This window comes from Rahnella sp. RcJ3, from assembly GCF_009498575.1.
Lineage (GTDB): Bacteria > Pseudomonadota > Gammaproteobacteria > Enterobacterales > Enterobacteriaceae > Rahnella > Rahnella aceris.
This window is the reverse complement of record NZ_QSNX01000009.1, coordinates 1-230686: the sequence shown is the minus strand read 5'-3', so window position 1 is coordinate 230686 and position 230686 is coordinate 1. Positions and strand designations below refer to the sequence as shown.

Annotated in this window: 212 protein-coding genes, 7 tRNA genes, 2 pseudogenes and 1 riboswitch (1 of these 222 cut by a window edge); of the genes and pseudogenes, 99 read left to right on the top strand and 122 right to left on the bottom strand. The window is 52.8% G+C overall.

Going from position 1 to position 230686, the window contains the following annotated elements; translation table 11 throughout:
* The 14 genes from DXU84_RS14125 to DXU84_RS14060 form a co-directional block, all read left to right on the top strand.
* Positions 1–206 carry the 3' portion of a phage tail protein gene (locus DXU84_RS14125; RefSeq protein ID WP_013574052.1) on the top strand. It extends 256 nt beyond the left edge of the window, so 206 of the gene's 462 nt are visible here — the last part of the coding sequence; its start codon lies beyond the left edge, outside the window; the stop codon is at positions 204–206.
* Between the two features lie 81 nt (positions 207–287).
* Positions 288–929 (top strand): phage baseplate assembly protein V, encoded by a 642-nt coding sequence (locus DXU84_RS14120; RefSeq protein ID WP_013574051.1) that lies wholly within the window; start codon positions 288–290, stop codon positions 927–929.
* Entirely contained in the window at positions 926–1276 is a 351-nt protein-coding gene (locus DXU84_RS14115) for a GPW/gp25 family protein (protein ID WP_013574050.1), read from the top strand. The genes DXU84_RS14120 and DXU84_RS14115 overlap by 4 nt, the downstream gene beginning before the upstream one ends.
* 5 nt (positions 1277–1281) lie before the next feature.
* Entirely contained in the window at positions 1282–2190 is a 909-nt protein-coding gene (locus tag DXU84_RS14110; protein ID WP_153376029.1) for a baseplate assembly protein, read from the top strand.
* On the top strand, positions 2183–2797 hold the full coding sequence (locus DXU84_RS14105; RefSeq protein WP_153376027.1) for a phage tail protein I: 615 nt from the start codon (positions 2183–2185) through the stop codon (positions 2795–2797). Before DXU84_RS14110 ends, DXU84_RS14105 begins: the two co-directional genes overlap by 8 nt.
* Complete coding sequence (locus tag DXU84_RS14100) at positions 2787–3818, top strand: phage tail protein (protein ID WP_153376025.1); 1032 nt, start codon at positions 2787–2789, stop codon at positions 3816–3818. Before DXU84_RS14105 ends, DXU84_RS14100 begins: the two co-directional genes overlap by 11 nt.
* A 170-nt stretch (positions 3819–3988) precedes the next feature.
* Positions 3989–5158: a phage tail sheath protein gene (locus DXU84_RS14095; protein WP_013574046.1), complete on the top strand. Its 1170-nt coding sequence runs from the start codon at positions 3989–3991 to the stop codon at positions 5156–5158.
* Between the two features lie 14 nt (positions 5159–5172).
* A complete protein-coding gene (locus DXU84_RS14090; protein WP_013574045.1) occupies positions 5173–5682 on the top strand; it encodes a phage major tail tube protein in 510 nt (169 codons plus the stop codon).
* 59 nt (positions 5683–5741) lie between these two features.
* Positions 5742–6029: a phage tail assembly protein gene (locus DXU84_RS14085; RefSeq protein WP_113878065.1), complete on the top strand. Its 288-nt coding sequence runs from the start codon at positions 5742–5744 to the stop codon at positions 6027–6029.
* Positions 6030–6049: 20 nt separating this feature from the next.
* Positions 6050–6184, top strand: coding sequence for a GpE family phage tail protein (locus DXU84_RS14080; protein WP_013574043.1), 135 nt, complete (start codon positions 6050–6052; stop codon positions 6182–6184).
* Positions 6177–7808 carry a phage tail tape measure protein gene (locus DXU84_RS14075; RefSeq protein ID WP_153376023.1) on the top strand — a complete coding sequence of 544 codons (1632 nt, stop codon included), beginning with the start codon at positions 6177–6179 and terminating at the stop codon, positions 7806–7808. Before DXU84_RS14080 ends, DXU84_RS14075 begins: the two co-directional genes overlap by 8 nt.
* The gene (locus tag DXU84_RS14070; protein ID WP_015689398.1) at positions 7805–8275 is read left to right on the top strand and encodes a phage tail protein; all 471 of its coding nucleotides are present in this window, start codon (positions 7805–7807) and stop codon (positions 8273–8275) included. Before DXU84_RS14075 ends, DXU84_RS14070 begins: the two co-directional genes overlap by 4 nt.
* A 2-nt stretch (positions 8276–8277) precedes the next feature.
* Positions 8278–9378, top strand: a complete 1101-nt coding sequence (locus DXU84_RS14065) for a contractile injection system protein, VgrG/Pvc8 family (RefSeq protein ID WP_153376021.1) — start codon at positions 8278–8280, stop codon at positions 9376–9378.
* A 64-nt stretch (positions 9379–9442) separates the two neighbouring features.
* The gene (locus DXU84_RS14060; RefSeq protein WP_013574039.1) at positions 9443–9622 is read left to right on the top strand and encodes an ogr/Delta-like zinc finger family protein; all 180 of its coding nucleotides are present in this window, start codon (positions 9443–9445) and stop codon (positions 9620–9622) included.
* Positions 9623–9810: 188 nt separating this feature from the next.
* Here the strand turns inward: DXU84_RS14060 and DXU84_RS14055 are convergent, their stop codons facing one another.
* From DXU84_RS14055 to DXU84_RS14045, 3 genes are all read right to left on the bottom strand, one after another.
* Positions 9811–10860 (bottom strand): site-specific integrase, encoded by a 1050-nt coding sequence (locus DXU84_RS14055; protein ID WP_153376019.1) that lies wholly within the window; start codon positions 10858–10860, stop codon positions 9811–9813.
* Positions 10861–10931: 71 nt separating this feature from the next.
* Complete coding sequence (locus tag DXU84_RS14050; protein WP_153376017.1) at positions 10932–11657, bottom strand: hypothetical protein; 726 nt, start codon at positions 11655–11657, stop codon at positions 10932–10934.
* Between the two features lie 83 nt (positions 11658–11740).
* Positions 11741–12622 carry a phage repressor protein CI gene (locus DXU84_RS14045; RefSeq protein ID WP_153376015.1) on the bottom strand — a complete coding sequence of 294 codons (882 nt, stop codon included), beginning with the start codon at positions 12620–12622 and terminating at the stop codon, positions 11741–11743.
* Positions 12623–12743: 121 nt separating this feature from the next.
* Here DXU84_RS14045 and DXU84_RS14040 point away from each other — a divergent pair, with 121 nt between their 5' ends.
* From DXU84_RS14040 to DXU84_RS13980, 13 genes and pseudogenes are all read left to right on the top strand, one after another.
* Positions 12744–13121 (top strand): Cro/Cl family transcriptional regulator, encoded by a 378-nt coding sequence (locus tag DXU84_RS14040; RefSeq protein WP_228389008.1) that lies wholly within the window; start codon positions 12744–12746, stop codon positions 13119–13121.
* 48 nt (positions 13122–13169) lie between these two features.
* Positions 13170–13676, top strand: coding sequence for a phage regulatory CII family protein (locus DXU84_RS14035; RefSeq protein WP_153376013.1), 507 nt, complete (start codon positions 13170–13172; stop codon positions 13674–13676).
* Positions 13677–13678: 2 nt separating this feature from the next.
* Complete coding sequence (locus DXU84_RS14030; protein WP_153376011.1) at positions 13679–13849, top strand: phage filamentation protein Fil family protein; 171 nt, start codon at positions 13679–13681, stop codon at positions 13847–13849.
* A gap of 7 nt (positions 13850–13856) precedes the next feature.
* The gene (locus tag DXU84_RS14025) at positions 13857–14159 is read left to right on the top strand and encodes a hypothetical protein (protein ID WP_153376009.1); all 303 of its coding nucleotides are present in this window, start codon (positions 13857–13859) and stop codon (positions 14157–14159) included.
* 67 nt (positions 14160–14226) lie between these two features.
* Complete coding sequence (locus DXU84_RS25400; protein ID WP_370461779.1) at positions 14227–14505, top strand: DUF2732 family protein; 279 nt, start codon at positions 14227–14229, stop codon at positions 14503–14505.
* Positions 14505–14846 (top strand): DUF5405 family protein, encoded by a 342-nt coding sequence (locus DXU84_RS14015; protein WP_153376006.1) that lies wholly within the window; start codon positions 14505–14507, stop codon positions 14844–14846. Before DXU84_RS25400 ends, DXU84_RS14015 begins: the two co-directional genes overlap by 1 nt.
* Positions 14839–15063 (top strand): TraR/DksA family transcriptional regulator, encoded by a 225-nt coding sequence (locus DXU84_RS14010; protein WP_153376005.1) that lies wholly within the window; start codon positions 14839–14841, stop codon positions 15061–15063. The genes DXU84_RS14015 and DXU84_RS14010 overlap by 8 nt, the downstream gene beginning before the upstream one ends.
* A gap of 48 nt (positions 15064–15111) precedes the next feature.
* A pseudogene (locus DXU84_RS14005) lies at positions 15112–15342 on the top strand (phage major tail tube protein); the annotation flags it as partial.
* Positions 15343–15399: 57 nt separating this feature from the next.
* Positions 15400–15681, top strand: a complete 282-nt coding sequence (locus tag DXU84_RS14000) for a phage tail assembly protein (protein ID WP_153376003.1) — start codon at positions 15400–15402, stop codon at positions 15679–15681.
* A 32-nt stretch (positions 15682–15713) separates the two neighbouring features.
* Positions 15714–15836: a GpE family phage tail protein gene (locus DXU84_RS13995; protein WP_112150974.1), complete on the top strand. Its 123-nt coding sequence runs from the start codon at positions 15714–15716 to the stop codon at positions 15834–15836.
* The gene (locus DXU84_RS13990; protein WP_370461778.1) at positions 15829–18303 is read left to right on the top strand and encodes a phage tail tape measure protein; all 2475 of its coding nucleotides are present in this window, start codon (positions 15829–15831) and stop codon (positions 18301–18303) included. The genes DXU84_RS13995 and DXU84_RS13990 overlap by 8 nt, the downstream gene beginning before the upstream one ends.
* Positions 18304–18315: 12 nt before the next feature.
* Complete coding sequence (locus DXU84_RS13985) at positions 18316–19212, top strand: contractile injection system protein, VgrG/Pvc8 family (RefSeq protein ID WP_228389007.1); 897 nt, start codon at positions 18316–18318, stop codon at positions 19210–19212.
* Positions 19213–19531: 319 nt separating this feature from the next.
* Positions 19532–19753 (top strand): DNA-binding transcriptional regulator, encoded by a 222-nt coding sequence (locus DXU84_RS13980; RefSeq protein ID WP_071823644.1) that lies wholly within the window; start codon positions 19532–19534, stop codon positions 19751–19753.
* A gap of 162 nt (positions 19754–19915) precedes the next feature.
* Here the strand turns inward: DXU84_RS13980 and rplS are convergent, their stop codons facing one another.
* The 5 genes from rplS to ffh form a co-directional block, all read right to left on the bottom strand.
* Entirely contained in the window at positions 19916–20263 is a 348-nt protein-coding gene (gene rplS, locus DXU84_RS13975) for a 50S ribosomal protein L19 (RefSeq protein WP_013574038.1), read from the bottom strand.
* A 48-nt stretch (positions 20264–20311) separates the two neighbouring features.
* Complete coding sequence (gene trmD / locus DXU84_RS13970; protein ID WP_015689396.1) at positions 20312–21085, bottom strand: tRNA (guanosine(37)-N1)-methyltransferase TrmD; 774 nt, start codon at positions 21083–21085, stop codon at positions 20312–20314.
* Positions 21086–21152: 67 nt separating this feature from the next.
* Entirely contained in the window at positions 21153–21701 is a 549-nt protein-coding gene (gene rimM, locus DXU84_RS13965) for a ribosome maturation factor RimM (RefSeq protein WP_013574036.1), read from the bottom strand.
* Positions 21702–21719: 18 nt separating this feature from the next.
* Positions 21720–21968: a 30S ribosomal protein S16 gene (rpsP, locus tag DXU84_RS13960; protein WP_015689395.1), complete on the bottom strand. Its 249-nt coding sequence runs from the start codon at positions 21966–21968 to the stop codon at positions 21720–21722.
* Positions 21969–22146: 178 nt separating this feature from the next.
* Entirely contained in the window at positions 22147–23508 is a 1362-nt protein-coding gene (gene ffh, locus DXU84_RS13955; protein WP_013574034.1) for a signal recognition particle protein, read from the bottom strand.
* A gap of 164 nt (positions 23509–23672) precedes the next feature.
* Here ffh and DXU84_RS13950 point away from each other — a divergent pair, with 164 nt between their 5' ends.
* A complete protein-coding gene (locus tag DXU84_RS13950) occupies positions 23673–24464 on the top strand; it encodes an inner membrane protein YpjD (protein ID WP_013574033.1) in 792 nt (263 codons plus the stop codon).
* A gap of 16 nt (positions 24465–24480) precedes the next feature.
* Positions 24481–25770 (top strand): HlyC/CorC family transporter, encoded by a 1290-nt coding sequence (locus DXU84_RS13945; protein WP_013574032.1) that lies wholly within the window; start codon positions 24481–24483, stop codon positions 25768–25770.
* Positions 25771–25839: 69 nt separating this feature from the next.
* Here the strand turns inward: DXU84_RS13945 and luxS are convergent, their stop codons facing one another.
* The 15 genes from luxS to DXU84_RS13870 form a co-directional block, all read right to left on the bottom strand.
* Complete coding sequence (gene luxS / locus DXU84_RS13940; RefSeq protein ID WP_013574031.1) at positions 25840–26355, bottom strand: S-ribosylhomocysteine lyase; 516 nt, start codon at positions 26353–26355, stop codon at positions 25840–25842.
* A 157-nt stretch (positions 26356–26512) separates the two neighbouring features.
* Positions 26513–28084, bottom strand: coding sequence for a glutamate--cysteine ligase (gene gshA / locus DXU84_RS13935; protein ID WP_013574030.1), 1572 nt, complete (start codon positions 28082–28084; stop codon positions 26513–26515).
* A gap of 85 nt (positions 28085–28169) precedes the next feature.
* Positions 28170–28598: a YqaA family protein gene (locus tag DXU84_RS13930; RefSeq protein WP_370461777.1), complete on the bottom strand. Its 429-nt coding sequence runs from the start codon at positions 28596–28598 to the stop codon at positions 28170–28172.
* Positions 28595–29161 (bottom strand): fructose-1-phosphate/6-phosphogluconate phosphatase, encoded by a 567-nt coding sequence (yqaB, locus tag DXU84_RS13925; RefSeq protein ID WP_013574028.1) that lies wholly within the window; start codon positions 29159–29161, stop codon positions 28595–28597. Before yqaB ends, DXU84_RS13930 begins: the two co-directional genes overlap by 4 nt.
* 222 nt (positions 29162–29383) lie before the next feature.
* Positions 29384–29460, bottom strand: a tRNA-Arg gene (locus DXU84_RS13920).
* 42 nt (positions 29461–29502) lie between these two features.
* A tRNA-Arg gene (locus DXU84_RS13915) sits at positions 29503–29579 on the bottom strand.
* Between the two features lie 110 nt (positions 29580–29689).
* Positions 29690–29766 (bottom strand) — tRNA-Arg (locus DXU84_RS13910).
* Positions 29767–29774: 8 nt separating this feature from the next.
* Positions 29775–29867, bottom strand: a tRNA-Ser gene (locus tag DXU84_RS13905).
* A 325-nt stretch (positions 29868–30192) separates the two neighbouring features.
* Positions 30193–30378, bottom strand: a complete 186-nt coding sequence (csrA, locus tag DXU84_RS13900) for a carbon storage regulator CsrA (protein ID WP_013574027.1) — start codon at positions 30376–30378, stop codon at positions 30193–30195.
* Between the two features lie 256 nt (positions 30379–30634).
* The gene (gene alaS, locus DXU84_RS13895; RefSeq protein ID WP_015689392.1) at positions 30635–33262 is read right to left on the bottom strand and encodes an alanine--tRNA ligase; all 2628 of its coding nucleotides are present in this window, start codon (positions 33260–33262) and stop codon (positions 30635–30637) included.
* A 138-nt stretch (positions 33263–33400) separates the two neighbouring features.
* Positions 33401–34039 carry a recombination regulator RecX gene (gene recX / locus DXU84_RS13890; RefSeq protein ID WP_370447458.1) on the bottom strand — a complete coding sequence of 213 codons (639 nt, stop codon included), beginning with the start codon at positions 34037–34039 and terminating at the stop codon, positions 33401–33403.
* Between the two features lie 171 nt (positions 34040–34210).
* On the bottom strand, positions 34211–35275 hold the full coding sequence (gene recA, locus DXU84_RS13885) for a recombinase RecA (protein ID WP_013574024.1): 1065 nt from the start codon (positions 35273–35275) through the stop codon (positions 34211–34213).
* Positions 35276–35382: 107 nt separating this feature from the next.
* Positions 35383–35877: a nicotinamide-nucleotide amidase gene (pncC, locus tag DXU84_RS13880; RefSeq protein WP_013574023.1), complete on the bottom strand. Its 495-nt coding sequence runs from the start codon at positions 35875–35877 to the stop codon at positions 35383–35385.
* 161 nt (positions 35878–36038) lie between these two features.
* Positions 36039–37142, bottom strand: coding sequence for a lytic murein transglycosylase B (mltB, locus tag DXU84_RS13875; protein WP_013574022.1), 1104 nt, complete (start codon positions 37140–37142; stop codon positions 36039–36041).
* Positions 37143–37295: 153 nt separating this feature from the next.
* Positions 37296–39956 carry a hypothetical protein gene (locus tag DXU84_RS13870; RefSeq protein WP_013574021.1) on the bottom strand — a complete coding sequence of 887 codons (2661 nt, stop codon included), beginning with the start codon at positions 39954–39956 and terminating at the stop codon, positions 37296–37298.
* A 423-nt stretch (positions 39957–40379) separates the two neighbouring features.
* On the opposite strand from DXU84_RS13870, the gene mutS reads away from it, so the two are divergent.
* The gene (gene mutS / locus DXU84_RS13865) at positions 40380–42935 is read left to right on the top strand and encodes a DNA mismatch repair protein MutS (RefSeq protein WP_013574020.1); all 2556 of its coding nucleotides are present in this window, start codon (positions 40380–40382) and stop codon (positions 42933–42935) included.
* A 98-nt stretch (positions 42936–43033) separates the two neighbouring features.
* On the opposite strand, the gene rpoS is transcribed toward mutS, so the two are convergent.
* From rpoS to cysG, 13 genes are all read right to left on the bottom strand, one after another.
* Positions 43034–44020, bottom strand: a complete 987-nt coding sequence (gene rpoS, locus DXU84_RS13860) for an RNA polymerase sigma factor RpoS (RefSeq protein WP_013574019.1) — start codon at positions 44018–44020, stop codon at positions 43034–43036.
* A gap of 51 nt (positions 44021–44071) precedes the next feature.
* Positions 44072–45094 carry a murein hydrolase activator NlpD gene (gene nlpD, locus DXU84_RS13855; RefSeq protein ID WP_013574018.1) on the bottom strand — a complete coding sequence of 341 codons (1023 nt, stop codon included), beginning with the start codon at positions 45092–45094 and terminating at the stop codon, positions 44072–44074.
* A 242-nt stretch (positions 45095–45336) separates the two neighbouring features.
* On the bottom strand, positions 45337–45963 hold the full coding sequence (locus DXU84_RS13850; RefSeq protein WP_037034145.1) for a protein-L-isoaspartate(D-aspartate) O-methyltransferase: 627 nt from the start codon (positions 45961–45963) through the stop codon (positions 45337–45339).
* Positions 45953–46717: a 5'/3'-nucleotidase SurE gene (gene surE / locus DXU84_RS13845; protein ID WP_013574016.1), complete on the bottom strand. Its 765-nt coding sequence runs from the start codon at positions 46715–46717 to the stop codon at positions 45953–45955. The genes DXU84_RS13850 and surE overlap by 11 nt, the downstream gene beginning before the upstream one ends.
* On the bottom strand, positions 46698–47744 hold the full coding sequence (gene truD / locus DXU84_RS13840; RefSeq protein WP_162906091.1) for a tRNA pseudouridine(13) synthase TruD: 1047 nt from the start codon (positions 47742–47744) through the stop codon (positions 46698–46700). Before truD ends, surE begins: the two co-directional genes overlap by 20 nt.
* A gap of 22 nt (positions 47745–47766) precedes the next feature.
* A complete protein-coding gene (gene ispF, locus DXU84_RS13835; protein ID WP_013574014.1) occupies positions 47767–48240 on the bottom strand; it encodes a 2-C-methyl-D-erythritol 2,4-cyclodiphosphate synthase in 474 nt (157 codons plus the stop codon).
* Entirely contained in the window at positions 48240–48959 is a 720-nt protein-coding gene (gene ispD / locus DXU84_RS13830) for a 2-C-methyl-D-erythritol 4-phosphate cytidylyltransferase (RefSeq protein ID WP_153376001.1), read from the bottom strand. The genes ispF and ispD overlap by 1 nt, the downstream gene beginning before the upstream one ends.
* 2 nt (positions 48960–48961) lie before the next feature.
* Complete coding sequence (gene ftsB / locus DXU84_RS13825) at positions 48962–49282, bottom strand: cell division protein FtsB (RefSeq protein WP_013574012.1); 321 nt, start codon at positions 49280–49282, stop codon at positions 48962–48964.
* A gap of 167 nt (positions 49283–49449) precedes the next feature.
* Positions 49450–49830 (bottom strand): DUF3561 family protein, encoded by a 381-nt coding sequence (locus DXU84_RS13820; RefSeq protein ID WP_013574011.1) that lies wholly within the window; start codon positions 49828–49830, stop codon positions 49450–49452.
* 59 nt (positions 49831–49889) lie between these two features.
* The gene (cysC, locus tag DXU84_RS13815; RefSeq protein ID WP_013574010.1) at positions 49890–50513 is read right to left on the bottom strand and encodes an adenylyl-sulfate kinase; all 624 of its coding nucleotides are present in this window, start codon (positions 50511–50513) and stop codon (positions 49890–49892) included.
* 1 nt (position 50514) lies between these two features.
* Entirely contained in the window at positions 50515–51942 is a 1428-nt protein-coding gene (gene cysN, locus DXU84_RS13810; RefSeq protein ID WP_112152124.1) for a sulfate adenylyltransferase subunit CysN, read from the bottom strand.
* A 13-nt stretch (positions 51943–51955) separates the two neighbouring features.
* Positions 51956–52864 carry a sulfate adenylyltransferase subunit CysD gene (gene cysD / locus DXU84_RS13805; protein WP_013574008.1) on the bottom strand — a complete coding sequence of 303 codons (909 nt, stop codon included), beginning with the start codon at positions 52862–52864 and terminating at the stop codon, positions 51956–51958.
* 10 nt (positions 52865–52874) lie between these two features.
* Positions 52875–54299 (bottom strand): siroheme synthase CysG, encoded by a 1425-nt coding sequence (cysG, locus tag DXU84_RS13800; protein ID WP_013574007.1) that lies wholly within the window; start codon positions 54297–54299, stop codon positions 52875–52877.
* Between the two features lie 251 nt (positions 54300–54550).
* Between cysG and DXU84_RS13795 the strand changes: the two genes are divergently transcribed.
* A complete protein-coding gene (locus DXU84_RS13795) occupies positions 54551–55588 on the top strand; it encodes an aminopeptidase (protein WP_153375999.1) in 1038 nt (345 codons plus the stop codon).
* 159 nt (positions 55589–55747) lie between these two features.
* On the opposite strand, the gene DXU84_RS13790 is transcribed toward DXU84_RS13795, so the two are convergent.
* The 4 genes from DXU84_RS13790 to DXU84_RS13775 all read right to left on the bottom strand — a co-directional run bounded on the left by DXU84_RS13790 (position 55748) and on the right by DXU84_RS13775 (position 61426).
* A complete protein-coding gene (locus DXU84_RS13790) occupies positions 55748–56485 on the bottom strand; it encodes a phosphoadenylyl-sulfate reductase (protein WP_013574005.1) in 738 nt (245 codons plus the stop codon).
* Between the two features lie 24 nt (positions 56486–56509).
* The gene (cysI, locus tag DXU84_RS13785; RefSeq protein WP_121020166.1) at positions 56510–58246 is read right to left on the bottom strand and encodes an assimilatory sulfite reductase (NADPH) hemoprotein subunit; all 1737 of its coding nucleotides are present in this window, start codon (positions 58244–58246) and stop codon (positions 56510–56512) included.
* Positions 58247–58273: 27 nt separating this feature from the next.
* Positions 58274–60076, bottom strand: a complete 1803-nt coding sequence (cysJ, locus tag DXU84_RS13780; protein ID WP_153376061.1) for an NADPH-dependent assimilatory sulfite reductase flavoprotein subunit — start codon at positions 60074–60076, stop codon at positions 58274–58276.
* A 345-nt stretch (positions 60077–60421) separates the two neighbouring features.
* Positions 60422–61426: a hypothetical protein gene (locus tag DXU84_RS13775; protein ID WP_153375997.1), complete on the bottom strand. Its 1005-nt coding sequence runs from the start codon at positions 61424–61426 to the stop codon at positions 60422–60424.
* Positions 61427–61595: 169 nt separating this feature from the next.
* Between DXU84_RS13775 and queD the strand changes: the two genes are divergently transcribed.
* Positions 61596–61955 carry a 6-carboxytetrahydropterin synthase QueD gene (queD, locus tag DXU84_RS13770; RefSeq protein ID WP_013574001.1) on the top strand — a complete coding sequence of 120 codons (360 nt, stop codon included), beginning with the start codon at positions 61596–61598 and terminating at the stop codon, positions 61953–61955.
* A 13-nt stretch (positions 61956–61968) separates the two neighbouring features.
* Here the strand turns inward: queD and queE are convergent, their stop codons facing one another.
* From queE to DXU84_RS13755, 3 genes are all read right to left on the bottom strand, one after another.
* The gene (gene queE / locus DXU84_RS13765) at positions 61969–62640 is read right to left on the bottom strand and encodes a 7-carboxy-7-deazaguanine synthase QueE (protein ID WP_013574000.1); all 672 of its coding nucleotides are present in this window, start codon (positions 62638–62640) and stop codon (positions 61969–61971) included.
* Positions 62641–62741: 101 nt separating this feature from the next.
* Positions 62742–63440: an N-acetylmannosamine-6-phosphate 2-epimerase gene (locus DXU84_RS13760; protein ID WP_153375995.1), complete on the bottom strand. Its 699-nt coding sequence runs from the start codon at positions 63438–63440 to the stop codon at positions 62742–62744.
* Positions 63437–64990, bottom strand: coding sequence for a PTS transporter subunit EIIC (locus DXU84_RS13755; protein WP_153375993.1), 1554 nt, complete (start codon positions 64988–64990; stop codon positions 63437–63439). Before DXU84_RS13755 ends, DXU84_RS13760 begins: the two co-directional genes overlap by 4 nt.
* A 204-nt stretch (positions 64991–65194) precedes the next feature.
* Between DXU84_RS13755 and DXU84_RS13750 the strand changes: the two genes are divergently transcribed.
* Entirely contained in the window at positions 65195–65995 is an 801-nt protein-coding gene (locus DXU84_RS13750) for a MurR/RpiR family transcriptional regulator (protein ID WP_153376059.1), read from the top strand.
* Positions 65996–66081: 86 nt separating this feature from the next.
* Here DXU84_RS13750 and eno read toward each other — a convergent pair whose 3' ends face one another.
* The 5 genes from eno to rlmD form a co-directional block, all read right to left on the bottom strand.
* Positions 66082–67386, bottom strand: a complete 1305-nt coding sequence (eno, locus tag DXU84_RS13745; protein WP_013573995.1) for a phosphopyruvate hydratase — start codon at positions 67384–67386, stop codon at positions 66082–66084.
* Between the two features lie 75 nt (positions 67387–67461).
* Positions 67462–69099, bottom strand: coding sequence for a glutamine hydrolyzing CTP synthase (gene pyrG / locus DXU84_RS13740; RefSeq protein WP_013573994.1), 1638 nt, complete (start codon positions 69097–69099; stop codon positions 67462–67464).
* A 348-nt stretch (positions 69100–69447) separates the two neighbouring features.
* On the bottom strand, positions 69448–70251 hold the full coding sequence (mazG, locus tag DXU84_RS13735; protein WP_013573993.1) for a nucleoside triphosphate pyrophosphohydrolase: 804 nt from the start codon (positions 70249–70251) through the stop codon (positions 69448–69450).
* A 78-nt stretch (positions 70252–70329) separates the two neighbouring features.
* Entirely contained in the window at positions 70330–72567 is a 2238-nt protein-coding gene (gene relA / locus DXU84_RS13730) for a GTP diphosphokinase (RefSeq protein WP_013573992.1), read from the bottom strand.
* Between the two features lie 9 nt (positions 72568–72576).
* Positions 72577–73947, bottom strand: a complete 1371-nt coding sequence (gene rlmD / locus DXU84_RS13725) for a 23S rRNA (uracil(1939)-C(5))-methyltransferase RlmD (protein ID WP_153375991.1) — start codon at positions 73945–73947, stop codon at positions 72577–72579.
* 63 nt (positions 73948–74010) lie between these two features.
* Here rlmD and barA point away from each other — a divergent pair, with 63 nt between their 5' ends.
* Positions 74011–76761, top strand: a complete 2751-nt coding sequence (barA, locus tag DXU84_RS13720; RefSeq protein ID WP_013573990.1) for a two-component sensor histidine kinase BarA — start codon at positions 74011–74013, stop codon at positions 76759–76761.
* 47 nt (positions 76762–76808) lie between these two features.
* Here barA and DXU84_RS13715 read toward each other — a convergent pair whose 3' ends face one another.
* The 5 genes from DXU84_RS13715 to DXU84_RS13695 all read right to left on the bottom strand — a co-directional run bounded on the left by DXU84_RS13715 (position 76809) and on the right by DXU84_RS13695 (position 82590).
* A complete protein-coding gene (locus tag DXU84_RS13715) occupies positions 76809–78116 on the bottom strand; it encodes an amino acid deaminase (RefSeq protein WP_112152115.1) in 1308 nt (435 codons plus the stop codon).
* Positions 78117–78233: 117 nt separating this feature from the next.
* On the bottom strand, positions 78234–79373 hold the full coding sequence (locus DXU84_RS13710) for a glycerate kinase (protein WP_013573988.1): 1140 nt from the start codon (positions 79371–79373) through the stop codon (positions 78234–78236).
* 120 nt (positions 79374–79493) lie between these two features.
* Positions 79494–80432, bottom strand: coding sequence for a 2-hydroxy-3-oxopropionate reductase (gene garR, locus DXU84_RS13705; protein ID WP_255563054.1), 939 nt, complete (start codon positions 80430–80432; stop codon positions 79494–79496).
* Positions 80416–81186, bottom strand: a complete 771-nt coding sequence (gene garL, locus DXU84_RS13700; RefSeq protein ID WP_153375989.1) for a 2-dehydro-3-deoxyglucarate aldolase — start codon at positions 81184–81186, stop codon at positions 80416–80418. The genes garR and garL overlap by 17 nt, the downstream gene beginning before the upstream one ends.
* Before the next feature lie 60 nt (positions 81187–81246).
* Positions 81247–82590 carry an MFS transporter gene (locus DXU84_RS13695; protein WP_015689387.1) on the bottom strand — a complete coding sequence of 448 codons (1344 nt, stop codon included), beginning with the start codon at positions 82588–82590 and terminating at the stop codon, positions 81247–81249.
* A 551-nt stretch (positions 82591–83141) separates the two neighbouring features.
* Here DXU84_RS13695 and garD point away from each other — a divergent pair.
* Positions 83142–84713 (top strand): galactarate dehydratase, encoded by a 1572-nt coding sequence (garD, locus tag DXU84_RS13690; protein WP_013573984.1) that lies wholly within the window; start codon positions 83142–83144, stop codon positions 84711–84713.
* A gap of 71 nt (positions 84714–84784) precedes the next feature.
* Here garD and exbD read toward each other — a convergent pair whose 3' ends face one another.
* Positions 84785–85219 (bottom strand): TonB system transport protein ExbD, encoded by a 435-nt coding sequence (exbD, locus tag DXU84_RS13685; RefSeq protein WP_013573983.1) that lies wholly within the window; start codon positions 85217–85219, stop codon positions 84785–84787.
* 9 nt (positions 85220–85228) lie between these two features.
* A complete protein-coding gene (gene exbB / locus DXU84_RS13680; protein WP_153376057.1) occupies positions 85229–86149 on the bottom strand; it encodes a tol-pal system-associated acyl-CoA thioesterase in 921 nt (306 codons plus the stop codon).
* A 522-nt stretch (positions 86150–86671) separates the two neighbouring features.
* On the opposite strand from exbB, the gene DXU84_RS13675 reads away from it, so the two are divergent.
* From DXU84_RS13675 to DXU84_RS13655, 5 genes are all read left to right on the top strand, one after another.
* A complete protein-coding gene (locus tag DXU84_RS13675) occupies positions 86672–87649 on the top strand; it encodes a TRAP transporter substrate-binding protein (RefSeq protein ID WP_013573981.1) in 978 nt (325 codons plus the stop codon).
* Positions 87650–87705: 56 nt separating this feature from the next.
* A complete protein-coding gene (locus DXU84_RS13670) occupies positions 87706–88218 on the top strand; it encodes a TRAP transporter small permease (protein ID WP_013573980.1) in 513 nt (170 codons plus the stop codon).
* A 12-nt stretch (positions 88219–88230) separates the two neighbouring features.
* Entirely contained in the window at positions 88231–89523 is a 1293-nt protein-coding gene (locus DXU84_RS13665) for a TRAP transporter large permease (protein ID WP_013573979.1), read from the top strand.
* Between the two features lie 178 nt (positions 89524–89701).
* Positions 89702–90895, top strand: a complete 1194-nt coding sequence (gene metC, locus DXU84_RS13660) for a cystathionine beta-lyase (RefSeq protein ID WP_013573978.1) — start codon at positions 89702–89704, stop codon at positions 90893–90895.
* Between the two features lie 216 nt (positions 90896–91111).
* On the top strand, positions 91112–91771 hold the full coding sequence (locus DXU84_RS13655; RefSeq protein ID WP_013573977.1) for a DedA family protein: 660 nt from the start codon (positions 91112–91114) through the stop codon (positions 91769–91771).
* A 9-nt stretch (positions 91772–91780) separates the two neighbouring features.
* Here the strand turns inward: DXU84_RS13655 and DXU84_RS13650 are convergent, their stop codons facing one another.
* A complete protein-coding gene (locus tag DXU84_RS13650; protein WP_013573976.1) occupies positions 91781–92716 on the bottom strand; it encodes an AraC family transcriptional regulator in 936 nt (311 codons plus the stop codon).
* Positions 92717–93021: 305 nt separating this feature from the next.
* Between DXU84_RS13650 and DXU84_RS13645 the strand changes: the two genes are divergently transcribed.
* Complete coding sequence (locus tag DXU84_RS13645) at positions 93022–94062, top strand: NAD(P)-dependent alcohol dehydrogenase (protein ID WP_013573975.1); 1041 nt, start codon at positions 93022–93024, stop codon at positions 94060–94062.
* A gap of 126 nt (positions 94063–94188) precedes the next feature.
* Positions 94189–95013 (top strand): 2,5-didehydrogluconate reductase DkgA, encoded by an 825-nt coding sequence (gene dkgA, locus DXU84_RS13640; RefSeq protein WP_013573974.1) that lies wholly within the window; start codon positions 94189–94191, stop codon positions 95011–95013.
* Between the two features lie 66 nt (positions 95014–95079).
* On the opposite strand, the gene ftsP is transcribed toward dkgA, so the two are convergent.
* The 3 genes from ftsP to parC form a co-directional block, all read right to left on the bottom strand.
* Positions 95080–96495 carry a cell division protein FtsP gene (gene ftsP / locus DXU84_RS13635; protein ID WP_013573973.1) on the bottom strand — a complete coding sequence of 472 codons (1416 nt, stop codon included), beginning with the start codon at positions 96493–96495 and terminating at the stop codon, positions 95080–95082.
* A 134-nt stretch (positions 96496–96629) separates the two neighbouring features.
* Positions 96630–97367 carry a 1-acylglycerol-3-phosphate O-acyltransferase gene (locus tag DXU84_RS13630; RefSeq protein WP_013573972.1) on the bottom strand — a complete coding sequence of 246 codons (738 nt, stop codon included), beginning with the start codon at positions 97365–97367 and terminating at the stop codon, positions 96630–96632.
* Positions 97368–97584: 217 nt separating this feature from the next.
* Positions 97585–99858: a DNA topoisomerase IV subunit A gene (gene parC, locus DXU84_RS13625; RefSeq protein WP_037034166.1), complete on the bottom strand. Its 2274-nt coding sequence runs from the start codon at positions 99856–99858 to the stop codon at positions 97585–97587.
* Between the two features lie 332 nt (positions 99859–100190).
* Between parC and DXU84_RS13620 the strand changes: the two genes are divergently transcribed.
* Both DXU84_RS13620 and DXU84_RS13615 read left to right on the top strand, forming a co-directional pair.
* Entirely contained in the window at positions 100191–100778 is a 588-nt protein-coding gene (locus DXU84_RS13620; protein WP_013573970.1) for an NAD(P)H-dependent oxidoreductase, read from the top strand.
* Between the two features lie 30 nt (positions 100779–100808).
* The gene (locus DXU84_RS13615; RefSeq protein WP_013573969.1) at positions 100809–101114 is read left to right on the top strand and encodes a putative quinol monooxygenase; all 306 of its coding nucleotides are present in this window, start codon (positions 100809–100811) and stop codon (positions 101112–101114) included.
* An 83-nt stretch (positions 101115–101197) separates the two neighbouring features.
* On the opposite strand, the gene parE is transcribed toward DXU84_RS13615, so the two are convergent.
* From parE to nudF, 5 genes are all read right to left on the bottom strand, one after another.
* Positions 101198–103093, bottom strand: a complete 1896-nt coding sequence (gene parE, locus DXU84_RS13610; RefSeq protein ID WP_013573968.1) for a DNA topoisomerase IV subunit B — start codon at positions 103091–103093, stop codon at positions 101198–101200.
* Positions 103094–103209: 116 nt separating this feature from the next.
* A complete protein-coding gene (gene yqiA / locus DXU84_RS13605; protein ID WP_013573967.1) occupies positions 103210–103791 on the bottom strand; it encodes an esterase YqiA in 582 nt (193 codons plus the stop codon).
* A complete protein-coding gene (gene cpdA / locus DXU84_RS13600; protein ID WP_013573966.1) occupies positions 103788–104618 on the bottom strand; it encodes a 3',5'-cyclic-AMP phosphodiesterase in 831 nt (276 codons plus the stop codon). Before cpdA ends, yqiA begins: the two co-directional genes overlap by 4 nt.
* A 27-nt stretch (positions 104619–104645) precedes the next feature.
* Positions 104646–105071 (bottom strand): DUF1249 family protein, encoded by a 426-nt coding sequence (locus DXU84_RS13595; protein ID WP_013573965.1) that lies wholly within the window; start codon positions 105069–105071, stop codon positions 104646–104648.
* Positions 105071–105703, bottom strand: a complete 633-nt coding sequence (gene nudF / locus DXU84_RS13590; RefSeq protein ID WP_013573964.1) for an ADP-ribose diphosphatase — start codon at positions 105701–105703, stop codon at positions 105071–105073. Before nudF ends, DXU84_RS13595 begins: the two co-directional genes overlap by 1 nt.
* 224 nt (positions 105704–105927) lie before the next feature.
* Between nudF and tolC the strand changes: the two genes are divergently transcribed.
* The 3 genes from tolC to DXU84_RS13575 all read left to right on the top strand — a co-directional run bounded on the left by tolC (position 105928) and on the right by DXU84_RS13575 (position 109455).
* Positions 105928–107427 (top strand): outer membrane channel protein TolC, encoded by a 1500-nt coding sequence (gene tolC, locus DXU84_RS13585; protein WP_269147796.1) that lies wholly within the window; start codon positions 105928–105930, stop codon positions 107425–107427.
* A 186-nt stretch (positions 107428–107613) separates the two neighbouring features.
* On the top strand, positions 107614–108285 hold the full coding sequence (locus DXU84_RS13580) for a DUF1190 family protein (RefSeq protein WP_013573962.1): 672 nt from the start codon (positions 107614–107616) through the stop codon (positions 108283–108285).
* Between the two features lie 9 nt (positions 108286–108294).
* Positions 108295–109455, top strand: a complete 1161-nt coding sequence (locus DXU84_RS13575; RefSeq protein WP_013573961.1) for a glutathionylspermidine synthase family protein — start codon at positions 108295–108297, stop codon at positions 109453–109455.
* 52 nt (positions 109456–109507) lie between these two features.
* Here DXU84_RS13575 and ygiD read toward each other — a convergent pair whose 3' ends face one another.
* Entirely contained in the window at positions 109508–110296 is a 789-nt protein-coding gene (gene ygiD, locus DXU84_RS13570) for a 4,5-DOPA dioxygenase extradiol (protein ID WP_153375987.1), read from the bottom strand.
* Position 110297: 1 nt separating this feature from the next.
* Between ygiD and DXU84_RS13565 the strand changes: the two genes are divergently transcribed.
* A complete protein-coding gene (locus DXU84_RS13565; protein ID WP_153375985.1) occupies positions 110298–110549 on the top strand; it encodes an ABC transporter ATP-binding protein in 252 nt (83 codons plus the stop codon).
* On the opposite strand, the gene ribB is transcribed toward DXU84_RS13565, so the two are convergent.
* Positions 110546–111199 carry a 3,4-dihydroxy-2-butanone-4-phosphate synthase gene (ribB, locus tag DXU84_RS13560; RefSeq protein ID WP_013573958.1) on the bottom strand — a complete coding sequence of 218 codons (654 nt, stop codon included), beginning with the start codon at positions 111197–111199 and terminating at the stop codon, positions 110546–110548. The genes DXU84_RS13565 and ribB overlap by 4 nt on opposite strands.
* A gap of 133 nt (positions 111200–111332) precedes the next feature.
* A riboswitch (FMN riboswitch) is annotated at positions 111333–111508 on the bottom strand.
* Between the two features lie 132 nt (positions 111509–111640).
* On the opposite strand from ribB, the gene ubiK reads away from it, so the two are divergent.
* Positions 111641–111913: a ubiquinone biosynthesis accessory factor UbiK gene (ubiK, locus tag DXU84_RS13555; RefSeq protein WP_013573957.1), complete on the top strand. Its 273-nt coding sequence runs from the start codon at positions 111641–111643 to the stop codon at positions 111911–111913.
* A gap of 65 nt (positions 111914–111978) precedes the next feature.
* Here ubiK and yjeH read toward each other — a convergent pair whose 3' ends face one another.
* From yjeH to DXU84_RS13535, 4 genes are all read right to left on the bottom strand, one after another.
* A complete protein-coding gene (yjeH, locus tag DXU84_RS13550) occupies positions 111979–113229 on the bottom strand; it encodes an L-methionine/branched-chain amino acid transporter (protein WP_112152108.1) in 1251 nt (416 codons plus the stop codon).
* 103 nt (positions 113230–113332) lie between these two features.
* Entirely contained in the window at positions 113333–114760 is a 1428-nt protein-coding gene (gene hldE / locus DXU84_RS13545; RefSeq protein WP_037034176.1) for a bifunctional D-glycero-beta-D-manno-heptose-7-phosphate kinase/D-glycero-beta-D-manno-heptose 1-phosphate adenylyltransferase HldE, read from the bottom strand.
* Between the two features lie 87 nt (positions 114761–114847).
* Entirely contained in the window at positions 114848–117685 is a 2838-nt protein-coding gene (gene glnE / locus DXU84_RS13540) for a bifunctional [glutamate--ammonia ligase]-adenylyl-L-tyrosine phosphorylase/[glutamate--ammonia-ligase] adenylyltransferase (protein ID WP_153375980.1), read from the bottom strand.
* Between the two features lie 57 nt (positions 117686–117742).
* Positions 117743–119050: an inorganic triphosphatase gene (locus tag DXU84_RS13535; protein ID WP_153375978.1), complete on the bottom strand. Its 1308-nt coding sequence runs from the start codon at positions 119048–119050 to the stop codon at positions 117743–117745.
* 280 nt (positions 119051–119330) lie between these two features.
* Here DXU84_RS13535 and DXU84_RS13530 point away from each other — a divergent pair, with 280 nt between their 5' ends.
* Positions 119331–119951: a TIGR04211 family SH3 domain-containing protein gene (locus DXU84_RS13530; protein ID WP_013573952.1), complete on the top strand. Its 621-nt coding sequence runs from the start codon at positions 119331–119333 to the stop codon at positions 119949–119951.
* 130 nt (positions 119952–120081) lie between these two features.
* On the top strand, positions 120082–121317 hold the full coding sequence (locus DXU84_RS13525) for a multifunctional CCA addition/repair protein (RefSeq protein ID WP_013573951.1): 1236 nt from the start codon (positions 120082–120084) through the stop codon (positions 121315–121317).
* A 78-nt stretch (positions 121318–121395) separates the two neighbouring features.
* On the opposite strand, the gene bacA is transcribed toward DXU84_RS13525, so the two are convergent.
* Together bacA and folB are read right to left on the bottom strand one after the other, a co-directional pair.
* A complete protein-coding gene (bacA, locus tag DXU84_RS13520; RefSeq protein ID WP_037034331.1) occupies positions 121396–122220 on the bottom strand; it encodes an undecaprenyl-diphosphate phosphatase in 825 nt (274 codons plus the stop codon).
* A gap of 186 nt (positions 122221–122406) precedes the next feature.
* Positions 122407–122763, bottom strand: a complete 357-nt coding sequence (folB, locus tag DXU84_RS13515) for a bifunctional dihydroneopterin aldolase/7,8-dihydroneopterin epimerase (protein WP_013573949.1) — start codon at positions 122761–122763, stop codon at positions 122407–122409.
* A gap of 107 nt (positions 122764–122870) precedes the next feature.
* Between folB and plsY the strand changes: the two genes are divergently transcribed.
* Positions 122871–123500, top strand: coding sequence for a glycerol-3-phosphate 1-O-acyltransferase PlsY (gene plsY, locus DXU84_RS13510; protein ID WP_013573948.1), 630 nt, complete (start codon positions 122871–122873; stop codon positions 123498–123500).
* Between the two features lie 185 nt (positions 123501–123685).
* Here plsY and tsaD read toward each other — a convergent pair whose 3' ends face one another.
* Entirely contained in the window at positions 123686–124699 is a 1014-nt protein-coding gene (gene tsaD / locus DXU84_RS13505; protein WP_013573947.1) for a tRNA (adenosine(37)-N6)-threonylcarbamoyltransferase complex transferase subunit TsaD, read from the bottom strand.
* Between the two features lie 315 nt (positions 124700–125014).
* On the opposite strand from tsaD, the gene rpsU reads away from it, so the two are divergent.
* From rpsU to rpoD, 3 genes are all read left to right on the top strand, one after another.
* The gene (gene rpsU / locus DXU84_RS13500) at positions 125015–125230 is read left to right on the top strand and encodes a 30S ribosomal protein S21 (RefSeq protein WP_001144069.1); all 216 of its coding nucleotides are present in this window, start codon (positions 125015–125017) and stop codon (positions 125228–125230) included.
* A gap of 135 nt (positions 125231–125365) precedes the next feature.
* The gene (dnaG, locus tag DXU84_RS13495; protein ID WP_037034183.1) at positions 125366–127114 is read left to right on the top strand and encodes a DNA primase; all 1749 of its coding nucleotides are present in this window, start codon (positions 125366–125368) and stop codon (positions 127112–127114) included.
* Positions 127115–127316: 202 nt separating this feature from the next.
* Positions 127317–129155: an RNA polymerase sigma factor RpoD gene (gene rpoD, locus DXU84_RS13490; RefSeq protein ID WP_013573945.1), complete on the top strand. Its 1839-nt coding sequence runs from the start codon at positions 127317–127319 to the stop codon at positions 129153–129155.
* A 60-nt stretch (positions 129156–129215) separates the two neighbouring features.
* On the opposite strand, the gene DXU84_RS13485 is transcribed toward rpoD, so the two are convergent.
* The 4 genes from DXU84_RS13485 to mug form a co-directional block, all read right to left on the bottom strand.
* On the bottom strand, positions 129216–129683 hold the full coding sequence (locus DXU84_RS13485; RefSeq protein ID WP_013573944.1) for a hypothetical protein: 468 nt from the start codon (positions 129681–129683) through the stop codon (positions 129216–129218).
* 33 nt (positions 129684–129716) lie between these two features.
* Positions 129717–130319: a hypothetical protein gene (locus DXU84_RS13480; protein WP_013573943.1), complete on the bottom strand. Its 603-nt coding sequence runs from the start codon at positions 130317–130319 to the stop codon at positions 129717–129719.
* An 80-nt stretch (positions 130320–130399) separates the two neighbouring features.
* Complete coding sequence (locus tag DXU84_RS13475) at positions 130400–130891, bottom strand: hypothetical protein (RefSeq protein ID WP_041672991.1); 492 nt, start codon at positions 130889–130891, stop codon at positions 130400–130402.
* 278 nt (positions 130892–131169) lie between these two features.
* Complete coding sequence (mug, locus tag DXU84_RS13470) at positions 131170–131673, bottom strand: G/U mismatch-specific DNA glycosylase (protein WP_013573940.1); 504 nt, start codon at positions 131671–131673, stop codon at positions 131170–131172.
* A gap of 141 nt (positions 131674–131814) precedes the next feature.
* Between mug and DXU84_RS13465 the strand changes: the two genes are divergently transcribed.
* Positions 131815–131891, top strand: a tRNA-Ile gene (locus DXU84_RS13465).
* A gap of 147 nt (positions 131892–132038) precedes the next feature.
* A complete protein-coding gene (locus DXU84_RS13460; RefSeq protein WP_153375974.1) occupies positions 132039–132368 on the top strand; it encodes a DUF6388 family protein in 330 nt (109 codons plus the stop codon).
* 131 nt (positions 132369–132499) lie between these two features.
* Here DXU84_RS13460 and DXU84_RS25395 read toward each other — a convergent pair whose 3' ends face one another.
* The 5 genes from DXU84_RS25395 to DXU84_RS13435 form a co-directional block, all read right to left on the bottom strand.
* Positions 132500–132688, bottom strand: coding sequence for a DUF2158 domain-containing protein (locus DXU84_RS25395; RefSeq protein WP_153375972.1), 189 nt, complete (start codon positions 132686–132688; stop codon positions 132500–132502).
* A 580-nt stretch (positions 132689–133268) separates the two neighbouring features.
* Positions 133269–133598 (bottom strand): hypothetical protein, encoded by a 330-nt coding sequence (locus tag DXU84_RS13450; protein ID WP_013573892.1) that lies wholly within the window; start codon positions 133596–133598, stop codon positions 133269–133271.
* Positions 133595–134236 (bottom strand): type VI secretion system amidase effector protein Tae4, encoded by a 642-nt coding sequence (locus tag DXU84_RS13445; RefSeq protein ID WP_013573891.1) that lies wholly within the window; start codon positions 134234–134236, stop codon positions 133595–133597. Before DXU84_RS13445 ends, DXU84_RS13450 begins: the two co-directional genes overlap by 4 nt.
* A gap of 2 nt (positions 134237–134238) precedes the next feature.
* Positions 134239–134793 (bottom strand): PAAR domain-containing protein, encoded by a 555-nt coding sequence (locus DXU84_RS13440; protein WP_013573890.1) that lies wholly within the window; start codon positions 134791–134793, stop codon positions 134239–134241.
* Between the two features lie 45 nt (positions 134794–134838).
* On the bottom strand, positions 134839–135204 hold the full coding sequence (locus DXU84_RS13435) for a hypothetical protein (RefSeq protein WP_153375970.1): 366 nt from the start codon (positions 135202–135204) through the stop codon (positions 134839–134841).
* A gap of 551 nt (positions 135205–135755) precedes the next feature.
* Between DXU84_RS13435 and DXU84_RS13430 the strand changes: the two are divergent.
* The 6 genes and pseudogenes from DXU84_RS13430 to DXU84_RS13405 form a co-directional block, all read left to right on the top strand.
* Positions 135756–136414, top strand: a pseudogene (locus DXU84_RS13430) (tyrosine-type recombinase/integrase); the annotation flags it as partial.
* Between the two features lie 9 nt (positions 136415–136423).
* The gene (locus DXU84_RS13425) at positions 136424–138253 is read left to right on the top strand and encodes a hypothetical protein (RefSeq protein WP_153375968.1); all 1830 of its coding nucleotides are present in this window, start codon (positions 136424–136426) and stop codon (positions 138251–138253) included.
* Positions 138254–138594: 341 nt separating this feature from the next.
* Positions 138595–139563: a Fe2+-enterobactin ABC transporter substrate-binding protein gene (fepB, locus tag DXU84_RS13420; RefSeq protein WP_013573887.1), complete on the top strand. Its 969-nt coding sequence runs from the start codon at positions 138595–138597 to the stop codon at positions 139561–139563.
* Entirely contained in the window at positions 139563–140564 is a 1002-nt protein-coding gene (fepD, locus tag DXU84_RS13415; protein ID WP_014411587.1) for a Fe(3+)-siderophore ABC transporter permease, read from the top strand. Before fepB ends, fepD begins: the two co-directional genes overlap by 1 nt.
* Positions 140565–140566: 2 nt before the next feature.
* Entirely contained in the window at positions 140567–141595 is a 1029-nt protein-coding gene (fepG, locus tag DXU84_RS13410; protein WP_112152064.1) for an iron-enterobactin ABC transporter permease, read from the top strand.
* Entirely contained in the window at positions 141592–142389 is a 798-nt protein-coding gene (locus DXU84_RS13405) for an ATP-binding cassette domain-containing protein (RefSeq protein ID WP_014411585.1), read from the top strand. Before fepG ends, DXU84_RS13405 begins: the two co-directional genes overlap by 4 nt.
* On the opposite strand, the gene fes is transcribed toward DXU84_RS13405, so the two are convergent.
* Positions 142363–143706: an enterochelin esterase gene (gene fes, locus DXU84_RS13400; RefSeq protein WP_153375966.1), complete on the bottom strand. Its 1344-nt coding sequence runs from the start codon at positions 143704–143706 to the stop codon at positions 142363–142365. The two genes, DXU84_RS13405 and fes, sit on opposite strands and share 27 nt — an antisense overlap.
* A 225-nt stretch (positions 143707–143931) precedes the next feature.
* On the opposite strand from fes, the gene DXU84_RS13395 reads away from it, so the two are divergent.
* Positions 143932–146202 carry a TonB-dependent siderophore receptor gene (locus DXU84_RS13395; RefSeq protein WP_126124610.1) on the top strand — a complete coding sequence of 757 codons (2271 nt, stop codon included), beginning with the start codon at positions 143932–143934 and terminating at the stop codon, positions 146200–146202.
* Positions 146203–146271: 69 nt separating this feature from the next.
* On the opposite strand, the gene gdhA is transcribed toward DXU84_RS13395, so the two are convergent.
* The 8 genes from gdhA to malK form a co-directional block, all read right to left on the bottom strand.
* A complete protein-coding gene (gdhA, locus tag DXU84_RS13390) occupies positions 146272–147615 on the bottom strand; it encodes an NADP-specific glutamate dehydrogenase (protein ID WP_014411582.1) in 1344 nt (447 codons plus the stop codon).
* 112 nt (positions 147616–147727) lie between these two features.
* On the bottom strand, positions 147728–148213 hold the full coding sequence (locus DXU84_RS13385) for a methylated-DNA--[protein]-cysteine S-methyltransferase (RefSeq protein WP_013573880.1): 486 nt from the start codon (positions 148211–148213) through the stop codon (positions 147728–147730).
* Between the two features lie 63 nt (positions 148214–148276).
* Positions 148277–148975: a phosphatase PAP2 family protein gene (locus tag DXU84_RS13380; protein ID WP_370461776.1), complete on the bottom strand. Its 699-nt coding sequence runs from the start codon at positions 148973–148975 to the stop codon at positions 148277–148279.
* 70 nt (positions 148976–149045) lie between these two features.
* Positions 149046–149483 (bottom strand): DUF2000 domain-containing protein, encoded by a 438-nt coding sequence (locus DXU84_RS13375; protein ID WP_112152062.1) that lies wholly within the window; start codon positions 149481–149483, stop codon positions 149046–149048.
* A 51-nt stretch (positions 149484–149534) separates the two neighbouring features.
* On the bottom strand, positions 149535–150374 hold the full coding sequence (locus tag DXU84_RS13370) for an AraC family transcriptional regulator (RefSeq protein WP_153375964.1): 840 nt from the start codon (positions 150372–150374) through the stop codon (positions 149535–149537).
* A 151-nt stretch (positions 150375–150525) separates the two neighbouring features.
* Entirely contained in the window at positions 150526–151422 is an 897-nt protein-coding gene (gene malM, locus DXU84_RS13365; RefSeq protein WP_037034195.1) for a maltose operon protein MalM, read from the bottom strand.
* Between the two features lie 230 nt (positions 151423–151652).
* A complete protein-coding gene (locus DXU84_RS13360; RefSeq protein ID WP_014411581.1) occupies positions 151653–152951 on the bottom strand; it encodes a maltoporin in 1299 nt (432 codons plus the stop codon).
* Positions 152952–152977: 26 nt separating this feature from the next.
* Positions 152978–154087 (bottom strand): maltose/maltodextrin ABC transporter ATP-binding protein MalK, encoded by a 1110-nt coding sequence (gene malK, locus DXU84_RS13355; protein WP_013573874.1) that lies wholly within the window; start codon positions 154085–154087, stop codon positions 152978–152980.
* 366 nt (positions 154088–154453) lie between these two features.
* Here malK and malE point away from each other — a divergent pair, with 366 nt between their 5' ends.
* The 3 genes from malE to malG all read left to right on the top strand — a co-directional run bounded on the left by malE (position 154454) and on the right by malG (position 158173).
* Positions 154454–155653, top strand: a complete 1200-nt coding sequence (malE, locus tag DXU84_RS13350; protein ID WP_013573873.1) for a maltose/maltodextrin ABC transporter substrate-binding protein MalE — start codon at positions 154454–154456, stop codon at positions 155651–155653.
* Between the two features lie 71 nt (positions 155654–155724).
* Positions 155725–157269, top strand: a complete 1545-nt coding sequence (gene malF / locus DXU84_RS13345; RefSeq protein WP_013573872.1) for a maltose ABC transporter permease MalF — start codon at positions 155725–155727, stop codon at positions 157267–157269.
* A 13-nt stretch (positions 157270–157282) separates the two neighbouring features.
* Positions 157283–158173, top strand: coding sequence for a maltose ABC transporter permease MalG (gene malG / locus DXU84_RS13340; RefSeq protein ID WP_013573871.1), 891 nt, complete (start codon positions 157283–157285; stop codon positions 158171–158173).
* 268 nt (positions 158174–158441) lie between these two features.
* Here the strand turns inward: malG and malQ are convergent, their stop codons facing one another.
* Both malQ and malP read right to left on the bottom strand, forming a co-directional pair.
* Positions 158442–160532 carry a 4-alpha-glucanotransferase gene (gene malQ, locus DXU84_RS13335; RefSeq protein WP_013573869.1) on the bottom strand — a complete coding sequence of 697 codons (2091 nt, stop codon included), beginning with the start codon at positions 160530–160532 and terminating at the stop codon, positions 158442–158444.
* 9 nt (positions 160533–160541) lie between these two features.
* Positions 160542–162944, bottom strand: a complete 2403-nt coding sequence (malP, locus tag DXU84_RS13330; RefSeq protein ID WP_112197553.1) for a maltodextrin phosphorylase — start codon at positions 162942–162944, stop codon at positions 160542–160544.
* A 321-nt stretch (positions 162945–163265) separates the two neighbouring features.
* Between malP and malT the strand changes: the two genes are divergently transcribed.
* From malT to pdeR, 4 genes are all read left to right on the top strand, one after another.
* Entirely contained in the window at positions 163266–165992 is a 2727-nt protein-coding gene (gene malT / locus DXU84_RS13325; protein ID WP_112197552.1) for an HTH-type transcriptional regulator MalT, read from the top strand.
* Positions 165993–166244: 252 nt separating this feature from the next.
* Positions 166245–166529: a YjcB family protein gene (locus DXU84_RS13320; protein WP_013573866.1), complete on the top strand. Its 285-nt coding sequence runs from the start codon at positions 166245–166247 to the stop codon at positions 166527–166529.
* A gap of 380 nt (positions 166530–166909) precedes the next feature.
* Entirely contained in the window at positions 166910–169207 is a 2298-nt protein-coding gene (gene bglX / locus DXU84_RS13315) for a beta-glucosidase BglX (RefSeq protein ID WP_013573865.1), read from the top strand.
* A 282-nt stretch (positions 169208–169489) separates the two neighbouring features.
* The gene (gene pdeR, locus DXU84_RS13310; RefSeq protein WP_119261176.1) at positions 169490–171508 is read left to right on the top strand and encodes a cyclic di-GMP phosphodiesterase; all 2019 of its coding nucleotides are present in this window, start codon (positions 169490–169492) and stop codon (positions 171506–171508) included.
* Positions 171509–171537: 29 nt separating this feature from the next.
* Here the strand turns inward: pdeR and DXU84_RS13305 are convergent, their stop codons facing one another.
* On the bottom strand, positions 171538–172404 hold the full coding sequence (locus DXU84_RS13305) for a crotonase/enoyl-CoA hydratase family protein (RefSeq protein ID WP_013573863.1): 867 nt from the start codon (positions 172402–172404) through the stop codon (positions 171538–171540).
* A gap of 396 nt (positions 172405–172800) precedes the next feature.
* Between DXU84_RS13305 and DXU84_RS13300 the strand changes: the two genes are divergently transcribed.
* On the top strand, positions 172801–174837 hold the full coding sequence (locus tag DXU84_RS13300) for an NADPH-dependent 2,4-dienoyl-CoA reductase (RefSeq protein WP_014411580.1): 2037 nt from the start codon (positions 172801–172803) through the stop codon (positions 174835–174837).
* 83 nt (positions 174838–174920) lie between these two features.
* Here the strand turns inward: DXU84_RS13300 and rlmG are convergent, their stop codons facing one another.
* Positions 174921–176072, bottom strand: coding sequence for a 23S rRNA (guanine(1835)-N(2))-methyltransferase RlmG (gene rlmG / locus DXU84_RS13295; RefSeq protein WP_013573861.1), 1152 nt, complete (start codon positions 176070–176072; stop codon positions 174921–174923).
* A gap of 170 nt (positions 176073–176242) precedes the next feature.
* On the opposite strand from rlmG, the gene DXU84_RS13290 reads away from it, so the two are divergent.
* The 4 genes from DXU84_RS13290 (at position 176243) to DXU84_RS13275 (ending at position 179804) form a co-directional block, all read left to right on the top strand.
* Positions 176243–176749, top strand: coding sequence for a M48 family metallopeptidase (locus tag DXU84_RS13290; RefSeq protein WP_013573860.1), 507 nt, complete (start codon positions 176243–176245; stop codon positions 176747–176749).
* A gap of 22 nt (positions 176750–176771) precedes the next feature.
* Complete coding sequence (locus tag DXU84_RS13285) at positions 176772–177758, top strand: Gfo/Idh/MocA family protein (protein WP_013573859.1); 987 nt, start codon at positions 176772–176774, stop codon at positions 177756–177758.
* Between the two features lie 26 nt (positions 177759–177784).
* The gene (locus DXU84_RS13280) at positions 177785–178531 is read left to right on the top strand and encodes a glutamine amidotransferase (RefSeq protein WP_013573858.1); all 747 of its coding nucleotides are present in this window, start codon (positions 177785–177787) and stop codon (positions 178529–178531) included.
* Positions 178532–178832: 301 nt separating this feature from the next.
* Complete coding sequence (locus DXU84_RS13275) at positions 178833–179804, top strand: TerC family protein (protein WP_153376053.1); 972 nt, start codon at positions 178833–178835, stop codon at positions 179802–179804.
* A gap of 77 nt (positions 179805–179881) precedes the next feature.
* Here the strand turns inward: DXU84_RS13275 and mgtA are convergent, their stop codons facing one another.
* Positions 179882–182584, bottom strand: coding sequence for a magnesium-translocating P-type ATPase (mgtA, locus tag DXU84_RS13270; RefSeq protein WP_153375962.1), 2703 nt, complete (start codon positions 182582–182584; stop codon positions 179882–179884).
* Positions 182585–182928: 344 nt separating this feature from the next.
* Between mgtA and treR the strand changes: the two genes are divergently transcribed.
* The 5 genes from treR (at position 182929) to nrdG (ending at position 190073) form a co-directional block, all read left to right on the top strand.
* Positions 182929–183885: a trehalose operon repressor TreR gene (gene treR / locus DXU84_RS13265; protein ID WP_013573855.1), complete on the top strand. Its 957-nt coding sequence runs from the start codon at positions 182929–182931 to the stop codon at positions 183883–183885.
* A gap of 152 nt (positions 183886–184037) precedes the next feature.
* Positions 184038–185456 carry a PTS trehalose transporter subunit IIBC gene (gene treB, locus DXU84_RS13260; protein ID WP_013573854.1) on the top strand — a complete coding sequence of 473 codons (1419 nt, stop codon included), beginning with the start codon at positions 184038–184040 and terminating at the stop codon, positions 185454–185456.
* A 22-nt stretch (positions 185457–185478) separates the two neighbouring features.
* Positions 185479–187122, top strand: a complete 1644-nt coding sequence (treC, locus tag DXU84_RS13255) for an alpha,alpha-phosphotrehalase (RefSeq protein ID WP_112152056.1) — start codon at positions 185479–185481, stop codon at positions 187120–187122.
* Positions 187123–187465: 343 nt separating this feature from the next.
* A complete protein-coding gene (gene nrdD, locus DXU84_RS13250; RefSeq protein ID WP_153376045.1) occupies positions 187466–189604 on the top strand; it encodes an anaerobic ribonucleoside-triphosphate reductase in 2139 nt (712 codons plus the stop codon).
* Positions 189605–189608: 4 nt separating this feature from the next.
* On the top strand, positions 189609–190073 hold the full coding sequence (gene nrdG, locus DXU84_RS13245; RefSeq protein WP_037034213.1) for an anaerobic ribonucleoside-triphosphate reductase-activating protein: 465 nt from the start codon (positions 189609–189611) through the stop codon (positions 190071–190073).
* Between the two features lie 52 nt (positions 190074–190125).
* On the opposite strand, the gene DXU84_RS13240 is transcribed toward nrdG, so the two are convergent.
* Positions 190126–190287 carry a type II toxin-antitoxin system CcdA family antitoxin gene (locus DXU84_RS13240; RefSeq protein WP_013573850.1) on the bottom strand — a complete coding sequence of 54 codons (162 nt, stop codon included), beginning with the start codon at positions 190285–190287 and terminating at the stop codon, positions 190126–190128.
* Positions 190288–190554: 267 nt separating this feature from the next.
* On the opposite strand from DXU84_RS13240, the gene phnF reads away from it, so the two are divergent.
* From phnF to DXU84_RS13190, 10 genes are all read left to right on the top strand, one after another.
* Positions 190555–191280 (top strand): phosphonate metabolism transcriptional regulator PhnF, encoded by a 726-nt coding sequence (gene phnF / locus DXU84_RS13235; protein WP_013573847.1) that lies wholly within the window; start codon positions 190555–190557, stop codon positions 191278–191280.
* Positions 191281–191724 carry a phosphonate C-P lyase system protein PhnG gene (gene phnG, locus DXU84_RS13230; protein WP_013573846.1) on the top strand — a complete coding sequence of 148 codons (444 nt, stop codon included), beginning with the start codon at positions 191281–191283 and terminating at the stop codon, positions 191722–191724.
* A 3-nt stretch (positions 191725–191727) separates the two neighbouring features.
* Positions 191728–192309 carry a phosphonate C-P lyase system protein PhnH gene (gene phnH, locus DXU84_RS13225; RefSeq protein WP_013573845.1) on the top strand — a complete coding sequence of 194 codons (582 nt, stop codon included), beginning with the start codon at positions 191728–191730 and terminating at the stop codon, positions 192307–192309.
* Complete coding sequence (locus DXU84_RS13220; RefSeq protein ID WP_153375960.1) at positions 192309–193391, top strand: carbon-phosphorus lyase complex subunit PhnI; 1083 nt, start codon at positions 192309–192311, stop codon at positions 193389–193391. Before phnH ends, DXU84_RS13220 begins: the two co-directional genes overlap by 1 nt.
* On the top strand, positions 193381–194256 hold the full coding sequence (locus DXU84_RS13215; protein ID WP_153375958.1) for an alpha-D-ribose 1-methylphosphonate 5-phosphate C-P-lyase PhnJ: 876 nt from the start codon (positions 193381–193383) through the stop codon (positions 194254–194256). Before DXU84_RS13220 ends, DXU84_RS13215 begins: the two co-directional genes overlap by 11 nt.
* Positions 194256–195047 carry a phosphonate C-P lyase system protein PhnK gene (phnK, locus tag DXU84_RS13210; RefSeq protein WP_153375956.1) on the top strand — a complete coding sequence of 264 codons (792 nt, stop codon included), beginning with the start codon at positions 194256–194258 and terminating at the stop codon, positions 195045–195047. The genes DXU84_RS13215 and phnK overlap by 1 nt, the downstream gene beginning before the upstream one ends.
* Before the next feature lie 28 nt (positions 195048–195075).
* Positions 195076–195783 carry a phosphonate C-P lyase system protein PhnL gene (gene phnL / locus DXU84_RS13205; RefSeq protein WP_037034218.1) on the top strand — a complete coding sequence of 236 codons (708 nt, stop codon included), beginning with the start codon at positions 195076–195078 and terminating at the stop codon, positions 195781–195783.
* Positions 195780–196916, top strand: a complete 1137-nt coding sequence (gene phnM / locus DXU84_RS13200) for an alpha-D-ribose 1-methylphosphonate 5-triphosphate diphosphatase (protein ID WP_013573840.1) — start codon at positions 195780–195782, stop codon at positions 196914–196916. The genes phnL and phnM overlap by 4 nt, the downstream gene beginning before the upstream one ends.
* Positions 196917–196991: 75 nt before the next feature.
* A complete protein-coding gene (gene phnN, locus DXU84_RS13195) occupies positions 196992–197567 on the top strand; it encodes a ribose 1,5-bisphosphokinase (RefSeq protein WP_013573839.1) in 576 nt (191 codons plus the stop codon).
* An 8-nt stretch (positions 197568–197575) separates the two neighbouring features.
* Positions 197576–198214, top strand: coding sequence for an acetyltransferase (locus DXU84_RS13190; RefSeq protein ID WP_013573838.1), 639 nt, complete (start codon positions 197576–197578; stop codon positions 198212–198214).
* 98 nt (positions 198215–198312) lie between these two features.
* Here the strand turns inward: DXU84_RS13190 and DXU84_RS13185 are convergent, their stop codons facing one another.
* Both DXU84_RS13185 and DXU84_RS13180 read right to left on the bottom strand, forming a co-directional pair.
* Positions 198313–198954 (bottom strand): hypothetical protein, encoded by a 642-nt coding sequence (locus DXU84_RS13185; protein WP_013573837.1) that lies wholly within the window; start codon positions 198952–198954, stop codon positions 198313–198315.
* Between the two features lie 105 nt (positions 198955–199059).
* Positions 199060–199494, bottom strand: coding sequence for a YhbP family protein (locus tag DXU84_RS13180; RefSeq protein ID WP_013573836.1), 435 nt, complete (start codon positions 199492–199494; stop codon positions 199060–199062).
* Positions 199495–199609: 115 nt separating this feature from the next.
* On the opposite strand from DXU84_RS13180, the gene DXU84_RS13175 reads away from it, so the two are divergent.
* Positions 199610–199912: a GIY-YIG nuclease family protein gene (locus DXU84_RS13175; protein WP_013573835.1), complete on the top strand. Its 303-nt coding sequence runs from the start codon at positions 199610–199612 to the stop codon at positions 199910–199912.
* 40 nt (positions 199913–199952) lie between these two features.
* Here the strand turns inward: DXU84_RS13175 and DXU84_RS13170 are convergent, their stop codons facing one another.
* Positions 199953–200456: a GNAT family N-acetyltransferase gene (locus DXU84_RS13170; protein WP_013573834.1), complete on the bottom strand. Its 504-nt coding sequence runs from the start codon at positions 200454–200456 to the stop codon at positions 199953–199955.
* Complete coding sequence (locus tag DXU84_RS13165; protein WP_013573833.1) at positions 200450–200971, bottom strand: SCP2 domain-containing protein; 522 nt, start codon at positions 200969–200971, stop codon at positions 200450–200452. Before DXU84_RS13165 ends, DXU84_RS13170 begins: the two co-directional genes overlap by 7 nt.
* 315 nt (positions 200972–201286) lie before the next feature.
* Here DXU84_RS13165 and DXU84_RS13160 point away from each other — a divergent pair, with 315 nt between their 5' ends.
* Both DXU84_RS13160 and DXU84_RS13155 read left to right on the top strand, forming a co-directional pair.
* On the top strand, positions 201287–202282 hold the full coding sequence (locus tag DXU84_RS13160) for a peptidase U32 family protein (protein ID WP_013573832.1): 996 nt from the start codon (positions 201287–201289) through the stop codon (positions 202280–202282).
* Between the two features lie 14 nt (positions 202283–202296).
* Positions 202297–203175, top strand: a complete 879-nt coding sequence (locus tag DXU84_RS13155) for a U32 family peptidase (RefSeq protein ID WP_013573831.1) — start codon at positions 202297–202299, stop codon at positions 203173–203175.
* A gap of 54 nt (positions 203176–203229) precedes the next feature.
* On the opposite strand, the gene DXU84_RS13150 is transcribed toward DXU84_RS13155, so the two are convergent.
* The 3 genes from DXU84_RS13150 to DXU84_RS13140 are packed head-to-tail and all read right to left on the bottom strand — an operon-like array spanning position 203230 to position 206533.
* A complete protein-coding gene (locus DXU84_RS13150; protein ID WP_013573830.1) occupies positions 203230–204393 on the bottom strand; it encodes an ABC transporter permease in 1164 nt (387 codons plus the stop codon).
* Positions 204390–205562: an ABC transporter permease gene (locus DXU84_RS13145; RefSeq protein ID WP_370461774.1), complete on the bottom strand. Its 1173-nt coding sequence runs from the start codon at positions 205560–205562 to the stop codon at positions 204390–204392. Before DXU84_RS13145 ends, DXU84_RS13150 begins: the two co-directional genes overlap by 4 nt.
* Positions 205559–206533 carry an HlyD family secretion protein gene (locus DXU84_RS13140; protein ID WP_013573828.1) on the bottom strand — a complete coding sequence of 325 codons (975 nt, stop codon included), beginning with the start codon at positions 206531–206533 and terminating at the stop codon, positions 205559–205561. Before DXU84_RS13140 ends, DXU84_RS13145 begins: the two co-directional genes overlap by 4 nt.
* A 217-nt stretch (positions 206534–206750) precedes the next feature.
* On the opposite strand from DXU84_RS13140, the gene DXU84_RS13135 reads away from it, so the two are divergent.
* Complete coding sequence (locus DXU84_RS13135; RefSeq protein ID WP_013573827.1) at positions 206751–207776, top strand: luciferase-like monooxygenase; 1026 nt, start codon at positions 206751–206753, stop codon at positions 207774–207776.
* Positions 207777–207862: 86 nt separating this feature from the next.
* Here DXU84_RS13135 and DXU84_RS13130 read toward each other — a convergent pair whose 3' ends face one another.
* The 17 genes from DXU84_RS13130 to rlmE all read right to left on the bottom strand — a co-directional run bounded on the left by DXU84_RS13130 (position 207863) and on the right by rlmE (position 225943).
* Positions 207863–209785: a DEAD/DEAH family ATP-dependent RNA helicase gene (locus DXU84_RS13130; protein WP_013573826.1), complete on the bottom strand. Its 1923-nt coding sequence runs from the start codon at positions 209783–209785 to the stop codon at positions 207863–207865.
* Positions 209775–209849 (bottom strand): protein YrbN, encoded by a 75-nt coding sequence (yrbN, locus tag DXU84_RS25390; protein ID WP_223499600.1) that lies wholly within the window; start codon positions 209847–209849, stop codon positions 209775–209777. Before yrbN ends, DXU84_RS13130 begins: the two co-directional genes overlap by 11 nt.
* Positions 209850–209969: 120 nt before the next feature.
* Positions 209970–210854 carry a lipoprotein NlpI gene (nlpI, locus tag DXU84_RS13120; protein ID WP_014333708.1) on the bottom strand — a complete coding sequence of 295 codons (885 nt, stop codon included), beginning with the start codon at positions 210852–210854 and terminating at the stop codon, positions 209970–209972.
* A 129-nt stretch (positions 210855–210983) separates the two neighbouring features.
* Positions 210984–213107: a polyribonucleotide nucleotidyltransferase gene (pnp, locus tag DXU84_RS13115; RefSeq protein WP_013573824.1), complete on the bottom strand. Its 2124-nt coding sequence runs from the start codon at positions 213105–213107 to the stop codon at positions 210984–210986.
* Between the two features lie 273 nt (positions 213108–213380).
* On the bottom strand, positions 213381–213650 hold the full coding sequence (gene rpsO / locus DXU84_RS13110) for a 30S ribosomal protein S15 (protein ID WP_013573823.1): 270 nt from the start codon (positions 213648–213650) through the stop codon (positions 213381–213383).
* A 122-nt stretch (positions 213651–213772) separates the two neighbouring features.
* Positions 213773–214717, bottom strand: a complete 945-nt coding sequence (truB, locus tag DXU84_RS13105) for a tRNA pseudouridine(55) synthase TruB (protein WP_013573822.1) — start codon at positions 214715–214717, stop codon at positions 213773–213775.
* Positions 214717–215130: a 30S ribosome-binding factor RbfA gene (rbfA, locus tag DXU84_RS13100; protein ID WP_014333704.1), complete on the bottom strand. Its 414-nt coding sequence runs from the start codon at positions 215128–215130 to the stop codon at positions 214717–214719. The genes truB and rbfA overlap by 1 nt, the downstream gene beginning before the upstream one ends.
* A gap of 79 nt (positions 215131–215209) precedes the next feature.
* The gene (gene infB / locus DXU84_RS13095; RefSeq protein WP_013573820.1) at positions 215210–217903 is read right to left on the bottom strand and encodes a translation initiation factor IF-2; all 2694 of its coding nucleotides are present in this window, start codon (positions 217901–217903) and stop codon (positions 215210–215212) included.
* Between the two features lie 24 nt (positions 217904–217927).
* Positions 217928–219436: a transcription termination factor NusA gene (nusA, locus tag DXU84_RS13090; protein ID WP_013573819.1), complete on the bottom strand. Its 1509-nt coding sequence runs from the start codon at positions 219434–219436 to the stop codon at positions 217928–217930.
* 23 nt (positions 219437–219459) lie between these two features.
* Positions 219460–219912: a ribosome maturation factor RimP gene (gene rimP, locus DXU84_RS13085; RefSeq protein WP_014411570.1), complete on the bottom strand. Its 453-nt coding sequence runs from the start codon at positions 219910–219912 to the stop codon at positions 219460–219462.
* A 216-nt stretch (positions 219913–220128) separates the two neighbouring features.
* Positions 220129–220205 (bottom strand) — tRNA-Met (locus DXU84_RS13080).
* Between the two features lie 59 nt (positions 220206–220264).
* A tRNA-Leu gene (locus DXU84_RS13075) sits at positions 220265–220351 on the bottom strand.
* 84 nt (positions 220352–220435) lie between these two features.
* Positions 220436–220771, bottom strand: coding sequence for a preprotein translocase subunit SecG (gene secG, locus DXU84_RS13070; protein ID WP_013573818.1), 336 nt, complete (start codon positions 220769–220771; stop codon positions 220436–220438).
* Positions 220772–221006: 235 nt separating this feature from the next.
* On the bottom strand, positions 221007–222347 hold the full coding sequence (glmM, locus tag DXU84_RS13065) for a phosphoglucosamine mutase (RefSeq protein WP_037034237.1): 1341 nt from the start codon (positions 222345–222347) through the stop codon (positions 221007–221009).
* A gap of 2 nt (positions 222348–222349) precedes the next feature.
* Positions 222350–223189 (bottom strand): dihydropteroate synthase, encoded by an 840-nt coding sequence (gene folP, locus DXU84_RS13060; RefSeq protein ID WP_013573816.1) that lies wholly within the window; start codon positions 223187–223189, stop codon positions 222350–222352.
* A 124-nt stretch (positions 223190–223313) separates the two neighbouring features.
* Positions 223314–225257 (bottom strand): ATP-dependent zinc metalloprotease FtsH, encoded by a 1944-nt coding sequence (gene ftsH / locus DXU84_RS13055; RefSeq protein WP_014411568.1) that lies wholly within the window; start codon positions 225255–225257, stop codon positions 223314–223316.
* Positions 225258–225313: 56 nt separating this feature from the next.
* On the bottom strand, positions 225314–225943 hold the full coding sequence (rlmE, locus tag DXU84_RS13050) for a 23S rRNA (uridine(2552)-2'-O)-methyltransferase RlmE (RefSeq protein WP_013573814.1): 630 nt from the start codon (positions 225941–225943) through the stop codon (positions 225314–225316).
* A gap of 182 nt (positions 225944–226125) precedes the next feature.
* Here rlmE and yhbY point away from each other — a divergent pair, with 182 nt between their 5' ends.
* Positions 226126–226422 (top strand): ribosome assembly RNA-binding protein YhbY, encoded by a 297-nt coding sequence (yhbY, locus tag DXU84_RS13045; RefSeq protein ID WP_013573813.1) that lies wholly within the window; start codon positions 226126–226128, stop codon positions 226420–226422.
* A 180-nt stretch (positions 226423–226602) separates the two neighbouring features.
* Here the strand turns inward: yhbY and greA are convergent, their stop codons facing one another.
* Positions 226603–227079 carry a transcription elongation factor GreA gene (greA, locus tag DXU84_RS13040; protein ID WP_013573812.1) on the bottom strand — a complete coding sequence of 159 codons (477 nt, stop codon included), beginning with the start codon at positions 227077–227079 and terminating at the stop codon, positions 226603–226605.
* A gap of 281 nt (positions 227080–227360) precedes the next feature.
* Here greA and dacB point away from each other — a divergent pair, with 281 nt between their 5' ends.
* From dacB to pmrB, 3 genes are read left to right on the top strand one after another with little or no spacing between them, the layout of a single operon-like run.
* Positions 227361–228794 (top strand): serine-type D-Ala-D-Ala carboxypeptidase, encoded by a 1434-nt coding sequence (gene dacB / locus DXU84_RS13035; protein WP_013573811.1) that lies wholly within the window; start codon positions 227361–227363, stop codon positions 228792–228794.
* A 20-nt stretch (positions 228795–228814) separates the two neighbouring features.
* On the top strand, positions 228815–229477 hold the full coding sequence (pmrA, locus tag DXU84_RS13030; protein WP_013573810.1) for a two-component system response regulator PmrA: 663 nt from the start codon (positions 228815–228817) through the stop codon (positions 229475–229477).
* The gene (gene pmrB / locus DXU84_RS13025; protein WP_153375954.1) at positions 229474–230565 is read left to right on the top strand and encodes a two-component system sensor histidine kinase PmrB; all 1092 of its coding nucleotides are present in this window, start codon (positions 229474–229476) and stop codon (positions 230563–230565) included. The genes pmrA and pmrB overlap by 4 nt, the downstream gene beginning before the upstream one ends.
* Positions 230566–230686 lie beyond the last annotated feature (121 nt).

Sequence of the window (230686 nt, the reverse complement as noted above, 5' to 3'; positions counted from 1 at the left end):
CCTTGCACCGGCTAAATGATTTTACCTTCACTCAGCAGGAACGAAGCCTCGCTCTGGTGCTGCAACTGACAGAACGCGTCCAGGTAAGTGACAAGGATGAGGTGCGCACCATCACTCATCTCCCGGAACCGCCACTGCCAGAAAATGTGGCGCTGCCGCGTCAGGTTTATCTCAACGGCGAACTGATCAGCAGCTGGACGGTGTAACCCGATAAACCTTGTTGTGTCAGCCGCTGGCGAACGGTCACCGGTTGTCGCTCAACCCTCTGAAACGGCATCCTTTATCCCATGAATACGACTCTTCAACTCAACGACATAATGCGGCTGATTGGCAATCTGGTACGCATCGGCAAAGTCTCCGAACTGGATCTTGCCAACGCCCGCTGCCGCGTCAAAACGGGCAGCAACGTGACAGCCTGGCTGCCGTGGATGACGCATCGCGCCGGACGTACGCGCAGCTGGTGGGCGCCCTCCGTCGGTGAACAGGTTTTGCTGCTCTCGATGGGCGGCGAGCTTAATACGGCATTCGTGTTACCGGCAGTATTTTCTGATGCTTCGCCCGCCCCATCTGCCTCGCCGGACGCCTTTCATCTGGCCTTCCCGGACGGCGCAGTTTTTGAATACGAACCGGCACAAAGCGCTCTGAAAGTGACGGGAATTAAAACAGCCGTGATTAACGCAGCGCAAAAGGTTGAGGTGACCGCACCCGAAATCCGCTGTACCGCCAGCACCCGCATCACGCTCGACACGCCGGAAGTAGTTTGCACCAGCAAACTGACTACCGGATCTCTCGAGGTGAAACAAGGCGGCACGCTGACCGGCAACTTAACCCACAGCGGCGGCAGCCTGACATCCAACGGCATCGTTGTGCACACTCACCGCCACAGCGGTGTTCAGACCGGCGGCGGTCAGACAGGAGGCCCGCAATGAGCAATCCCAAGTACCTGGGGATGAACAGAAACAGCGGTATGGCTATCGAAGATCTCGACCATATCCGCCAGTCCGTGAGCGACATTTTGAATACACCGGTCGGTTCCAGAGTGATGCGCCGCAATTACGGTTCGTTACTTTCTGAGCTGATCGACCAGCCGCAAAACGGCGCACTGCAACTGCAGATGATGGCAATTTGCTACACCGCATTGTTGCAGTGGGAACCCCGCATTTCACTGAATGCCATCACTTTCGAGACCGATTACACCGGCAAGATGGTGGTGGAACTGACCGGAAGCCGTAACGACACGGCAACGGATTTTTCCCTGAATATTCCTGTGAGCTGACACTTATGGCAACGATCGATTTGAGCCAGTTACCGGCCCCCGATGTGGTCGAACAACTGGATTATGAAACCCTGCTTGAAGAACGTAAAACGACGCTGATTTCGCTCTATCCAGCCGATCAGCAGGAGGCCATCAGCCGCACGCTGACGCTGGAATCCGAACCGCTGGTCAAACTGTTGCAGGAGAATGCCTACCGCGAACTGATCCTGCGCCAGCGAGTTAACGAATCCGCCCGCGCCGTGATGGTGGCCTATGCGACGGGCAGTGATCTGGATCAGCTTGCGGCGAATTTCAACGTTCAGCGCCTGGTTTTACAGCCTGCGGATATCAATACAATCCCCCCAAAAGCCGCCGTTCTAGAAGCCGATAGCGATTTACGCGTGCGTATTCCTCAGGCGTTCGAAGGGTTGAGCGTGGCGGGCCCGACCGGAGCTTACGAATATCATGCTCGTTCGGCAGACGGACGCATTGCGGATGCATCGGCTATCAGCCCGTCTCCCGCTGAAGTGACCGTCACTATTTTGTCACGAGACAACGATGGCGTTGCCTCTGATGACTTGCTCATTGCCGTTGAAAAAGCCCTGAACGATGAAGATGTCAGGCCTGTTGCCGATCGCGTCACTGTGCAGGCGGCCGAGATTGTGCCTTATCAGATTGATGCCGTGCTGTATGTCTTGCCCACACCTGAAATTGAGCCTGTTCGCGCGGCCTCTGAAGCGCAGTTAAAAACGTATATCAATACGCAAAGTCGGCTAGGCCGTGATATCCGGCTTTCTGCAATCTATGCCGCTCTGCATGTTGAAGGCGTTCAGCGGGTAGAGCTGTCGTCACCGCTGGCGGATATCGTGCTTGATAAAACTCAGGCGTCACTCTGTACCGGTTACTCACTGACAGTGGGAGGCTCGGATGAGTGATCGTCTGTTACCCTCGGGTTCCACTCAGCTTGAGGTTGCGGCCACGCAGGCGCTATCGCAAATCGGTAATCTCAGCGTTCCTCTGCGTGAACTCTGGGATCCTGATACCTGTCCGCTGGAGCTGCTGCCTTATCTTGCCTGGTCATTTTCGGTCGATCGCTGGGATGAAAACTGGACCGAACCAGCGAAACGCTCTGCAGTTAGCGCGGCCTGGTTCGTTCATAAACATAAAGGAACTATCGGGGCTTTGCGGCGGGTCGTTGAACCGCTGGGATATTTAATTCGCGTCACCGAATGGTGGCAGACCAACGATATTCCGGGCACTTTTCGCCTCGATGTCGGCGTGCTTGAAACGGGCATCACGGAAGAAATGTATCAGGAACTCGAACGTCTGATCACCGATGCCAAACCCTGCAGCCGCCATCTGAACGGTCTCTCCATCAATCTGGATGTCACGGGTGATTTTTATATAGCAGCAGCGACTTACGACGGAGAAGAACTGACGGTTTATCCGTATTTCCCCGAAACCATTACAGCATCCGGATCCGCGTTTACCGGTTCAGCAATCCATTTAATCGACAACCTGAGAGTGAATTATGACAGCTAAATATTATGCCCTGCTGACCAATCTGGGCGCAGCGAAACTGGCCAATGCGACGGCGCTGGGTACGCAACTCAGCCTGACCCAAATGGCGGTCGGTGATGGCGGCGGTACCCTGCCAACACCGGACCCTGCTCAAACGCAATTAATTGGCGAAAAACGCCGGGCGGCGCTCAATTCACTGAGTGTTGATCCGGCAAATACTAATCAGATTATCGCCGAACAAATTATCCCTGAGGATCAGGGCGGATTCTGGATCCGAGAAATTGGCTTATTTGATCAGGACAATACGCTGATTGCTATCGCCAACTGCCCTGAAACCTATAAACCCCAGTTACAGGAAGGCAGTGGCCGGACGCAGACGGTTCGTATGATTTTAGTGGTAAACAGCACTGACGCGGTCACGCTGAAAATTGATCCGTCTGTGGTACTGGCAACACGCAAATATGTCGATGATAAAGTCATTGAGGTTAAGGCCTATGCAGACAGTCTTATGGCTGCTCACCTGGCGGCAGCTTCGCCTCATCCACAATATGAAATACCTGTTGGTATCCCCCTTCCCTGGCCGACAGCAACTCCACCGGCTGGTTGGTTAAAATGTAATGGCGCTGCGTTTGATAAGGCAAAATATCCTAAGCTCGCCGCTGTTTACCCACTGGGTTTGTTGCCTGATTTGCGAGGCGAGTTTATTCGTGGTTGGGATGATGGCCGAGGAGTTGATACCGGACGAGTGATCTATGGCGCTCAGGGAGCTACCGGGATCAGAACCGCGGCGCTGGATTACTTCGGAGTCGATGAGACAGCGGCCGGAGCAACAATAGGCACTTCGTTTGTTGCCGCTGACTCAGCTAGCACTTTACAGCCCGCAGGAGCGAAAAGCCCAGCCAACACTACTCTTGGCTCCATCTTGGCGGACAACAGCATGACCGCCGTACAATCATCCTCCGGTTTGACAAATCCTGCTGGTGTATGGATCACTATGCGTCCTCGTAATATCGCTTTTAATTATATTGTTCGGGCAGCCTGATCCTCTTAAAACGTAAAAACTTCCGGACCTGTGCAAAGAGATAATTATTATTATCTCTTTTTTATTTCCCCTCTCTGTTGTGCCACCGCCCCCACGCCCCTGATCAAATGCGCTTTCTGTTGCGAACCGGCATCCTTGCTTTACCACCCACAACAGAGAGAGTCACCCTGATGGCTGATTATCATCACGGCGTGCGTGTTGTCGAAATCAACGACGGCACCCGCGTTATTTCCACCGTTTCCACAGCAATTATCGGCATGGTTTGTACCGCAGAAGATGCGGATGCGACTGTTTTCCCTTTGAATACCCCGGTTCTGATCACTGACGTTCTGGCGGCCAGCGGTAAAGCGGGCACCAGCGGAACATTGCGTGCCGCGCTTCTGGCGATTGCTGACCAGTGTAAACCGGTCACCGTCGTGGTACGTGTCGCCACGGGTGAAGATGAAGCCGCAACCACCAGCAACATCATTGGCGGTTCTGATGCCAATGGCCGTTACACCGGTATGAAAGCGCTGCTTTCTGCGCAGGCAGAGCTGGGCGTGAAGCCTCGTATTCTGGGTGTTCCTGGTCTGGATAACCAGGCTGTCGCGACCGCGCTGGCAGGTGTTTGTCAGCAGCTGCGTGCGTTCGGTTATGTCAGCGTTTATGGTGCAAAAACCATTTCCGATGCGATCAAATACCGCGACAACTTCAGCCAGCGCGAGCTGATGCTGATCTGGCCAGACTTTGTTAACTGGAATACCACCACCAGCCAGTCTGATATCGCTTATGCCACCGCCCGCGCTCTGGGTTTACGCGCCAAAATTGACCAGGACACTGGCTGGCATAAAACCTTATCCAACGTCGGCGTTAACGGTGTTACCGGTCTGTCCGCCAGTGTCTTCTGGGATTTGCAGGCAACGGGTACCGACGCGGATTTGCTGAACGAAGCCTGTGTGACAACACTGGTGCGCAAAGACGGTTTCCGTTTCTGGGGCAACCGGACCTGCAGCGATGACACACTGTTCCTGTTCGAAAACTACACCCGTACAGCGCAGGTTCTGGCCGACACCATGGCCGAAGCGCACATGTGGGCGGTCGATAAACCAATGACCCCGACACTGGTGCGCGACATGATTGACGGCATCAAAGCCAAAATGCGCGAAATGAAATCAGCGGGTTACATCATTGACGGCGACTGCTGGTATGACGAAACCGCGAACACCGCTGAAACTCTGAAGGCCGGTAAGTTGTATATCGATTACGACTACACTCCGGTTCCTCCACTGGAAGATCTGACCCTGCGCCAGCGTATCACCGACTCTTACCTGGTGAACTTTGCCGCGTCCGTAAACAGCTAAGGAGACAAAAACTCATGGCACTTCCTAAGAAATTGAAATACCTGAACCTGTTTAATGACGGGAACAGCTACCTCGGTCTGGTCTCCTCACTGACGCTGCCGAAACTCACCCGTAAACTGCAAAACTATCGTGGCGGCGGCATGAGCGGTTCGGTCGCGGTGGACTTCGGGCTGGATGACGATGCGCTGACGCTGGAATGGTCCATCGGCGGTCTGGATGAGCTGGTTCTGCAACAATGGGGCAGCACATCAGACATTCCGCTGCGGTTTGCCGGTTCATTGCAGCGCGACGACACCGGTGATGTCTCCGCAGTCGAAGTGATGATGCGCGGCCGTCACAAAGAGTTTGATTTCGGTGAGTACAAACAGGGTGAAGACACTGAAACCAAAGTCACCACCCAGTGTACGTATTTCAAACTGACCATCGATGGCAAAGAGCTGATTGAGATCGACACCGTCAATATGGTCGAAGTCGTCAACGGCGTTGACCGTCTGGCGGAACACCGTACCGCACTCGGCCTGTAATTCCCTCCTAAAGCCGGCAGTCATTGCCGGCTTCATTTCCCACTCAAGCAGGAAAACACATGAACCCGACTGACATTAATGACAACACCGTGATTCTTGACGTTCCGCTCAAACGCGGCGAGATGGAAATCACCGAAGTTCAGGTCACCAGACCCACTGCGGGCAGCTTACGCGGTATCGGTCTTGCGGCACTGGCGAACGCGGATGTAGACGCGCTGATCACCATTTTACCGCGCATCACCTATCCGAACCTGACCAAAGAAGAGTGCTCGCGCCTGGAGCTGCCGGATCTGATTGCGCTGGCAGGTAAGGTGATAGGTTTTTTATCGCCGAAACCGGTGGCGTAAGTATTGCGCCCCGCCTCACCGTGGATGACCTGATGGCAGATATCGCGGTGATATTTCACTGGCCGCCGTCCGAGATGGACGGTATGTCACTCACCGATCTGCTGAACTGGCGACATAAGGCACTGCAACGCAGCGGAGTAAAAACAGATGAGTAATCTCGAACAGTTACCTCACACGCTGGAAAAAATAAATCAGGATCTGGCCGCCTTCAGGGCCGAAACCGACAAGGTCAGAGAAAACCTGCTGATGCTGCCCGGGAAGACATTATTCAGCGTCGTCTCAGAAGACATCACTGATGCTTCCCTTCAGTTTGAAAAGTCGCTTTTCGCCCCGGACAGCGAAACCGAAACGCAGGCATTTTCCGGCCTGAAAAAGGCGGTGGTCAGCCAGCCGGCAGAAAAGTTGCGGCAGCAACGCCCGATGCAAATGGAACAGAAAGGGCTGGAGATCGGGCAACAGTTTAAAAATCGCGAACTGAAAATTGGCCAGTTAAAAAATATCAGCTCATCAGCCCTTTCCTTTGCACAACCGAAACTGGCGCTGGCGCAAACTTTTCTCAAACCGGGTGCAGATCTGGAGGCCGGGCTGGCTGAAGTGCAGTCGGTCCTCGGACTGAAAAATGACGATCCGCACGTTGCCGCTCTGCGTCAGCAAAGTCTTTCGATGGCGGCTTCCGGCCATTCGCCAGCGGAGGTTGTCGCCAGACAGCAGGCATTAGCGAAAGGCGGAATGAATGCCGATCAGGTTCTGGAACAAACACCGGCGGCACTGAATGGCGCAACGCCTGCTGCGCAGATGGCGGTGACCGTGAAAGGCGACAATCTGGATGGCGATATCACTAAGTTATTTGCCACCTGGGACACTATCCGTATCAATCTTTTTGACGGGCAAAGTGCCGCCCTGCGTGAACTGACGCAAACGGCTACCAGCTGGCTGGGCACGATCAATACCTGGATCACCGATAATCCTATGCTGGTGAATTCCCTGCTCGGTCTGGCATTAGGCATCACGGGCATTGTCGGCGGTATGGGTGCGCTCGGCATGGTCATCGCGCCGGTGCTCAGCGGCATCAGTATGCTGATGGCGGGAGCCGGTTTGCTTGGGACTATTTTTACCGGTACCGGTGGCATGATTGCCGCAGCGTTCACGGCCATCGGGTTGCCACTTCTGCCCGTCATCGCACTGATTGCCGGGATCGGGATCGCCGTAGTGAAACTTTGGGAACCGATCAGTGCCTTTGTCGGCGGAGTAATTGACGGATTTACTGCGGCAATGGGGCCAATAAGTGGCGCGTTTACACCGTTCAAAACCGCGCTGGGATGGATTACGGATTTGTTTGAGCCAATCCACTTCACTCAGGACACCCTGAGCGGCTTCACTGATATCGGCAAAGAGGTCGGAGAAGCGATCGCAGAGATTTTCGTCACGCTGAATAAAGCCGTCTCTCAAATCGGCGAAGTCTTTAGCTGGGCGAAAAAAGGATGGGACTCCATTTTTGGTGACAATGAACCCGCTGAACGCCCGGATATTTCAACACCGCCCTTAGATGGCATCTCCCCAACCGGCGGTGCGCTGAACCTGTATCAGCCAGTTAAAAGCAGCGTGGCCAACAACCTGACGGATAACCGGGCAACGACGGTAAATTTAAGTTTCACCGCTACCCCGGAGACGGATCATAACCAGGTCAGAGCCTGGATCGAGGATTCCATTAACCAGCGGGAATGGAACAATACCAACAATCTCCTCAGCCAGTACAACAACGGAGGGATTTACTCATGATGATGTCGCTGGGTTTATTTGTGTTTAAGTTGAGCACGCTGCCCTATCAGAATACGAACCGTCAGGTGAACTATGGCTGGGGGGCGAACGCGCGTTTCGGACAGCGTCCGGTCTCTCAGTTTCTCGGGCTGGGTGAGGAAACGATAAAAATCACCGGGCAATTATTGCCTGAAATGACCGGCGGCATGCGCTATTTGCAGGCACTGCAGAGCATGGCAGATTCAGGGCGGGCATGGCCGCTCATTGAAGGCAGTGGCACGATTTACGGCATGTTCGTTATCAAAAGTATAGCCAATGACAATGCCGAGTTTACTTCCAGCGGCCAGGCGCGAAGCATCAATTTCACGCTCAATCTGACGCGCGTCGATGAATCGCAGGCCGCCATGTTCGGCGATCTGCTGACCCAGGCCGAGGGCTTATATAACAAGGCCAGTTCGGCACTCAACAATTTCGCCAGCGGAGTCTGATCATGCTTACTGATTTGCAGCTACCCGTTGGCGCACGCATCACGCCCGCATTCACGCTGACGATAAAAAATAAGGTGCTGGAAGAAAATATCTCTGCTCGGATCATCAGTTTATCTGTCACGGATAACAGCGGTTTTACCGCAGACACATTGAATTTAACCTTCGATGACAGCGACGGGCAATTGCAAATGCCCGTTCGCGGCACCGTTTTGCATCTGCATCTGGGATGGTCGAAACAGGCGCTCTATGACTGCGGCTATTTCACGGTCGATACAGTCACTCATTCCGGCTCTCCGGACAAAATAGGTGTGGTTGCCCGCAGCGCAGATTTCCGCGGTTCCTTTGATAACAAAATCAGCCAGTCTTACGATGATTACACGCTCGGCGCGATTGTCAGAATCATTTCAAGCCGGAATAAATTAGATCTGCCAGTAATCCCGCAGGAACTTGATAGCGTTAAGATCCCGCATATTGACCAGACCAGCGAAACGGACAGCTACTTTCTCACCCGGCTGGCACAACGTTACGGTGCGCAGGTAACGGTTAAAAACGGCGCAATTTTATTTTTTAAAGCAGGCACCGGTCGAACCTCTTCCGGACAAGCAATCCCCTGGAAAACCATTGTCCGCAGTGACGGCGATAACCACAACTATCAGATGGTCGATAAGAAGGCATACGATGGCGTGAAGGCGCAGTGGCATGATCTCAAAACGGCGACCACCAGCAATGTTGCTCTCAAGCGTTCGCCCGCAGAAGGCAAAGAAGCCCAGCCTGCCAGTTACATCGCGGGATCCGGGACAAATGTTCTTGAACTGGGCAAAATATTTCCTGACGAAGAGACTGCTAAGCGGGCTGCGGATTCAGTGTTCAATCAGATTCAGAATGATGCCGCAACATTCAGCATACGGCTGGCCCTGGGACGTGCTGATTTGAGTGCGCAATCTCCGGTCAATGTGCAAGGGTTTAAAGACGTGATCGACAGTCAGCGCTGGGTGATTGATTCCGCTCTGCATGAGATTAATGAGAAAGGTTTTACTACTAAATTGATTCTGAAACCTTATATTGCAGATATCACTTATCAGTCGTCAATTTTGCAATTATAACTTGCTTTTGCGAGTTATAAGTTCATAATTACCTCATTGCTTACCTGTTATGCCGGAGGTTTTTATGATGCATTGTCCACTTTGCGGAAAAGTAGCCCATACGCGTTCGAGCCGCTATCTGAGTGAATCGACCAAGGAACGCTATCATCAGTGCCAGAATATCAAATGCAGTTGTACTTTTGCGACGCATGAATCAGTCGCCCGGGTTATCTCAAAACCGGGTAGCCAACCTGCCACTGCGTAGCCATTTTGTAGTCACTGATGTAAAAAAAAGGGGTTAGCCGATGGCTAACCCCTTGTTCTATATTAACTAGTAGATGTCGCGTTAGCGATACCTTAGTTAAGACGCTTTTAAGGATGGATATTGATTTATATATATTTTTATTATTTTTCAGCAAGTTAAATCAATACTTACCGCAATGAAATGCAGTGCTATGCAACCTTCGCCGCCACTTTGCCGCCATTTTTGAAAGCTAACGGATTCAAATTTATTGCCTCTTCCAGGTGGTCTGGAGCAAAGTGCGCATAGCGCATTGTTTCGCGAATATTGGCATGACCGAGTATGCGCTGTAGCACCAAAATATTGCCGCCATTCATCATGAAATGAGAGGCAAAAGTGTGTCGTAAGACATGCGTTTTTTGCCCTTCTGGTAATTCGATATCGGTCAGGGCTAGCGCCTTTTTAAACTCTTGATAGCATGGTTTGAACATCTTCCCCTGCATCACTTTTAGTTCATCATATAGCCAGTCTGCGATCGGGACGGTCCGGTTTTTCTTACCCTTGGTTTTAAAAAAAGTCAGTTTATTTGGTGATAATTGAGAACGGCTCAACCCTTCTGCCTCACTCCAGCGCGCTCCTGTTGCTAAGCAAATCTTGACAATACAAGTTAGGTTATCTTTTCCATAGCGTTCACATGCTGCAATCAGTTCCTTGATCTGCGCGTCTGTGAGCCAGGACATTTCCTTTTCTTCTTCTTTAAAGGTTCGCACGCCATCAAGAGGATTAGGTAGCGACCATTCACCTAATCGTTTTAGCTCGTTGAACATAGCATCAAGATACTGTTGCTCTCTGTTCACTGTTATCGGTTTGGCAATCCATTTCTCTGGATTCTCATGATAACCGTTGCTGATCTCTCCACGCAGCCGTTTGCCGCGATATGTAGACCAGTCTTTTGCAGTTAACTGTGAGGCAATTGGATCCTTGAGGCCGTTACAAATAATACGTAACTTCCCCATGCGAGACTTGCCCGCAGAAAGCGTCTGCCCGTGAAGCTTATCCCAAAGCTCAATAAGCTCACTGAGTTTACGCCGATCCTCCTTCTCACCGAGCCACGGCTTATTTTTAGTTTCTTCTAGGGTGAAGGTTTCAAATGCTACAGCCTCCCCTTTGGTAGCAAAGGTTTTGCGCAGGCGCTTTTTGTCGCGCCCGTTTGGGTAGCTTTCAACTAGCCATTGTCCTGAGGGAAGTTTTCTTACGGTCATGCAGCACCTACAAAAGAAATGATGTGATTAGCCATGCTCAAAAAATTAATACATGGCTAATTAGAGATGATTTAATTTTGAACGATACTGACGATGTCACCTGTATTTAAATCTACTCTCGCGGCAACTTGCTCCTTAACAACGGCCCCGTAGGCGTTCTTTCCTTTGAAAGTTGTTTTGACAATACCATGAGGATCCTTTCCTAAAACAATGCTGGATACCGTTTCAACATGCTTGTAAGAGTCATCATCATTCATACTTTTCTTAATGAGTTTTTCAAGTGGGCGGTATGACCCATTCCACCCGCTAAAATTAGCTTGAAATGCATCGAGATTTATACGTTTGGATAAGGCAGCAGGGTTTGTTTCATACTCACCCTCGCACCACCCTAAGACCGTGCTTAAAGGTAGGCTCCCATCTTTCAATAAACTATTTTCACTCATGCACGCATAGAATGAATCACTACTTTTAGTGTCAATTTTTTTAAACTTTACATAGTCGCCAATAATTTCATGTCGTGTCGCCTGAGCTTCGCGTCGATAATCGCTTAAAGATAAATCAGCGTATTCAAATTTAGCTGGTTCCGCGGCCTTCGGCTCACTTTTGGTATTGGTATCTACAGTGGTCTTAGGTGTTGGATCGAGCTTCGCACCAGCTACAGCAGCAACTATGAAGACAACTATATAAACCAAACTTGAGCGTTTTCTATTTGGCATAAGAACAAGTTCAGGTTTAGCAAGCCCAACGAAAAAGGCGATGAATGCTGCAAATGAAATTAATGCTAGTAAAGTTCCCATTTAGATATCCTTAGTTAATAACTATCCCGTATTTATAAATACTCATACTTTAAATAATATTAAGTCCATTTATTTATCAGTCCTTAAACATGTATCTCTGTGGTCGCTATAATCAAACCAATCGCTTTTATATCATCAGAGGAGCATTGAAATTCAGTAGTATCATTTTTTACTTGTAACTTATTACCAGGTAACCTAGAAATACTATAAACATCAACATTATCGTCCAAATCGATAAGCCATTTTCCATTTGCAATTTTTTTAACTGCCATATCTGCAAGCCAAATAAAACGACCTGAATAAATATAGGCTGGCTTACTAATATTTGGTTGCAGTACTTTAGGGTCAGTGAGTACCTCACCAGACTCTTTCATTTGACCGGCGGATAATTGATATTTGCAAACGCTCAATAATTGAGATGATTTTGGTGTTTCACTGGTGTTAGCAATATTTTGGGTTTGTGCCAAATTTAGTACCAGTTGTTGACCGGTAGCTAACCAATACAAAGGCACACCTGTGTCTATTGCACATGTGACTACAACTTCACCAGGAAAGAAGTCACGCCGTATCCACGTACTGATCGTCCCCGAAGATAGCTCAAAGTAATCACCAAGTTCGGTCTGGGTTTTGAACCCGTACGAATCCATGATGCGACGAATTAAGGCCTTTCCGCCTGAGCCATTGAGAAGTTGTTGACGCAATTTGCTACCGCGAATCGGAGGTGGTTCAAACTCACCAATTCTTGCATCTGTGAACTTTCCAAAAACTAACCAAGATAGGTCGGCACCTGTATCTAGCGCGCAGTCAATGATTGCGTTGCCCGAAACGCTGCCCCTTTGCAACCAGTTACTAATACTATTTGATGCAATTCCGAGTTTTTCACTTAACTCTTTTTGAGTCGTAACCCCATAAGAAGAAAGAAGTCTTTCTAAAATCTCGGCAGCATTTCCCTTCTCTGAACGCATAATCACCTCAATACGAACTCAAAAGAGGTTTACATAAACTCTTTTGAGAATTAAAGTGTCGTTCATCGACCAAGATGCGCAACACTGCACTAAAAACACACTTAACCGGAGATAATGCGATATGGCACCCCAAATTGCAACGCAGTCACCCGTTCAATTTCAAGAAATCCCATCATCAATTCCTCAGCTTAACCAGTTAGTTTCATTGCTGGTTCCTGCGTTAGTAGAAGCTTTACTGCCAAACCTAGCTCGTTCTGTTGGTATCAATACCGCTGAATCTGTAACTGTTCGCGACTTTGCATCATCTGCTGGAATCAGTGAACGCCTTGTGTGGCAATGGCTTGAAGACGGCGTTCTATTGGCAGCCCCGACTAAAGACACATCAAAAAGCCGCTCAACCAAAAAAAGCACGGTCACAAAATCACGCACTCTCATCAACATGACGGCCTGGCGTGCTAAGCAACATCAGCAGGCGAAGGATTGTAAGTACATTCGTTAATGATGCGTTTAGTTAATCTTGAGTATTCAAGAATTGCAGGAGAATGTCATGTTTGATTATCGGGTATCTAAACAACCTCATTTTGACACCGCATGTACAGCTTTCGTTAGAAAACATAATGTTGCAGAAATTGCTAAAGAGATGGGCATTAGCTCGCAGGTGCTTAGAAACAAGCTAAATCCTGAACAGCACCACAATTTAAGCTGTCAGGAACTTTTGATTCTTACAGATTTAACAGAAGATCCTACGCTGATCGATGGGCTGCTGGCTCAATTACATTGTATGCCCGCGGTTCCGGTTAATGAGTTGGCAGAGGACAACATTGCGGCCTATACGCTTCATGCAACTGCGGCTCTTGGTTCAGTAGCTGCATGCGCAGTTTCAAAGGAACGCCACACACGCCAGGCTAAAAACGCAATTATGGAAAGCGTGAATGCTGGCATTCGCCATCTTTCGCTGATCGGTTTAGCGATGCAAGGGCGCGTAGAAGCATCACCTGCTCTGGCCTCCGTTGTTGGCGCTGTCGCAAGTGTTGCCACTAACGGGATGGTCTGAACATGGTGATCTCAATTGCTCCGCTGCTAAAACAGCAAAGTCCTTCACGTCATTTCGGCCATGGTTGCATTGAGCTGCCAGGCGGGAAGCGCTGGAGTCCTTTAATCTCAAAAGCCACTGCCCCGCAGGCAGTGAGAAATACAAAGCCGCTTTTAAAGCGCCTTTTTAGTTGAGGTGATTATGTCCTTAATTAATGAAGAGCATATTCAAATAGGCAAAAAACATCTTTCGCGCATTAAAGAGATGTTTGATTTCAGAAAGAATGTAGCGCAGGAAACATTTGATACTCAGCCGCTGCATATGCGCAAAACAATCTGCTTTCACGCTGGCCTGAAAAACCGTCATGTTGAAATGAAGTTTGCAGAATTAACGCCGACTGAAAGGCATCAAGTAGTTGCGGCGCTAAATTCTTTACTGGGATTAACTGAGACCCTGCCGAAATTTATTAGTGAAGACGATTGCAGAATAAATATTAAACACTAACCCGCATTCAAATTAATAGGCGTAAACCCGCCGGGCATTTTTTTGCCCAAAAACAGGAGTTTTACACATGAAAGAAATGATTAATAAATCTCGCCACGGCTTTGCTGGTTTGTCGGTTGTCGGTTTCGATATGGGGTCGGCTGAGGGTGATTACACCGGTGAGCTGACCTTAATGCTTAATGCTGCACGTAATGAAGAACGCGGCAATCGTGCGCAGGTGTTTGCCTCCCGCCTGGAAGCTATCGCCTGTTTCATCATCCAAAAAGAAATGACCGGAACCGAAGCTGCCGAAGCCTTACGCCAGGAAGCCACCCGCATTCAAAATGAAGCGGGAGACCTGCACTAATGATGAAACATGAAGAAGCCACGCCAGAAATGGCGGCAGCAATGGCAAAGCGCATTGATATCGATCTGGCGTTCACCATCATCCCTAAAAAGAACGGCGACCTGATTCTGGCTGAAATCAAGACAGATAAAGAAACCCGTACACAGTATTGTTCCACGCTGGCTGTGTTTCAGTTGAGGTTTTCCCTTGCTACCGAATTCATCAACCGCTGTGTTGATCGCGCTATATGGGCTAAGAAAATCACCAGCGCGGCAACAATGCGCAATGAGTACAACCGCGCTGCCGATCTGGTATTTGCTGCACTGGTAAAACTGCAACAACCGGAGGTGGCAAATGGCTGATGTTATCGACACCGCTCAGGAACGTGCAGACCTGATTCTGGCTGCACAAATACAAGCTGCCCGCGCCCCAGTTGCGGGCGTTTCCGCAATGTTCTGCCTTGATTGTGATCGCCCAATTCCCGAAGAACGCCGCGCAGCTCTGCCTGGTGTCGAGTTTTGCGTGTATTGCAAAGAACTTAGTGAACTCAATGCCAAACACTACCGAGGCAACCAGTGATCATATTCGCGGTGGTGTTGCTTGTATTGGCCGCTATCAATGCGGGCTACCGGCGACACCACCGCCGTGGAAGTCACCCTGCGCGGACGTCACAAAGAAATGGATTTCGGCGAGTACAAGCAGGGTGAAGACACCGAAACCAAAATCACCACCCAGTGTACCTATTTCAAGCTCACGATTGACGGTAAAGACGTGATTGAAGTCGATACCGTGAACATGGTGGAAATCGTCGGCGGCGTTGACCGCGTGGCGGAGCACCGCAAAAACATCGGCCTGTAACCCGTAACCCGCGCCGGACACCGGCGCTTCACTCCCTTTTGAATAAGAGACACCGCTATGTCAGAACACAATGAAAACATCGTTACCCTGGAAGAGCCGATCAAGCGCGGCGACACCCTGATCACTCAGATTGAAATCATCAAGCCGAACGCCGGACACCTGCGCGGGATTGGCCTGGCGGCACTGGCGAATGCCGACGTTGATGCGCTGACCGTCATTCTGCCGCGTATTACCGTGCCGAACCTGACCGCCCAGGACTGCAAAAGCCTGAACCTGCCCGACCTGATTACGCTGGCTGGCAAGGTGATCGGTTTTTTATCGCCGAAGTCGGAACAGTAAAACTCCCTGCGGCACTGACCGTTGATGACCTGATGGCGGACGTGGCGGTGATTTTTCACTGGCCGCCGTCAGAACTGAACCCGATGACGCTGACCGAGCTGCTGGTGTGGCGTCATAAGGCCATGCAGCGCAGCGGAGCCACCGACAGTGAGTAACTTAAAGTTAGAGGTGTTGTTAAAGGCGGTTGACCAGGCGACCCGCCCGTTTAAATCGGTGCAGAACGCCAGTAAGGCGCTGGCCGGAGAGATTAAAAATTCGCAGACCACCCTCAAAGACCTGAACGCCCAGGCCGGAAAGATTGACGGTTTCAGAAAATCCAGCGCGCAGCTCGCCGTCACCGGCCAGAAACTGAAAGACGCTAAAGCGGAAGCGGCGGCGCTGGCGATTCAGTTTAAAAACACCGCCAGCCCGACCCGCGCCCAGGCGCAGGCCATGGAATCGGCGAAGCGCACCGCCGCGCAGTTGCAGACCCAGTTCAACGGGCTGCGCCAATCGGTGCAGCGTCAGCGCACGGAGCTCAGCCAGGCGGGCATCAGCACGCGCACGCTGTCTGACTCTGAGCGCCGCCTGAAAGCCTCCATCAGCGAAACCACCGCGCAGCTCAACCGGCAGCGAGAATCCCTGGCACGGGTGAGCGCGCAGCAGGCCAAACTCAACGCGGTGAAAGGCCGGTATCAGGCCGGTAAACAACTGGCCGGCAGCGTGACCGGTGCGGGTGCGGCCGGTGTCGGGATTGCGACGGCGGGCACGGCGGCGGGTGTCGGGCTGCTGATGCCCGGATTTAACTTTGCGCAGAAAAACTCAGAATTGCAGGCAACGCTCGGCCTGGAAAAAGACTCCGCCGATATGACCGCGCTGCGCACCCAGGCGCGGCAGCTCGGCGACAACACCGCCGCATCGGCTGATGATGCCGCCGCCGCGCAAATCATCGTGGCGAAATCCGGTGCGGACAAGGACGGCATTCTGGCGGCCACGCCGACCATTCTGAATCTGTCCCTGGCAAACAAGCGCACCATGGAGGAAAACGCCACCCTGCTGATGGGCGTGAAGTCTGCGTTTGGTATGACCAATGACACCGTGTCACACATCGGTAACGTGCTTTCATCGGCCATGAATAAGTCTGCCGCCACCTTTGAGGGGCTGTCTGACACCATGACCTATGCCGCACCGGTGGCAAAGCAGGCCGGTATCAGCGTCGAAGAAACGGCGGCGATGGCCGCTGCCCTGGCCGATGCCAAAATCACCGGCTCGATGGCGGGCACCGGTGCGCGTGCGGTCATTACCCGCCTGCAGGCACCGACGGGCACCGCCGCTGCCGCGCTCGGTGAGCTGAAGGTAAAAACGGCGGACAGCAAAGGCAACATGCGCCCGCTGTTTGTCATCCTGAAAGAAATGCAAAAGAGCTTTGCGAAAAACAAGCTCGGCGATGCGCAGCGTGCGCAGTACATGAAAGCCATCTTTGGTGAAGAGGCCAGCTCGTCGGCGATGGTGCTGATGGACGGCGCAACGTCGGGCAAGCTCGACAAGCTTACCCAGGCGTTCAAAACCTCGGACGGCAAAACCGAGGCGCTGGTGGCTGTCATGCAGGACAACCTCGGCGGTGACTTTAAGGAATTTCAGTCCGCCTATGAGGCGGTCGGGACTGACCTGTTTGATCAGCAGGATTCGTCACTGCGCAAACTGGTGCAGACCGCCACCGGCTACGTGCTCAAACTGGATAAGTGGGTGGTGAACAATAAAGCCCTGGCGGCCACGCTCGGTAAAATTGCGGGCGGTGCGCTGCTGATTATCGGCGCGCTGGGCGTGTTTGGCCTGGTGGCCGGTCCGGTTATCAGCGGGATTAATCTGATTGTCGCCGCTGCGGGGATGCTCTGGACAATTCTCGGCACGGTGGGCGGCGCGATTGCAACGGTGATCGGCGGCCTGACATGGCCGATTGTTGCCGTCGGTGTCGCCATTGTCGCCGGTGCGCTGCTCATCCGTAAATACTGGGAGCCGATCAGCGCCTTCTTTGCGGGCGTCATTGAAGGGCTGGGGGTGGCGTTCGAACCGGTGAAAGAGATGTTTGCACCGCTTAAGCCGGTGTTTGACTGGCTGGGGGACAAGCTCAAGGTCTTGTGGCAGTGGTTTAAAGACCTGATCCAACCGGTGAAATCCACGCAGGAAAAGCTGAACAGTTGTAAAGATGCGGGGGTGTCGTTTGGTCGCCTGGTCGCTAACGCACTGACCGCACCGCTGCAGGTGGCTAATAAGCTGCGTAGCAGCGTGGTCTGGCTGCTGGAGAAACTCGGCATCATCAAGGATGAATCGGCAGACATTGATAAAACGGCGGATAAGGCTGACCGGCGTTCGAAGCAATCCGGCGACGGGGATCCGCAAGCGCATCCGCTGGATAATCCTGCCCCCATCACCCCGCCGCCGGGCGGCCTGCTGGGTGGCGGTTATACGCCGGTGTCCGTCGGCGGCGGGCGCAGCTATATCGACCGCAGCACGCACCATTACACCATTGCCGCCGGTGCGGGTTTAGGCGTCCAGGACACCAGCCGCCAGATCCGCGCCGAGCTGGAAGCCCGTGACCGCGCCCGCGCCGCCCAGCAACGTTCCCGCATGGATAACGATTAAGGAGATGTCCGCATGATGTTAACCCTCGGACTGTTTGTGTTTCAGTTGCTGACCATCCGCGCCCGCAGTGCGGACTACCGTGGCAGCCTGAATTCCCGCCGCGACAACTCTTATCACGACACGACGCTGGTGGCGGTGGTGTCCGCCGTGGCGGCGCGGAACAACCTCAAGCCCGCCGTTGCCGGGCCGTTCAGGGGCGTAAAGGTCTCACACATTGACCAGACCCAGGAAACGGACGCGAAATTTATCACGCGCCTGGCGGAACTGAACGGCGCGGTTGTTGCCATCAAGGCGGGCAACCTGCTGTTTATCAAGCCAGGCGCGGCAAAGACGGCGAGCGGGAAGCCCATCCCGCAGATGACCATTGTCCGCTGCGACGGCGACGGGCATACGTTTAATATCGCTGACCGTGGCGCCTATACCGGCGTTTCGGCAAGCTGGCTGCACACCAAAGACCCGAAGCCAAAAAAGGTGAAGGTGCAGCGGAAACCGAAAGTGCAGTACCTGCGCGCCCTGCAGCATCCGAAGGCAAAGAAGACCAGCGCGAAAGTGCAGAAAACGCCGGAAGCTAAGGAAGGGGATTACCTGGCGGGCAGTGATGAAAACGTGTTTGCCCTCACCACCATCTACGCCACGCAAAAGGCCGCGATGCGGGCAGCTCAGGCGAAGTGGGACAAACTCCAGCGCGGTGTCGCGGAGTTCTCGATCTCCCTGGCTCGCGGGCGGGCGGATTTATTTCCGGAGACGCCGGTAGCCGTGTCCGGATTTAAATCCGTGATCGACGCGCAGCCCTGGATAATCAGCAAGGTAACGCACAGCCTGGGCGGCAGTGGATTTGTGACGACGCTAAATCTGGAGGTATTGCTGTCGGATGTGAGTTATGAGGCGAGCGGGGACGATAGGCTGTGAATGATTGATGCTAAGCTTCAAGGTGAGCGTATAAAACACTCCTAAAAACAGTAGTATATCCAAAACACCACTGGGAAGAGTGCGTATATAAGGAGGCCAACACACACGGCCTTCATAAACCAACGGGCACGACGCCAGATATAGCGTTCCCTTTCGTTAGCGTCACGGATCGCGCTTTGTATATCGTCCTGATTTGTCATCTCGTCTGCCTTGTGGAATTTGTCACCTGTAATGTAAAACACTGTAATCCCGGATGTATGTTTTGAGCAATAACATACAATGATTTAATCTGATTAAAAATGATTACATGGTGATTATTATGATGCACTGCCCGAAATGCCAACACGCAGCACACGCACGCTCCAGCCGTTATCTGAGCATCAACACCAAAGAACGCTATCACCAGTGCCAAAATATTAATTGCAGCTGTACATTCAAAACCCATGAGTCGATCGCTGACATCATTGTTGAACCTGGAACAGTTCATGCCGTTCAGTTGCACCCAGATAAGCATCAGCAGCAGTCCTTCCAGATGCATTGAAAACACACTTTAAAAGAAGCCCGCGAAAGCGGGTTTTTTATTCACTATCGCCATAGGATTAATTTCTGCCGCCATTTTGCCGCCACTCCATAAAAAAAGGGTCTAGCGATTACGCTAGACCCTTGATAACTAAGAGTATTTTGATGTCGCGTTAGCGATACCTTAGTTAAGACGCTCTTTAATACGAGCAGACTTACCAGTACGCTCACGCAGGTAGTACAGTTTAGCTTTACGAACGGCGCCACGACGTTTAACAGTAATGCTGTCGATTACCGGGGAGTGAGTCTGGAATACACGCTCAACACCTTCGCCGTTAGAAATTTTGCGAACAGTGAATGCAGAGTGCAGACCGCGGTTACGAATAGCGATAACCACGCCCTCGAATGCCTGCAGACGCTTTTTAGAACCTTCAACGACCCATACCTTAATTTCCAGAGAATCACCTGGACGGAATGCAGGTACGTCTTGCTTCATCTGCTCTTGTTCGATTTGTTTAATGATATTGCTCATAATATGTCTCTTACCCTAGGTAAACTGATATATCGGGACGGCCTCGCGTTATGCTTTGGCGTTCCCTTCATAGTTTTGTTGACTGAGCCGATGTTCCTTTTGGAACTCTCTCAGCAACACCTCTTGCTCGTCAGTCAGAGCTAGGTTTTCCAGAAGTTCAGGTCTTCTAAGCCAGGTTCGACCCAGCGACTGTTTCAGGCGCCAGCGACGTATATCAGCGTGGTTGCCCGACAGTAAAACTGACGGTACCTCCATGCCTTCCAACACTTCAGGGCGGGTATAATGGGGACAATCCAACAATCCGTCAGCGAAAGAATCTTCTTCTGCTGAAGCCTGACGACCCAGAACGCCCGGTATAAAGCGGGAAACTGAATCAATCAGAGTCATTGCCGGCAACTCTCCACCGCTAAGAACATAATCGCCAATTGACCATTCTTCATCAATTTCGGTTTTAATTATGCGCTCATCGATCCCTTCATAACGGCCACAAACCAGAATAATTTTCTGATGGGCCGCCAGCTCGCAAACACCGGTTTGATCCAGTTTGCGCCCCTGAGGTGAAAGATAAATCACCTTCACACCTTCGCCTGCCGCTGCTTTTGCTGCATGAATAGCTTCCCGTAAGGGTTGCACCATCATCAGCATTCCGGGACCACCGCCATAAGGGCGCTCATCCACGGTACGATGTCGATCGTATGCGAAGTCACGAGGACTCCAGCAATTTACGCTCAACAGGCCATTCTTAACTGCCCGGCCAGTTACCCCGTAATCCGTAATTGCGCGGAACATTTCAGGAAACAGGCTAATTATACCAATCCACATAGCCTACCCCTTCCAAATGTTTGACCGCTCAACCAGACGTTGTTTACATCAGTAAACACTACGGAGGTCAAAAACCAGGATCCCAATCTACTTCAACAGTGCGAGTAGCGAGATCGACTTTCTTGATAACCTGCCCATCGAGGAACGGAATCAACCGCTCCTTGAGTCCGAAGGCATCTTTCAGGTTGGCTTTAACTACCATCACATCGTTAGAACCGGTTTCCATCATATCGATGATTTTGCCCAGTTCGTAACCGGAAGTTGTCACTACCTGGCAACCGAAAAGGTCTTTCCAGTAGTAGTCACCGTCTTCCAGTGGAGGCAGTTGCTTTGAATCGACGACAATTTCGCAATTAGTCAGAAGATTCGCGGCATCCCGATCATCAACGCCTTTGACTTTGATAATCAGGTCCTGAGTGTGGCGTTTCCAGCCTTCCAGCTCGACAACTTGCCACTTACCGGCACGCTGGATAAACCAGGGCTGGTAGTCAAAGATGCTTTCAGCGTCTTCGGTGGATGAAAACACTCTGAGCCAACCACGAATGCCGTACGTTGAACCCATTTTGCCAAGAACTAACGGCTCAGCGGGTACCACTGGATTGGATTGCTTGCTCATTGCCACCACCGCGACAGATTAAGCTGCTTTCTTAGCGTCTTTGATCAGCGCAGAAACGCGATCAGAAACGGTAGCACCCAGACCAACCCAATGGGCAACACGGTCCAGATCCATACGCAGTGCTTCAGCCTGGCCAGAAGCCAATGGGTTGAAGAAACCTACGCGTTCGATGAAACGACCGTCACGAGCGTTGCGGCTGTCGGTCACTACTACTTGATAAAACGGACGCTTTTTTGCGCCGCCACGTGCTAAACGAATTGTTACCATAACATCCTCTTTAGTTAATAAAACAACCAGACCCCATCGGGGAACGGGGTCTGGTTGCAATATAAAAAGCCCGAAAATTTTACTCATTTTGGCGCAAAAAGCAATCTAAAGCGTAGAAACCTTAGCCACCATTTTGCATGAGCCACCTATATGGCTGATATATAGGCAGTGACGTCGATTAACGGCCAGGGAAACCTGGTGGCATCATACCTTTCATGCCACGCATCATTTTCGCCATGCCGCCACTCTTCATTTTCTTCATCATGCGCTGCATATCGTCGAACTGCTTAAGTAAGCGGTTGACGTCCTGCACCTGCATGCCGGAACCCATCGCGATACGACGCTTACGGGAACCTTTAATAATTTCTGGCTTAGCGCGCTCTTTCAGCGTCATCGAGTTGATGATCGCTTCCATCCGCACCAGCACTTTGTCATCCATCTGGGATTTGACGTTATCCGGCAACTGACCGACACCCGGCAGTTTGCTCATCATACTCGCCATGCCGCCCATATTACGCATTTGCTTGAGCTGCTCGAGAAAATCGGTCAGGTCAAAGCCGTCGCCTTTCTTGAGTTTGCTGGCCAGTTTTTCAGCCTGCGCGCGGTCAACTTTGCTCTCAATATCTTCGATAAGTGAGAGAACGTCGCCCATACCCAGAATACGGGAGGCAATACGATCCGGATGAAACGGCTCCAGCGCATCGGTTTTTTCACCCATACCCAGGAATTTAATCGGCTTGCCGGTGATGTGACGAATCGACAGCGCAGCACCGCCGCGGGCATCACCGTCGACTTTTGTCAGGATCACACCGGTCAGCGGCAGCGCCTCATTAAACGCTTTCGCGGTATTCGCGGCATCCTGACCGGTCATAGCATCAACCACAAACAGAGTTTCAACCGGATTAATCGCGGCATGTACCTGTTTGATTTCGTCCATCATCGCTTCGTCGACGTGTAAACGGCCGGCGGTATCGACAATCAGCACGTCGTAGAATTTCAGTTTCGCCTGCTGCAGGGCGCGGCTAACGATATCAACCGGCTTCTCCTGTGCATCAGACGGGAAGAAATCCACTTCAACTTGCTGCGCCAGGGTTTCCAGCTGTTTGATCGCCGCAGGGCGATAAACGTCGGCGGACACCACCAGTACTTTTTTCTTTTTCTTTTCTTTCAGGAATTTCGCCAGTTTACCGACGCTGGTTGTTTTACCTGCACCTTGTAAACCAGCCATAAGAACCACGGCCGGAGGCTGCGCCGCTAAGTTAAGCTCGGTGTTAGCCTCGCCCATCGCAGTTTCCAGTTCTTTCTGGACAATTTTGACGAATTCCTGCCCCGGCGTCAGACTCTTATTGACCTCATGGCCAACAGCGCTTTCCTTCACCCGGCTGATGAAGTCACGTACGACCGGCAGCGCAACGTCCGCTTCCAGTAAGGCCATACGCACTTCACGTAATGTCTCTTTGATATTTTCTTCGGTCAGCCGCCCGCGGCCGCTGATATTGCGCAGTGTGCGCGACAATCGATCGCTTAAATTCTCAAACATCGTCTCTTGCTCAACGTAATGACAGGCCGCTTTTGCGACGTAATTGCGGGATTATAACACGAAGCGCGGACGATCTCTGCTTTGGCATCTCAGATAGGTTGGAGCGTGACGCGGGTAACGTTATACTGCGGTTCTCATTCACTTTTCGATGCTACCGAAACGCTATGTCAGTTTTTGCTCTCGTCGCCATGTTGGCCTATCTGCTCAGCCTTGCACTGATCATTCCGAGCATCATCCGGAAGAACAGCGCATACCGGCGTTTAGCACTGATTTCCGTTGTGGTGGCACTTGTTTGCCACGCTGTCGCATTGCAGCAACGTATTTTCGACGTCAGCACCGGCCAGAACCTCAGCCTGGTCAATATCGGTTCGGTGGTCAGTTTAATCATCGGAACGGTGATGACCATCGTAGCCTCGCGCAATCGCGGCTGGTTTGTTTTGCCAATTGTTTACAGCTTTTCGCTGATCAATCTGGCGTTCGTGACGTTTCTTCCTGGCGAATTCATCACGCATCTTGAAGAAAGCAAAGGCTTACTGGTACATATCGGCCTGGCATTATTCTCTTATGCCACGCTGATGATTGCCGCCCTTTACGCGTTGCAACTGGCGTGGCTGGATTATCAGCTAAAGAATAAACGCCTGACGTTTACGGCTGATATGCCGCCGTTAATGAGTATTGAACGCAAACTTTTTCACATCACTCAGATTGGCGTTATTTTACTGACGCTGACGTTGTGCACCGGATTACTTTATCTGAACAACCTGTTCAGCCCAGAGAATATCGACAAGGCTGTCTTATCGATACTGGCATGGTTTGTTTATATCGTTCTGCTGTGGGGCCATTATCACGAAGGCTGGCGTGGCCGTCGCGTGGTATGGTTCAGCATGGCGGGCGCCATCCTGCTTACTCTTGCCTATTTTGGCAGTCGCCTGATCCAGCAAATCATGGTTCATTAATTAAAAGGAATACCCGTTGGAGCACGTCTCAACAACAACCCTGATCATCACATTGATCATCATGGTGGTGGTTTCGGCTTATTTTTCAGCCTCCGAAACCGGTATGATGACACTCAACCGTTACCGGTTACGTCACCTGGCTAAACAGGGTAACCGCGCGGCGCGTCGCGTCGAAAAGCTGTTAAAACGCCCGGACCAGCTGATCAGTCTGGTACTTATCGGTAACAACCTGGTCAACATCCTTGCTTCCGCTCTGGCAACCATTGTGGGCATCCGTCTTTACGGCGATGCCGGTGTAGCGATTGCCACGGGTGTACTGACATTTGTCGTACTGCTGTTTGCAGAAGTGCTGCCTAAAACATTTGCCGCCCTGAATCCTGAACGCATCGCGTTTCCGAGCAGCATTTTGTTGCGTCCGCTGCAAACCATTATGATGCCGCTGGTGTGGATCCTTAACAGTCTCTCGCGTTTGCTGATGCGAATGTTCGGTATCAAAACCACCACGAGCCTCAGTGACGCCGTCAGTAAAGAAGAGCTGCGTTCCATCGTGAACGAGTCACGCTCGAATATCTCGCGCCGGAATCAGGACATGCTGCTTTCCGTGCTTGATCTTGAGAAAGTCTCTGTTGATGACATCATGGTTCCGCGCAATGAAATCGTCGGTATTGATATCAATGACGACTGGAAATCGATTATTCGTCAGCTTACCCACTCACCTCATGGCCGTATTGTGCTTTACCGAGACTCACTCGACGACGCTATTGGGATGCTTCGTTTGCGCGAAGCTTATCGCCTGATGACCGAGAAAAAAGAGTTCACCAAAGAAAATCTGCTGCGCGCCGCTGACGAAATTTACTACATTCCGGAAGGCACGCCGCTGAACATTCAGCTGGTAAAATTCCAGCGGAATAAAAAGAAAGTGGGCATCGTGGTTGATGAATACGGTGATATTCAGGGGCTGGTAACGGTTGAGGATATCCTCGAAGAAATCGTCGGTGATTTCACGACGTCTATGTCGCCAACGCTGGCAGAAGAAGTCACGCCGCAAAGTGATGGTTCAGTACTGATTGAAGGCAGCGCGAACGTGCGGGAACTGAATAAAGCCTTTAACTGGCATCTGCCAGCCGAAGAAGCGAGAACTATCAACGGCATGCTGCTGGAAGTGCTGGAAGAGATCCCGACAATCGGTACTAATCTGCGCATTGAGGACTATGAAGTTGAGATCCTGGATGTTCAGGACAACATGATCAAACAGGTGCAGGTCCGTCCGTTACAACCGTTGCAAAGCAGTGTGAATCAGCGCTAATCCTCTGAATTTCAGACATAAAAAAGACGCGAATTTCGCGTCTTTTTTGTCATCCGCACAAACTAAAAACTAGATGTGCAGTTCGGACAATTTCTCTTTTGGCAGAGCCAGATCATCGTTATGGTTCACAACAACATCATGATCGAGAATGTGCTGTGCAATTTCCTGGGCTTCTTTCAGGGAATGCATTTCGTAAGTCCCGCACTGGTATTCATTCAGCTCAGGGATCTGGCGCTGCTCTTTCACTTTCAGAACGTCAGCCATCGCTGCTTTCCAGGAGTCAGCAACCCGTTGCTCTTCCGGCACACCAATCAGGCTCATGTAAAAACCGGTACGGCAACCCATCGGAGAAATATCAATGATTTCAACACCGTTACCGTTCAGATGATTACGCATGAAACCCGCGAACAGGTGCTCGAGCGTGTGGATACCACGTTCCGGCATCACTTCAATATTCGGGCGGCAGAAACGCAGATCGAACACAGTGATCGTGTCCCCGTGCGGGGTTTTCATGGTTTTTGCGACGCGAACAGCAGGTGCTGCCATACGGGTATGGTCTACGGTAAAGCTATCCAACAGTGGCATATCGTCACCTCTCCTAAATAAATTAATTTTTTTTACGAACTCAGGAAACCTTTTCCCAGCATGCGGGTCTTAATTAGTGAAAGACGCGCATTTGTTATCATCATCCCTGTAAACAGAGATGTTTATTTGGCCACATTAATTGTGGCCTTTTTCTTTTCTACTCATTGCTACTGCCTGCATTCGCAGCCAGGTATTCTTCAAAGCTTAGCTTATCACTGGCTTCCAGTGTGCGCTGACGCTGCCATGAACCATCCTGTTCAGCCATCAGAGCGCTTTCATCCAACACTTCCAGCGGTTCACTCACCAGCATCTGACGATATTTTTCTGCCAGTTCCAGCCCGAGGTTGCCGACGCCCTGCTGTTTCAGATCCTTGAGGATGCGGGCAGAATAAGTCAGTTCAGGATCATCAAACGCAGCAACCAGCTCTTTACAAACATCCTGATAGAGATGATCGCCGTTTTGGTTATCCATGATCTGAGCCACCCGATTCAGATCAGCAAACAACGCATTGCCAACGCTGGCTAACGGCTGACGTTCATCGTTACACCCGATACCAATCGTCTGGCCCGGTTTACGTCCTTCGAGGATCACACGGTTCCAGTTTTTACGCGTACAAAGCAGCTCATCGCTGTTCATTTCCGGCGCATCCGCTAAAGCACACCATACCAAAAACAGATCCAGGAAACGCGCCTGGGTTGCATCAATCCCCACCGGAGAGAACGGGTTGACGTCCAGCGAGCGGACTTCAATATATTCGATCCCGCTGCGCATCAGCGCATCCGAAGGTGTTTCACCCGATTTGGTGACCCGTTTAGGACGGATTGGCGCATAAAGTTCGTTCTCAATCTGTAACACATTGGTGTTCAGCTGAAGATATTTACCGTCTTTTTTCACACCCATTTCCGCATATTCAGCAGACGGTGTGCGGATCGCTCTCTTCACGCCCTGAACGTAGGTGTTCAGATCATTAAAAGTGATGCCCAGATTGCTCTGTGACTTATTGGTATACCCTAAATCACTCAGACGCAGTGATGTCGCATAAGGCAGATAACACAATCCACCTTCGGTATATTCGAAAGGCAGATCCGTTTCACGTCCTTTGAGGAATGAGGAACAGATTGCAGGCGAAGCCCCAAACAGATACGGGATCACCCAACCGAAACGGTAATAGTTACGGATGAGTTTGAAATAACCTGCAGAGATCGCCTCTTTCCCGCTTTCCGTATCAGTCACGCCCAACCGCTCCTGCCAAAACGTCATCGGCAGCGAGAAATTGTAATGGATGCCGGAAATTACCTGCATCAGCGCGCCATAGCGGTTTTTCAGGCCTTCGCGATAAAGTGTCTTTAAACGCCCGATGTTCGACGAACCATATTGCGCCAGTTCGATATCCTGTCCGGATTCGATAAAGCAGGGCATGCTGAACGGCCACATACGCTCGTCACCAAGCTCACGGGCCACATGACGATGAATGTCACGGAGAAACGCCATCAGATGTTCAATATTGTCATCGACGGGCGTAATAAATTCTAATAAGGCTTCAGCAAAATCGGTGGTGATCCAGCGATGCGTCAGAGCCGCACCTAAAGATTCCGGGTGGCCCGTAGTCGCTAATGAACCGTCAGGATTAACCCGAAGCGTTTCACGCTCGATACCACGACGAATACCTTTTAATGCCTGAGGGTGGGCTTCCAGCCAGGAAAGCGCCTGAGATACATCCGGGATCAAATTGACCTCCCGCTTGGTGAAACCATTAATTTGCAAGCATACTGAATCTGCATAGATGTGACCATAATTGATAGCTGATGCCAATCTAACCGAACCATGAGAGCCCCTCCAGCGTTACAAAAGTCAAAAGGATGTAACGCACTGCTTTTCCGATAAACATGAAAAAGACGACAGGACCCCACGGCATTCGCAGCCAACCTGCTAATACGCATAACACATCACCAATCACCGGTAACCAGCTCAGCAATAACGCCGCAGGTCCGAAGCGCTTCAGCCAGCCCTGTGCAACATTGAGTCCACGTTGAGGCTTAAGCTGCGGCAAAAAGCGTCCGATGATGACGTTGGTTATGCCACCTAAGGTATTGCCAACTGATGCAGACAAAACCAGTGTCGCTGGCATTGCGCTGCCAGCTGACAATAAAGCCACTAATAAGACTTCTGAATTCCCAGGCAATAATGTGGCACTTAAAAAGCTGCTGCCGAATAAGGAAGCCAGCGCCAGGGCGCTGCTCACAGCGTACGCACGTCCACAAAATCCATATTGGCGCGTTTTGCTGCCTCAATACCGAAATCAGCATCTTCAAAGACGACACATTTTTCAGGAGGCACGCCAATCAGCTCCGCACAACGCAAAAAAGTGTCCGGTGCAGGTTTGTGATTCTTCACGTCATTGGCCCCCACAATCGCATCAAAGCAATCGCGCAGCCCTAAATGCCGTAAGAGTGCATCCGCCATCCAGTGCTCACTTCCTGTTCCTACCGCCATTGGACGCCGGCCATGATAAGCCTTCACGACATCAATCAGCGGCAGAGGACGTACGGTATCGAGCAACATTTCCTGCACGGCAGCCGTTTTCTCAGCAGCAAGAAGATGGGAGTCCATCTCAACATTATTGCTGTCTATAACAAACTTGGCGATGCGCCAGGTTGGAGAGCCATTCAGAGCGACCATGGAGTCGACATCATACCGCATGCTGTATTTGGTCAAGACCTGATGCCATGCCTTACGGTGCGTAGGTTCGGTATCCAATATGGTGCCATCCATATCAAATATTAGCCCTTCGTATCGATCGTACATCGGATGCTCCATGATCACGAAAAAACAGGAAAACTACTTTATCGCAAAGTCTGTAGAAAGTCGCATTTTGTCCACGCGCACAGCACATCAGAACACGTCAGAAAGATCAGGAAAATGAAAAAGAAGAGTGAGATACAGACGTGAAATCCAGAAAACAAAAAACCCGCCGAAGCGGGTTTTCTAATGCTGAAAGACAAAAATCGCTTCAACATACACAAAATATGGTGCACCCAGGAAGATTCGAACTTCCGACCGCTCGGTTCGTAGCCGAGTACTCTATCCAGCTGAGCTATGGGTGCATTGGGTTACTACAGATTTTATTTCGGAAATTGCTAAAAGAATGGTGCACCCAGGAAGATTCGAACTTCCGACCGCTCGGTTCGTAGCCGAGTACTCTATCCAGCTGAGCTATGGGTGCATTTTGATTCTTACTGCAGATTTACCTGACCATTTTACCGTACTACATCAGCTTTCGCTTTTGCCCTTCACGCTCATTTGATTGCAAATCAACATACATTCAGGAAAGTATGGTGCACCCAGGAAGATTCGAACTTCCGACCGCTCGGTTCGTAGCCGAGTACTCTATCCAGCTGAGCTATGGGTGCATTTTAAATGGCGGTGAGGCGGGGATTCGAACCCCGGATGCAGCTTTTGACCGCATACTCCCTTAGCAGGGGAGCGCCTTCAGCCTCTCGGCCACCTCACCATACGCCTCTTGCGAGTGTGCTGACTAACTTTGTTCAAGCTCATCGGCACTGCGTGGCGCACATATTACTTTCTGGCCCTTATAAGTCAAACCCTTTTTTCCTAACAATCACCCGTTTGGACATTTCACGCGCAACCTGCGCAGTTTGAACACAATAACAGGCCGCGAACGCGTAAAAAACGCCTTCATTTTTAGAAAAAGACAATTCAGGAGATAAGACACAGGAAGAAATTAAAAACTAAAACGCAGGAAAACGAGGGAAGAATAAGGGATAACACACACAAAAGAGGTTCAGCGCCTCGCCATTAGCGAGACGCCTCGTAAATCAGTAACTCGTCTGCTGTGACTTTTCAGCCTGAATACGCTGATAAATCTCTTCACGGTGAACAGAGACCTCTTTCGGCGCATTCACACCAATGCGCACCTGATTACCTTTAACACCTAATACGGTAACAGTAACCTCATCGCCAATCATGAGGGTTTCACCAACTCGGCGAGTTAGAATAAGCATTCTTTGCTCCTTGAATAATTAAAAGAGTCGGGTCTCTCAGTTTCCCGGCCATTATCGATCATAAGCGGGTAAAACGTAAGCCATGACCCCTACATAAAATGTAAGCAGCCTGCAACTTCAGCCATGAGTACTTTAAGTTTAGCCGATATCGTCATTGTCGCGACTTTAATCGCGAAGCTTACATTGCCATTAAGACTGAAAACGCCATACAGCACAATACATTATGACGTTTTCATGGTTAGCTATTTATTTCTTATTACAGCTTAGCTTCAACCCAGGCTTCAACAGTCGCCAGCGCGGCAGGCAATGCCTGTACATCGCTGCCGCCAGCCTGCGCCATATCAGGACGACCACCACCTTTGCCACCGACCTGCTGTGCCACAGAAGCAATCAGCTCACCGGCTTTAACACGATCGGTCAGATCCTTTGTGACACCTGCAATCAGGCTGACTTTGTCATCGGCAATGGTTGCCAGGACAATAATCACTGATCCTAACTGATTTTTCAGGTCATCAACCATCGTACGCAGCATTTTAGGCTCTACGTTATCCAATTGACGAACCAACAGTTTAACGCCTTTCACTTCTTTCGCCTGGCTGGACAGTGATGCACTTTCCTGCGCGGCTTGCTGACCTTTCACCTGCTGAAGTTCTTTTTCCAGCGTACGTGAACGCTCAATCAGAGAACGAATTTTATCGGTGATGCTGTTCACATCCCCTTTAACCAGATGCGCGACATCCTGCAGCAAATCACTTTGCTGATGCAGGGCATTAATCGCGTTTTCACCGGTGATCCCTTCAATACGACGAACACCTGCTGCAGTACCGGATTCACTCTGAATACGGAACAGGCCGATATCACCGGTACGACTGGCGTGCGTACCGCCACACAATTCGGTAGAGAAATCGCCCATGCTCAGCACACGAACGCTGTCTTCGTATTTCTCACCAAACAGCGCCATTGCACCTTTTTCTTTCGCTTCGTCCAGATCCATGATGGTGGTCTGAATCGGCAAGTTGCGACGAATCTGGGCATTCACCAGATCTTCTACCTGGCGAATTTCCTCTGGTTTCATTGCTTCAAAATGCGAGAAGTCAAAACGCAGATAGTTATCGTTAACCAGAGAACCTTTCTGAGCAACGTGCTTGCCCAGCACCTGACGCAGCGCGGCATGCAGCAAGTGCGTTGCCGAGTGGTTCAGACGGATGCGGTCACGGCGGGCGACATCAACTTCTGCTTCGACGCTGTCGCCGATACTCAGTTTACCTGCGCTCAGTGCGCCCTGATGACCGATCGCTTTTCCATATTTCTGGGTATCAGAAACAGAGAATACGCCAGTAGTCGTTTTCAGAATGCCTTTATCGCCAACCTGTCCACCAGATTCACCGTAGAACGGCGTGTCATCCAGAACCACGATAGCATTAACGCCAGCCTGAATATCATTCACTGGCTGCCCATCGACAAACAGCGCCACGACTTTGGAATGGCGCTGCAAATGTTCGTAGCCTGAGAACTGAGTCACGCCGTCAACACGCACCATGCTGTTGTAGTCTGCGCTGAAACCGCTGGACTCACGTGCGCGGCGGCGTTGAACATCCATCGCTTTTTCAAAACCGGCTTCATCCACTTTCAGATTACGTTCACGGCAAACGTCAGCAGTCAGATCCAGCGGGAAACCAAAGGTGTCGTACAGACGGAAAGCAATTTCGCCGTCCAGAGTGTCGCCTTTCAGTGCAGCCAATTCTTCGTCCAGCAACGCCAGTCCGCGCTCCAGAGTACGGGCAAACTGTTCTTCTTCGGTTTTCAGCAGTTGCTCAACCATCGCCTGCTGTTCTTTCAGTTCTGTCGCAGCCGGCCCCATCACTTCAATCAGCGGAGCAACCAGTTTGTAGAAGAACGTGTCTTGCGCCCCCAGCATGTTGCCGTGACGGATCGCACGACGAATGATACGACGCAGCACATAGCCACGGTTTTCATTCGACGGGATAACGCCATCTGCAATCAGGAATGCGCATGAACGGATATGGTCAGCAATAACGCGCAGGGATTTGTTGCTCAAATCGGTCGCGCCAGTGACTTCTGCCACCGCAGCGATCAGTTTCTGGAACAAGTCGATGTCGTAGTTTGAGTTCACATGTTGCATAACCGCAGTGATACGCTCAAGCCCCATCCCGGTATCTACGGATGGTTTTGGCAGTGGCAGCATGGTGCCGTCAGCCTGACGGTTGAACTGCATGAACACCAGGTTCCAGATCTCGATATAACGGTCGCCATCTTCTTCAGCAGAACCCGGAGGACCGCCCCAGATGTGATCGCCATGATCATAGAAAATCTCGGTACAAGGGCCGCAAGGGCCGGTATCGCCCATCTGCCAGAAGTTATCAGAAGCAAATGCGCCGCCTTTATTATCGCCAATGCGGATAATACGTTCTTTTGGAACGCCGACTTCTTTTTCCCAGATTTCGAAGGCTTCGTCATCAGTCTCATAGACGGTGACCCACAACTTCTCTTTCGGCAGATTAAACCAGTTTTCGCCGGTCAGTAGTTCCCAGGCGTAGTTGATGGCATCGTGTTTGAAGTAATCACCGAAGCTGAAGTTGCCCAGCATTTCGAAGAAGGTGTGGTGACGTGCGGTATAACCGACGTTTTCGAGGTCGTTGTGCTTACCGCCTGCGCGGACGCAACGCTGAGATGTGGTGGCGCGGTTGTAATCACGCTTATCCAGACCGAGGAAAACATCTTTAAATTGGTTCATCCCGGCATTGGTAAACAACAGTGTCGGATCGTTTGTCGGGACAAGCGAACTGCTTGAAACAATGTTGTGTCCCTTACTATGGAAGAAATCGAGAAACGCTTGACGGATCTCAGCGGTGCTCTTGCTCATAAATGTCCCGGAATCATGCTGGAAGAACGGCTCTTGAGCCGGATAACGCTGCATATGGCAGCAATCTGTTCAGCTCACGAACGAAAAAGTGCGGATAAGATAAAATTTCTGCGCGGGGAAGTAAAATACCGTATGCGGTCAATCGTCAAAATCGCGATAAATAGACTGTATTTCTTCCTGAAAGAAGCCCCGGTAGAGCAAATAACGCAGAACTTTTGATTTTTCTTTCCAGTCAGTCGGTAAATTTTCACCAAATTTCCTGACGGCCAAATCCCGCGCCAGAACGCACCAGTCTACCTCAGTGTTTTCCAGCGCCACTGTAATGATTTCTTTATCGACGCCTTTTTGCAGTAATTCCGAACGGATGCGCTGCGCACCGTAACCTTTGTTACTGCGACCGGAAATATAACGGCTGGCAAATTTGGCATCATCGAGCCAGTGATGCTGATAGCAGTAGTCAATCACCGCCTGCACATGTTCTTCCGCAATTTCTTCTGGCACTGGCCGCGGCTGAGGTTTAGCTCTCACCACCTCTTCTTCAGCAAACGCATTTTGCTCCGCTTTTTTACGTGATGACCAGCTGTTTTTCTTATTCTGAGGTTTAACAAAAGGCATTGGTGGAATAAGCAACTTGCGGCGCAACTCTGTTTCGCCGTGATCACGCTGAGAAAGCAGGCGCATAGCGCGGTTAATCAGCGTGTTGATTTTCGCTGCATCACCGTCTTTTTTCTGCGGCTCAAACAGCGTGGACTCACTGTTTTGCGCAACGTCTTCCAGCAATTTTTTCAGGTCGACGATTTTTTCATTAAGTATTTTTTCATCGGGCATAAGATTTCCCCCTGATATGCAAAATGCCAGTCTGGAAACCAGACTGGCATTTTAACGACTGTTGAAAGTAGCGGACAAAGTCCCCTGCCCTTCAAATGTCTTTGTCAGACAACCGCGAAATTAAAACTCTTCGCTGGTTTCCATGTTGTCGTCAGCGTCTTCAGCAGTAGTCGCAACGCTCAATTCACCGGTGCCGCTCAGCAGCATATCACGCAGTTTTTTGTCCAGTTCAGCAGCAACTTTCGGGTTTTCTTTGAGGTAGTTACAAGAGTTCGCTTTACCCTGACCAATCTTCTCGCCGTTGTAACTGTACCATGCACCCGCTTTCTCGATCAGTTTGTGCTTAACGCCCAGGTCGATCAGTTCGCCGTTGATGTTGATACCTTCGCCGTACAGGATCTGGAATTCAGCTTGTTTAAATGGTGCGGCGATTTTGTTCTTCACGACTTTCACACGTGTTTCACTACCGACAACCACATCACCTTCTTTGATAGCGCCGATACGACGGATATCCAGACGTACAGAGGCATAGAATTTCAGGGCGTTACCGCCGGTGGTGGTTTCCGGGTTACCGAACATCACACCGATTTTCATACGGATCTGGTTGATGAAGATCAGCAGGGTATTGGCGTTTTTCAGGTTACCCGCAAGCTTACGCATCGCCTGGCTCATCATACGAGCTGCGAGGCCCATGTGAGAGTCACCAATTTCGCCTTCGATTTCAGCTTTTGGCGTCAGTGCGGCAACGGAGTCAACGATGATAACGTCAACGGCGCCTGAACGGGTCAGCGCATCACAGATTTCCAGAGCCTGTTCACCGGTATCTGGCTGAGAACACAGCAGGTTATCGATATCGACGCCCAGTTTTTTAGCGTAGATAGGGTCCAGCGCGTGTTCTGCATCGATGAACGCACAGGTTTTGCCTTCACGCTGTGCAGCAGCGATAACCTGCAGAGTCAGCGTGGTTTTACCGGAGGATTCCGGACCATAAATTTCAACGATACGGCCCATTGGCAAGCCGCCAGCACCTAACGCGATATCCAAAGACAAAGAGCCGGTAGAGATCGTTTCGACGTCCATGGAGCGATCTTCACCCAGACGCATGATGGAGCCTTTACCGAATTGCTTTTCAATCTGGCCCAGTGCTGCAGCTAACGCTTTTTGCTTGTTCTCATCAATAGCCATTTTTACTCCTCGTCTGATACAGGGGAACATCCCGCCTGCATCACTGAATATAATTTATGTACAGGTAATTGGCAGTAATTATACTGTATGCTCATACAGTATCAAGCCTAATTTTTAATAAACTCACGCAATGCAGTTTGTAACGAAAAAACAGCAGCTTGCAAACGCACTGCTTCGCGATCGCCGGAAAACTGCTGTTTCGCGGTCAGAACCCGTCCGTCTTTTCCGGCAAATCCAAACCAGACAGTGCCGACAGGCTTTTCTGCAGAACCCCCGTCAGGGCCGGCGATACCGCTGACCGAAACCGCCACATCAGCACCCGCCGCATGTAACACGCCCAGTGCCATTTCATGCACCACCTGCTCACTCACTGCGCCATATTGCTCAAGCGTGCTTTCAGAAACGCCCAGCAATTCATGCTTGGCCGCATTGCTGTAAGTGACAAATCCGCGGTCAAACCAGGCGGAGCTTCCAGCAATATCGGTAATCGCTTTGGCAATCAGGCCACCGGTACAGGATTCCGCACAGGTTACCCACCATCCCTTCGCTTTCAGCGCCGCCCCGATTTCCACACTCAGTTCATGTAAACGTTTTTCGCTCATACTCCCTCCTGGCGGGTCATCTGAAACTGACCCGATGTTAGCATTTCTCTTCCGGTCTGTGAGTCCCGTCGAAGCGTTTTGCGCGATGTATTCAGAATTGGAATAAAAAGAAAAAGAAGGGCCACAATCTGCGGCCCTCATGAAAGATTAACTCACCGGCGTTAGCGCGCGGCTTTCACCGCTTCACCCAGTTGCCATACCGCCATCGCATAATGCACGCTGTGGTTGTAGCGGGTGATGGTGTAGAAATTCGGCAATCCGTACCAGTACTGGTAATTAGTGCCCATATCAAGGCGCAGCAAGCTGGCTTCCTGATAATTGCCCAGTGAACCCAGCGGGCTAAGCCCCGCTGCTTTGAGCGTATACAGCGGATACTTGGTTTTGAAGCCATTCTCCAGCAGAGGCGCCTGGCCTGCTGCCGGCACCGCAATCGGTGCGCCTTTCGTCCAGCCGTGTGCCTTGAAATAATTGGCAACACTGCCGATGGCATCAATCGGATCCCACAGGTTGGCATGACCATCACCGTTAAAGTCTACAGCGTAGTCCTTATAAGAGGATGGCATAAACTGGCCGTAGCCCATCGCACCCGCAAAGGAACCACGTAAACTCAGCGGATCATCGCCTTCACGGCGGGACATCAGCAGGAAGGTTTCCAGCTCGCCGGAGAAATATTCTGCCCGGCGCGGATAAGCAAAGGATAAGGTCGCCAGCGCATCGATTATGCGGGTTTTACCCATTACGCGTCCCCAGCGGGTTTCCACACCGATAATCCCGACAATGATTTCCGGCGGCACGCCGTAAACCTGCTCCGCACGCTGTAACGCATCCTGATACTGATTCCAGAACACTACGCCGTTTTGCACGTTATCCGGCGTAATGAATTTGCTGCGATAGCGGTTCCATGCGCCATTCGGCACGGTAGATGGCGGGCCAGATGGCGCCTGCTGATCCATCAGTCGTAATACAAATCCCAGACGTTTGGTTTGCGACAGGACATCATGCAATTGCTGACGGTCAAATCCGTGCTCGCGCACCATTTTGTCAACAAACTGGTTCATGGCCGGATCATAGGCGAAATCACCGGTCTGGACGGCACCGGTGTGCTCAGCCTGCAGCAGAAAACCACCAGCGGGAACCGTATTCGCACTGGCATTTCTTCCATCGGAAAAAGGATTTCGCGGGCCTTCAGGTTGAGGTGCGGGCTTATTACTGCTACATGCAGAAAGTGTAAGAACCAGGGGAAGAATGACTGCCAGGTGGCGCATCGGATATCCGTAACCATGCAATAAAAGAGGTGCGGATATGGTAGAGCATTATTAAAGCCGAAAAAACTGAAAATCATCGTCTTTACAAGGCACAAAAATTCTAAGTGACGGGCCCGCTGTAACGGACCCGCACGTGTTAAAAATACTGCGTAATTATTTCACCGACGGCGTCTTGGAACGCCACTGGCTGCCTGATTTAAGCGTACTGCTTTCCTCAAATTTCACCGGATTATCACGATAAGCTTTCAGCTTGTTGCGCATCCAGCTGCTGGCATCACCCACGCCGCTGATCACCCCGGTCGTCGCTCCGCCGCCCAGGTGGACATGGAAAATACCGCGTGACGGGAAATCCAGATACTTAGGTGTGGAAAGATCCCATGAATGCCGGGAGAACAGTTCCCGGGTGTCGTGGCCCATCATTGAGGCATAAGCGGCATCGAATTTCAGCGGCAGAAGGCGTTCATGGATGGCATCCACCGAGGCACCAATTTCGGAATGCCCCATCAGGTAGCTGCCGCCGCTGCCCCAGTTCTGGGTGTTGAAATCAGCATTAACCTCATCTGCGGAAGTTGGCAGATGGCTGGCCGGGATCTGCCATGGCAGAACCGGTTGACGCAGGTGGCGACTTAAGGATGCGCAGAAATCGAACGTACGCTCCCATTCGTATGGCGAATAACAATAACCATTGGCATATGAACGGATAGTGAAGTCATCAGCCTCATAACGGTCAGCGGCCATAAAATCAGCGCCCTTCGCCACGTCAGGAGAACCGTCTGCACGGATATATTCGATGTCATCAAACACGCCGACCAGCAATGCATATTGCGCCGTCAGTCTGCCCGCAGTGAACGGATCAACCGTCATTTTTTTATGTTGCCCGTCAGCGGCATCAAAAACATCATCGTAGACGAAATCTTTATAAATCCACTGCGAACCTGCCACTCCCCACAGGTTGACCTGCCAGCCGAGTACGACGTCTGGCGCAACCACGCGCGTCAGCCAGTTTACCGCCCGGATATAGCCTTTCAGGGTATTGGTGATGCCTGCCGGAACCTGCACATTCACATTGTGGTGGGCAAGTGCTTCGCTCAGAGGCTGACGAACCGGAATTTCATACGTTGGCAGGAAACCGTATTTCTGGCATTCGCCGAGATAATCCGGATTCACAATATACCCGGCTGGTACCGGATGTTCCGCATCCTGCTGGGATTGCGCCATTTGCAACGACTGAATAAAGTTGGCGAAGCTGAATTTATGGCGTACCGGATCAGCAATAATATTCGGCACATCACCCAATGATAAGTTACAGGTGTAAGACACCATCAGCGGCAACACGGGTTCATTCAGTTTGGCGGAGACGTCCCGTGCCATTTTAATAATTTGCAGCGTCGGTTCTTTAGACGGTGACAGATAATCGCCCGCATCGCCCATGCCGTCATCACCGGAATATTTGAAAATTGAAGACACACGCGCCGCGGCAAAATCATCCACGTTAGTCGGCACCATATTGGCGCAGGCACCAAAGGTGAGGAACTCAGGGAAACCTTTCACGTGCAGATTCGCCCCTTTCACAATCGTCACATTCAGCTGTGCCGGTGCATTCGCGCTGACCAGTAACGGCTGAGGGCTGACATCCACGTAATGTACGATGCCGTTGTGAATAAAGGTTCCCGAGACCACGGTATAAGAACCCGGCACAACCAGAACTGGCTGCTCAATGCTGCCATTTTGCGCGGCAATCGCATCGAAGCGGTACTGACGAGGTGTAGCCGAATTGTCTGTCAGTCGCAGGGAAATGGATTTACTGACCGCGCTTTCCGCTTTCACACTGACCGTCAGCTTCGCAGCATTTGGCTGTGAATCACCACGCTGGCTGACCTGCGCCTGAGTGAAGTTAATACTGTGATACTGGCCGTCGAACTGACCGTCGTAATCATCAAACAGATAATGAATATTGTTCAGACGTAAATCGGCAATACGGATTTCAAAGCGGCCGGTAGCAGGTAAATGTTCCAGACGATATTGCTGGCCGGAGCGTACTGGCAGGCTCAGTTTATCTGTGCCGTTCTCGCTGCAAATCAGCGTCAGCTCTTCATCGCGCAAACCGGCAATGCCTGAAAAATTCAGTGCCACATCAATAGTTGTACTGCGATCCACAGCGCCGAAAGTGACGGCCAGCGAGGTGGTACGGCCTTTATCAATGGTGATTTCTGTCTGTCCGAGATTGACAGGCACGCGGACAGTACCGTCTTCCGTGCTTAATTCTGCTGCAAAGACACTGTAATTCCCCGCATTGACGGAAAATTTAGAGACGTGACCAAACTCTGGCAAAACGCGCAATGTTTTATCGCCGCGCACCAGACGCAGTTCGAGTGCGGCATTTGTCAGCCCGGCAGGCAACGGCGGACAACTGACCGACAATTCACCGGTAACACCCGGTTCTTCATCAGCGGCCAGCGCAAAGGTTTCGCGGAAATCAGACCAGGCAGGCGAATCCGCAGAGGAGACGTTCAGCCCCATATGAATTTTCTGAATGGCATCGCCCACAGGCTGTCCATCGGTCGGCTCAATCGTCACTTTGACATCAAAAATCCCGCCGCCAACTTCCGTGGATTCCACTTTCGTGCCGAGCGGTTTCCACGGATTGGTTTCGACATTAATATCACCGGCAGTTATTTTTCCGGGTGCTGAAAATACGATCACTAACTTTTCTTTAATATCAACCGCGCCGCCAGACGTTGATTTAATCTCATTCAAATCGAGAGTGGGATACCAGGCATCGTTGATCATGTTTAATTTAAATTGCAATTGCATAATACTTCTCCGCAAAGATGGATAAATAGCGTGGAAAAATCCCGTATTAATAAGATCATCCGGGAACAGCCATCACCCTAGCAGAGGAGTAAAACATTCATATCCACACTTAATTCATTTTATATACTTATTATTAATAATATTACGAACAACTAACCCATTAATATAACGGCACGTTTTTTATTATTATCACCTCCTTATTATTATTCTCAAAAAAATAAAAACTCTATTATTACGCCCGTTGCAACATGTTCAAATCCCCTGACCTTTACGCTCTGCAAACGAAGGGGGTGTTACATGTCTGGTTTGCGCGATGCTTTCCATTTTTAGTTGTGACAGCTTCTTGCCCGCTGGGCTAAGATACGCAACAGAAAAAATCCTTAAACCCATCGCGTCGAAAAATGGATTAAAAAGATTAAGTCTATGACAAATAATGTAAACCTGGATGCCCACACACCAATGATGCAGCAGTATCTGCGTCTGAAAGCTGAGAACCCGGAAGTTCTGCTGTTCTATCGCATGGGTGACTTTTACGAACTGTTTTATGACGATGCAAAACGCGCATCTCAGCTGATGGATATCTCCCTGACCAAACGCGGCGCTTCTGCCGGTGAGCCGATCCCGATGGCGGGCGTGCCTTATCATGCGGTAGAAGGTTATCTGGCGAAACTGGTCCAGCTAGGGGAATCCGTCGCGATTGCTGAACAAATTGGCGACCCGGCCCTAAGTAAAGGGCCGGTTGAACGCAAAGTCGTACGCATCGTCACGCCGGGCACCGTCAGTGACGAAGCGTTGCTCAGCGAGCGTCATGATAACCTGCTGGCGGCTATCTGGCAGGACGGGCGCGGGTTTGGTTATGCCACGCTGGATATCAGTTCCGGCCGTTTCCGCGTCGCACAGCCTGACGATCTGGAAACCATGGCAGCCGAATTACAGCGCACCAATCCGGCGGAATTACTCTACCCGGAAAGCTTTGAAGCCATGTCGCTGATTTCCTCCCGCCGTGGCCTGCGCCGCCGTCCGATGTGGGAATTCGAGCTGGAAACCGCGAAACAGCAGCTCAATCTGCAATTCGGTACCCGCGATCTGAGCGGCTTCGGCGTTGAGCAGGCTGCTCAGGCGCTGCGTGCTGCCGGTTGTCTGCTGCAATACGTAAAAGATACCCAGCGCACCGCCCTGCCGCATATCCGTGGCGTCACCATGGAGCGCCAGCAGGATGGGATTATTATGGATGCGGCCACGCGCCGTAATCTGGAGCTGACGCAAAACCTGGCGGGTGGTGTAGAGAACACGCTGGCGGCAGTGCTGGATCAGGCCGTAACGCCGATGGGCAGCCGCATGCTCAAGCGCTGGATCCACATGCCGAGCCGCGATATCAAACTGCTGACGCATCGTCAGCAGGCGATTGGTGCGTTACAGGATATCACCGCCGATTTACAGCCGGTGCTGCGTCAGGTCGGCGACCTCGAGCGTATTCTGGCACGTCTGGCACTGCGCAGCGCACGTCCGCGTGATCTGGCCCGTATGCGTCATGCCATGCAGCAACTGCCGGAAATCCGCGAGATCTTGCAGGGAACCGAAGCCGCTCATGTGAAAACGCTGGTGGAGCAAACCGGTGACTTTACCGAACTGGTGGAACTGCTTGAACGCGCTGTGATCGAAAGCCCGCCGGTTCTGGTGCGTGACGGTGGCGTAATCGCACCAGGTTACAACGCTGAGCTGGATGAATGGCGTGCGCTGGCAGACGGCGCGACGGATTATCTCGATCGTCTGGAGATCCGCGAACGTGAAAAGCTGGGGCTGGATACGCTGAAAGTCGGTTTCAACGGCGTTCACGGTTATTACATTCAGGTCAGCCGTGGGCAGAGCCATCTGGTGCCGATTCATTACGTCCGTCGCCAGACGCTGAAAAATGCCGAGCGCTACATCATTCCTGAGCTGAAAGAGTACGAAGACAAGGTGCTGACCTCCAAAGGTAAAGCCTTGTCTCTGGAAAAGGCGCTGTACGAAGAGTTGTTCGATTTGCTGATGCCGCACCTGTCTGCATTACAGCAAAGCGCCAGTGCACTGGCCGAACTGGATGTGCTGAGCAATCTGGCGGAACGTGCTTACACGCTCAATTACGCCTGTCCGACCATGAGTGAAAAACCGGGTATTAATATTACCGGCGGTCGCCATCCGGTGGTTGAGCAGGTGCTAAGTGAACCGTTTATTTCTAACCCGCTGAACATGTCCCCGGCGCGACGGATGCTTATTATCACCGGTCCGAACATGGGCGGTAAAAGTACCTATATGCGCCAGGCAGCACTGATTGTTCTGATGGCGCATATCGGCAGCTATGTACCGGCGGAAGCCGCTGTCATCGGGCCGGTGGATCGCATCTTCACCCGTGTCGGTGCCGCGGACGATCTGGCTTCCGGGCGTTCGACCTTTATGGTGGAAATGACAGAGACGGCGAATATCCTGCACAACGCGACCGAAAACAGCCTGGTGCTGATGGATGAAATCGGGCGCGGGACATCAACGTACGATGGTTTGTCGCTGGCATGGGCATGTGCGGAAAACCTCGCCAGCCGTATTAAAGCCATGACGTTGTTCGCCACCCATTATTTCGAGCTGACCACCCTGCCGGAAAAAATGGAAGGCACCGTCAACGTGCATCTGGATGCTATCGAACACGGCGACACTATCGCGTTTATGCACAGCGTACAGGATGGCGCCGCCAGCAAGAGTTATGGTCTGGCCGTTGCCGCACTGGCTGGTGTGCCACGTGATGTGATTAAGCGCGCCCGTCAGAAACTGAAAGAGCTGGAAACGTTGTCGAACAACGCTGCCGCCAGCAAAGTTGACGGTCCGCAACTGGCTTTACTGACCGAAGAAGTATCTCCGGCAGTTGAGGCACTGGAGTCACTGGATGCAGATTCGTTATCGCCACGTCAGGCGCTGGAATGGATCTATCGTCTGAAAGATATGGTGTAAACGTCCGCTGAACTGAACCGGATGCATAAAAAAACGGTGGGGATTAACCCACCGTTTTTATTGGATGCTGCATATTGTGGCAATTGCCTGTGAGTTATTTACTCACGGAAAAGTGCTTCGATACTCAGTCCTTGCCCCTGCAGGATTTCACGCAGGCGACGCAAACCTTCTACCTGAATCTGACGAACACGTTCACGTGTCAGACCGATTTCGCGGCCCACATCTTCCAGCGTTGCCGCTTCATAGCCTAACAGGCCAAAACGACGCGCCAGCACTTCACGCTGTTTTGCATTCAACTCGAATAACCACTTCACGATACTCTGTTTCATATCGTCGTCTTGTGTGGTGTCTTCCGGGCCGTTGTCTTTTTCATCCGCCAGAATATCTAACAACGCTTTCTCTGAGTCACCACCCAATGGGGTGTCTACAGAAGTGATGCGTTCATTCAGGCGCAACATACGGCTGACGTCATGTACCGGTTTGTCGAGTTGCTCAGCAATCTCTTCAGCGCTCGGTTCATGGTCCAGTTTATGTGCAAGTTCACGTGCGGTACGCAGGTAAACGTTCAGTTCTTTAACGATATGAATCGGCAGACGAATAGTACGGGTTTGATTCATAATCGCCCGTTCGATTGTCTGACGGATCCACCATGTTGCATAGGTAGAGAAACGGAAGCCGCGCTCAGGGTCGAATTTTTCAACCGCACGGATCAGACCCAGGTTACCTTCCTCGATCAAATCCAGCAGTGCCAGACCGCGGTTACTGTAGCGGCGGGCAATTTTAACCACCAAACGCAGATTACTTTCAATCATACGGCGGCGGGAAGGAACATCTCCCCGCAGCGCGCGTCGTGCGAAATAAACTTCCTCTTCTGCGGTAAGCAGAGGGGAATAACCGATTTCACCGAGGTACAGTTGAGTGGCATCCAGCACTCGTTGGCTTACAGTCTGCGACAACAATTCTTCTTCAGCATCGTTGTCGGCAGTCTCTTCGACTATTGCTTTCTCGTCAAAGGCTTCAGCGCTGTTCTCATCGAAATCTACATCATCATGTAACTCGTTAACTTTCAGCGTATTCTGACTCATAAGCTGCTCCTACCCGTGGTCCCGAGGGCAGAATCGATGCTCTGCCCCGATTTATCGCTGCGGAAGATAACGCAGCGGGTTTACGGATTTCCCCTTGTAACGAATTTCAAAATGCAATCTTACTGAACTGGTTCCGGTGCTACCCATAGTCGCTATTTTTTGACCCGCCTGCACTTCTTGTTGTTCCCGGACCAGCATTGTATCGTTATGTGCATAGGCGCTCAGGTAATCATCATTGTGTTTGATGATGATCAGATTACCGTAACCGCGAAGAGCATTACCGGCGTAGACCACACGCCCCGAGGCGGTTGCTACGACAGACTGTCCACGCGAACCAGCAATATCGATCCCCTTATTTCCCCCTTCAGAAGCTGAGAAATTATCGATAATTTTCCCGTCAGTCGGCCATTTCCAGGAGGAAACCGGACCGCCATTATTTGTAGATGTGGCGACGGGAGTGCTGGCTACAGCAACAGGTGTTGTGGTGGTAGTAACTGCACCTGATGAAGGCAACATCTTGCCTACATTCTGTTTACCAGAAGAATCAGAATACGTGGTAGTTGGTTGAGATGCAACCACAGAACCTGTGAGCATGCCCCCGGTTGGAACTTTCGGAACACCGCCATTTGTGGCATCTGTGACCGCTATCGCACCCCCGGTACTTGCTGCGGAAGAGACGTTATTTATCTGGATTGTCTGGCCAACTTCGAGGCTGTATGGCTCTGGGATATTATTGCGCGCGGCCAGGTCGCGGAAGTCATTGCCCGTGATCCATGCAATATAAAACAGAGTGTCGCCACGCTTCACCTGATAGGTGCTGCCACTGTAACTTCCCTTAGGGATTGAGTTATAGCTGCGGTTGTACACAATGTGTCCGCCAGGGCCGACAGCAGGCGCCATTTGCGGAGTGGAATTCAGAGTATTCTGACTACTATTGCCACTGCCACCGCCGCCATTAACGCTGCTGATGGGTGCAGATGTCGTTGAATTGTTCGTACATCCCGCCATCCAGGCACTGATAAAAGTACACATTACAATGCGGCTTAGTGTTTTTATTGGGCTTCCCGTGCTCATATTTCCCCCGTTACGGCAATCTCAGAATATCTCTTTAACCTCGCACACCGCGCCAGCTGGCGCTTTTCGTGTCATCAGACACGGTGCGGGCAGGCAACATGCTCATTCAGGCCTTTGCCCAAATGCCGCTGTGCCATAAAAAACTGTAGTGGATGCTATCAACATCGCCAGTACAGCACCATATAACAGTTGTATTTAAATTTTAAGAGGTTAGTCCTGCTGGGATCGGCTTATCACCGGTTTCAGGCGAGCTCGCCTTTCACCAGCGGGACAAAACGAACGGCTTCGATAGTCTCTGCAACAAACTCATCACCACGTCGTGTGACCCGTTGCAATGTTTGATTTTCTTCGCCCACGGGCAGAATTAATACGCCGCCATCATCGAGTTGTTGCAGTAGATCTTGAGGTATTTCAGGAGGTGCAGCAGTGACAATAATGGCATCGAACGGGCCACGCGAAGGCCAGCCCTGCCAGCCGTCACCATGACGGGTGGAGACATTATGCAAATCGAGTTGCTTGAGGCGTCTTTTGGCCTGCCACTGCAACCCTTTGATGCGCTCAACCGAGAAAACATGTTCAACCAGATGTGCCAGAATCGCAGTCTGATAGCCTGACCCGGTGCCAATTTCCAGCACGCGTGAAGTGGGCTCAAGGCGCAGCAGCTCGGTCATTCTCGCCACGGTATAAGGCTGAGAAATGGTCTGACCGGAGCCAATAGGCAACGCAGTGTTTTCGTAAGCTTTATGCTGAAATGCCTCATCCACGAAACGCTCACGCGGCACAGATTCTATGGCATGCAACAGTTTTTCATCATGAATGCCCTGCTGGCGAAGTTGTTCCAGCAGGTTGTACATCGGTTTATTCACCATTCGCGCTCACCCCGGCCTTTTCCAACCATGAGACCACGACATCCTGAGCCGCATAGGCGGTTAAATCCACCTGAAGTGGCGTCACTGAAACATAACCTTGCGCGACAGCAGCAAAATCAGTATCAGGTGCGACATCAAATTTATCCCCCGGCGGGCCAATCCAGTACAAGTCCTGACCACGCGGGTCCTGCTGACAAAATACCTGCTCGGCCGGATGACGGCTACCGCAACGCGTCACCTTGATCCCTTTGATCTGCGAAAGTGGCAAATCCGGGACGTTAATATTCAGAATTTTGCCAGTACGCAAAGGCTCACGCGCCAGAGCCCTGAGGATCCGACAGGTGATGATCGCCGCCGTGTCATAATGCTGATGGCCGTCCAGTGAGACCGCCAGCGCGGGAAAGCCCAGATGGCGGCCTTCCATCGCGGCGGCGACCGTACCGGAATAGATGACGTCGTCACCCAGATTCGGCCCCGCATTGATGCCAGAGACCACTATATCTGGCTTAGGGCGCATCAGCGTATTCACGCCAAGATACACACAATCGGTCGGCGTACCGTTAATTACGGCGGTATCCCCGTTAGGGTAAGACTGAATACGCAACGGGCCGTCCAGCGTCAACGCATTAGATGCGCCGCTACGGTTACGATCAGGGGCCACCAGCGTCACGTCAGCAAATTCACGCAGTGCTGACGCCAGCGCCTGTATACCCGGAGCCAGTACGCCGTCGTCGTTACTCAGTAATATCCGCATCACTTTCATCCAGATTCATCAGTTCACGCACCACGCTGGTGGCATAACTGCCGGCCGGTAACCAGAATTTGAGTTCCAGAGTAACATCATCCCAGCGCTGCCATTGCATCTGCAAAGGTTGCAGCATGATGGCACGACGTGCCGGTTCGACCCTCTCACGGTTAAGCAGCGACAGTAAATCCTCCTGACCATTCAGACAGGCCAGCTCATAGGCTTCAGCGTCTTCGAGTGTGCCCAGCGGGCCATCTCCCGGCAATGGTGCGGTTACCAGCAATTCACCGTTTTCAACGCGCGGTAGCAGCGATTCGAACTCTTCGGCTTTCGCCACAAACCAACTGCCACGGCCATTCAGTTGCAGGGCATCGCCCAGCATCGGCTGACGTACGGTGCCATCGGCCAGACGCTGGCTGGCGACGATATTGAACATCGCACTGCGGCTGGCGGAAAGATAGAAGCTGCGTTTGGCGCGTTCTTTCGGACGGGCTTCATTGGTTGCCCAGCGTTTCGCCTGCACCAGATTATTGCCACCACGGCCAAAACGCTGAGTGCCGAAATAGTTCGGTACGCCCTGTTGGGTGATTTTTTCCAGACGCGCCTCGACATCAGCCATATCGCTTACCTGACGCAGCACCAGCGTAAACGCGTTGCCTTTCAGCGTACCGATACGCATCTTTTTGCGATGGCGTGAGGCGCGGACAACTTCGCAGCCTTCGAGATCAAACTGGCTTAAATCGGGATCAGTCTTGCCCGGCAGATGCAGGCAAAACCATTGTTCGGTAACGGCATGGCGGTCTTTGAGACCGGCATAACTGACATCGCGCGGATGCACTTTGGCAAATCGCGCCAGTTGTTCCGCGACAAACTGCGTGTTACAGCCATTTTTGCGGATCCGCACCAACAGATGTTCACCTTCGCCATCCGGCTCAAAACCCAGATCCTCTTCGACAATAAAGTCTTCGGGATTGGCTTTCAGCAGGCCGGTGGCAACAGGCTCGCCCAGCAACCAGGTGAGACGGGACATATCTATCATGCGGTAATCTTCCACAACATCATTCCTTAATCAGCAGAGCAACGGCTTCGCAGGCAATACCTTCGCCACGGCCAGTAAAGCCCAGCTGTTCGGTTGTCGTGGCTTTCACGTTGACGTCATCCATATGACATTGCAGATCTTCTGCTAGAAACACGCGCATCTGCGGGATGTGCGGAGCCATTTTCGGTGCCTGTGCGATGATCGTGATATCCAGATTGCCCAGCTTGTAGCCTTTTGCACGGATACGGCGCCAGGCTTCGCGCAGCAGTTCGCGGCTGTCAGCACCTTTGAATGCCGGATCAGTGTCCGGAAAAAGTTTACCTATATCTCCCAGCGCAGCGGCACCAAGCAGTGCGTCCGTAGCCGCGTGCAGGGCAACATCACCATCTGAATGCGCCAGTAAACCCTGCGGATAAGGGATACGCACACCACCGATCACCAGCGGGCCTTCTCCGCCAAATTTATGTACATCAAAACCGTGACCGATACGCATTATGCGTTCTCCTCCTGGGATAAGCGGGTTAAATAGAATTCAGCCAGGGCCAGATCTTCTGGCCTCGTGACTTTAATATTATCGGCCCGTGCCGGGATCAGCATAGGATGAAAACCGCAATATTCCATTGCCGAGGCTTCATCTGTGACCACCGCACCTTCATTGAGTGCACGGCGCAGGCAGGTTTTCAGTAATTCGAGCGGGAAAAATTGCGGCGTCAGTGCATGCCACAGGTCCTGACGATCGACCGTATGTGCAATCGCTGTAATGCCCGGTTCACCACGCTTCATCGTGTCGCGCACGGGGGCGGCAAGGATCCCGCCCACTTTACTGGTGGTGGCAATCGCCAGCAGATTATGGAGATCGTCAGGATGCAGACACGGGCGCGCGGCATCATGTACCAACACCCAGCCGCTGTCTCCGGCAACATCCAGCCCGGCCATCACCGACTCAGCACGTTCCGCACCGCCTGCAACCACGCGAATACGCGGATCACGGGCAATGGGAAGTTGTTCGAATTGCATATCCTGCGGGCTTAATGCCACGATAACCTGACTGACTTTGCCGCTTTGCAGCAAAGCGAAAATTGAGTGTTCTATCAGCGTCTTACCGCCAATAGAAAGATATTGCTTGGGGCATTCTGCCTGCATACGGCTGCCAATGCCGGCAGCCGGTAACACGGCAATAACCTCTGGAAGGGAAACTGCGATATGGCTCATGGCTATTGATTCAGGTTGTTTTGCGAAACGGTGCTACCAGGCGCACGTTTGTTGTCAGGCACCAGACGATAAAAAGTCTCGCCGGGTTTAATCATGCCCAGTTCATTGCGTGCGCGTTCTTCGATCGCTTCCTGACCGCCGTTTAAATCGTCGATTTCTGCGAAAAGTTGATCATTACGTGATTTCAGTTTGCCGTTATTAACTTGTTGCACCTGAACGTCATCGTTTACACGTACATAATCGTGAATACCATTCTTACCCAGCCACAGCGAATACTGTAGCCAGCCAAGTAAAATCAGTAATAGCAGTGTTAGTTTGCCCATCCCCGCCCCCTAAAAAAGCTGGACAATCATCCCACAACTTTCCCTCTGACTCCACTGTGGCAGTGGTAAAGCCGGTGAGAATCAGACTTACGCACGCAATTAAGGGTGAGAATGACACAATGGGTTACATCGTGAAGGGAATTTGCAGGGAAAACCGCCAGGAAAAGTCACCAGCCAGACAGGAAAGAGAAGACTGTCCAGAACATGCCGATAACGCAGACCGCGCTGGCCAGAGAGGTTTTAAACCAGCCACCGCCAAAGAACGTGCTGAACGCAATGCCTATCAGGACGGAAACGGGCATCAGCGCCAGGAAGAACGGCCAGGTGTAGAGCAGGAAAAACAGGGTGTTGGAACCATAAACCAGAAAAGGGATCGCGAACGCCAGCCAGTAGAAGACAAACCCGATGAATCCGCCCTGCATGGAGTAGGAAGGATCTTCGGTGTCTGCACTGTCGGTTTCCGGTATCGGCACGCGTGTCCGGGGGGTAATTTCCCCGGTGCGATCCACGCGGTTCCGACTGACAAGTCTGCTAAATAACGCCTGCATAGATGATCCCTGTATTTCAGTGTAAACCGGCACGCTCTGTGACGTTTGGCCGGCAACATTCAGGGATTGATAATAGCGCGCTGGCGCATCACTTCTAATAATTGAGGCACCAATTGTGTTACCAATTGTTCACCATCAAGATGCACATCCGGGGTTTCCGGTGGCTGATATTCTGAGTCAATACCGGTGAAGTTTTTCAGTTCACCCGCACGGGCTTTTTTATACAAACCTTTCGGATCACGTGCCTCGCAGATAGCCAGCGGCGTATCCACAAACACTTCAATAAACTGACCGTCTTCCAGCAAATCACGCACCATTTCACGCTCGGCGCGGTGAGGTGAAATGAACGCCGTCAGCACGACCTGCCCGGCATCCACCATCAGTTTCGCCACTTCACCTACGCGACGGATGTTTTCACGCCGGTCGTCGTCGGTGAAGCCCAGATCACGGCACAGTCCGTGACGGACATTATCGCCATCGAGCAGATAAGTGCTAACGCCCTGCGCATACAGCGCCTGTTCAAGCGCACCGGCCACGGTGGATTTCCCCGAGCCAGAAAGCCCGGTGAACCACAGCACCGCACCACGATGGCCATGTTGCTTTTCGCGATCCGCACGAGTCACCGTGTGCGGATGCCAGACAACATTCTCATCTTTTAAAAAAGTGCTGTCTTGTGACGCCATCTTATTTGCCACCCAGCAGGTCGCGCGCACCCCAGTGCGGGAAGTGACGTCGAACCAGGCTGTTCAGTTCCAGCTCAAATGCGCTGTATTTATCCGATTCCTGATATACCTGTTCAATGGCTTCACGTACCAGACCAGCACCCACGGTAACGTTGGTCAGCCGATCGATAAAGATCATGCCGCCGGTCACCGCGTTGCTCTGATAGTTATCCAGCACCAGTGGTTCGTCGAAGGCCAGTTCCACCAGTCCGATACCATTCAGTGGCAGGTTTTCTACCACACGCTGCGTCAGCGAGTTAATTTCCACCTGATATTCGATATTTTCCACACGCGCACGGGCTTTCTTGCCGCCGACTTTGATGTCGTAACTCTGGCCGACGCTCAGTGGTTGCTCGGCCATCCACACCACATCGACTTTGGCATTTTGTACCGGTTTAACCGTTTCTTCTGCATCGACCAGCGTGTCGCCACGGCTGATATCACGCTCATCGGCCAGCACCAGCGTAATCGCGTCGCCCGCCCAGGCTTCCTGCAAATCACCGTCAAAGGTCACAATGCGTGCCACGGTAGATTCCACACCGGATGGCAATACTTTCACCTTCTGACCGACACGGACAGAACCGGATGCCAGCGTTCCCGCATAGCCACGGAAATCAAGATTCGGGCGGTTAACGTACTGCACCGGGAAGCGCATCGGTTGCTGTTCACGAATGTTAATAATGTTTACCGTTTCCAGCACGTCGAGCAACGTCGGGCCGGTGTACCAGTTCATTTTATCGCTTGATGTGGCAACGTTGTCGCCTTCCAGCGCGGAAAGCGGCACAAATTTGATGTCCAGATCGGTCGGCAGTTGCTGCGCGAAATCCAGATAATCCTGTTTAAACTGCTCGAATACCGCTTCGCTGTAATCCACCAGATCCATTTTGTTGACGGCCACCACCAGGTGACGGATCCCGAGCAAGGTCGCAATGAAGCTGTGACGGCGGGTTTGATCCAGCACACCTTTACGGGCGTCGATCAGTAAGATCGCCAGATCACAGGTCGATGCACCGGTCGCCATATTGCGGGTGTACTGTTCGTGCCCCGGCGTGTCCGCAATGATGAACTTACGTTTTTCGGTAGAGAAATAACGGTAAGCCACATCGATAGTAATGCCCTGTTCGCGTTCGGCCTGTAAGCCATCCACCAGCAGTGCCAGATCCAGTTTCTCGCCCTGGGTGCCGTGACGTTTACTGTCGTTATGCAGAGAAGACAGCTGATCTTCGTAGATCTGACGGGTGTCATGCAGCAGGCGCCCGATCAGGGTGCTTTTGCCGTCATCGACGCTGCCGCAGGTCAGAAAGCGCAGCAGGCTTTTGTGTTGCTGAGCGTGCAGGTAAGCTTCAACGCCACCCTGCTCCGCGATTTGTTGTGCAATTGCGTTATTCATTAGCTGCGGCTCCTCAGAAGTATCCTTGACGCTTTTTCAGTTCCATCGAACCGGCCTGATCACGGTCGATCGCGCGTCCCTGACGTTCACTGGTGGTCGATACCAGCATCTCTTCGATGATCTCCGGCAACGTTTGTGCCTCAGATTCAACAGCACCGGTCAACGGCCAGCAGCCTAATGTGCGGAAACGCACCATTTTCTTCTCGATCACTTCGCCCGGTTGCAGATCAATACGATCATCATCAACCATCAGCAGCATACCGTCGCGCTCCAGCACCGGACGCGGTGCGGCCAGATACAACGGAACGATTTCGATATTTTCCAGATAGATGTACTGCCAGATATCCAGCTCAGTCCAGTTAGACAGCGGGAACACGCGGATGCTTTCGCCTTTGTTAATCTGGCCGTTGTAATTGTGCCACAGTTCAGGACGCTGGTTTTTTGGATCCCAGCGGTGGAAGCGGTCACGGAACGAATAGATACGCTCTTTGGCACGGGATTTTTCTTCGTCACGGCGTGCACCGCCGAAAGCGGCATCAAAGCCATATTTATTCAGCGCCTGCTTCAGACCTTCAGTTTTCATGATGTCAGTATGTTTGGCACTGCCGTGCACAAACGGGTTGATGCCCATTGCCACGCCTTCCGGGTTTTTATGCACCAGCAGCTCAAAACCGTAATTCTTCGCCGTGCGGTCACGGAAGTCGTACATTTCGCGGAATTTCCAGCCGGTATCCACATGCAGCAGCGGGAACGGCAAGGTGCCCGGGAAGAAAGCTTTGCGCGCCAGATGCAACATCACCGAGGAATCTTTCCCGATGGAGTACATCATCACCGGGTTGGCGAATTCAGCAGCCACTTCACGGATGATATGGATACTCTCCGCCTCCAGTTGCCGCAAATGAGTCAGTCGTTTTTCGTCCATAACAGATCCTTTAAGCCAAATTCACAACCGACGGGCGTTGGGTGCCGTCAGTCTCAGGATGATGCCCAAACCAGGCCAGTTGCTGATGAAGTGATACCACTTCACCAATCACCAGTAACGCCGGCGCCGGCGCCTGCTGAGCCAGATGTTCAAGATTATCGAGTGTTCCGGTCAGCACCTGCTGATCAGAACGCGTTCCCCGTCCGATGACCGCAACGGGCGTATGCGCTGCGCGACCATGAGCGATCAGTTGCTGGCTGATTTCGGCAGCTTTAAGCGTGCCCATATAAATCGCCAATGTCTGCTGGCCTTTCGCGAGGGTCTCCCACTGCACGCCGTTGTTTTCCGGACGGCAATGCCCGGTCACGAATATCACACTTTGCGCGTAATCGCGGTGCGTCAGCGGAATACCTGCATAGGCTGTCGCACCGGCAGCCGCGGTAACACCCGGCACCACCTGGAAAGGAATGCCTGCCGCCTGCACCGCCTGTAATTCTTCGCCGCCGCGTCCGAAAATAAACGGATCACCGCCTTTGAGGCGCACGACTTTTTTCCCCTGCTGCGCCAGTTCGACCAGCAGACGGTTAGTGTCTTCCTGCGCGACAGAATGGCTGCCCGCACGTTTACCCACACAAATCTTGTCCGCATCGCGGCGCACTAAATCCAGCACGTCTTCGCTGACCAGATAGTCGTAAAGCACGACATCGGCCTGCTGCATCACCTGCAGCCCGCGAAGGGTGAGCAATCCTGCATCACCCGGCCCGGCACCGACCAGCGTGACATTCCCGCGATGCGAGATGTCTTCCGCGTTTTCTAACTGCTGTTGCAGCGCCTGTTCTGCTTCTGCGAGCTTTCCCGCAGAAGCGAGGCTGGCAAAGCGTCCGGCAAACAGTTGTTCCCAGAAACGGCGACGCGCACGCATTGAACTGAACTGTACTTTCACATTGTCGCGCCAGCGTCCGGCGATATCGGCCATTTGCCCCAGGCTGCCCGGCAGTAGAGTTTCCAGCTTCTCGCGCAACATTCTGGCGAGTACCGGCGCTTTACCGCTGGAAGAAATCGCGACCACAATCGGCGAACGGTCGACAATCGAAGGGAAAATGAACGAGCACTTCGGCTGATCGTCAACCACGTTAGCCAGAACATGACGGCGGTTGGCCTGTTCAAAAACCTCAGCATTTAACGCGGCGTCGTCGGTGGCGGCAATCACCAGAAAAACATCGTCGAGCTGTTCCGGCAGAAATGCCTGTGCCGACCAGCTAACTTCTGCGGCCTGTCTGCGTTGTTCCAGCTCGGGAGAAAGTGCCTGTGCGACTATCCGTACTTGCGCACCTGCCCGCAGGAGGAGATCAATTTTGCGAGCAGCGACTTCGCCACCTCCCACGACCAGCACAGGGCGTTGTTTGAGGTCGGCAAATATTGGTAGATAGTCCACAAAAGCCTTTAATGATTGTCAGAGTTAATAAACAAACTATACGTGCAGGCAATAATTGATCTGAAATGACGAAAAGGAATGATTAGTTACTAAATGGAATATAGCCCGACAAAAAGAGCGGTTTGGGATAACGGGAAATTGTCTAATCGCACAGACAATCGCATACTGTACGCCCCAGAAAGACCGCCACACGCGGCCTGTTGTTTGATTGCCTTCCGGTCATATTGACCAGCAAATAAGGATTTTTGGCTATGTTTTCTTTTTTACGCATGAAGCGGACGCTGCTGGCGCTGAGCCTGAGCTGTGTCTGTATGGGTCATGCGATGGCGGCGTCCGCCCCGCTTCCGCCAGTGGGGATGATCGCCAGTCAGCAAAATCGCCATATCGCCACCTATTTTCCCGGACGCATGGCCGGCAGCCCGGCAGAACTGATCGCTGCGGATTATCTGAATCAGCAGTTCAATAAATTAGGATATACGAGCGATTTACGTGGCTTCGATACCCGCTATCTTTACACCAGCAATGCGGGCAAAAAGAACTGGCAAAATATTCACGCCACGTCGGTGATTGCCGCACGTGCAGGAGAAGTGCCGCAGCAAATCATCGTGATGGCGCATTTCGATACCTATGTGCCGCAAAGTGACAGTGATACCAACCATAATCTCGGCGGCCTGACGCTGCAGGGGGTCGATGACAACGCTTCCGGCGTCGGTGTGATGCTTGAGCTGGCCGAACGCATGCAGGCCATCCCGACGCACTACAGCTTACGTTTCGTGGCGCTGAGCGCGGAAGAAACCGGTGCTAAAGGCGCGGAAGACTTTGTGAACCGCATGAGTGCTGAAGAGAAGAAAAATACGCTGCTGGTGATCAACCTGAATTCGCTGATCACCGGCGACCGGTTGTATTTCAATAGCGGCGCGAATACTTCCGTGGCCGTGGCGAAACTCACCCGCGTACGGGCGCTGAATATTGCGCACAGTCTGGGTATTCCGGCAGAAAGCCACGAAGGCGTACATTGCTGCGATGGCATAAAAGCGCTGGATGACGCACGGCTGCCGCTGCTGAACGTGACGGCGACTAACTATGCGCTGGGTAAGAAAGACGGCCTCCAGCAACGCGCGATCACCAGCCACTTCCCGCTGGGTACCACGCGTTATCAGAGCCAGTTCGACAATCTGCAATATCTGGATAAAGCCCTGCCGGGCCGCATCGAAAAACGCTCACGCGATACAGTGAAAGTGTTATTCCCGCTGCTGAAGGATCTGGCGAAACCGGCGAAACACGCCTGATTAAATATGGGGAGTTGAGACGTTAATTACAGGAATCCCCTAAATAATTCGGATTGCAGGAAGGCGGCAAGTGAACGCATCCCCGGGAGCATAGATTACTATGTGACCGGGGTAAGAGCGCGCAGCCAACGCATCTGCAACCCGAAGTATGACGGGGATTTATTCATGGAGGCCGCATTCGCGTTTCAGTCCGAAAAAGCGCGTGTCTTCTTCCTTCATCCCTTCTTCCCATTTTTTCGTGGTGTGTGTGTCACCGACGGAAAGATAGCCCTGATCCCACAGCGGGTGATAGCTCAGGCCGTTGTCTTGCAGATAACGGAAGATCTGACGGTTATCCCAGTCAATAATCGGCAGGATTTTAAACACGCCACGTTGCACCGCCAGCACCGGCAGATGCGCACGGCTGCCTGATTGCTCACGACGCAGACCGGCAAACCAGGTCTGCACGCCGAGCGTCTGAATCGCACGATTCATCGGCTCGACTTTATTGATGTGATTATATTTCTCGATGCCCTCGACGCCCTGCTCCCAAAGTTTGCCGTAACGCGCTTCCTGCCAGGCTGCCGAATGTTCAGCACGGAATACCTGTAAATTCAGGTTCAGCTGTTCGGTTAACGTATCGATGAACTGATAGGTTTCCGGGAACAGATAGCCGGTATCGGTCAGGATCACCGGAATGTCCGGTTTCTGCTGAGTGACTAAGTGCAGACAGACCGCCGCCTGAATGCCGAAGCTGGAAGACAGGGCGAATTCACCAGGCATATTTTCCAGCGCCCATTGCACACGCTCCTGCGCGGACAATTTTTCGAGGCTGACGTTAATTTCCGCCAGCGCCATGGATTGTCCGGACTTCGGCAGTTCATTCAGTTCAGCCAGAGTAAGGTTCAGCAAACTCATATCGCCTCCTGTCGGTTATCGCTCTTAATCATAAAAGTCACGTGCCGGATCCAGCACGGGCTTAATGATCCCTGCGCGGATCACAAAGTCGCCAAAGCCTTCACCGGTTTCGCGCTCTTTCGACCAGCGTCCGACCAGTTCGTCAATGATACTCAGGATCTCAGCATCAGAAATGTTTTCACGGTACATGCGCGGAATACGTGTTCCGGCGCGGTTACCGCCAAGGTGCAGGTTGTAGCGGTTCATCGCTTTCCCCACCAGACCAATTTCGGCCAGCAGCGCACGACCGCAGCCGTTCGGACAACCGGTCACACGCAGCACGATGTGTTCATCGCCTACGCCGTGGCCGTGCATGATGCCTTCTACTTTGGTCACAAACTCAGGCAGGAAACGTTCCGCTTCCGCCATCGCCAGCGGGCAGGTCGGATAAGACACGCAGGCCATCGAGTTTTTACGTTGCTCGGTGACACCGTCGTCAATCAGGCCGTGATTACGCGCCAGGGTTTCGATCGCGTCTTTGTCTTGTTCCGCGACACCGGCCACGATCAGGTTCTGGTTAGCAGTAAGCCTGAAATCACCTTTATGGATCTTAGCAATTTCTGCCAGTCCGGTTTTCAGCGGCTTGCCCGGATAATCAAGAATACGGCCATTTTCGATAAACAGTGTCAGATGCCATTGTTTGTCGATGCCCTTTACCCAGCCGATGCGATCGCCGCGACCGGTGAATTCGTAAGGACGAATATCACCAAACTGAATGCCTGCACGTTTTTCAACTTCGGCTTTGAATACCGGCACGCCGACGCGTTCCAGCGTGTATTTGGTTTTGGCGTTTTTACGGTTGGTACGGTTACCCCAGTCGCGCTGCGTGGTCACCACGGCTTCGGCGACGGCCAGCGTGTTCTCCAGCGGAATAAAGCCCAGCTCGCTGGCAGTTCGTGCGTAAGTGGCTTTATCACCGTGGGCGATAGAAAGCCCGCCGCCGACCAGCACGTTAAAGCCGACCAGTTTGCCGTTATCGGCAATCGCCACAAAGTTCAGGTCGTTGGCGTGAAGATCCACGTCATTTTGCGGCGGGATCACCACGGTGGTTTTGAATTTACGTGGCAGATAGGTCGCCCCCAGGATCGGCTCTTCGTCGGTGGTTTCGACTTTTTCCTGATCCAGCCACACTTCGGCGTAAGCACGGGTGCGCGGCAGCAGGTGCTCGGAGATTTTCTTCGCCCACTGATACGCTTCCTGATGCAGTTCAGATTCCACCGGATTCGAGGTACACAACACGTTACGGTTAACGTCGTTGGCGGTCGCCAGTGCATCCAGACCAAGTTTGTTCAGCAACTGATGCACCGGTTTGACGTTCGGTTTCAGGATGCCGTGGAACTGGAAGGTCTGACGGTTGGTAATACGGATGCTGCCATACAGCGTGCTGTCTTCAGCAAATTTGTCGATGCCCAGCCACTGGGCAGGGGTCATCACCCCGCCCGGCAAGCGGCAACGCAACATCATGGCGTGACGCGGTTCCAGCTTCTGCTCAGCACGCTCAGCACGAATATCACGGTCGTCCTGCTGATACATGCCGTGGAAGCGGATCAACAGGAAGTTGTCACCGTTGAAGCCACCGGTCAGACCGTCTTTTAAATCCTCAGTGATAGTCCCGCGCAGGAAATTACTTTCCTTCTTCAGGCGTTCGGCGTCAGCCAGCGGGGCATCGACGATCAACGGGCCCGGACCGGGATTGAGTTCACTCCACAACTTATTGCTCATAAGGTTTTCGCTCATTGCTCAGATTCGTTAGTAGACGTCGCGCTGATAACGGCGATCAAGGCGCAATTCACTGAGATATTCGTCGGCCGTTTCCAGATCCATTTCGCCGTATTCGGCGATGATTTCCAGTAACGCCTGTTCTACATCTTTCGCCATACGGTTAGCATCGCCGCAGACATACACGTGCGCGCCTTCCTGCAACCACTGCCAGACTTCAGCGCCCTGCTCACGCAACTTGTCCTGTACGTACACTTTTTCCGCCTGGTCGCGTGACCATGCCAGAGAGATATTGGTCAGCAAGCCGTCTTTCACGTAACGCTGCCACTCAACCTGATACAGGAAATCATCGGTAAAGTGCGGGTTGCCGAAGAACAGCCAGTTTTTGCCGGTGGCGCCGTCGTTATCACGCTGCTGAATGAAGGCGCGGAATGGCGCAATGCCGGTACCGGGTCCTATCATAATGACCGGCGTCTCCGGATTCGCTGGCAGACGGAAGTTGTCGTTATGCTCGATGAAGACTTTCACTTCACCGTCTTCTTCCAGACGATCGGCCAGGAAGCCGGACGCGCCACCAGAGCGCGGACGACCATCGATGTCATAACGCACCACGCCAACAGTAATATGGACTTCTGTTTCAGTTTCAGCCTGCGAGGAGGCAATCGAATACAGGCGCGGCGTCAGCGGACGCAGTAAATCCACCAGTTGCTGGGCATCCAGCTCAGTCGGTGCGCGGCGCACCATGTCAGCAAACGGCACGGTCTGGGCGTATTGCTGCAGCGCAGGCTTGTCAGCCAGCAGACCGGTCAGGTGTTCGTCGCGGCACAGCGCGGCGTATTTTTCGATAATCGGCGTGGTGTTTTGGGTGAGTTCGATGTGATGTTGCAGCGCCTCTGAAAGCGACAGTTTTTTGTCGTTCACCTCGACAATTTCATCACCTTTCAGCCACAGCAGTTCAACGATTTCCTGCACCAGTTGCGGATCGTTTTCAAACCAGATCCCCAGCGCATCGCCCGGCTGGTAACGCAGGCCGGAATCACCGAGTTCGATTTCCAGATGACGTACGTCTTTATCAGAATCGCGGCCGGTAATTTTCTGGTTAACGGAAAGTGTCGCGGTCAGCGGCGCTTCTTTGGTGTAAGGGCTGCTGTCGACCTGATTCACACTGCCTGCCAGCGTCGGAGCCGCCTGCGCCCCGGTGTCAGCCGGTACGCGCTGTTTCAGCACATCGACAATACGCTTACGCCAGTTTTCGGCGGCTTCTTTATATTCCACATCAGCATCAACGCGGTCTAACAGGCGTTCTGCACCCAGCTCGCCCAGACGGGTATCGAAATCTTTACCTGCCTGACAGAAGAATTCGTAAGAAGTATCACCCAGCGCAAACACCGCAAAAGCCGTGTCTTTCATTTGCGGGGCTTTTTTGGATTGCAGGAATTTGTGCAACGCGACGGCTTCTTCAGCCTGTTCGCCTTCGCCTTGCGTGGAGGCCACGATCAGCAGCAGCTTTTCCTGACCAATTTGTTTGAATTTATAGTCACCGGCATTCACCAGATTGACGTTAATTTTCGCGGCGATCAGGTCATCACGCAGTTGCTCGGCAACACGGCGGGCGTTACCCGTTTGCGAGGCGGAAATCAGAGTGACTGACGCGGCATTCTGTACCGGAGCAGAAGCTGCCACCGCACCCGATTGCTGATTAACCATGCCCCAGAAATACCCTGACAGCCAGGCCATCTGAGTCGGTGAGTAATCACCAATCGCCGATTGAAGGCGGGCCATTTGCTCGGGGGTCAGCGGGAGCAGTGAAGTTGGAGAAGCCTGAGTCGTCATCGCGGTACGAATTCCCTTATGCAAAAGCAAGTCATCAATCCGGCCTCCGGCGCTTTTTACAGTATATGTTCGCGCGGGAAAGACCTTTCAGAGGATGTAGGTTAACGAGCAGGATAATAACAATTAAAGAAGTGATGGAAATAATAAATAACCAAAATGACTAAGAGGATTTAGAGGTAAGTTCTATCTAAAAAAGTGGTAAGGCATGATTTTTATCCTACTGAAATCGCTAAAAAATTTACCTCACTGCGAGCAGGCTCTTTGCAAAGTGCCGGATACATAAAGAAAAACCCCGCCGGAGCGGGGTGATGAATATTTTTCAGGATCCAGCTAAACGTGACGATTTTAAAGATGAAAAGCGTTGTGCTGTTCAAACCAGGCGAACTGTCCGGCGGCAAATACTGACATTTTACTGCCGCTGTGGCCGACATCTGACAGATCCATAAAGTGCCAGTTAAACGGTGTGTTGTTCTGTTCAGCGCGTTGCTGGGAAGTGGTGAAATAACTCTCGGCGCGCTCCAGACGATTTGTCCCCTGCGCCATCGCCTGCTTGGATTTGCGCAGCAGGCGGTTTTCCGGATCGTCGTCTTCAGCCCCCACGGCAATCAGCACCGGTTTGGCAAAGTAATCATTCAGTTGCTGCTGGCTGACCGCCACCGGCGCTTCGCGTAAACCGTAAGGCCAGCGCTGATCGGTATCCGGTAATGTCCACCAGCCTGCCGCCGCACAGACCGCGGCTTTCACATTCGGCTCAGGCAACAGCGTCAGCATGCGGTGTACAAACTGGCAACCCGCGCTGTTTCCAAATAAATAGTATTGTTTCTGGCTGGTGACGCCCTGCTTTTGCAGCGTCGTAAACAAGTTATCGACCATGCTGAACGCCCACTGCGATTTCGGCAAACGGTGATGGGTTTTGCTGTCGGTCAGATTACCGAGGTTATAGCCTGCGGCGCCGGGGAAATCCTGCTCACTGAAATGCGGCACGACCACGCGCAGATGATACTGATCAGCAACGGTCATCCAGTCATTGCGGTAAGTTGCGGCATTACGGTCCACGCCGGTCATCACCATAACCACCGGCGTTGTCTCATCTGCACCGGCAGGCTGATAGGTGAAAACTTCCAGCGGCTTTTTACCCGGTGCCAGTGCAATATGCATCGTGCCGGATCCCGGTGGGAAAACCAGAGGTGCTTTACTGACCGGATTTTTGGCAACCGGAGAGGCTTTAACCGCGGGTTGAACCGGTTTAGCCGCAGCGGGGACGGACTGCTGAGGGGTGGCAGTGGTCTCTGCCTGAACACCAGCCGAGAACAACAACGCCAGAACAGCGCAACGAAGCACAGTAATCATTCACTATCTCAACAAGTTAGTTTCTACCGGCTCACTGTATGCCAGCAATGCGGGCGGAGTAAAGAGAGTAAAAGTCAGGATTTGGTGAAGAAAAGCGCAGTTAAGTCATGGCACGTAAGCCGGTATTCCGGTACTATGCCGCGTTTTTTCGAGCAACGAGACATGCCTCATGACCACCACATTATTTAAAGATTTTCAGTTTGAAGCCGCCCACCATTTACCGCATGTGCCCGCCGGGCATAAGTGCGGACGGTTGCACGGCCACTCTTTCACCGTCCGTTTAGAAATCACCGGTGAAGTGGATCCGCATACCGGCTGGGTGATGGATTTCGCCGAACTGAAAGCTGCGTTTAATCCGACTCTGGATCGTCTCGATCACTATAATCTGAACGACATTCCGGGCTTAGAAAACCCGACCAGCGAAGTGCTGGCCGCGTGGATCTGGAACGAGATGAAACCTAAGCTGCCACTGCTCAGCGCCGTGCGCGTGAAAGAAACCTGCACCGCGGGTTGCGTATATAAAGGTTAACTCAGCATATCTCTTATGCAATGTTGAGATACTTATGTGTCTGCATTGAAAGCCGCCAGTTTCTTGCAATGCAGGTCGCAATGCACAGTCTGGTGGCTTCTTCTTTTTGACTGATTGGCTGCAGGGCAATAATCCGCGCTTTGCTGTCAGTCAGGGTTTCCAGCAGGGCATCCAGAGCGTCGATATCACGCTGACGCGCCACCGGATGTTTCACTTCATCGGCGCGTTTCAGTGCCTGCGGCAGAATGTCGTAACCGCCACGCATATTCACTTTCGGGGAAACCGTCACCCAGGTATTCACCGAGCAACGGACTTCGTGCGTGCCGCTGGTTTCAATCTGGCAACTGAAGCCGCTCTTTTCCAGCAATGACGTCAGTTCAGTCAAATCGTAAATGCATGGCTCGCCGCCGGTGATCACCACGTGACGCGCGGTGTAACCTTGCTGCGCGATAACCTCGAGCAGTTGTTCTGAGGTGGCGTTACCCCAGGCATCACTCTCTTCGGTTTTGACCAGAATGCGCTGCATATCGACTTCCCGATCGGCAATTTTATCCCAGGTGTGTTTGGTATCGCACCAGCTGCAACCCACAGGACAGCCTTGCAGGCGAACGAAAATCGCCGGCACGCCGGTAAAATAGCCTTCCCCTTGCAGGGTTTCGAACATCTCATTAATCGGGTACTGCATCGGTTTCTCAGTCATCTCTAAAAAAATCAGCGCACATTATCGCAGATCGCAGGCGCTGCGCCAAATACAGGGCGCAGCAGGAGTGTGTGCAAAAATGTTTATCAGCGTAAAGAGCGGATGGCGTCAGTAAAGCGTTGCGTGATCTGCTGCGGTCGGGTAATTGCACCACCGACCACAACGGAATGCGCCCCCAGCGCTAAACATCGCGCCGCCATTTCTGGGGTATCCACGTTTCCCTCGGCAATGACCGGCGTCGTGCACTGCGCCAGCACCTGACGCAGGAAGGCGAAGTCGTCATGCCAGAGTTTGCTGCCCTGCGTCTCCTGAGTATAGCCGTGCAATGTTGTCCCGATACAATCAAAACCTAAAGCCTGCGCGTTTTGCGCTTCTTCTAAGGTCGCGATATCCGCCATCAGCAACAGGGACGGAAACTCTTTACGAATGTGTTGCACCAGCGCCGCAAGTTGCAGTTCACCCGGACGCTGATGGAACGTGGCATCCATCGCGATCATGTCCGGCGCAACGGTCATCAGCTCACGGACTTCTTTCAGGGTTGCCGTGATATAGACATCGCTTGTGGGGTAATCACGTTTGATGATCCCGATAACCGGCAGCGGCACGGTAGCGCGGATGGCTTTCACATCTGCGACGCTGTTGGCGCGGATCCCCGCGGCACCGCCCTGCATAGCGGCCAGTGCCATACGGCTCATAATAAAATCGCTGTGCAGCGGTTCGTCATCCAGCGCCTGACAGGACACGATCAACTGTCCCCTGACGGTCGTTAACATTGACTGATTCATACTCCCAACATCTCCTCAATTTCATTTTTAATAATCGTGACATGCGGTCCGTAGATCACCTGAATACCGTTTCCGCGGATCAGCACGGCGCGTGCCCCGCTCGACTTCAGCTTGTTTTCATCCACTTCGCTAGCCTGATGAACGCTGATGCGCAAACGCGTTGCGCAGCAATCCAGCTCGGCGATATTGGCCGCGCCGCCCAGTGCTTCGATAATCAGTCCGGCGCGATCGGTCACGACGTTATCCTGCTGAATTTCAGCCTCATCACGCCCCGGCGTTTTCAGGTTGAAGCGCCTGATCAGGTAGCGGAAAGAGAAGTAATAAAGGGCAAACCACGGCACGCCGACCAGCGGGACGTACATCCAGTGCGTTTTGCTTTCGCCCTGTAAAACCCCGAACAGAATGAAATCGATAAAACCGCCGGAGAAAGTTTGTCCGATGGTGATCTGCAAAATGTGGGCAATCATAAACGCCAGACCGTCGAATATCGCATGCAGGACATACAGCATCGGCGCGACAAACAGGAACGAGAACTCAATAGGTTCGGTGATCCCGGTCAGGAAGGAGGTCAGTGCCGCCGAAAGCAGCAACCCGGCGACGCGTTTTTTATTCTCAGGCCGCGCCGTGTGGTACATCGCCAGACACGCACCCACCAGACCAAACATCATGGTAATGAAGCGCCCGGACATAAACCGTGAAGTGCCGATATAAAACTGCTGCGTATTGGGGTCTGCCAGCTGGGCGAAGAAGATCCGCTGCGTGCCTTCCACCAGATGCCCGTTAATTACTTCGCTGCCGCCGAGTGCGGTGGTCCAGAAAGGCAGATAGAAAATATGATGCAGACCGAACGGGCCGAGCATGCGCAGCACAAAACCGTAAATGAAGGTGCCGAGGTAGCCCGTCGCATCCACCAGTCCGCCCATGCCAAAAATCACTTTCTGGAAATGTGGCCAGATGAAGAACATCAACGCCCCGACCACGATGGCCGCAACGGAGGAGATGATCGGCACAAAGCGGGAACCGCCAAAAAACCCGAGAAACTGCGGTAATTCGATTTTGTTGTAGCGCTGATGGAGCCACCACGTCACAAGACCGATTACCACGCCGCCAAACACGCCGGTTTCCAGCGTCTGAATGCCGAGCGCCATTCCCTGCCCGGCGGCACTGATATTGGTGGTCACCAGTTGCCCTTTGAGGATCAGGATGGCGTTGATGGTGGCGTTCATCACCAGGTATCCGAGCAGCGCGGACAAGCCTGCGGTTCCTTTATCACTGCGTGCCAGCCCGACGGCGACCCCGACGGCAAACAACACCGCCAGATTGGCAAAGACGATCGATCCGGCACTGGCCATGACGGTGAAAATCGCCTGCAAGGCCGGAATATTCAGAAACGGATATGCCGTTAAGGTATTGGGGTTGGAAAGCGCCCCGCCAATACCCAGCAGCAATCCGGCTGCGGGCAAAATAGCGATAGGCAACATGAAAGACTTGCCAAACTTTTGGGCTCTTTCGAACCACGCCCCGCCCCCTGAACCATTGAATATTGACATGAGATGACTCCGCGTTGTGTTGTTGTGATAATTATTTTCACCACATTATATAATTAAAATAATAATTACCATCAAATGTGCGACGTTATCCATATGGAATTCTTCTGGCGTTAACTGCGTCACATCAGCCAAACTAGTCAGGTCAATTATTCTGAGGAGAGCCGAGTGAGTCAGACCAAGGAAACAGGCACGCTGTTACTGCGAATGCGTCAGGGACTGGAGAATTACAGTCCGACGCTGCACAAGCTGGGCAGTTTTGTGCTGGAACAGCCGCAGCGCGTGCTTTACCTGACCATCACTGAACTGGCGCGTGAGAGTGATACCAGTGAAGCCAGCGTCACGCGGCTTTGCCGCCAGCTCGGTTGCAAAGGGTTTACCGAATTTAAGATGGGTCTCGCGCTTGAGACCCGACAAAATCCGACATTGCCGTTCGCTGAAGGGAATGACGACGTTCAGACGCTGATCGAAGACAGCATCACTGCCCTGCGTGATACCGGAAAACTGCTCGATCGGCAGGTGCTGGCGGACGCCGCGTTTCGCATTCATAACGCGCGTTCCGTTCAGGTGTATGGTGTTGCAGCCAGCGCTATCGTGGCGGATTATCTGGGTTACAAGCTGCTGCGTCTGGGCAAAGCGTCGCAATGTTTCGCTGATATGCACCGCGCGGCGATGAATGCCGTGAGCCTGGATAGTCAGGATATTGTGGTCGTGATTTCCAGCTCAGGTTCCACTAAAGATGTGTTGCACGCCGCCGCGCTGGCGAAGCGTCAGGGCACCACAGTCATCGGTATCAGCAATACGTTGCGCAGCCCGCTTTCCTCACTGGCCGATATTTTACTGGTGGCCGCCAAACCCGAAGGTCCGCTGACGGCGGGTTTACTGACGTCCAAAGTCGGCGGGATGCTGCTGGTGGAATTACTGATCAATCAGCTGTTAACGCACTCTCCGGATTATCTGCAAGCCAGCGAACACAGCGCGAGTGCCACGCTTTCTTTATTGCTGTAAGACGGAGATCTTAACGATCTCCCTGAATTGCAGACATAAAAAAACCCGCCGGAGCGGGTTTTTATGAAAGTGTTACGGGGCAGTAATTACTGACCTTTAACTTCTTTCAGACCGTTGAACGGAGCAGGAGTACCCGCAGCCGCCAGCGCTTCTTCGATACGGATCAGCTGGTTGTATTTAGCAACACGGTCAGAACGGCTCATAGAACCGGTTTTGATCTGGCCAGCAGCGGTACCCACAGCCAGGTCAGCGATGGTCGCATCTTCAGTTTCGCCTGAACGGTGAGAGATAACGGCAGTGTAGCCAGCGTCTTTCGCCATTTTGATCGCAGCCAGAGTTTCGGTCAGAGAACCGATCTGGTTGAATTTGATCAGGATGGAGTTAACGATGCCTTTGTCGATACCTTCTTTCAGGATCTTGGTGTTGGTGACGAACAGATCGTCACCTACCAGCTGGATTTTGTCGCCCAGAACTTTAGTCTGGTAAGCAAAGCCAGTCCAGTCAGACTCGTCCAGACCGTCTTCGATAGAAACGATTGGGTACTGTTTAGTCAGGTCTTCCAGGAAGTGAGTGAACTCTTCAGAAGTGAACGCTTTGTTGCCTTCGCCAGCCAGAACGTATTTGCCATCTTTGTAGAACTCAGATGCCGCACAGTCCATCGCCAGAGTGATGTCTTTACCCAGTTCGTAGCCTGCTGCTTTAACCGCTTCAGCGATGACAGCCAGCGCTTCTGCGTTAGAACCCAGGTTTGGCGCGTAGCCACCTTCGTCACCAACAGCAGTACCCATGCCTTTAGATTTCAGCACTTTAGCCAGAGTGTGGAACACTTCTGAACCCATGCGGATAGCTTCTTTCAGCGTTTTAGCGCCAACAGGCTGGATCATGAACTCTTGAATATCAACGTTGTTATCAGCGTGTTCGCCGCCGTTGATGATGTTCATCATAGGCAGTGGCATAGAGTATTTGCCTGGGGTGCCGTTCAGTTCTGCGATGTGTGCGTACAGTGGCAGACCTTTAGAAGCCGCAGCCGCTTTAGCAGCAGCCAGGGAAACAGCCAGAATCGCGTTAGCACCGAACTTAGATTTGTTCTCAGTACCGTCCAGATCGATCATGATCTTGTCGATGTTAGCCTGATCTTTCGCGTCTTTACCGGTTACAGCCTGAGCGATAGGACCGTTAACCGCAGCAACGGCTTTCAGTACGCCTTTGCCCAGGAAACGGGATTTGTCACCGTCACGCAGTTCCAGCGCTTCGCGGGAACCGGTAGAAGCACCTGATGGCGCAGCAGCCAGACCAACAAAACCACCTTCCAGATGAACTTCAGCTTCTACGGTCGGGTTACCACGGGAGTCGATGATTTCACGGCCGATAACTTTAACGATTTTAGACATTAAGATTTCCTCAGTACAAGTTAACTAAAGCTTCAGACAAGAGATGCGCCAATGGCGCATCTCTTCCCCGGTATTTTATTTTACCTGACGCTTCTGATACTCACCGGCAGCCTTCACGAAGCCTGCAAACAACGGATGACCATCACGCGGCGTTGACGTAAATTCTGGATGGAACTGACAAGCGACAAACCACGGATGGTTAGGCAGCTCGATGATTTCCACCAGTTGCTTATCGCCAGAGCGACCGGCTACGCGTAAACCTGCGGCTTCGATTTGTTTGAGCAGCATATTGTTCACTTCGTAACGGTGACGATGGCGTTCAACTATTGTCGGCTCGCCGTACATCTCACGAACCAGGCTACCGTCGTTCAGGTGACATTGCTGTCCGCCCACACGCATGGTGCCGCCTAAATCACTGTCTTCGGAACGTACTTCGACGTTACCTTCTTCATCGCGCCATTCGGTGATGAGTGCAACCACCGGGAACTTACAGTCTGGCACAAATTCGGTGGAGTTGGCGTTCTCCATACCCGCAACGTTACGGGCGAACTCAATCAGCGCAACCTGCATACCCAGACAAATGCCCAGATAAGGAATGTTATTTTCACGTGCATAACGCGCCGTTGCCACTTTCCCTTCCACACCACGGTAGCCGAAGCCACCCGGGATAAGGATCGCGTCCAGGCCTTTCAGCACCTCGACACCACGGGTTTCGACATCCTGAGAATCGATAAGTTTAATGTTCACGGTCAGACGATTTTTCAGGCCGCCGTGTTTGAGCGCTTCAATCACAGATTTATAAGCATCTGGCAGCTCAATGTACTTACCGACCATGCCGATAGTCACTTCACCGCCCGGATTGGCTTCTTCGTAAACAACCTGTTCCCATTCGGACAAGTTGGCTTCCGGTGCGTTGATGCTGAAACGTTTACAAATATAGTCGTCCAGACCCTGAGATTTCAATAGGGCCGGGATTTTATAAATAGAATCAACGTCTTTAAGGGAGATAACCGCTTTTTCCGGCACGTTACAGAACAACGCAATTTTCGCGCGTTCGTTGGCAGGCACTGCGCGGTCAGAACGGCAAATCAGCACGTCCGGCTGGATACCGATAGACAGCAGTTCTTTTACAGAGTGCTGGGTCGGTTTGGTTTTCACTTCACCGGCTGCCGCCATGTAAGGCACCAGTGTCAGGTGCATATACAGCGTGTGCTCACGGCCCACTTCAACCGCCATCTGACGAATCGCTTCCAGGAACGGCAGGGATTCGATATCACCGACAGTACCGCCAATTTCAACCAGCACGACATCGTGGCCTTCGCCGCCTTCAATGATGCGTTCTTTGATGTTGTTGGTGATGTGCGGGATAACCTGGATGGTTGCGCCGAGATAGTCGCCACGGCGCTCTTTGCGCAGCACGTCGGAATAAATACGGCCCGTGGTGAAGTTGTTGCGACGAGTCATCTTGGTGCGGATGAAGCGCTCGTAGTGACCCAGATCGAGATCGGTTTCAGCGCCATCTTCGGTAACGAAGACTTCGCCATGTTGAGTTGGGCTCATCGTACCCGGATCCACGTTGATATACGGGTCCAGTTTCATGATGGTCACGTTGAGGCCACGGGCTTCGAGAATAGCCGCCAGAGAGGCTGCGGCAATGCCTTTACCCAGAGAGGATACGACCCCGCCGGTCACAAAAATATAATTAGTTGTCATGCTGAACCTGAGAGGTTAGGTTTAAAGATGATGGAGTAACCAAGACGGGAAAACAGTATACCGGAACCTTGTGTGCGCCACAAATAAACGTTTTGCTGTCCATCATCGTTTTCCTTACCGTCAGTTCAGAAGGGTTAACCCTGCCAGCGCTGTTCTTTCATTCTTTCAAAAACAAACAGTTAGCTTGTAAAAAGTGCTGTGTTGTTCGCATGACGCACTAAAACATCTTAGATTTCAATTTGTTGGACTTTACTGCTCTCAGATCAGCCGGTTAAGCACTGAATGACATTGAGCTTAACCGTTTCAGCAGATTCAGATCTTGTTTCCGATCAAAGTCGGAGAGCTAACTCAGCCTTCCTGCTTTTTCACCTGCTGCCAGGCGTCTTCCATCTGCTCAAGTGTAGCATCTTCCATGTTTAAGCCTTTTCCACGGATAATTTCCTCGACCTGCCTGAAACGGCGCTCAAACTTGCGGTTGGCCGCCTGCAACGCATCTTCCGCTTTGTGGCCTAAATGGCGGGAAAGATTCACCGTCGCGAACAGCAGGTCGCCGATTTCCTCGCCGAGCTTTTCTTCATCGATCACTGCCTGACGCGCTTCAAACATCACTTCGTCGATCTCTTCGTAGACTTTGTCGAGCACCGGCCCGAGTGTGGTCCAGTCGAACCCGACATTCGAACAACGCTTCTGAATTTTGTGTGCTTTCATCAGCGCAGGCAACGCGGAAGGAATGTCATCGAGCGCCGAATGCAGGGATTTCTCCGCCCGCTCTTGTGCCTTACGCGCTTCCCATTTGACCAGCACATCCTGACTGCTGGCGTCTTTCGACCAGGCCGCTTCCTGCCCAAAGATTTGCGGATGGCGGCGCTCTAATTTGTCCGAAATAGCATTGCAGATATCGTCAAACTCAAACAGCCCTTGTTCGCTGCCCATCTGCGCGTAAAACACCACCTGAAACAGCAGATCACCCAGTTCGTCGCGCACATCGTCGTAATCTTTGCGGGCGATGGCATCCAGTACTTCGTAGGTTTCTTCCAGCGTGTACGGGGCAATCGTCTCGAAAGTTTGCTCTTTATCCCACGGGCAGCCCGCTTCTGGGTCGCGCAGGGTTTTCATAATGGTGAGCAGGCGTTGTAAAGAAGAGTCGGTCATAGGATCTGTCCGTTTTAAAAGAGATGAGTCAAAAACATAAAAGAAAAGGCCCGACTGGCGGGCCTTATAAGCGTTTGATCAGCTGCCGTGAAGCCGCTTGGCTTCAATTACATCCGGCAACTGGTTCAGTTTGGCAATCACACGTCCCAGCACCTGCGGGTTGTAGATTTCGATATCCATGTCGATGGTCGCCAGTTGCTGGCGTGTGTCGCTGCGGCTGGCAACACCGAGTACGTTCACTTTTTCATTGGCAAGAATCGTGGTGATATCACGCAGCAGGCCGCTGCGGTCGTTAGCCACCACACGTACCACCAGTGAATACCCGCTGGAGTAACTTTCGCCCCATACGGCATCGACCACACGTTCCGGCGCATTCGAACGTAAATCTTCCAGTTGATCACAGTCGGCACGGTGGATGGAAATCCCGCGGCCCTGAGTGATGTAACCGACGATTTCGTCGCCCGGGATCGGCTGACAACAGCGCGCAATGTGGTGCATCAGATTACCGACACCTTCAACCACCACGCGGCCATTGTCTTTGGTACGGGTCGGTGGCGGTGTGGTTTTCTGCGTCAGCTGGCGCAAAGCTTCTTTATCCAGCTCTTCCGCACTCGGCTTTTTCAGCTGCGATTGCAGGAAGTTCACCATCTGATTCAGACGGATATCGCCGTTACCGATTGCGGCCAGCACTTCATCCAGCGAGTTGACGTTGTAGCGCGGCAGCAGCAGTTTCTCGGCATCTTTGATGCTGATATCCAGTCTGTCCAGCTCGTCATCGAGGATTTGTTTACCGGCAATAATGTTCTTATCGCGATCCTGTTTACGGAACCAGTTTTGAATTTTCGAGCGCCCGCGGCTGGTCGTGACGTAACCCAGACTTGGGTTCAGCCAGTCGCGGCTTGGGTTCGCATGCTTCTGGGTGATGATTTCAATCTGATCGCCCATATGCAGCTGATAGGTGAACGGCACGATGCGGCCGCCAATTTTCGCCCCGATACACCGGTGCCCCACATCACTGTGGATGTGATACGCAAAGTCGAGCGGCGTGGAGCCCATCGGCAGGTCGATCACGTCGCCTTTTGGCGTAAACACGTAGACGCGATCGTCGAACACCTGGCTGCGCACTTCGTCGAGCATTTCGCCCGAATCGGCCATTTCTTCCTGCCACGCGATAAGTTTTCGCAGCCAGGCAATACGACCTTCGTAGCCCCCGCTGCGGCCACCGACCACAGCGGTGCCTTCTTTGTATTTCCAGTGCGCCGCGACGCCCAGCTCAGCATCTTCATGCATCTGACGCGTACGGATCTGCACTTCCAGCGTTTTCCCACGCGGCCCCAGCACCACAGTGTGAATCGACTGATAACCGTTCGGTTTCGGGTTGGCGACATAATCGTCGAACTCATCCGGCAGATGGCGGAAATGAGTGTGCACAATCCCTAACGCGGCGTAACAATCCTGTAAACGCTCCACCACAATACGCACGGCACGCACGTCGAAGAGTTCGTCGAAGGACAGGGATTTTTTCTGCATCTTGCGCCAGATGCTGTAGATATGTTTGGGACGGCCGTAAACATCAACTTTGATGCCCTCTTCGGCCATCGCATTTTTAACGGTCGACACAAAATCGTCGATGTACTGCTCACGGTCGATACGGCGTTCATGCAACAGTTTGGCAATGCGTTTGTATTCGTCAGGATGCAGATAACGGAAGCAGAAATCTTCCAGCTCCCATTTCAACTGGCCGATACCCAGACGGTTAGCCAGCGGCGCATAAATATTGGTACATTCTTTGGCCGCCAGTACGCGCTCTTCTTCCGGCGCATCTTTCACTTCGCGCAGATGAGCGATACGTTCAGCCAGTTTCAGCACCACGCAGCGGAAATCTTCCACCATCGCCAGCAGCATGCGGCGGACGTTGTCCACCTGCTCGGAAGCCATGGAATCGTTTTGCGTGGCTTTCAGCTGGCGGATGGCATCCATATCACGCACGCCATGTACCAGATCAGTAATGGCTTTACCGAACTGTTGGGTCAGGGTGTCTTCATCAATGATGCCGTCATCAACCAGCGGGAACAGCAGCGCCGCGCGCATACTGTCGTTATCCATGCTGAGGGTCGAGAGGATTTCAACCATCTCCAGACCGCGCCATAGCAGCAGCGAGGCGTCAGGATGGCCCTGCGTTTGTTGCTCGCAGTAGCGCCAGGTTTCGGCTAAACGCTCACATGATTGCTGGCTGGACAGTCCTAAACTATTGATCCAGTCGTCGAGCGCGAACTCGCCAGCCGTGTTCAGATGTGCACTTCTTACCGCAACCATACCCTCTCCCTACGTTTCTGACACAACACCTGTGTCAGACGGGTTGATAAACAGAGCCATCGATTCAAGGTGACCGGTGTGCGGGAACATATCCAGCATACGCACCCCGGCCAAACGATAACCCGCCTCCAACAAAATTTTACTGTCCCGCGCCAATGTTGTGGGGTTGCATGACACATACACCACACGCGCCGGGGCAAGCTTAACAATATGCGTCATCACGCCAGCAGCGCCACCCCGGGCCGGGTCCAGCAAGATTTTATTGAAACCTTGTGCCGCCCAGGGTTGTTTACTGACATCATCTTCCAGATTCTCATGGAAGAAGGACACATTCTCTAATCCATTATTCCGGGCATTATCTTGCCCATTCGCCACCAGTGTAGCAACACCTTCGACGCCGACAACCTGGTTAGCTCTTTTTGCCAGCGGAAGGGTGAAATTCCCCATCCCGCAGAACAAATCCAGCACGCGATCTTCCGGCGTCAGTTCCAGCCAGTCCAGGGCCTGCGCCACCATTTGCTGGTTAACGGCATCATTCACCTGAATAAAATCGCGCGGGCCAAATTTCAGATTCAAACCATCAATCTGATAATAAGGGGGTTCGCCGCACAAAGGCGCCAGAGTCTCGCTGTCAGGCGCCAGAAAAATCGTTAACTGATGTTGCGCCGCAAACGCCGTCAGGCGCGCACGATCGGCTTCACTGAGCGGATCAAGATGACGCAGCACCAACAGCGGGCCGTTATCCGCCAGCACCATTTCCAGATGCCCGAGGCGTTTCGCCGCCGATAATGACGACAAACATTCCTGCACCGGCACCAGCAGTTGCTCCAGTTCAGGCCGCAGAACAGGACATTTAGTGATGGCCACCAGATCGTTGGAGCCTTCCTGACGGAACCCCATCACCAGCGGGCCGCTGACGGCACCGGCTTTACGCCCCGGTTTAACGCCCGCAATTTGCAATCCCAGACGCGCACGACGGCGGTAACCGTATTGCGGACCGGCAATCACTGGCAGCGGATCCGCCAGAATACCGGTTTCGCGGGAAATCAGGCGTAATAACGCCGCTGATTTACTGCGCTGTTGCAGTGCCTCGCTGGCGTGCTGCTGTTGACACCCGCCGCAAGTGGAATAGTGCGGACACAGCGGTTTTACCCGATCGTCGCTGGTGGTCAGCAAACGCTTCAGCTTACCTTTGGCGTACTTGCTTTTATCTTCTGTTAAAGTGACTTCTGCCTGTTCGCCGGGCAGTAAACCACTGACAAATACGGCTTTGCCATTGTGGCGTGCCACACCTTGCCCGAAAGTATCAAGGTCGGTGGCGGTCACAGTTATCGTTTGCCGGGTCGTCACGCGACGGTTCGGAGAGTAGAATTGAGCCATTATTGTCGATTACACGCTGGTTTATTAAGCTTACTTTAGCTAATTCTCCCACATTGGAACCTCATGACCAAATATAGCCTTCGCGCACGGATGATGATCCTGATCCTGGCACCGACATTAATGATCGGTTTGCTGCTCAGCACCTTCTTTGTGGTGCACCGCTACAACGAGTTGCAGAACCAGCTGACAGAAGCCGGAGCCAGTATTATCGAGCCTCTGGCAGTCGCAAGCGAATATGGCATGACGTTCCGGGAACGCGAACCGGTGAAACGGCTGATCAGCCGTCTGCACCGTAATCACTCTGATATTGTACGCAGCATCAGTGTGTTTGATGGCGAGAACAAACTGTTTGCCAGTTCGACCAGCCAGCATGACGACAGTCCGTTGCAGGTAAAACGCATCGAAGACATTCCGCGCGAGCTGACGAAAACCCGTTCCGGCGATGTGCTGATCCTGCGCACGCCCATTCAGGCTGAAAACCATACGGAAGCGGATGACGAAACCTTCAGTGCCTCGCCGGACAACCGGCTGGGTTATATCGCCATTGAACTGGATTTACGTTCGGTAAAACTGGCGCAATATCAGGAAGCATTCGTATCCACCATGCTGTTATTGCTGTGTCTGGGTATCGCCACGCTGTTCGCTTATCGCCTGATGCGCGACGTGACAGGACCGATCCGTAATATGGTGAATACCGTTGACCGCATCCGCCGCGGGCAGCTCGACAGCCGCGTGGAAGGCAACATGCCGGGCGAACTGAGCATGCTAAAAAACGGCATTAACTCGATGGCGATGTCGCTGACGGCCTACCACGAAGAAGTGCAGCAGAATATCGATCAGGCAACGTCAGACCTGCGCGAAACGCTGGAGCAGATGGAAATCCAAAACGTCGAGCTGGATCTGGCGAAGAAACGTGCCCAGGAAGCGGCGCGTATCAAATCTGAATTCCTGGCGAACATGTCTCACGAGCTGCGTACCCCGCTCAACGGTGTGATCGGCTTTACCCGCCAGACACTGAAAACGCCGCTTTCGCCAACGCAGGCGGACTATCTGCAAACCATTGAGCGCTCCGCGAATCACCTGTTAACCATCATTAATGACGTGCTGGATTTCTCCAAGCTGGAAGCTGGCAAACTGGTGCTCGAGCATATTCCGTTCTCGCTGCGTGAAATGCTCGATGAAGTGGTTATTTTGCTGGCGCACACCGCGCATGATAAAGGTCTGGAACTGACGCTGAACGTCCACAACAACGTGCCGGAAAACGTGCTGGGCGATCCGATGCGCATGCAGCAAGTGGTGACTAACTTGCTGGGAAATGCGATTAAATTTACTGAAACCGGCAACATCGATATCAATGTCGAGCTGCGTTCGCAGAACAATTTGCAGGTGGAACTGGAAGTGCAGATCCACGATACCGGCATCGGGATTTCCGAACGTCAGCAGTCGCAATTGTTCCAGGCTTTCCGTCAGGCTGATGCCAGCATTTCGCGCCGACATGGCGGCACCGGATTAGGGCTGGTGATCACCCAGCGTCTGGTGAAAGAAATGGGCGGAGACATCAGTTTCTACAGCCAGCTGAACCGCGGTTCGACCTTCTGGTTCCACGTCACGCTCGAGCTGAATGAAAACCGTCATATTACGCCGGTTTCCATGAATCATCTTGAAGGCAAACGTCTGGCCTATGTTGAAGCCAATCCGGCGGCGGCGAAAGCCACGATGGAAATCCTGCAGGCCACACCGCTGGATATCACACATCGCACCACGCTGGCTGCGCTTCCTGAGCCATGGTACGACATCATGTTGTGCAGCATTCCGGTCAAACCGGATCAGGTTCTGGCGGACTACGAGGGTAAATTGCAGAAAGTGCTGGGCATGACACAGCACCTTCTGCTGGCGCTGCCGAGTCAGTTCCAGGTGGATGCCGAAGAATTGAAAAGGCGTGGCGTTCAGGCCTGTCTGATTAAACCGATGTCGAGTATCCGCCTGCTGCCGCTGTTGTTACATGAACAACAGGCTTCCGTCAGGGTGATCGGTAACGACGAAGATAAAACCTCGCGTCTGCCGCTGACCGCCATGGCGGTGGATGACAATCCGGCAAACCTCAAACTGATTGGCGCCTTGCTGGAAGAACTGGTGGAAACCACCGTGCTTTGTCACAGCGGTGAAGAAGCCATCGATGTCGCACGTCATACCGATCTGGATATTATTCTGATGGATATTCAGATGCCGGATATCGACGGCATTCGCGCCAGCGAAATCATCCACCAGATGGCGCGCCATGCCAAAACGCCGGTGGTGGCCGTCACCGCGCACTCGCTGAGCGGCGAGCGTGAACAGTTACTGAAACTGGGGATGGACGATTACCTGTCTAAACCCATTGATGAAAGCATGCTGAAAAATGTTCTGTCGCGCCATCATCAGCATCAGACACAGCTGGATTCACCGTTGCAGGCCAGCGAGTCACTCGCGCCGATCAGCACACTCGACTGGCAACTGGCACTGAGTCAGTCAGCCAATAAAGTCGCGCTGGCGCAGGATTTGCTGCAAATGCTGGTGGAGTTTCTGCCGCAGGTGGCAGAACGGGTGGAAGCCGTCACGCGTGGCGAACCGGACGACGATATTCTGGCGCTGATCCACAAGCTTCATGGCAGTTGCAGCTACAGCGGCGTACCGCGTCTGAAACGGCTGTGTTTCTACATTGAACAACAGCTTCGTCAGGGCGTCAGCGTGGAAACGCTGGAACCGGAATGGTTTGAACTGCTTGATGAAATTGACAACGTGAAGCGCGCAGCAGTGGCGTATTTACCGAGGTAGTCATTAAAAAGATTAACGCCCGTCATCGTCCGGGCGTTTTCGTGTCGTCAGAACCAGGTCGTCACCGCGCCGGTCACATCCCACTGTTCATTCACCAGCAATAACTGACGCCATTTGTCGAACGTCAGGCACGGATGGCAGATATCAAACACCAGCATGTCGCCGACTTTCAAATCCGCATCTTCCGGGATCGACATAAACGCATGCTGATCCATCATCGCGAACACCTTCCAGTCGTCAGGCGCGGGCACCACCGTGGTGTATCCGGCCTGTGTGGCGCTACGCGGACGAAAATGTCCGGCCGCTTTCGGGTATCCGGCATCATAACCGGCATCACGTTTGCCGAACGCAATAATGGCCCTGCCCGGTTCCGGCAACGACTGCACGGCTGCCCAGACCTGCAATGCTGGCTGTAAGCTGCTGTTCATTTCACGCGCCACCGGATTGCTGGTTTGCATACGCTCCAGCGCCGCCTGATACGCGCCAACGTCGTGTGTCACGTAACAACCGGAACGCAGAATGATATCCAGCACGTAGCGTTTTTCTGCATCAAGATGGGTTTCTTCCCGCGTCAGTTCCTCGGCAACCACATCGAACCAGGCGGAACCTGCACCGGTCAAAATCACCTGAGGTTCAGCAAATTCTCCGGCCTGCGCCAGCGCTTCGGTACGTGTCATCACGTGACGCAGGAAACGGCGGATCACCGCTTCATCATTGCTCACGCCTTCATAAAGCTCGACGCCGACCAGCGCCAGTGACTGCGGCCAGCGCTTCACCGCCGCCAGTACGTCGGCTTCCTGTTGTTCGGTGCGAATACCGGTGCGCCCGCCCGTTATGCCGTACTCAAACATCACCCGCAGTTTCTGCCGCTGGCTGGCAAAATAGTGCCCGAGCGCATCGGCGTTCTCAGCAGAATCCACGATGCAGGTAAAATCAAATGCCGGGTCATCACGCAGCAACCCGGCAATGATCGCCATGTTGCCTTTCCCCACCAGCTGATTCGCCATGATCACTTTGCGCACACCGTGCCGGAACGCGGCATTAACCTGCGGTGCCGTTGCCAGCGTGATGCCCCATGCGCCGAATTCCAGCTGCATCTGATACAACTCAGGGCTCATGGTGGTTTTGCCGTGCGGTGCCAGTTTGAGCTGATAACGCTGGATAAATTCACGCATCCAGGAAAGGTTGTGTTCGATTCTCTCTTCGAGCAGCACCGCCACCGGCAGGCTGACGTCTTCACGCAGGATATTCCAGCCCTGTTCACGGATATCGCGCATGCGCGCACCGTCACTCAGCGGCCCCAGCCCTTTCGTTTGCGTATTAACCGGCTGCTGTGAAAAATCGATCTCTGACATACGTGTTTTCTCATTGGCGAATGTCTTTAAAACCTAACGTAAAACCGAGGGAAATAAAATACAAAAACCGGCGCAGGCTGGGCCTGAACACCGGTTTTATATCCTGAGTGCTGTCGGTTAAAGCTTTTGCGATAACTTAATAGTGGCGGCAATATTTCGTGCTGATTTACGCAAGTTGTCTGCGGCGTTTTTCAGGGCATCATCGAGCGTACAAATGCTGTAGAGCACGCTGAAAACAGCATCCAGACCATGGTCGTAAACGACATCAACATCTTTTGTCAGACTGCCGGCAATACCAATCACGGGCTTGTTGTAACGTTTAGCCACCCGTGCCACACCAATTGGCACTTTGCCATTGATGCTCTGACTGTCAATCCGCCCTTCACCGGTAATCACCAGCGTGGCATCTTTCACCAGTTCATCCAACCCCAGCGCATCGGTGACGATCTCAATGCCCTGGCGCAGTTCGGCATGACAGAACCCGTAAAGTGCCGCTCCCATGCCACCGGCAGCACCGGCTCCGGGAACATGCTCAACGTCGATACCCAGATCCTGTTTGATCACCCGGGCGTAATGATGCAGATAGCCGTCGAGCTGTTCGATCATCTCCGGTGTTGCCCCTTTTTGCGGGCCAAAGATGGCAGAAGCTCCGTCCTTGCCGGTCAGTGGATTCGTGACGTCACAGGCCACTTCAAAGCGGCATGTTTTAATTCGCGGATCCAACCCGCTGATATCAATGTGGTGCAGTTTTTCCAGCTCGCCTCCGCCCTGACCAATAGATTTGCCATCTTTGGTCAGCAACTTCGCGCCCAGCGCCTGCATCATGCCAGCGCCACCATCGTTGGTAGCGCTGCCACCAATCCCGATAATGCAGTGTTTTACGCCGTGGCCGAGAGCAGAATGGATCAGTTCCCCTGTACCATACGACGTGGTTTTCAGCGGATTACGTTGCGCCGGAGGAACACTTTCCAGCCCGCTGGCCGCCGCCATTTCGATGAAAGCGATTTTCTCATCACCTGAAAGGCCAAAAAACGCTTCAAGCGGGGTGCCCAGTGGTCCGGTGACATTCACCTTCACCACACGCCCACCGGTAGCCGCCACCATGGCCTCTACCGTGCCTTCGCCGCCATCGGCAACCGGCAACTTGACGTACTCTGCCTCGGGGAAAATCTCACGGAACCCACTCTCGATGGCTTTTGCCACATCCAAAGCAGACAAACTTTCTTTGTATGAATCCGGTGCGATCACTATTTTCATAAAGTCATTACCTTCATAAACTGCACGCGCCGATGTGGAAAAGCGTCCTGTCAGTTTTGCATCCTGCCTGAAGGGCCGCGCGCCAGCCGTGTTCATTCAGCGCCGCGCGTCCGCCGCAGACTAACGGGTAACTTCAACCTTCGCTAAGGTTTCATAATAGCGTGCAATAGCGCTATGGTCAGATTGCCCGTGACCATCCGCTTTCAATGCCTGCATCATTTCCATGACCAGCGAGGTCAGAGGCAGTTGTGCGCCGACGCTGTGTGAGGTGTCCAGTGCGTTCGCTAAATCTTTGATGTGTAAATCAATACGGAAGCCCGGTTTGAAGTTGCGATCCATCACCATCGGCGCTTTCGCTTCCAGCACGGTACTGCCTGCCAGACCACCACGAATTGCCTGGAAAACCAGATCCGGATCCACGCCCGCTTTGGTTGCCAGCACCAGTGCTTCTGACATCGCCGCAATGTTCAGCGCCACAATCACCTGGTTCGCCAGCTTGGTCACGTTGCCTGCACCAATATCACCGGTATGCACCACCGAACCTGCCATGGATTTCATGATTTCATAGCATTTATCAAACACGGCTTTGTCGCCACCCACCATGACAGACATAGTGCCGTCGATGGCTTTTGGTTCACCACCGGAGACCGGCGCATCGAGCATCGCGATTTGTTTAGCGGCCAGCGCCTCACTGATTTCACGACTTGCCAGCGGCGCGATAGAACTCATGTCGATGAAAATGGTGCCCGGACGAGCGCCTTCAATCAGACCATTTTCGCCCAGCGCCACGTCTCTCACCTGCGGCGAGTTTGGCAGCATGGTGATGATCACATCAGAAACCGCAGCCACCGCTTTTGGTGTGTCTGCGGCTGTCGCGCCGAGTTGGACAATTTCGCCGACGGTATCCTGATTGCGGTCCATAACGACCAGCTCGTAACCTGCTTTCAGCAGGTTTTTGCTCATAGGCTTGCCCATGATGCCTAAACCAATAAAGCCAATTTTCATTCGGGTATCCTCTTTATATTGATGTAATGAGAGCGGATCACTGGGTGAAGCGATCGCACAGCGCCTGTGTGCCTGCACGGAAAACGCCTAAATCACTGCCGACAGCCACGAAGGTCGCTCCCCACTCCAGATAACGGCGCGCATCCGCTTCAACCGGTGCCAGAATACCGCTCGGTTTGCCATGCGCTTTTGCACGCGCAAAAATGTGACGGATAGCGGCCTGCACGTCCGGGTGTCCGGCGTTGCCCAGATGACCCATGCCTGCGGCCAGATCACTCGGGCCGACGAAAATGCCATCGATGCCATCAACGGCAGCAATCGCGTCCAGATTATCGACGCCCTGCTGGCTTTCGATTTGCACCATCACCGCGATGTTGTCATTGATGCTGTTGAAGTAATCCGGCACGGTGCCGAACATGTTGCTGCGGTGGGAAACGGAAACGCCGCGGATCCCGGCAGGCGGATAACGGGTAGAAGAAACGGCCAGCTCAGCCTGTTCCTGTGTTTCCACAAACGGCACCAGGAAATTGTAGAAACCGATATCCAGCAGACGTTTAATCACCACCGGATCGTTGAATTGCGGACGAACTACCGGCGCGCTGCGGCTGCCTTTCAGCGCCATCAGCTGCGGCACAAAAGTGCTAACATCGTTTGGCGCGTGTTCGCCGTCGAGCAGCAGCCAGTCAAAACCTGCGAGGCCAAGCACTTCGGTTGAGATCGGGCTGGATAATGCTGACCAACAGCCAATCAGGGTTTTCCCTTGCAATAAGTCCTGGCGGAACCGGTTTGGAATCATTTGATTACTCATATCTGACCTCATAAAAGGGGGCAGAGCCGGGATGCCCGGATTACCCCGCATCGCAATTTACTATTTCTTAAGTTCCAGACGTTTGATATCGCCGACCACCAGCAGATAGCAAAGCATCGCCATCAGTGCTGAACAGCCCACAAAAATTAATGCCATATTGAAAGAATGCAGACCTTTCACGATGTAGCCGATCACCAGCGGCGTCACGATGGAGGCCACGTTACCGAACACGTTGAAGATGCCGCCGCACAGACCGATGACTTCTTTTGGCGCAGTATCCGCAATCACTGGCCAGCCGAGCGCTCCGAAGCCTTTACCGAAGAACGCCAGCGCCATCAGGGTGACGACCAGTACGTTATTGTCCGTGTAGTTACACAAAATGATGCTGGTGGCTAATAACATGCCCAGCACGATAGGAATTTTACGCGCCACGGTCAGCGAGTAGCCGCGTCTGATCAGAAAATCTGAGAACACGCCACCCAGCACACCGCCCGCAAAACCACACAGCGCAGGAATTGCGGCAATCATCCCCACTTTAAGAATAGACATGCCCTTTTCCTGAACCAGATAAATCGGGAACCAGGTCAGGAAGAACCACGTAATACTGTTAATGAAATACTGTCCGAAGAAGATCCCAAGCATCATGCGGCTGCTCAGCATCTGACGAACGTAGCTCCATTTCGGGCCACTTTTCGCGCTGTCCGTTTTCTTGTGGTCGATATCAACAACGGCACCGCCGTCTGTCAGATACTCCAGCTCACTTTTAGAAATATGTGGATGTTCCGGCGGGTTGTGAATGAATTTGATCCACACCAGCGTCAGCACAAAACCCAGCACGCCCATCACGATGAAAACATGTTCCCAGCCCCAGGCATAAGTCAGCCAGCCCAGCAAAGGCGAAAACAGTGCCAGTGAGAAATACTGTGCGGAGTTAAAAATCGCGGAAGCCGTGCCGCGTTCAGTGGTCGGGAACCAGGCAGCCACAATACGGGCGTTCGCCGGGAACGATGGAGCTTCGGAGAAACCGAGCATGAAACGCAACATGAACAGCGTCAGTGCGCCGTACGCCAGCGGGAACCAGCCCACAAAACCCTGCAACAGGGTGAACAGCGACCAGAAGAACAGGCTGTAGGTGTACACTTTTTTGGAGCCAAATCTGTCCAGCAGCCAGCCGCCGGGCAATTGCATAATCAGATAAGCCCAGCCGAACGCGGCAAATATTTGTCCCATGTCGGCAGCATCCAGGCCCAGCTCACGCGCGACCTCGGTTCCCGCGATAGAGAGCGTTGCGCGGTCAGCGTAATTCACCGCCGTGATTAAAAAGATAATCAGCAAAATATAGTAACGGATATGGGTCCGTACCTTACTTTGCGCGATTGTCCCGGACTGAGATTGAATGTTCATGGTGACCCTCATTGTCATAATGCGAAAATTTTTCAGGGAGCTCACCGTTATTGAAATAACGTCTTTCGTTCACCTGTGGTTATTCGCCGTACAGCGTCTTAATTCGAAACAGGCAATAAACACTTTATTTATGATCGCCTGAAATTTACCTGTATTACTTTCAACGTCACCTTCAGAGGGCCAATACAGTATAAAAAGGAGGCCACGAAATAACACTGTGCATTCGCCCAAGAATAGCCCCGTTGATTGTGACTATTCTTTTGCATCCACACATCGGTGTGGGAGGAGAATCACAGATTGTGCGGAACCGATAACCGCTCAAATCAAAGGGTGATTTACATCACATTTATTCTGTCACCTGCCACACAGAATGACGTTCATCGGGCAAAAAGCTGGTCAGTTGCACAATGAGGTTGCCGGAAGACTGCCTTATAATGGATGCCATACCCTGTATTACCAGAGCATGTTTACAAGAACATTATTGAGCGTCAACTTCAGATAATTTACCGGAATTTTTTGTTCCGGGATGTTTAATAAACGCGGAGACAGTTATGTCACGTAATAAAGATAAAGAACACGCTACCGAAGCGCTTTTTATTAAAGTTCATGAAAGCGATAACGTGGCGATTATTGTGAATGACAACGGCTTAAAAGCCGGCACCCGATTTGCGAACGGTCTGGAATTAATTGAGCATATTCCGCAAGGCCATAAAGTGGCGTTAGAACCCATTGCTAAAGGCGGCGATATTATTCGTTACGGAGAAGTCATTGGTTATGCCGTACGGGATATCGCGCAGGGCAGCTGGATTGATGAATCCCTGGTGGAATTACCGGTCGCCCCTGAACTTTACAGCCTGCCGCTGGCCACCCGTGTGCCACCCGCGCTGCCACCACTCGAAGGCTATACCTTTGAAGGCTACCGCAATGCCGACGGCAGCGTCGGCACCAAAAATCTGCTGGGAATCACCACCAGTGTGCACTGCGTGGCGGGCGTAGTGGATTACGTAGTGAAAATCATTGAACGTGATTTACTGCCGAAATTCCCCAACGTCGACGGCGTCGTGGCACTGAACCATTTGTACGGTTGCGGTGTGGCGATTAACGCTCCTGCGGCCATTATCCCGATCCGTACCATCCACAATCTGGCGCTGAACCCGAACTTTGGCGGCGAAGTCATGGTGGTCGGTCTGGGCTGTGAGAAGCTGCAACCCGAGCGCCTGCTGGAAGGCACGCCGGATGTGCAGGCGATTTCACTCGATGACACGCACATTGTGCGTTTGCAGGATGAGCAACATGTCGGTTTCCAGTCGATGGTTGACGATATCCTGACGGTCGCACAATTTCATCTGGAACGCCTGAACCGCCGCCAGCGCGAAACCTGTCCGGCTTCCGATCTGGTTGTGGGCACACAATGCGGCGGCAGTGATGCCTTCTCCGGTGTCACCGCCAACCCGGCAGTCGGTTACGCTTCGGATTTGCTGGTGCGCTGCGGTGCAACAGTGATGTTTTCAGAAGTCACAGAAGTGCGCGACGCTATCCATCTGCTGACACCGCGTGCAGCGGACGTCGACGTGGGTAAACGTCTGCTGGAAGAAATGGCCTGGTACGATAATTATCTGTCGCTGGGACAGACCGACCGCAGCGCCAACCCGTCTCCGGGCAACAAAAAAGGCGGTCTGGCTAACGTGGTTGAAAAAGCACTGGGTTCGATTGCTAAATCCGGTACCAGTGCGATTTCAGAAGTGTTGTCTCCGGGACAACGTCCGACCAAAAAAGGCCTGATTTACGCCGCCACACCGGCCAGCGATTTCGTCTGCGGGACACAGCAACTGGCTTCCGGTATTACCGTTCAGGTATTCACCACCGGACGCGGTACGCCATACGGCCTGCTTGCCGTGCCGGTGATTAAAATGGCAACACGTACCACGCTGGCAAACCGCTGGCACGATCTGATGGATATCAATGCCGGGACAATTGCGACCGGTGATGCCACCATCGAGGATGTGGGCTGGGAGTTGTTCCACTTCATTCTGGACATCGCCAGCGGCCGCAAAAAAACCTGGTCAGACACCTGGGGCATCCATAATGCGCTGGCGGTGTTTAACCCGGCGCCGGTAACCTGAGTTACCGTTTTGCGGATAAACGAAAGGCCAGCAATGCTGGCCTTTTTTGTGCGTCTGATTTGATTCACAACTTACTGCGCCGCAGCGGCACCGGTTTGTTCTGCACCCACCAGCCCGACTTTCAGGTAACCGGCTTTACGCAAGTTATCCATCACGCTCATCAGCGTTTCGTAATCGACACTTTTGTCCGCGCGGAAGAAAATCGTACTCTGCTTGTTACCCTGAGTACGCTGATCCAGCATCGCGGTCATATTATCGCTGTTCACGGGCGTGTCGCCGAGGAACAGTTGCTTGTCAGCTTTCACCGACAGGAAAATCGGTTTCTCCGGACGCGGCTGCTGTTTTGCCGTCGAAGCCGGTAAATCCACCCGCACATCAACGGTGGCCAGCGGTGCCGCCACCATGAAGATGATCAGCAATACCAGCATGACGTCGATAAAAGGCGTGACGTTGATGTCATGCATTTCACCACTTTCGTCGATATCGTCGTTTAACCGAATAGCCATAATCTGTTCTTACCCTACGCGTAACTGACCTGTCTGACCGCGTGGCGCATTGCCTTCGCTGGCAGCCAGATCCAAATCACGGCCCTGTAACAGGATAATCTGCGCCGCCACATCGCCTACCTGATGACGGTAAGAGGTGATGGTACGGGCGAAAATATTGTAGATGACCACCGCAGGGATGGCTGCAACCAGACCCACAGCCGTGGCCAGTAAGGCTTCGGCGATACCCGGTGCGACGACCGCCAGATTGGTAGTCTGCGTCTGTGCGATACCGATGAAGCTGTTCATGATGCCCCATACGGTACCGAACAGGCCGACGAAGGGAGAGATTGCTCCGATGGTCGCCAGAATACCGTTGCCACGGCCCATGTAACGACCCGCGGCGCTGACGCGGCGCTCAAGGCGAAAACCGGTACGCTCTTTAATGCCGTTGTTGTCAGTCGATCCGGCAGACAGTTCCAGCTCGTTCTGCGCATCGCGTATCATCTGCGCGCTGATGCTGCTGGCAGCGAAACTTTCAGCCTGCTCGGCGGCTTCGTCCAGCGTACGAACGGAGGACAACGCATCAAATTCACGGCGCATACGGCGTTTGCCCGTGAAGACTTCCGCACCCTTGCTGAATAACAATGCCCAGGTGACCACAGAAGCCAGCAGCAGACCGATCATGACGGTCTTCACCACCACATCAGCGTGATGGTACATGCCCATAACAGACAAATCGGTTGGGATCACGGGTGCCGCCTCTGCTGGCGCGGGTTGCATCACCGGAGCTGGCGTTGCGTCACCGGTAGCCGGTGCGTCAGCCGTTGCAGGTTGAGTTGCTGCAGAATTGACGGCTTGTCCCGCAGGCGTCGCAGGTGCTGCCATCGCGTTGCCGCTCAGACCAGCAACCAACATTAACGACATCAGTAATGAGGTCGCCTCTTTCATCTTATTGCGAGCCGTTTTCACGCGTCGCCTCCAGCCAGAATCAGTGTGTAGAAGGAATGAATAACGCCGAATGATATCAAAGAAAAAGGCCTAATTGATAGTCGTTCTCATTATTATTTACATTGTCCCGCCTGCCGCCCGACGTGTCATTGACAGATGACAAGGTTTTTCCTGTTTGTACAAAGGTTGAACAATTTAACCTCCGTCACACTTTCAAAAAAAATCACACAGTAAATCAATCATCTGAGCTTCATTACTCAAGTTAAAACAACGTTTTAAATATTAAGCAACAGCTTTTTACATTTGTTACGAGTTTGTGATAACGCTCAAATACCGCACAACAAAAAATAGGATAAAGTGCATTCACTGGCGAAGACCTCACACCGGCACGTCATGCATCCCTATCATTTAAAAGCTTATTCAGACATTTTTCAAAATGAACCGGCAACGCCTCTGCGCCCGTCCTGTTCGATACTTGTTCACATTTATCTTTCCCTTACCGAGTACCCTGGAGACAAACTGATGAAAATGCAAAAAGCACTTCTCAGCCTTTGCCTGAGTTCCGCGACCCTCTTATTTACGCATGGCGTGTCAGCACAAACGCTGAAAGCCGCCGACGTGCATCCGCAAGGCTATCCCAACGTGGTCGCCGTCCAGCACATGGGCGAAAAACTGCAAAAGCAAACAGACGGACGCCTCGAAATTAAAACGTTTCCGGGCGGCGTTCTGGGAGATGAAAAGCAGGAAATTGAACAGGCGCAGCTCGGTGCGCTGGATATCATCCGTGTGTCGATGACGCCGGTTGCTTCGATTTTGCCAGAAATTAATGTCTTCACCCTGCCCTATATTTTCCGCGACGAAGACCATATGCACAAAGTGCTCGACGGTCAGATCGGTAAAGAAATCGGCGATAAAATCACCAATAATCCGAATTCGCGACTGGTTTTTCTCGGCTGGATGGATGGCGGGACGCGTAACCTGATCACCAAAAAACCGGTGGTGAAACCGGAAGATTTGCACGGCATGAAAATCCGCGTACAGGGCAGTCCGATTGCGCTGGCAACGCTGAAAGCGATGGGTGCCAATCCGGTGGCGATGGGCGTCAGTGAAGTGTTCAGCGGCATGCAGACCGGCGTCATTGACGGCACCGAAAACAACCCGCCAACCTTTGTCGCCCATAACTACCTGCCGGTAGTGAAAAACTACACCTACAGCCGCCATTTCATCATCCCGGAGCTGTTCCTGTATTCAAAAGTGAAATGGGACAAACTGAAACCGGAAGACCAGCAGTTAATCCTCAAACTGGCGAAAGAAGCACAGGACGAACAGCGCGAACTGTGGAAAGCCTATAACGAGAAAGCCCTCGCCACGATGAAAGCGGGCGGCGTGAAATTCTATGAGATTGATCCCGCGACGTATGTCAAAGCCACGCAATCCGTGCGCGATGAATTCGGCAAAGACCATCAGGATCTGATGCAGCAAATCGCTGACGTGAAGTAAACCCTGACACCGGCAGCCTGCGGGCTGCTTCTTTCTGATCTTTCGCCGGGGGATTTATGGTTTCGAGTTATCACACCCTGATGGACATTCTTTACCGCTGCGCGATGTGGATCGCGGGCATCGCGTTGCTGCTGATGGTGGCGGTGATCCCGGTTGGGATCTTTGCCCGTTACGTGATGAACAGCGCCCTGTCGTGGCCGGAGCCGATCGCGATTATGTGCATGGTGACGTTCACCTTTATCGGAGCCGCTGTCAGTTACCGCGCTGGTTCACACATCGTCGTTGCGATGGTCACTGACCGCCTGCCACCTGCGCTGAAAAAATTCTCTGCCCTGTTGGCTGACCTGATGATGCTGGCCATCAGCGTGTTTATTTTCTGGTACAGCCTGCAATTGTGCAGTGAACTCTGGCAACAGCCGGTGGCGGAATTCCCGCTGCTGACCGCCGGACAGACCTATCTGCCGCTACCTATAGGTTCTGCACTGACGTTGTTATTCATCATTGAGCAGATCATTGCCGGCCCGCAACATCAGCGGCCTGTGGTGATGCTGGGCAATTCTGACGCCTGACCGGAGCCTGTTATGGATGCATTAATCTTGTTGTTAACGCTGGCGGTGATGCTGGCGATTGGCGTGCCGGTCGCTTACGCCGTCGGGCTGAGCGCGCTGGCAGGAGCCTGGTGGATTGACCTGCCGTTTGAAGCGCTGATGATCCAGCTGACCAACGGCGTGAACAAATTTTCACTGCTGGCGATCCCGTTCTTTATTCTGGCAGGCGCGATCATGGCCGAAGGAGGGATCGCCCGCAGGCTGGTCAGTTTTGCCTACATCTTTGTCGGGTTTATCCGCGGCGGGCTGTCGCTGGTGAACATTGTGGCCTCAACCTTTTTTGGCGCGATCTCCGGTTCTTCCGTGGCGGATACCGCCTCAATCGGCTCGGTGATGATCCCGGAAATGGAGAAGAAAGGTTATCCGCGTGACTTTGCGGCGGCAGTCACCGCCAGCGGCTCGGTACAGGCGATCCTGACGCCACCCAGCCACAACTCGGTGATTTACTCGCTGGCGACCGGCGGTACGGTGTCGATTGCCGCGCTGTTCATCGCCGGTATTTTGCCCGGTTTACTGCTCAGCCTGACGCTGATGGTGATGTGCGTGGTGTTTGCTCACAAACGCGGTTACCCGAAAGGTGAGCGCGTGCCGTTCCGCCAGGCGCTGAAGATTTTTATCGACACGCTGTGGGGGCTGATGACCATCGTGATCATCATGGGCGGCATTCTCAGCGGGATATTTACCGCGACGGAATCCGCAGCGATCGCGTGTTTGTGGTCATTCTTCGTCACCATGTTTATCTACCGCGATTACAAGTGGAGCGAACTGCCGAAACTGATGTATCGCACGGTGAAAACCGTCAGCATCGTGATGATCCTGATAGGGTTTGCCGCCAGTTTTGGCGCAGTCATGACTTACATGCAGTTGCCGATGCGCATCACCGAATTCTTCACCTCGATCTCTGACAACAAGTACGTGATCCTTATGTGGATCAACATCATGCTGCTGGTGATCGGCACACTGATGGACATGGCGCCGATCATCCTGATCCTGACGCCGGTGCTGTTGCCGGTGGTGTTATCGCTCGGCATCGACCCGGTGCATTTCGGCATGATCATGCTGGTGAATCTGGGGATTGGCCTGATCACCCCGCCGGTCGGCTCGGTGCTGTTTGTGGCCAGCGCGGTGAGTAAACAGAGCATCGAAAAAGTGGTGAAAGCCATGCTGCCGTTCTACTGCGTGCTGTTCGTGGTGCTGATGCTGGTGACCTATATTCCGACCATTTCGCTGTTCCTGCCCAAACTGTTTGGCGTTTATACCGGCTGATGCCCAAAACTCGTTTCTCCCTTGCCCGTCGTGACGACGGGCTTTTTTTTGGCCGTGCTGCTGAAATTTTCTCATCCACCCGCCAAAAGCCTGATCCCTGAAATTCATCATGTTAAGTTAATGACATATCGGCGGATGCAGAGAGCACCGCGCTATAAAACAGGGTGAAATACGGATTATGTCGTCTAAGAAAATTGAAACCGCGCTGGTCAGCGCCGGACGGGACAAGAAATTCACGCAGGGTTCAGTGAATGCCGTGATCCAGCGCGCCTCATCGCTGGTGTTTGAAACCGTGGCGGATAAAAAACACGCCACCGCTAACCGCGCCAACGGCGAACTATTTTACGGTCGTCGTGGCACCCTGACGCATTTCTCATTCCAGGAAGCGATGGTGGAGCTGGAAGGCGGCGCAGGTTGCGCGCTGTATCCTTGTGGCGCGGCGGCAGTCAGTAACGCCGTACTCTCATTTGTCAGCAGCGGCGACCACATTCTGGTGGCCGGTTCAGCCTACGAACCGACGCAGGATTTCTGCGAAAAAGTGCTGAAAAAACTCGGCGTATCTACCACCTATTTTCCGGCCAATATCGGCGCGGGGTTAGGCTCGCTGATGCAACCCAACACCAGAGTGGTGTTCCTGGAATCGCCGGGTTCAATCACCCTGGAAGTCCCGGACATTCCGGCGATGGTGAAAGCCGTGCGGGCCGTGAATCCAGACGTCGTCATCATGATCGACAACACATGGGCGGCGGGCATTCTGTTTAAAGCGCTGGAATTCGATATCGATATTTCGATTCAGGCAGGCACCAAATATATCGTCGGTCATTCTGATGCGATGATTGGCACCGCCGTTTCTAATGAACGTTGCTGGGTGCAACTGCGGGAACACTCATATCTGATGGGCCAGATGGTCGATGCTGATACCGCGTATGTCGCCAGCCGCGGTTTACGCACCATGGGCGTGCGGCTGAAACAGCATGCAGAAAGTAGTCTCCGCATTGCGCGGTGGCTGGCAGAGCGGCCGGAAGTGGCGGTGGTCAACCATCCGGCATTACCCGGCAGCAAAGGCCATGAATTCTGGAAACGTGATTTCAGCGGCAGTTGCGGCCTGTTCTCTTTCGTGCTGAAACAGCGCCTGAGCAAACAGCAACTTTCCGACTATCTCGATCACTTCGCACATTTCAGCATGGCCTATTCCTGGGGCGGTTTTGAATCACTGGTTTTAGCCAATCAGCCGGAAGAAATTCAGGCGATACGTCCGGCAGAAACCGTGGATTTCAGCGGTACTCTGGTGCGGTTGCATATCGGGCTGGAAAATTGTGACGACCTGATCGCCGATCTTTCAACAGCCTTTGAACGGATTGCGACATCCTGAACCGCACAGATTGCGACACACCGCGCAGATCGGTAAGGTGTGTGACGTATTTTCGTTCGCAAAATGAGAATAATCTGTAAGCTCTACTTTTAGCTCCGGTAAATTTACGCCGGAGCATTCTGTCTTTTTCACAGTGTCCTCAGATCAACGTCTTCCGGCGCAAATCGCGGTACACTGGCAAGTGACAGTTTTTAATGAACAGAAACAGGACAGAATATGGCAGTTATTTGCGACATTTTTCATGCGCTCTGGCGACATGATTTTATTATGCTCGCCGACCCGAAACTTCTCTGGGTTATTTACGCTGTTCTGTTCGCCACGCTTTTTCTCGAAAACGGGCTGCTTCCCGCCGCTTTCCTGCCCGGCGACAGCTTATTGCTGCTGACCGGCGCGCTTATCGCCAAAGGCGTCATGAGCTTCTTCCCGACCCTGATTATCCTGGTGACCGCTGCCAGCCTGGGCTGCTGGCTGAGCTATATTCAGGGGCGCTGGCTCGGACATACCCGCTTGGTAAAAGGCTGGCTGTTACAGCTTCCGGCGCATTATCATCAGCGCGCACATCAGATGTTTACCCAACACGGGCTGATGGCTTTACTGGTGGGCCGTTTTCTGGCGTTTATCCGCACCCTGCTGCCGACGATGGCGGGCATCTCCGGTCTGAACAACGCCCGCTTCCAGTTCTTCAACTGGCTGAGCGCCATTTTGTGGGTCGGCGGAGTAATCACCATCGGTTTTGCGCTGAGCCACATTCCGGTGGTTAAACGCCATGAAGATCAGGTTATGGCGGGGCTGATGATTTTACCGGTTCTGTTGCTGGTGATGGGGCTGGCTGGCGGACTGGTGGTGGTGTGGAAGAAACGCAAATGCCGGGCCTGAACACGCGGTTCAGGCTTTAAATGCCACATCGGCTAACGCCAGCACACCGGAACTCCCTTCGCGCAGACGTGCCATCTCATCACTCGGCGTGACGCCAAAATAGCGCTTAAATTCACGACTGAATTGTGACGCGCTTTCATACCCGACCTGCAGTGCCGCCACACTGGCTTTCACACCATCAAAAATCATCAGCGTACGCGCACGATGCAGACGATAGGTTTTCAGATACTGCAGCGGCGACGTGCTGGTCACGGCTTTGAAGTTATGGTGAAACGCAGAAATACTCATGTTCACTTCGCTGGCCAGCGCTTCCACACTAAGATTGTCGGCGTACTGCGCTTCAATCCGGCGCAGGGATTTAGCAATCTGGCTGAAATGGGTATGACGGTTGACCAGCGCCTGTAACGCCCCGCCATTTTCGCTGGTCAGAACAAAGAACAGGATTTCGCGGATAATCTTCGGCCCAAGAATGCGGGCATGCAGCGGTTTATCCATCACATCCAGCAGACGCTCTGTGGCACACAGAATATCGCCATCCAGCACGCCGGAGTTGATACCGGTTGAAGGTTCTTTCTGACGCACCACGCTTTCGTCGCCCATATCCATCAGTAAATCCTGCAACATCAGGTTATCAATACTGATCTGGATACCGGCCAGCGGCTCTTCGGGGCTGCTGAACGTTTCACATTCGAAAGGCAACGGCACGGTCAGCATCAGATAATTGTGCGGATCGTAGGAAAAGGTTTTCTTGCCCAGATAACCCACTTTGCGTCCCTGAAAAAGGATCACGATGCCGGGATTGTACAAAACCGGCTGGCGCGGATGGTAACGCGTGGTGTACATCAGCGTCACCTGCGGTACCGCCGACGGCGTCAGGTTTTTATCTCCGCTGAGCCGGGCGACTCTGGCTGCCATGCGGGTGCACAGGCTGTTCACGTTTTCCATCATTCCGCTCCACACATTCATTAAACTGACATTGATTTTGCCATAACACCCTACGTTCCTACAGAGAGAAGCAGAATCAGGCAAGACTCTCGCAGAAATGGGCATCATCCTGTTGCGCATTTTCTCTTACAGTTAATGTCGCCTTCCGCAGGGGGACACACCTGCATAAACGCGATGAACTGCTAGTCTGTATGAACGCACTTTTCATTCGCTGATCGTGAGCGACCTTCGTTCGCCGATTCATTTTTCTGATAACTTCTTATTTCAATTCATTATTTGTCTAACCCGAAAGTTCGGAGGATTGTATGTCTGCACCTGTTGCTGCTGAAAACACCTTTAACGCCTGGGCCGCTGCCGGCCCGAACCAGCCACTGGAAGCATTTGCTTTCGACGCAGGTCCGATTGGCGATGAAGAAATTGAAGTCGCGATTGATTACTGCGGCGTCTGTCATTCAGATCTGTCTATGCTCAATAACGACTGGGGTATCACGCAGTATCCGTTCGTACCAGGCCATGAAGTGGTCGGTAAAATCGTCAAAATAGGTAATCATGCGCAGAACAAAGGACTGAAAGTCGGCCAGATTGTCGGCGTGGGCTGGAACCGTGGCAGTTGCATGCATTGCCATCCTTGTATGTCCGGCGATCAGCACCTTTGTCATGACGTGGAAGCCACCATCATCGGCCATCACGGCGGCTTCGCTGACCGCATCCGCAGCCACTGGGCGTGGGCGATCCCGCTGCCGGAAGGCGTGGATATCACCAGCGCCGGTCCGCTGTTCTGTGGCGGTATCACCGTCTTCAACCCGCTGCTGCAGTTTGGCGTACTGCCAACTCACCGCGTCGGTGTGATTGGTATCGGCGGTTTAGGTCATATGGCGCTGCGCTTCCTGAATGCATGGGGCTGCGAAGTCACCGCCTTTACGTCATCACTGGCTAAACGTGACGAAGCGATTTCACTTGGCGCGCACCGCGTTATCGCCACCCGAGACAGCGAAGAACTGAAGAAAATCGCCGGTCAGCTGGACTTTATTATGGTGACAGCCAATGCCTCGCTGGACTGGGACGCCATTCTCGGCGCGCTGGCACCCAAAGGCCGTCTGCACTTTGTGGGTGTGGTGCCCGAAGCCGTACCGCTGCATGTGATGGCGCTTATCAGCAAACAGGCAGAAATTTCCGGTTCACCGACCGGTGCCCCTTCCCGTCTTGCCGACATGCTGGCGTTCTGCGCCCGTCATGGCATTACCCCGCAGGTTGAGCACTTCCCGCTGAGTAAAATCAATGACGCGGTGGAGCATCTGCATGAAGGGAAAGCGCGCTACCGCGTGGTACTGGATATGCATGCTTAGGTATTTTTTACACTTAAAATAAGTAGCCTGCTCAGCAAGATGCCGTTTCGTTAACTAGACTTAACGTCAATCCCTACACGGTGCCCGTGCATTCCGGCGGGCACTCTGCCCTGAAAGGAGAAACTCATGGCAACGCAACCCATCATCAAACTTCACGATGGCAATCTGATGCCTCAGTTAGGACTTGGCGTATGGAAAGCCAGTAATCAGGAAGCCACCAGTGCGGTGAAAACGGCGATTGAAACCGGCTATCGCCACATCGATACCGCCGCCATCTACAAAAATGAGGAAGGCGTCGGCGAAGCAATTGCTGCTAACCTGGTTCCGCGTGAAGAGCTGTTTATTACCACTAAGCTGTGGAATGACGATCAGCTAAACGCGCCACAGGCGCTGGAAACCAGCCTTAAAAAGCTGAAAACTGATTATGTCGACTTGTACCTGATCCACTGGCCACAACCGGCCCAGGGGCATTATGTCGATGCCTGGAAAGCCCTGCTGAAACTCAAAGAGCAAGGGTTGGCGAAAAGTGTCGGCGTGTGTAATTTCCCGCTGCAACACTTACAGAAGCTGAAAGACGAAACCGGTATTTTCCCTGCTGTGAATCAGATTGAGTTACACCCGCTGATGCAACAGCGCCAGTTGCACACCTGGAATGCCACCCACACCATCGCCACTGAATCCTGGAGCCCGCTGGCGCAGGGCGGCGAAGGGGTATTTGATCAGCCGCTGATCCAGAAACTGGCAGAAAAATATGACAAAACACCTGCGCAGATTGTCATCCGCTGGCATCTGGATAACGGACTGATTGTTATCCCGAAATCGGTGACACCTAAACGTATCCGTGAAAACTTCGACGTGTTTGACTTTAAACTGGAGAAGGAAGAACTGGCGGAAGTCACCAAGCTGGATAAAGAGCACCGTCTGGGGCCGGATCCGGAAAAAGGCCTGTAAGCCATTCAGTCAATGTCATAACGCAAAAACCCGCCATGGCGGGTTTTTTTATGTAGCAGAACAACGTTACATCGACGGCTGAACCAGCATATTTCCCGCTGAGCCACGGTCAGCCAGTTCCAGCGCTCCGCTGCGGTAGACAAACGGGAAATGCTCATAGGAAGGCTGATTGAAATACACCAGTAATTCGACATCGCCATCCACCCAGACCGTGTCTTTGAATCCGGCATCTTCCACCAGCGGTGCCGCACCGTTGACGCTTTTCACCAGGAAGGACACGCCTTCTGCATGGAATGTCTGCGGCATGTCCGCATGAACGGTCCAGCGTTCCCATGTGCCCTGTTGCGCAGTCAGGTCGATACGGTTGATATCCCACATCGCGCCGTTGATTCCCGGCTCACTGTCACCGAGACGCAAATCACGGGTGCGGACAACGTTACCGGAGAGGATCTGATCGGCCAGCAAACGCATCGGCAGATTATCCGTCACCAGCGGCAACAAGCCGGTCGGTTTCAGCGTCAACACGATCGTCGACACCAGAATGCTCGAGGGTTCAAACAGGCCACGCAGTCTGTCCATCACGCCTGCGGCTTCACCGGCAGTAATCGACACTTCTTCGCCCTGCGACATATCCACCAGCACTTCGCGGCGTTCTCCCGGTCCGAGCGACAGACGTTTAACGGTCATTGGCGCAGGCAGAAAACCAAGATCGGAAGCCACGACGTGAAACGCGCGGTTATCAGTCATGCTCAGTTCGTAACGGCGGGCATTCGATGCATTCAGCAGGCGCAGACGCACCCAGCCTCGCGAAACCTCGACATAAGGACTTTGCACACCGTTTACCAGCATGGTGTCACCGAAGAACCCGCCTGACGCTGGCGTGTCATATTGCGGCACACCGAACCCATCCAGACGCTTGTCCTGAATGATAATCGGGAAATCATCCACGCCGTAGTGATTCGGTAACGGCAGATTCTTACTGACTTCATCCTCAACAATCCACATCCCCGCCAGCCCGTTATAAACGTGTGGCGCCATGCGGTTGGGGGTATTGGCGTGATACCAGCAGGTGGCCGCCGCCTGACGAATAGGCAATACCGGAGACCAGTCCACGCCTGGCTGCATCAGACGTGCTGCGCCACCGGTTAACGTTCCTGGTTCAAGCAGGCCGCTGACGGTCATAGAAACCGGTTCAGCCAGACGGTTGCTGTAAATAAGTTTGACGTCATCGCCGCTGTGCACTTTGACGGTCGGGCCGAGGTACATGCCATTAATGCCCCAGACCGGTGCCTTTGCGCCCCCCAGGAATGACCAGTGCGCGGCCTGCAACGTCAGAAACAGCGGTTGCCCGCGGCGCGATTCAAGCAACGGGGGAACAGGTAATGCCGGTTGCGAACCACTCGCTTCTGCTTTTAAAGGCAGAGCACCTGCGGCAAGAGCCACGCCGGAGGCTTGCAGGAACGAGCGACGACTGAGTGACATATCTTCTCCATGAAAACGAACCATAAACTGTATTGAACGCCGCCGCCATCAATGGCAGCGGGAAGAATCCCCGTCATACTTCAGGCTGCAGGTGCGTTGGCAACTCGAATTATTTAGTGGATTTATAAATAGTATTATTTTTTTGCGGCGGCTTCGCGCTGTGCCACTTCGGCATCCAGTTCGGCGATTTTGTCCGCCATGATCTGACGGCAATGCTCGGACAATTCACGCAGGCGTTCTTTGGTGTAACCACTGGTGTCGATCGGTGGCAAAATTTCGACAATCACCAGCCCGTTAGACCAGCGGTTTAATTTCACCTTGTTGCTGGTGTTCGATACACAAATCGGCACAATCGGCACGCCGGCAGCAATCGCCGCATGGAAAGCGCCGGTTTTGAATGGCATCAGACCACGACCACGGCTGCGCGTCCCTTCGGGGAACATCCAGATCGACAGATTCTTTTTCTTAATCTGGGCCACCACCTGAGAAATAGTACCGTGCGCTTTGGCGCGGTTATCACGGTCAATCAGCAGGTTGCCCGTCAGCCAGTAAAGCTGACCAAAGAACGGGATCCAGGCCAGGCTTTTTTTGCCGACGGTCACCGTACCGGGCATGACGACGGACGAAGCCGTCACCATGTCGTAATTGTTTTGATGGTTGGCAATATAAATACAGTTGCCGTTATTCACTGCTTCTGCAGGAATACGTTTTTCAACACGAAGACCAAATACCGGTGCCAGACGACCAAACAGCTTACCGAAAGTCGACACATGTTTCGGGTTCCGCGGACTGAAAAGACAGTAGATGCAACCAAAGACACTGACCAGAATCGAGTAAATCACCACGATAATCAGACGCAAAATAAATAACATAACATCCTCTTAAAACTACAGCCGAAGCCGGTAAGAAACCTGTGCAGTTTCGCTCCCTGTGCGGTGAACTATTCTCAAGCCTCATTCAACACTGCACAACGGTTTTATTAATACAAATGTAAAATCTTTGCACTGCGCGACAGTCTCAGACCACTGAATTCCATCGAAAGATTTCAGGGCACAAATGTGCCCTGACTTTTGCCGATTAACAGCGGTCTTATTCTTCGCTGTCACCGCCGCTGATGCGAACAGGTGAATCGACTTCAACACGATCGATACGTTGCAGCCCGCGCGGCAGAAGCGTTCCTTTGCGGCCACGTTCGGCACGGAATTTCTGCAGGTCTTCCGGACGGAGAACCAGCTTACGTTTACCGACATGCAGCGTGATCGACGTTTGCGGTGGCAGAACCAGCAACCACGCCAGTTTATCTTCGCCACTGGCCGCCTGCGCTGCCGGAATTGAAACAATTTTGTTACCCTTGCCTTTCGACAACTGTGGCAGATCCGCCACCGGGAACAGCAACATACGTCCCGCTGCAGTAATCGACAACAGCATATCGTCACTGCCATGAAGTTCCATTGGCGTGAAGGCTTTGGCGTTATCCGGCAAGGTAATCATCGCTTTACCGGCACGGTTACGGGCCACTAAATCGTTGAAAGTACAAACGAAGCCATAACCGGCATCCGATGCCATCAGCAGTTTCTGGTCGTCCGCCGCCATCAGTACGTGCTCGATGGTTGCGCCTGGCGGTGGTGTCAGTTTACCGGTCAGCGGTTCACCCTGGCCGCGCGCAGAAGGCAGCGTGGTCGGATCGAGCGCATAACTGCGGCCGGTGGAGTCCATAAACACCACGGGCTGATTGCTCTTGCCTTTGGCCGCAGCGCGGAAACTGTCACCGGCTTTGTAACTCAGGCCGGAAGCATCGATGTCGTGGCCTTTGGCGCTGCGCACCCAGCCTGATTCTGACAACACGATGGTCACCGGCTCAGACGGAATAAAATCGTGCTCGCTCATCGCCCTGGCTTCTTCACGCTCAGTGATCGGCGAACGTCGCTCGTCACCAAAGGCTTCGGCATCCGCCTGAATCTCTTTGCGGATCAGCGTGCTGAGTTTACGTTCTGACGCCAGCAACGCCTGCAACTGATCGCGCTCTTTCGCCAGTTCATCCTGCTCACCACGGATTTTAGTTTCTTCGAGTTTCGCCAAATGGCGCAATTTCAACTCAAGGATAGCTTCAGCTTGCGTATCTGACAGTTCGAAACGCTGCATCAGTACCGGTTTCGGCTCATCTTCCGTACGGATGATGTGGATCACCTCATCGATATTAAGGAACGCGGTCAGCAAACCTTCGAGGATATGCAGGCGTTTCAGCACTTTATCAAGGCGGAAGTTCAGACGACGGCGTACGGTATCGCGGCGGTAAGCCAGCCACTCCGTCAGGATCTCAAGCAGCCCTTTGACCTGCGGACGATGATCAAGACCGATCATGTTCATGTTAATGCGGTAGCTGCGTTCCAGATCGGTAGTCGCAAACAGGTGATTCATCACCTGATCCAGATCGATACGGTTGGAGCGCGGCACGACGACCAGGCGGGTCGGGTTCTCATGATCTGATTCATCACGCAGGTCTTCAACCATTGGCAGCTTTTTGGCACGCATCTGGCTGGCAATTTGCTCCAGCACTTTCGCGCCGGAAACCTGATGCGGTAGCGCAGTGATCACCGCACTGCCGTCTTCTTTGTGCCAGACCGCACGCATGCGCACCGAGCCTTTACCCGACTCGTACATTTTGCGAATTTCATTGCGCGGCGTAATGATTTCAGCTTCTGTCGGGAAATCAGGCCCCTGAACGAATTCCAGCAGATCTTCGAGCGAGCTGTTCGGTTTCTCAAGTAATGCCACCGCAGCGGCAGCCACTTCACGGATGTTGTGCGGCGGAATATCGGTCGCCATCCCGACCGCGATGCCGGTCGTACCGTTAAGCAGAATATTCGGCAGACGCGCAGGCAGCATTTTCGGCTCCTGCATGGTGCCGTCAAAGTTCGGCACATAATCAACCGTGCCCTGACCTAATTCACGTAACAGAACTTCGGCATATTTTGACAGGCGCGATTCGGTATAACGCATCGCGGCGAAGGATTTCGGGTCATCCGGCGCGCCCCAGTTTCCCTGCCCGTCAACCAGCGGATAGCGGTAAGAGAATGGCTGCGCCATCAGCACCATGGCTTCGTAGCAGGCGCTGTCGCCATGCGGATGATATTTACCCAGCACGTCACCGACGGTACGCGCGGATTTTTTGAATTTGGCGTTATTACTCAGGCCCAGCTCGGACATCGCGTAAATAATACGACGCTGCACCGGCTTGAGCCCGTCACCGATAAACGGCAGCGCGCGGTCCATGATGACGTACATGGAATAGTTGAGATAGGCGTTCTCAGTAAACGTGTGCAGAGCTAAACGTTCTGTTCCGTCATGAGTCATTTCGCTCATTGATGTTTAATCCTCAGACCCGTGGCGTTATCGTTTTGGAAATTAAGGAAGCTTGCACCCGCAGGCGCGCGATGTCCGCTGCCGCGAGGCAATGATGTTCGCGATAGTACATCATCTGCCGTATGACTGTCACAGTTGCTGTGTTCATGCCTTATTTTTAAACAGTTTTTGCACAACAAACTGGTTAAATTGCCGCGCTCTTTCTTCAATTATTGCATCTGAGTCAATAGTCTTGTGCGCAATATCACATTTTTCTGCCATGCAGAGTTCAGTACACTACGTGGTAACAGCCTGACCACCAGAATTTAAGCATTCCCGATAAGGAAAAAACCATGAGCAACATCCTGATAATCAACGCCGGTAAGACCTTTGCCCATTCCAAAGGCGCGCTGAACAACAGCCTGACCGACGTCGCCACCGGCTTTCTGCGTGACAAAGGCCACGACGTGCGCGTGACTGTTCTGGAAGACGGTTACGACGTGCAGACCGAAATTGAAAGCTATCTGTGGGCGGACGCCATCATTTATCAGCAGCCGGGCTGGTGGATGGGGATGCCATGGACACTGAAAAAATACATCGATGAAGTGTTCACAGAAGGCCACGGTAAACTGTACGCCAGCGATGGCCGTACCCGTTCTGATGAATCGAAAAAATACGGTTCGGGCGGCCTGTTGCACGGCAAATGCTACATGCTGTCTGTGACCTGGAACGCGCCGCTGGAAGCGTTCGAAGATAAAGAACAGTTCTTCCACGGCGTGGGCGTTGACGGCGTATACATGGCACAGCACAAAGCCAACCAGTTTATCGGCCTTGATACATTGCCAACCTTTATGTGTAACGACGTGATCAAACAACCTGATGTGGAAGGCGATTTCGCACGCTATCGTGCTCACCTTGAAAATGTATTCGGTCAGGCCTAAGGTTGAAGGTCACCCGGGAAAGAGGTTTTTATGATCACTGTTATTGCTGAAATCAAAGTAAAACCAGGCCGTCGCGATTCGGTTATAGAAAAAATTACAGCACTGCTGCCCAGCGTTCTGGCAGAGAAAGGCTGTCATCGTTATGAGCCATATGTTGATTTCAACGGCCAGATCCCCTGGCGTAAAACAGTACCTGATTCCATTTTCATGCTGGAAGACTGGGAAAGCCTGGCGCACCTCGAAGCGCATCAGCAGGCTGAGCACATGGATAAGCACCGTGAAAACATCAAAGCCGACGTGCTGGATGTGGTGATCCACATTATTGAGAAAGTCTGATTTTCTGAACATCGCTAAATTCGGAAACAAAAATGCCGGCGCTGCAAAGCGTCCGGCATTTTTTTATGGCGACGGCGAAAGGATCAGACGTCAAGTTCGGCGGTATCGCCTTTTTCCTGCAACCAGTTACGGCGATCTTCAGACCGTTTCTTCGCCAGCAGCATATCCATCATGCGCAGCGTCTGGTCGATATCGTCCTCATCGATGGTCAGTTGCACCAGACGACGGGTGTTCGGATCGAGCGTGGTTTCGCGCAGCTGCAGCGGGTTCATTTCACCCAGACCTTTAAAACGCTGCACGTTCGGCTTGCCTTTCTTACGTTTCAGTTGCTCCAGCACGCCTTCTTTTTCCTGCTCATCCAGCGCATAGAACACTTCTTTGCCCAGATCGATACGGTATAAAGGCGGCATTGCCACATACACATGACCGCCACGCACCAGGGAGCGGAAGTGACGGACAAACAGCGCGCACAACAAGGTGGCGATGTGCAAGCCGTCGGAGTCCGCATCCGCCAGGATACAGATTTTGCCGTAACGCAGTTGCGTCAGATCTTCACTGTCCGGATCGATACCGATCGCCACAGAAATATCGTGCACTTCCTGCGAGGCCAGCACTTCATCAGAAGAGACTTCCCACGTGTTGAGGATCTTACCTTTGAGCGGCATGATCGCCTGATATTCACGATCACGCGCCTGTTTGGCAGAACCGCCTGCGGAATCCCCTTCCACCAGGAACAATTCTGTCATGTTCAGATCTTGTGACGTGCAGTCAGCCAGTTTGCCCGGCAGCGCAGGGCCGCTGGTCAGTTTCTTACGCACAACTTTTTTTGCGGCACGCAGACGGCGCTGGGCACTGGAAATGCACAGTTCCGCCAGCTGTTCTGCCGCCTGAACGTTCTGGTTCAGCCACAGGCTGAAGGCATCTTTCACCACACCGGAAACGAAGGCCGCGCACTGACGCGAAGACAGACGTTCTTTGGTCTGGCCGGCAAATTGCGGATCCTGCATTTTTACCGACAGCACATACGCACAACGTTCCCAGATATCTTCTGCAGAAAGCTTGACGCCGCGTGGCAGAATATTGCGGTATTCGCAGAACTCACGCATGGCATCGAGCAGGCCCTGGCGCAGACCGTTAACATGTGTACCGCCCTGCATGGTTGGGATCAGGTTGACGTAGCTTTCGGTCAGCAATTCACCGCCTTCCGGCAGCCATAACAGCGCCCAGTCGACAGCTTCAGTATCACCGGCAAAATTACCGACGAACGCTTTTTCAGGCAGAGTAATCAGGCCGTTGACCGCTTCCATCAGGTAATCAGTCAGACCATCGTCATAACACCAGCGTTGCTCGGTGTTATTCACTTTGTCTTTGAACAGGATTTCTACGCCAGGACACAGTACGGCCTTCGCTTTCAGCAAATGGCTGAGGCGGCTGACCGAAAAACGCGGGCTGTCGAAAAAGCTGCCGTCAGGCCAGAAATGAACGCTGGTTCCGGTGTTGCGTTTGCCGCAGGTACCGGTAACGTGCAGATCCTGCACTTTATCGCCATTTTCAAACGCCATTTCATATACTTCGCCACCGCGTTTTACCGCCACTTCGACGCGTTTTGATAAGGCGTTAACCACCGAAATCCCCACGCCATGCAGGCCGCCGGAGAACTGGTAATTTTTGTTGGAGAATTTACCGCCCGCGTGCAGACGGCAGAAGATCAGTTCGACCGCCGGAACGCCTTCTTCCGCGTGGATATCCACCGGCATGCCGCGACCGTCATCAATGACTTCGAGAGACTGGTCTTCGTGAAGGATCACTTCGATGCGTTTGGCGTGGCCAGCTAATGCTTCATCCACGCTGTTATCAATAACTTCCTGGCCGAGATGGTTTGGCCGGGTTGTATCGGTGTACATGCCCGGACGGCGGCGTACCGGTTCGAGTCCGCTGAGGACCTCTATGGAATCCGCGTTATAAGTTGATTGGCTCATCGTTGATTATTCGTGGCTCATAGGTTTGTGGGCTAACGATACAGTATGTGGGCGGGTGGAAGCTCTGGCAGCAAGCAGACGCTATAAATCCGGGGGAAAAAGTCACCCTGACGATGTTAGTCTGCGGCCAGTTCCAGGAAATCTACAATCGGCGAAAAATAGCGTTCAAAGCCGACAAATGCATGATTCCCCTCGGGTTCGACCGTCTGGCGACAGGTGGTGTAGTACGCCACAGCCTGACGGTAATCGAGAATTTCATCGCCCGTTTGTTGCAGTAACCAGAGTAAATCCGGCGACTCCAGCGGTTCGACCTGCATGACTTTCAGATCGTAAACGTGGCGTGACTCTAACACATATTGCTGGCCGGTGTAGGGGTTCTCGTTTTGTCCCAGGAAGTCGATCAGCAGCTCATACGGCTTCACGGCGGGGTTCACCACCACAGCCGGCACGGCAAAACATTGCGACAACCAGGTAGCGTAATAGCCGCCCAGCGAGGAGCCGACAATCCCCAGTTTTTTACCTGCATTGCTGATCACCAGACTCTCGAGTTCTTCGGCAGCCTCGGCCGGATAAGGCGGTAATTGCGGGATAACCATATCGATATGGGGATGATTAACCGCCAGCCAGTTTTTTAACGCCGTGGCTTTCGCCGAGTTGGGAGAACTGTTGAATCCGTGCAGGTAAAGTAAGGTGTTCATTCGTAGCCGTCCGACTCCGTGTCAGGATGAAACTCATTGGTTTCCAGACGGAAGACTTCAGTCTCCACACGGCCATCCGGATACAAATCAAGGTAGCGCCAGCCCGGCGCAACGGTATCAATCGTGAAATTGGTGCAATGCGGTTTGAACTGTACGCAGGTTGACGGCGTGGCGTAAAGACGGCGGCCATACCAGTCGAGATCCAGCTCCTGATGAATATGTCCGCACAAAAGCGTATTCACTTTCGGGTAATTTACCAGGGTGTTCGCCAGCATATGCGCATTGCGCAGGCTGTGCTGATCGAGCCATGTGCAGCCAGAAGGCAGCGGATGATGATGTAACATCAGCAGAGTGAAACGATCGGGGTACGCATTCAGACAACGTTCCATCCATTCCAGCTGATATTCACTCAGCTCGCCATGCGGCACACCGAACACCTGCGTATCAAGCAGGATAATTTGCCAGTGCTCGCCGAGCAGAACGTGTTTAGAAGGACTGATCCCCGCATCCTGCAAGGCATTGACCATGGCAGGCTGGAAATCATGATTGCCCGGCAGCCAGACGCAGGGCGCTGTCAGCTCGCTGATGCCGCGGGCAAACTGATGGTAGGCTTCCACCGACTGATCCTGTGCCAGGTCACCTGTTGCCGCGATAATATCGACTTCACGCTGCTGCGCTTTGATGGCGTCCAGCACCGCGCGATAGCTGTTAAACGTATTCACGCCTAACAACGTTTCATCTTCACCGGCAAAAAGATGGGTATCAGTAATCTGTAGAATCCTGACTTTGGCCCCATTCACCAAAGGCAGTGTAAACAGGCTTTCCAAATCGTTTCCTTTGTTGTTGAAGTCTGTCTAACAAACCGGAACTGCCATCGCTCCGTGCGCAAGGCAATAACGCAGCCAATCCGCAAGGAACTGGTTAATTTGATGCTTTTCATCACGCTGATGCAACTTTTTATTCGGATAATCATAGCGTGCTTTAAAGCGAAAGATCTGCTGACTCGCACACACTTCGGCCACCATCGCATCATGGTACAGGCGAACGGTGAGCGAAGGCAGGCTCCAGTAACTCACCGCCGGTGCGGTCTGTTTGATTTCTATCAGGGATGTGTAACGCGTTGATTCGAGGATCGTCAGGCAATACGTTGCGCTACTCACCTGATATGCCACAGTTTCACCAGGTTCATCGGTACGTGGCATCAAACGGCGCAATTGTGCAAAATTGGTTTCGCACAATCTCATCATTTCAGGGAAATCAGGGGTATAGCGCTTAATCATTAGTTGGCCCACTCTTTTCTCAGGGATTCATGGTGCAGCTGCAGCCATTGCAGGGCAATCACTGACGCCGCATTGTCTATCGCTCCTTCTTCCACCCAGCGGTAAGCCTGTTCACGGCTGACCACATGTACCCGGATGTCTTCATTCTCTGCTTCCAGACCGTGAATTCCTTCTGCCGTCGTGGCATCGACTTCACCGACCATAATGGAAAGACGCTCGCTGGTTCCGCCCGGACTTGCCAGGTAATTCACAGCCGGTTTGCAGCGTTTCACCACAATGTTCGCTTCCTCGAGTGCTTCGCGGCGGGCAACATCTTCAACTGTCTCGCCTTCTTCAATGATACCGGCGACCATCTCCAGAAGCCAAGGAGTATCACTGGAATCCAAAGCCGGGATGCGGATCTGTTCGATCAGCACGACTTCATCCCTTTTCGGATCATAAGGTAATAATACGGCGGCATGACCGCGCTCAAAGACTTCACGGACGACTTCGCCGCTCATTTCCCCATTAAACAGCCGATGGCGAAACCGATATGCAATAATAGAAAAAAAACCTTTATATCGCGTCTCACGTGCAATAATTTCTACATCATCTTTGCCGAAAGTAACCGGTGACCGTTTAAATGAAGACATGGAATGTTTCCTTATCCCTCATAAAGGTAATTTATCGCCCTTTGAGGTCAATTTGATGAAAATGCGTTAATAATAATCAAGGTTGTTTGTGATAGATTTAGGCTCATTCACTCGGGAAGGCACGTTAAGCCAACCGCCCCGCTAGCCTGACTCTGCTAGAATCCGCGTCTATTGGTTAATTTGACTGCGCCACCATACATAACAACATTGCTGCACAACAAGGAATGCAAATGAAGAAACTGCTCCCCCTTCTCATCGGACTCAGCCTGGGCGGCTTTAGTACGATAAGCCAGGCCGAAAACCTGATGCAGGTCTATCAGCAAGCCAGGACAAGTAACCCGGACCTGCGCAAATCTGCTGCTGACCGGGATGCTGCATTCGAAAAAATTAACGAAAGCCGCAGTCCTTTATTACCGCAACTCGGATTAGGTGCGGATTACAATTATACCAATGGCTACCGTGATGCGAATGGCGTTAACAGCGATGTTGGCAGCGCCAGCCTGCAATTAACGCAGACCATCTTTGATATGTCAAAATGGCGCGCCCTGACGCTGCAGGAAAAAACTGCCGGTATTCAGGATGTGTCTTATCAGACTGATCAACAATCACTGATCCTGAATTCCGCAACGGCTTATTTCAACGTCCTGAGTGCGATCGATTCACTCTCGTATACCGAAGCGCAGAAACAGGCTATTTACCGTCAGCTGGATCAAACCACTCAACGTTTTAACGTGGGCCTGGTGGCTATTACCGACGTGCAGAACGCCCGTTCACAATACGACACCGTATTGGCAAACGAAGTGACTGCCCGTAATAACCTGGATAACGCGCTGGAATCCCTGCGTCAGGTTACCGGTATGTATTATCCGCAACTGTCTTCCCTGAATGTCGACAACTTCAACACCACGCGTCCGCAACCGGTCGCCACGCTGTTGAAAGAAGCAGAAAGCCGTAACCTGAGCTTGCTGTCTGCGCGTCTGTCACAGGATCTGGCACGTGAGCAAATCCGCTATGCGGAAACCGGCCACATGCCAACGGTTGATCTGACGGCCTCTACCGGCATCAGCAATACCAAATACCACGGCGACAAAACCGGCGGTTCTTCAAGCTATCAGGATGCTGACGCAGGCCAGAACAAAATTGGTCTGAGCTTCTCCCTGCCATTGTACAGCGGCGGTTCTGTCACCTCTCAGGTGAAACAGGCGCAGTATAATTTCGTGGGTGCCAGCGAACAGCTTGAAAGCGCACACCGCAGCGTCGTGCAAACCGTTCGGTCTTCCTTCAACAACATCTCTGCCTCGATCAGCAGCATCAACGCCTATAAACAAGCCGTTGTTTCTGCACAGAGTTCTTTAGATGCGATGGAAGCCGGTTACCAGGTCGGTACCCGTACCATCGTTGATGTGCTGGATGCCACCACCACGCTGTACAACGCCAAACAACAGCTTTCCAGCGCACGTTACACGTACCTGATTAATCAGCTGAACATTAAATCAGCGCTGGGTACGCTGAACGAAAGCGACCTGCTGGCACTGAACGGTGCTTTGGGTAAACCTGTTCCGACAGCCCCCGATCAGGTTGCGCCAGAAACGCCAGATCAGGATGCCGCTGCAGACGGTTACGGCAACAAAACCGCGGCTGCACCTGCACCACGCGTTCAACAAGCCAGCGCATCCACAGCAACGACCACACCGAAGAAAAGCGGCAATCCTTTCCAGAACTGATACGGAAAAGTTTCCCTGCGTTTCGACTAAGGCAGCCTGAAAAGGCTGCTTTTTTTTGCCTGTGTCACGCCGCTCTGTAAAGTCTCGTAACAATTGCCTGTCGCTGCTTTAACAATCAGCCGCTTTCCCCTATTCTTAGGCCCTACTGGGAAAGGGCAAAAAAGCCCTACACATGGGATAAGAACGATGAAACGGACACAACGCGTTAACCTGGCTACCTTCCGTAAATCATGGCGTAGCTCTCGAATCACTCCTGTCGCTCTTGCAGTCAGCGCAGTCTTTATGCTGGCCGGCTGCGAGAAAACCGACGAAACCGTTTCTCTGTATCAGAACGCTGATGACTGCTCGAAAGCCAATCCTTCCGGCAGCGCGCAATGTGTCGCAGCGTATGATGCAGCGAAACAGGAAGCGGCTAAAACCGCACCAAAATATGCCAGCCGCGAAGACTGTATCGCTGAATTCGGCGAAGGCCAGTGTACTCAGGCTCCGGCACAGTCTGGCGTCGCGACGGCTGAAAACCAGAGCAGCGGTGGCAGCATGTGGATGCCGCTGATGGCAGGTTACATGATGGGCCGCATGATGAGCGGTGGCGGTTACGCGCAACAGCCATTATTCAGCTCAAAAAACCCGGCCAGCCCGGCGAACGGTAAATTCGTCGATGCGACCGGTAAAAACTACGGCCCGGCAACTGCGGGCGGCCGGACCATGAACGTTCCGAGAACGGCGATGGCCCCTAAACCTGCCGTGACCAACACCATCACCCGTGGCGGTTTTGGCGACAGCGTGGCAAAACAAACGTCAATGCAACGCAGCTCTTCTGCCACGTCACGCAGCCCTGGCCGCAGCATGGGTGGCTAAGAGACTCTGATGAAACGTTTAGCCATTAACGAGCGCCCGGACTGGCGCGAAAAAGCCACGGAGTTTGGCTTCAACTTCCACACCATGTATGGCGAACCCTACTGGTGTGAAGATGCTTATTACCAGTTCACGCTGGCGCAGATCGAAGAGATCGAAGACGCGACGGCGGAGATTCATCAGATGTGCCTGAAGGTCGTTGAGCGCGTGGTGAATGACGACAAACTGATGGCGAAATTCCAGATCCCAAAACATGTCTGGGAATTTGTCCGCAGTTCATGGCGCACGCAACAGCCTTCGCTGTATTCACGTCTGGATCTGGCCTATGACGGCGTCAATCCGCCGAAGCTGCTGGAAAATAACGCCGATACGCCGACGTCTTTGTATGAAGCCGCTTTCTTCCAGTGGCTATGGCTTGAAGATCAGATAGCGGCAGGCAATTTGTCGCAAGACGCTGATCAGTACAACAGTCTGCAGGAAAAGCTGATTGAGCGTTTTGCCGAGCTGAAAAATCAGCATGGTTTCTCGTTGCTGCACATCGCCTGCTGTCAGGACACTGAAGAAGATCGCGGTACGGTGCAATATTTGCAGGACTGCGCGCTGGAAGCAGAACTGGCCAGCGAATTCCTGTTTATCGAGGAAATCGGGCTGGGAGAACGCGGACAATTCACCGATACGCAGGATCAGGTGATTTCGAATCTGTTCAAGCTGTATCCGTGGGAATTCATGTTCCGCGAAGTCTTCGCGACCAAACTGGAAGATGCCGGTGTTCGCTGGCTGGAACCGGCCTGGAAAGCCATTCTGTCGAATAAAGCCTTGTTACCGCTGTTGTGGGAAATGTTCCCGGATCACCCGAACCTGTTACCGGCTTATTTTGCCGAAGACCCGCATCCGGAACTGGATCACTACGTGGTGAAGCCGCTGTTTTCCCGCGAAGGCGCGAACATTAAAGTCATCGAGAAAGGCCAGGAAGTGGCCCGCGTTGATGGCCCGTATGGCGCGGAAGGCATGATCGTGCAGCAGTTCCATCCGCTGCCGGTGTTTGAAGGCAGTTACACGCTGATCGGCAGCTGGCTGGTCAACGATCAACCTTGCGGCATCGGCATCCGCGAAGATAAAGCACTGATCACCCAGGATCTGTCACGTTTCTATCCGCATACTATTGTCGGATAAAAAAACTAAAAAAGGATAATGAATAAATTCATTATCCTTTTTATTCGCCAAATTAACCTACCTGAACGGAAAGCATCGAAAGCGATCCCATTACGATCCCGTCCGTTGGCTGCGTGATTGGCTCAGCACCATCCCACGCCCCTAAAACGTACAGTAATGGCAGATAGTGATCCGGAGACGGATTGGATAACGCGCCGCCTTCGTGCTCCATAAATTTCACCAGAGGATGATCTTTCGCCTCGCCTTTCCAGTTCAGATTATCTTTCACATATGTCTCGAAAGATGTCGCCCATGGATAAGCTTCGGCGTTACCGTCCCATTTTACCATCCGCAGGTTATGGACTACGTTACCGCTGGCGACAATCATTATCCCTTCATCACGTAAAGCCGCGAGCTTCTTGCCTAATTCATAATGAAATTCAGGGGGTTGCGTGCCATCAATACTCAACTGGATCACCGGAATATCCGCGTCAGGATACATCTTGATCAGCACACCCCAGGTACCGTGGTCGAAGCCCCACTCGTGGGTATCGGAAATCACATTTACCGGGCTGAGTAATTCCTGAACACGTTTTGCCAGCGCCGGTGAACCGGGTGCCGGATAGCGCTTATCAAAAAGCGCCTGCGGGAACCCTCCAAAGTCATGAATGGTGCGCGGATTCTCCATTGCCGTTACTGCAGTGCCGCGCGTGAACCAGTGCGCTGACACGGCCAGAATCGCTTTTGGACGCGGTAATGTTTCGCCCAGCGCATGCCAGGCACGGGTATACATATTGTCCTCCAGCACGTTCATCGGGCTGCCGTGGCCTAAGAAAAGTGCGGGCATACGTTGAGTCGTCATCATGAATTCCTTACCGCAAGATAAAAGAGAGCAGCCAGTGAGTCACCTGCCGCGTGATGACCATACGGTACTCTTTTTGATTACCGCTGACAGCCGGATAACCATGAAGGAGATATTCAATAAATTTGATGAAAAAAATCAAAGAAGGCAGGAGGAGTCTATTTTGCAAAGACCCATTTTGGCAATAAGCGGCAATAAAAAGCAAAAAGGCCGCATAAGCGGCCTTTTCTGTTACGCACAACCCGTTACTTAGCTTGCCTGACGGGTCTGCGCCTGACGATAGGCCACCAGATCGGCGATGGTCACTACCGGCATATTATGCCGACGGGCAAAGACAATAACTTCAGGCGCATGCGCCATACTGCCGTCGTCATTAGTCAGTTCACACAGCACGCCGAAAGGCTTCAGGCCTGCCAGCGTCGCCAGATCAACCGACGCTTCAGTGTGACCGCCACGGGACAGCACACCACCAGCCTGCGCGCGCAGCGGGAAGATATGCCCCGGACGATTCAGGTCAGAAGGTTTCGCGCCATCTTTGATGGCTGCACGAATAGTGGTGATACGGTCGGCAGCAGAAACACCGGTAGTCACACCTTCAACCGCTTCAATAGTCACGGTAAATGGCGTCTGGAACGGACTGGAGTTGTTCTCAACCATCATTGGTAAATCCAGCTTTTTACGGCTGTCTTCGTTCATGGTCAGGCAAACAATACCGCTGCCGTGGCGAATGGTCAGTGCCATTTGCTCAACGGTCATGTTTTCAGCGGCAAAGATTAAATCGCCTTCGTTTTCACGATCTTCGTCATCCAGCACCAACACACCCACGCCGTTACGCATGGCGTCAATAGCACGCTCAACGCGTTCAGCTGATGTACCGAATTCGGAAAGTAGGGTCTGATTCATGGTAAAAATAACCTCATGTTCTGTATGTGGATTACCAGAATCAGGGCGTCTTGAGGAGGCTAGCTGCAGCCGCCAGATGGCGTGCTACAGTTATAAAAAATAACGCAGCGGGCAATATTTGCCCGGCTTGAATCGTTACTCTCTCCCATCCGGACTTTAACCGTCGGCCCCGGAATTACACCGGATCTGCTGACCTCTAACCCCTAAGGATTGAGCGCTCGCGGGCTTCCACATGGAAGGGATTATGATCCTTCCGATATTCCGTGGTTTACCGCCGGTGGGGACTTTCACCCCGCCCTGAGAATAAGCAAAACAACTATAGCGCCAATAAATGAGCAGAGCAATCCTGTGGTTTGTCCAATTAGTGCCCCTGAAGGTTTATAGAAACAGCATCAGCGATTACACTAAGGAAAAGCACCTCCTTCGAGAAAAGGAAATAACATGATTGACCCGAAAAAAATTGAACAAATTGCCCGCCAGGTTCACGAATCTATGCCTAAAGGGATCCGTGAGTTTGGTGAAGATGCCGAAAAGAAAATCCGTCAGGTATTGCAGGCGCAGTTCAGCCGCATGGATTTAGTCAATCGCGAAGAGTTTGACGTTCAGACCCAGGTTTTACTGCGTACCCGTGAAAAACTGGCTGTACTGGAACAACGTCTTGCTGCGCTGGAAGGCAAGCTGACTGAAACGGAAAAGCCGCAAGATCCGGCCTGATTATTGCGAATGATATCATCAGAAAAGGCCTGCTCAGCAGGCCTTTTTGCTGTGCGAAATCGGCGTTACCGTACATGAAGTACCGTTTTGGCGCGTGGCAATAACAACCACAATCCTGCAAACACCACGACTGCATACAGCGCTTTCCAGCCGACCATCGCCAGCAATCCGCAGCACAATACAGCGCCCAGCATCGCCATCCATTTCGAGCGTCCTGCCAGGATCCGGATCCCCGCCAGCATACATAACAGATAAATCAGGATGAAAATCCCATTGGCGTAAGTGATCAGCGCGCCGAGCGGCAGGTGCAGCCAGTAAATCAGTAACGTAAACAACGCGCAGCAGCCCACCACTAAATTCAGCGCGGGCACCGGCACTTGCTGAGCGGAAAGCTGTGCGAGTTTACTTTGCGGCTTGAGCTGAGCCTGTGACCACACCAGCCGGGCGAAACTCTGGGTATAAATATTCACGCTGGCAAAACACGCCAGATAGCCAATAATGCAGGCGATCCACAACGCTTTTTGTCCGAAGAGCTGCACGACGATACCCGGCAATGATGCACCTGCTTCCCGCCCTTCTCCCCAGGCATGGAATTTCAGCACCGCTACCGTACATCCCCAGTAAACTGCGCCAGCCACCAGCATGCCGATCAACAACGCGCGCGGGAAATCCCGTTCCGGATGACGGAATTCGGTCGCCAGATGCGCGAAAGCCTCAAGCCCGACAAAACACCAAAACATCACCGCCAGCGCGTCAAACAGGTTCGATAGTGAGACGTCACGCACCGAAGGCAGCGGAATTTCAGGCAGAGAAATATCCCCTTTCCACCAGATTGCCACCACCAGCGCGATCACCAGACAAGCGATTAGCGTTTGAATATTGGCACTGGACCCGGCACTGCGTGTGCCGAGGAACCAGATAACAAACAGCGTACCCAACTGCACCAGCAGCAGGTTTATGCTGCTCCAGCCAAAGGCGGCCTGCCAGAAACCGGCAGCAATATGCAATGCGGCGGGCAATCCGACCGGAATAACTGACAGGAATAACCAACCGGTGACCCGCGCCATATGCGGTCCGAAAGCTTTGCCGACAAAATGCGCTGCACCGCCCGCGCTGGGGAAATGCCGCCCAAGCGCAGCAAACCCGATGGCTATCGGAAACACCAGCAGGATCAGCACCGGCCACGCCCACAGGCTGTCATTTTGTGCCAGCTGAGCCGCCAGTGCAGGCACCGCAAAGACACCAGTCCCCAGTAATGAGGTTGAAAGCAGCCCGACGCCCTGCGCCAGACTCAGTTCCTGTTTTAATCCGCTCACAACAGAGCCACTTCCGTTTTGCGTTATTGATTGAAAAATCAAAAAGAAAAGGGCTTATCAGATAAGCCCTTCAGTGCAGATAACATGATCTTCGCCGAGGAAATCAGTCCTGCGCTTTGATCTGATTGATGATTTTGGTAGTGGACAAACCATCTTCAAAATTCAGCACACGGACTTCGCCGCCATTCGCCCAGACTTCCTGACAACCGGCGATTTGCTCAGGCTTATAGTCGCCACCTTTCACCAGCAGATCAGGCAAGATCCCGGCGATCAAACGCTGCGGGGTGTCTTCATCAAAAGAAACCACCCAGTCCACGGCACCCAGTGCGCCCAGCACGATCATGCGGTTTTGCAGCGCGTTTACGGGACGGGTTTCGCCTTTCAGGCGTTTGGTCGAAGCATCGCTGTTAACGGCGACAATCAGACGGTCGCCCAGTTTGCGGGCGTTTGCCAGGTAAGAAACGTGTCCGGCATGCAGGATGTCAAAGATGCCGTTGGTCATCACGACTTTCTCGCCGCGCTGACGCGCCATCGCCACGGCGGCTTTTAGCTGTTCTTCGTTCATCACGCCAAAACCAACGTCTGAACGCCCGCCGATCGCATTTTCCAGTTCAACCGGCGAAACGGTTGAGGTGCCGAGTTTACCCACCACCACACCGGCGGCGGCGTTCGCCAGGAAGCAGGATTCTTCCAGCGTATTACCGGCGGCAAGAGCCGCGGCCAGCGTACCGATCACCGTGTCACCGGCACCGGTCACGTCATACACTTCCTGCGCCTGCGTTGGCATATGGAATGGCGCTTTGCCTGGCTGTAACAAGGTCATGCCGTGTTCAGAACGGGTGACCAGAAGCGCGGAAAGTTCGAAATCAGCGATCAGTTGCATACCACGGGCGACAATTTCATCTTCGTTTTTGCAACGACCGACAACGGCTTCGAATTCGGACAGATTTGGTGTCAGTAAAGTCGCACCACGGTAACGTTCGAAATCAGATCCTTTAGGATCAACCAGCACCGGTACGCCAGCTTTTCTCGCCAGCTGGATCATTTTCTGCACTTCAGTCAGTGCACCTTTGGCGTAGTCTGACAGCACCAGTGCGCCACTTTGTGGTAAAGCTTGTTCGATTTTGGTCAGCATCGGCTGGAGATCAACACCTTCAAAACCTTCTTCAAAGTCGAGGCGGATCAGTTGCTGGTTACGGGACAATATACGCAGCTTAGTGATGGTCGGATGCGTGGATAACGCCACGAAATCGCAGTTTACTTTCACTTCCGCCAGACGCTCACTCAGGGCACGGGCGGCATCGTCAACGCCGGTCAGACCGATCAGACGCGAAGAAGCACCGAGAGACGAAATGTTCATCGCCACGTTTGCCGCGCCGCCAGGACGTTCCTCGATGGTATTGACCTTCACCACCGGCACCGGCGCTTCCGGTGAAATACGATTGGTCGGGCCATACCAGTAGCGATCTAACATTACGTCACCGACAACCAGCACACCCGCGCGGTGAAAATCAGGCAAAGTCACTTTCATCCCAAGACTCCAAAACAGATAAATCAAATCGGGTAAACACAATGCGCCGGATAATATCACAAGCGCCTGTTACCCGAATAAAAACCCTCAGCCCAGCCAGTTCGCCCAGCTGGCGCGGATTTGCGCGCGCTCCGCCGCAAAACTGACTGCGGCCACTTTCCCGCTGTGCTCCTGCAAAGCGAGGTGATGAATTTCATCGCGCAGCGTGACATAAGCCTGCGTCAGATTTCGAGCCTCTTCTTCCGGCATGATGTCGTGTTGCGCCATCAGCTCAAAAATCCTCACATTATCGGACCAGCGCGTCAGCTTCGGCTCATCATGCGCGAAACGCAGAACCAGATATTGTGCAATGAATTCAATATCCGTAATGCCACCCGGATCGGCTTTCAGATCGAACTCGTCGGCTTTTTTACTGCCCAGATGGGCATACATTTTCTCGCGCATTTCACGGACCTCCTTACGCAGTCCTTCACCATCGCGCTGGCGGCAAAGAATGTCGCGACGCGTGGCATTAAATTGCTGCGTCAGTTGCGGATCACCGTAAACCACGCGCGCGCGAACCAGCGCCTGATGCTCCCATGTCCAGGCTTCATTGGCCTGATAATCGGCAAAAGCTTCGATGGTGCTGACCAGCATGCCGGAGGCACCGGAAGGTCGCAGACGCGGGTCAACCTCATAAAGAATGCCTGACGACGTACGGGTGCTGAATAAATGCATGATGCGCTGCGCCAGCCGCAGATAAAACTGACGCCCGTCGATGCTGCGTTCGCCATCGGTCATTACCTCCGGCGCACAGTCGAGCAGGAAGACCAGATCCAGATCCGAGCTGTAACCCAGCTCCCAGCCACCGAGTTTTCCGTAACCGACCACGGCAAAACCGCGCCCTTCACGGTGCTGAAGATGCGCTGGCTGACCGTATTTTACGACCATCTGTTCCCACGCCTGTTGCACCACAACGTCGAGAATGGCCTCCGCAAGGTAGGTTAAATGGTCACTGACTTTCATCACCGGCAATGCGCCGGAAATATCCCCGGCTGCGATGCGCAGATGCTGCGCCTGCTTGAACTGACGTACCGCTTCAAGCTGTTGTTCTTCGTCTTCCGTCGGCACCCGCATCAGATACTGGCGCAGTTCGTCGCGGTACGCGCCCGGCTCCACCGGCTGGTAAAGCGTGCGTGTGTCGAGCAGTTCATCGAGCAATAAAGGATGGCGGGCGAGTTGGCTCGCGACCATCGGTGAAGCGGCGCACAGGCGGATTAACTGTTTGAGCGCACCGGGGTATTCCACCAGCAGCTCGATATACGTCGTACGTGTGACGATATTGAGCAGCAACTGCATCAGGCGCTGCAATGTCACATCGGCATTTTTATAGGTGCAGACCTGCGCCAGCAAACGCGGCATCAGCAAATCCAGCTGGTCGCGGCCACGCGGCCCGATCGTGCGTTTATCTACATCACGGCGGAAATCGGCAATCTGATATAAAACATGCCGTTGCGCGTTTTCGTCAAGTTGCGGCACCAGTGGCGCCAGTTCGGCAGGCTCAAGCGCATCAATCCATAAACTGCTGAACTGGGAGAGTTGCACATCATCTTCAGCATCTGGCGTGTCATCACCAATCAGCTCGTTAAACACCGAGCGCACGGCCTGCATGTGAGCATTCACTGCATCCAGAAGCTTCGGCCAGCCAGCATAATTCATCCCCCACGCCAGACGTGCCTGATTCAGTTCATCTGACGGTAAGGTTTGTGTTTGCTCGTCCGCTATTGCCTGCAACAGATTTTCCAGACGGCGCAGGAACAGATAGCTGTTACGCAACTGCAACACCTGTTCTACCGGCAACAGCCCCAGATTTTCCAGCGCCTGAAGCGTTGGCAGCAACGCACGCTGCTGCAATGCCGGTTCGCGCCCGCCACGGATCAGCTGGAATACCTGCACGATAAATTCAATCTCACGGATACCGCCTGCGCCGAGTTTGATGTTGTCTTTCAGACCCCGGCGGCGTACTTCACGAGCGATCATGCCTTTCATGTTACGCAGGGACTGGATCACACTGAAATCGATATAACGGCGGAAGACAAATGGCATCAGCATTTTGCGCAATTCCTGACTGCTGATGTCCTCCGCGCCGCCCATCAGACGCGCTTTCACCATCGCGTAACGCTCCCAGTCACGCCCCTGTTCCTGATAATAATCCTCCAGTGCCGGGAAGCTCATCACCAGCGGGCCGCTGTCGCCGAACGGGCGCAAACGCATGTCCACGCGATATACAAAACCGTCGATAGTGGGCTGATCCAGCACTTTGATCAGCCGCTGGCCGAGACGGGTGAAAAACTGTGCATTATCCAGTTCACGCCGCCCGCCGCGGGTCTGACCATTTTCCGGATAAGCAAAAATCAGATCGATATCCGAGGAGAAATTCAGCTCGCCGCCGCCCAGTTTACCCATCCCGAGGATCAGCATTCTTTGCGGTTCGCCAGCAGCATTGACCGGCGTACCAAACTCGCGACAGCAAGCGTCGTAAAGCCAGCCGCGGGCGCTGACAATCAATAATTCCGCCAGTTCACTCAACTGATGAAGCGTGTCTTTCGCTTCACTGGTTTGCGCGGACTGCGACCACGCAATGCGGGTCAGAATGCGACGACGAAACAGACGTAACGCTTTCATCAGCCCGGCTTCGTCAGCCACCTGTGTCAGCGATTCCTCCAGCCACTGGCGGTAAAGTTGCCACTCCTGCGCCTGAGGGGGATTTTGGTCAATTTCATGCCACCACTGCGGAAAAGCCAGCAAACTGTCCGTTACGAATTCACTGCTGCTCAGCACGGCCAGTTGCGCATCATCGGGAAGGGGCAGGTTTTCAGGATGTTCACGCCAGCGTTCAAGCAAACTCTGCGCATGGCTTTGCAAAACAGAAGAAAGTGGCAACATGAAGTCAGATTCCTTGCAAAAAAAAGCCCGGGCAATTTGCCCAGGCTTATCAGTCAATTAACGAGGTTGTCCGTTTAACCAGAAAGCATCCATCATCACCGCGTGAGAACGGGCCGAATCCTCCCAGGCGTGTTGCTGCTGAACGATGGCCTGTTGCAGATCGGCCCAGCCGGCAATATACGCGGCAACGTCTTTTTCAGGGTAAGCACCGGCCAGCAAATGGAAGGTAATGATCTGGCGTTTAAGGCGCGCCAGTTGGTCACGATAGCCTTCTTCCGTCAGCGGCTGTGCAAAGGCTTCTTTCAGATCGGCGGCAGTGCGGCCGAGCATGATGTCAGCAAAGCGCTTGAAGGAACCGTCCATTTTTTTCGCGGATTTATCATCAATAAACGGCGCCCAGCCTGATGTTGCCAGCCAGGAAGTAAGCACTAACTTGCACTTCAGATATGTCGCGCTGTAACAGATTTCCTGTGCATCCGCCGATTTCTGTTCCAGAACCGGCACCAGATCAGTAAGTAAGGTACGCAGCTCAGAAGAGGCTTTACGCGGCACAAGTCCGCCGAACAGCACCAGAACCTGCCGCACAGTTTCCACGGCCTGCAACACAGTCAGGCGCGCAGTTTTGTCGCCGCGAACCCACAATTCTTCATGATATTGCCAGTGATCCAGCGCCAGTTCGAACATCGCAGACATAGCCTGCTCAACCGTAGCTTTCGGTTTCGCTTTAAACACCGGCAGCGGTTTGATGTCACGGGCAGGATTGCCCTTTGCAAGATGATAACCACGAGCCGCCTTGCTGAAACCACCCTGCCGCAAGCCGCCGTGCGCGCCAATTTCAGCCGCCAGCGCCAGTAAATCGGCGGTGTTACCTTTTTTCAGCTCAAGTTCAATTTCAGCCAGTGGTTCGTTTAATTCGCCAGCCACCACTTCGCCCTGATCTAACCCAAGTTCAATCTCGCTTTCGCCGTAAGTGATCACCCACTTCTCGCGGGTGAAATCCGTGCGGAAGAGCGGAGCGAGTTCTTTCTGCAATGCAGCGGGTTTGCACCCTTCCGGCCAGATATCTTTCGGGAACGCGCTCAGTTTCAACACCGGCTTTTTCAGCTCAACGTTGTATTCAGGGCGCTGATGTAACCCCCCCACCACTTTGCCACCGGTTTTGATGGTCATTTCATACTGATCGTCAAAACCACGGATCCGCAGACCCATGTCATGCGAACGTAAATAGTTTTCCGCAGTCTCAAAATAGATGTTGGTCAGTTTCGAAGGCGCGGTGTGCACGCTGTTAAAACCAGCGAGTTGCGAAGGTAATTCGGCGATTGCGGCCGGGGTGGCGATAAATTTTAATTCTATTTCTACGGTCATATGAGTCTTCACACCGATTCTTTGCTGCCAAAAGGGATTAACGCGTCGCTGCCAATTCTATCATAAGCACAGCGCGCAAGCCGCATGTTGCGGGATTGTAAGATAGTTCTCATTCCGGTTTATACATTGCGTCGTCACACTGTTGCCCTTACTATCGGTCTCCAACTTTTAGTACTTATATGAGTGCAATGGCCGGACAGTGGCGGTTGCCAGAAGACGTATCCTGATAAAACGGATCCACACTTCACGTTCCCTAAATTCACAAAGAAACGATGAAATAATGCAGAAATTACGCCTAATTGGTTTCGCTTTGCTTGGTTTAAGCATGACATGGGGCGCTCACGCTGATGAGAAGCGCTATATCTCCGACGATTTGATTACCTATATCCACAGTGGTCCAGGTAATCAGTATCGCATCGTTGGCACCCTGAATGCCGGTGAAGAAGTCACCCTGCGCAGTGTCAACGACAGTACGAAATACGGTGAGATTGTTGATTCAAAAGGTAAAACCGCCTGGATCCCGCTTGATCAGTTAAGCAATGTGCCGAGCTTGCGTACCCGCGTTCCGGATCTGGAACAACAGGTGAAAACGCTGACCGACAAGCTGACCAATATTGATTCCAGCTGGAACCAGCGCACGGCAGAAATGCAGGCCAAAGTCTCTTCCAGTGACGGCATCATCAACGGCCTGAAGAAAGAAAATCAGGATTTGAAAAATCAGCTGATCGTGGCGAAGAAGAAGGTTGACGCGGTCAATGTGCAGCTCGACGACAAACAAAGAACCATTATTTTACAATGGTTTATGTATGGCGGCGGTGTCGCGGGTGTCGGTCTGGTGCTGGGTCTGCTGTTGCCACATCTCATCCCACGTCGCAGGAAAAAAGATCGCTGGATGAGCTGACAGCTCAGCATCCTGATCGTTTCCCTAAGGCACTTCGGTGCCTTTTCGTGTTTCCATCAGTCAGGAAATCTTCAGCGCAACTTTGCTATGATGAAGACAGAGTCCTTTGGCTAATTTCAGGAGTTATCGCGTGGAGATTTACCTGGTCGGCGGCGCAGTCCGAGACAGTTTATTAAACCTGCCTGTGTCTGAACACGATTGGGTGGTAGTGGGCGCGACGCCTGAATATATGCTCGAAAATGGCTATCAGCAGGTCGGTAAAGATTTTCCGGTCTTCCTGCATCCGGTCACTCACGATGAATATGCGCTGGCCCGTACTGAGCGGAAATCTGGCTCCGGTTATAACGGCTTTACCTGTTATGCCGCACCGGATGTCACGCTGGAACAAGATCTGATGCGTCGGGATCTGACCATTAATGCCATCGCCAAAAGCAACGATGGCGAACTTTTCGATCCCTATCACGGTCAGCGTGATATCGAACAACGCCTTTTGCGCCACGTTTCCGATGCTTTCGGCGAAGATCCGCTGCGGGTTCTGCGCGTTGCCCGCTTTGCTGCACGCTTCGCGCATTTAGATTTCACGGTCGCCCCGGAAACGCAGGCGCTGATGCAACAGATGGCGGAAAGCGGTGAGCTGGAAGCCCTCACACCTGAACGTGTGTGGAAAGAAACTGAGAAAGCGTTACAAACGCAGGATCCGCAGGTCTATTTCCAGGTGCTGCGCGATTGTGGCGCCCTGAAAGTGCTGTTTCCTGAAATCGATGCATTATTTGGCGTGCCTGCACCGGCGAAATGGCATCCGGAAATTGATACCGGCATACATACGCTGATGACGCTGAAAATCGCCAGCACCCTGACGCCTGACGTCGATGTGCGTTTTTCGGCGCTTTGCCATGATTTGGGTAAGGCTCTGACGCCGCCGCAATTCTGGCCTGCCCATCACGGTCATGGCCCGGCGGGCGTGAAACTGGTGGAGGAACTCTGCCAGCGGCTGAAAGTGCCGACGCACATTCGTGATTTAGCGAAACTGGTCGCGGAGTTCCATGACCTGATCCACACCGTCAATAAACTGCGTCCGGAAACCTTGTTAAAACTGTTCGACACCATTGATGTCTGGCGTAAACCGCAGCGTCTTGAGCAGATGATCATGACCAGTGAAGCCGATGCGCGCGGGCGTACGACATTTGAAAATAATCCCTATCCGCAAGGCGATTACCTGCGTGAAGCCTTTGCAGTCGCCAGCAGCGTTTCAAATAAAGAGGTGCTGGATGCGGGTTTCCAGGGTATGGCTATCCGTGATGAACTGAAGAAACGCCGTACTCAGGCGCTCGCCGACTGGAAACAAACTCAGGACGTGGCGATTTAAACGCTGGCTTTATTCATAAGAAAAGCCCCGCCGGTGATTCACCGTGCGGGGCTTTTTATTGCCTCAGGGAAGCAAAAATCAGGCGATAAACACAAAATACACGGCAATTGCCACGAAGAAACGGTAAATCGCAAACGGGATAAACGAAATACGTTTAATCACCGCCAGGAAGGTTTTAATTGCGATCAACGCAACAATGAACGCAGAGACAAACCCTGTGGCAAACATCGGTAAATCCGCCATATTCAGGAAGCTGTAGCTCTTGTACAAATCCAGAGCCGTCGCGCCCATCATCATCGGCACCGCCAGCAGGAAAGAGAACTCAGATGCCGCAAAACGGCTGATCCCCATTAACATCCCCCCACTGATGGTTGCCCCTGAGCGGGAGAACCCGGGCCAGAGCGCCAGACACTGAAAAACACCAATCATAAACGCCTGCACGTAGGTGATGTCATCCAGTCCCTCGGCACGCGGTTTTTTAGGTTTCAGCAACTCGGCAGCAATCAGCAAAATACCGCCGACCACCAGTGCATACATGACATATTTTGGCTCGAACAACGCTTTGATTTGAGAGTGCAGAAGCAGCCCCAGTACCGTTGCCGGAATCATCCCCAAAATAATATGCAATAAATTTAAACGACGAGAACCCGAGCCTTCATGAACCGGCGGTTTACCAAAATGCAAACCTATCATGTTGAACAAACGACGCCAGAACATCACGACCACGGCCAGAATTGAACCTAACTGGATAACCACTTCAAATGATTTTGAGGTATCTCCCGTAAAGCCAAGAAGATTGCCGACAATAATCAAATGACCGGTAGAAGAAACAGGCAAAAACTCGGTGAGTCCTTCAACCACCCCCAAAATAGCCGCAACAAGCAAAGAATGACTTTCGACGATCATTATCGCACCCTACCCTTTAAAAGATCCGCTGATGGGAAATATGCTTACAATACACACAATAAAAAAGCGGCATCATGCTGAGCCGCTTCAGTAAAGAAAACCCGGCAACCCGGACTTTCCTTTTAACGCTTCTTTATGACATTCAATAGACAAGCGTTTTCTAAATTGTATCCATAACAGGATTTAAAAACGCTTTCCACGCTCGATAATCACGCCGACATTCGCTGCCTGAGCAACAGCGCCCGGTTTGCTGAGCTTAATCCGAACCCACGGAGAATTAAACCGGCTCAGCAGCAATGTCGCCACCTCTTCCGCTACGCGTTCAACCAGCGCAAAATTTTGTGAAGAAACATGCCCGATCACCGCATCACTGACATCAGCATAGCTTAAACAGTCATTCACATCGTCAGTGGCGGCGGACTTTTGGTTATCCCAGGCCATTTCGATATCGAATACCAGTTTCTGTTTAATGGTCTGTTCCCATTCGTAAGCGCCAATGGTAGTGATTACATTTAGTTGCTCAATAAATACGATATCCATCACGTGATTCTCTGTTTTTGGCCCAGCCGGATACCACTTCCAGCAGAAAATGCGTATTATCCATGGATGTTGCGATTAAAACGACCCTTATTAGACGGAACGGCTTTATGAGTGCTACCGCGCTTGGAATGATTATTTTCGCCTACCTCTGCGGCTCGATTTCCAGTGCTATTCTGGTCTGCCGGGTAGCCCGTTTACCCGATCCGCGCACAGCGGGCTCAGGTAATCCCGGCGCCACCAACGTTTTACGCCTGGGTGGCCGTCTGGCCGCTGCCGCTGTTCTGATTTTCGATGTCCTCAAAGGCATGCTGCCGGTCTGGCTGGCATACCGTCTGAACATTCCGCCTATGTATCTTGGCCTGACGGCCATCGCGGCATGTCTTGGCCATATCTATCCGGTCTTTTTCCGCTTTAAAGGCGGCAAAGGTGTTGCCACGGCGTTTGGTGCTATCGCCCCCATCGGCTGGGACTTGACCGGCCTGATGACCGGCACATGGCTGCTGACCGTGCTGCTGAGCGGCTATTCGTCACTGGGTGCGATCGTCAGCGCACTGATTGCGCCATTTTATGTCTGGTGGTTCAAACCGGAGTTCACCTTCCCGGTCGCCATGCTTTCCTGTCTGATCCTGTTGCGTCATCACGACAATATTCAGCGCCTGTGGCGTGGTCAGGAAGGAAAAATCTGGGATAGGCTGAAGAAAAAACGTAAAGCGGCGAAAGAAGATAAGACCGAATAGTCAGTAAAATGCAGATTGCAGACATAAAAAAACGACCTCAGGCGGGTCGTTTTTTATTGGTTTTTTTTCAGCTCAGCCAGCCTGACTGAGCGGGAGCGAGACAAGGCGTCAGGAGACCTGAAAGCGCAGCATAATTGAGTATGTGAGCATTTCGGGTCGACGCAACAACGCAGTCGCAGCCCCGCTCAGACTGGAGGAAGCTCCGCTAACGGCCAGCGAGGGCGAACGGTCACACCGAGATCAGGAGTTGCACCGCTTTTCAGCCGCACCATGCCTGCATACGCGATCATCGCACCGTTATCGGTACAGAATTCAGGACGCGCATAAAATACCTGGCCACCACGTTTTGCCATCACCTCAGCCAGTTTGGCGCGTAATGTGCGGTTCGCGCTGACACCACCGGCCATTACCAGCTGTTTAAAACCCGTCTGATCCAATGCGCGTTTGCATTTTATGGCCAGCGTATCCACCACCGCATCTTCAAAAGCGCGGGCAATGTCGGCATGTGTCTGCGGGTCGCTGTCATTGCCACGAATGGTATTCGCTGCGAAAGTTTTGAGGCCGGAGAAACTGAAATCCAGCCCAGGCCGGTCTGTCATCGGGCGCGGGAAGGTAAAACGTCCGGCAACGCCCTGAGAAGCCATTTTCGACAGCAACGGCCCCCCCGGATAATCAAGGCCGAGCAATTTAGCTGTTTTATCAAAGGCTTCACCGGCAGCATCATCAATGGATTCGCCGAGCAAGGTATATTCGCCAATTCCGGTGACGCTGATTAACTGCGTATGTCCGCCGGAAACCAGCAGCGCCACAAACGGGAAATCCGGCGGATTATCTTCCAGCATCGGTGCCAGCAAATGGCCTTCCATGTGATGCACCGGCACGGCAGGCACGTCCCACGCAAATGCCAGAGAACGCCCGATGGTTGCGCCCACCAGCAACGCCCCGACCAGACCAGGGCCGGCGGTGTACGCCACGCCATCGATATCCTGAGCAGTCAGCCCGGCTTCTTTCAGCGCAGCCTGAATCAAGGGTACTGTTTTACGTACATGGTCACGCGATGCCAGTTCTGGCACCACACCGCCGTAATCTGCATGCAGTTTTACCTGACTATACAGTTGGTTGGCTAACAAACCGGCTTCGCTGTCATAAACTGCAATTCCGGTTTCATCGCAGGACGTTTCAATACCCAGTACTCGCATCACTCTTTCCATCATGTTTTCGCGCTAACTCGCGGCGCGCAGTTTAGCACACAAGCTTCGGCGGGTGCTGCACCGGAGTGGGAATTCCTCGCTTCGCAGGCCAATTAATGTCGAGCAATTTTGATTGATTGGTATATAATCGCCGCCCGACGCAAAACAAGCGCACAATGTTGCAGAAGGGTTGCAGAAAGCGCCTGTTTCAATTTGCCGTTATGCTTTACAAGACGACGCGAATTGGAGTAAAATTCCGCACCATTTTGAAATGTGCTGGTACAACATCAGCAAACAAACCGATTTTATCGAGGTGAGAGGCACATGCCTGTAATTAAAGTACGTGAAAACGAGCCGTTCGACGTAGCTCTGCGTCGCTTCAAGCGTTCCTGCGAAAAAGCAGGTGTTCTGGCAGAAGTTCGTCGTCGTGAATTCTATGAAAAACCGACTACCGAACGTAAACGCGCTAAAGCATCTGCAGTAAAACGCCACGCCAAGAAACTGGCTCGCGAAAACGCACGCCGCACTCGTCTGTATTAATCTTCGGGGGCAACCCCAAATCGCGTGATTTGCAATATTAAGAACGCGCAGACTGCGTAGTAGCATACGAAGGCCGTGCTTTCCGAAAGGAATGCGCGGCTTGTTCTCGTTTATAGGCTAGTGAGTAAGGGGCTTATGGCTGGGAGAATTCCGCGCGTATTTATCAATGACTTGCTGGCTCGCATCGATATCGTCGATTTGATCGACGCTCGGGTAAAGCTCAAGAAACAGGGTAAAAATTATCACGCGTGCTGCCCTTTCCACCATGAGAAAACACCCTCATTTACCGTAAATGGCGATAAGCAGTTTTATCACTGTTTCGGCTGTGGTGCCCACGGCAACGCCGTCGATTTCCTGATGAACTATGACAGGCTTGAGTTTGTCGAAAGCATTGAGGAACTGGCGACAATGCAGGGTTTGGAAGTGCCGTACGAAGCAGGCACCGGTCCGAGCCAGATGGAGCGTCATCAGCGTCAAAGCCTCTACCAGTTGATGGCACCGCTTAGCGAGTTCTATCAGCAATCACTTAAACAGCCTGCAGGGGCTCCCGCACGGGAATATCTTGCCCGGCGCGGTTTAAGTGAAGACGTCATCAGCCATTTCGCCATTGGTTTCGCCCCACCGGGTTGGGACAACGCATTAAAGCGTTTCGGTAAAAATGCCGATGATAAAGCGTCTCTGATTGATGCCGGTATGTTGGTCACCAATGACAATGGCCGCAGCTATGATCGTTTCCGCGAACGGGTGATGTTTCCTATTCGTGATAAACGTGGCCGCGTAATTGCCTTTGGCGGCAGGGTTCTCGGTGACGGTACGCCGAAATACCTGAACTCACCGGAAACCGAAATTTTCCATAAAGGCCGCCAGTTGTATGGCCTGTATGAAGCACAGTTAAAGCACCCGACGCCAGCGCGTTTGCTGGTGGTTGAAGGGTATATGGATGTCGTCGCACTGGCGCAGTTCGGCATTGATTATGCCGTTGCCTCATTGGGCACGTCCACGACCGCTGATCATATTCAGCTGATGTTCCGCAGCACAGACAACATCGTTTGCTGTTACGACGGTGACCGCGCGGGACGTGAAGCCGCATGGCGCGCACTGGAAACGGCACTGCCGTATCTTAATGATGGCCGCCAGCTGCGTTTTATGTTTTTACCCGACGGCGAAGATCCAGACACGCTGGTGCGTAAAGAAGGCAAAGAAGCGTTCGAACAACGTATGGAACAGGCGATGCCGCTGTCCACTTTCCTGTTTGATTCGCTGTTGCCGCAGGTAGATTTGAGCAGCCCTGACGGGCGGACCAAATTGAGCATGCTGGCATTGCCGCTGATCCGCCAGGTTCCCGGTGAAACGTTACGAATGTATTTGCGTCAGCAGTTAGGGAATAAGCTCGGTATTTTGGATGACAGCCAGCTGGAAAAGCTGATGCCTAAACAGGCAGAAAGTAGCAATGTCTATCAGGCGCCCCAGCTAAAACGCACAACCATGCGTATACTTATAGGGTTACTGGTACAAAATCCACAACTGGCTACACTTATACCCTCACTGCAAGGTTTGGAGCAAGCGAAGCAACCAGGACTGGATCTGTTCAGCGAGTTAGTAACCACTTGCTTAGCCCAGCCGGGGCTGACGACGGGCCAGTTACTGGAACTTTATCGCGACAATAAGTTCTACCAGCAGCTTGAAACTCTGGCGACATGGAACCACATGATCGTAGAGGACATGGTCGAGGAGGAATTTCGCGCCACGTTAGCCAGCCTGTATGACTCGATTTTAGAGCAACGGCTTGAAACTTTGATTGCAAAAGCCAGGACGCATGGCCTGAGTCCGGAGGAACGGACCGAAGTCAGTTCCCTGAATCAGGTGTTAGCGAGAAAGAGTTAACAAGTTAAATAACAAGAACATAAAAAGTAATGCGTCAGGCGTTACTACTAAAAAACGGCTTAAGTGCCGATATAAAGCGGGGCACGGCCCTGCGCAGAGCCGCCCTGGTGGGCCGCGGCACAATAAACGCCCCTAACGTTATTGTTGGCGATGTTACCCGACCGACACCAACCCAAATACTCTGAAGTGTGGATACCGTCTTATGGAGCAAAACCCGCAGTCACAGCTTAAGCTACTTGTCACCCGTGGTAAGGAGCAAGGCTATCTGACCTATGCTGAGGTCAATGACCATCTGCCGGAAGATATCGTCGATTCCGACCAGATCGAAGACATCATCCAGATGATTAACGACATGGGCATCCAGGTACTTGAAGAAGCACCGGACGCCGATGATTTGATGCTGGCCGAAAACCGCCCTGATACCGACGAAGACGCTGCAGAAGCGGCGGCGCAGGTACTTTCCAGCGTTGAATCCGAAATTGGCCGTACCACCGACCCTGTGCGTATGTATATGCGCGAGATGGGTACCGTTGAGTTGCTGACCCGTGAAGGCGAAATCGACATCGCCAAACGTATCGAAGACGGTATCAACCAGGTTCAGTGCTCCGTTGCTGAATATCCTGAAGCTATCACTTATTTGTTAGAGCAATATGACCGTGTAGAAGCTGGCGAAGTCCGCCTGTCTGACTTGATCACAGGTTTTGTTGACCCTAACGCCGAAGAAGAAATCGCACCAACTGCGACTCACGTGGGTTCTGAACTGACCACTGAAGAGCAGGATGATGATGATGAAGACGAAGATGAAGACGACGATGCTGAAGACGACAACAGCATCGACCCGGAACTGGCTCGCCAGAAGTTCACCGAACTGCGTGAACAGCATGAAGCGACGCGTCTGGTCATCAAGAAAAACGGCCGTAGCCACAAGAGCGCAGCAGAAGAAATCCTGAAGCTGTCCGATGTGTTCAAACAATTCCGTTTAGTGCCAAAACAGTTCGATTTCCTGGTTAACAGCATGCGTTCCATGATGGATCGCGTTCGTGCTCAGGAACGTCTGATTATGAAAGTGTGCGTTGAACAGTGCAAAATGCCGAAGAAAAACTTCGTCAATCTGTTCGCCGGTAACGAAACCAGCGATACCTGGTTTGATGCTGCTCTGGCAATGGGTAAACCCTGGTCTGAGAAGCTGAAAGAAGTCACCGAAGACGTACAGCGCGGCCTGATGAAGCTGCGTCAGATCGAAGAAGAAACTGGCCTGACTATCGAACAGGTAAAAGACATCAACCGTCGCATGTCTATCGGCGAAGCGAAAGCCCGTCGCGCGAAGAAAGAGATGGTTGAAGCAAACTTACGTCTGGTTATTTCGATCGCGAAGAAATACACCAACCGTGGTCTGCAGTTCCTTGACCTGATCCAGGAAGGTAACATCGGCCTGATGAAAGCCGTTGATAAGTTTGAATATCGCCGTGGTTATAAGTTCTCAACTTATGCGACCTGGTGGATCCGTCAGGCTATCACCCGCTCCATCGCCGACCAGGCGCGTACCATCCGTATCCCGGTGCATATGATTGAGACCATTAACAAACTCAACCGTATTTCCCGTCAGATGCTGCAAGAGATGGGCCGCGAGCCGACGCCGGAAGAGCTGGCTGAACGTATGTTGATGCCGGAAGACAAAATCCGCAAAGTGCTGAAAATTGCGAAAGAGCCAATCTCCATGGAAACGCCAATCGGCGACGATGAAGATTCGCATCTGGGTGATTTCATCGAGGACACCACCCTCGAGCTGCCACTGGATTCTGCAACGTCTGAAAGCCTGCGTTCTGCAACACATGACGTTCTGGCTGGCCTGACCGCACGTGAAGCGAAAGTTCTGCGTATGCGTTTCGGTATCGATATGAACACTGACCACACGCTGGAAGAAGTGGGCAAACAGTTCGACGTTACCCGTGAACGTATCCGTCAGATCGAAGCGAAAGCGTTGCGTAAACTGCGCCACCCAAGCCGCTCCGAAGTGCTGCGCAGCTTCCTGGACGATTAATCGTTCTCTGGTTGTCAGTCACGAACAGAAAAGCCCCGGCAGAAATGCCGGGGCTTTTTATTACTGGTTTTCTAAACTGACATTCACCCAGGCAGTATTATCCGGTAATGGAATAAGCCCGCTGCTGACACCCGTCAGACCAAATACTTTCGAGGCCGGCGAATCAGCATGCAATTCCAGATAAAACGTCTGAGCAAAACTGAGTAAAACTTCCGTACTGTCTGCTGACTCGCAGGCATCAATATAAACGTTACCCGTATAACCCGGTGGGAAAATACTTTTCACGTTTAAATAAAGCGTATCACCATTAACATAAAAGGCCTGGGCTTTATCACCGATGACCGGCCGGTCATTATCCCCCTGAAAAGCACCGTGGGAGATAATAAACAGATTTTCATTCTGTTCCAGTAACCGCAACTCAGAATGAAATATTTTGTAACTCGACTTAAAGACTGACTGGTACTGCGCCATTGAAGCACTGGCAACATGTTCCAGTTCCGGATCATCGGTACAGACGATAAGAATCATAATATTACTCCGTAAGTAAATTAAACTGATGACTCAGCCAACAGACCAGGTGTTATCATTTTTCAGCTGAACATTCAGGTTGTAAGTATTCGGCGCAAACTCAAGCTGCTGCTTATTGGTAATCTGACCAATATCAAGCACCTGACCCGGCGTATAATTACCAAAAGTGATCCAATAAGTTGGATGCGGCGTGAAGGTCAGGTTGATGTTCGGCTGTGCCTGAACAACAAAGGTACCCGCCCCCGACATACCGACCCCGACAGAGGCCTGATTCAGCGGTAAACTGCTGTCGTTCGTGACATACAACGTACCGTTCTTTCCGCCGGTGGTCTGTTGTTCGAATTCAAACGCCCCCTCGGAATAGCTCAGCGTCACCTGATTATTGTTCGTCAGGCTGGCAGGAAGGGTTTGAGAGGCATCGAATTTCACACCGGGGATCAGCACACCGGTTTCATCCCAAACAAAACTGTAATCAATTCCCCAGTCAAACTGCACTTTGGTTTTTGGATGTGCCACTTTGGAGAACCACGCCAGTGACATCACTTTGGGATCGGTGATATCCGGAGAGGTTTGATAAATACAAATTGCGCCGGTATTTACAGAGTTGTTTGCTACAGTGACAGAATATTGAGTCATAATATTTACCTTTTATATTAAAATGAATGAGAAAATAATTGTGTGTAGTCTTTGCCTTCTCTTAACTTCCTCGACCTCCTTTACAGACACGCGTTACGTGATTTAATTAGCCGGATACTTCGCATCGTAATACCAAAAGTTTGTGTGAGTAGTTTTGCCGGAATATCTTCTTTCATCGCCACTTGCATTGCTGCCCGGCGAATAGCGATAAACACCCCCCAGTTGGATGGCGTATCCAGATATCCAGAAGAATCAATTTTTTTATAAATTCTGTTATATTTATTTTGCGGGATATTAATCCCGTAGATCTGATAAAACTTCTCTGCCTCTTTGGGCATGTATATTTTTCTCCCTCCATGGAGATGAATAAAATGAAATAATCCGGCGAAACCACCATGTTCAGCAAATTCCGATGCTATCCAGGGCATCACCGACATGATGCAGACGCTGTTTTTTTCACAAAAGCTGATTAATCTTGCTTCTCTTTCTGAATGCCGGAGCGGTAGTCCTGAAAATAGTTCGAACCATTCCTCCAGATTTTCCTGTCTTTCTTCGGTTTCAACATTAGCCATATCTCCTGCTCCTGAAGAATCAAACTGCCTGACTACTTTGCTGCTCACCCCGAATGAGGCGATGGAATAAGTTTTAGTTCAGTTGAGCGCATTCACACGGGGGAAGCATTCCTCTTACATTAAATATGCAAATGTATTCAGGTGGGGTTCAGAGAGTATAAAGCTGCTTTAATAGCGAAATAATTTGGTAAATCAACCAAAACCAAGACGATTATTAATAAAATAATCATCATGGCGAGATTTTATATCTGAGGGAATAATAAGAGGAGGTGACGGGATTATGCTGTGTTTTCTAATGATAAGAATAGTTCACGGTATGCGGATACCAGTTCATCCAGCGTCGCCCGGTTCAGGCCGCTTGGGTTAGGCAGCACCCAAACTTCCGTGTCACCGATTTTCAACGCCTGACGTCCCCAGTTCACCTTACTGATGCCAAACGCTTTACTGAATGCCTGTTTGCCTAAAACAGCCAGCGCACGCGGCTGATAGTATTCAATTTTTGCCATCAACGCTGCGCCCCCTTCGCGCAACTCATCGCGAACCAGCTCCGTTGCCTCAACGGTCGGACGTTCCACCAGCATGGTGATCCCGCAATCTGTATCCAGCAAATGCTGTTCTTCTTCAGGCTTAAGTAAACGCCCGGTAAAACCCGCCTGATAGATAACCTTCCAGAAGCGGTTATTGGCATTAGCGAAATGGAAACCATGATGAGCAGTGGATAAGCCGGGATTGATGCCGCAAAACACGACAGAAAGATCCCGGGCGATAATATCTGTAATCATTATTATCCCTTAAGATGTATTTACCTGAGTTATAGGTAAAAACGCAGTGAACACAACAGACTAAAACTGTGCACAAAACGCGCATACAAACCGAAGACATATAGACCTGTAAGCAGAGTTTACCGTATAATCCCGCACCTCGGCCCTTTAGCTCAGTTGGTTAGAGCACGCGACTCATAATCGCTTGGTCGCTGGTTCAAGTCCAGCAAGGGCCACCAAATTAAACAAGGACTTACGCTAAAAACGTGAGTCCTTTGTTTTTTGGGGATATGCCGGGGATATTTTGCACGGGCAATCATGGTGTTTTTGGTTGTTTTGCGTGCAAAGTGGCCTTGCTTATCTCTCCTATTCGCTGAGGCTGTTCAATGAAAACGTATCTCGAATGTTTCAAGGAAGTGCGCCAGCAGTTTATTGAGTCCAATCCGGGCATAGTTAGCCGTATTGAATACGAAGCAAACCAACACGCCCCTAATTTAGGACTATCTGAAAAAGAGTTTTTTGATGATGAAATTGGAAAATCGTTTATCAGCGAACTCGCGAGGCATGGTGGCGATCCAGTTCTCACGGTAATTAGAATGAGTTCGGCTGATGATGAAACTAAAAAGACTCTGCAGGCTGAGCATTACCAAACAATAGCTGACGCTCTTGGGATGCCTCTGAACGAATATCTAATAGAAAACCGTATCATTCTATAGCGGGGCTGGCGCTGGTGGCCGCAATGCGTGAACCCTGCGGCCAATACGTTAAGCACTCCGGCTATGCGTGGAGCTGGTGCCGGGAGCATCATCCACGGCCTTTAACATCTCTTTCCTAAACTCCCCACGTTTTAAGTTCTTCCCGTCGAACCACTCCGCCACCACGTCGCCACGTCGCCACGTCGCCACGTCGCCACGTCGCCATCGTTATAGCCCATGCCCATGAATAGCCAGAATTCACTATCAGCCGCCTTTACTCCGGCAACAGTCATAAGCGGACTTCCACTTTTCAACATCACTACATCGCCAACACTAAACATGGTCACCTCTGTTAGTTAGTATTTTCAGCGCACATTCTGCGCAGGATGCGGAAGTTTTCGGATCCTGATTTACACATTTTTGCGCAGTTCTCTCTGCTACTTTCCCCAGCATTGGCGCTGCTTCCTTTGAATTCTGCGTACTAAATTGCGCAGTGCATTTTTGCGCAGTTCTGCCGCTTTCCGGTTGGCTCGAAATTAGCAAACCAATCGTGATAAATCTATACATCTTGAGAATAGGAAAACTTAGGGAAAGTACGCAAAAACTCAACAAAACTTAATATACAAAAAAGCATTCCCAACTGGATGCGGGCTATTAATAGCCTGAGAAACCGGTATGTTTAACCGCGTTTTTCCCGTCCGTCCATTTCCGTCCATCCAAATTTTGGACGGACTTTGCGTACTTTTTTGCGTACTGTTTTTGCATACCTGCGTACCATTTTTCCGTGCCAATCTGGCGCCAATTATTCTGCAAAACATAGGGGAAGATGTGGGGGTAACTGATAGGCCGCAATGGTGGCAAATGTTGGATAAAACCACCAGCAAACGGTGCCCGGTGGCTGATACTTTGCAGCGTGGATGTTTAGGCCAGATAAGCGAATACCAACAGGAGGATAAACAGGACAACAAACAGTGCCAGCGAGTTACCCAACCATCGCCGCCATCGCCACCCCGCCCCAGTTCCAATAAACGTAAATATCCCCATCACGATTGGTGGCAAAAAAAATAGAACTGAAACCATCGTGATCAACTGAGGCGATCCGCAATGTTCCAAATCACGGCACCCTTTAACGAATAGTTTTAAGGGCTCCATTTTTAGGGATTTGAAAATTACATCACCAATAACGTGATAAATAATCGTCACGCCGAAACCAATAACAATTGAAAGGAATACCGTAATTATGCGTTTCATAAAATATGCCAAAAAAGAATCTCTTTTGCTTTACTGAGATCGGAATAAGTGGGCACCAGCCCCCAAAAGTCTACGGACTCTTTACCCACTGTGAACCTCATGAAATTTGTTGCCGCACCTCTTAAGCCATTATTTGGGAACCGGCTACCGTTCCATAAATCAATATGACCGCCGCTCACACTATCACCAGACTCCCCGTCCCGCGCCCAATAGCCGCCAAAGAAGATGATCCCCGTTCTGCCGCCCACCTTATCTCGCCAGCTTGCGCCGGTAACGTTCTCCGGCTTGGCCGGTAGCCCGGCAAAGGGTTTCAGCGCCAGCCAGCGCGCCATCTCATCAGCGCGAGTGGCGGTGGCCTTACCGCCCAGCAGAATACGCCCAATGCTGCTTTTACCTGCCGCCGGCTTAATGACTTTCTGCGAAAAAGATTTCATTTCAATCCCTACCGCGTGAAGGGTGGCACTCAGACGGATCGCGCACTGGTTTGAATAGTCCGGATTATCATAGGGATTGCCCGTTACATAATTATCCCAAAGTTGCTCAAATCTAATCGGCGTAATTTGAACAATTTTCAGTGAGCCTGGTGTGTCATTTGTGGGTATCGTTTTGCGGCCTGCGCCGCGTATTGGCCTCGCCATGCCTATCCCTTCCCTAAGGCATCGTCGCCCACATGAATATCGTATGAATCTAATCCATTGGTGGCAATGCGGGGTAACCGCCCATCCTCACCAATGGTGCCAGCAAAGTGGCGGCCATCGCGCGCCTCTATGTAATAAGGCAATCCCGCCAGCTCTCGAGCGCGGGTGGTTGACTGAATAGTGATTTGCTCATCATAGCCGCCAGACTCGCCAGCATAATCAATTTGGATGGGATGCTTCGCATGACCCTGCGCAATTAAATCCGCCAGAGTGAGGGTATGAAACATCGCCGTTTTAGAATTAATAAGTTTCGGGGGCGGGGTGCATTTACAAATACACAAATCACCGCTCAAACCTTCCGGCTTTCCTTCATAAGTAGAATTATGCCTCGGTGTAACACACAATAAATAACCTGTTGTCCCACACGCAGGGCATGAAATTTTGTCGCCTTGTACAGCAATGGGTAAACCGTCGTAGCTTGTATTGATAGCACTACAACCGATAATTGATCCGCCCGCAGTAGTCTTATCACCTAAGACCAATACATATCTGTTCATCTAAATCCCTTAAATGAGCTGGCGCCCAGCGCCAGTGGCAAACTGTTATTTCCATGGCGCTGAGTAACCACGAACCAAAAACCCCTCAATCCCCTCCTCAGGTACGTGGATTTCTGCTGCAATGCCGGTATCTGGTGACCACTCAATAACATCGCCGTTCTCAGCTTCACTACCAATGATCGCAGCAGGGAAACCCCGGTAAGCGAACCCATACCCGGCACCGGAGACAATGCAGGAAACCGATCCATCCGGATATACAACTTCATCCCCTACGTGCGCCAGCCGGTGCCTCCCTTCACCAAAGTAAATATGGTCTTCACGCTCTTGTACACGCACCACGCCGCCGCGCTTTGTCCTTGAACCTTCTAAGGCCAATGGATGTACCGATTTAACTTTCTTTGCTTCTTCCATAGAACACATCCTGTGATTCATTGAGCATGAGAAAAAATACTACGCCTTGTAAAAAACGTGCTTACTCTCAGCGATCAAAAACTGCTGATTTTCAGATGATTATTATTAACTTCAATACCTCGGCTAGCCCCATCCGGGCAGGGTACGACCGTGCGTCGAAGTCATGTTAACGAATAGAAAATCAGACTTTCCAACAGCCTTTACAGATCGTTTTCCTTTAATCGATCGTTTTAAGTGATCAAATTCATCTCAATGATGAATTAGCCAATATTATTAAAAATGGGTATCGGATTGAGCTGCAGACCAGCGTGATGCGGTATTTCTGAAGAGGGGTGAAAACTTTTAAATTCGCGGGTGTAAAAATACGATGGAGCAGGCCGTCCGGCGGGCTGCGGGCTGTAGCGATTTGATTCCCTCTCCCTTGCCGTGCTGGTACTGCGGGGTTCATGTCTGGCATGAGGCTATCTCAACGCGGCGGCCGTGACCGCGTCCACCCGAAAACAGGTGCTGCCATTCTCTCCCACTGGCGCTTCTGCGCCGCCAGTGCCTCAGCGGCATCCGTTCGAAAGGTTAAGGCGGCTTGCTCATCCCTTGAGATGATGGCGCTGTATTTTTATGAGGTGAGTCCCCCTGCAAATCTTTTACGATTTGAGGGTCTACCTCCTCTACCTTTTCGGGTGAGCCCTTACAGGACATGGCTTACAGCGGGGTATTTTCTGACTAAAGATCAGATTGGGCAATTACTTGAAAAATGCGGACGAAAAAATAATAATGGCTTCGTTTGCATCGTTAAGTTATGCCTATCAACCGGCGTACGCTGGTCAGAGGCAGAAGAGCTGAATAAAAGCCAGGTCACTAAATATAAAGTCACTTATACCAAAACCAAAGGTCGAAAAAATAGAACTATCCCTATAAGTGAAGCTCTTCACGACTCGTTACCAGAAGTGAAAAAGGCAGGTTATTTAAGAGTTGCTATGATGCATTTCGTTCCGCTCTGGAACGCACTGATATTGAGTTACCCGCCGGTCAACTAACGCATGTACTACGCCATACTTTTGCATCGCACTTTATGATGAATGGCGGTAACATATTGGTGTTGCAAAGAGTACTTGGACATACTGATATTAAAATGACGATGCGTTATGCGCATTTCGCACCAAATCATTTTGATGAAGCTTTGAAATTTAATCCCTTAAGCAACAGTCTATAGGCAATTACGATGAATGAACATTTAAAAGAACCACTGTTAAATTATAAAAATCAGACTAATCCTGGGTATGCTTTATTAATCACTGGTGACTGGGGTTCTGGTAAAACTTACACAATAACAAACTACCTTTCAAAAGATTCCATATATTATATAAGCCTCTATGGTCTATCCTCTGAAATAGATATCCAAGCTAATATTTTCGGTGTGATGAATCCAGAGAAAAAAAAACTTAAATCCATTACTGAGAAATTTAACAGTATCAATATCGGTGCATATGGATTACGTTTAAGTCTAGGACGGTTTGTTTCAGCACTAATGAACTCAAACAGCAATGAACTCGTAAAGAAAGATAAAATTATTGTTTTTGATGACTTAGAAAGGTGCCAACTTGACTTAGATATCACCTTAGGGGTAATAAACAAGTATGTCGAACATCATGAGTGTCGGGTTATTGTTATTTGCAACGATAAAAAAAGCGACCCATTATTTTCTTTATCGAAAGAAAAATTATTTGGGCTAACATTAAAAGTTCTACCAGATATTGAACAGGCATTTGATGAATTTACTAAACTCAAAAAATACGACCCGATTAAAAAAAACCTTAAAGAATTAATCCTAAGTATATTTCTCACTTCTAAAATACAATCTTTACGCATACTCAAACATACAATAAATGACTGTTTACAACTTTATTCAATATTAGAGGATAAACATAAAGAAAATAAACCCTGCATAGCTGAATTATTTTCTTTATTCTTAGCCATTACTTATGAAGTTAGGTCAGGGGGAATCAAAGAAAGTGATTTAATTATCAGAAGTGATCAATTTAAAAATCACCTTTTTAATAAAAAAGCGGCAAAAATTAATATGTTCCCTATGATAGAAACGGACAAAAAAGAGGAGTTACCATCGGAGTCTGACGTAAGAATAAAAAAAGCCATAGATAAGTATGCGCCTATTTTGCTTGGTAGTAATATTATTACTAACGATGACTTAATCAACTCTATCTTTAATGGGAATTTCAATAGAAAGGGAATTTGCGATTCTGTGAACTTATCATCTCATTTTGCTGAGGCAAGAAGCACTCCAAACTGGATAATCGCTTATAATTATTATAACTATGAAAATGACATATTAGAGAAAGCAACTGAAGGCCTTAAGAAAGACTTTGAAAATAGAAGGTTAATTATTCCTGGTGAAATGTTACATCTTTTCCACCTCATGTTCCTGATGTCCTATATAAATGAGATAAATCTATCTTATGAAGACATTGAGAAAAAATGTAAAGAATATATTGATGACATTTACTCTAGAGGTGAAATGGAGCCAACTGAAATTAAATTCGATCCTTATAGAAATAATAGTAATTATAACGGTTATGGTTATTGGACTGAGGATGATTACAAAGAGTATGCGGGGCGAGTTAAAGTTTACTTGAAAAGTGTGCGTCAAAAGTCTTTTAATGATCAGCAACCTGCTATCCAAAATTCACTTATGGAAACTTTACGAAGTGACGTCGTTAGGTTCTCAAAAATTATTGGATATGATAATGGCCAGACAGGCGAATATTACCAAATACCAATTCTTTCGGGAATTCCTGCAGAAGTTTTTGTTAATACATGGCTATTAAACCCAACATCTCAATGGAGACATGTAACCTATTCTTTACAGCATCGTTATGCGAATGATAGGTTAGATCGAGAAATGGTTGACGAGAAAGAATGGTTTAAAGAAGTTGTGAAAATCATAGAGGAACGGGCTGCTACTGAAAAGGGGTTTAAAAATCAAATGTTGAACATGTTGATCCCATCTGAACTTAAGGAACAACTTTTTCAATAAGTACTCTTTGTCGCAAAATTGTCGCACTAAGATAGAGATATTGCCGTATATTGACTGATATTCACATTGCAACCCATTGATATACCGTTAAGACATTGTTTTTCAATGGGTTACATGATTCTCATAATCGCTTGGTCGCTGGTTCAAGTCCAGCAAGGGCCACCAAATTTTAGCTTAAGATTCAAACGATTAAGCCACTTCATACAGAGTGGCTTTTTTGTTGCGTGAATACCTGTCTTCCCCTGACTTTTACACGGATTGAGCCTCTCTCGTCATTGACCCCATACGCCCTGCATATAATAATGATAACCATTAACATTAAAGAATCAGGAATGGATCCAATGACAAGGGCTGGTTTTCGCCGTTTTTCAGGGATGGTTGCGCTGTTGTTATCGCTGCTTGTCGCCACGCAGGCTTTCGCAGAAGGCTGGCCACGGCAAGTTATGACCTCAAAGGGAAGCATCACATTACAACAGCCGCCGCAGCGGATTGTCTCCACCAGCGTCACCGTCACCGGCACATTGCTGGCGATTAATGCGCCGGTTATCGCCAGCGGGGCGACTGCGCCCAATAATCGGGTTTCCGATGCTCAGGGCTTTTTCCGCCAGTGGGGCGATGTCGCGAAACAACGCGGTGTGCAGCGGCTTTATATCGGCGAACCGAATGCTGAAGCCATTGCCGGACAGGCACCGGATCTCATCATTATTGCCGCCACAGGCGGGGATTCCGCACTGAAACTCTATGATCAGCTGTCGGCCATTGCGCCGGTCATGGTGGTCAATTACGACGATAAAAGCTGGCAGGAACTCGCCACCGAATTAGGCCGGGCGACGGGTAAAGAAACCGATGCCGCCAAGGTTATCGCGCAGTTTTCAGCCCGTGAAGACAGTCTGAAAAAAGCGATACATTTGCCACCGCAGCCGGTGTCCGCGCTGGTTTATGGATCAGATGGCAAAAGCGCCAATCTGTGGACGCCCGCGTCACCGCAAGGTCAGTTGCTCCGGCAGTTAGGATTCAGCCTCGCGCCGGTTCCGCTGAATTTAGCCGCCAGTTACAGTCAGGGCAAACGCCATGACATCATCCAGCTTGCCGGTGAGAAAATGCCGGAGGCGATGAACGGCCAGACGCTGCTGTTATTTTCCGCCAGTCAGCCTGATGCACAACGGCTGCTGACCAATCCTTTTCTGGCGAAGTTACCTGCCGTGCAGGCCGGGCGCGTGTATGCCATGGGTGACGACACGTTCAGACTCGATTATTACAGCGCCAGCAACATGCTGAATCAGCTTGAAAAACTGTTCGTAACTCACTGATGTCCCGCTCAATAAAAAATCTCACAGCGCTGTTGGTTGCCTTGTTTTTGCTCTGCCTGATGATGGCGCTGAGTCTGGTGCTGGGCGAGAAATCGCTTGCGTCCGGCACCGTGATGTCAGCGCTTAACGGCCAGTGCACTGGGGCGGACTGCGTGATTGTCACCGATGCCCGTGTGCCGCGCACGCTGGCCGGTTTGCTGGCAGGGATGGCGCTCGGATTATCCGGTGCGCTGATGCAAATCCTCACCCGCAATCCGCTGGCTGATCCCGGTATTCTTGGCGTTAATGCGGGTGCGGCTTTCGCGGTGGTTATCGGTATCGCCTTTTTTGGCGCAACGGATGTCAGCCACTATTTGTGGTTCGCGTTTGCCGGTGCCTTACTGGCAACATTGCTGGTCGCCATGATCGGCGCGCTGGGACGCGGAAAGCTGGATCCGGTACGCTTAACTCTGGCGGGCGTCGCGCTCGGCGCTGTGCTGGAAGGCATGTCTTCGGGGATTTCCCTGCTCAACCCGACCGTCTACGATCAGTTGCGATTCTGGCAGGCTGGCTCGCTGGATATCCGCAATATTACCGTGATTAAAACCATCACACCGCCGGTGACTTTTGCGGTTGCCCTGAGCTTACTGATGGCCCGTTCCCTGAATAATCTGACGATGGGCAACGAACTGGCGACGGCGCTCGGCACCAAAATCGCGACCACGCAGTTGCTGGGATTACTGGCGATTACGTTGTTGTGCGGCAGCGCCACAGCGGCTGTCGGCCCCATCGCCTTTGTCGGCCTGATGGTGCCGCATATGGCGCGCTGGATCTGTCGTGCGGATCCGCGCTGGATGCTGCCGTGGACGCTGGTGTTAACCCCGACGCTGTTGCTGGCAGCCGATATCGCCGGGCGTTTTCTGGTTACCGGAGAATTGCGGGTTTCCGTGGTGGTCGCCTTTATCGGCGCGCCGGTGCTTATTTTCCTGGTACGCCGTCCCGGTGGATTACACAGAGGTTAACCATGAGCCAGACTCTTACAGAACCTCGCCCGCTGAAAAAACCTTTGCTGCTGTCGCGCCCCTTTCTGACCGCCTGCGGACTGGTGTTATGCCTGCTCCTGCTGGCGGTTTACGCGCTGGGTAGCGGAACACTGGCACTGACGCCGTCGCAGGTTGTCAGCGCCCTGCTCGGCGACGGGCCGAAAAACCTGAGCATTATTGTCACGCAATGGCGTCTGCCGCGCGTGGTGATGGCGATGATTCTCGGTGCCGCACTCGGCATCAGCGGCGCGATTTTTCAGTCGCTGCTGCGCAATCCATTGGGAAGTCCGGACGTTATCGGTTTTAACACCGGCGCGTATACCGGCGTTCTGCTGATTATCGTGTTGTTCAATGGCGCTGCGGGCGACCTTCTCCCCGGCGCGATGGCAGGCGGCGTCGTGACCGCACTGGTGGTATACGCCCTGGCATGGCGTCAGGGCATCGAAACGTTCCGCCTGATTATCGTCGGTATCGGCGTACGGGCGCTGCTGATTGCGGTCAATACCTGGCTGATTATTCACGCCTCGCTGGAATCGGCGCTGACGGCTGGCTTGTGGAATGCCGGTTCGCTCAATGGCATCACATGGGAGAAAAGCCTGCCGGCGACCGGGATGATTATCGTCGCCTGCATGCTGGCGCGTTGCTTATCCGCTCCGATGCGGTTGCTCGAAATGGGCGATGATGCCGCCTGTGCGCTGGGCGTACCGGTGACGCGTTCACGTTTATTGCTGATGCTGGCGGGCGTGGCGTTGACCGCCGCGGCCACCGCGCTGGCCGGGCCAATTTCCTTTATTGCGCTGGTGTCACCGCAAATTTCGCGTCGTCTTTGCGCCAGCCAGCAGCACGCTTTATTTTTCGCGGCGCTGACCGGTGCGCTGCTGTTGCTCGCCGCCGATGTCACTGCACAACGGCTGTTCACGCCCTATCAGTTACCCGTGGGCGTGCTGACCGTCAGTCTGGGCGGCATTTATCTGATTGGGTTGCTGATCCGGGAGTCGCGACGCTCATGAATACTGAACACTCTTCCCCTTTGTATGCGAAAGATCTGACGCTGGGCTACGATAAAAAAATCGTCGCCCGCGAACTCTCCGTCTCTATCCCTCAGGGAAAACTCACCGTGATTATCGGGCCGAATGCCTGCGGTAAATCCACATTATTGCGCACGCTCAGCCGCCTGATGCCGCCGCAATCCGGCACGGTATTTCTCGATGGCAAACTGATCGGTGATTACGGCACCAGAGACGTCGCGAAACGTCTGGGTTTACTGCCGCAAAGTTCAACGGCGCCGGGCGATATCAGTGTGTCGGATCTGGTGGCCCGCGGGCGTTACCCGCATCAGAGCCTGTTCAGCCGCTGGACAGCGCAAGATACGCTGGCGGTGAACGACGCCATGCACGCGACGGGAGTATTCGAACTGGCGGAAAGCACGGTGAATTCACTTTCCGGCGGACAGCGCCAGCGGGTGTGGATAGCCATGGTGCTGGCGCAACAAACGCCGTTGTTATTGCTGGATGAACCGACAACCTGGCTGGATATCGCGCATCAGATTGATTTGATGGAACTGATGTGTCGCCTGAATCAGGAAAACGGCCGCACGCTGGTGGTGGTGTTGCACGACCTGAATCAGGCATGTCGTTACGCCGGGCATCTGATTGCCATGCGCGATGGAAAAATACTGGCTGAGGGCGCACCGGCAGACATCGTCACACCGGCACTGATCGAACAGGTTTTCGGGCTACGCTGCGCCATTATCGACTGTCCGGTTTCGCATACACCGTTAATTATCCCGCTGGGTAACGGTTGAATCTCCGGTGCTCCATGGCTCTTCGTTCCACAGGTATTGAAGGCCATCGGCTAATCCGCCGCGCCAGCTCAGCGCATCGTGACCGGCATCGACCACGCGATAATGCACGCTGTTTTTGGTGCGGCTCAGCAGCTCATCCATCTGATTATTCACCTGATAAATCAGTCGTTCATTGCTGCCCGCTTCCATGAAAATTTTCAGATGGCTGGCAGCCCCCAGCCCGTTACTCACCGCACGCAGTAACAAATCCGCCTCGTCAGGATTTTCATCCTGCTGCGATTTATTACGTCGCGGCCACCAGAAAGAACCGGACTGACTGAGTACCAGACCGAAGCACTGCGGCCAGTGCAAACCGGCGTACAACGCTGACAGCCCGCCAAAGCTCTGCCCCGCCACCACTGTTTTGTTCGCATCGCTGCTGTGCGGTGCGAGCGTCGCCACGGCGGGCAATAACTCCTCCTGAACGGCCAGCCAGAAATCTGCATTACAGGTCAGTTCGCGGCTGCGGGTCTGTGTATCGATCACATCAATCAGCACGTAGACGGCCTGCGGCAATGTGCCTTCCTGCGTCAGTTGCATCAGCGGCTGCCAGACCGGCATCTGCTGCGCCCAGAACTGGCCGTCGAGCAACAGCGCCAGCGGGCGCGATGCCGGATCCTGGCTTTCGCCGGTAGTGTAGATCCAGACCTTGCGCCGGTTGCCCAGACGCGCACTGTTCCACTGATAGGTTTGCAGTTTTGCCGGTTTCTGTGGCAACGCGGCACCGTGGAGATCAAACTCCCGCCAGGCAGGCTGCGGCAATGCGTCGGGCATATGCAAAGGCGACAGCGCGTGAGATTTCGCCCCCGGCCACGGCTGATTCGGATTCAGCGGGTCATAAATCGCATGGGCGAACATATCTTTCCACCATTCCCGCGCAGCCAGCATGGCGGTATAGGCATCGGGATCCTGCGGGAACTCTCTGCCGGGCCTGGTGCGCGGGATCAGGCTGTAACTGCCGCGCCAGCCGGAGCGCAGCGTAATACTCAGCGACCAGACATCGGTTCCCGCAAGTCTTTGCAGGCTTTGCGGCGGTAAAGACTGATGGTGATCGGTGATGCCATTGATGTTGATCCACACCCGCTGGAAATCCGATGTCGCCTCACTGCCCTGCGGATCCCGCCAGAAGAACGTCACGTTGCATACATCATCATTCAGCCGTTCGATCAAGGGTGAACCCTGCGCTTTAATGTCTTTCCACCATTCGGCACTTCCCGCCTGAGAGCTTGCTAACATCGCCTGCGCGGTGGGTTTTTCCGGAAACTGCGATTTCATCATGTTTACGCTTTACAGTCTTTTGGCAGTGAGAGAAGGCATAATTTGCAGAATGATTGACCTGCTTCCTGAAAATTATGAATGGGAATCGTATTGATAATTGTTTGCATTTGCAATAGTGTGTTACCGCCCGTAAACGGGACGATAAAAATACACACACAACAGGCCATCCTCCTGTTCACTAAATCTGTTTTGCAGGAACGGATGGATTTCAGGGCAGAATCCACTATGAAAAGCAGGCTACCACACTATTCTCTGGCAACCTTAATCGGGCTGGGATCAGCACTTTCTTTGCCCGTCAGCGCGGCAGAAAGCACCATACCCCGCACAACAGACGCCAGCCAGAACACCGCAGAAACACAGGAAGACACCAGCGACACACTGGTTGTCACCGCCGCACAGCAAAACCTTCAGGCTCCCGGCGTTTCCACCATCACTTCTGATGAAATCCAAAAACGCCCTCCGGCACGCGACATCAACGAACTTATCCGCACCATGCCCGGCGTAAACCTGACCGGTAACTCTACCAGCGGCCAGCGCGGTAATAACCGCCAGATCGACATCCGGGGTATGGGCCCGGAAAATACCTTAATCCTGATCGACGGTAAGCCGGTGAACAGCCGCAACTCAGTGCGTCAGGGCTGGCGCGGTGAGCGTGATACCCGCGGCGACACAAGCTGGGTTCCGCCCGATATGATCGAGCGCATCGAAGTGATCCGCGGCCCGGCGGCGGCGCGTTACGGTAACGGCGCGGCGGGTGGCGTGGTGAACATCATCACTAAAAAAGACACTCAGGAGTGGCACGGTTCCTGGAATACCTATCTGAACGCACCACAACATAAAGACGAAGGCTCGACCAAACGTACCGATTTCAGCCTCTCCGGCCCGCTCAACGATCAGTTCAGTTTCCGCCTGTTCGGTGGCTACAGCAAAACGCAGGCTGACGCGCAGTACATCAACGACGGTCATCAGTCTGAGCGTACCGGCACCTATGCTGACACCGTTCCGGCAGGTCGCGAAGGCGTGATCGATAAGAATATCGACGCCCTGTTGCACTGGGATTTTGCCCGCATGCAGTCACTGGAATTTGAAGTGTCCAACAGCCGTCAGGGCAACCTGTACGCAGGCGACACGCAGAACACCAACACCAGTGATTTGGTGAAAAGCATGTACGGTGAAGAGACTAACCGCATTTACCGCCAGTCCTACTCGGTGACCTACAAAGGCGCATGGGATAACGGTGTGACCACCAACAACTACGTGCAGTACGAAAAAACCCGTAACTCGCGCATGGATGAAGGGCTGGCGGGCGGTACCGAAGGCATCTTCTCTGACGAAGACTTCAACACCATCGCTCTGGGCGACATTCTGGCGCACAGCGAAGTCAGTATTCCGTTTGAGCTGGGCGTGCCGCAAACCGCGACGTTCGGCACTGAATGGAACCAGCAGAAGATGAAAGATCCGTCTTCCAACACGCAGGCTATGCTCGGCGGCGCGATTGCCGGTACCGACAGCACCAACCGCAGCCCCTATTCTCAGGCAGAGATTTTCTCGCTGTTTGCCGAAGATAATATTGAGCTGACCGACAGCACCATGCTGGTGCCGGGTCTGCGTTTCGACCATCACTCCATTGTCGGCAATAACTGGAGCCCGTCGCTGAACCTGTCTCAGGAACTGGGCGACGATTTCACCCTGAAAATGGGTATCGCCCGCGCCTATAAAGCGCCGAGCCTGTATCAGACCAACCCGAACTACGTGCTGTACAGTAAAGGTCAGGGTTGTGCGGCCAGCGGCGGCGGTTGTTATCTGGTGGGGAATAAAGATCTGGATGCGGAAACCAGCGTTAACAAAGAGATCGGGCTGGAATTCCACCGCAACGGTTATCAGGCGGGCGTGACCTATTTCCGCAACGATTATCGCAACAAAATCGAATCCGGTTATCTGCCAACCGGCACGTCCTCCACCGGCACAACTGATGTATATAAATGGGAAAACGTGCCGAAAGCCGTGGTTCAGGGGCTGGAGGGCACGCTGAATATTCCGGTCAGCAGCACCGTTTCCTGGAATAACAACGGCACGTACATGATTGAAAGTAAAAACAAAGAGACCGGCGATTATCTGTCGATCATCCCGGAATTTACCATCAACTCCACGCTGAGCTGGCAGGCGACGGAAGATCTCTCTCTGCAATCTACCCTGACCTGGTATGGCCGTCAGAAGCCGAAGAAATACAACTACAAAGGTGAAGCCGTCACCGGCAGTGAGAAGAATGAAGTCAGCCCGTATTCTGTGGTCGGCATGAGCGGCACCTACACCGCGACCAAAAATGTCAGCGTCACGGCGGGTATTGATAACGTCTTCGACAAACGCCAGTTCCGTGCGGGTAATGCCCAGACCGTGGGTAATGCCACCACCGGCGCCTATATGTACGGCGCAGGCGCGGCAACCTACAACGAACCGGGCCGCACGTTCTACATGAGCCTGAATACGCACTTCTGAGTATGTTGTCCGCATAAACAAAGCCACCTGCAAAGGTGGCTTTGTTGTGTCTGAAACCTGACTTTGGGCTTACAGCACGCCCTGCGCCAGCATGGCATCAGCGACTTTGACGAAGCCGGCGATATTTGCGCCACGGACATACTGCGTCTGCTGGCTTTCGCCGCCGTATTCGACACACGACTGGTGAATATCCAGCATGATGTGACGCAAACGCGCATCCACTTCTTCGGCTTTCCAGCTCAGACGCGCAGCGTTCTGCGCCATTTCAAGACCTGACGTCGCCACGCCACCGGCATTCGCCGCTTTGCCCGGTGCGAACAACACGCCCGCGTCGGTGAACAAGTCGGTCGCTTCAATCGTGGTTGGCATATTCGCGCCTTCGGCCACCGCTTTCACGCCATTGGCGATCAGCACGCGTGCCGCATCCGCATCCAGTTCATTTTGCGTGGCGCAAGGCAGCGCGATATCCACCGGCACGTTCCACGGCTGCTGCCCTTCAAGATACGTCAGTCCGAGTTTTTGCGCGTAATCGGCTACGCGGCCATCGCGGCTGGCTTTGATTTCGGTCAGCAGCGCCAGTTTCTCAGGAGTAAAGCCTGCTTCATCGACGACAGTACCGTTAGAATCTGACGCCGTAATCACCCGTGCACCCAGTGACATGGCTTTTTCAATCGCATATTGCGCGACGTTACCGGAACCAGACACCGCCACGCGCATGCCTTCGAAATCCAGGCCATGGCGTTTAAGCATCGATTCAGTGAAATAGATCAGGCCATAACCTGTGGCTTCCGGACGGATGAGACTGCCACCGAACGACAACCCTTTGCCGGTGAACACGCTGGCAGTGTTGTTGGAGAGTTTTTTCATCATCCCCGCCATATACCCGACTTCACGCCCGCCGACGCCGATATCACCCGCAGGCACATCGGTATCCGGCCCGAGATGACGGTAAAGTTCCAGCATCAGCGCCTGACAGAAACGCATGATCTCGCCTTCGCTTTTGCCTTTCGGATTGAAATCACTGCCGCCCTTCCCGCCGCCCATTGGCAACGTGGTCAGGGCATTTTTAAAGGTCTGCTCAAAACCGAGGAATTTGAGAATCGATAAATTGACCGACGGATGGAAACGCATGCCGCCTTTATACGGGCCGATGGCCGAGCTGAACTGTACACGCCAGCCACGGTTAACCTGCACCTGATTTTTGTCATCCACCCACGCGATACGGAACTGAATGACACGTTCCGGCTCCACCAGACGTTCGAGTAAAGCAGAACGGCGGTATTGCGGATTTTGTTCGAGGAAAGGCCATAGCGTGGTCATAACTTCACGTACGGCCTGGGAGAATTCGACCTGATGCGGGTCGCGTTGCTGAACTGAGGATAAGAACTGTTCGAGGGATTGAATCTGATCCATTAAGGTAAAACTCCGTTTGTAAGTGATGTTGTCTTTTTTATTTACTGCTTATTTTTTGACTATGCATCGACTGACAAGCGGACATCAAGCAATTTATTTCCCAATAAAAACCCTAAGATTTACGACCTTCCAGCTTCAGTAACAACAACTTGTTGTCCAGCCCGCCAGCAAAGCCGGTTAATTTCCCGGAAGCACCAATCACCCGGTGACACGGCGCCACGATAGAAATCGGGTTGCGGCCATTGGCCGCGCCCACGGCACGAACCGCTTTCGGGCGACCGATACGACGGGCGATCTCGCCGTAGCTGCGCGTTTCACCAAACGGAATTTCCAGCAACGCCGCCCAGACTTCTTTCTGGAATTCGGTGCCGGTGAAATCGAGTTCCAGCTCAAAACGGGTACGCTTACCGGCAAAATATTCGTTCAGCTGTTGTTCGGTTTTCAGCAAGATCGGAAACGACGGGTCTTCAATCATATCGCCCAACGGCACGCGCCCGTCGATTTCACATTCCCACAAAATGGCGGTCAGCTTATCGCCTTTCGCCGCCAGTGTGAGTAACCCGACCGGCGATGCCATCCGCTTGAATCTGTTTTCCATCAGTCCCTTCCTCTGCAAGTTTTACGCCCCACACTTTACCGGAAAGGCAGGAACTGACGAAAATTATTTCAGGCCCAACTGTGCGCGAAGTTCCGCTTTCGCCGCGTCGAATTCGGTTTTGAAATCTGGCTGTTCTTCCATTTTTTGCGCGATCAGTGCAGCACCGGTGCGGCTCATCACGGTATCAGAACGGTAATGGAAACCCGCTACCAGACGGTTTTCGGCGTAACCGGCCGCCCGGGTGAACAGCGCGTTGCGTTTTTCCGGCACCATTTCGCCCAGCACCGTCGCCATCAGATAGCCGATAGTAGAATGACCGGAAGGCCATGAGCCGGATTTGGATTTTTTCAGCAGCGGATGAATTTGTTCATCGAGCATATAAGGACGCGGGCGGTTAAAGGCTTTCTTGGCGTAATCGTCCACCACGTCTTCGGTCGCCACAATACGATCAAACAGCGCAGCGGTTTTCGGCAGTTTCGCGGCATCAAAGTCCGGCCCCATCACATCGGCAAAACGCCAGACGTTTTCTTCAGCATCAGCAATCGCCACTTTTTCCTGCTCCGGCGTACGGGTGGCCTGAATTTCCAGCAATTCTTTCAGTTCCGCTTTGGTCTGCGCCGAATCATCCGCCGGTGGAGCGGGCAGATATTTCGTCAGATCCAGTTCCTGGCTGGTGATAAAGGGTTTGGCTTCGTCAGCCGCCTGAACGACAAAAGTGGAACCGAGGGTGAAAAGCAGCAGAGCAACGAGGGACTTACGCACGGGAAAACTCCTGATATTAGTTTGAATATCAGGAGAGTAGAGAACAAGTGTGACGCTTAAATGACAAACATCAGCCGAGCAAACCGAGTTTTCCGGTCAGCTTGCGCACCACTTTCTTTTTACCCGCCAGCGCAATGCCCAGCAGTTGCAGGTTGTCCGTCGGCACAACAGACACCGCTTCGCGAAACGCGGCGTAATCCGTGGTTTGCTGTCCTTCGACCGGAAAAATAATTCCGTCCATTTCGTCATCATGAAGCAGGTGCTGATGAAGGTGCGTGAGCTGTTCGCTGTCGGCAACCAGCACGCTGATGCCAATCGGGATCAGCCCCGGATGCACGCGGTTATCAGCGTCAATCAGCGGCTCGCCCACCAGCGACGGATGGCGTTGCCCGAGCGTCAGGGCCAGAACGGCGGCGGCATTGGCGGCATGTCCGGCGGCAAGTTGCTGGTTGATGACAATCACGCAGCGTTCCGGTGACGAAGGCAGAATGGTTGCAGGCGTATTCATGATGGCAGGCTCCGGTTCAGTTGAAACATGAGCTTAACCCGTCACTTTTTCTCAATCTGGAAGATTTGTGCACAGACGCCGGTAATGTGCTGGCGTGAGCTGATAGGCGCGGCGGAACCAGCGCCCGAGATGGCTCTGATCAGCAAAACCTAAATCAGCCGCCACGTCAGCCGGTGTGCGCCCGAGCGCCAGCCCTTCACGGGCGCGGGTCAGTTTCAGCTGAATAAGATAGGCGTGCGGCGGCAATCCGAATTCAGCTTTAAACGCACGGCTGACCACAAAGCGGCTTTCGCCGGTCGCCGCTGCCAGTTGTTCGAGGCCGATGTCTTCGTGCAAGTGGGCATGCAGATATTCCCGCGCCTGATGCGCCAACCGCGACCAGGGCGCATGCCCCTGAAGTCGCGGCGGCTGCCAGGTGAGATGGCCGCCCAGTGCACAGAGCAAGCCGTCGAGCGCGGTCTGGCGGACAATGCGCAGGTCTTTGCCGTGCAGCGCCTGAAAAGCCCGTGACGTCGCCTGCGCCAGTTGCGGATCCTGCGCTAAGGTATTTTCGAAACTCGGATCACCGGCCGGAGAAAGGGAATCGCGCCGTGCCGCCAGCTCGCGGCTCAGCCATTGCGGATCGATATACAACATGTGATAGGTAAAACCGCCGGGCTGCACCGCATCGCCGTCATGGATTTCGCCCGGTTCGAGCATAAAGACTTTGCCCGGCAGGCTTTGATGTTTCTGGCGGCGACAACTGAACTGCTGCAAACCGTACTGAGTGACACCGACCAGATAACTGTCATGCCAGTGGGGATCGTAAGCATGGCCTTCGAAATGGGCGTGGATCGTCTCGATCCCGCTGTCTTTATCTTTCGATAAATCGACCCAGTTTGCAGACGCCATACATCCCCCGCTGAATGAATTAACAACAGGGTAACAAATAGGCGGAGTGAATAAAACTCGGTGGGTTTAAAACCCCCTCCCGGCCTCCCCCTTCGCAGGGGGAGGAGCTGAAAAAACTGCCAGCTTTTTCTCGGGGGAGGCGCTGAAAAACTTAGTGTTTCACGCTTTCAATAAAGGTTTTACGGGCGGTTTTGGAACCCAGACGTTCGGCTTCGTCCAGCAATTTCAGGGCTTTATCAACGTCCCCTGCTTTCACTGCTTTCTTAATCGCGTCATTGAAGTAGGTTTCTGAATCGCTGAGCATTGGCTCGCTCGGTTTTGCCGGTGCTGCGGCAGGCGCAGGCGCTTGTGTGCTGCCGACGACGACCGGTGCAGCGGCTGCTGGTGCGGAAGACGGGAAGATCTGACCAATCATCACGTTACCGGTTTTCTGCTCGGCAGTGACTTTCAGGCTCAATGTGCCGGTCGGGGTATGACGGGCAATCGGATCCGGGATATCCGGCACCGCGTTACCCACGCCCGCAGCGAAGGCTTTCGCCGGGTTCACCATCTGCGTGGTCTCAGCTAAGTCCTGACGGGTGGTGTACACCAGCAGATAAATTTGTTTCTGACCCAGTGCCGGCGTCAGTTTCAGTGTGCCTTCCAGACGATCGCTCGAGACGATACCTGGTTTCTGATACGGGAAATAGCTGGAAGGGTAAAACGCAGCCGGACGCATCTGCTCATCCAGCACCAGAACATTTGGCGCATACACGGTTTTACCGGTCGCGATACTGGTCAGCGTAATTTCAAGCGAACCCCGGTCAGCAGGTAAAGCGAATGCCCCGACGGCGCCCTGAATCTCACCCTGATTAATTTCAGCGCTGGACGTACCCAGCGTTACATCCTGCGTCACTGGCGGAACCAGCGGCGTCCATGAAAGGTTGCGTAAGGTCTGGCTGGAAATAGCCGGTGCAGTATTCGCATCATTTTGCGCAGCGTTCACCACCGCAGGGGCAGCAGCCAACAGGCTCAGCGACAGACACAGTGACAGCAGATTCTTTTTCATTATTGTTTCCTTTGAAATCACCATGAAGGCTGGCGGTCATCAGCGATAATCCGCCAGCCAGCACATCTTCTTTACTGCGTTTTTTTAAAGCTTACATTGCCATTTTTCCAAACTCTTTCGGGTTGCCGGAAGGCGGCAAGCGTCCAAGTCCCCGGGAGCGTAGACAACTACGTGACCGGGGCGAGGACGCGCAGCCAACGCATCGGCAGCGCGAAGGAGGAAGGAAAAAATTACCACCAGATTTCCATTTGGGCGCCGAAGGTTATTTCGTCGTCATTACCACGGCTGTATGTGGTCGTGCTGGTGTCGTTCATCGCTAAGCCATTGTTTGCGCCGCTGTCAGTGTCGTAGCCCCATTTTTCATCCCAGTTCGCATAAGTGGCAAACACGCGGATGGCCGGACGTGACCAGATGCTGTCGCCCGCCTGCCATTGTTGCGCCAGGGTGACTTTGTACTGGCCGTTTTTGTCGCCGGTACGCTGGGATTTCACGTTGTCGTAACCGACTTCCAGCAAGGTGCTCATGATCGGGGTCCATTTGTACATCGGACGGACACCGACGGTGTACCAGGTGGTGCCGTTGTTGTTATCGCGGTCAACGTCCTGATACATCGCCACGTACATCAGGCTCCAGGTGTCGTTGAAGTCGATAGCACCGTGGTCGAGCACACGCACCATGCTGCCGTTGTTGTTGATGGCAGCACCATTCGAGTGGCCGTTCGCCGCGCCCTGGCCCGGATCCGTCATGGAATCTGCGGCATATTGCAGCACGAATTTGTTATAGCCGTTGTAAATACTTTGCGTATGTTCCGCAGTGACCAGGAAGCCGTCTTTGGTCGCATCGTCAGCCAGTGAATAACCATCACGCGCGTTAGCACGGCCATAATCCACCCCTAACTCCAGCACACCGCCCGGGTTAGTTTGCAGGCCTGCCAGACGCACGTCGAACACGTCGTTGGAGGTAGGCACTTCATTACGCTGGTCAGCGATATAACCGTATGAACCGCCGCTTTCGGTGTTACGGGTGGCGGCCAGAGACAGTTTACCGAAGCCCAGATCGATGTCTTCCAGACCCGCACCAGGACCTGAAATATCCCAGTAGTAGAAGTCGATCATGTGAACGTCATGACGTTGGTAGAAACGCTTACCGGCCCACATAGTCGAACCCGGCAGCCATTCGATCAGGTTCTTACCCTTCACGTTTGCTTCGCGGAAAGCCGGATCGGTTGACTCCCAGTCGTTCTGTTGAGAAACGGAATACGCCACGTTGGTGTCGAAGTAGAAGCTCTTATCCCCTTCTTTCCACACTTCCTGACCCAGTTTCAACTCTGCATACGTCTCACATTCGTTACCGAGACGGTATTTGCTGTCTGCACCTGTCGCTTTGAAACATTGCTGCTCGCCGCCGCTGCCGGTCCAGCCAATACCCGAACGGGCATAACCTGTGAAATCCACCGCCATTGCTTGTGTAGAAAGGATGCCAGCAGCCACTGCCAGCGCCAGGGAAGAACTACGCATTGTGATCATCATTTTCTCCTGTAGGGGATCGCGTGCTTTCAAACACCAGGTTCGGGGTGTAACCGGCGACATGCCGTTCCGTCTTCGCGGAACAGATGGCAGCGGTGTGGCGGCAAACCGATGGCGAATGTTGCACCTTCTTCTACCAGCACCACGTCGTTCTGGCGGTACACCAGGTTCTGACGAATTGCCGGAATTTGGATGTGGATCTGTGTTTCGTTACCCAGTTGCTCGACGACCTGCACTTCGCCGGAAAGCGTCACTTCAGCGACGTCGCTTGGCAGAAGATGTTCAGGGCGGATACCCAGTGACAGGTTGCTGCCGACTTTCACGTCGGTCCCTTCCACCGGCAGCCAGACTTGCTGGCGGTTCGGCAATTCGACCTGTACGCGCGCAGGCTCAGCAGCGGTGACTTTCACCGGCAGGAAATTCATTTTGGGTGAGCCGATAAAACCGGCGACAAAGCGGTTGGCAGGATAGTGATACAACTCGAGCGGCTTACCGACCTGCGCGATATGCCCGGCATCGAGCACCACGATTTTGTCGGCCAGCGTCATCGCTTCGACCTGATCGTGGGTCACGTAAATCATGGTGCGTTTCAGGCGCTTATGCAGGCGTGAAATCTCAATACGCATCTGCACACGCAGCGCAGCATCTAAGTTAGAAAGCGGTTCATCGAGCAGAAAAACCGTCGGCTCGGCAACCAGCGTACGCCCAATCGCCACGCGCTGACGTTGTCCGCCGGAAAGCGCTTTCGGGCGTCTGTCCAGCAAATGCGCCAGTTGCAACACTTCGGAAACCTGATTCACCCGCTGATTGATCTCGGCTTTTTTCGCCCCCGCCAGCTTCAGGCCGAAGGACATGTTTTCTGCCACAGACAGATGCGGATAAAGCGCATAAGACTGGAACACCATGCCGATGCCACGATCGGCGGGCGGCACTTCATTCATGCGTTTATCGCCAATCTTCAATTCACCGGACGTGATGTCTTCCAGGCCTGCAATCATGCGCAGCAGAGTGGATTTACCACAGCCGGACGGCCCGACGAACACCACAAACTCGCCTTCTTCTATTTCCAGGTTGATGTCGCTGGAAATCACGGTGTCGCCAAAGGCTTTGTACACGCTGTTAAGGGAAACGCTCGCCATCCTGAACTCCTGTACTTGCTGCCAGCGAGAAAACTCAATGCAACGAAGAGTGAAGGATTAGCCGGTAACCGTAATCATCCGTAACAAAGTTTTTCATGGGGGAGGAGCAGGGAGGATGACGATTCACCGCAACCGGATGAAAGTTCACAGCAAAAATCAAATTCGTGATCTGAATGGCAAAAAACGAACCATATTTTTGAGTGATGAACCACATAACGCCTGAGAGTGTCGGTGGGATCACATTCTGAGAGGTGGGGGCGTAGAGGGGGGGATGATGAAGCTGTGACAGGTTAAATCCACACTGGCGTCGTACCCTGTCTTTTCCGTCTCAGACGATAAAAAAACCGACTACAAAAGGATTGGATTATGACCCTCAGCATTAAAAAGATTGTTAAACACACACTGGCACTCTCGGCGCTGGCTACGCTGGTGTTGTCATCTTCCGCGTTCGCCAAAATAGAAGAAGGAAAGCTGGTCATCTGGATCAACGGTGACAAGGGCTATAACGGCCTGGCGGAAGTCGGTAAGAAATTTGAAAAAGACACCGGCATTAAAGTCACGGTAGAACATCCGGACAAGCTGGAAGAAAAATACCCGCAAGTGGCAGCCACAGGCGGCGGCCCTGACATCATCTTCTGGGCGCATGACCGTTTTGGCGGCTACGCACAATCCGGTCTGCTGGCTGAAATCAGCCCGGACCAGACCTTCAAAGACAAACTGTTCCCGTTCACCTGGGATGCGGTCACCTTCAACGGCAAGCTGATCGGCTATCCGGTCGCGGTTGAAGCGCTGTCACTGATTTACAATAAAGACATCATTAAAGAAGCGCCAAAAACCTGGGAAGAAATCCCGGCGCTGGACAAAGAGCTGCGCGCCACAGGCAAGAGCGCCATCATGTGGAACCTGCAGGAACCGTACTTCACCTGGCCAATCATCGCCGCTGACGGCGGTTATGCGTTCAAGTATGAAAACGGCAAATACAACATCAAAGACACCGGCGTGAATAACGCAGGTTCACAGGCTGGCCTGCAATTCATCATCGATCTGGTGAAAAACAAACACATCAACGCCGACACCGATTACTCCATCGCTGAAGCCGCCTTTAACAAAGGCCAGACCGCAATGACTATCGACGGTCCGTGGGCGTGGTCAAACCTCGACAAGAGCAAAATCAACTACGGCGTGACGTTGCTGCCAACGTTCCACGGCAAGCCGTCTAAACCGTTCGTCGGCGTGCTGACAGCCGGTATCAACGCCGCCAGCCCGAACAAAGAACTGGCGAAAGAGTTCCTGGAAAACTACCTGATCACCGACGACGGTCTGGCCGTCGTGAATAAGGACAAACCGCTGGGTGCCGTGGCGCTGAAGTCTTATCAGGAGAAACTGGAAAAAGACCCGCGCATTGCTGCCACCATGGCGAACTCGAAGAACGGTGAAATCATGCCAAACATCCCGCAGATGAGCGCCTTCTGGTACGCAGAACGCAGCGCCATCATCAACGCGGTGAATGGCCGTCAGACCGTTCCGCAAGCACTGAAAGATGTAGAAACCCGCATTACCAAATAATGCCTGCGTTTTAGCTCAATGAACGGTACGGAGCCAACCTGCTCCGTACCGCCACTACAAGGATTGTCCCTATGCCAGTAGCCAAAAAAAGGCCGTTCAGCAATGCGCTTAAGTGGCTGATCATCGCCCTGCTCGCCTGCTTTACCGGTTATCTGATCGTGCTGATGTATGCGCAGGGTGAATACCTCTTTGCCGTTCTAACCCTGATCCTCTCCGGTGTCGGCTTATACATTTATGGCAACCGCCGCGCGTATTCGTGGCGCTACGTGTACCCCGGTCTGGCCGGGATGTCGTTATTTGTGTTGTTTCCGCTGATCTGCACCATCGCGATTGCCTTCACTAACTACAGCAGCACCAATCAGCTGACCTTTGAACGTGCGCAGTCCGTTCTCATGGGACGTGAATTCCAGGGCGGCAAGGTGCTGAATTTCGCACTCTTCCCTGCGGGCGATAGATGGCAGCTGGCACTGACGTCGGCGGATAACAGCGAGACGCTGGTTTCCCCGCCTTTTGCTTTCAACGCTTCCGCGCCGCAAACGCTGGACATGCTGCCGCAAACCGCGCCATCGGCTGAAAAAGCCGGGTTGCGGGTAGTGACACAAAACCGTCTGGCCCTCGGTCAGATCTCAGCGAAATTACCCGACGGCGAAACGCTGCGCATGAGTTCCCTGCGCCAGTTCTCCGGCACTCAGCCGCTGTACAAACTCGGTGAAGATAAGAAGCAGCTGACCAATGTGCAAACCGGCACGATTTACCGCCCGAACATGGACACCGGCTTCTATCAGGCAGTGAACGCTCAGGGCGAATGGCAGGCAGAAAAACTCAGCCCCGGCTTTACCGTCGGCATCGGCTGGGGCAACTTCCTTCGCGTGTTACATGACGAAGGGATCCAGAAACCGTTCCTGTCGATTTTCGTCTGGACCGTTGTATTCGCCCTGCTGACCGTGGTGCTCACCGTGGCTGTCGGTATGGTGCTGGCCTGCGTGGTGCAGTGGGAAGAACTGAAAGGGAAAGCGGCGTACCGCATCCTGCTGATCCTGCCCTACGCCGTGCCTGCGTTTATTTCGATTCTTATTTTCAAAGGGTTATTCAACCAGAGTTTTGGTGAGATCAACCTGATGCTCAGCGCGCTGTTTGGCATCAAACCGGCATGGTTCAGCGATCCATGGACGGCCAAAAGCATGATCATCATCGTCAACACCTGGCTCGGTTATCCGTACATGATGATCCTGTGCATGGGCCTGCTGAAAGCGATCCCGGACGATCTTTACGAAGCATCCGCTATGGACGGCGCGACGCCGATGCAGAACTTCTTCCGCATCACGCTGCCGCTTTTGATCAAACCGCTGACGCCACTGATGATCGCCAGCTTCGCGTTTAACTTTAATAACTTCGTGCTGATCCAGTTGCTGACCAACGGCGGGCCGGACATGCTCGGCACCACCACGCCAGCGGGTCATACCGATTTGCTGGTCAGCTACACCTATCGCATCGCCTTTGAAGGCGGCGGCGGGCAGGACTTCGGGCTGGCGGCAGCGATTGCCACGCTAATCTTCCTGCTGGTGGGAGCGCTGGCTGTCGTGAACCTGAAAGCATCACGTATGAAATTCGACTGAGGAGAAACAAACAATGCCTATGGTTAAACCGAAGTCGCAGAAAGTCAGATTGCTGGTCACACACCTGCTGTTGCTGTGCTTTCTGGCGCTGATCCTGTTCCCGTTGCTGATGGTGTTCGCCATCTCGCTGCGTCCGGGTAACTTCGCCACCGGCAGCCTGATCCCGGATCAGGTCTCGTGGGATCACTGGAAACTGGCGCTCGGCATTGCCGTCAACAACAGCGACGGCAGCGTTACGCCACCGCCGTTCCCGGTGATGCTGTGGCTGTGGAATTCGATCAAGATCGCCGTGATCACCGCCGTCGGCATCGTCGCGCTTTCCACCACCTGCGCCTATGCCTTTGCCCGCATGAAATTCCGCGGTAAAAGTTCGCTGCTTAAAGGGATGCTGATTTTTCAGATGTTCCCGGCGGTGCTGTCGCTGGTGGCGCTATACGCCCTGTTCGACCGTCTCGGCATGTACGTGCCGTTCCTCGGGCTGAACACCCACGGCGGCGTGATTTTCGCCTATATGGGCGGCATCGCCCTGCACGTCTGGACGATCAAAGGCTATTTCGAAACCATCGACGGTTCGCTGGAAGAAGCCGCTGCGCTGGACGGCGCCAGCCCGTGGCAGGCATTCCGTCTGGTTCTGCTGCCGCTGTCTGTGCCAATTCTGGCAGTGGTGTTCATTCTGTCGTTCATCGCGGCCATCACCGAAGTGCCGGTGGCGTCGTTACTGCTGCGTGACGTCAACAGCTACACCCTGGCGGTCGGTATGCAGCAATATCTTAACCCGCAAAATTACCTGTGGGGTGATTTCGCGGCGGCAGCCATATTGTCGGCTATCCCGATTACGGCGGTGTTCCTGATTGCTCAACGCTGGCTGGTCGGCGGCTTAACGGCAGGCGGTGTGAAAGGTTAACTGTAAGGCTAATGCGCTTTGTAATACTTGATCAATTCCCTGTGTCTTGGGCGGCTGAATAAGCCGCCTTTTTTTATGCATGGAGGGATCGGGAATAACCAAATAGTCGGTGCAAAGGTATCAGCGAGCTCACAAGAGGCAATGGACTGTATAGCGATCACCAGACCCCCTTAGGATTCATATACAGGCCATCCGATCCCAACGGTTGCCCATAAAAAAGGGGTCCTGCCCTAAGGCAGAACCCCTTTTCACTTCCTTCCTTTCAGCTTCAGCTCACCGATACTTTCCGGCGGCGTTTATCGAGGTCTTTAATCAGCTTATTCACCTGCTCGTCGGCAAACATCTCTTCGAGCGTATGGGAGAGCTTACGGCGCCAGTTCGGATATTCATCGCTGGTACCGGGCACGTTAACCGGTGCGCCCATGTCCAGCCAGTCTTCCGGTTGCAGGCCGAGCAAGGCACAGGCACTGTCAGCAACGTAACGTTGCAGACCACGGTTGAGTATTGGCGTCATTTCCATCAGTGCGGCTTTATGCCCGGTTTTCTTCGGGATGCAGCCGTAATGATGCAGACCATCAAGCAACCCCTGACGTGCGCGGGCGCGGTCGGCGTACAGCTCCTGTAAAACAGCCTCGTCGCGGTACAAACCGAGGGATTTTCCCAGCGCCAGATCGTCGCTTTGCCAGTAGCCGCGCAGCGTCGGCAGGTCGTGCGTGGTAATCGTGGCCATCGCCTGAACCGGATAGGACTGCGGCGCGCGGAAGTTGTTTTCCTCGTCGCGCTCGAAATACAGCACTTTGTAGGAATACACGCCGCTTTCGCGCAGTTTGCTGACGATCTCGACCGGTACGGTGCCCAGATCTTCGCCGATCACCATGCAACGGTGACGCTGGCTTTCCAGGGCTAAAATGGCCAGCAGATCATCCACCGGATATTGCACGTACGCACCTTTATCCGCCGTTTCACCCGCCGGGATCCACCACAGGCGCAGTAACGCCATCACATGATCGATGCGCAACGCGCCGCAACTCGTCATGTTGGAACGCAGAAGATCGATAAAAGGCTGATAGCCGCGCCTCACCATCACATGCGGATCCATCGGGCGCAGATCCCAGTTCTGACCGAGCGGGCCGAGAATATCCGGCGGTGCACCCACTGAAGCTTTCAGGCAATACAGTTCGCCGTCGCCCCAGGTTTCGGATCCGCCTGCCACCACGCCGACCGCCAGATCACGGTAAAGCCCCATCGGCATCTCGTGCCGCTGGCTGGTGTGATAACACTGCGTAAACTGGGTTTCCGCCAGCCATTGCAGCCACAGGTAAAACTCCACGTCCTGCGCATGTTGTTCGCAGAACGCCCGCACGGCCGGGCCACGGGCATCATGATATTTTTCAGGCCAGCGGTTCCAGCCAAGTGCCACATCACTTTCTTTCGCCAGATGCTCGTAAAGCGCATCAAACGCAGCCTGCAGATACAGGCTTTCACCGCCCTGTTTGACGAAGTTGCGCAGGGATTTCACCTGCGGATCCTGCGCCTTACGTCCCTGAAAATGCGCGTAAGCCAGCCGTAATCCTTCTAATTTCAGCGGCATAACGCTGGCGTAATCCACCCAGTCATTGGCGCGCACCGCCTGCAAACGTTGCTGCGTCAGCGGCTGATGCCACCACTGTTGCGCCGCATCGCTCTGCCGGAAATCATCTACCGCGCCGACGTCGATATAAATCACGTTTAGCCAGCGGCGGGATGACGGACTGTAAGGGCTGGCGGCCACCGGATTCGCCGGATACAGCGCGTGGATCGGATTGAGCCCGACAAACGCGCCGCCGCGTTCGGCGACGTTTTTCAGCATCAGATTGAGATCGCCAAAATCACCGATGCCCCAGTTATTTTCCGAGCGCAATGTATAAAGCTGCACGCAGGCGCCCCACAGTTTTTTACCGGCCAGCAGCGCATCCGGTTCGTAACAGCGTTTCGGCGCGACAATGACCCGGCACTCCCACTGTTGCGCATCCTGCGTCAACGTCAGCTGGTGATAACCGGCAGGAATTTTACCCGGGAGTGCCAGCGTCATTTTGCCGCTGATCCGCCCCTTTTGGGTCACGCCGCTTTCCAGTTTCAGAGTCCAGGCATATTCGCCTTCACCGCCGACCGGCAATGCCAGACGGCTGCCGGTGACAAACACTTTGACCGACGGCACCGGCGTGGCAACCGGGCGGCGGCTGCCCGCCACCCAGCCCATCGCCGATAACAGTTCACGCTTGGTCTCGGAAGCGATTGCCTGTTGTTTGCCGTGCGCATTAATAAAACCAGAAGCAATCCCCGCCTCCCTGGCGGCCTGCTCCAGTGCTTTGTTCTCCATGCGGGCTCCTTATCGCTTCGCCTGCCAGATCCGTTGCTGATAATCGCGGATCGAGCGGTCGGAACTGAACATCCCTACGCGGGCCGTGTTGAGGATAGTTTTACGGGTCCACTCGTCCTGGTCGCGATACAACGCGTCGACTTTTTGCTGTGCCGCGCAGTAATCGGCAAAGTCAGCCAGCACCAGATACGGGTCGCCGCCGCCCAGCAAACTGTCGAGCATCAGGCTGAAGGCCTGTTTGTCGCCATTGCTGAAGAAGCCGTTTTCCAGTTCTTTGAGGATCTTATCCAGGTGCTTGTCTTTCTTGCGAATTTTAAGCGGATCGTAGCCCTTCGCCTGCAAGGCTTTGACCTGATCAACGGTGTTACCAAAGATGAAGATATTGTCTTCCCCGACCTCTTCAGCAATCTCAACGTTCGCGCCGTCGAGTGTGCCGACGGTCAGCGCGCCGTTCAGCGCCAGTTTCATGTTGCCGGTGCCGGAAGCTTCTTTACCGGCGGTAGAAATTTGCTCGGAAACATCAGCCGCCGGGATCATCAGTTCAGCCACGGACACGCGGTAATCCGGAATAAACACCACTTTGATGCGGTCACGCACCAGCGGATCGTTATTCACTTTTTCCGCGACTTTGTTGATGGCATAGATGATGTTTTTCGCCAGGTAATAACCCGGTGCCGCTTTCGCGCCGAACAGGAACACACGCGGCACCAGGTCCATTTCCGGGTTATCGCGCAACTGACGGTACAACGACAAAATGTGCAGCAGATTCAGATGCTGGCGTTTGTATTCATGCAGACGTTTGATCTGTACGTCGAAAATGGCATCAGGGTTGAGGGTCAGCCCCATCACCTGTTTCACGTAATGCGCCAGTTTGATTTTGTTCTCACGCTTAATGGCCTGATAACGCTGACGGAATTTTTTATTATCCGCAGAACTTTCCAGCCCTTTCAGCGCGTCCAGGTCATTCACCCATTCGGTTTTCAGGGTGTCATCAATCAGCGATGACAGCGCCGGGTTACACTGTTTCAGCCAGCGGCGCGGTGTGATGCCGTTGGTCACGTTGTGGAATTTATTCGGCCATAACAGGTGATATTCCGGGAACAGGTCTTTGACCACCAGTTCGGAATGCAACGCCGCCACGCCGTTCACCGCAAAACCACTGACCACGCACAGATTTGCCATCCGCACTTGTTTGTTCTGATGGACAGACAGTTTTTCCCAGACGGCTTTGTCACCCGGCCACTGTTTTTCGACCACTTTTTTGAAGCGGGCGTTGATGGCTTTGATCAGCGAGAAATGGCGCGGCAGCAGGCTGCGCACCAGTTTTTCATCCCAGCACTCCAGCGCTTCCGGCATCAGCGTGTGGTTGGTGTACGCGAACGTCTGGCGGGTGATCGCCCAGGCGGCGTCCCATTCAAGCTGGTGTTCGTCGAGCAAAATACGCAACAGCTCAGGAATGGCAATGGTCGGGTGCGTGTCATTGAGCTGGATGACTTCAAATTTCGGTAAATCCTCAATTTTACGGCCAAGGAAGTGATGGCGGCGCAGGATATCGGCCACCGAGCAGGCGCACTGGAAATACTGCTGCATCAGGCGCAGGCGTTTACCAGCGTCGTGATTGTCATTCGGATACAGCACTTTGGTGAGTTTGGCCGCATCAATGCCTTTTTGCTCGGCTTTAAGAAATTCACCGTCATTGAACAGCGTCAGATCGAACGGATGCACGTCAGTGGCCTGCCACAGACGCAGCGGCTGGGTAACGCCATTTTTGTACCCGACCACCGGCAGATCCCAGGCTTCACCGCGCAGGGTAAACGCCGGATGCCACTGTTCAGCGCCCTTTTCGTTTTTTGTCAGTTTGCCACCAAACGCCACATCGACGGACAGTGAGCTGTTGTGGCTGAACCACGGATAGCATTCGCGATGCCAGTTATCCGGCGCTTCCTGTTGTTTGCCTTCGCTGAACGACTGGCGGAAAAGACCGTACTGATAGTTCAGACCGTAGCCGGTGGCCGGTTGCCCGACGGTCGCCATGGAATCGAGGAAACAGGCAGCCAGACGGCCTAATCCGCCATTGCCCAGCGCCGGATCGGTTTCCTGCTCCAGTACGTCGGCCAGCTCGACACCCTGCTCTTTCAGCGCCTGACTGACCGTGTCGTACCAGCCGAGATTGATCAGATTATTCGCGGTCAGGCGCCCGATCAGGAATTCCATCGAAATATAGTTAACGTGCCGTTGCGGCTGTTTCGCCGCCGCCGGTGCCGGTTGCGCGCTCAGTTGTTCAGATAATGCGGCACTGGTGGCCTGCCACCACTGGTGCGGTGTCATATCCTGTGCCTGCTGCAAACCGAACCCTTGCCACTGGCGTTTCAGCGCGGCTAAAAACTGCGTCTTATCTAAAGTCACCTGCATCACATGCCTCTTTATCCGGAAATTTGTAGGGAAAGTCTGGTGTTGATTATCACTATGCTGACGCGTATGTCGGTGAGCGGCATCCTCCCGTAAAAGATTAGGCAGGGAGGAGAAACGGGGCGTAGCCGGAGGAGACGGAGGTTCAGGGCAGATGCCTGAAAATTTGTATTAAGAAGTGTGATGCAGAGCAACTTAACGGCATGTAAAAACGTAACATTCTTGCAATCAATGTTTCAAAGGAGGACTTTAGAAAAAGTGATTAATTACACGCTGTGAAATAAATAACGCCCCTCTGTCCTTCTGTCAAAAGAATCGAAAAAAATGCTGATCCCTTCAAAATTGAGCCGCCCGGTGCGGCAGCAAAATACAGTGGTTCGGGAACGTCTGCTGACGAAGCTCTCGACTGCGCCAAATTATCGTCTGACCCTGGTCGCCAGTCCGGCGGGTTATGGGAAAACGACGCTGGTGGCGCACTGGGCTGCAGGTAAAAGCGATCTGGGCTGGTATTCTCTTGATGAAAGCGACAATCAGCCGGAGCGCTTTGCCAGCTATCTGATTGCTGCTGTACAGCAGGCCTGCGGCGGGCATTGCATCAAAAGCGAAGCGCTGAGTCTCAAGCATCAGTACGCCAGTTTACCTGCGCTGTTTGCCCAGCTTTTTGTGGAGCTTTCCGACTGGCACAGCCCGCTGCTGCTGGTGATCGACGATTACCATCTGATTTCTAATGACGCCATTCATGAAGGGATGCGTTTTTTCCTGCGCCATCAGCCGGAAAACCTGTCACTGGTGGTGCTTTCACGCACCCTGCCACCGCTGGGCATCGCCAATATGCGTGTGCGGGATCAACTGCTGGAACTCAACGCCACGCATCTGGCCTTTACGCATCCGGAAACACAGCAATTTTTCGACAACCGGCTGAAAGACCCGATTGATCAGGCAGACAGCAGCCGGCTGTGCGACGAAGTCGCGGGCTGGGCCACCGCCTTGCAACTGATTGCGTTATCGGCGCGGCAGTCTTCTCACCCTTCACAGCATTCGACGCAGCAGTCCGCACGCAAACTGGCCGGGCTGAATGCCAGCCATCTTTCTGAATATCTGGTGGATGAAGTGCTGGATCGCGTTGATGCCCCGACGCGTGATTTTCTCCTGCGCTGCTCGCTGTTGCGCTCAATGAACGATGCGCTGATTGTGCGCCTGACCGGCAGCGAAAATGGTCAGCAACGGCTGGAAGAACTGGAACGTCAGGGATTATTCATCAACCGTATGGATGACAGCGGCGAATGGTTTAACTTCCACCCGCTGTTTGCCACATTCCTGCGTCAGCGTTGTCAGTGGGAACTGGCATCTGAGCTGCCTGCCATTCATCGCGCTGCCGCCGAAGGCTGGCTAGCACAAGGTTTTCCGGCCGAAGCCATTCATCATGCGCTGGGTGCCGAAGACACCAATCTGCTGCGCGATATTCTGCTGCAACATGCCTGGGCCCTGTTTAATCAAAGCGAGCTGGCGTTGCTGGAAGAATGTCTTGCCGCTCTGCCTTATGACCGGCTGATTCAGAATCCTAAACTGGTGTTGTTGCAGGCATGGCTCGCACAAAGTCAGCACCGTTATGCTGAAGTCGAGGTGTTGCTGGCCCGCGCTGAAAGCGAAATGAAACAGCATAATATTGTGATGGAACAGGCACTGGCGGCCGAGTTTGATGCCCTGCGGGCACAGGTGGCTATCAACGACGGACGTCAGGATGAGGCGGAAAAACTGGCCACTGAGGCGCTGCGCTATCTGCCTTATGAAAGCTATTACAGCCGCATTGTGGCCACGTCCGTGACCGGTGAAATCCAGCACTGCAAAGGGGATCTCACCCGCGCACTGCCGCTGATGCAGCAGACCGAGCAAATCGCCCGCCGTTATGAAGCCTATCACTACGCCTTATGGGCGCTGCTGCAACAGAGTGAAATTCTGATTGCTCAGGGCTTTTTGCAGGCCGCGTTTGAGATGCAGGATCGCGCTTTTGAACTGGTGCGCGAACAGCATCTTGAACAGTTGCCGATGCACGAATTTTTATTGCGTTTACGTTCCCAGCTGCTGTGGTCATGGTCGCGGCTCGATGATGCAGAAGAAGCTGCGCGTGAAGGGCTTAATGTGCTGAGCAATTTCCAGCCACAACAGCAGTTGCAATGCCTGGCAATGCTGGCGAAATGTTCGCTGGCACGCGGTCAGCTCGACAACGCCCATCACCATTTACAGCGCTGTGAAGCGTTGCTGAAAACCGGTCAGTATCACATTGACTGGCTGACCAATACCGATAAGCCGCGGGTGATTTACTGGCAGATGATTGGCGATAAAAACGCTGCACGCCAGTGGCTGCAACAGGCGCGTAAACCGGACATGGCAGATAACCATTTCCAGCAAGGCCAGTGGCGAAATATTGCCCGCGTACAGATTTTGCTGGAACAGTTTGATGAAGCTGAAGTGGTGCTCGATGAACTGAATCAGAATGCCCGGCAGCTGCGCCTGACCAGCGATCTGAACCGCAATTTGCTGCTGAGTAACTTACTTTACTGGCAAACCGGGCGCAAAAGTGACGCCCAAAAAGCATTGATCGAAGCGCTGGCGCTGGCGAACCGTACCGGTTTTGTCAGTCATTTTGTCATCGAAGGGGAAATGATGGCGCAACAACTGCGCCAGTTGATCCAGCTTAATCTGCTACCGGAACTGGAACAGCGCCGCGCCCAGCAGATTTTGCGCGAAATTAACCAGCATCACCGTCATAAGTTTGCGCATTTCGACGAAGGCTTTGTGAACAAACTGCTGACCCATCCGCAAGTGCCGGAGCTAATCCGTACCAGTCCGCTGACGCAGCGCGAGTGGCAGGTTCTGGGGCTGATTTACTCCGGCTACAGTAATGACCAGATTGCCGGTGAGCTGGACGTTGCATCAACGACCATCAAAACGCATATCCGTAATCTGTATCAGAAGCTGGGGGTTGCGCACCGGCAGGAAGCGGTGCAGCAGGCTCAGCACCTGTTACAAGTGATGGGTTACGGCGCGTAATTATCTCTTCAAAATACATCACGATTTCTCCGCTTTTCATAACACATCGTCAAAATAAGTTGATGTGTTATGCCTATTTTTTATTAGCGAACATTTTTTACTCAAAAATAAAATCCAGTGATATAATGTGACCGTCGTCACATAATTGTAATTCACCATTTCTTCTGTAAAGCCCATTGCCCGCCCGTCGTAGCAGCCTTCCGGCTGATTTTGGCTTCGTGCAAGTGGCTGTAGTAAGTAAGGATTTTATAGATGGGTACATTAACTGCCGGGATTTTAATGATGCGCTGGGAATTGCTGAGCGCTTTTTTGATGTTCTGCACCAGTCAGCTTAATATTGTTTGTCGCCAGTCCAGCCGCAATACCATGGCATTCGTTTGCAGTGGTATCGGCCTCACCGTGACCTGTTTCTTTGTCATGAGCCTGATGGGCATGAGCTACAACGCCGTTGCCGTCGCGCAATTCTGGGCAAACACCAAAGACGTTTTCTTTGATGTCATGAGCAAAACCCCGACCGATATGTCTTACTACTATTAATCCGATTTCCTTAGCGGATATTCCAGATTATTAAAGGGCAGAACCGCATGTTCTGCCCTTTTTGTTATCCCGCGCTTTCCCCCCGTGTTACTTCTGATGATTATTTGTTCAGCCGGATGTCATGTAATCCTAAATATAAAAATTTGCGTGACGCATCGAATGTCTTTTTGTATCTATCATTCTGATTACCTGTAAATTGCGGGATGTACCGAAAGGTAAAAAGATATTGTGCTGGCGTCTAAACTATTCATTGCTAATAGTTGAAGGGACGTATTAGATTCTCACTCTATACTTTTCTTAGAATGATCATTGCTTTGTTTGCTTCAGGCTGCTGAATTTTCTCTGATTTGGCTCCCCTGCTTATGGTTGAAGGAATTCCGATGAATACGCATCACATGCTTGGCGCGTTAGTGTTACTGGTAAGTTCTGCTTCTTCTCTCGCCGTTGAAACAACGGGCATTCCTCAGGATCAGGTGAAAGAGCGCAACGCGTTCATTGCCGATTTGATGAAAAAAATGACCCTTGATGAAAAAATCGGTCAGCTGAATCTGGTCACTGTGGGGCCTGAGTACCAAAAAGAAGCCATCATGGCTGACATCCGCGCCGGTAAAGTCGGTGGCGTGTTTAACACGGTAACTAAGCCCGATATCCGCCGTATGCAGGATCAGGTGCAGTACAGCCGCCTGAAAATTCCTCCGTTTTATGCCTATGACGTGGTGCATGGGCAGCGCACGATTTTCCCTATCAGCCTCGGTCTGGCGGCGAGCTGGGATATGCAGGCGGTGGCGACCAGCGCACGTATTTCAGCCCAGGAAACGGCAGCCGATGGCCTGAACATGACGTTCTCACCGATGGTCGATATCACCCGTGATCCGCGCTGGGGCCGTGTTTCTGAAGGTTTCGGCGAAGATACCTATCTGACCTCGCGCCTCGCGCATGAAATGGTTACCGGTTATCAGGGCAAAGATCCGTCTGCCCCTGACGCCGTCATGGCAAACGTCAAACACTATGCGTTGTACGGTGCTGTCGAAGGCGGCCGCGAATACAACACTGTGGACATGAGCCTGACCCGCATGTTCAACGATTACATGCCACCTTATAAAGCGGCAGTCGATGCGGGTGCCGGCGGTGTGATGGTGGCACTGAACAGCGTTAACGGTATTCCTGCCACCTCGAATACCTGGCTGCTGAAAGATATTCTGCGCGATGACTGGCAGTTCAAGGGCCTGACTGTCAGCGACCACGGCGCCATTGGCGGGCTGGTCAAACATGGCGTAGCCGAAGACGATCGTCAGGCGGCCGCGATGGCGCTGAAAGCCGGTGTCGATATGGACATGGCTGACAATATGTACGGTAAGTACCTGAAAGGGTTACTTGCCGACGGCATGGTGAGCCAGAAAGACATTGACCGCGCCGTTCGCGATGTTCTGGCCGCGAAATGGGATATGGGGCTGTTTGTTGATGAATATCGTCATTTAGGCCCGCAGTCGAGCGATCCGGCTGACACCAACGCCGAAAGCCGTCTGCATCGCCAGGAGGCGCGCGAAGTGGCACGGACCTCGCTGGTGCTGTTGAAAAATAACAATCAAACGTTACCGTTAAACAAAAAAGGTACGATTGCCGTCGTTGGCGCGCTGGCTGACAGCAAGCGTGATGTGATGGGCAGTTGGTCGGCAGCCGGTAAGGCAGCGCAGGCAGTCACTGTGTTGCAGGGGATGAAAGATGTGCTCGGTGATAAAGGCACTATCCTCTATGCCCGCGGTGCCAACGTCACCAACGATCAGGCTCTGGTCGATTTCCTGAACTCTTACGAGAAACAGGTGATCAACGATCCACGCAAACCGCAGGATATGATCGACGAAGCGGTGAAAACAGCAGAAAAAGCTGACGTTGTGGTCGCCGTAGTCGGCGAAGCACAAGGCATGGCGCACGAAGCGTCCAGCCGTTCCGAAATTAACATTCCGCAAAGCCAGCGTGACCTGCTCAAGGCATTGAAAGCCACCGGTAAACCGCTGGTTGTCGTGTTAATGAATGGCCGTCCGCTGACCCTGTCGTGGGAAAACGAAATTTCTGATGCCATGCTGGAAACCTGGTTCAGCGGCACCGAAGGCGGACATGCGATTGCCGACGTTCTGTTTGGAGACTACAATCCATCAGGCAAACTGCCGATGACCTTCCCACGCTCAGTCGGGCAAATTCCTTTGTACAATAGCGTGCTCAATACCGGCCGTCCGTTTAATCCTCAGCATCCAGATAAATACACCACCCGTTATTTTGATATCACCAACGGCCCGCTGTTCCCGTTCGGTTATGGCCTGAGCTACACCAGCTTCGGTGTGTCTGACGTGAGTTTGTCATCCACCACGATGGATGCCGGACACCCGCTCACCGCCAGCGTGACGGTGAAAAACACCGGCAAAGTCAGCGGTGCGACGATCGTCCAGATGTACCTGCAGGATGTCACGGCATCGATCAGTCGTCCGGTTAAAGAGTTGAAGAATTTTGAGAAAATCAACCTGCAGCCGGGCGAAGAGAAAGTTGTTACCTTTACGATCAGCGAAAAAGATTTACGCTTCTACAACGATAAATTGAAATGGGCTTCAGAGCCTGGAAAGTTCAATGTATTCGTGGGGTTAGATTCTCAGGATGTGAAACAAACCAGTTTCCTGCTGAAATAACTTTCCGGGCCTGACATCAGGCCCGGAAGAGAATCAAAAACCTTCTCTCTCAGGCGGTATTCCGGTAACGGAGACCGCCTGTTCTGAGCAGTAATTTCTGTCCGGTAACTGGATATATAACTGGCAGTGGCTAACCTTAAATTCAATGTGTTACGCCATTCCGCCCCTGTCCGTTTTTTTACGGAACGTGGCGAATGTGCTGAACAGAGTAAGCTCCGTCTGTGCTGACTGTCGCCCGTCGCCACACTGGCGGCGTATAGCGTTCTTTGCGGAGAAACATTCATGGTCGACTCTCAAGATGCTTCCCTCCTGTACCTGCACTTTGGTACACCACGCCCATATTGGCGACTGGGTTCAGACAGCAATGCCCTGGAGTTATCCGCAGAGAAAGGCGTCGTCAATATTGCTATCTCTCTGACGCAGTGGCAGGCAGGGAAAATAAGGCAACTCACCGGGATCACCTCGAGTTTTACCCTGGATATCACGCTATTCGGATCCCCTGCGCGTTTGTATCTTGTCGGGCGAAAAATCGACAGTAAAGCCTGGGCCGGTACGGCATCCGCCTATCAGGACACTGAGTCTGTCGCCCATGACCTGGAAGTCGGTCTGACCTTTGCTGAGCAGGTGGTTTCTGAAGCCAACTCCGTGATCGTGATTATCGATCAGGAAGGCAAAATCCATCGTTTTAACCGTCTGAGCGAGGAATATACCGGCCTGCGCGAAGAAGATGTTATCGGACGCAGCGCCTATGACCTTTTTATGTCGATGGAAGAAGGCCTGGCCTCACGTCAGAATATCAATGGTTTTTTCCAGCATCAGCAATCTTATGAAGTGGAACGCTGGATCAACACCGTCAAAGGCCAGCGCCTGTTCCTGTTTCGCAATAAATTCGTCCACAGCGGCAGCGGCAAACAGCAAAAATATCTGATTTGCTCCGGCTCTGACATCACTGACGAACGCAAGGCGCAGGAGCGTTTGCGCGTGCTGGCAAATACTGATCTGGTCACCGGTTTCGCTAACCGTAATGCCTTGCAGGAGTCCCTTGCCCGAGCACTTATCGAGCGTGGTGAAAACAACGTCGGGCTGATTTATCTGGATCTGGATAACTTCAAAAAAGTTAACGACGCCTACGGACATATGTTTGGTGATCACCTGCTGCGCGCGGTGTCTGATGCCATTCAGGATTGCCTGTCGCCCAACGATAAACTGGCGCGGCTCGGCGGGGATGAATTCATTATTCTCAGCACGCATGCTGAAATAAAAGCGCTGGAAGCGCTGAGTCAGCGCGTTTTGCGCAGGCTCAGTTTGCCATTCCGCATCGGGCTGATTGAAGTGTATACCGGCTGTTCAGCCGGTATCGCGATTTGCCCGGAACACGGTACCGACGGCGATATACTGTTGCAAAACGCCGATACTGCCATGTATGCAGCCAAGGAAAAGGGCAAAAATGTACACTGTGTTTTCTCACCAGAGATGAATGAGAAAGCCTCTGAATACATGTGGTTAGATACACATTTACGCAAAGCCTTGTCTGAGAAAGATCAGCTGGTCTTACACTATCAGCCGAAAGTATCGCTTTACGGTACCGTGCAAAGCGTGGAGGCACTGCTGCGCTGGAATTCTCCGGAACGCGGTCTGATCCAACCTCAGAGCTTTATTCCCTATGCCGAAGAATCCGGTCTCATCACGCCAGTCGGTAAATGGGTGATCGAAACCGCCACCCGTCAGGCGACGGAATGGCAGAAAAAAGGGCTGAATTTGCGGGTGGCGGTAAACCTCTCCGGACGACAGCTTAACAATAGTTCATTCATCACGACGTTGTCGGATGCCATGAAAAATGCCGGCATGAAAGGCTGCCTGCTGGATTTCGAACTGACAGAAAGTTGCCTGGTGGAAGACGAAGGTGCAGCGATCACCATGATTAACCAGTTGCATAAACTGGGCGCACAGGTACATCTGGATGATTTCGGCACCGGTTATTCTTCACTGTCACAACTGGCGAGAATCCCCCTCGACTGCATCAAGCTGGATCAAAGCTTTATTCGTGGAATCAATGATAATCCGGTGTCTCAGGCACTGGTACGGGCGATTGTGGCGGTGGCCAAAACGCTGCAACTGACAGTGGTCGCGGAAGGTGTGGAAACGGCGGAAGAAGAGAAGCTGATTGACGAAATCGGTGTGGACAGCAAACAGGGATTTTTATATGCCAAGCCAATGCCAGCAAATGAACTGGAGCACTGGCTTGAGGAAAAAATGATTGCTTCACCCAATGTTTTTAAACATAAAGCAAAACAGAAATAGCGCCAGTGACGGGCTGCTTCTGCCTGCTGCTAGCCGGTTTTACGCAATGACGCCGTATGCCGGTTTTGCAGCATGACCAGACGCTCCATATAACTCAGGTCTTTCTCCTCCAGCGTAAACGCTGCATCCACCCAATCCTCCGTAATATCCATCAGTTCTGAACGTGATAATTGCAGCACACGCTGACGTGCGCGGATCATCGCCCGGATGCCGTTGAGCTTTGGTCGCAAAACATCCATGAACGTTCGCGTGGCGGTGAATGCTTCCCCCGGCTGGAATAACACGTCCACCAGCCCGCGGCTTTCAAACCATTCGGCGGTATGCGACTCCCCGGTGGAAATCAGTTCCTCCGCCAGCTTCATCCCCGCTTTGCGTGATACCAGCGAATAACCGCCCATTCCCGGGAAAAGGTTAAATGCGATTTCAGGGAACCCCATCCGGGCGGTGTTCTGCGCCAGCACGTAATGGTGTGCCAGTGCGGCTTCAAAGCCGCCGCCCAGTGCCGTGCCTTCTATCATCGATAAACTGATCGCGCCTACGTCAAAACCACGCGCGGCAGCGTGAACGCAATCCACGCAGGCTCTGGCGTAAGCACGTAACGCTTCGCGTTTATTATTGACGATGGAATCAACAAAGAAGCTCAGATCACCGCCGACATTATACATATTGGGCACCAAAGAGCCGGTGACCCAAAAATCAAAACGCAGACCGGATGCCTTCGCGGCATACATCAGCGTCATAATGTCTTCGATAAGCTCCTGATTAAAACAGGGACGTGGATAAGACCTGAGCATCATCCACATGACGTTACGACCCTCTTCATAATAGGCTGCAATCTGGGACAAATGCCCGGCTTCGGTGAACGGGCGGCAGGCTGTATGGTCAATAAGATTCATAGTATATATCCAGGTTAGAATTGAATTTTTAGGGTGAAGCAACCCCAGCCTAGTCCAGCTCTAACCCGAACTGAATCGATTCGATATGGTTTTCTAAAAATAATCCTAACGACCACAATCTCTGAAAAAAATGTTAAAAATAAACAACCTGCAATAAGACCATTGTGTGTAAAAACAAAGAAATAGGTATTTCATCTGCTATCTTGTGCTGTTTTCCGGCGACAAAAGTCACCTCTGCCAATTAATAAACCGCGAGTAATAAGAAGCGTAATAGTTAATTAACGCTCAGCGAATTCCTCAGAGTGATACATATCACAGTCATTACACACTGACTTTCCAATTGTTCTGCCAGCAGCTAAATTGAATTCATCTCCTCCGACCACTTAAGAGAATTCCATGACTGAACGCGCTTCGCTTTTTTATCCGCACCTGCTGGCGCCGCTGGATTTAGGTTTTACCCAACTGAAAAATCGCGTGCTGATGGGTTCCATGCACACCGGGCTGGAAGAACGGGAGGACGGGCCGGAACGTCTGGCGGCCTTTTATGCAGAACGTGCCGCCGCAGGCGTCGGGCTGATTGTCACCGGCGGCATTTCCCCTAACGCGCAGGGCGTGGTTTATCAGGGCGGTTCAATTCTCGCTGAACAGGAACACATCACGCATCACCGCGTGGTGACTGACGCGGTGCATGCCGCTGGCGGCAAAATTGCCCTGCAGATCCTTCACGCCGGACGTTACAGTTATCAGCCCCACCCCGTCGCGCCTTCAGCGCTTCAGGCGCCGATCAACCGCTTTACACCTCACGCCCTCAGCGAGGCAGAAATCGACTCCACACTGGCGGATTTCGCCCGCTGCGCGCAGCTTGCCAAAGAGTCGGGTTATGACGGCGTGGAAATCATGGGCTCCGAAGGCTATCTGATAAACCAGTTCCTCACCGCGCGCACCAATCAGCGCACGGACAACTGGGGCGGTTCTGCCGATAACCGCATGCGGTTTGCCACCGAAGCCGTGCGCCGCGTGCGCGAAACCTGTGGCCGGGAATTCATCATCATTTATCGCTTATCCATGCTGGATCTGGTCGAAGAAGGCTCGGACTGGAATGAAGTCGAAATGCTGGCGCAGCGCATCGAACAGGCAGGCGCGAGCATTATCAACACCGGTATTGGCTGGCATGAAGCGCGCATTCCGACCATAGCCACCATGGTGCCCCGCGCGGCGTTCATCTGGGTGACGCAAAAACTGATGGGCAAAGTGGGGATTCCGCTGATTACCACTAACCGCATTAACGACCCTGACGTGGCGGAGAAAATTCTCGCCGAAGGTTGTGCGGATATGGTGTCGATGGCACGCCCGTTTCTTGCCGATCCTGCGTTTGTCGAAAAAGCCGCGCAGGGACGTGCTGATGAAATCAACACCTGCATCGGCTGTAATCAGGCCTGTCTGGATCAGATATTCGCCGGTGAAGTCACTTCCTGTCTGGTCAATCCGCGCGCCTGCCGTGAAACGCAGTTACCGGTTACCCGTGCGGAAATCACCAAACATCTGGCCGTTGTCGGCTCGGGGCCAGCCGGGCTGGCGTTTGCCACTACCGCCGCCAGCCGCGGGCATCACGTCACATTATTTGATGCACACAATGAAATCGGCGGGCAATTTAATGTCGCCAAACAGATCCCCGGCAAAGAAGAGTTTTATCAGACGCTGCGTTACTACTCGCGCCAGCTGACATTACTGGGCGTAACGCTGCGCCTGGGCGAAACCGTCAGCGCCAGCCAGTTAACGGGTTATGACGAAGTGATCCTCGCCTGTGGTATTTCACCGCGCCTGCCGGATATTGCGGGCATTGATCATCCGATCGTGCTGACCTATCTCGACGTACTGCGGGATAAAAAACCGGTCGGACAGCGCGTCGCCATTATTGGCGCGGGCGGCATTGGTTTTGATACCGCCGAATACCTGATCCACACCGGCCCGTCATCGAGCCTCAGCACTCAGGCTTTCAGCCACGAATGGGGGATCGACCAGAGCCTAACGCACCGTGGCGGTCTGGCACCACTTGGGCCACAGCCCGAACCTGCCGCGCGGGATATCGTTCTGCTGCAACGCAAAACCACCAAAGTCGGCGCAGGATTGGGGAAAACCACTGGCTGGATCCACCGCACCAGCCTGTTGCAGCGTGGCGTGAAAATGCAAAGTGGTGTCAGCTATGAACGCATCGACGACGCGGGGCTGCACCTGATCATGAACGGTGAACCGGTATGTCTGGAAGTGGATAACGTGATTATCTGCGCCGGACAGGAACCGCAGCGCGCGCTGTATCAGCCGTTACAGGAGGCCGGAAAAATCGTACACCTGATTGGCGGTGCCGACGTCGCCGTCGAACTCGATGCGCGTCGCGCTATCGATCAGGGCACACGGCTGGCACTGAAAATTTAGAAAACTATTTCAGAAACCGACAGACGAAAAAAAAGCCGCGATAAGCGGCTTTTTCATTTCAGCACTTCAGACTAATTCAGCTATCAATGATGTGCAGCTGTTTTCACGGCACGTAAAATCACGAATTTCTGATTGGTGGCGATCGTCGTGCAGTTGCCGAACAGGCGACGCAGCTTCTGGTAGTAATCCAGATGACGGTTGCCGACGATACGCAGCTCGCCGCCGGTTTGCAGGCAGCGTTTGGCATCGCAGAACATGCGCCACGCGGTGTCATCGCTGATGACCGTGCCCTGATGGAACGGCGGGTTACACAGCACGGCGTGCAGTGTTTCGCGCTCGACACCGGCCAGCATGTTGTTCACTTCGAAATGACAGCGGCTGACATCCTGCGGCAAATTGTTTTCGACGTTAATACGGCTCGACTCTACCGCCATATAAGATTCATCGACGAACAGCATTTCCGCATCCGGGTTCAGCGCCAGTGCGGTCATGCCGATCACACCGTTACCACAGCCCAGATCCGCCATGCGCCCTTCAATGCCTTCCGGCAGATGTTGCATGAAAAAGCGAGCGCCGACATCCAGACCGCCGCGTGAGAACACGTTCGCGTGGTTGGAAATACGGAATTCACTGTCATCCAGCGCCCACTCAGAAATCACCGGCTCTGCGGTTTGCGCAGGCAAGGTGGCTTCACAATGGATCAGACGGGCTTTTTTCCACGCCAGACTGGTTTTGGTCGGTCCGAGGATTTTCTCGAACAGTTGCAACGTTGACGTGTGAATATCACGGGCTTTCGCGCCGGCGATAATCTGCGTGTCCGGCGTCACCACTTCACGCAGCGCCAGCAGTTGTTGTTCCAGCAGCGCCAGCGTTTTTGGCACTTTGATGATCACCAGACCCGGATTGATCGGCAACGGCACCAGGCTGCTTTGCGCAGCCACGCTGTCTTCGTCAAAACCGTTAAGGCGCAGGTTGTGGCGCATCGCCAGCTGACTCATAAAGGAGTCGTTGACGCTGGTCGGGTTGTGCGGCTGCAAGGCGCAGGCCAGCGTGCCGAAAGCATCGTTGAAAATCAGCAGCGGACGGCCGTTGAGCGCGTCGGTGTTCAGGTTTTGCAGCAGATATTCATCGGCCGCTTCCCATGCCTGTAACTGCGTTGCCGCTTCTTCCAGCGGATAACGTTCCAGACGCAGTTGCAATAACTGACCACCGGTTTCGGTTTCAAATTGGCTCATTGGCCCTCCTCATATTCAATTTGCGCTGTTTATCCCTTAATTTGGTCTATCAGTAAAACGTTTTTTCAGTTAAAAAGGGGTTTATCTGCCGGATCGACGCGATCGTGGTAAAAACCCCGCACCCCGTTTCGGCATCTTTTCCCCGGCAATAAGAGATAAAGCAAACAGTTATGCCTGAATTGACCTATCTGCAAGGCTATCCGGAGTCGCTTCAGGCTCAGGTGCGTCAGTTAATCGACCAGGAACGTTTAGGTAAAGTCTTGCTGACGCGATATCCCGAACCGCACGAGCTGACCACTGACAAATCGCTCTATCAGTATACGCTGGACCTGAAAAATCAGTTTTTGCGCAGTTCATCGCCGTTAAGCAAAGTGGCTTACGACAATAAAATCCACGTGATGAAGCACGCGCTGGGGCTGCATACGGCAATATCCCGTATTCAGGGCGGCAAGCTAAAAGCCAAGGCGGAAATCCGCGTGGCAACGGTGTTTAAAAGCGCGCCGGAAGCGTTTCTGAAAATGATCGTGGTGCATGAACTCGCGCACCTGAAAGAAAAAGAACACAACAAAGCATTCTACAGCCTGTGCTGTCATATGACGCCCGACTATCATCAGTTAGAATTCGACACGCGCATGTATCTGACGCATCTGGAAATATTCGGTAAGTTGTATCAATAATAATTAACTATAGGGATTTCTCATGATTCGTATTGGCGTTGTGGGCACCAACTGGATCACCCAGCGTTTTATTGATGCCGCCCACGAGAGCGGTAAAATGAAGCTGACCGCGATTTACTCCCGCACGCTGGAAGGCGCTAAAAAGCTCGGTGAGGATTATCCGGTTGAACATTACTTTGATTCCCTTGAAGCAATGGCCGCCTCTGATCTGATTGATGCGGTCTATATTGCCAGCCCGAACTCCCTGCATTACCCGCAGTCGCTGTTGTTCCTCAGCAATAAAAAGCACGTGATTTGCGAAAAGCCGCTGGCTTCCAATCTGCGTGAAGCGGAAAGCCTGATCGCCTGCGCAAAAGAAAACAACGTGGTGCTGTTCGAGGCGTTTAAAACCGCGTATCTGCCCAACTTCCTGCACATGAAAGGCGCGCTGAACCGCATCGGTAAACTGCGTAAAGCCATTCTGAATTACTGCCAGTATTCCTCACGTTATCCGCGCTATCTGGCCGGTGAAAACCCGAATACCTTTAACCCGGCGTTTTCCAATGGCTCGATCATGGATATCGGTTATTACTGTCTGGCGAGTGCTATTTCGTTGTTTGGCGAACCGGAATCGGTGAAAGCCACGGCAACCCTGCTGGAAAGCGGCGTTGACGGTCAGGGCACGGTGATCTTGTCTTATGCGGATGATTTCGAAGTGGTTATCAACCATTCGAAAATCAGCGACTCCCTGTTACCCAGTGAGATCCAGGGCGAAGACGGCACCTTGCAGATGGAAAAGCTGTCTGAATGCCAGACGCTCAGCCTGACGCCACGCGGCAGCCAGAAGCTGGATCTGACGCAACCCCAGCACATCAACACCATGCTGTATGAAGCAGAAACTTTTGCGATTCTGGTCGACAGCCAGTTTGTCGCGCACCCCGGGCTGGAAGTCTCGCGTATCACGGCCAAAGTGCTGACGGAAATCCGTCGTCAGACCGGCGTGGTATTCCCGGCCGATAACCAGCCTTAATATTAAGTAAAAATCGGGAGTAACAGATGATTGCACCCAGCCAGAAATCGCTGTTGATTTTACAGACCGGCCACGCACCGGAACCTATCCGTCGTGCGCACGACAACTTTCCGCAGATGTTTATCCGTCAGGGCGATATCGACGCGCAGCAGGTGGTGATTGTGGATTTGCAGGCGGGTGAACGCCCGCTGCCGCCGGAAAACTATTGCGGTGCGATCATTACCGGTTCGCGCAGCATGGTCACCGAGCATCTGGCGTGGAGCGAAGAAGCGGCGGACTGGGTGCGGCTGGGCATGTTGCAGGAATTACCCATGTTTGGTGCCTGCTACGGTCATCAGCTGATGGCATACGCGCTGGGTGGCGAGGTGGATTACCATCCGCAAGGCATTGAAGTCGGTACGCACGAGGTGACGCTGACGCCGGACGGGCATCTTGATCCGCTGGTGTCGCAGCTTCCCGCACAGTTCGCAGCCAATCTGATCCACCTGCAAACCGTCATTACGCCGCCTGCGACAGCGACGGTGCTGGCGAAAACGCGGCACGATCCGCATCAGATCCTGCGCTACGGCCCGAATGCCATCAGCACGCAGTTCCATCCGGAATTCAGTCTGGCGGTAATGAAGACGTATCTGTCATGGCTGGGCTCTATCGCCGAAGACGATACGATAGATTTTGCGCATCAGGCTCAGCAACTTAGCGAAACACCCCTCAGCCGTAGCCTGCTGCTGGCCTTCGTCGGCGCACTCGGCAAACGTCAGGCACTGGCGGGTTAATGCTCCATAATGTTTCTGAATGTTTGACACCGGACACATTTTGCATTAATTTGCGAACTGCAAAGGGGAGTAACTTCTTCGTCGGATAATCGTCATTACGGTGTCTGGACCCGCGCTCATGCAGCGCCGTCTCAGACACCCGGTTACCGGGGCAAAGATAAGCATTCACAAGATGAATACTTATCTTTGTAAGTGAGACCTTGCCGGAAGGCGAGGTTTGCTCACAGCTCAAAAAATGAGCGGCTAACGTCTTCCGACGCTGGCCGTTTTTTTTTGATGTTTTTTCGAGGATATCGCAATGATGAACTCCGTAGGCAACCCGATGTTGTGGGGCTCCTTTGCCGTGGTAGTGATAATTATGCTCGTGTTCGACCTGCTGTTGCAGGGTCGAAAAGGCGCGCAAACCATGAGTATGAAAAGTGCCGCGATGTGGTCGCTGGTGTGGATAGGCCTGTCGTTGCTGTTCAACTTCGGCTTCTGGTGGTATCTCAACGGCGAGTTTGGCCGTGAAGTGGCCGACGCCAAGGCCACCATGTTCCTGACCGGCTATCTGCTGGAAAAAGCGCTGGCGGTGGATAACGTCTTCGTCTGGCTGATCCTGTTCAGTTACTTCTCTATTCCTGCCAGCCTGCAACGCCGCGTACTGGTCTACGGCGTGCTCGGCGCCATCGTCCTGCGTACCGGCATGATTTTCGCCGGTAGCTGGCTGGTGGGGCAATTTAGCTGGATTTTGTACGTGTTCGGCGCCTTCCTGCTGTTCACCGGTATCAAGATGGCGCTGGCGAAAGAAGAAGACGGTGAGGTTGGCGAGAAGCCGATGATCCGCTGGCTGCGCAGCAAAATGCGCATGACCGATGAGTTGCAGGGTGAGAAGTTCTTTGTGCGCCGTAACGGTATTTTGTTCGCTACTCCGTTGTTGCTGGTGCTGATTATGGTGGAACTGAGCGACGTGATTTTCGCGGTCGATAGTATTCCGGCTATCTTTGCGGTAACCACCGACCCGTTCATCGTCCTGACCTCTAACCTGTTTGCGATCCTCGGCCTGCGCGCGATGTACTTCCTGCTGGCGGGCGTGGCGGAACGTTTCTCGATGCTGAAATACGGTCTGGCGGTGATCCTGATTTTCATCGGTATCAAAATGCTGCTGCTCGACGTGTTCCACATTCCGGTGGGGATTTCGCTGGGCGTGATTGCGTCGATTCTGATCATCACCCTGCTGATTAACACCTGGGTGAACCGTCGTAACGATCGCAAGAACAACGCACAGTCGTAATATTTCGAACTGATTAATGCAAAGCGCGGCCGCTTCACCGGTCGCGCTTTTTAGCATTCAGGATAGAATTTTAAAGATTACTGCCAGCCGTAACGGCGCACGAACCAGCCTTTCACGCACTGCGTCAGCACCATGTAGCCCGCAAGAATGGCGATAAGCCATGGGAAATAGCTCAGCGGCAGCGCCTGCAATTGCAGGAATCCGGCAACCGGCGAGTAGATCAGTGAAATACCGGTGATCACCACCATCAGCGTCATGATGCACAGCGGCCAGGACGCGCGGCTCTGAATAAACGGCACTTTGCGGGTGCGGATCATATGCACGATCAGCGTCTGCGACAGCAGCCCTTCAATGAACCAGCCGGACTGGAACAACGTCTGCGCCTCCACCGTATTGGCTTTAAACACCCACCACATCAGGCTGAAAGTCAGAATGTCGAATACGGAACTGATCGGCCCGAAGAACACCATAAAACGGCCAATATCCCCGGCGTTCCAGCGCTGCGGTTTCGCCAGTTGCTCTTCATCCACGTTATCAAACGGGATCGCCACCTGAGACACATCGTAAATCAGGTTCTGAATCAGCAGATGCAGTGGCAACATTGGCAGGAACGGCAAAAAGGCGCTGGCGACCAGCACGCTGAACACGTTACCAAAGTTGGAACTGGCAGTCATTTTGATGTATTTCAGCATGTTGGCGAAAGTTCTGCGCCCTTCCGTCACGCCCTGCTCCAGGACCATCAGGCTTTTTTCCAGCAGAATAATATCGGCCGCTTCTTTGGCGATATCCACCGCAGAATCCACGGAAATCCCAATGTCCGCCGCACGCAGCGCAGGCGCGTCGTTAATGCCGTCACCCATAAAGCCAACCACATGCCCTTCGCCGCGCAGTACGCGCACAATGCGTTCTTTGTGCATCGGTGTCAGTTTGGCAAACACCGTGGTTTCGCGGGCGACGTTCAGCAGTTGCACATCGTCAAGCGCATCGATATCGCTGCCGATCACGACGTTATCGGCCTGTAATCCGACATCTTTGCAGACTTTACGCGCCACCAGCGGATTGTCGCCGGTGAGGATTTTCACCGTCACGCCTTTGCGTTGCAGTGCATCCAGCGCCGGTGCGGTGCTTTCTTTTGGCGGATCGAGGAATGCGATATACCCGGCCAGGATCAGGCTGGATTCATCGGTCACGCCGTAGCCCTGCGTGCGCGATGGCATCACTTTATGCGCCACGGCTACCACGCGCAGCCCCTGCTGATTGAGATCGTCAGTAATGCGGCGGATGCGCGCCAGCAGCACATCGGTCAGCGGCACAATCTCACCGTTGAGCTGCACCAGCGTACAAATCGACAGCATTTCTTCCAGCGCGCCTTTGCAGATCAGGCGGTGATTCTGGTCGTTTTCGGCGACGACGACAGACATACGGCGACGGTCGAAATCAAACGGAATTTCATCCACTTTCAGCGAGTTATGCGCCGGACCGGCATCGCCTGCTTCCAGCACCGCAACATCCAGCAGGTTTTTCAGGCCGGTTTGATAATGGCTGTTCAGCCACGCCAGATGCAGCACCTCATCACTGGTCAAGCCCAGCACATCGGTGTGGCGCTCGAGCACGATTTTATCCTGCGTCAGCGTGCCGGTTTTATCCGTGCAGAGGATATCCATTGCGCCGAAGTTCTGTATCGCATCCAGACGTTTGACGATCACCTTCTGGCGGGAGAGTTTTACCGCGCCTTTGGCCAGCGTGGAAGTCACAATCATCGGCAGCATTTCCGGCGTCAACCCGACCGCCACGGAGAGCGCAAACAGTGCGGCTTCCCACCAGTCGCCTTTGGTGTAACCGTTGATCACCAGCACCACAGGTGTCATTACCATCATAAAGCGGATCAGCAGCCAGCTGACTTTGCTGATCCCGGCCTGGAACGCGTTTGGCTGTGTATCTTCCTGTACCACACGTTCGGCAAGCTGACCGAACCAGGTTTTGCTGCCGGTGGCGATCACCATCGCAATCGCCGTGCCGCTCACCACGTTGGTGCCCATAAAACACAGGGTGTTCAGTTCAAGCGGATCAGCCGCAACCGGTTTTTTCTCGCAGGCGTGTTTTTCCACCGGCAGGGATTCACCGGTCAGCGCCGCCTGGCTGATAAACAAATCCTTGGCCGAAAGAATGCGCAGATCTGCCGGGATCATATCGCCCGCTGACAATTTGATCAGGTCACCCGGCACCAGTTGGCTGATCGGGATTTCCACTGTTTCGCTGCGTCCGGTTTGCGCGTCACTGCGCAGCACGGTCGCGGTGTTGCTGACCATCGCTTTCAGCGCATCGGCGGCTTTATTGGAACGCGCCTCCTGAATGAAATGCATGAAAGTAGAAATAAACACCATCGCGCCAATCACCAGCGCTGCCGTTAAATCGTCGGTGGCGTAAGACACCAGCCCGAGCACGGTCAGCAGCAGATTGAACGGATTGCGGTAGCAGTGCCACAGATGCAGCCACCAGGGTGCCGGTTGCTGATCGCCGGTCTGATTCAGGCCGGAAACTTCGCGAATTGCATCGGCTTCCTGCGCAGTCAGCCCTTCCGGATGACTGGCAAATTGCAGGTAAAGCTGGTCTTCGGTGGCGCGGGCACAGGCCTGACAATGCGCCGACATAGCGGCAGGGATGGCCTGCACTGCACGGGCAGATACGTTTTCCAGCATCGGATCGCGGCGGACTAAGCGGCGCGGTAAATTACGGCTGAGCGCACTGAGCAGCCGGGAAGTGAAATTTTTGAACATCATTCGCACCTTTGTTGCGCCCACAGCGAAGCCGCCATGAGCATGGCAAAAGGGTTGTTAAAAACAGGGCGAACGAAAAGACGTGCGCCACTGCCTGCCAGGTAAAGTCACGGCAAGCAGCAGCAAAAATGCGGGTGCTTACCGGATCACAACGGACCTACAGAATTGGGGTCGGGTTCCATGGGTTTTCACCTCCGGTAAGGAACGGTTTGGAAATTCATACGCATCGGGTATAAAAATCCGTTAGGGTAACGGCACGGGATGACGCGTACATCATCTCCGGCGAGCGCAGTATACGCCGGTTAACTACAACCAATTTTAAACCTGACCCTCATTCACCTTAAAACATGACCCAGCAAAATCGCCTGACCATTAATGATATTGCCCGCCTGAGCGGTGTCGGAAAATCCACGGTTTCCCGCGTTTTGAATAACGAAGGCAACGTCAGCCCGCAAACCCGCGAACGGGTGTTGCAGGTGATCGAACAACAGCATTTCAGTCCGTCGAAATCGGCGCGGGCCATGCGCGGGTTCAGCGACAAAATTGTGGCGATTATCGTGTCGCGTCTCGACTCTCCTTCGGAAAATCTGGCGGTACGCGCCATGTTGCCGCTGTTTTATCAGCAGGGGTATGACCCGATTGTGCTGGAAAGTCAGTTCAGCGCAGAGCGCGTGAAAGAGCATTTGCAGGTGCTGAAACAGCGCAATATCGATGGCATTGTGCTGTTTGGTTTCACCGGACTTTCAGCCCAAATGCTGACGCCCTGGCAGGATAAAATGGTGGTGCTGGCACGCGATATGCCGGGGCTATCTTCGGTGTGTTATGACGATGCGGGTGCGGTGCAGTTGCTGATGCAAAAACTGCTGGCGCAGAACATACGGGAGATTGGCTTTATCGGTGTTTCGCCGCAGGACACCACCACCGGCCAGCGCCGCAGCGCGGCCTTTCGGACTTTTTGTAAAGAGCATGGCCTGACACCGCACATTGCGCTGGGCGAACTGACCTATCAGAGCGGCTTCGACCTGATCCCGCAGTTGCTGAAAAATAACATTCAGGCCGTCGTCTGCGCGTCCGACACCATTGCCATCGGCGCACAAAAATACCTGCAACAGCAGCAAATCCGTGGCGTGCAGGTATGCGGTATCGGCAACAACCCGCTGCTGCATTTCCTGTTCCCGGAATCGTATTCAGTAGAACTCGGCTATGGCGCGGGCGGCGAAGCAGCGGCCAAACAATTACTGGCGCAGCTCAGCGGTTCCACCACGGTGCGGCAGCTGATTATCCCCGGAAAGCTTGCTTTCTGAATCCCCCGCCTTTCTGACCTTTGCCTTTCTAAAAAGTAAAAACTTTGTGATCGTCCCGGCAAAACCGGGAACGTTCCCGGACAAGTTCCCACCGCCTTCGCTATGCTTGAACCGTACCCTACACTCTTACACAAAATCACAGGCCACTTCCCATGAGCAAAGTTAAGCAACAGGATGTTGATCAGCTGATCGCCCTCGTTGGCGGCAGCGACAATATCGCGATGGTGACTCACTGCATTACGCGTCTTCGTTTTGTCCTCAATGACCCGTCCAAAGCCGACCCGAAAGGTCTCGAAGCCCTGCCAATGGTCAAAGGCTGCTTCACCAACGCCGGTCAGTTCCAGGTGGTTATCGGGCCGGAAGTGGATGATTACTACAAAGTTCTGATCGCCAGCACCGGTAAAAGTGCGGCCGGAAAAGAACAGGCAAAAGTTGCCGCCCGCCAGAATATGAGCTGGTTTGAGCGCAGCATTTCTCACTTTGCGGAAATCTTTTTCCCGCTGTTACCGGCGCTGATCAGCGGCGGTTTAATTCTCGGTTTCCGCAATGTTATCGGCGAAATTCCGATGAGCGGCGGCCAGACGCTGGCGCAGATGCACCCGCTGTGGCAATCCATTTACGACTTCCTCTGGCTGCTTGGCGAAGCCGTGTTTATGTTCCTGCCGGTGGCGGTGTGCTGGTCGACGGTCAGAAAAATGGGCGGCACCGAAATCCTCGGGATTGTGCTTGGCATAACGCTGGTATCGCCGCAACTGATGAACTCCTACAACCTCGGGCAGCAAATCCCTGAAGTGTGGAATTTCGGCTGGTTCACCATCGAAAAGGTCGGTTATCAGGCGCAGGTTATTCCTTCCGTTCTCGCCGGTATGGCGCTGGCGATGATCGAAAATGGCCTGAAACGCATCGTGCCTAATTATCTGTATCTGGTGATTGTGCCCGTCAGCTCGCTGATTATTGCCGTATTCCTGGCGCACACGCTGATCGGGCCGTTTGGCCGCATGGTGGGCGACGGCGTGGCTTTCGCGGTGAAATTCATCATGACCGGCAGCCTCGCACCCATCGGTGCCGCGCTGTTTGGTTTCCTCTATGCGCCACTGGTCATCACCGGCGTGCATCAGACCACCCTTGCCATCGACATGCAGATGGTGCAAAGCACCGGCGGAACCCCGGTGTGGCCGCTGATCGCCCTGTCCAATATTGCGCAAGCCGCTGCGGTCGTCGGCGTGATTATCGTCAGCCGCAAACATAATGAGCGCGAGATCTCCGTGCCCGCAGCGATATCCGCGTTCCTCGGCGTAACCGAACCGGCGATGTACGGCATCAACCTGAAATACCGCTTCCCGATGCTGTGCGCAATGATTGGCTCGGCCGGTGCCGGCCTGATTTGCGGCCTGTTCCACGTCACGGCCAACGGCATCGGCGTCGGCGGCTTACCGGGTATTTTGTCCATCAAACCGCAGTTCTGGAGTATTTACGCACTGGCCATGCTGGTGGCGATCGTGGTGCCGATTATCCTGACCGTGCTGGTTTATCAGCGGAAAGCCCGCCGGGGTGAACTGGCAGTGGTGTAAGACATTCAAGAAGGAAAATGGAATGAACAGCGAATTGCCGTGGTGGAAAAACGGCGTGATTTACCAGATTTATCCCAAGAGTTTTCAGGACACCACGGGCAGCGGCACCGGTGATATCAACGGCATCACACAGCGTCTGGATTACCTGAAAACCCTTGGCGTTGATGCGATATGGCTGACACCGCTGTACCTGTCGCCGCAGATTGATAACGGCTACGACGTGGCCGATTACTGCGAGATTGACCCGGCTTACGGCACGCTCGAAGACTTTGAACGGCTGACTGCAGAAGCGCATCAGCGTGGGATCCGCATCGTGATGGATATGGTGTTTAATCATACCTCGACGCATCACGAGTGGTTCCGCCAGTCGCAGGATGCGGGCAGCCCGTTCCGGCCTTTCTATATCTGGCGTGATGGGGCAACGGAGGGCGGACCGCCGAATAACTGGCGATCCAAATTCGGTGGCGGTGCCTGGCAATGGCACGAAACCAGCGGCCAGTATTACCTGCATCTGTTCGCCACCGAGCAGGCCGATCTGAACTGGGAATACCCGCCGGTGCGCGAGGCGCTGAAAAAAGTCTGCCAGTTCTGGGCGGATAAGGGCGTCGACGGGCTGCGTCTGGACGTGATCAATCTGGTGTCGAAACAACAGGATTTCCCGACCGACGATGCCGGTGATGGCCGGCGCTTTTACACTGACGGTCCGCGTATTCATGAGTTCTTACAGGAATTCAGCCGTGACGTATTTAAGCCGCTGGGGCTGATGACCGTCGGCGAAATGTCTTCAACAAAGCTGGAGCATTGTCGCCGCTACGCCGCCAATGACGGCAGCGAACTGTCGATGACCTTTAACTTCCATCACCTGAAAGTCGATTATCCGAACGGTGAAAAATGGGCCGATGCACCGCCGGATTTCGTGCAGCTCAAGCAGATTTTCCGCGAGTGGCAGCAGGGAATGCACGGTCACGCCTGGAATGCGCTGTTCTGGTGTAATCACGATCAGCCGCGCATTGTGTCGCGCTTTGGCGATGAAGGCGCGCTGCGCACGACGTCTGCCAAAATGCTGGCAATGGTGCTGCACGGCCTGCAGGGTACGCCGTATATTTATCAGGGCGAGGAAATCGGCATGACCAATCCGGGCTTTGAACATCTCGAACAATATCGCGATGTGGAAAGCCTGAATATGTTTGCCGAACTGAAAACTGACGGGCGCAGCAACGAAGAACTGTTGCGCATTCTGGCGAGGAAATCACGGGACAACTCGCGTACGCCGATGCAGTGGAATGCCGGGGAACAGGCCGGATTTACTTCCGGCACGCCGTGGATTTCCGTCAGCCACAACGCGCAGGACATCAATACCGAACAGGCACTGGCGGATAAAGACTCGGTGTTTTATCTGTATCAGCAACTGATCCGCCTGCGCAAAACGCTGCCGGTTCTGACCGATGGCGATTATCAGGATTTGCTGCCGGAACATCCGCAGTTGTGGTGTTATACCCGTCAGGCGTCAGGCAAAACCTTGCGCGTGGTGGCAAACCTGAGCGGGCAGGAGCAGACACTTACGCTGGCAGAATTAGATGGCAACACGCTGCTGAGTAATTACGCCTCACCTGCCATTTCCGGCACGCTTCGTCCGTACGAATGTCTCTGGCAACTCGCCGGATAGTCTGAATTTCCCCTTCTGTCGGGTCGGTCACAGTCGTGGCTGACCCGTTTATTTTGTATGCATCCCCTTATAAAACAACAGGCAAAATTCAGGCCAGAATTTACATTTGGTCATCAATTCCTCCGCCGAAAAAATTCTTTGTTTCAGGTCAATAAAATGAGAATTAACGCTCGCGTAGATCCTACATCTAGTGTGTATAGTACACACCCAACCCAATATATAGCGGTTTTCCGCAAATGCCACACAACCGGCCTGTAAGCCTTGTGGGGCGCGGGATCCGCCCAAAAGGAGTATCATTGTGAAGGCAGACAGACAGGAAACCGTACCCGCAAAATCCACCAAAATGCAGCCCATCGTGATTAAGCGGGATGGTTGTCAGGTCCCTTTCGATGAAGTTCTGATCAAACAAGCGGTGCAACGCGCAGCCGAAGCCGCCGGTATCGACAGCATTGGTTATTGCGCGCAGGTTGCCCGTATTGTGGCAGAGAATCTGCAAGATCAGGCGCGTGTCGATATCCATGAAATTCAGGATGCGGTTGAAAACCAGCTGATGGCGGGGCCGCACAAGAAACTGGCGCGTGCCTATATTGAATACCGCCATGACCGCGACGTGAAACGCGAAATGCGCGGACGCCTGAATCAGGAAATCCGTGGTCTGGTTGAGCAAAGCAATATGGCGCTGCTCAACGAAAACGCCAACAAAGACAGCAAAGTTATCCCGACCCAGCGCGATTTACTCGCCGGGATTGTGGCCAAGCATTACGCCAAACAGCATATTTTACCCCGTGACGTGGTGCTGGCGCATGAACGCGGGGAAATTCACTATCATGATCTGGATTATTCGCCGTTCTTCCCGATGTTTAACTGCATGTTGATCGACCTGAAAGGCATGCTGAATCACGGTTTCAAAATGGGCAATGCCGAAATTGACACGCCAAAGTCGATTTCAACGGCAACAGCCGTCACCGCACAGATTATCGCGCAGGTCGCCAGCCACATTTACGGCGGCACCACCATTAACCGCATCGACGAAGTGCTGGCGCCGTTTGTTACCGCCAGCTTCAACAAACATCGTCAGACCGCTGAAGAATGGCAGATTGCCGATGCCGAAGCGTTCGCCCGTAACCGTACCGAGAAAGAGTGTTATGACGCATTCCAGTCGCTGGAATATGAAGTCAATACGCTGCACACCGCCAACGGCCAGACGCCGTTTGTTACCTTCGGTTTCGGTCTCGGCACGTCGTGGGAATCACGCCTGATCCAGCAGTCTATTTTGCGTAACCGCATTGCCGGGCTGGGTAAAAACCGCAAAACCGCCGTGTTCCCGAAACTGGTGTTTGCCATCCGCGACGGCCTGAACCATAAAGCCGGCGATGCCAATTACGACATCAAGCAACTGGCTCTCGAATGCGCCAGCAAGCGCATGTATCCGGACATTCTTAATTACGATCAGGTGGTGAAAGTCACCGGTTCCTTCAAAACCCCGATGGGCTGCCGCAGTTTCCTGGGCGTTTACGAAGAGAACGGCGAAATGATCCACGAAGGCCGCAACAATATCGGCGTGATCAGCCTGAACCTGCCGCGTATCGCGCTGGAGGCCAAACGCGATGAAGCGGCGTTCTGGACACTGCTCGACGAGCGTTTATTGCTGGCGAAAAAAGCGCTGATGACCCGCATTGCGCGTCTCGAAGGCATCAAGGCCCGCGTTGCGCCGATCCTGTACATGGAAGGCGCCTGCGGTGTGCGTCTGAAAGCCGACGACGATATTTCCGGCATCTTCAAAAATGGTCGTGCCTCGATTTCGCTCGGCTACATCGGCGTGCATGAAACCATTAACGCGCTGTTCGGCGATCAGCCCCACGTGTTCGATGCCAGTCAGTTACGCGAAAAAGCCGTGGCGATTGTCGCCCGTCTGAAAGCCGCCACCGACAGCTGGAAAGATGAAACGGGTTACGGCTTCAGCCTGTACAGCACGCCGAGCGAAAACCTGTGCGACCGTTTCTGTCGTCTGGATAAAGCCGAATTCGGCCTGGTGGCCGGTGTCACCGATAAAGGTTATTACACCAACAGCTTCCATCTTGACGTCGAGAAGAAAGTCAATCCGTATGAAAAACTCGATTTCGAAGCACCGTATCCGCCACTGAGCAACGGCGGGTTCATCTGTTACGGCGAATACCCAAACCTGCAGCACAACCTGAAAGCGCTGGAAGATGTGTGGGATTACAGTTACACCCGCGTGCCGTATTACGGTACCAACACGCCAATTGATGAATGCTACGACTGCGGCTATACCGGTGAATTCGAATGCACCAGCAAAGGCTTCACCTGCCCGAAATGCGGCAATCACGAGCCTTCCCGCGTGTCGGTCACCCGCCGCGTGTGCGGTTATCTCGGCAGCCCGGATGCGCGTCCGTTTAACGCCGGTAAGCAGGAAGAAGTGAAGCGCCGGATAAAACATCTGGGTAACGGTCAGCTGGGTTAATATTTTGAGATTCCATCAATATTATCCAATCGACGTAGTGAACGGGCCGGGAACACGCTGCGTGCTGTTCGTTTCCGGCTGCGTCCACGAATGCCGCGGGTGCTATAACAAAAGCACCTGGCGGCTGGATTCCGGCAAACCGTTTACGCAGGAAGATGAAGACCGCATCATCGCCGATCTGCAAAACACGGTGATCCCGCGTCAGGGTTTGACGCTCTCCGGCGGCGATCCGCTGCATCCGCAAAATCTGTCGGCAGTGCGCCAGTTGTTAGTGCGCGTGCAGGCGGAATGCCCTGGCAAAGATGTGTGGATGTGGACAGGTTATACGCTCGGGGAACTGAGCGCTGAACAGCAGGAAGTCACCGCGTTAATCAACGTGCTGGTCGACGGGAAGTTCGTGCAGGAACTGAAAGACCCGTCGCTTATCTGGCGTGGCAGCGGCAATCAGGTGATTCATTATTTGCGTTAATGCTTTCATTTGCGTTAATGCTTTCAGAGGGGAAATCACTCCCCTCACTTTTCTAAAATACACGCTGATAATCAGAAAACGAACCATGTTCTTCGACGTATTTATTTATCGCCTCAATTCCTTTTTGATTTTCACGCCTCCATTTCTGCGCAGGTGTTTCGGGTATTAACGTAACAGGTAAATCATTGAATTCACGATTGAGTGCTTCTGACATACAAAGTCCTTTTGTAATTAATATTTAAAAATACATCCGACAACCAGAGTGTAATTTGTACTGTTCATCCCGTAAATCACCCGCTTTCATTCCTGCGGGACGTCTTCCAACTCTTCACTTTCCTGCAACCAGACCTTCACCCAATTGTCACTTAGCGCGCCCAAGATGATGCCAACGCCACACTGAGGTTTGCATCATGACCCTTTCATACCGCTTTCAAATTTCCCCTGCTACTGCCCGTTTCTACTGCGCGAGGTATTTATTGTGATGAACTTATCTAGACATCCGACCAGTCACGCCAGGGTGTATCAGCAAATCGCTGCCGAGCTGGAACAGGAACTGCGTAACGGTTACCGCTGCGGCGATTATCTGCCGCCGGAACAACAACTTGCCGAACGTTTTCAGGTAAATCGCCATACGCTGCGCCGTGCGGTGGATGAACTGGTGGATCGCGGCTGGCTGCAACGCAGGCAGGGCATTGGCACGCTGGTGCTGATGCGTCCTTACGATTATCCGCTGCATTCGCAGGCGCGGTTCAGCCAGAACCTGCTGGATCAGGGCAGCCATCCGACCAGCGAACGTCTGCTGGCGGTGCTGCGCCCGGCGACCGATCACGTCGCGGCGGCGCTGTCACGTCAGGAAGGCGACACAATTATTCACCTGCGTACGCTGCGCCGCGTTAACGGCGTGCCGGTCTGTGTGATTGACCACTATTTGCCCGATCTCGACTGGTGGCCTGCATTGCAAAATTTCCATAACGGCTCGCTGCACGATTTTATCCGTGAAGAAATTAAGCAAAAGCTCAGCCGCCGCACCACCCGCATCAATGCCCGCCGCGCGCTGGCAAAAGAGAGCAAATTACTCGAAATCGTCCCGCAGGCACCGCTGCTGTGTGTCCGCACCCTGAACATTTGTGAAGGCAGCGATACGGTGGCGGAATACTCCGTCAGCCTGACGCGCGCCGACATGATCGAACTGACCATGGAGCACTGAATGGATCACCTGCAAACCCGCCAGCGCTGGATGTCGGTGCTGGCTCACAGCCGTCCCGATGAGCTGCTCGCCCACTGGCAGCCGCTGAATTTGTCCCCGCAATTTGAGCGCATCCGCGCCGCTGAAACCGGTCTGACCCAGCTTCAGGGGCGCATGGGCGGAACCGGCAAACGTTTTGTGATGGGCGATATGACCGTCACCCGCGCCGTCATTCAGTTAGACGGTGGCGTCTACGGCTACAGCTACGTCAGTGGTCGCAATAAACCGCACGCCGAACTGTGCGCGGTTATTGACGGCCTGCTGCAAATGCAGGGCATGGATGAACTGCTGCATAAACGCGTGATAGCGCCTCTGGCTGCGCTGCAACAGGAACGCCGCCAGCAACGCGCCCGCGAGGTGGCTTCCAGCCGCGTCGATTTCTTTACTCTGGTTCGCGGAGAATAACTCATGTCACTTGTTGCCAGTTTTCAACATCCGGTTGCCGATGCGCAGTACAGTTTTCGCCGTATCCTCAAAGCGTTAAGCGAGCCTGGCGTCAGCGTGCAACTCCCCGCCATGCCTGGTTTCGGTGCTTTAGGTTCCGCCAGCGCCTGCGTGCTGCTGACACTTATCGATAACGACACGCCGCTGTGGCTGAGCGCCTCGCTCAACGATGAAATCCTGCGTAAAAACCTGCGCTTTCATACCGGCGCAGTGCTCACCGATGACCCGTCCGCCGTCAGTTTTGCGCTGGCCGATCCGGCGCTCGACAGCGCCACCCTGCTGGCTTTCCCCTGCGGTGATGAAATGTCGCCGGAGCTGGCCACCAGCGTGATTGTTCAGCTGGACAGCCTGACCGGCGGCACCCCGCTGCGTCTGCGCGGGCCGGGTATTGAAAACAGCCGGACCCTTTCTCCGCTGTTGCCTGATTGCGTTCGCGACTATCTGCTCAACCGCCCTCACCGTTTCCCGCTGGGACTGGACTTTATGTTCACCTGCGGCGAAGAACTGATTGCCATACCGCGCACCACGCGCGTGGAGGTGTGCTGATGTACGTCGCCGTTAAAGGGGGTGAGAAGGCGATTGCCGCCGCTCACCAGTTGCTGGCGCACGAGCGCCGTGGCAACACCGGGGTAAATGAACTCGGTTGTGACCAGATCGAACAACAACTGGGCTTAGCCGTTGACCGTGTGATGAGCGAAGGCGGGATTTATGACCGTGAACTGGCCGCGCTGGCGATTAAGCAGTCCGGCGGGGATCTGGTTGAAGCCATTTTCCTGCTGCGCGCTTACCGCACCACCTTGCCGCGTCTGGCCACCAGCGAGCCGCTGAACACAAAATCGATGCGCCTCGAACGCCGGATTTCCGCCATTTATAAAGACTTGCCCGGCGGACAGGTGCTCGGCCCGACTTACGATTACACCCACCGCCTGCTGGATTTCGCGCTGCTGGCCGAAGGTGAAGCACCGTTCACACCCATAGCCGATGAACCCCAGCCGGAACAGTGCGGCCATGTGTTTGATTTGCTGACGAATCAGCAGCTGGCAGTTCGTGAAGAAGATGACGGCACGGAGCCGGAAGATATCACCCGTACGCCGCCGGTGTTTCCGGCCTCCCGAGCAGCGCGCCTGCAACAACTGGTGCGCGGTGACGAAGGTTTCCTGCTGTCGCTGAGTTATTCCACCCAGCGCGGTTACGGACGCAATCACCCGTTCGCCGGTGAAATCCGTACCGGCTGGCTCACCGTCGAAATCGTGCCGGAAGAGCTGGGTTTTGCGGTTGATATCGGCGAAATCCTGCTGACCGAATGCGAGATGGTGAACGGTTTTGTCGCGCCGGAAGACAAACCGCCGCACTTTACCCGTGGCTACGGGCTGGTGTTTGGTCGCGCCGAACGCAAAGCGATGTCGATGTCTCTGGTGGATCGCGCACTGCAAACCCGTGAATACAACGAGCAGATCAGCAGTCCGGCGCAGGATGAAGAATTCGTTTTGTCCCACGCCGATAACGTCGAAGCTGCCGGTTTTGTCTCGCATCTTAAATTGCCGCACTACGTCGATTTCCAGGCCGAACTGGAGTTGTTAAAACGCCTGCGCGCCGCGAAAGAACAGGACTCCGCCAATGAACAATAATGCAGCCCAAACGATCACCGGCTACAACCACGGTTATCTCGATGAACAGACCAAACGCATGATCCGACGCGGGATCCTCAAAGCCGTGGCGATCCCCGGTTATCAGGTGCCGTTCGCCGGTCGCGAGATGCCGATGCCTTACGGCTGGGGCACCGGCGGGATCCAGCTCACTGCCAGCGTGATCGGCGAAAAAGATGTGCTGAAGGTGATCGACCAGGGCGCGGATGACACCACCAATGCCGTGTCGATCCGCAAATTTTTCCAGAGCATCGCGGGAGTGAAAACGACCGGGAAAACCGTGGAAGCCAGCCTGATCCAGACCCGTCACCGCATTCCGGAAACGCCGTTGCAGGAAGATCAGATCCTGATTTTCCAGGTGCCGATCCCTGAACCTCTGCGCTTTATCGAACCGCGAGAAACCGAAACCCGCAAAATGCACGCGCTGGAAGAATACGGCGTGATGCAGGTGAAACTGTATGAAGACATCGCCCGCTTCGGCCATATCGCCACCACTTACGCTTATCCGGTGAAAGTGAATGACCGCTACGTGATGGATCCGTCGCCGATCCCGAAATTTGATAACCCGAAAATGAACATGATGCCCGCATTGCAGCTGTTCGGTGCCGGACGTGAAAAACGCATTTACGCCCTGCCGCCGTTCACCAAAGTCGAAAGTCTGGATTTCGACGATCATCCGTTCACCGTTCAGCAATGGGATGAACCTTGTGCGATTTGCGGCTCGCACCACAGCTATCTCGATGAAGTGGTGCTCGACGATCAGGGCAACCGCATGTTCGTGTGCTCCGACACTGATTTTTGTGCTCAGCAGGTTGAGCAACAGGCTTCAAACGAGGGTAACCGCTGATGAACATTCCGTTAAATCTCGCCGCCGAACCGCTGCTGTCGGTGAATAACCTGACCCATCTTTATGCGCCGGGTAAAGGCTTTTGCGATGTGTCATTCAATCTGTATCCCGGTGAAGTGCTGGGTATTGTCGGCGAATCCGGTTCCGGCAAAACCACGCTGTTGCAGTCGATTTCCGCCCGTCTTGCGCCGCAGGAAGGACAGGTCATCTACAACAACGGCCAGACCACTGCGCAGTCGCTGTACGACATGCCAGAAAGTGACCGCCGCCGTCTGCTGCGCACTGACTGGGGCGTGGTGCATCAGCATCCGATGGACGGCTTGCGCCGCCAGGTGTCTGCCGGTGGCAATATCGGCGAGCGTCTGATGGCGGTCGGTGAACGTCATTACGGCGATATCCGCAAGAAAGCCGGTCAGTGGCTGGAAGATGTCGAAATTCCGGTTTCACGTATTGATGACCTGCCGACCACGTTTTCCGGCGGGATGCAGCAACGTCTGCAAATCGCCCGCAATCTGGTGACGCATCCGCGTCTGGTGTTTATGGATGAACCGACCGGTGGCCTGGACGTGTCCGTTCAGGCGCGTCTGCTGGATCTGCTGCGCACACTGGTGGTGGAAATGCAACTGGCGGTGGTGATTGTCACCCATGACCTCGGCGTTGCCCGCCTGCTTGCACACCGTTTGCTGGTGATGAAGCAAGGTCAGGTGGTGGAAAGTGGTTTAACCGACCGCGTGCTCGACGATCCGCATCATCCATATACGCAGCTGCTGGTTTCTTCCGTGCTGTCCTGAATCTAATTCCAGAGAAAGAGTGACCAAAATGACGACGAAGCTCAGGGTCGAAAATCTCAGTAAAACTTTCGTTCTGCATAACCAGAACAGCGCCAGATTACCGGTGTTCAGCAATGCCAGCCTGACGGTCGATGCCGGGGAATGCGTGGTGCTGCACGGCCATTCCGGTAGCGGAAAATCCACCCTTTTGCGCTCGTTATACGGCAACTATTTGCCGGACAGCGGCAAAATTTGGGTCGAACATCAGGGTCAGCAGATTGATATGGTCAGCGCCGAAGCGCGCGAGATCCTGGCCGTTCGCCGCCATACGGTCGGCTGGGTCAGCCAGTTTCTGCGGGTGATCCCACGTATCAGCGCACTGAATCTGGTGATGCAGCCGCTGCTGGAACTGGGTGTGGATAAAGCGCAAAGCGAAGCCCGCGCCAGCACGTTGCTGCGCCATCTGAATGTGCCGGAACGCCTGTGGCATCTTGCGCCCTCAACGTTTTCCGGCGGCGAACAGCAGCGCGTGAATATCGCCCGCGGCTTTGTGGTGGATTATCCGGTGCTGTTGCTCGATGAACCGACCGCCTCACTCGATGCGACCAACCGCGCCGCCGTGGTCACGCTGATTGAACAGGCCAAAGCGCGCGGAGCGGCAGTAGTCGGGATTTTCCACGATGAAGATGTGCGCCAACGTGTTGCCGATCGTTTGTATGAAATGAGCCCGGAAACGGCGCCGGAGATGTCCGTATGATCATCAATAACGTCAGACTGGTACTCGACGATCAGGTTGTTGAAGGATCGCTTGAGATGAAAAATGGCGTGATCAGCGCCTTCGCAGACAGCAGCAGTCAGTTGCCGCAAGCGCTGGATGCGCAGGGAGGCTGGTTGCTGCCGGGTTTAATCGAACTGCACACCGACAATCTGGATAAATTTTTTACGCCGCGACCGAAAGTGGACTGGCCGGCCCATTCGGCCATGAGCAGCCACGATGCGCTGATGGTCGCCAGCGGCATTACCACGGTACTGGACGCCGTCGCTGTCGGCGATGTGCGCGACGGCGGGCATCGTCTGGATAATCTGCAAAAGATGATCGACGCCATCATCAACAGCCAGAATGCCGGTCTGAACCGCGCCGAACACCGGCTGCATCTGCGTTGCGAACTGCCGCATGAAACCACATTGCCGTTGTTCGAGAAGCTGATGGATACGTCAATACTGTCACTGGTTTCGCTGATGGACCATTCGCCCGGACAGCGCCAGTTCGCCACACCGCAGAAGTATCGTGAGTATTATCAGGGCAAGTACAACCTTAACGACGAGCAGATGGACGACTATCAGGAAGAGCAAATAGCCCTCTCGCGCCGCTGGGCGCAGCCAAACCGTGAGGCGATTGCCGCACACTGCCGCGAGCGCAATATTTCGCTGGCCAGCCATGACGATGCGACTGCCGCGCATGTTGAAGAATCACTGGCACTCGGCAGCGTGATCGCCGAATTCCCGACCACTGAAGAAGCCGCGCGTGCATCGCACGCCAACGGTTTGCAGGTGCTGATGGGCGCACCGAATATCGTGCGCGGCGGGTCGCATTCCGGCAACGTCGCGGCGCACCATCTGGCCTCGCTCGGCCTGCTGGATATTCTCTCTTCTGATTACTATCCCGCCAGCCTGCTCGATGCGGTCTTCCGCATTGCAACTGACGACAATAACGCTTTCAGCCTGCCGCAGGCGGTGAAGCTGGTGACACGTAATCCGGCCAATGCGCTCGGATTGCAGGATCGTGGTGAAATCGCAGAAGGCAAGCGCGCTGATCTGGTGCTGGCACGGGCACATGGCGATCATCACTACGTGCAAAACGTCTGGCGTCAGGGCATTCAGGTGTTCTGAGGGAATAAAAGTCTTGCTCCTCCCCCTTCGCAGGGGAGGCAGCAGGCCGAATTCTTACTCAGCAAGGGTGAAAAAATGAGTCGTTTACTCTATCTGATGGGCGCTTCGGGTTCGGGAAAGGACAGTCTGCTCGACGCCCTGCGCCAGCATTTACCGGCCAACGTCACCGTGGCACATCGTTATATTACGCGCCCCGCAGACGCCGGTTCGGAAAACCATATTGCGCTGAGTGAAGCCGAATTTCTTCAGCGTCGCCAGCAGGGGTTGTTCGCGCTGGAATGGCACGCGCATCAGTGCCGGTATGGCGTGGGCATTGAGATAGACCACTGGATGCAACTGGGCTGTCATGTGGTCATGAACGGCTCGCGCGCGCATCTGGAAAAAGCCCGTCAGCGTTATGGTCAGCGCCTGCTGCCGGTGTGTTTACAGGTCTCAGACGATGTACTGGCCTCGCGCCTTTCGCAGCGCGGGCGCGAAGACGCGGCGCAAATTGCCTGTCGTCTTCAGCGCGCCAGAGAATATGCCAGCGCGCTGCCCGCCGGCTGCCATCTGCTAAACAACGATGGCGCATTGCAGGAAACTTTACAGCATCTTCTGGCTGTCCTTTCATTACCGGTCAGCGTGCCCGTTTATCCCGTAACTTCGCGATGAAGGATCCTATGACAGACATTATTTCTCCCTTTTCACTGGCTGAGGAACAAAATTACGCCCAGCCTAAAATCGGTCAGCAGGTCGAGCTGAATGGATCGCAGCTCGGACAGTATGTGCATATTGCAGATAACGCGATCATCGAAGAAACGCAGATCGGTGATTACTCCTACACTGCCGGAAACAATCAGATCTTCTACGCGACGATCGGCAAATTTGTGTCAATCGCCACCTATGTGCGGATCAATCCCGGCAATCATCCGACTTATCAACGTGTGGCTCAGCACCACTTTACTTACCGCAGTTCGGCGTACGGACTCGGTGAAGACGATCAGGATTTTTTTGACTGGCGGCGTGAGCATCACGTCACGGTCGGTAACGATGTGTGGATTGGCCATAACGCGGTGCTGATGCCTGGTGTGACCGTCGGCAATGGTGCAGTAATCGGCACGTCGGCGGTGGTGACCAAAGACGTCGGGCCATACTCCATCGTCGCGGGTGTGGCAGCGAAAAAGATTGGCATGCGTTTTGACGACAATATGATCGCCAGGATCGAGAAAAGTCAGTGGTGGAATTGGGATCATGAAACGCTGAAAGAAAGGATGCCAGACTTCAGAGATCTGGCGGTGTTTGCGGAAAAATATCTGTAAAGATCGACAGGGATCAGGCTTAAGGTCGGGCAGGCAGAAAATTTGCGTTTTTTGCCTGATACCTTATCACAAGGATCCGCTTCAGCGGATCACACCAATTAAAGTTCTTCAATGCTGGCGGCAATCTGATCGGACTCCAGCACGGTGATCCCGCCCAGACCGGCGTTAAATGCCTGTTCCTGCAAAGCTTTTGCCACGACATCAGACTCAACGGCTTTCCATTTTCCTGGCAGCATTTTGAATAACGGCGCACTCAGTTGTTCGAGCAGGCGCGGCGGATGACGCTGGCCAACCAGCAGAGACGGCCTGACCAGCGTGAGCAACGGCCAGCCCTGCTGCATCAGCGTCAGTTCCATTTCCCCTTTGGTACGGTTATAGAGGAAACGCGAATGCGCATCCGCACCGTGGGCGCTGACGGCCAGACAATGGCGTGCGCCCAGCTCCCGCGCTGCTTTGGCGCAATCGACCACCAGATCGTAATCGACGGCCCGAAATGCCTGTGCACTGCCCGCTTGTTTACGCGTGGTCCCCAGGCAGCAGAACAGCAAATCAATTGGTTCATCGAGTGCGACAACCAGCGAGGTCAGATTCGCGCCCAGCGGATTAATCAGTTTATTGCCCGGTGGTAGCGGACGGCGGCTCGGCGCGACAATACGGCTGACACGTGGATCCAGTTGCAGCAGGCGTAAAAGCTCCCGCCCGATCAGCCCGCTTCCACCCAGCAGAAGAGCTTTTGCCATATCACTTCCTTTTAAATAACGGCATACAAACACAGAGAATTGAAGTGTTACCTGAATGTGAATATCACGCTATAAGACAGTTCCTGTTACTGCTGACAGTCAGACTCACTGCCGATCCCACAGCAGTTTCTTACCAAATCCCAGCGCGTTATCCGTCATTTTGATATGACTGAGTTTCAGCGCCCAGACCGGCGCTTTCATCGCGATGGCGACGGGGAAATGTTTGCAATACAGACTGCGTGCACGGCTTTCCTCCTCACCCTCAAGAACGGTCGCTTTGCCGCGATACTGAATGCCTTTAATCAGCGCGATGGTTTTCGGATGTGGCGCAATCGTCCCCACAATGTGAGGCGATCGGGACATCAGCGAACCATGAAGGGTTTTAAGTTCCGTCATGAAATACAGCGTCATGCTGTCCCCGTCGGTGACATAAAAACAATTAGCGCTCCACATTTCACCGTCAGCAGAGGCACACAGCGCCAGCACATGGTTCTTTTTCAGAAATTTCAGGATATGTTTCAGGTCATCAGGGTTATTCATCGCCGATCCTTATTTTCATTTCTCGCAGTTTAACGCGGTATGCCGATGTTTTGCCTCACTCTGTTGTGCCTTTCGGGTAAACTTACACAACCTTTTCTTTCCCATACCCGAGCTTATGCCCACCGCCGCCAACTGGTTTTTATATATGCTGAGAACCCCCACAGGGATGTTGTATACCGGCATCACGACAGACGTGCAGCGGCGTCTCGGCCAGCATCAGTCGGGTAAAGGGGCGAAATCGTTGCGTGGAAAAGGGGAATTACAGCTGGCATTCCAGTGCCCTGCGGGTGACCGCTCGCTGGCATCAAAGCTGGAAATAAAAGTCAAAAAACTGAGTAAGGCACAGAAAGAGCTGCTGGTGAGAAACGCGCCGGAATGCCTGGAAAATTATCTGGGATTAGCGGAAAGCGGGAAATAAAAAAGGCCGGAAAACCGGCCTTTACTGCCTCTGAGTAAAATCAGAAACGGTTAAATGCTGAAGGGAAAACCACTTCCCCGCTGGCGTCAGACAGCGCATCGTCTGATAAGGTGAACAACTGGAACGCCGCTTCGGTACCAATCCAGCGGCAATGCAGCCCGTGAACGGCGGCAGGTTTAAAACCGAAACGGTTGTAATAGGCGGGATCACCCAATACCACGACGGCGGCGTAACCAAATTCATTCAGGGAATCTAACCCTTCGTATACCAGTTTTTCACCCAGCCCCTGCCCCCGCAGAGATTGCTCTACCACCAGCGGTGCCAGCGCGACCCAGTTGCGATCTTCGCCCTGGATATCCACCGGACAGAACGCCACATAACCGACCACGCCACCTTCATCGTCGGTCGCGACCACGCCAAGCGTCAGGAGACCATCTTCGCGCAATTCCTGCACCAGATCAGCCTCAGCGCCGGTCGGGAATGAGGCGCGCAGCAGACGGTCTATGCCCGCAGCATCGACCGGAATTTCAGTACGGATTAACATGGCTCAGCTACCGGAGTTTTTGACCCGCGGTCCTCCTGCAGTCCCGCTTCGACGAAATCGGCCAGACGCAGCAGACCGTTTTTCAGCAACAGCGGCATGGTATCGAGATCGATAGAATCCATCAGATTTTTCACATACAGACCGAGCTCGGTGTCACCTTCAATGCGCAGACGTCGCTGGAAGAAAAGCGTATCCGGGTCTTCTTTGCGTGCGGCGATCAGGATCAGGTCGTTGGCGCTTCCGCTAAAGCTGACATCCGCCTCGCCGTGTTCAGCGATCACCAGCTTGCCTTCGTCCACCGACATCAGCCAGCTCAGATTCAGATCGCTGACATCAATTTTCAGCCATCGACCTTCGAGGAAATCCAGTTCGCCATCAGCCAGCGCCTGACGAAGCTGCCAGCTCAGCACCTGTTGCACAACCTGACGCTGCAACGCAAACGGCGTAAATTTCAAAGGCACACTCAACAGGGATGGGCCCTGGCGGACCAAACGTGCACGTAGTTTTTGCAACACTGGCACTACTCCTTTCGGTAACTTTTCGGCAAGTTTTAAGGCAGTTATACGGCCTATTTTGACACATTGCCGGGAACGTTCAGCGGTCTACATCAATAAATACTGCAACAGAAAAACGCCACGTACAACCTCCCCGACGGCGGTAAGCCCTTCAACGCCGCAGAAACTGCCTCAAATCAAAATATTGCATCCCTGCCTTCTCTAAAATAGTTCACCAATCAAAGCCCTGACTGATGAATGAATGACGTCGGCAACTGGCTTTTCATCACCCCCAACTTTTCAGCTTTGGCTGACCGGTTGCAGTAAGGAACGAGAATGGAGCTACTTTGCCCGGCAGGAAATTTACCTGCGCTGAAAGCGGCAATCGACAATGGCGCTGATGCGGTTTATATCGGCCTGAAAGATGACACCAATGCGCGCCATTTCGCCGGCCTGAATTTTACGGAAAAAAAGCTGCAGGAAGCCGCCAGTTATGTTCACCGCCACCGCCGTAAACTGCATATCGCCATCAATACGTTTGCACATCCTGACGGCTATCAGCGCTGGGAACGCGCGGTGGATATGGCGGCACAACTCGGCGCTGATGCGCTGATTCTGGCAGATCTGGCGATGCTGGATTACGCGGCGAATAAATATCCCCACGTTGAGCGCCATGTGTCGGTGCAGGCTTCGGCCACCAATGACGAAGCCATTCGTTTTTATAAACGCAACTTTGATGTCGCCCGAGTGGTATTGCCGCGTGTGCTTTCCATGCATCAGGTGCGTCAGCTTTCCCGTACTACCGTTGTGCCGCTGGAAGTGTTCGCGTTCGGCAGTTTGTGCATTATGGCCGAAGGCCGCTGCTATCTTTCGTCTTATCTGACCGGTGAATCGCCAAATACCGTCGGTGCCTGTTCTCCGGCGCGGTTCGTGCGCTGGCAACAGACCGCACAGGGCATGGAATCACGGCTGAATGATGTCCTGATCGACCGTTATGAAGAAGGTGAAAACGCCGGTTATCCGACGCTGTGCAAAGGTCGTTATCTGGTGGATGGCGCGAAATACCATGCGCTGGAAGAACCAACCAGCCTGAATACGCTGGAATTATTACCGGAACTGTTCGCCGCGAATATTGCCTCGGTGAAAATTGAAGGACGCCAGCGCAGCCCGGCGTACGTCAGCCAGGTCGCGCGCGTATGGCGTGCGGCCATCGACCGCTGTATGGCCGATCCGCAAAACTTCAAAACCGATGAAGCCTGGATGAACACGCTGGGTTCCATGTCTGAGGGCACACAAACGACGCTCGGTGCCTATCACCGCAAGTGGCAGTAACTGAAGAGACGATGATGAAATATTCTTTAGGCACCATCCTTTATTACTGGCCGAAAGCACAGGTTGAAGATTTTTATCAGGCCGCGGCGGCCAGCAGCGCGGATGTGATTTACCTCGGCGAAAATGTATGTACCAAACGCCGTGAAATGAAAGTGAACGACTGGCTGGAGATCGCCCGTCAGCTGGCAGCAACCGGCAAACAGGTGGTGATTTCCACGCTGGCGTTGTTACAGGCACCGTCCGAGCTTAACGAACTGAAACGTTATGTGGAGAATGGCGAGTTTTTGCTGGAAGCCAATGATTTCGGCGCGGTGAATATGGCGGCTGAGCGTAACCTGCCGTTTGTCGTCGGCCATGCGCTGAACTGCTATAACGCGGTCACGCTGAAAATCCTGCAAAAACAGGGCATGGTGCGCTGGTGTATGCCGGTCGAGCTTTCCCGCGACTGGCTGGTGAACCTGCTGAACCAGTGTCAGGATCTGGGCATCCGCGATAAGTTTGAAGTGGAAGTGTTGTCCTACGGACATCTGCCGCTGGCGTATTCGGCGCGCTGTTTTACCGCACGCTCAGAAAACCGGGCGAAGGATGAGTGTGAAACCTGCTGCATCAATTATCCGCAGGGCCGCAAAATGCTGTCTCAGGAAAATCAGCAGGTGTTCGTGCTCAACGGCATTCAGACGCAGAGCGGGTATTGCTATAACCTCGGCAATGAACTGACGTCGATGCAGGGACTGGTGGATATTGTGCGTCTGTCGCCGGAAACCATCGGCACGCTCGCCACACTCGAAGCGTTTCGTACTAACGAACGTGGTCTGCATCCGCTGACGCTCACCGATAAAGCCGACTGTAACGGCTACTGGCAGCGCGTCGCCGGGCTGGAACTGCGTCAGTAACCGCATGCAGACAAAATTAAAAAGGGATATGACGTTACGGTCATATCCCTTTTTTTATGCGCGGGGATGCTTCGGCCGGAACATCGCGCGCAGCCGGACACCATCGCGCAGCATGCCCACGGCAATGCCGATGAATGTGTAAAACACGCAGAGGATCAGCAGCATCATAATGTCACCGCCGACATCCTTAAACGGCAATCCCATCTGATTCACACCGGCAATCGCTTTAGTCGCCCACGTTGAAGGGAGCATCGAAGAAATGGCCCGAACCCACGCTGGCATCGCCTGCAACGGCCAGATGGTACCGGAAATATAGAACACCGGCGTGGTCAGGAAGGCCAGCGTCAGGTAAATCAGCTCCACGCTGCGCAGGCATTCCGTCACCAGTTTTCCTAAGCCCAGAACCGCCAGCAGGAACGGGAAGGTCAGCAGCAAAATTTCAGGAATGGTGGCCGTTTGCCGGTAACCCAATACCCACGGCCACAGCACAAACAATACGATCGACAGAAACAGCCAGACCGGGATCAGCGCCGAAATCCCCCCCAGAAAAGCCGGGATCGAAGGTTTCCCGGCAGGCCCGCTATTGAGCACAATACTGACACGCACGCTGGCGATCAGCAGCGAGTGCTGCAATAACATCACCAGCAAGCCGGGGAAAATAATCGCGGCAAAACTGATGCCAGGGTTAAACACATCAAGCGACTGGCCGAGGATCGGGGAAAGCACCACGCTGGCCTGACGCTCACTGAAACCGTTACTGAGCAGCAAATCCGTATTGTACTGCGTGAGGATCGACTGATACGCCGCGAGCACATCCTGCTGGATTTGCCCGTTTGCCAGCCGGTTAGTCGCATCGCCATACACCGGGATCACGATGTTTTGTCCGGCGAGGATCTTCTTCTCCAGATCGACCGGCATGATGATCACCGCGAACAGTTTTCGCAGCGCCAGATCGTGTTCCGCTTCCGCCAGATTGTCATAAGCGACAGTGGCAATTTTCGATCCCGCATCAAGCTGACGGGCCAGCATGCGACTGGCGGTGCTGTGATCCTGGTCGATCACCGCGACGGGCAAATCCCACACCGTACGGTTGGCATACACCAGACTCATCACGCACAGTGAAAGCAGCAACATCATCCACATCGGTTTATCGAGCAAACCGGTGAGCACTTTACCGAAGGTTTTCCACCAGGTTTTAACCCATTCGCGACCGGTCATTGTCCTGGCTCCTGTTGTTTCATCCGCATATACAGGCGTTTACGTACCAGCAAACTGGTCAGCAGCGGATAGATCAGCAGGATGCAGCACACCATCAGGATGCCGCGCACCGACACTTCGCGCAGGAAAACGTCAAACATGGCGGCCAGTGCGTAACTCAGGGGTTCGATGCCGGAGATAATACGGGCGGGCAGTGGCATCGACAGTACCGGTACCGCCATTCCCGAGAATGTCAGCGCGATACTGACGAAAATCCCCATCATGGTGTAAGCCGTGATCGTGGTTTTGGTGAAGGTGAAAAGCAGCAATCCAAGACTTTGTGCGGCGATCACATAGAAAAAACCGATCAGCAGCATGTATAAGGGATTACCGCTGACACGTGCGTCAAAGAATCCGACCAGCATAGCGATTTCCACCATCAGCAAAGTGGTGAAACACAACGTATACGGTGCGAGTTTACCGAGCAATGCCAGAGTGAAAGAAGGCGCGCTGAGTAAGGCCTGACTGCGCGCCATCACGTAGATCATGCAGGTTACTGTAAACAATTGCAGCAGGTGAATGGTCGCGGCAAATTGCTGGTAATAGATGTAGCTGCCGCTGGCGTTAAATAAGCTGCCATAAGAGACATCGACGCTTGCCAGCGACGGCAGCGTTTTGCCCATTTCTGTCGCAATAATTGAACGGTAACGGGTGTTAAGTTCGGTGATCAGTCCGCTGAAATCCTGAGTGGAGTACAGTCCGGCACCATAGAATAAAGCGTTGTAATAGAGCACCGCGCTGGGCTGTTTTCCAGCCAGCACGCCGGCTTCAAAGTCGTTGGGAATATACAAAAGCGCGTAATCCTGCGCGGTACGCAGACGGTATTCCGCTTCCGGTAAGCCCCCCCCGAAAGCCTGCACGTGCGCATGGGAACCGGCGTCCAGTTTGCGGACCAGCGTTTTGGGCAGCGGGCTGTGATCGTTGTCGACCACAGAAACCGGTAAATCCAGCAAAGTGCCTTCCGAAAAGTTGCTGCTGATGAGCCCGAAAAGCAGCAAAGGGAAAATCCAGCACAACCAGTGAATCACCGGCTTGCGGAAAGCGTGCCGGGTCTCGCGGGTAAAAGCCCGACTGAAACAACGCCATGCGGCTTTTACCCTTTCACTGCGCGGCGCTTTAACCGGTCTCACTTAGCTTTCCATTGCCACAACGCGCTCATGCCCTGTCGTAATCCGGGCACCGGTTTCGCAGGGTACAGACGCACTTCAAAGGTTTTTAAATCAAAGTCGCCGGTCGCACGCGTGGCACGTTTGGTCGCATAATCGCCGAGCGGTGCAATGTAGCGCACTTCAGCTTCGATCATCTGGTTATTCAGCGCCGGAACGCGCATCTGGACTTTATCGCCTTTACGCACGCCCGCCAGAATATCTTCCCGCAGGTTAAACACGAAATACGCATCAGGCAGACGAACTAACGTCAGTAACGGACTCGAGGCATTTTGCAGCTCGCCGACTTCCACGGGAACTGGCCCGACTTCACCATCAACCGGTGCTTTAACCTGCAAATCATCGGTTTGCGCTTTCACTTCCAGCAGATCTTCTTCCGCCTGACGCAACTGGGCGGCATAGCTTTCGCGTTGCTCAACGCGGTCGCCGTTGACGCCTTCATCCAGATTAGCTTTGGCGACTAATACCTGCTGATAAGCACTGTCGCGGGCACGGCGGGAATCTTCTAAATCAGAAGCAGAAATAAAGCCTTTGGTCGCCACTTGGGCATTACGGTTATAAAGATCACGTGCATTAATGTATTCCGCCTGCGACTGCGCCAGCGAGGCTTTCAGGTTACGGATACTTTCTTCACGGGTGCCGTTAACGGAAAGATCAAGCTGGGCTTTTGCCTGATCGCGCGCCGCTTCGGCCGCGCGCAACTGCGCCATCAGCTCGGGGCTGTCGAGGGTGATCAATAGCTGCCCGGCTTTGACATCGTCGCCGCGTTCCACATGGCGTTCTATGACGCGGCCCTTAGCTTTCGACGCCACAATCACTTCCGGCGCGTCAACTTCGCCCTGTAACAAGAGATCCTGATTGTGCGCCCGAAACAGCACCGCCAGAGAAACCGCAACGGCGACCAGCAGGAGGGTCAATAAAATTCGTTTACTCATCGGTGCGACACCCTTTTTGTTTGCCCGTTTTTAACACAAAACAACATATTTACTGAAATGATAGTTTAAGTTATTTCAATCTGATTTTAGGATGTTTAAACGGCATTTAAGAGCACAAATGCCGTATTCAATACGTCAGCATTGGGTAATACTCGTTCTAATTATGAGCGGAGTGAATACTTTCTCCCCTCACCTCCATTAAGAGTGAGCTGCGATTATGTCTGATAAAAACACCGTTCCCCTTTCCGTTCTCGATCTGGCACCGGTTCCGCAAGGCGCGGATCCTGCCCGCGCATTCCAGTGTTCACTGGATCTGGCACAGCATGCCGAGAAATGGGGCTACCAGCGTTACTGGATGGCAGAGCACCACAATATGACCGGCATCGCCAGTGCGGCAACCTCTGTGCTGCTGGGGTATATCGCGGGTGGGACGAAAACGATTCGTGTGGGTTCCGGCGGCGTGATGCTACCAAACCACTCACCGCTGGTGATTGCAGAACAGTTCGGTACGCTCGCCACGCTCTATCCGAACCGTGTGGATCTGGGGCTGGGCCGTGCGCCGGGTACCGATCAGCGCACCATGATTGCCCTGCGCCGCCATCTTTCCGGTGAAATCGATAACTTCCCGCAGGATGTGCAGGAATTGCAGATGTACTTCGGTGATGTTCAGCCTCAGCAGCCGGTTCAGGCCGTGCCCGGCCAGGGTTTGCATGTGCCGATCTGGTTACTCGGCTCCAGCCTGTACAGCGCTCAACTGGCGGCGGCCCTCGGCCTGCCATTTGCCTTCGCCTCACATTTCGCACCAGACATGCTGTATCAGGCGTTAGCGATTTACCGCAGCAAGTTCCAGCCTTCCGCGCAGCTTGAGAAACCGCACGCAATGGTCTGTATCAATGCCATTGCTGCCGATACGGATGAAGAAGCGCGCCGGATGTTCACCTCTAATCAGCAGCAGTTCATCAATTTGCGTCGCGGCATGCCGGGCAAACTGCCTGCGCCGGTCGATAACATCGAAAGCTTATGGTCCGCTCAGGAACGTTTTGGCGTGGATAACGCGCTGCGTATGTCGGTGGTCGGCAATAAAGAAACGGTGCGTCAGGGTCTGCAAAATATTCTGCGTGAAACCGAAGCCGATGAACTGATGATCAACGGCCAGATTTTTGATCATCAGGCACGCCTGCATTCATTCGAGATTGTTTCACAGCTTCAAGGTGAACTGGTTAAAGCGCAGCGTATTGGCTAACCGGCCCCGTAAATTGCAGACGAAAAAAAACCAGCCTGATGAAGGCTGGTTTTTTATTATCTTAAGATCAGCGAACTGAAATCAGATTATGCGTCAGAAGTACGACGTGGTGCGCGGCTTGGCGGACGACGGTCACCTGCGGCTGAAGCGCCTTCACGACGGTCACCACTGAAAGTACGTGGAGCACCAGTACCACGGGCACCTTCACGACGTTCACCGTTGAACGGACGCGGAGCACCGTTACCACGACGCTCACCGCCAGCACCGGCCGGACGATCACGACGTGGAGCCTGTGGCACCGCATCACCGATCAACTGCATGTTCATCGGTTTATTCAGGATACGTGTACGGGTGAAGTGAGACAGGATCTCGCCCGGCATACCTTTCGGCAATTCGATAGTAGAGTGCGTACCGAACAGCTTGATGTTACCGATGTAACGGCTGCTGATGTCGCCTTCGTTAGCGATAGCGCCAACGATGTGACGAACTTCAACGCCATCGTCACGACCCACTTCGATGCGATACAGTTCCATTTCGCCAGCGTCACGACGCTCACGACGTGGGCTGTCGCCATCACGTGCAGGACGATCATTGCTACGTACCGGACGGTCACGACGATCGCCACGATCACCGCGGTCACCACGTTCCTCGAATTCACGACGTGGTGGACGGCTTTTGAAGACCGGATCCGCTGCAACGATCAAAGGACGTTCGCCCTGTGCCATTTTCAACAGTGCCGCCGCCAGTGTTTCAACGTCCAGCTCTTCTGCAGGTTGCAGTTTCGCCAGCAGCGCACGGTATTGATCCAGATCGCTGCTTTCCAGTTGTTGCTGAACTTTCGCTGCAAACTTAGCCAGACGACGTTCGCCCAGAACTTCTGCAGTTGGGATTTCAACTTCTGGAATGGTCAGCTTCATGGTGCGTTCAATGTTACGCAGCAAACGACGTTCACGGTTCTCAACGAACAGCAGTGCGCGACCCGCACGGCCAGCACGGCCGGTACGACCGATACGGTGAACGTAAGATTCTGAGTCCATCGGGATGTCGTAGTTAACAACCAGGCTGATACGTTCTACATCGAGACCACGTGCTGCCACGTCGGTTGCGATCAAAATGTCCAGACGGCCATCTTTCAGACGTTCCAGAGTCTGCTCGCGCAGTGCCTGGTTCATGTCACCGTTCAGTGCAGCACTGCTGTAGCCACTGCGTTCCAGCGCTTCAGCCACTTCCAGCGTTGCGTTTTTGGTACGAACGAAGATGATCGCCGCATCAAAATCTTCTGCTTCCAGGAAACGCACCAGCGCTTCGTTTTTGCGCAGACCGTAGACAGACCAGTAGCTCTGGCTGATGTCAGGACGCGTGGTCACGCTTGACTGGATACGCACTTCCTGAGGATCTTTCATGAAGCGACGGGTAATGCGACGGATAGCTTCTGGCATAGTTGCAGAGAACAACGCGGTCTGATGTTCAGCCGGGATCTGCGCCATGATAGTTTCGACGTCTTCGATGAAGCCCATACGCAGCATTTCATCAGCTTCGTCCAGCACCAGGCCACTCAGGTTAGAGAGGTTCAGGGTGCCGCGTTTCAGGTGGTCCAGCAGGCGGCCCGGTGTACCCACAACAACTTGTGGTCCCTGACGCAGTGCGCGCAACTGGACGTCATAGCGCTGGCCGCCATAAAGGGCAACCACATTCACGCCATGCATGTGTTTAGAGAAATCAGTCATTGCTTCAGCAACCTGAACCGCCAGTTCGCGGGTAGGTGCCAGAACAAGAATTTGTGGTGCTTTCAGTGAAGCATCAATATTGTGCAGCAGCGGTAAAGAGAATGCGGCTGTTTTACCGGAACCTGTCTGAGCCATACCCAGAACGTCGCGGCCACTTAACAGGTGAGGAATACACTCAGCCTGGATTGGTGAAGGTTTTTCGTAGCCCAAATCAGTAAGGGCAGAAATGATCGGAGCAGACAGCCCCAGGTCAGCAAAAGAGGTTTCAAGCTCAGTAGTCATGTACACGTGCCTCATTAATAATGGCAGCCAGTCTACATAACTCGTCGAGAAAATTTTCAGTCATTTTCATTGAAAAGTGTGAACCGGCTCAAATTAGATTATAAAACGAACAAAGCAACCCTCGCCCGTTAAGGCGCTTAAAAATGGTAAATACCATGATTAAAAGGCTGATTGGTGTCGTCAGCTATTGCTGGTCCGATTCTGATAGGTCGTCTTGCTCATGGCCCAAAAGTGCCAATTCCAACAATGCATAGCGGTGCTCAACAAAGTTATGGACGTTGTTAGCTACCGTCAGTTTGAACAGTGCCGCGGCGCTGTTCTTGTCCCCCAGACTTAGGTAATGTTTACCTAAATAGAAGTCAGTTTCACTGAGATGCTCAGCGAGCGAAGTGTTATCCGTTGCTTCTGCCTTGAGGCGTTCCATCAGCGTAGATTCGCTGATTTTGCCCAGGTAGAATTCGACGATATTCCATCCCCATTGCCCTCTGTCCGCTTTGTCATAACGCTGTTGAAGCGCTACGTCGGCATTCTTTGGATTGATTTCTCGCTCCGCAAGATAAAGCCATAACGAACGGAAGGGATCATTTGGATCGTCTCGATAAAACGCCTGCAGATCATCCTGCGCTAACGAGAATCGGCCACCGTAATACAGGGCGATACCTCGGTTCAAACGCGCGTAGTTGTAAGTTGGATCAAGCTCTAGTACAGAATCAAACGCTTCATAGGCAGCATCGAAATTGCCTGCCTGCGTTAGGTAAATCCCCAGGTAGTTAAAAACTTCTGGCATATCAGGACGAATAGACAGCGCTTGTGAAAAATCATTTCGCGCCAGTGCTCTTAGCCCGAGACTATCATACAGCACACCGCGCTCATATAATAGCTGTGCTCTCTCATCATCGGTTAATGACCGACTGGCAAGTATTTGTTCCATGCGTGCCAGGATGACTTCCTGCTGCAACGTCGGCTGCAACGGAATCGCCAGAACTTCATTTTTACGCCAATCATGGTTGCTGCATCCTGCCAACATAAGTGCTGTCGCAACATAACACCAGCGCAAGAAAGGCTTCATTTCTACTCCCGGAGACAAACATTGGATGAACATCCTGTCATCCGCTTGCTTAACACAAACGCGTCCTGCGTCCGTGAGACGAACAGCTCCTTCCCAAATGGAAAGGAGCTGTAAAACTTCTGTTACAGATTATTCTGCTGCAGGTTGCTCAGTTGTTTCGTCCTGAGAAGGTGCGGTAGCTTCTTTGATGCTCAGACGCACACGACCCTGACGGTCAACTTCGAGAACTTTAACCGGAACTTCCTGGCCCATCTGCAGGTAATCAGTCACTTTCTCTACACGCTTGTCAGCGATTTGAGAAATATGCACCAGACCTTCTTTACCGCCGCCGATGGCAACAAATGCGCCAAAGTCTACGATACGGGTCACTTTACCCTGATAGATACGGCCAACTTCGATTTCAGCAGTGATCTCTTCGATACGACGAATAGCGTATTTCGCTTTCTCGCCATCGGTGGCTGCGATTTTCACAGTACCGTCATCTTCGATTTCGATCGTGGTGCCGGTTTCTTCGGTCAGCGCACGAATCACAGAACCACCTTTACCGATCACGTCCTTGATTTTGTCCGGGCTGATCTTGATGGTGTGGATACGCGGAGCAAACTGAGAGATATCGCCACGTGGAATGCTGATAGCTTGTTCCATCACGCCCAGAATGTGCAGACGTGCACCCTTAGCCTGATTCAGAGCCACCTGCATGATTTCGCGGGTGATACCTTCGATTTTAATGTCCATTTGCAGCGCGGTGATACCGTCGCGGCTACCGGCCACTTTAAAGTCCATGTCGCCCAGATGATCTTCGTCACCCAGAATGTCGGACAGAACGATAAAGCTTTCGCCTTCTTTAACCAGACCCATTGCGATACCCGCAACAGCGGCTTTAATCGGAACACCTGCGTCCATCAGGGCCAGAGATGCGCCACAAACAGAAGCCATTGAAGATGAACCGTTGGATTCAGTGATTTCAGAAACCACACGTACGGTGTACGGGAAGTCTTCTGGTTTTGGCATCATCGCCAGCACGCCACGTTTAGCAAGACGGCCATGGCCAATCTCACGACGTTTTGGCGAACCCACCATCCCAGTTTCACCTACTGAGTACGGAGGGAAGTTGTAATGGAACAGGAAGCTGTCAGTTTTTTCGCCCATCAGCTCATCCAGGTTCTGTGCATCACGCGCAGTACCCAGAGTGGCAGTGACCAGCGCCTGAGTTTCGCCACGGGTGAACAAAGCAGAACCGTGAGTACGTGGCAGAACGCCAGTGCGCACGTCCAGACCACGGATCATGTCTTTTTCGCGACCATCAATACGCGGCTCGCCACGCAACACACGGCTACGAACCACATTCTTCTCGATGCTGCCCAGAATGTCAGAGATTTCACCAGCGTCCAGGGATTCGTCTTCAGCTTGCAGAGCCTGAACAACGTCAGCTTTGATCACATTAATCTGGTTGTAACGTTCTTGTTTCTCGGTGATCAGGTACGCATCACCCAGACGGGATTCAGACAAGGCAGCGACGCGAGCGTGCAGCTCTGCGTTAACCGCTTCTGGCTGCCAGTCCCATTTCGGCTTACCAACTTCAGCAACCAGTGAGTTGATGTTGTCGATAACGATTTGTTGTTGTTCGTGGCCGAATACCACTGCGCCCAGCATCTGATCTTCGCTCAACACTTCAGCTTCAGACTCAACCATCAGAACCGCGCCCTGAGTACCGGCAACAACCAGGTCCAGACGGCTTGTTTTCAGCTCATCTGCGGTTGGGTTCAGAACATACTGATCGTTGATGTAACCCACGCGTGCAGCACCGATCGGGCCATTGAATGGAATACCAGACAGGCTCAGGGCAGCAGACGCACCGATCATCGCAACAATGTCAGGGTTAACTTGTGGGTTCAGAGAAACGACCGTCGCGATAACCTGAACTTCATTCAGGAAAGAGTCCGGGAACAGCGGGCGAATCGGGCGGTCAATCAGACGTGAAGTCAGTGTTTCGCCTTCACTTGGACGGCCTTCGCGACGGAAGAAGCTACCCGGGATACGACCAGCAGCGTAAGTACGCTCCTGATAGTTAACAGTCAGCGGGAAGAAGCTCTGACCTGGTTTAGCTTTTTTCTGGCCAACAACGGTAACGAATACCGCGGTGTCGTCCATGCTAACCATAACAGCGGCAGTTGCCTGACGAGCCATCATGCCAGTTTCCAGCGTAACGGTGTGCTGGCCGTATTGGAATTTACGAATAGTCGGATTAAGCAATGTAATATCCTTTTTTGTGGCGCGCAGCTGTTATGACAGCAGTTCACGCCGATAAATATCCGAGCTTCTCACTACATTCTCGCGACTAATGACAATCCTTATATGCCTGACAAAGTGGCAATAAAGTCTCTCATTAGCCGCGCGAAAACATCTGTAACGGAAGTTCATGTTCTTAGAATAACAGTAGAAACCGCAGCCATACAGTACCCTGATTTGGCTGAGCTTCCTAGAATAAAGGGGCCTATTGGCCCCTTTACACTGAAACTCGCTTGATTAGCGACGCAGACCCAGACGTTCGATCAGGCCGGTGTAACGCGCTACATCTTTACGCTTCAGGTAGTCCAGCAGTTTACGACGCTGAGAAACCATACGCAGCAGACCACGACGGCTGTGGTGATCTTTTTTGTGTTCTGCAAAGTGACCTTGCAGATGGTTAATTTGAGCAGTCAGCAGAGCAACCTGAACTTCGGTAGAACCACTGTCGTTAGTGCCGCGACCGAAGTCGGAAACGATCTGAGCCTTAGCTTCAACGCTTAGAGACATAATCTTACTCCAAAATATTATAGATAATTAAACGGGTGCCGATCTCTAATTCAGCAACCCAATGCATAAGCTGCGCTATTCTACCCTTTGCTATATATGATCGCAAGGTGGGCAGAAAGCGCTTAGTCGGTGTATTCAACGACCAGACGACGTGGCGCAATGCGGCCATCATCATCAATTTCTCCTACACCGATAAACTTACGTTCTTCGCCTTCAGTGATGCGAACCATACCGCTGACGGGCGCACCAGATGCCTGAACAGGTTGACCCTGTTTGACATATCCGGCCACCACAGGCAACAGATTCACTTCCGGGAAATCTTCACATGCGCTATCCATCGGCAACAACAAAGGATCCAGCAGCAAGCGCGGCTCAATGCCCTGCTCTTCTGCCTGAGCGATCAGCTCATGGAGTTTTTCCATAGTGACCATTCGCTCTGAAGGATAAGTTGCCACCTGCAAACGACGCAGATAAGTCACGTGCGCACCACAGCCCAGTTTCTCACCAAGATCATCGACAATCGTGCGGATGTAAGTGCCTTTTGAGCAATGAATCTCCAGCTCAACATCAAAGCCTTCCCAGCGTATAAACTGCAATTCATACACGGTAATGCTGCGTGATTCTCGCGGGACTTCGATGCCCTGACGTGCATATTCGTACAGTTTTTTCCCTTCATATTTCAATGCTGAATACATGGAAGGAATTTGCTGAGTTTCTCCGCGGAAACTGTCGAGTGCGTCGTCCAGTTGCTGCTGAGTGAAAGTCATTTCACGTTCGGAAATGATGGCACCTTCGGCGTCTGACGTATCCGTACGTTGTCCCATGCGGGCAATCACGCGATAGCGTTTGTCAGAATCAAGCAGGAACCGGGAAAACTTGGTCGCTTCACCCAGGCACAGCGGCAACATACCGGTTGCTAAGGGATCGAGCGCACCGGTATGGCCTGCGCGGTTAGCGTTATAAAGGCGTTTAACCTTTTGCAGGGCATCGTTAGAAGACAAGCCTAAAGATTTGTCCAGTAGCAGAACGCCGTGTATGTCACGGCCGCGGCGACGTGGGCGACTCATTATGCTTCCTCGTCATCGCCTGCAGCTGAACGGCGTTCAGCATCGTTCTTCACGACATTGGTCACCAGATTGGACATACGCATACCTTCAACCAAAGAGTTGTCGTAAGCGAAAGTCAGTTCTGGTACGACACGTAAACGCATCGCTTTACCGATCAGGGTACGGATGAAACCTGACGCGTCCTGCAAAGCTTTGATGCCATTTTTGACACGATCAGGATCGTGATTGTCAGTCGTCAGCACGTCCAGGAAGGTGACGAACACTTTGGCATACGCCAGGTCGCGTGATACTTCTACGCCTGAAACTGTCGCCATGCCTACGCGCGGGTCTTTGACTTCACGCTGTAAGATGATGGCGATTTCTTTTTGCATCTCCTGGGAGACACGTTGAGTACGGCTAAATTCTTTTGCCATGATGCTTTTCTCCTCACTTGCTCCAGACAAATAAGGGGGCGCAAGGCCCCCCATCTGGATATCAGCTACTTCGCAAACGTTAAGCGATAGTACGTTTGATCTCGATGATTTCGAAGACTTCGATCACATCACCAGTACGCACATCGTTGTAGTTCTTAACGCCAATACCACATTCCATGCCGTTACGCACTTCAGCAACGTCATCTTTGAAGCGACGCAGGGATTCCAGTTCGCCTTCGTAGATCACCACGTTTTCACGCAGTACACGGATTGGGTTGTTACGCTTGATCATACCTTCAGTCACCATACAACCTGCGATAGCACCGAATTTAGGTGACTTGAACACGTCACGAACTTCAGCCAGGCCGATGATTTGCTGTTTGTATTCTGGCGCCAACATACCGCTCATCGCCTGTTTGACTTCGTCAATCAGGTTATAGATGACAGAGTAGTAACGCAGATCCAGGCTTTCGCTTTCTACGACGCGGCGGGCAGACGCATCTGCACGGACGTTGAAGCCCAGAATGATCGCGTTAGAAGCAGCGGCCAGTGTGGCATCAGTTTCAGTGATACCACCGACACCCATACCGACGATCTTAACTTTAACTTCGTCAGTAGAAAGGCTTTGCAATGCATCAGAAATCGCTTCACATGAACCCTGAACGTCTGACTTCAGAACAATGTTCAGTTCAGAAACTTCACCTTCAGTCATGTTCGCAAACATGTTTTCCAGTTTAGATTTCTGCTGGCGAGCCAGTTTAACTTCGCGGAATTTACCCTGACGATACAGAGCAACTTCACGGGCTTTTTTCTCATCACGTACAACGGTAACTTCATCCCCCGCAGCCGGTACACTGGACAGACCCAGTACTTCGACAGGGATAGAAGGACCCGCAGACGTAATATCACGCCCCATTTCGTCACGCATCGCACGGACACGGCCGTATTCAAAGCCACACAGAATGATGTCGCCTTTGTTCAGCGTACCTTCCTGAACCAGTACGGTAGCAACCGGGCCACGACCTTTGTCCAGGAAGGACTCGATCACAACGCCGCTTGCCATACCGGTGCGAACTGCTTTCAGTTCCAGAACTTCGGCTTGCAGCAAGATAGCTTGCAGCAAATCGTCAATACCGGTACCGACTTTCGCAGAAACGTGGATGAACTGAGATTCGCCGCCCCACTCTTCCGGCATAACGCCGTATTGAGACAGTTCGGTACGAACACGATCCGGATCAGCATCTGGCTTATCAATTTTGTTCACTGCAACCACGATTGGCACGCCAGCAGCTTTCGCATGCTGTACGGCCTCGATGGTTTGTGGCATCACGCCATCATCTGCAGAAACAACCAGTACAACGATATCCGTTGCCTGAGCACCACGAGCACGCATTGAGGTAAACGCGGCGTGTCCCGGAGTATCCAGGAAGGTGATCATGCCGTTTTCGGTTTCTACGTGGTAAGCACCGATATGCTGGGTAATACCACCGGCCTCGCCTGCTGCCACTTTCGTTGAACGAATGTAGTCAAGCAATGAGGTTTTACCGTGGTCAACGTGGCCCATGATGGTCACAACCGGAGCGCGTGGCTCAGCGGCTGCAGAAGCACCCGTGTCACGATCGCTCATCAGCGCTTCTTCCAGCTCGTTCTCACGACGCAGGATAACTTTATGACCCATTTCTTCTGCAACCAGTTGAGCAGTTTCCTGATCAATGACCTGGTTGATGGTGGCCATGGCGCCCAGTTTCATCATGGTTTTGATGACCTGAGAACCTTTAACTGCCATTTTGTTTGCCAGCTCAGCAACAGTAATGGTTTCACCCACTACAACATCACGGTTCACGGCAACAACAGGCTTGTTAAAGCTCTGCTGTAAGGTACTTGGCTTACGCTTACCTTTACCGTTACGGCCAACAGCACGGGCTTCTTCGCGATCCGCTTTAGATTCGGACAGCTTGTTGCCTTTTTTCTGTTTGGTCGCTTTGCCACCGCGAGTACGGCTGCGACGTTCGCCTTCAACTTTGGCGTCATTTTCGTCTTCAGCAGCACGAGCATGGGTAGAAGTGGTGACATGATAGTCAGCAGATTCTGATTCGCTTGGTGCAGTAGCTTCAGTCCAGACACCAGAGTCAGCCATTTTACGGGCCTCTTCTGCGATGCGCTTGGCGTTTTCTTCAATCTTACGCTGGGCTTCTTCTTCCGTTTTGCGTTTCAGCTCTGCGGCTTCAGCTTCACGGCGTGCTTTCTCTGCCTGAGCTGGTTTAGTTACTTCATCGGTATTTTGGTTGGTCACTTTATCTTTTTCCGCTGCATCACGCTTAGCTTTATCAGCGGCCTCACGTTTAGCTTGCTCTTCGGCGGCGCGTTTGGCTTTTTCCTGAGCTTCGCGCTGGGCTTGCTCCGCTGCTGCACGCTGTGCCTGTTCTTCCGCGTCACGCTTCGCCTGCTCTTCCGCTTCGGCCTGGGCAAGTTCTGCCTCGGTCATATCACGTTTAACATAAGTGCGTTTCTTGCGGACCTCGATTTGCACCGATTTACTCTTCCCGCCGGTGCTCGGAATATTCAGTGTACTACGCGTTTTGCGTTGTAACGTCAGTTTGTTTGACGCACCTGAATTTCCACCATTCAGATGCGACAATAAAGTTTCTTTTTCTTGCTGGGTCACAGAGTCAGCTTCGGACTTCGAGATCCCTGCATCAGCAAATTGCTGTACCAGGCGATCTACCGGAGTCTGAATCTCTGCCGCCAGCGATTTTACAGTTACATCTGTCATGCTGTTCCTTCCTGCTACAGTTTATTACGCGTTGTCGCCAAACCAGCAGATATTGCGCGCGGCCATGATAAGTTCACCAGCCTGCTCGTCAGTAAGACCTTCAATATCAGCCAGATCGTCGACACCCTGCTCGGCAAGATCTTCCAGCGTACAAACCCCTTGTGCAGCCAGTTTAAATGCCATGCTACGTTCCAGACCCGCCAGATTAAGCAGATCGTCAGCAGGCTTTTTGTCACCGAGACTTTCTTCCTGAGCTAAAGCCAGTGTGGTCAGCGCTTCTTTCGCACGTTCGCGCAGCGCATCCACGGTGTCTTCATCCAGGCCGTCGATTTCAAGTAGTTCGTTAACTGGCACGTAAGCCAGTTCTTCAAGCGTAGAGAAACCTTCTTCAACCAGAACCGTGGCGAAATCTTCATCGATGGCCAGATATTTGGTAAAGGTATCAATCGCAGCGTGTGCCTCAGCCTGATGTTTGGCTTGCAGGTCGTCTGCTGTCATCACGTTCAGTTCCCACTTGTCATCACCACGATGCTGTTTCAACAATTGGGAGGCCAAACGCACGTTCTGGCCATTGCGGCCAATCGCCTGTGCCAGATTGCTGGCTTCAACGGCGATATCCATGGTGCATTTATCTTCATCAACTACGATGGAAGCGACGTCTGCCGGTGCCATTGCGTTGATAACAAATTGCGCAGGATTGTCATCCCAAAGGATGATATCAATGCGTTCACCGCCCAGTTCACTGGAAACGGCCTGAACGCGTGCACCACGCATGCCGACACAAGCACCGACCGGGTCGATACGTTTGTCGTTAGTTTTTACAGCGATTTTTGCACGGGAACCCGGATCACGAGCTGCCGCTTTAATTTCGATCAGTTCTTCGCCAATTTCCGGCACTTCGATGCGGAACAGTTCAATCAGCATCTCGTTTCGTGAACGGCTGACGAACAGCTGAGCACCACGTGCTTCAGGGCGAACATCATACAGCACCCCACGAATACGGTCGCCGGAGCGGAAGTTTTCACGAGGAAGCATGTCTTCTCGCAGGATAACAGCTTCAGCGTTGCTGCCTAAATCCAGCGCAATACTGTCACGGTTAACTTTCTTAACGACGCCAGTAACAATTTCACCTTGCTGCTCACGGAACTGATCAACCACCATCGCGCGTTCTGCTTCACGTACCTTCTGTACGATAACTTGTTTAGCAGTCTGCGTAGTGATGCGGTCGAAAGTGACCGACTCAATTTGATCTTCAATATATCCGCCGAGGTCGATTGACGGATCTTCGTATTGTGCAGCTTCGAGGGTGATTTCACGGGTCGGCTGAGTCACTTCGTTGACTGCTACCCAGCGACGGAAAGTATCGAAGTCGCCTGTTTTGCGGTCAATGCTGACGCGGACTTCGATTTCCTGCTCGTATTTTTTCTTGGTCGCCGTTGATAATGCAATTTCCAGCGCTTCAAAAATCTTCTCGCGCGGGAGGGATTTTTCATTAGAAACTGCTTCTACAACAGCCAGAATCTCTTTGTTCATCCTAGTTGCCTCTTCCAAACTCTTTAAAAGTGGGGTACCAGGTTCGCTTTCTGGATGTTGCTCAGTGCGAACACTTCATCTTTCCCTTCCACTGTCACCGTGATCATCTCGCCTTCGACAGCTTTAATGATGCCTTGCCATTTGCGGCGGTTTTGCACTGCCATGCGCAAAACAACACTGACTTCATCGCCAAGAAAACGTTGATAATGTTCAGCGGTGAACATAGGACGATCAAGGCCTGGAGAGGAAACTTCCAGGTTGTAGGCGACAGTGACTGGATCTTCAACGTCCAGCACAGCGCTCACCTGGTGGCTGACATCAGCACAATCATCAACATTGATCCCGGCGTCACTATCAATATAGATGCGCAACGTCGATTGGCGAGCCCGAACGAACTCGATGCCCACCAGCTCAAAGCCAAGTGCCTCGACTGGTGCTGTAATCAGCTCTGTTAATTTTTGTTCTAATGTGGACAAGCCCACCCCCAAGACATAAAAAAAGGGCTAAATAGCCCAGTGATTCTGTTGCCAAATAACAAAAAACCCCGATAAATCGGGGCTTTATGCAACTGGACCCTATTCGCCGCATAGCGGCTTCGGTACAACTTTCGCGAAGTGTTGTTTTCAAATTGAAGCTGCAGAACATCACAGGAAGATACTGAAAGTCTATTTGAAATAAACACTTAGGGAAAGTGGTTGCGGGGGCCGGATTTGAACCGACGACCTTCGGGTTATGAGCCCGACGAGCTACCAGGCTGCTCCACCCCGCGTCCGAAAACGTGGCAAATACTACGCCGATAACCGCTAAAAAGCAAATTATCATAAAGATTGGTACCGAGGACGGGACTTGAACCCGTAAGCCCATTCGGGCACTACCACCTCAAGGTAGCGTGTCTACCAATTCCACCACCTCGGCACTCTTTTTTTTCACAATCGCTTATACTGTCCAAGCATAAGCCACTGTTTGAAAACTTAGCTTCTTTGATAAGAAGTTTACTGCTTAGTGAGGAACGTCACTGTTAGGCGCTGCTGGAGCTGCCGGTGCAGTCGTCTGCTCAGTTTTAGCTGGCTGACTCAGGTTTTCCCACTCACTGCCTTTTTGGCCTTTATTGGTGCTCATGTTCCCGAGAATCAAACTAATGATAAAGAACAATGCTGCCAAAACGCCGGTCATGCGGGTCATGAAGTTACCGGAACCACTCGAACCGAACAATGTGCCAGAAGCACCTGCCCCGAAAGAGGCTCCCATATCAGCGCCTTTACCTTGTTGCAGCATAACCAGAGCGATAAGCCCAATTGCTACGATAAGGAAAATCACCAGAAGAGCGTCGTACATAGTAGTACCTGTATCCTCGCGGGTTCACCGCATGCCAATTGCTTCTCACCATTTAGCAGGTCATCAAAGGACCCACTGAAGCGGGTGTGAATACTAACCAAAGCCGTATTACCGTGCAAGGGCAATTTTCATCAAACTGTTCGTTTGCGGAAAAAAACGGCAAATCGGGATAAAACATGCTGCCAGGAGGTCCGGCAGCGAGAAACTCACCGAAAATTTACCGTTTTTTATCGGCTTACGCTTTGACCGCTTTGACGGCATCCGCAATACGGTTGGCCAGTTTTTCCACCAGCTCGGCATCTTCCCCTTCGACCATTACGCGCAGCAGAGGTTCGGTACCTGATTTACGCAACAGCACCCGACCGCGGCCCGCTAACTGCTTTTCAACTTCAGCCGTGACCTGCTTAACCTCATCGGATTCCAGCGGATCATGTTCACCAGCAAAACGGACGTTGATCAGGATCTGCGGAAGCAATTTCATGCCGCTGCACAGGTCATGCAAGCTCATATGATTGCGCACCATCGCGGTAAGCACTTGCAAACCTGCCACAATGCCATCACCGGTAGTGGTTTTATCCAGCAAAATGATATGGCCTGAGTTCTCAGCCCCGATCCGCCAACCTTTTTCCTGCATTTTTTCCAGTACGTAGCGATCACCTACTTTCGCACGGGTAAAGGGAATGCCCAGTTGCTTTAAGGCCAGCTCGAGGCCCATATTGCTCATCAGCGTGCCGACAGCACCGCCTTTCAACTGGCCCTGACGAAGCCCTTCACGCGCAATGATGTAGAGGATTTGGTCGCCATCAACTTTATTGCCTTCGTGATCAACCATGATCAGGCGATCACCATCGCCGTCAAAAGCCAGCCCGACATCTGCTTTTTCAGCCAGAACACGCTGCTGCAACTGACGGACATCCGTTGCGCCGCACTCTTCGTTGATGTTCATCCCATCCGGCTCACAGCCGATAGCGATGACTTTTGCCCCCAATTCGCGCAAAACGCTAGGTGCAATGTGATAAGTAGCGCCGTTGGCACAGTCGACCACAATTTTCAGACTGTTCAGACTCAGTTCTGTCGGGAATGTGCCTTTACAGAATTCGATGTAACGACCGGCGGCATCCACGATGCGGCTGGCTTTACCCAGTTCGGCAGATTCAACACATGTCAGTGGTTTTTCAAGCTCAGCTTCAATCGCCTCTTCCACTTCGTCAGGTAATTTAGTCCCGTCGATTGTGAAAAACTTAATGCCGTTATCGTAGTAAGGATTATGCGAGGCTGAAATAACGATGCCCGCTTCTGCACGGAAAGTACGTGTCAGGTAAGCCACGGCAGGCGTTGGCATCGGGCCGGTGAAAGAAGCCGATAAACCTGCAGCAGCAAGCCCTGCCTCTAACGCTGATTCCAGCATATAACCCGAAATGCGGGTATCTTTACCGATGATCACTTTACGCGAACCGTGGCGTGCTAATACTTTGCCAGCCGCCCAGCCTAGTTTCAGAACAAAATCAGGGGTAATCGGGGTATCGCCCACTTTTCCGCGGATGCCATCTGTCCCAAAGTATTTACGGTTGCTCATAATTAGTTTTTATCCCTTGCAGAAAGTGTCGCTTCCACGATACGCATCGCTTCAACGGTTTCTTTTACATCATGTACACGCACGATCTTAGCACCTTGCATGGCAGCGATCACAGCACAAGCAACACTTCCGGTAACCCGTTTCTCAGGAGAAACATGCAGAAGTTGCCCCACCATGGATTTCCTCGACATCCCCACTAACAATGGCATGCCAAAGTGATGAAACTCAGCCAACCGTGCGAGCAACTGATAGTTATGCTCCAAATTTTTACCGAAACCGAAGCCCGGATCGAGCAACAATTTCTCTTTCGCAATGCCGGCGTTAACACAACGGGCAATTTGCTCAAAAAAATACTGATCCACCTGCGCAACGACATTGTCGTAATGCGGGGCATGCTGCATCGTTTTGGGGTCACCCTGCATGTGCATCAGACAAACAGGCAAACCTGTTTCGGCCGCAGCCTGTAGCGCACCGGGCTCCTGAAGTGAACGGATATCGTTGATCAGATGCATGCCCGCATTTGCCGCTTCACGGATCACGGCGGCTTTTGAGGTATCGACGGAGATCCAGACATCAAAACGCTGCGCAATGGCTTCGACTACCGGCACCACACGGGCCAGTTCCTCATCTTCGCTGACTTCTGCTGCACCAGGGCGGGTCGATTCACCACCGATGTCGAGAATTGTCGCGCCTGCATCAACCATTGCCTGAGCATGTCTGAGAGCAAGATCAAGCGTGTTATGTCGCCCGCCATCGGAAAATGAGTCGGGGGTAACGTTCAGGATCCCCATAACCTGGGGGTAAGTGAGATCCAATCTGGACTCTCTGGCAGTGAGGTGCATAAATCACGTCCCTTCTGATCAATCAATAAAGGCTTTTCAAATTCCGAGGCAAAGAATGCACGCATAAAAAACCCCGGGCAAGCCCGGGGTTGAGTGTCATCAGCATTATTTTCCAATCAGCCTCTTACTTGCCGCTGAATTGCTCAAACATCGTGTTGCCAGGATTCGGCGTACGAGGTTCGTCGACAGGCGTTGGCGCTTTTGGCGTACCGCCGTCATTGGAGCTGCTGTTACCGTTTTTGCCGTTAGCATCGTCCCAGCCAGCTGGCGGGCGAACTTCAGTACGGTTCATCAGGTCATCAATTTGCGGTGCATCGATGGTTTCATACTTCATCAGGGCATCTTTCATTGAATGAAGGATATCCATGTTTTCCATCAGCAAAGTACGCGCACGAACGTAGTTACGTTCAACCAGAGACTTAACTTCCTGATCGATGATACGGGCGGTTTCATCAGACATATGCTTAGCTTTCGCGACTGAACGACCGAGGAAGACTTCACCTTCTTCTTCCGCATACAGCAACGGACCTAATTTATCTGAGAAGCCCCACTGCGTAACCATGTTACGGGCAATCGACGTGGCTACTTTGATATCGTTAGACGCACCGGTAGACACTTTTTCCACACCGTAAATAATCTCTTCAGCAAGACGGCCACCATATAAGGTAGAAATCTGACTTTCGAGTTTCTGACGGCTGGCGCTGATCGCATCACCTTCGGGCAGGAAGAAAGTCACACCTAATGCACGGCCACGAGGGATAATGGTCACCTTGTGCACTGGGTCATGTTCAGGAACCAGACGGCCAATGATGGCGTGTCCCGCTTCGTGATATGCAGTGGACTCTTTCTGCGATTCGGTCATTACCATGGAACGGCGCTCAGCACCCATCATGATTTTGTCTTTGGCTTTTTCGAACTCGACCATCGACACCACACGTTTGTTACCACGAGCAGAGAACAGTGCAGCTTCGTTGACCAGGTTAGCCAGGTCAGCACCAGAGAATCCTGGTGTACCACGGGCAATCACAGAAGCATCAACATCTGTCGCCAGCGGAACACGACGCATGTGAACTTTCAGGATCTGTTCACGGCCACGGACATCTGGCAAGCCGACAACAACCTGACGGTCAAAACGGCCCGGACGCAGCAACGCAGGGTCCAGAACATCCGGACGGTTGGTCGCGGCAATAACGATAATACCTTCGTTACCTTCGAAACCATCCATCTCAACCAGCATCTGGTTCAGGGTTTGCTCACGTTCATCATGACCACCGCCTAAACCTGCACCACGCTGACGGCCAACGGCGTCAATTTCATCGATGAAGATGATACATGGAGCCGCTTTCTTCGCCTGTTCGAACATGTCACGGACACGTGATGCACCCACACCGACGAACATTTCAACGAAGTCAGAACCCGAAATCGTAAAGAACGGGACTTTGGCTTCACCGGCAATGGCTTTAGCCAGCAAGGTCTTACCCGTACCCGGAGGACCCACCATCAGAACGCCTTTAGGAATTTTACCGCCCAGTTTCTGGAAACGGCTTGGTTCACGCAGGTAATCAACCAGCTCGCTCACCTCTTCCTTCGCTTCGTCACAACCTGCAACGTCAGCAAACGTAGTTTTGATTTGGTCTTCCGTCAGCATGCGGGCTTTGCTTTTACCAAAGGACATTGCGCCTTTACCACCGCCACCCTGCATCTGTCGCATAAAGAATATCCAGACGCCAATCAGAAGCAGCATCGGGAACCATGAAATGAAGATAGTCGCCAGGAAACTCTGCTGTTCAGGCGGTTCACCAACAACTTTCACGTTTTTGCTCAGCAGCGTATCCAGCAATTTAGGATCATTAACCGGAATATAGGTTGTGTATTTGCTGCTGTCTTTTTTGATAACGTCAATCGCACGTCCATTGATACGTACTTCACGGACCTGGTCTTGGGCTACTTCGGTTGTAAAGGTAGTGTAATCTACCTTGTTACCATTAGATTCGCTGGGACCAAAACTCTGAAATACAGACATCAATACAACCGCGATGACTAACCAGAGGATCAGGTTCTTCGCCATGTCACTCAAGGGATTAACCTCATATTACAACTGTGTTAACAAACAGCGTTAGGGAACTACAGTTTCCGCCCTGTCGCTACGATGTACACTTCTCGCGAACGTGCTCGGGAAGCGTCTGGCTTACGAATCTTCACCTTCGTAAACAGGGAGCGAATTTCCCGCAGGTATTCATCAAAGCCATCTCCCTGAAACACCTTCACCAGGAAACTTCCGCCTGGTGCTAATACATCCCGACACATATCCAATGCTAATTCAACCAGATACATCGATTTTGGAATATCGACTGCCGGAGTACCGCTCATATTAGGGGCCATATCGGACATGACCACCTGAACCTTGCTTTCTCCCACGCGTTCAAGCAGCGCTTTGAGAACTAATTCATCACGAAAATCCCCTTGAAGGAAGTCGACTCCAACAATAGGATCCATAGGTAAAAGGTCAAGAGCAATAATTCGCCCTTTGTTACCGATCTGCGTCGCCACATACTGTGACCAACCACCAGGAGCTGCTCCTAAATCAACCACCGTCATACCCGGTTTAAACAGCTTATCGCCTTGCTGTATTTCATCAAGTTTAAACCAGGCACGGGAACGCAGCCCTTTTTTCTGTGCCTGTAGCACATATTTATCGCTAAAGTGTTCCTGCAACCAGCGACTGGAACTTGCAGAACGCTTTTTATTAGACATTATTTAGTAACCATATAGTTTTCCAACCACCCTGAGTTAGAGCTTTTGGAACAAGCTGTTAGCATCATGACGTCTATGGCTAAGTCAGTATTATTCCCTCCCCGAAGCAGTCCGGGTTGGTGATATACATGAGATGGCGGTAGAATGACCCGTTTTCAATCCCAACTTAAGCAAAAAAGACGATGAATCTTAACAATAAACAAAAACAGTACCTGAAAGGCCTCGCGCATCCCCTGAAACCGGTTGTTATGCTGGGCAACAACGGGCTGACTGAGGGTGTGCTCGCCGAAATCGAACAGGCGCTGCAACATCACGAACTGATCAAGGTTAAAGTCGCGGCAGAAGAACGCGAAACGAAGTCTTTGATCGTAGACGCGATTGTGCGTGAAACCAAGGCGTGTAATGTGCAAGTCATCGGCAATATGCTGGTACTTTATCGCCCTTCCACCGAAGACCGCAAAATTATCTTACCGCGTTAATCCATTAAGGTTTAACGAAAAGCGCTGTAGATTTTCGGAAAGGTGCCACGAAATCACGTTCAGGGGAAGGTCTGAGCAGGCCTTTTTACTTTAGTTTTCAATTTACTGTGAAGCAATTCACTGCATGAATGTGAGAATTATCGGGCGAAACATCACGTTTCGCCCTTTTTAATGCAGATTTTAGAGGTATTCGACCTTCAATACTTCAAACTCAACATCGCCGCCAGGCGTTTTGATGACAACAACATCATCCTGCTCTTTGCCAATCAAACCGCGGGCAATCGGGGAATTCACAGAAATCAGATTTTGCTTAAAATCTGCTTCGTCATCACCCACGATGCGGTATTTTTGTTCTTCTTCAGTGTCCAGGTTCATCACAGTCACTGTCGCACCAAAAATGACACGGCCGGTTGCGGGCATTTTGGTCACATCAATAACCTGAGCATTCGAAAGCTTAGCTTCGATTTCCTGGATACGGCCTTCACAAAAACCCTGCTGTTCACGCGCAGCATGGTATTCAGCATTCTCTTTCAAATCACCATGCTCACGTGCGGTCGCGATATCAGAAATGATTTTCGGGCGACGGACGCTCTTCAGATGGTCCAGTTCTTCACGTAATCTTTCTGCGCCACGTAACGTCATCGGAATCGGTTTCATATATTTATTACCTCTAACTTGGTCCTTTCGGTAAACACCGTCCTGATTGAATCAGGTAAGAAATTAAGCCAGTTCTTCTGACCGACTCTCTGGCGAAAAACAAAAAAAACCTCACCCGGCGTTGCCACCAGGCCAGGAATCATTTCGCATTTTGATTCGTATTTTAACGTAGAGTTCCTTGAGGATCATCGTTTACTTTCAGCCACGTTGCGCCTTGGTTCGTAGCATCGTAGTATGGCACCACATTATCCTGCCGTTACTCAGAGCCTTTACTCAAAATAATGCGTTTTTTACGAATTGTCAGTGGATTAGCATGCGCGTTTGTTCTGAATACAAATGCGGCTCAGATCGAAAATTACACAGAATATCTGCCTGATGGCACGAATCTGGCGGTGCTGGTACAGAAAATTGGCGCCCCTGCGCCTGTGATCGATTATCACGGTACCCAGATGGCGCTGCCTGCCAGTACTATGAAGATTCTGACGGCACTGGCTGCGCTGTTGCAGTTGGGGCCTGATTTCCGTTTCACCACTACACTCGAAACATCGGGTTCTGTTTCTGACGGAGTTCTCAAGGGAGATCTGGTCGCTCGGTTTTCTGGTGACCCGACCCTGAAGCGCCAGAATATTCGGAATATGGTCGCTGTTTTGAAAAAACAGGGCGTCAAAGAAATCACTGGCGATGTGGTCATTAACACTTCCGTGTTTGCAAGCCATGACAAAGCTCCCGGATGGCCATGGAACGATATCACCCAATGCTTCAGCGCTCCCCCAGCAGCCGCAATTGTCGACAGAAACTGTTTCTCGGTATCTCTCTATAGCGCGCCTAAACCTGACGAGAACGCGTTTATTCGCGTAGCCTCTTATTATCCAGTGCATATGTTCAGTGAAGTCCGCACGCTGGCAAAAGGCTCTCCGGATGCGCAGTATTGCGAACTGGATGTCGTCCCGGGTGAATTCAACCGATATACACTCACTGGTTGTCTGACTCAACGCAGCGAGCCTCTGCCACTGGCTTTTGCTATTCAGGATGGTGCCAGTTATGCCGGTGCGATTCTTAAAGATGAGCTGTTGCAGGCAGATATCCAGATTGACGGCACCCTGAAACGTCAAACCCAGCCGACACCAGCAGGTACGGTTCTGGCACAAACGCAATCAGTGCCCCTGCATGATTTGCTGCATCAGATGCTTAAGAAATCAGACAACATGATCGCTGATACGGTCTTCCGTACGATTGGTCATCAGCGTTTTGGTGTGCCGGGAACATGGCGGGCGGGCTCAGACGCGGTTCGTCAGATTTTGCGTCAGAAAGCAGGCGTGGATTTGGGTAACTCGATTCAGGTTGATGGTTCCGGGCTTTCACGCCATGATTTATTGTCACCGGCCACAATGATGCAGGTGCTGCAATATATCGCCCAGCACGACAAAGAATTAGATTTTATTTCGATGTTGCCTTTAGCTGGCCATGACGGAACCTTACAGTACCGCGGTGGTCTGCATGAAGCGGGTGTCGACGGCAAAGTATCGGCAAAAACCGGTTCACTGTCTGGCGTATATAATCTGGCAGGTTTCATCACCACAGCCAGCGGACAGCGTATGGCCTTTGTGCAGTTCCTTTCAGGCTATGCTGTTCCCCCTGAAGATCAACGTACACGGCGTGCACCGCTGGTGCGCTTTGAAAGCCGTCTCTACAGGGATATCTACCAAAATAATTAACCACGGAGAAGTGCCAGACGATGAAACTGCTGATAGTTGAAGATGATGAACTTTTACGGCAGGGATTAACGCTGGCACTTACCAGTGAAAATTATGCCTGCGACTGCGCGTCAACCGCGGCCGAGGCGCAGAGTCTGATCCAAACCAGTCAGTACAGTCTGGTGATCCTGGATTTAGGATTGCCAGACAAAGATGGCGCAACGCTGCTGCGCCAGTGGCGACGTCAAAGTATTTCCCTGCCCGTGTTGATTCTTACCGCCCGCGATGCACTTGAAGACCGCGTCGATGGCCTTGACGCCGGTGCCGATGACTATCTGATTAAACCCTTTGCCTTAGTCGAATTACAGGCCCGTGTCCGCGCCCTGATCCGCCGTTATCAGGGGCAGAGTGACAACCAGATTTCCGTCGGCAACCTGAAAATCAATCTCTCCTCTCAGCAGGCTTATCTCAATGATGCGCCGGTAGAGGTCACGCCCAAAGAGTTCGCGATTTTGTCACGACTGATGATGCGTGCCGGGCAGACTGTAAACCGCGAGTTGCTCCAGCAAGATCTCTATACCTGGCAGGATGATTTAGGCTCCAATACGCTTGAGGTACATGTTCATAATCTGCGCCGCAAATTGGGTAAAGAAGTCATCAGAACTGTACGTGGTATCGGCTACAGGCTGGAAATAATCGTATGACCAGTATGCGCCGCCGCCTTCTGGTTATGCTGGCTCTGATCCTGTTCGTGACTCAGCTCATCAGTATTTTCTGGCTCTGGCACGAGAGCCAGGAACAAATTAACCTGCTGGTCAATGACACCCTGTCAGCCAAAGTGCGTAACGCGCACGTTGAGAAAGAAATTGCAGAAGCCATTGCTTCACTGATTGCCCCTTCCTTACTCATGATGAGTATTACTCTGGTACTGTCCTTTTGGGCCATCAGCTGGATTATTCGGCCTCTTAACCAGTTACAAAAACGACTGGAGACCCGTTCAGCCGATAACCTCTCTCCCCTGCCACTCAACAGCGAAACCAGGGAGATTGTGGCCGTGACGAATGCATTGAATCAGCTTTTTTCCCGTCTCTCCAGCACTATTCAGCAGGAACGATTGTTCACTGCGGATGCGGCTCATGAGTTGCGCACTCCACTGGCAGGCGTCCGGTTGCATCTGGAAATAATGCACAAAAAAGGCGTAGAAGGCAGCGATACTCTGATAAGCCGCATCGACCAGTTAATGCATATCATAGAGCAGTTACTTATGCTTGCCCGCGCCGGACAGAATTTTGCCAAAGGCGAATATCAGCAGGTTGACCTGATCAGTAACGTCGTTGAGCCGCTCAGAGAAGAGCTGTGTGAAATGCTCAGTGAACGCGGTCAAAACTTGAAAATACACCTGCCGCCTCGTGCTGAAATTCAGGGGGATGCTGTGCTGCTACGTTTAATGGTACGCAATCTGGTCGAAAATGCTTACCGCTACGGGCCTGAAAATAGCGACATCGGCATCACAATTGCACCGCAAGACAACGGATTCCTGATAAAGATAGACGATGCCGGTCCGGGTATTGATGAAACGAAGGCCAGTGAACTGACACAGGCTTTTAAGCGCGTCGACCAACGTTATGGAGGCAGCGGCCTGGGCTTAAATATTGTGGTGCGGATTGCGCACCTGCATGGCGGTACGCTGATATTGCGAAATCGCCCCGGCAACACTGGCCTCAGCGCACAATGCTGGCTACCGGATGTTGCATTACAAAGCTCGCTGACACTTTCACCAGACACCCGTTAATACGCCCTCCGATTAACACGCGATCAAAAAGAAAAAGGCTGCCAATGGCTAATGCCGATCGTTTAAGGATCAGTTGACCGATCCGGTGGCTCGTGTAAAAAGGGTTCATGCTCATCATGGA

Excerpts from the sequence above, each read along its gene's own strand:
- DXU84_RS14120 (WP_013574051.1), top strand. The coding sequence starts at position 288 with ATGAATACGACTCTTCAACTCAACGACATAATGCGGCTGATTGGCAAT.
- DXU84_RS14115 (WP_013574050.1), top strand. The coding sequence starts at position 926 with ATGAGCAATCCCAAGTACCTGGGGATGAACAGAAACAGCGGTATGGCT.
- DXU84_RS14110 (WP_153376029.1), top strand. The coding sequence starts at position 1,282 with ATGGCAACGATCGATTTGAGCCAGTTACCGGCCCCCGATGTGGTCGAA.
- DXU84_RS14105 (WP_153376027.1), top strand. The coding sequence starts at position 2,183 with ATGAGTGATCGTCTGTTACCCTCGGGTTCCACTCAGCTTGAGGTTGCG.
- DXU84_RS14100 (WP_153376025.1), top strand. The coding sequence starts at position 2,787 with ATGACAGCTAAATATTATGCCCTGCTGACCAATCTGGGCGCAGCGAAA.
- DXU84_RS14095 (WP_013574046.1), top strand. The coding sequence starts at position 3,989 with ATGGCTGATTATCATCACGGCGTGCGTGTTGTCGAAATCAACGACGGC.
- DXU84_RS14090 (WP_013574045.1), top strand. The coding sequence starts at position 5,173 with ATGGCACTTCCTAAGAAATTGAAATACCTGAACCTGTTTAATGACGGG.
- DXU84_RS14085 (WP_113878065.1), top strand. The coding sequence starts at position 5,742 with ATGAACCCGACTGACATTAATGACAACACCGTGATTCTTGACGTTCCG.
- DXU84_RS14075 (WP_153376023.1), top strand. The coding sequence starts at position 6,177 with ATGAGTAATCTCGAACAGTTACCTCACACGCTGGAAAAAATAAATCAG.
- DXU84_RS14070 (WP_015689398.1), top strand. The coding sequence starts at position 7,805 with ATGATGATGTCGCTGGGTTTATTTGTGTTTAAGTTGAGCACGCTGCCC.
- DXU84_RS14065 (WP_153376021.1), top strand. The coding sequence starts at position 8,278 with ATGCTTACTGATTTGCAGCTACCCGTTGGCGCACGCATCACGCCCGCA.
- DXU84_RS14060 (WP_013574039.1), top strand. The coding sequence starts at position 9,443 with ATGATGCATTGTCCACTTTGCGGAAAAGTAGCCCATACGCGTTCGAGC.
- DXU84_RS14055 (WP_153376019.1), bottom strand. The coding sequence starts at position 10,860 with ATGACCGTAAGAAAACTTCCCTCAGGACAATGGCTAGTTGAAAGCTAC.
- DXU84_RS14050 (WP_153376017.1), bottom strand. The coding sequence starts at position 11,657 with ATGGGAACTTTACTAGCATTAATTTCATTTGCAGCATTCATCGCCTTT.
- DXU84_RS14045 (WP_153376015.1), bottom strand. The coding sequence starts at position 12,622 with ATGCGTTCAGAGAAGGGAAATGCTGCCGAGATTTTAGAAAGACTTCTT.
- DXU84_RS14040 (WP_228389008.1), top strand. The coding sequence starts at position 12,744 with ATGGCACCCCAAATTGCAACGCAGTCACCCGTTCAATTTCAAGAAATC.
- DXU84_RS14035 (WP_153376013.1), top strand. The coding sequence starts at position 13,170 with ATGTTTGATTATCGGGTATCTAAACAACCTCATTTTGACACCGCATGT.
- DXU84_RS14030 (WP_153376011.1), top strand. The coding sequence starts at position 13,679 with ATGGTGATCTCAATTGCTCCGCTGCTAAAACAGCAAAGTCCTTCACGT.
- DXU84_RS14025 (WP_153376009.1), top strand. The coding sequence starts at position 13,857 with ATGTCCTTAATTAATGAAGAGCATATTCAAATAGGCAAAAAACATCTT.
- DXU84_RS25400 (WP_370461779.1), top strand. The coding sequence starts at position 14,227 with ATGAAAGAAATGATTAATAAATCTCGCCACGGCTTTGCTGGTTTGTCG.
- DXU84_RS14015 (WP_153376006.1), top strand. The coding sequence starts at position 14,505 with ATGATGAAACATGAAGAAGCCACGCCAGAAATGGCGGCAGCAATGGCA.
- DXU84_RS14010 (WP_153376005.1), top strand. The coding sequence starts at position 14,839 with ATGGCTGATGTTATCGACACCGCTCAGGAACGTGCAGACCTGATTCTG.
- DXU84_RS14000 (WP_153376003.1), top strand. The coding sequence starts at position 15,400 with ATGTCAGAACACAATGAAAACATCGTTACCCTGGAAGAGCCGATCAAG.
- DXU84_RS13995 (WP_112150974.1), top strand. The coding sequence starts at position 15,714 with ATGGCGGACGTGGCGGTGATTTTTCACTGGCCGCCGTCAGAACTGAAC.
- DXU84_RS13985 (WP_228389007.1), top strand. The coding sequence starts at position 18,316 with ATGATGTTAACCCTCGGACTGTTTGTGTTTCAGTTGCTGACCATCCGC.
- DXU84_RS13980 (WP_071823644.1), top strand. The coding sequence starts at position 19,532 with ATGATGCACTGCCCGAAATGCCAACACGCAGCACACGCACGCTCCAGC.
- rplS (WP_013574038.1), bottom strand. The coding sequence starts at position 20,263 with ATGAGCAATATCATTAAACAAATCGAACAAGAGCAGATGAAGCAAGAC.
- trmD (WP_015689396.1), bottom strand. The coding sequence starts at position 21,085 with ATGTGGATTGGTATAATTAGCCTGTTTCCTGAAATGTTCCGCGCAATT.
- rimM (WP_013574036.1), bottom strand. The coding sequence starts at position 21,701 with ATGAGCAAGCAATCCAATCCAGTGGTACCCGCTGAGCCGTTAGTTCTT.
- rpsP (WP_015689395.1), bottom strand. The coding sequence starts at position 21,968 with ATGGTAACAATTCGTTTAGCACGTGGCGGCGCAAAAAAGCGTCCGTTT.
- ffh (WP_013574034.1), bottom strand. The coding sequence starts at position 23,508 with ATGTTTGAGAATTTAAGCGATCGATTGTCGCGCACACTGCGCAATATC.
- DXU84_RS13950 (WP_013574033.1), top strand. The coding sequence starts at position 23,673 with ATGTCAGTTTTTGCTCTCGTCGCCATGTTGGCCTATCTGCTCAGCCTT.
- luxS (WP_013574031.1), bottom strand. The coding sequence starts at position 26,355 with ATGCCACTGTTGGATAGCTTTACCGTAGACCATACCCGTATGGCAGCA.
- yqaB (WP_013574028.1), bottom strand. The coding sequence starts at position 29,161 with ATGTACGATCGATACGAAGGGCTAATATTTGATATGGATGGCACCATA.
- csrA (WP_013574027.1), bottom strand. The coding sequence starts at position 30,378 with ATGCTTATTCTAACTCGCCGAGTTGGTGAAACCCTCATGATTGGCGAT.
- alaS (WP_015689392.1), bottom strand. The coding sequence starts at position 33,262 with ATGAGCAAGAGCACCGCTGAGATCCGTCAAGCGTTTCTCGATTTCTTC.
- recA (WP_013574024.1), bottom strand. The coding sequence starts at position 35,275 with ATGGCTATTGATGAGAACAAGCAAAAAGCGTTAGCTGCAGCACTGGGC.
- pncC (WP_013574023.1), bottom strand. The coding sequence starts at position 35,877 with ATGAGCGAAAAACGTTTACATGAACTGAGTGTGGAAATCGGGGCGGCG.
- mltB (WP_013574022.1), bottom strand. The coding sequence starts at position 37,142 with ATGCGCCACCTGGCAGTCATTCTTCCCCTGGTTCTTACACTTTCTGCA.
- DXU84_RS13870 (WP_013574021.1), bottom strand. The coding sequence starts at position 39,956 with ATGCAATTGCAATTTAAATTAAACATGATCAACGATGCCTGGTATCCC.
- mutS (WP_013574020.1), top strand. The coding sequence starts at position 40,380 with ATGACAAATAATGTAAACCTGGATGCCCACACACCAATGATGCAGCAG.
- rpoS (WP_013574019.1), bottom strand. The coding sequence starts at position 44,020 with ATGAGTCAGAATACGCTGAAAGTTAACGAGTTACATGATGATGTAGAT.
- nlpD (WP_013574018.1), bottom strand. The coding sequence starts at position 45,094 with ATGAGCACGGGAAGCCCAATAAAAACACTAAGCCGCATTGTAATGTGT.
- DXU84_RS13850 (WP_037034145.1), bottom strand. The coding sequence starts at position 45,963 with ATGGTGAATAAACCGATGTACAACCTGCTGGAACAACTTCGCCAGCAG.
- surE (WP_013574016.1), bottom strand. The coding sequence starts at position 46,717 with ATGCGGATATTACTGAGTAACGACGACGGCGTACTGGCTCCGGGTATA.
- ispF (WP_013574014.1), bottom strand. The coding sequence starts at position 48,240 with ATGCGTATCGGTCACGGTTTTGATGTACATAAATTTGGCGGAGAAGGC.
- ispD (WP_153376001.1), bottom strand. The coding sequence starts at position 48,959 with ATGAGCCATATCGCAGTTTCCCTTCCAGAGGTTATTGCCGTGTTACCG.
- ftsB (WP_013574012.1), bottom strand. The coding sequence starts at position 49,282 with ATGGGCAAACTAACACTGCTATTACTGATTTTACTTGGCTGGCTACAG.
- DXU84_RS13820 (WP_013574011.1), bottom strand. The coding sequence starts at position 49,830 with ATGCAGGCGTTATTTAGCAGACTTGTCAGTCGGAACCGCGTGGATCGC.
- cysC (WP_013574010.1), bottom strand. The coding sequence starts at position 50,513 with ATGGCGTCACAAGACAGCACTTTTTTAAAAGATGAGAATGTTGTCTGG.
- cysN (WP_112152124.1), bottom strand. The coding sequence starts at position 51,942 with ATGAATAACGCAATTGCACAACAAATCGCGGAGCAGGGTGGCGTTGAA.
- cysD (WP_013574008.1), bottom strand. The coding sequence starts at position 52,864 with ATGGACGAAAAACGACTGACTCATTTGCGGCAACTGGAGGCGGAGAGT.
- DXU84_RS13795 (WP_153375999.1), top strand. The coding sequence starts at position 54,551 with ATGTTTTCTTTTTTACGCATGAAGCGGACGCTGCTGGCGCTGAGCCTG.
- DXU84_RS13790 (WP_013574005.1), bottom strand. The coding sequence starts at position 56,485 with ATGAGTTTGCTGAACCTTACTCTGGCTGAACTGAATGAACTGCCGAAG.
- cysI (WP_121020166.1), bottom strand. The coding sequence starts at position 58,246 with ATGAGCAATAAGTTGTGGAGTGAACTCAATCCCGGTCCGGGCCCGTTG.
- cysJ (WP_153376061.1), bottom strand. The coding sequence starts at position 60,076 with ATGACGACTCAGGCTTCTCCAACTTCACTGCTCCCGCTGACCCCCGAG.
- DXU84_RS13775 (WP_153375997.1), bottom strand. The coding sequence starts at position 61,426 with ATGATTACTGTGCTTCGTTGCGCTGTTCTGGCGTTGTTGTTCTCGGCT.
- queD (WP_013574001.1), top strand. The coding sequence starts at position 61,596 with ATGACCACCACATTATTTAAAGATTTTCAGTTTGAAGCCGCCCACCAT.
- queE (WP_013574000.1), bottom strand. The coding sequence starts at position 62,640 with ATGCAGTACCCGATTAATGAGATGTTCGAAACCCTGCAAGGGGAAGGC.
- DXU84_RS13760 (WP_153375995.1), bottom strand. The coding sequence starts at position 63,440 with ATGAATCAGTCAATGTTAACGACCGTCAGGGGACAGTTGATCGTGTCC.
- DXU84_RS13755 (WP_153375993.1), bottom strand. The coding sequence starts at position 64,990 with ATGTCAATATTCAATGGTTCAGGGGGCGGGGCGTGGTTCGAAAGAGCC.
- DXU84_RS13750 (WP_153376059.1), top strand. The coding sequence starts at position 65,195 with ATGCGTCAGGGACTGGAGAATTACAGTCCGACGCTGCACAAGCTGGGC.
- eno (WP_013573995.1), bottom strand. The coding sequence starts at position 67,386 with ATGTCTAAAATCGTTAAAGTTATCGGCCGTGAAATCATCGACTCCCGT.
- pyrG (WP_013573994.1), bottom strand. The coding sequence starts at position 69,099 with ATGACAACTAATTATATTTTTGTGACCGGCGGGGTCGTATCCTCTCTG.
- mazG (WP_013573993.1), bottom strand. The coding sequence starts at position 70,251 with ATGACCGACTCTTCTTTACAACGCCTGCTCACCATTATGAAAACCCTG.
- relA (WP_013573992.1), bottom strand. The coding sequence starts at position 72,567 with ATGGTTGCGGTAAGAAGTGCACATCTGAACACGGCTGGCGAGTTCGCG.
- rlmD (WP_153375991.1), bottom strand. The coding sequence starts at position 73,947 with ATGGCTCAATTCTACTCTCCGAACCGTCGCGTGACGACCCGGCAAACG.
- barA (WP_013573990.1), top strand. The coding sequence starts at position 74,011 with ATGACCAAATATAGCCTTCGCGCACGGATGATGATCCTGATCCTGGCA.
- DXU84_RS13715 (WP_112152115.1), bottom strand. The coding sequence starts at position 78,116 with ATGTCAGAGATCGATTTTTCACAGCAGCCGGTTAATACGCAAACGAAA.
- DXU84_RS13710 (WP_013573988.1), bottom strand. The coding sequence starts at position 79,373 with ATGAAAATAGTGATCGCACCGGATTCATACAAAGAAAGTTTGTCTGCT.
- garL (WP_153375989.1), bottom strand. The coding sequence starts at position 81,186 with ATGAGTAATCAAATGATTCCAAACCGGTTCCGCCAGGACTTATTGCAA.
- DXU84_RS13695 (WP_015689387.1), bottom strand. The coding sequence starts at position 82,590 with ATGAACATTCAATCTCAGTCCGGGACAATCGCGCAAAGTAAGGTACGG.
- garD (WP_013573984.1), top strand. The coding sequence starts at position 83,142 with ATGTCACGTAATAAAGATAAAGAACACGCTACCGAAGCGCTTTTTATT.
- exbD (WP_013573983.1), bottom strand. The coding sequence starts at position 85,219 with ATGGCTATTCGGTTAAACGACGATATCGACGAAAGTGGTGAAATGCAT.
- exbB (WP_153376057.1), bottom strand. The coding sequence starts at position 86,149 with ATGAAAGAGGCGACCTCATTACTGATGTCGTTAATGTTGGTTGCTGGT.
- DXU84_RS13675 (WP_013573981.1), top strand. The coding sequence starts at position 86,672 with ATGAAAATGCAAAAAGCACTTCTCAGCCTTTGCCTGAGTTCCGCGACC.
- DXU84_RS13670 (WP_013573980.1), top strand. The coding sequence starts at position 87,706 with ATGGTTTCGAGTTATCACACCCTGATGGACATTCTTTACCGCTGCGCG.
- DXU84_RS13665 (WP_013573979.1), top strand. The coding sequence starts at position 88,231 with ATGGATGCATTAATCTTGTTGTTAACGCTGGCGGTGATGCTGGCGATT.
- metC (WP_013573978.1), top strand. The coding sequence starts at position 89,702 with ATGTCGTCTAAGAAAATTGAAACCGCGCTGGTCAGCGCCGGACGGGAC.
- DXU84_RS13655 (WP_013573977.1), top strand. The coding sequence starts at position 91,112 with ATGGCAGTTATTTGCGACATTTTTCATGCGCTCTGGCGACATGATTTT.
- DXU84_RS13650 (WP_013573976.1), bottom strand. The coding sequence starts at position 92,716 with ATGGAAAACGTGAACAGCCTGTGCACCCGCATGGCAGCCAGAGTCGCC.
- DXU84_RS13645 (WP_013573975.1), top strand. The coding sequence starts at position 93,022 with ATGTCTGCACCTGTTGCTGCTGAAAACACCTTTAACGCCTGGGCCGCT.
- dkgA (WP_013573974.1), top strand. The coding sequence starts at position 94,189 with ATGGCAACGCAACCCATCATCAAACTTCACGATGGCAATCTGATGCCT.
- ftsP (WP_013573973.1), bottom strand. The coding sequence starts at position 96,495 with ATGTCACTCAGTCGTCGCTCGTTCCTGCAAGCCTCCGGCGTGGCTCTT.
- DXU84_RS13630 (WP_013573972.1), bottom strand. The coding sequence starts at position 97,367 with ATGTTATTTATTTTGCGTCTGATTATCGTGGTGATTTACTCGATTCTG.
- parC (WP_037034166.1), bottom strand. The coding sequence starts at position 99,858 with ATGAGCGAAATGACTCATGACGGAACAGAACGTTTAGCTCTGCACACG.
- DXU84_RS13620 (WP_013573970.1), top strand. The coding sequence starts at position 100,191 with ATGAGCAACATCCTGATAATCAACGCCGGTAAGACCTTTGCCCATTCC.
- DXU84_RS13615 (WP_013573969.1), top strand. The coding sequence starts at position 100,809 with ATGATCACTGTTATTGCTGAAATCAAAGTAAAACCAGGCCGTCGCGAT.
- parE (WP_013573968.1), bottom strand. The coding sequence starts at position 103,093 with ATGAGCCAATCAACTTATAACGCGGATTCCATAGAGGTCCTCAGCGGA.
- yqiA (WP_013573967.1), bottom strand. The coding sequence starts at position 103,791 with ATGAACACCTTACTTTACCTGCACGGATTCAACAGTTCTCCCAACTCG.
- DXU84_RS13595 (WP_013573965.1), bottom strand. The coding sequence starts at position 105,071 with ATGATTAAGCGCTATACCCCTGATTTCCCTGAAATGATGAGATTGTGC.
- nudF (WP_013573964.1), bottom strand. The coding sequence starts at position 105,703 with ATGTCTTCATTTAAACGGTCACCGGTTACTTTCGGCAAAGATGATGTA.
- tolC (WP_269147796.1), top strand. The coding sequence starts at position 105,928 with ATGCAAATGAAGAAACTGCTCCCCCTTCTCATCGGACTCAGCCTGGGC.
- DXU84_RS13580 (WP_013573962.1), top strand. The coding sequence starts at position 107,614 with ATGAAACGGACACAACGCGTTAACCTGGCTACCTTCCGTAAATCATGG.
- DXU84_RS13575 (WP_013573961.1), top strand. The coding sequence starts at position 108,295 with ATGAAACGTTTAGCCATTAACGAGCGCCCGGACTGGCGCGAAAAAGCC.
- ygiD (WP_153375987.1), bottom strand. The coding sequence starts at position 110,296 with ATGACGACTCAACGTATGCCCGCACTTTTCTTAGGCCACGGCAGCCCG.
- DXU84_RS13565 (WP_153375985.1), top strand. The coding sequence starts at position 110,298 with ATGAATTCCTTACCGCAAGATAAAAGAGAGCAGCCAGTGAGTCACCTG.
- ribB (WP_013573958.1), bottom strand. The coding sequence starts at position 111,199 with ATGAATCAGACCCTACTTTCCGAATTCGGTACATCAGCTGAACGCGTT.
- ubiK (WP_013573957.1), top strand. The coding sequence starts at position 111,641 with ATGATTGACCCGAAAAAAATTGAACAAATTGCCCGCCAGGTTCACGAA.
- hldE (WP_037034176.1), bottom strand. The coding sequence starts at position 114,760 with ATGAAAGTGACTTTGCCTGATTTTCACCGCGCGGGTGTGCTGGTTGTC.
- glnE (WP_153375980.1), bottom strand. The coding sequence starts at position 117,685 with ATGTTGCCACTTTCTTCTGTTTTGCAAAGCCATGCGCAGAGTTTGCTT.
- DXU84_RS13535 (WP_153375978.1), bottom strand. The coding sequence starts at position 119,050 with ATGACCGTAGAAATAGAATTAAAATTTATCGCCACCCCGGCCGCAATC.
- DXU84_RS13530 (WP_013573952.1), top strand. The coding sequence starts at position 119,331 with ATGCAGAAATTACGCCTAATTGGTTTCGCTTTGCTTGGTTTAAGCATG.
- folB (WP_013573949.1), bottom strand. The coding sequence starts at position 122,763 with ATGGATATCGTATTTATTGAGCAACTAAATGTAATCACTACCATTGGC.
- plsY (WP_013573948.1), top strand. The coding sequence starts at position 122,871 with ATGAGTGCTACCGCGCTTGGAATGATTATTTTCGCCTACCTCTGCGGC.
- tsaD (WP_013573947.1), bottom strand. The coding sequence starts at position 124,699 with ATGCGAGTACTGGGTATTGAAACGTCCTGCGATGAAACCGGAATTGCA.
- rpsU (WP_001144069.1), top strand. The coding sequence starts at position 125,015 with ATGCCTGTAATTAAAGTACGTGAAAACGAGCCGTTCGACGTAGCTCTG.
- dnaG (WP_037034183.1), top strand. The coding sequence starts at position 125,366 with ATGGCTGGGAGAATTCCGCGCGTATTTATCAATGACTTGCTGGCTCGC.
- rpoD (WP_013573945.1), top strand. The coding sequence starts at position 127,317 with ATGGAGCAAAACCCGCAGTCACAGCTTAAGCTACTTGTCACCCGTGGT.
- DXU84_RS13485 (WP_013573944.1), bottom strand. The coding sequence starts at position 129,683 with ATGATTCTTATCGTCTGTACCGATGATCCGGAACTGGAACATGTTGCC.
- DXU84_RS13480 (WP_013573943.1), bottom strand. The coding sequence starts at position 130,319 with ATGACTCAATATTCTGTCACTGTAGCAAACAACTCTGTAAATACCGGC.
- DXU84_RS13475 (WP_041672991.1), bottom strand. The coding sequence starts at position 130,891 with ATGGCTAATGTTGAAACCGAAGAAAGACAGGAAAATCTGGAGGAATGG.
- mug (WP_013573940.1), bottom strand. The coding sequence starts at position 131,673 with ATGATTACAGATATTATCGCCCGGGATCTTTCTGTCGTGTTTTGCGGC.
- DXU84_RS13460 (WP_153375974.1), top strand. The coding sequence starts at position 132,039 with ATGAAAACGTATCTCGAATGTTTCAAGGAAGTGCGCCAGCAGTTTATT.
- DXU84_RS25395 (WP_153375972.1), bottom strand. The coding sequence starts at position 132,688 with ATGTTTAGTGTTGGCGATGTAGTGATGTTGAAAAGTGGAAGTCCGCTT.
- DXU84_RS13450 (WP_013573892.1), bottom strand. The coding sequence starts at position 133,598 with ATGAAACGCATAATTACGGTATTCCTTTCAATTGTTATTGGTTTCGGC.
- DXU84_RS13445 (WP_013573891.1), bottom strand. The coding sequence starts at position 134,236 with ATGGCGAGGCCAATACGCGGCGCAGGCCGCAAAACGATACCCACAAAT.
- DXU84_RS13440 (WP_013573890.1), bottom strand. The coding sequence starts at position 134,793 with ATGAACAGATATGTATTGGTCTTAGGTGATAAGACTACTGCGGGCGGA.
- DXU84_RS13435 (WP_153375970.1), bottom strand. The coding sequence starts at position 135,204 with ATGGAAGAAGCAAAGAAAGTTAAATCGGTACATCCATTGGCCTTAGAA.
- DXU84_RS13425 (WP_153375968.1), top strand. The coding sequence starts at position 136,424 with ATGAATGAACATTTAAAAGAACCACTGTTAAATTATAAAAATCAGACT.
- fepB (WP_013573887.1), top strand. The coding sequence starts at position 138,595 with ATGACAAGGGCTGGTTTTCGCCGTTTTTCAGGGATGGTTGCGCTGTTG.
- fepD (WP_014411587.1), top strand. The coding sequence starts at position 139,563 with ATGTCCCGCTCAATAAAAAATCTCACAGCGCTGTTGGTTGCCTTGTTT.
- fepG (WP_112152064.1), top strand. The coding sequence starts at position 140,567 with ATGAGCCAGACTCTTACAGAACCTCGCCCGCTGAAAAAACCTTTGCTG.
- DXU84_RS13405 (WP_014411585.1), top strand. The coding sequence starts at position 141,592 with ATGAATACTGAACACTCTTCCCCTTTGTATGCGAAAGATCTGACGCTG.
- fes (WP_153375966.1), bottom strand. The coding sequence starts at position 143,706 with ATGATGAAATCGCAGTTTCCGGAAAAACCCACCGCGCAGGCGATGTTA.
- DXU84_RS13395 (WP_126124610.1), top strand. The coding sequence starts at position 143,932 with ATGAAAAGCAGGCTACCACACTATTCTCTGGCAACCTTAATCGGGCTG.
- gdhA (WP_014411582.1), bottom strand. The coding sequence starts at position 147,615 with ATGGATCAGATTCAATCCCTCGAACAGTTCTTATCCTCAGTTCAGCAA.
- DXU84_RS13385 (WP_013573880.1), bottom strand. The coding sequence starts at position 148,213 with ATGGAAAACAGATTCAAGCGGATGGCATCGCCGGTCGGGTTACTCACA.
- DXU84_RS13375 (WP_112152062.1), bottom strand. The coding sequence starts at position 149,483 with ATGAATACGCCTGCAACCATTCTGCCTTCGTCACCGGAACGCTGCGTG.
- DXU84_RS13370 (WP_153375964.1), bottom strand. The coding sequence starts at position 150,374 with ATGGCGTCTGCAAACTGGGTCGATTTATCGAAAGATAAAGACAGCGGG.
- malM (WP_037034195.1), bottom strand. The coding sequence starts at position 151,422 with ATGAAAAAGAATCTGCTGTCACTGTGTCTGTCGCTGAGCCTGTTGGCT.
- DXU84_RS13360 (WP_014411581.1), bottom strand. The coding sequence starts at position 152,951 with ATGATGATCACAATGCGTAGTTCTTCCCTGGCGCTGGCAGTGGCTGCT.
- malK (WP_013573874.1), bottom strand. The coding sequence starts at position 154,087 with ATGGCGAGCGTTTCCCTTAACAGCGTGTACAAAGCCTTTGGCGACACC.
- malE (WP_013573873.1), top strand. The coding sequence starts at position 154,454 with ATGACCCTCAGCATTAAAAAGATTGTTAAACACACACTGGCACTCTCG.
- malF (WP_013573872.1), top strand. The coding sequence starts at position 155,725 with ATGCCAGTAGCCAAAAAAAGGCCGTTCAGCAATGCGCTTAAGTGGCTG.
- malG (WP_013573871.1), top strand. The coding sequence starts at position 157,283 with ATGCCTATGGTTAAACCGAAGTCGCAGAAAGTCAGATTGCTGGTCACA.
- malQ (WP_013573869.1), bottom strand. The coding sequence starts at position 160,532 with ATGGAGAACAAAGCACTGGAGCAGGCCGCCAGGGAGGCGGGGATTGCT.
- malP (WP_112197553.1), bottom strand. The coding sequence starts at position 162,944 with ATGCAGGTGACTTTAGATAAGACGCAGTTTTTAGCCGCGCTGAAACGC.
- malT (WP_112197552.1), top strand. The coding sequence starts at position 163,266 with ATGCTGATCCCTTCAAAATTGAGCCGCCCGGTGCGGCAGCAAAATACA.
- DXU84_RS13320 (WP_013573866.1), top strand. The coding sequence starts at position 166,245 with ATGGGTACATTAACTGCCGGGATTTTAATGATGCGCTGGGAATTGCTG.
- bglX (WP_013573865.1), top strand. The coding sequence starts at position 166,910 with ATGAATACGCATCACATGCTTGGCGCGTTAGTGTTACTGGTAAGTTCT.
- pdeR (WP_119261176.1), top strand. The coding sequence starts at position 169,490 with ATGGTCGACTCTCAAGATGCTTCCCTCCTGTACCTGCACTTTGGTACA.
- DXU84_RS13305 (WP_013573863.1), bottom strand. The coding sequence starts at position 172,404 with ATGAATCTTATTGACCATACAGCCTGCCGCCCGTTCACCGAAGCCGGG.
- DXU84_RS13300 (WP_014411580.1), top strand. The coding sequence starts at position 172,801 with ATGACTGAACGCGCTTCGCTTTTTTATCCGCACCTGCTGGCGCCGCTG.
- rlmG (WP_013573861.1), bottom strand. The coding sequence starts at position 176,072 with ATGAGCCAATTTGAAACCGAAACCGGTGGTCAGTTATTGCAACTGCGT.
- DXU84_RS13290 (WP_013573860.1), top strand. The coding sequence starts at position 176,243 with ATGCCTGAATTGACCTATCTGCAAGGCTATCCGGAGTCGCTTCAGGCT.
- DXU84_RS13285 (WP_013573859.1), top strand. The coding sequence starts at position 176,772 with ATGATTCGTATTGGCGTTGTGGGCACCAACTGGATCACCCAGCGTTTT.
- DXU84_RS13280 (WP_013573858.1), top strand. The coding sequence starts at position 177,785 with ATGATTGCACCCAGCCAGAAATCGCTGTTGATTTTACAGACCGGCCAC.
- DXU84_RS13275 (WP_153376053.1), top strand. The coding sequence starts at position 178,833 with ATGAACTCCGTAGGCAACCCGATGTTGTGGGGCTCCTTTGCCGTGGTA.
- mgtA (WP_153375962.1), bottom strand. The coding sequence starts at position 182,584 with ATGATGTTCAAAAATTTCACTTCCCGGCTGCTCAGTGCGCTCAGCCGT.
- treR (WP_013573855.1), top strand. The coding sequence starts at position 182,929 with ATGACCCAGCAAAATCGCCTGACCATTAATGATATTGCCCGCCTGAGC.
- treB (WP_013573854.1), top strand. The coding sequence starts at position 184,038 with ATGAGCAAAGTTAAGCAACAGGATGTTGATCAGCTGATCGCCCTCGTT.
- treC (WP_112152056.1), top strand. The coding sequence starts at position 185,479 with ATGAACAGCGAATTGCCGTGGTGGAAAAACGGCGTGATTTACCAGATT.
- nrdD (WP_153376045.1), top strand. The coding sequence starts at position 187,466 with ATGCAGCCCATCGTGATTAAGCGGGATGGTTGTCAGGTCCCTTTCGAT.
- DXU84_RS13240 (WP_013573850.1), bottom strand. The coding sequence starts at position 190,287 with ATGTCAGAAGCACTCAATCGTGAATTCAATGATTTACCTGTTACGTTA.
- phnF (WP_013573847.1), top strand. The coding sequence starts at position 190,555 with ATGAACTTATCTAGACATCCGACCAGTCACGCCAGGGTGTATCAGCAA.
- phnG (WP_013573846.1), top strand. The coding sequence starts at position 191,281 with ATGGATCACCTGCAAACCCGCCAGCGCTGGATGTCGGTGCTGGCTCAC.
- phnH (WP_013573845.1), top strand. The coding sequence starts at position 191,728 with ATGTCACTTGTTGCCAGTTTTCAACATCCGGTTGCCGATGCGCAGTAC.
- DXU84_RS13220 (WP_153375960.1), top strand. The coding sequence starts at position 192,309 with ATGTACGTCGCCGTTAAAGGGGGTGAGAAGGCGATTGCCGCCGCTCAC.
- DXU84_RS13215 (WP_153375958.1), top strand. The coding sequence starts at position 193,381 with ATGAACAATAATGCAGCCCAAACGATCACCGGCTACAACCACGGTTAT.
- phnK (WP_153375956.1), top strand. The coding sequence starts at position 194,256 with ATGAACATTCCGTTAAATCTCGCCGCCGAACCGCTGCTGTCGGTGAAT.
- phnL (WP_037034218.1), top strand. The coding sequence starts at position 195,076 with ATGACGACGAAGCTCAGGGTCGAAAATCTCAGTAAAACTTTCGTTCTG.
- phnM (WP_013573840.1), top strand. The coding sequence starts at position 195,780 with ATGATCATCAATAACGTCAGACTGGTACTCGACGATCAGGTTGTTGAA.
- phnN (WP_013573839.1), top strand. The coding sequence starts at position 196,992 with ATGAGTCGTTTACTCTATCTGATGGGCGCTTCGGGTTCGGGAAAGGAC.
- DXU84_RS13190 (WP_013573838.1), top strand. The coding sequence starts at position 197,576 with ATGACAGACATTATTTCTCCCTTTTCACTGGCTGAGGAACAAAATTAC.
- DXU84_RS13185 (WP_013573837.1), bottom strand. The coding sequence starts at position 198,954 with ATGGCAAAAGCTCTTCTGCTGGGTGGAAGCGGGCTGATCGGGCGGGAG.
- DXU84_RS13180 (WP_013573836.1), bottom strand. The coding sequence starts at position 199,494 with ATGAATAACCCTGATGACCTGAAACATATCCTGAAATTTCTGAAAAAG.
- DXU84_RS13175 (WP_013573835.1), top strand. The coding sequence starts at position 199,610 with ATGCCCACCGCCGCCAACTGGTTTTTATATATGCTGAGAACCCCCACA.
- DXU84_RS13170 (WP_013573834.1), bottom strand. The coding sequence starts at position 200,456 with ATGTTAATCCGTACTGAAATTCCGGTCGATGCTGCGGGCATAGACCGT.
- DXU84_RS13160 (WP_013573832.1), top strand. The coding sequence starts at position 201,287 with ATGGAGCTACTTTGCCCGGCAGGAAATTTACCTGCGCTGAAAGCGGCA.
- DXU84_RS13155 (WP_013573831.1), top strand. The coding sequence starts at position 202,297 with ATGAAATATTCTTTAGGCACCATCCTTTATTACTGGCCGAAAGCACAG.
- DXU84_RS13150 (WP_013573830.1), bottom strand. The coding sequence starts at position 204,393 with ATGACCGGTCGCGAATGGGTTAAAACCTGGTGGAAAACCTTCGGTAAA.
- DXU84_RS13140 (WP_013573828.1), bottom strand. The coding sequence starts at position 206,533 with ATGAGTAAACGAATTTTATTGACCCTCCTGCTGGTCGCCGTTGCGGTT.
- DXU84_RS13135 (WP_013573827.1), top strand. The coding sequence starts at position 206,751 with ATGTCTGATAAAAACACCGTTCCCCTTTCCGTTCTCGATCTGGCACCG.
- DXU84_RS13130 (WP_013573826.1), bottom strand. The coding sequence starts at position 209,785 with ATGACTACTGAGCTTGAAACCTCTTTTGCTGACCTGGGGCTGTCTGCT.
- nlpI (WP_014333708.1), bottom strand. The coding sequence starts at position 210,854 with ATGAAGCCTTTCTTGCGCTGGTGTTATGTTGCGACAGCACTTATGTTG.
- rpsO (WP_013573823.1), bottom strand. The coding sequence starts at position 213,650 with ATGTCTCTAAGCGTTGAAGCTAAGGCTCAGATCGTTTCCGACTTCGGT.
- truB (WP_013573822.1), bottom strand. The coding sequence starts at position 214,717 with ATGAGTCGCCCACGTCGCCGCGGCCGTGACATACACGGCGTTCTGCTA.
- rbfA (WP_014333704.1), bottom strand. The coding sequence starts at position 215,130 with ATGGCAAAAGAATTTAGCCGTACTCAACGTGTCTCCCAGGAGATGCAA.
- infB (WP_013573820.1), bottom strand. The coding sequence starts at position 217,903 with ATGACAGATGTAACTGTAAAATCGCTGGCGGCAGAGATTCAGACTCCG.
- nusA (WP_013573819.1), bottom strand. The coding sequence starts at position 219,436 with ATGAACAAAGAGATTCTGGCTGTTGTAGAAGCAGTTTCTAATGAAAAA.
- secG (WP_013573818.1), bottom strand. The coding sequence starts at position 220,771 with ATGTACGACGCTCTTCTGGTGATTTTCCTTATCGTAGCAATTGGGCTT.
- glmM (WP_037034237.1), bottom strand. The coding sequence starts at position 222,347 with ATGAGCAACCGTAAATACTTTGGGACAGATGGCATCCGCGGAAAAGTG.
- folP (WP_013573816.1), bottom strand. The coding sequence starts at position 223,189 with ATGCACCTCACTGCCAGAGAGTCCAGATTGGATCTCACTTACCCCCAG.
- ftsH (WP_014411568.1), bottom strand. The coding sequence starts at position 225,257 with ATGGCGAAGAACCTGATCCTCTGGTTAGTCATCGCGGTTGTATTGATG.
- rlmE (WP_013573814.1), bottom strand. The coding sequence starts at position 225,943 with ATGTCTAATAAAAAGCGTTCTGCAAGTTCCAGTCGCTGGTTGCAGGAA.
- yhbY (WP_013573813.1), top strand. The coding sequence starts at position 226,126 with ATGAATCTTAACAATAAACAAAAACAGTACCTGAAAGGCCTCGCGCAT.
- greA (WP_013573812.1), bottom strand. The coding sequence starts at position 227,079 with ATGAAACCGATTCCGATGACGTTACGTGGCGCAGAAAGATTACGTGAA.
- dacB (WP_013573811.1), top strand. The coding sequence starts at position 227,361 with ATGCGTTTTTTACGAATTGTCAGTGGATTAGCATGCGCGTTTGTTCTG.
- pmrA (WP_013573810.1), top strand. The coding sequence starts at position 228,815 with ATGAAACTGCTGATAGTTGAAGATGATGAACTTTTACGGCAGGGATTA.
- pmrB (WP_153375954.1), top strand. The coding sequence starts at position 229,474 with ATGACCAGTATGCGCCGCCGCCTTCTGGTTATGCTGGCTCTGATCCTG.